Source organism: Burkholderia seminalis (assembly GCF_001718535.1).
In the GTDB taxonomy this organism is placed as follows: domain Bacteria; phylum Pseudomonadota; class Gammaproteobacteria; order Burkholderiales; family Burkholderiaceae; genus Burkholderia; species Burkholderia seminalis.
In genome coordinates, this window is sequence record NZ_CP013398.1 from 3,073,487 (window position 1) to 3,302,878 (window position 229,392).

General features: G+C 67.6%; 202 protein-coding genes and 1 tRNA gene (2 of these 203 only partly in view). 86 read left to right on the plus strand and 117 right to left on the minus strand.

The window, feature by feature from the left end:
* The 6 genes from WJ12_RS13920 to WJ12_RS13940 all read right to left on the minus strand — a co-directional run.
* Nucleotides 1–3,150: the 5' portion of an RNA-directed DNA polymerase gene (locus WJ12_RS13920; RefSeq protein ID WP_069245703.1), read on the minus strand. 702 nt of this gene lie to the left of the window's left edge; only the first 3,150 of its 3,852 coding nucleotides appear in the window; it begins with the start codon at nt 3,148–3,150; its stop codon lies off the left edge, out of view.
* 80 nt (nt 3,151–3,230) lie between these two features.
* Nucleotides 3,231–5,138, minus strand: a complete 1,908-nt coding sequence (locus WJ12_RS13925) for a hypothetical protein (protein WP_069245704.1) — start codon at nt 5,136–5,138, stop codon at nt 3,231–3,233.
* Nucleotides 5,129–5,632 (minus strand): ABC-three component system middle component 2, encoded by a 504-nt coding sequence (locus WJ12_RS13930; RefSeq protein WP_226104029.1) that lies wholly within the window; start codon nt 5,630–5,632, stop codon nt 5,129–5,131. Before WJ12_RS13930 ends, WJ12_RS13925 begins: the two co-directional genes overlap by 10 nt.
* On the minus strand, nt 5,620–6,663 hold the full coding sequence (locus WJ12_RS13935; protein WP_226104028.1) for an ABC-three component system protein: 1,044 nt from the start codon (nt 6,661–6,663) through the stop codon (nt 5,620–5,622). The genes WJ12_RS13930 and WJ12_RS13935 overlap by 13 nt, the downstream gene beginning before the upstream one ends.
* 171 nt (nt 6,664–6,834) lie before the next feature.
* Nucleotides 6,835–7,821: a reverse transcriptase family protein gene (locus tag WJ12_RS34790; protein ID WP_083262745.1), complete on the minus strand. Its 987-nt coding sequence runs from the start codon at nt 7,819–7,821 to the stop codon at nt 6,835–6,837.
* Nucleotides 7,802–8,065 carry a helix-turn-helix domain-containing protein gene (locus WJ12_RS13940; protein WP_236871753.1) on the minus strand — a complete coding sequence of 88 codons (264 nt, stop codon included), beginning with the start codon at nt 8,063–8,065 and terminating at the stop codon, nt 7,802–7,804. The genes WJ12_RS34790 and WJ12_RS13940 overlap by 20 nt, the downstream gene beginning before the upstream one ends.
* A gap of 1,332 nt (nt 8,066–9,397) precedes the next feature.
* Here WJ12_RS13940 and WJ12_RS13945 point away from each other — a divergent pair.
* On the plus strand, nt 9,398–9,688 hold the full coding sequence (locus WJ12_RS13945; RefSeq protein ID WP_069245706.1) for a helix-turn-helix domain-containing protein: 291 nt from the start codon (nt 9,398–9,400) through the stop codon (nt 9,686–9,688).
* A gap of 67 nt (nt 9,689–9,755) precedes the next feature.
* Here WJ12_RS13945 and WJ12_RS34795 read toward each other — a convergent pair whose 3' ends face one another.
* The 6 genes from WJ12_RS34795 to WJ12_RS13970 form a co-directional block, all read right to left on the minus strand.
* On the minus strand, nt 9,756–10,196 hold the full coding sequence (locus WJ12_RS34795; RefSeq protein WP_083262746.1) for a hypothetical protein: 441 nt from the start codon (nt 10,194–10,196) through the stop codon (nt 9,756–9,758).
* The gene (locus tag WJ12_RS13950; RefSeq protein WP_226104027.1) at nt 10,174–12,162 is read right to left on the minus strand and encodes an integrase; all 1,989 of its coding nucleotides are present in this window, start codon (nt 12,160–12,162) and stop codon (nt 10,174–10,176) included. The genes WJ12_RS34795 and WJ12_RS13950 overlap by 23 nt, the downstream gene beginning before the upstream one ends.
* Nucleotides 12,163–12,166: 4 nt before the next feature.
* Nucleotides 12,167–13,708: a site-specific integrase gene (locus tag WJ12_RS13955; protein WP_167361877.1), complete on the minus strand. Its 1,542-nt coding sequence runs from the start codon at nt 13,706–13,708 to the stop codon at nt 12,167–12,169.
* 95 nt (nt 13,709–13,803) lie between these two features.
* Nucleotides 13,804–15,003, minus strand: a complete 1,200-nt coding sequence (locus WJ12_RS13960) for a tyrosine-type recombinase/integrase (RefSeq protein WP_069245707.1) — start codon at nt 15,001–15,003, stop codon at nt 13,804–13,806.
* A 255-nt stretch (nt 15,004–15,258) separates the two neighbouring features.
* Complete coding sequence (locus WJ12_RS13965) at nt 15,259–15,819, minus strand: single-stranded DNA-binding protein (RefSeq protein ID WP_059558719.1); 561 nt, start codon at nt 15,817–15,819, stop codon at nt 15,259–15,261.
* 100 nt (nt 15,820–15,919) lie between these two features.
* Nucleotides 15,920–17,107, minus strand: coding sequence for an MFS transporter (locus WJ12_RS13970; RefSeq protein ID WP_034189286.1), 1,188 nt, complete (start codon nt 17,105–17,107; stop codon nt 15,920–15,922).
* A gap of 266 nt (nt 17,108–17,373) precedes the next feature.
* Between WJ12_RS13970 and uvrA the strand changes: the two genes are divergently transcribed.
* Entirely contained in the window at nt 17,374–20,259 is a 2,886-nt protein-coding gene (gene uvrA, locus WJ12_RS13975; RefSeq protein WP_034189285.1) for an excinuclease ABC subunit UvrA, read from the plus strand.
* A 246-nt stretch (nt 20,260–20,505) separates the two neighbouring features.
* Nucleotides 20,506–21,591 (plus strand): AI-2E family transporter, encoded by a 1,086-nt coding sequence (locus tag WJ12_RS13980; RefSeq protein ID WP_034189284.1) that lies wholly within the window; start codon nt 20,506–20,508, stop codon nt 21,589–21,591.
* Nucleotides 21,592–21,680: 89 nt separating this feature from the next.
* Here the strand turns inward: WJ12_RS13980 and purU are convergent, their stop codons facing one another.
* The 5 genes from purU to WJ12_RS14005 all read right to left on the minus strand — a co-directional run bounded on the left by purU (nt 21,681) and on the right by WJ12_RS14005 (nt 26,808).
* On the minus strand, nt 21,681–22,565 hold the full coding sequence (gene purU, locus WJ12_RS13985) for a formyltetrahydrofolate deformylase (RefSeq protein ID WP_034189283.1): 885 nt from the start codon (nt 22,563–22,565) through the stop codon (nt 21,681–21,683).
* Nucleotides 22,566–22,639: 74 nt separating this feature from the next.
* Nucleotides 22,640–23,506 carry an NUDIX hydrolase gene (locus WJ12_RS13990; RefSeq protein WP_034189282.1) on the minus strand — a complete coding sequence of 289 codons (867 nt, stop codon included), beginning with the start codon at nt 23,504–23,506 and terminating at the stop codon, nt 22,640–22,642.
* A gap of 5 nt (nt 23,507–23,511) precedes the next feature.
* On the minus strand, nt 23,512–24,126 hold the full coding sequence (locus tag WJ12_RS13995; protein ID WP_034189281.1) for a LysE family translocator: 615 nt from the start codon (nt 24,124–24,126) through the stop codon (nt 23,512–23,514).
* A 31-nt stretch (nt 24,127–24,157) separates the two neighbouring features.
* The gene (locus WJ12_RS14000; RefSeq protein WP_034189280.1) at nt 24,158–24,724 is read right to left on the minus strand and encodes an adenine phosphoribosyltransferase; all 567 of its coding nucleotides are present in this window, start codon (nt 24,722–24,724) and stop codon (nt 24,158–24,160) included.
* 77 nt (nt 24,725–24,801) lie between these two features.
* Complete coding sequence (locus tag WJ12_RS14005) at nt 24,802–26,808, minus strand: monovalent cation:proton antiporter family protein (protein ID WP_034189279.1); 2,007 nt, start codon at nt 26,806–26,808, stop codon at nt 24,802–24,804.
* Nucleotides 26,809–26,933: 125 nt separating this feature from the next.
* Between WJ12_RS14005 and kdsD the strand changes: the two genes are divergently transcribed.
* The 11 genes from kdsD to WJ12_RS14060 all read left to right on the plus strand — a co-directional run bounded on the left by kdsD (nt 26,934) and on the right by WJ12_RS14060 (nt 36,177).
* Nucleotides 26,934–27,917, plus strand: a complete 984-nt coding sequence (gene kdsD, locus WJ12_RS14010; protein ID WP_059558722.1) for an arabinose 5-phosphate isomerase KdsD — start codon at nt 26,934–26,936, stop codon at nt 27,915–27,917.
* Entirely contained in the window at nt 27,917–28,453 is a 537-nt protein-coding gene (locus WJ12_RS14015; RefSeq protein WP_034189277.1) for a KdsC family phosphatase, read from the plus strand. Before kdsD ends, WJ12_RS14015 begins: the two co-directional genes overlap by 1 nt.
* 3 nt (nt 28,454–28,456) lie before the next feature.
* Nucleotides 28,457–29,071, plus strand: coding sequence for an LPS export ABC transporter periplasmic protein LptC (lptC, locus tag WJ12_RS14020; RefSeq protein ID WP_034189276.1), 615 nt, complete (start codon nt 28,457–28,459; stop codon nt 29,069–29,071).
* 20 nt (nt 29,072–29,091) lie between these two features.
* Nucleotides 29,092–29,757 (plus strand): lipopolysaccharide transport periplasmic protein LptA, encoded by a 666-nt coding sequence (gene lptA, locus WJ12_RS14025; protein ID WP_006483139.1) that lies wholly within the window; start codon nt 29,092–29,094, stop codon nt 29,755–29,757.
* Nucleotides 29,754–30,530 (plus strand): LPS export ABC transporter ATP-binding protein, encoded by a 777-nt coding sequence (gene lptB, locus WJ12_RS14030; protein WP_034189275.1) that lies wholly within the window; start codon nt 29,754–29,756, stop codon nt 30,528–30,530. The genes lptA and lptB overlap by 4 nt, the downstream gene beginning before the upstream one ends.
* Nucleotides 30,531–30,701: 171 nt before the next feature.
* Complete coding sequence (locus tag WJ12_RS14035; RefSeq protein WP_034189274.1) at nt 30,702–32,207, plus strand: RNA polymerase factor sigma-54; 1,506 nt, start codon at nt 30,702–30,704, stop codon at nt 32,205–32,207.
* A 158-nt stretch (nt 32,208–32,365) separates the two neighbouring features.
* Nucleotides 32,366–32,725 carry a ribosome hibernation-promoting factor, HPF/YfiA family gene (gene hpf / locus WJ12_RS14040; protein ID WP_006477786.1) on the plus strand — a complete coding sequence of 120 codons (360 nt, stop codon included), beginning with the start codon at nt 32,366–32,368 and terminating at the stop codon, nt 32,723–32,725.
* A 194-nt stretch (nt 32,726–32,919) separates the two neighbouring features.
* On the plus strand, nt 32,920–33,432 hold the full coding sequence (locus WJ12_RS14045; protein ID WP_049034209.1) for a PTS sugar transporter subunit IIA: 513 nt from the start codon (nt 32,920–32,922) through the stop codon (nt 33,430–33,432).
* Between the two features lie 129 nt (nt 33,433–33,561).
* Nucleotides 33,562–34,530, plus strand: a complete 969-nt coding sequence (gene hprK / locus WJ12_RS14050) for an HPr(Ser) kinase/phosphatase (RefSeq protein ID WP_011353227.1) — start codon at nt 33,562–33,564, stop codon at nt 34,528–34,530.
* A 75-nt stretch (nt 34,531–34,605) separates the two neighbouring features.
* Nucleotides 34,606–35,514, plus strand: a complete 909-nt coding sequence (gene rapZ, locus WJ12_RS14055; protein ID WP_034189273.1) for an RNase adapter RapZ — start codon at nt 34,606–34,608, stop codon at nt 35,512–35,514.
* Between the two features lie 27 nt (nt 35,515–35,541).
* Nucleotides 35,542–36,177 (plus strand): LON peptidase substrate-binding domain-containing protein, encoded by a 636-nt coding sequence (locus tag WJ12_RS14060; protein WP_059558724.1) that lies wholly within the window; start codon nt 35,542–35,544, stop codon nt 36,175–36,177.
* Between the two features lie 50 nt (nt 36,178–36,227).
* On the opposite strand, the gene mutY is transcribed toward WJ12_RS14060, so the two are convergent.
* Together mutY and mutM are read right to left on the minus strand one after the other, a co-directional pair.
* Complete coding sequence (gene mutY / locus WJ12_RS14065) at nt 36,228–37,334, minus strand: A/G-specific adenine glycosylase (RefSeq protein WP_059558727.1); 1,107 nt, start codon at nt 37,332–37,334, stop codon at nt 36,228–36,230.
* A 24-nt stretch (nt 37,335–37,358) separates the two neighbouring features.
* On the minus strand, nt 37,359–38,186 hold the full coding sequence (gene mutM / locus WJ12_RS14070; RefSeq protein ID WP_034189270.1) for a bifunctional DNA-formamidopyrimidine glycosylase/DNA-(apurinic or apyrimidinic site) lyase: 828 nt from the start codon (nt 38,184–38,186) through the stop codon (nt 37,359–37,361).
* Nucleotides 38,187–38,272: 86 nt separating this feature from the next.
* Here mutM and WJ12_RS14075 point away from each other — a divergent pair, with 86 nt between their 5' ends.
* The 8 genes from WJ12_RS14075 to hisC all read left to right on the plus strand — a co-directional run bounded on the left by WJ12_RS14075 (nt 38,273) and on the right by hisC (nt 45,439).
* Nucleotides 38,273–40,096: a tetratricopeptide repeat protein gene (locus tag WJ12_RS14075; protein WP_059558731.1), complete on the plus strand. Its 1,824-nt coding sequence runs from the start codon at nt 38,273–38,275 to the stop codon at nt 40,094–40,096.
* On the plus strand, nt 40,096–40,719 hold the full coding sequence (lolB, locus tag WJ12_RS14080; protein ID WP_059558733.1) for a lipoprotein insertase outer membrane protein LolB: 624 nt from the start codon (nt 40,096–40,098) through the stop codon (nt 40,717–40,719). Before WJ12_RS14075 ends, lolB begins: the two co-directional genes overlap by 1 nt.
* A 25-nt stretch (nt 40,720–40,744) precedes the next feature.
* A complete protein-coding gene (gene ispE, locus WJ12_RS14085) occupies nt 40,745–41,626 on the plus strand; it encodes a 4-(cytidine 5'-diphospho)-2-C-methyl-D-erythritol kinase (protein ID WP_059558736.1) in 882 nt (293 codons plus the stop codon).
* A 55-nt stretch (nt 41,627–41,681) separates the two neighbouring features.
* Nucleotides 41,682–41,758, plus strand: a tRNA-Gln gene (locus WJ12_RS14090).
* Nucleotides 41,759–41,803: 45 nt separating this feature from the next.
* Entirely contained in the window at nt 41,804–42,766 is a 963-nt protein-coding gene (locus tag WJ12_RS14095) for a ribose-phosphate pyrophosphokinase (protein WP_034189266.1), read from the plus strand.
* A 161-nt stretch (nt 42,767–42,927) separates the two neighbouring features.
* The gene (locus WJ12_RS14100; protein ID WP_034189265.1) at nt 42,928–43,533 is read left to right on the plus strand and encodes a 50S ribosomal protein L25/general stress protein Ctc; all 606 of its coding nucleotides are present in this window, start codon (nt 42,928–42,930) and stop codon (nt 43,531–43,533) included.
* A 120-nt stretch (nt 43,534–43,653) separates the two neighbouring features.
* Complete coding sequence (pth, locus tag WJ12_RS14105; protein ID WP_034189264.1) at nt 43,654–44,253, plus strand: aminoacyl-tRNA hydrolase; 600 nt, start codon at nt 43,654–43,656, stop codon at nt 44,251–44,253.
* 118 nt (nt 44,254–44,371) lie between these two features.
* Nucleotides 44,372–45,439 carry a histidinol-phosphate transaminase gene (gene hisC / locus WJ12_RS14110; protein ID WP_034189263.1) on the plus strand — a complete coding sequence of 356 codons (1,068 nt, stop codon included), beginning with the start codon at nt 44,372–44,374 and terminating at the stop codon, nt 45,437–45,439.
* A gap of 82 nt (nt 45,440–45,521) precedes the next feature.
* On the opposite strand, the gene WJ12_RS14115 is transcribed toward hisC, so the two are convergent.
* The 3 genes from WJ12_RS14115 to rsmD all read right to left on the minus strand — a co-directional run bounded on the left by WJ12_RS14115 (nt 45,522) and on the right by rsmD (nt 47,071).
* Nucleotides 45,522–45,788 (minus strand): YfhL family 4Fe-4S dicluster ferredoxin, encoded by a 267-nt coding sequence (locus WJ12_RS14115; protein WP_006477774.1) that lies wholly within the window; start codon nt 45,786–45,788, stop codon nt 45,522–45,524.
* 59 nt (nt 45,789–45,847) lie between these two features.
* The gene (gene coaD / locus WJ12_RS14120) at nt 45,848–46,345 is read right to left on the minus strand and encodes a pantetheine-phosphate adenylyltransferase (RefSeq protein WP_021163047.1); all 498 of its coding nucleotides are present in this window, start codon (nt 46,343–46,345) and stop codon (nt 45,848–45,850) included.
* A 111-nt stretch (nt 46,346–46,456) separates the two neighbouring features.
* Nucleotides 46,457–47,071 (minus strand): 16S rRNA (guanine(966)-N(2))-methyltransferase RsmD, encoded by a 615-nt coding sequence (gene rsmD / locus WJ12_RS14125; protein ID WP_049034320.1) that lies wholly within the window; start codon nt 47,069–47,071, stop codon nt 46,457–46,459.
* Nucleotides 47,072–47,288: 217 nt separating this feature from the next.
* Here rsmD and ftsY point away from each other — a divergent pair, with 217 nt between their 5' ends.
* The gene (gene ftsY / locus WJ12_RS14130; protein ID WP_034189261.1) at nt 47,289–48,443 is read left to right on the plus strand and encodes a signal recognition particle-docking protein FtsY; all 1,155 of its coding nucleotides are present in this window, start codon (nt 47,289–47,291) and stop codon (nt 48,441–48,443) included.
* Between the two features lie 82 nt (nt 48,444–48,525).
* On the opposite strand, the gene maiA is transcribed toward ftsY, so the two are convergent.
* Nucleotides 48,526–49,170 (minus strand): maleylacetoacetate isomerase, encoded by a 645-nt coding sequence (gene maiA / locus WJ12_RS14135; RefSeq protein ID WP_059558739.1) that lies wholly within the window; start codon nt 49,168–49,170, stop codon nt 48,526–48,528.
* Nucleotides 49,171–49,348: 178 nt separating this feature from the next.
* On the opposite strand from maiA, the gene ybiB reads away from it, so the two are divergent.
* Nucleotides 49,349–50,323 carry a DNA-binding protein YbiB gene (ybiB, locus tag WJ12_RS14140; RefSeq protein WP_034189259.1) on the plus strand — a complete coding sequence of 325 codons (975 nt, stop codon included), beginning with the start codon at nt 49,349–49,351 and terminating at the stop codon, nt 50,321–50,323.
* A gap of 379 nt (nt 50,324–50,702) precedes the next feature.
* Nucleotides 50,703–52,355, plus strand: a complete 1,653-nt coding sequence (gene leuA, locus WJ12_RS14145) for a 2-isopropylmalate synthase (RefSeq protein ID WP_059558893.1) — start codon at nt 50,703–50,705, stop codon at nt 52,353–52,355.
* Between the two features lie 142 nt (nt 52,356–52,497).
* Here leuA and WJ12_RS14150 read toward each other — a convergent pair whose 3' ends face one another.
* Together WJ12_RS14150 and WJ12_RS14155 are read right to left on the minus strand one after the other, a co-directional pair.
* Nucleotides 52,498–52,881 (minus strand): nuclear transport factor 2 family protein, encoded by a 384-nt coding sequence (locus WJ12_RS14150; protein ID WP_034189258.1) that lies wholly within the window; start codon nt 52,879–52,881, stop codon nt 52,498–52,500.
* A 45-nt stretch (nt 52,882–52,926) separates the two neighbouring features.
* A complete protein-coding gene (locus tag WJ12_RS14155) occupies nt 52,927–53,496 on the minus strand; it encodes an acyloxyacyl hydrolase (RefSeq protein ID WP_034189257.1) in 570 nt (189 codons plus the stop codon).
* Between the two features lie 358 nt (nt 53,497–53,854).
* Between WJ12_RS14155 and rpoH the strand changes: the two genes are divergently transcribed.
* From rpoH to WJ12_RS14185, 6 genes are all read left to right on the plus strand, one after another.
* Nucleotides 53,855–54,790 carry an RNA polymerase sigma factor RpoH gene (rpoH, locus tag WJ12_RS14160; protein ID WP_034189256.1) on the plus strand — a complete coding sequence of 312 codons (936 nt, stop codon included), beginning with the start codon at nt 53,855–53,857 and terminating at the stop codon, nt 54,788–54,790.
* A gap of 428 nt (nt 54,791–55,218) precedes the next feature.
* Nucleotides 55,219–55,497, plus strand: a complete 279-nt coding sequence (gene cydP / locus WJ12_RS14165) for a cytochrome oxidase putative small subunit CydP (protein WP_034189255.1) — start codon at nt 55,219–55,221, stop codon at nt 55,495–55,497.
* Nucleotides 55,487–57,067: a cytochrome ubiquinol oxidase subunit I gene (locus WJ12_RS14170; protein ID WP_034189254.1), complete on the plus strand. Its 1,581-nt coding sequence runs from the start codon at nt 55,487–55,489 to the stop codon at nt 57,065–57,067. The genes cydP and WJ12_RS14170 overlap by 11 nt, the downstream gene beginning before the upstream one ends.
* Before the next feature lie 31 nt (nt 57,068–57,098).
* Nucleotides 57,099–58,235 (plus strand): cytochrome d ubiquinol oxidase subunit II, encoded by a 1,137-nt coding sequence (cydB, locus tag WJ12_RS14175; RefSeq protein WP_034189253.1) that lies wholly within the window; start codon nt 57,099–57,101, stop codon nt 58,233–58,235.
* A gap of 56 nt (nt 58,236–58,291) precedes the next feature.
* On the plus strand, nt 58,292–58,414 hold the full coding sequence (gene cydX, locus WJ12_RS14180; RefSeq protein WP_059233151.1) for a cytochrome bd-I oxidase subunit CydX: 123 nt from the start codon (nt 58,292–58,294) through the stop codon (nt 58,412–58,414).
* Between the two features lie 560 nt (nt 58,415–58,974).
* A complete protein-coding gene (locus WJ12_RS14185; RefSeq protein WP_059558742.1) occupies nt 58,975–61,473 on the plus strand; it encodes a family 20 glycosylhydrolase in 2,499 nt (832 codons plus the stop codon).
* Between the two features lie 151 nt (nt 61,474–61,624).
* Here the strand turns inward: WJ12_RS14185 and nagE are convergent, their stop codons facing one another.
* The 11 genes from nagE to WJ12_RS14240 all read right to left on the minus strand — a co-directional run bounded on the left by nagE (nt 61,625) and on the right by WJ12_RS14240 (nt 77,656).
* On the minus strand, nt 61,625–63,394 hold the full coding sequence (nagE, locus tag WJ12_RS14190; RefSeq protein ID WP_059558745.1) for an N-acetylglucosamine-specific PTS transporter subunit IIBC: 1,770 nt from the start codon (nt 63,392–63,394) through the stop codon (nt 61,625–61,627).
* 87 nt (nt 63,395–63,481) lie between these two features.
* Entirely contained in the window at nt 63,482–66,064 is a 2,583-nt protein-coding gene (gene ptsP / locus WJ12_RS14195) for a phosphoenolpyruvate--protein phosphotransferase (protein WP_059558748.1), read from the minus strand.
* A 15-nt stretch (nt 66,065–66,079) separates the two neighbouring features.
* Entirely contained in the window at nt 66,080–67,087 is a 1,008-nt protein-coding gene (locus tag WJ12_RS14200) for an SIS domain-containing protein (RefSeq protein ID WP_059558750.1), read from the minus strand.
* Nucleotides 67,080–68,183, minus strand: a complete 1,104-nt coding sequence (gene nagA / locus WJ12_RS14205; protein ID WP_034189247.1) for an N-acetylglucosamine-6-phosphate deacetylase — start codon at nt 68,181–68,183, stop codon at nt 67,080–67,082. Before nagA ends, WJ12_RS14200 begins: the two co-directional genes overlap by 8 nt.
* A 123-nt stretch (nt 68,184–68,306) precedes the next feature.
* Nucleotides 68,307–69,041, minus strand: coding sequence for a GntR family transcriptional regulator (locus WJ12_RS14210; protein WP_034189246.1), 735 nt, complete (start codon nt 69,039–69,041; stop codon nt 68,307–68,309).
* 311 nt (nt 69,042–69,352) lie between these two features.
* Nucleotides 69,353–72,568, minus strand: coding sequence for an error-prone DNA polymerase (locus WJ12_RS14215; RefSeq protein WP_059558753.1), 3,216 nt, complete (start codon nt 72,566–72,568; stop codon nt 69,353–69,355).
* A 6-nt stretch (nt 72,569–72,574) separates the two neighbouring features.
* Nucleotides 72,575–74,071: a Y-family DNA polymerase gene (locus WJ12_RS14220; RefSeq protein WP_059558756.1), complete on the minus strand. Its 1,497-nt coding sequence runs from the start codon at nt 74,069–74,071 to the stop codon at nt 72,575–72,577.
* The gene (gene imuA, locus WJ12_RS14225) at nt 74,004–74,711 is read right to left on the minus strand and encodes a translesion DNA synthesis-associated protein ImuA (protein ID WP_034189243.1); all 708 of its coding nucleotides are present in this window, start codon (nt 74,709–74,711) and stop codon (nt 74,004–74,006) included. Before imuA ends, WJ12_RS14220 begins: the two co-directional genes overlap by 68 nt.
* Before the next feature lie 147 nt (nt 74,712–74,858).
* Entirely contained in the window at nt 74,859–75,653 is a 795-nt protein-coding gene (locus WJ12_RS14230; RefSeq protein WP_059558759.1) for an ABC transporter ATP-binding protein, read from the minus strand.
* A gap of 1 nt (nt 75,654) precedes the next feature.
* Complete coding sequence (locus WJ12_RS14235; RefSeq protein ID WP_059558762.1) at nt 75,655–76,551, minus strand: ABC transporter permease; 897 nt, start codon at nt 76,549–76,551, stop codon at nt 75,655–75,657.
* Nucleotides 76,552–76,690: 139 nt separating this feature from the next.
* Nucleotides 76,691–77,656 carry an ABC transporter substrate-binding protein gene (locus WJ12_RS14240; RefSeq protein WP_069245708.1) on the minus strand — a complete coding sequence of 322 codons (966 nt, stop codon included), beginning with the start codon at nt 77,654–77,656 and terminating at the stop codon, nt 76,691–76,693.
* 332 nt (nt 77,657–77,988) lie between these two features.
* Here WJ12_RS14240 and WJ12_RS14245 point away from each other — a divergent pair, with 332 nt between their 5' ends.
* Entirely contained in the window at nt 77,989–78,297 is a 309-nt protein-coding gene (locus WJ12_RS14245; RefSeq protein ID WP_034189239.1) for a VF_A0006 family four-cysteine protein, read from the plus strand.
* An 87-nt stretch (nt 78,298–78,384) separates the two neighbouring features.
* Here WJ12_RS14245 and WJ12_RS14250 read toward each other — a convergent pair whose 3' ends face one another.
* Entirely contained in the window at nt 78,385–79,200 is an 816-nt protein-coding gene (locus WJ12_RS14250) for a MetQ/NlpA family ABC transporter substrate-binding protein (protein WP_034189238.1), read from the minus strand.
* A 206-nt stretch (nt 79,201–79,406) separates the two neighbouring features.
* Nucleotides 79,407–81,044, minus strand: a complete 1,638-nt coding sequence (locus WJ12_RS14255) for a methyl-accepting chemotaxis protein (RefSeq protein ID WP_069245709.1) — start codon at nt 81,042–81,044, stop codon at nt 79,407–79,409.
* 209 nt (nt 81,045–81,253) lie between these two features.
* Here WJ12_RS14255 and WJ12_RS14260 point away from each other — a divergent pair, with 209 nt between their 5' ends.
* The gene (locus WJ12_RS14260; protein WP_034189236.1) at nt 81,254–81,544 is read left to right on the plus strand and encodes a YciI family protein; all 291 of its coding nucleotides are present in this window, start codon (nt 81,254–81,256) and stop codon (nt 81,542–81,544) included.
* A 112-nt stretch (nt 81,545–81,656) separates the two neighbouring features.
* Here WJ12_RS14260 and WJ12_RS14265 read toward each other — a convergent pair whose 3' ends face one another.
* From WJ12_RS14265 to WJ12_RS14285, 5 genes are read right to left on the minus strand one after another with little or no spacing between them, the layout of a single operon-like run.
* Nucleotides 81,657–82,274, minus strand: a complete 618-nt coding sequence (locus WJ12_RS14265) for an SCO family protein (protein ID WP_049030543.1) — start codon at nt 82,272–82,274, stop codon at nt 81,657–81,659.
* A 17-nt stretch (nt 82,275–82,291) separates the two neighbouring features.
* The gene (gene cyoE, locus WJ12_RS14270; RefSeq protein WP_034189234.1) at nt 82,292–83,194 is read right to left on the minus strand and encodes a heme o synthase; all 903 of its coding nucleotides are present in this window, start codon (nt 83,192–83,194) and stop codon (nt 82,292–82,294) included.
* Nucleotides 83,195–83,202: 8 nt separating this feature from the next.
* Nucleotides 83,203–84,315 carry a COX15/CtaA family protein gene (locus WJ12_RS14275; RefSeq protein WP_034189233.1) on the minus strand — a complete coding sequence of 371 codons (1,113 nt, stop codon included), beginning with the start codon at nt 84,313–84,315 and terminating at the stop codon, nt 83,203–83,205.
* Nucleotides 84,316–84,340: 25 nt separating this feature from the next.
* Complete coding sequence (locus WJ12_RS14280; protein WP_034189232.1) at nt 84,341–84,967, minus strand: SCO family protein; 627 nt, start codon at nt 84,965–84,967, stop codon at nt 84,341–84,343.
* 60 nt (nt 84,968–85,027) lie between these two features.
* Nucleotides 85,028–85,738, minus strand: coding sequence for an SURF1 family protein (locus WJ12_RS14285; RefSeq protein ID WP_034189298.1), 711 nt, complete (start codon nt 85,736–85,738; stop codon nt 85,028–85,030).
* An 84-nt stretch (nt 85,739–85,822) separates the two neighbouring features.
* On the opposite strand from WJ12_RS14285, the gene WJ12_RS14290 reads away from it, so the two are divergent.
* Nucleotides 85,823–86,032: a twin transmembrane helix small protein gene (locus tag WJ12_RS14290; RefSeq protein ID WP_011353273.1), complete on the plus strand. Its 210-nt coding sequence runs from the start codon at nt 85,823–85,825 to the stop codon at nt 86,030–86,032.
* 171 nt (nt 86,033–86,203) lie between these two features.
* Here the strand turns inward: WJ12_RS14290 and WJ12_RS14295 are convergent, their stop codons facing one another.
* From WJ12_RS14295 to WJ12_RS14330, 8 genes are all read right to left on the minus strand, one after another.
* Complete coding sequence (locus tag WJ12_RS14295) at nt 86,204–87,061, minus strand: cytochrome c oxidase subunit 3 (protein ID WP_027785504.1); 858 nt, start codon at nt 87,059–87,061, stop codon at nt 86,204–86,206.
* A gap of 138 nt (nt 87,062–87,199) precedes the next feature.
* Complete coding sequence (locus WJ12_RS14300) at nt 87,200–87,400, minus strand: DUF2970 domain-containing protein (protein WP_021163748.1); 201 nt, start codon at nt 87,398–87,400, stop codon at nt 87,200–87,202.
* 16 nt (nt 87,401–87,416) lie between these two features.
* Nucleotides 87,417–88,025, minus strand: coding sequence for a cytochrome c oxidase assembly protein (locus tag WJ12_RS14305; protein ID WP_034189231.1), 609 nt, complete (start codon nt 88,023–88,025; stop codon nt 87,417–87,419).
* 35 nt (nt 88,026–88,060) lie between these two features.
* On the minus strand, nt 88,061–88,201 hold the full coding sequence (locus WJ12_RS14310; RefSeq protein ID WP_006752059.1) for a cytochrome oxidase small assembly protein: 141 nt from the start codon (nt 88,199–88,201) through the stop codon (nt 88,061–88,063).
* 80 nt (nt 88,202–88,281) lie between these two features.
* Nucleotides 88,282–89,889 carry a cytochrome c oxidase subunit I gene (gene ctaD, locus WJ12_RS14315; RefSeq protein ID WP_021163746.1) on the minus strand — a complete coding sequence of 536 codons (1,608 nt, stop codon included), beginning with the start codon at nt 89,887–89,889 and terminating at the stop codon, nt 88,282–88,284.
* 43 nt (nt 89,890–89,932) lie between these two features.
* Nucleotides 89,933–91,522 (minus strand): cytochrome c oxidase subunit II, encoded by a 1,590-nt coding sequence (gene coxB / locus WJ12_RS14320; RefSeq protein WP_059558770.1) that lies wholly within the window; start codon nt 91,520–91,522, stop codon nt 89,933–89,935.
* 56 nt (nt 91,523–91,578) lie between these two features.
* Nucleotides 91,579–92,103 (minus strand): DUF2244 domain-containing protein, encoded by a 525-nt coding sequence (locus WJ12_RS14325; RefSeq protein WP_049030539.1) that lies wholly within the window; start codon nt 92,101–92,103, stop codon nt 91,579–91,581.
* A gap of 195 nt (nt 92,104–92,298) precedes the next feature.
* Nucleotides 92,299–93,264 (minus strand): methyltransferase domain-containing protein, encoded by a 966-nt coding sequence (locus tag WJ12_RS14330; protein ID WP_034189228.1) that lies wholly within the window; start codon nt 93,262–93,264, stop codon nt 92,299–92,301.
* 81 nt (nt 93,265–93,345) lie between these two features.
* Between WJ12_RS14330 and WJ12_RS14335 the strand changes: the two genes are divergently transcribed.
* Nucleotides 93,346–94,143, plus strand: coding sequence for a ComF family protein (locus WJ12_RS14335; RefSeq protein WP_059558771.1), 798 nt, complete (start codon nt 93,346–93,348; stop codon nt 94,141–94,143).
* A 105-nt stretch (nt 94,144–94,248) separates the two neighbouring features.
* Complete coding sequence (gene trmL / locus WJ12_RS14340) at nt 94,249–94,719, plus strand: tRNA (uridine(34)/cytosine(34)/5-carboxymethylaminomethyluridine(34)-2'-O)-methyltransferase TrmL (protein WP_034189226.1); 471 nt, start codon at nt 94,249–94,251, stop codon at nt 94,717–94,719.
* Nucleotides 94,720–94,753: 34 nt separating this feature from the next.
* On the opposite strand, the gene WJ12_RS14345 is transcribed toward trmL, so the two are convergent.
* The 5 genes from WJ12_RS14345 to WJ12_RS14365 all read right to left on the minus strand — a co-directional run bounded on the left by WJ12_RS14345 (nt 94,754) and on the right by WJ12_RS14365 (nt 97,664).
* Nucleotides 94,754–95,278, minus strand: a complete 525-nt coding sequence (locus WJ12_RS14345; RefSeq protein ID WP_034189225.1) for an O-acetyl-ADP-ribose deacetylase — start codon at nt 95,276–95,278, stop codon at nt 94,754–94,756.
* Between the two features lie 92 nt (nt 95,279–95,370).
* Nucleotides 95,371–96,369: an NAD(P)H-dependent glycerol-3-phosphate dehydrogenase gene (locus WJ12_RS14350; protein ID WP_059558774.1), complete on the minus strand. Its 999-nt coding sequence runs from the start codon at nt 96,367–96,369 to the stop codon at nt 95,371–95,373.
* 25 nt (nt 96,370–96,394) lie between these two features.
* Nucleotides 96,395–96,877: a protein-export chaperone SecB gene (gene secB, locus WJ12_RS14355; RefSeq protein WP_011353285.1), complete on the minus strand. Its 483-nt coding sequence runs from the start codon at nt 96,875–96,877 to the stop codon at nt 96,395–96,397.
* Nucleotides 96,878–96,984: 107 nt separating this feature from the next.
* A complete protein-coding gene (gene grxC, locus WJ12_RS14360) occupies nt 96,985–97,245 on the minus strand; it encodes a glutaredoxin 3 (RefSeq protein WP_006477722.1) in 261 nt (86 codons plus the stop codon).
* Complete coding sequence (locus WJ12_RS14365; protein WP_034189223.1) at nt 97,242–97,664, minus strand: rhodanese-like domain-containing protein; 423 nt, start codon at nt 97,662–97,664, stop codon at nt 97,242–97,244. Before WJ12_RS14365 ends, grxC begins: the two co-directional genes overlap by 4 nt.
* 136 nt (nt 97,665–97,800) lie before the next feature.
* Here WJ12_RS14365 and gpmA point away from each other — a divergent pair, with 136 nt between their 5' ends.
* From gpmA to WJ12_RS14380, 3 genes are all read left to right on the plus strand, one after another.
* The gene (gene gpmA, locus WJ12_RS14370) at nt 97,801–98,547 is read left to right on the plus strand and encodes a 2,3-diphosphoglycerate-dependent phosphoglycerate mutase (RefSeq protein WP_034189222.1); all 747 of its coding nucleotides are present in this window, start codon (nt 97,801–97,803) and stop codon (nt 98,545–98,547) included.
* Between the two features lie 246 nt (nt 98,548–98,793).
* Nucleotides 98,794–100,341, plus strand: coding sequence for a S41 family peptidase (locus tag WJ12_RS14375; protein WP_034189221.1), 1,548 nt, complete (start codon nt 98,794–98,796; stop codon nt 100,339–100,341).
* Between the two features lie 106 nt (nt 100,342–100,447).
* Nucleotides 100,448–101,200 carry a HesA/MoeB/ThiF family protein gene (locus tag WJ12_RS14380; protein ID WP_034189220.1) on the plus strand — a complete coding sequence of 251 codons (753 nt, stop codon included), beginning with the start codon at nt 100,448–100,450 and terminating at the stop codon, nt 101,198–101,200.
* Between the two features lie 66 nt (nt 101,201–101,266).
* Here WJ12_RS14380 and ptsP (WJ12_RS14385) read toward each other — a convergent pair whose 3' ends face one another.
* From ptsP (WJ12_RS14385) to WJ12_RS14415, 7 genes are all read right to left on the minus strand, one after another.
* Nucleotides 101,267–103,039: a phosphoenolpyruvate--protein phosphotransferase gene (gene ptsP / locus WJ12_RS14385; RefSeq protein ID WP_034189297.1), complete on the minus strand. Its 1,773-nt coding sequence runs from the start codon at nt 103,037–103,039 to the stop codon at nt 101,267–101,269.
* Between the two features lie 201 nt (nt 103,040–103,240).
* Complete coding sequence (locus WJ12_RS14390; RefSeq protein ID WP_011353292.1) at nt 103,241–103,510, minus strand: HPr family phosphocarrier protein; 270 nt, start codon at nt 103,508–103,510, stop codon at nt 103,241–103,243.
* Between the two features lie 73 nt (nt 103,511–103,583).
* Nucleotides 103,584–104,054, minus strand: a complete 471-nt coding sequence (locus tag WJ12_RS14395) for a PTS sugar transporter subunit IIA (protein ID WP_069245710.1) — start codon at nt 104,052–104,054, stop codon at nt 103,584–103,586.
* A 231-nt stretch (nt 104,055–104,285) separates the two neighbouring features.
* Nucleotides 104,286–105,242, minus strand: coding sequence for a glutathione synthase (gene gshB, locus WJ12_RS14400; RefSeq protein ID WP_034189219.1), 957 nt, complete (start codon nt 105,240–105,242; stop codon nt 104,286–104,288).
* Nucleotides 105,243–105,269: 27 nt separating this feature from the next.
* The gene (gene gshA, locus WJ12_RS14405; protein WP_034189218.1) at nt 105,270–106,559 is read right to left on the minus strand and encodes a glutamate--cysteine ligase; all 1,290 of its coding nucleotides are present in this window, start codon (nt 106,557–106,559) and stop codon (nt 105,270–105,272) included.
* A 243-nt stretch (nt 106,560–106,802) separates the two neighbouring features.
* A complete protein-coding gene (locus WJ12_RS14410) occupies nt 106,803–108,314 on the minus strand; it encodes an ammonium transporter (protein WP_034189217.1) in 1,512 nt (503 codons plus the stop codon).
* Nucleotides 108,315–108,351: 37 nt separating this feature from the next.
* Nucleotides 108,352–108,690, minus strand: a complete 339-nt coding sequence (locus WJ12_RS14415) for a P-II family nitrogen regulator (RefSeq protein ID WP_006398175.1) — start codon at nt 108,688–108,690, stop codon at nt 108,352–108,354.
* 355 nt (nt 108,691–109,045) lie between these two features.
* On the opposite strand from WJ12_RS14415, the gene WJ12_RS14420 reads away from it, so the two are divergent.
* Nucleotides 109,046–109,297 carry an accessory factor UbiK family protein gene (locus tag WJ12_RS14420; RefSeq protein WP_006489451.1) on the plus strand — a complete coding sequence of 84 codons (252 nt, stop codon included), beginning with the start codon at nt 109,046–109,048 and terminating at the stop codon, nt 109,295–109,297.
* Nucleotides 109,298–109,563: 266 nt separating this feature from the next.
* Entirely contained in the window at nt 109,564–111,162 is a 1,599-nt protein-coding gene (locus WJ12_RS14425; RefSeq protein WP_059558777.1) for a YifB family Mg chelatase-like AAA ATPase, read from the plus strand.
* A gap of 332 nt (nt 111,163–111,494) precedes the next feature.
* Here the strand turns inward: WJ12_RS14425 and WJ12_RS14430 are convergent, their stop codons facing one another.
* Nucleotides 111,495–112,067, minus strand: a complete 573-nt coding sequence (locus WJ12_RS14430) for a hypothetical protein (protein WP_059558780.1) — start codon at nt 112,065–112,067, stop codon at nt 111,495–111,497.
* 162 nt (nt 112,068–112,229) lie between these two features.
* On the opposite strand from WJ12_RS14430, the gene WJ12_RS14435 reads away from it, so the two are divergent.
* On the plus strand, nt 112,230–112,766 hold the full coding sequence (locus WJ12_RS14435) for a peroxiredoxin family protein (protein ID WP_059558783.1): 537 nt from the start codon (nt 112,230–112,232) through the stop codon (nt 112,764–112,766).
* 97 nt (nt 112,767–112,863) lie between these two features.
* On the opposite strand, the gene WJ12_RS14440 is transcribed toward WJ12_RS14435, so the two are convergent.
* The 9 genes from WJ12_RS14440 to WJ12_RS14480 form a co-directional block, all read right to left on the minus strand.
* Nucleotides 112,864–114,219 carry a sigma-54-dependent transcriptional regulator gene (locus WJ12_RS14440; protein WP_034189213.1) on the minus strand — a complete coding sequence of 452 codons (1,356 nt, stop codon included), beginning with the start codon at nt 114,217–114,219 and terminating at the stop codon, nt 112,864–112,866.
* Between the two features lie 89 nt (nt 114,220–114,308).
* Nucleotides 114,309–116,318, minus strand: a complete 2,010-nt coding sequence (locus tag WJ12_RS14445) for a sensor histidine kinase (protein ID WP_059558786.1) — start codon at nt 116,316–116,318, stop codon at nt 114,309–114,311.
* 4 nt (nt 116,319–116,322) lie between these two features.
* Nucleotides 116,323–117,612: a dicarboxylate/amino acid:cation symporter gene (locus WJ12_RS14450; RefSeq protein ID WP_034189211.1), complete on the minus strand. Its 1,290-nt coding sequence runs from the start codon at nt 117,610–117,612 to the stop codon at nt 116,323–116,325.
* A 359-nt stretch (nt 117,613–117,971) separates the two neighbouring features.
* The gene (locus tag WJ12_RS14455; RefSeq protein ID WP_059558896.1) at nt 117,972–119,657 is read right to left on the minus strand and encodes a cation acetate symporter; all 1,686 of its coding nucleotides are present in this window, start codon (nt 119,655–119,657) and stop codon (nt 117,972–117,974) included.
* A gap of 11 nt (nt 119,658–119,668) precedes the next feature.
* The gene (locus tag WJ12_RS14460; protein WP_014895931.1) at nt 119,669–119,974 is read right to left on the minus strand and encodes a DUF485 domain-containing protein; all 306 of its coding nucleotides are present in this window, start codon (nt 119,972–119,974) and stop codon (nt 119,669–119,671) included.
* 97 nt (nt 119,975–120,071) lie between these two features.
* On the minus strand, nt 120,072–121,277 hold the full coding sequence (locus WJ12_RS14465) for a CaiB/BaiF CoA transferase family protein (RefSeq protein ID WP_059558789.1): 1,206 nt from the start codon (nt 121,275–121,277) through the stop codon (nt 120,072–120,074).
* A gap of 29 nt (nt 121,278–121,306) precedes the next feature.
* Entirely contained in the window at nt 121,307–122,443 is a 1,137-nt protein-coding gene (locus tag WJ12_RS14470; RefSeq protein ID WP_059558791.1) for an acyl-CoA dehydrogenase family protein, read from the minus strand.
* 14 nt (nt 122,444–122,457) lie between these two features.
* A complete protein-coding gene (locus WJ12_RS14475; protein ID WP_059558793.1) occupies nt 122,458–123,654 on the minus strand; it encodes an acyl-CoA dehydrogenase family protein in 1,197 nt (398 codons plus the stop codon).
* Nucleotides 123,655–123,683: 29 nt separating this feature from the next.
* Nucleotides 123,684–125,810, minus strand: a complete 2,127-nt coding sequence (locus WJ12_RS14480) for a 3-hydroxyacyl-CoA dehydrogenase NAD-binding domain-containing protein (RefSeq protein WP_059558796.1) — start codon at nt 125,808–125,810, stop codon at nt 123,684–123,686.
* A gap of 148 nt (nt 125,811–125,958) precedes the next feature.
* Here WJ12_RS14480 and WJ12_RS14485 point away from each other — a divergent pair, with 148 nt between their 5' ends.
* Nucleotides 125,959–126,921 carry a LysR family transcriptional regulator gene (locus WJ12_RS14485; RefSeq protein ID WP_049030921.1) on the plus strand — a complete coding sequence of 321 codons (963 nt, stop codon included), beginning with the start codon at nt 125,959–125,961 and terminating at the stop codon, nt 126,919–126,921.
* Nucleotides 126,922–126,991: 70 nt separating this feature from the next.
* Nucleotides 126,992–128,866 carry a gamma-glutamyltransferase gene (ggt, locus tag WJ12_RS14490; RefSeq protein WP_059558799.1) on the plus strand — a complete coding sequence of 625 codons (1,875 nt, stop codon included), beginning with the start codon at nt 126,992–126,994 and terminating at the stop codon, nt 128,864–128,866.
* A 233-nt stretch (nt 128,867–129,099) separates the two neighbouring features.
* Here the strand turns inward: ggt and WJ12_RS14495 are convergent, their stop codons facing one another.
* From WJ12_RS14495 to WJ12_RS14520, 6 genes are all read right to left on the minus strand, one after another.
* Nucleotides 129,100–130,065, minus strand: coding sequence for an ABC transporter permease subunit (locus WJ12_RS14495; RefSeq protein ID WP_069245711.1), 966 nt, complete (start codon nt 130,063–130,065; stop codon nt 129,100–129,102).
* Nucleotides 130,062–130,859 (minus strand): taurine ABC transporter ATP-binding protein, encoded by a 798-nt coding sequence (locus WJ12_RS14500; protein ID WP_034189203.1) that lies wholly within the window; start codon nt 130,857–130,859, stop codon nt 130,062–130,064. Before WJ12_RS14500 ends, WJ12_RS14495 begins: the two co-directional genes overlap by 4 nt.
* A 28-nt stretch (nt 130,860–130,887) precedes the next feature.
* A complete protein-coding gene (gene tauA, locus WJ12_RS14505) occupies nt 130,888–131,904 on the minus strand; it encodes a taurine ABC transporter substrate-binding protein (protein ID WP_059558804.1) in 1,017 nt (338 codons plus the stop codon).
* A gap of 252 nt (nt 131,905–132,156) precedes the next feature.
* A complete protein-coding gene (lipA, locus tag WJ12_RS14510) occupies nt 132,157–133,149 on the minus strand; it encodes a lipoyl synthase (RefSeq protein ID WP_069245712.1) in 993 nt (330 codons plus the stop codon).
* Nucleotides 133,142–133,888 (minus strand): lipoyl(octanoyl) transferase LipB, encoded by a 747-nt coding sequence (lipB, locus tag WJ12_RS14515; RefSeq protein ID WP_034189200.1) that lies wholly within the window; start codon nt 133,886–133,888, stop codon nt 133,142–133,144. The genes lipA and lipB overlap by 8 nt, the downstream gene beginning before the upstream one ends.
* An 84-nt stretch (nt 133,889–133,972) precedes the next feature.
* Nucleotides 133,973–134,299 carry a DUF2917 domain-containing protein gene (locus tag WJ12_RS14520; protein ID WP_034189295.1) on the minus strand — a complete coding sequence of 109 codons (327 nt, stop codon included), beginning with the start codon at nt 134,297–134,299 and terminating at the stop codon, nt 133,973–133,975.
* 102 nt (nt 134,300–134,401) lie between these two features.
* Here WJ12_RS14520 and WJ12_RS14525 point away from each other — a divergent pair, with 102 nt between their 5' ends.
* Complete coding sequence (locus tag WJ12_RS14525) at nt 134,402–135,394, plus strand: transcriptional regulator GcvA (protein ID WP_034189199.1); 993 nt, start codon at nt 134,402–134,404, stop codon at nt 135,392–135,394.
* On the opposite strand, the gene WJ12_RS14530 is transcribed toward WJ12_RS14525, so the two are convergent.
* The 10 genes from WJ12_RS14530 to WJ12_RS14575 all read right to left on the minus strand — a co-directional run bounded on the left by WJ12_RS14530 (nt 135,391) and on the right by WJ12_RS14575 (nt 144,611).
* Nucleotides 135,391–135,699, minus strand: a complete 309-nt coding sequence (locus WJ12_RS14530; protein ID WP_034189198.1) for an HP0495 family protein — start codon at nt 135,697–135,699, stop codon at nt 135,391–135,393. The genes WJ12_RS14525 and WJ12_RS14530 overlap by 4 nt on opposite strands.
* The gene (locus tag WJ12_RS14535) at nt 135,699–136,625 is read right to left on the minus strand and encodes a D-amino acid aminotransferase (RefSeq protein ID WP_034189197.1); all 927 of its coding nucleotides are present in this window, start codon (nt 136,623–136,625) and stop codon (nt 135,699–135,701) included. The genes WJ12_RS14530 and WJ12_RS14535 overlap by 1 nt, the downstream gene beginning before the upstream one ends.
* A gap of 48 nt (nt 136,626–136,673) precedes the next feature.
* Complete coding sequence (locus WJ12_RS14540) at nt 136,674–137,984, minus strand: D-alanyl-D-alanine carboxypeptidase family protein (RefSeq protein WP_034189196.1); 1,311 nt, start codon at nt 137,982–137,984, stop codon at nt 136,674–136,676.
* A gap of 629 nt (nt 137,985–138,613) precedes the next feature.
* A complete protein-coding gene (locus WJ12_RS14545; protein WP_049032355.1) occupies nt 138,614–139,258 on the minus strand; it encodes an alpha/beta hydrolase in 645 nt (214 codons plus the stop codon).
* Between the two features lie 13 nt (nt 139,259–139,271).
* On the minus strand, nt 139,272–139,589 hold the full coding sequence (locus tag WJ12_RS14550) for a (2Fe-2S) ferredoxin domain-containing protein (RefSeq protein WP_011694422.1): 318 nt from the start codon (nt 139,587–139,589) through the stop codon (nt 139,272–139,274).
* Between the two features lie 154 nt (nt 139,590–139,743).
* A complete protein-coding gene (locus WJ12_RS14555) occupies nt 139,744–140,895 on the minus strand; it encodes a VanZ family protein (protein WP_059558807.1) in 1,152 nt (383 codons plus the stop codon).
* Between the two features lie 19 nt (nt 140,896–140,914).
* Nucleotides 140,915–141,553 (minus strand): ABC-type transport auxiliary lipoprotein family protein, encoded by a 639-nt coding sequence (locus WJ12_RS14560; RefSeq protein WP_407056605.1) that lies wholly within the window; start codon nt 141,551–141,553, stop codon nt 140,915–140,917.
* Nucleotides 141,554–141,621: 68 nt separating this feature from the next.
* Entirely contained in the window at nt 141,622–142,551 is a 930-nt protein-coding gene (locus WJ12_RS14565; RefSeq protein ID WP_034189193.1) for an MlaD family protein, read from the minus strand.
* Between the two features lie 24 nt (nt 142,552–142,575).
* The gene (locus WJ12_RS14570; RefSeq protein ID WP_034189192.1) at nt 142,576–143,490 is read right to left on the minus strand and encodes an ABC transporter ATP-binding protein; all 915 of its coding nucleotides are present in this window, start codon (nt 143,488–143,490) and stop codon (nt 142,576–142,578) included.
* Nucleotides 143,487–144,611, minus strand: coding sequence for an MlaE family ABC transporter permease (locus WJ12_RS14575; protein WP_034189191.1), 1,125 nt, complete (start codon nt 144,609–144,611; stop codon nt 143,487–143,489). Before WJ12_RS14575 ends, WJ12_RS14570 begins: the two co-directional genes overlap by 4 nt.
* A 322-nt stretch (nt 144,612–144,933) precedes the next feature.
* Here WJ12_RS14575 and WJ12_RS14580 point away from each other — a divergent pair, with 322 nt between their 5' ends.
* The gene (locus WJ12_RS14580) at nt 144,934–147,003 is read left to right on the plus strand and encodes a bifunctional 2',3'-cyclic-nucleotide 2'-phosphodiesterase/3'-nucleotidase (RefSeq protein WP_059558810.1); all 2,070 of its coding nucleotides are present in this window, start codon (nt 144,934–144,936) and stop codon (nt 147,001–147,003) included.
* A gap of 8 nt (nt 147,004–147,011) precedes the next feature.
* The gene (locus WJ12_RS14585) at nt 147,012–147,857 is read left to right on the plus strand and encodes a tetratricopeptide repeat protein (protein WP_059558813.1); all 846 of its coding nucleotides are present in this window, start codon (nt 147,012–147,014) and stop codon (nt 147,855–147,857) included.
* A gap of 357 nt (nt 147,858–148,214) precedes the next feature.
* Here the strand turns inward: WJ12_RS14585 and WJ12_RS14590 are convergent, their stop codons facing one another.
* From WJ12_RS14590 to WJ12_RS14605, 4 genes are all read right to left on the minus strand, one after another.
* Nucleotides 148,215–149,342, minus strand: a complete 1,128-nt coding sequence (locus tag WJ12_RS14590; protein WP_167361878.1) for a fimbrial protein — start codon at nt 149,340–149,342, stop codon at nt 148,215–148,217.
* A 37-nt stretch (nt 149,343–149,379) separates the two neighbouring features.
* Complete coding sequence (locus WJ12_RS14595; protein ID WP_404824220.1) at nt 149,380–151,950, minus strand: fimbria/pilus outer membrane usher protein; 2,571 nt, start codon at nt 151,948–151,950, stop codon at nt 149,380–149,382.
* 260 nt (nt 151,951–152,210) lie between these two features.
* Complete coding sequence (locus WJ12_RS14600) at nt 152,211–152,951, minus strand: fimbrial biogenesis chaperone (RefSeq protein ID WP_059558818.1); 741 nt, start codon at nt 152,949–152,951, stop codon at nt 152,211–152,213.
* Between the two features lie 124 nt (nt 152,952–153,075).
* A complete protein-coding gene (locus WJ12_RS14605) occupies nt 153,076–153,666 on the minus strand; it encodes a fimbrial protein (protein WP_034189185.1) in 591 nt (196 codons plus the stop codon).
* Between the two features lie 1,045 nt (nt 153,667–154,711).
* Here WJ12_RS14605 and WJ12_RS14610 point away from each other — a divergent pair.
* The 3 genes from WJ12_RS14610 (at nt 154,712) to WJ12_RS14620 (ending at nt 156,851) form a co-directional block, all read left to right on the plus strand.
* Nucleotides 154,712–155,629 carry a biotin--[acetyl-CoA-carboxylase] ligase gene (locus WJ12_RS14610; protein WP_034189184.1) on the plus strand — a complete coding sequence of 306 codons (918 nt, stop codon included), beginning with the start codon at nt 154,712–154,714 and terminating at the stop codon, nt 155,627–155,629.
* Entirely contained in the window at nt 155,626–156,411 is a 786-nt protein-coding gene (locus WJ12_RS14615; protein WP_059558822.1) for a type III pantothenate kinase, read from the plus strand. The genes WJ12_RS14610 and WJ12_RS14615 overlap by 4 nt, the downstream gene beginning before the upstream one ends.
* A gap of 197 nt (nt 156,412–156,608) precedes the next feature.
* On the plus strand, nt 156,609–156,851 hold the full coding sequence (locus WJ12_RS14620) for a hypothetical protein (protein ID WP_034189182.1): 243 nt from the start codon (nt 156,609–156,611) through the stop codon (nt 156,849–156,851).
* 16 nt (nt 156,852–156,867) lie between these two features.
* Here the strand turns inward: WJ12_RS14620 and rfaE2 are convergent, their stop codons facing one another.
* From rfaE2 to WJ12_RS14650, 6 genes are all read right to left on the minus strand, one after another.
* Nucleotides 156,868–157,353, minus strand: a complete 486-nt coding sequence (gene rfaE2, locus WJ12_RS14625; RefSeq protein ID WP_006477674.1) for a D-glycero-beta-D-manno-heptose 1-phosphate adenylyltransferase — start codon at nt 157,351–157,353, stop codon at nt 156,868–156,870.
* 150 nt (nt 157,354–157,503) lie between these two features.
* Nucleotides 157,504–158,382 (minus strand): ferritin family protein, encoded by an 879-nt coding sequence (locus tag WJ12_RS14630; RefSeq protein ID WP_034189181.1) that lies wholly within the window; start codon nt 158,380–158,382, stop codon nt 157,504–157,506.
* A gap of 466 nt (nt 158,383–158,848) precedes the next feature.
* A complete protein-coding gene (locus tag WJ12_RS14635) occupies nt 158,849–160,075 on the minus strand; it encodes a patatin-like phospholipase family protein (protein ID WP_034189180.1) in 1,227 nt (408 codons plus the stop codon).
* A gap of 24 nt (nt 160,076–160,099) precedes the next feature.
* Nucleotides 160,100–160,837: a PhaM family polyhydroxyalkanoate granule multifunctional regulatory protein gene (locus WJ12_RS14640; RefSeq protein WP_034189179.1), complete on the minus strand. Its 738-nt coding sequence runs from the start codon at nt 160,835–160,837 to the stop codon at nt 160,100–160,102.
* Between the two features lie 81 nt (nt 160,838–160,918).
* Entirely contained in the window at nt 160,919–161,746 is an 828-nt protein-coding gene (locus WJ12_RS14645; protein ID WP_034189178.1) for an enoyl-CoA hydratase/isomerase family protein, read from the minus strand.
* Between the two features lie 109 nt (nt 161,747–161,855).
* Entirely contained in the window at nt 161,856–162,848 is a 993-nt protein-coding gene (locus tag WJ12_RS14650) for a fumarylacetoacetate hydrolase family protein (protein WP_034189177.1), read from the minus strand.
* Nucleotides 162,849–162,978: 130 nt separating this feature from the next.
* Here WJ12_RS14650 and WJ12_RS14655 point away from each other — a divergent pair, with 130 nt between their 5' ends.
* From WJ12_RS14655 to WJ12_RS14680, 6 genes are all read left to right on the plus strand, one after another.
* A complete protein-coding gene (locus WJ12_RS14655) occupies nt 162,979–163,845 on the plus strand; it encodes an IclR family transcriptional regulator (RefSeq protein WP_034189176.1) in 867 nt (288 codons plus the stop codon).
* Between the two features lie 107 nt (nt 163,846–163,952).
* Entirely contained in the window at nt 163,953–165,218 is a 1,266-nt protein-coding gene (locus WJ12_RS14660; RefSeq protein ID WP_059558824.1) for a DUF3108 domain-containing protein, read from the plus strand.
* A 254-nt stretch (nt 165,219–165,472) separates the two neighbouring features.
* Nucleotides 165,473–165,730 carry a BTH_I0359 family protein gene (locus WJ12_RS14665; RefSeq protein WP_006477667.1) on the plus strand — a complete coding sequence of 86 codons (258 nt, stop codon included), beginning with the start codon at nt 165,473–165,475 and terminating at the stop codon, nt 165,728–165,730.
* Nucleotides 165,731–165,931: 201 nt separating this feature from the next.
* A complete protein-coding gene (locus WJ12_RS14670; protein ID WP_059558828.1) occupies nt 165,932–166,999 on the plus strand; it encodes a homocysteine S-methyltransferase family protein in 1,068 nt (355 codons plus the stop codon).
* 39 nt (nt 167,000–167,038) lie between these two features.
* Nucleotides 167,039–169,756 carry a methionine synthase gene (metH, locus tag WJ12_RS14675; RefSeq protein WP_049030054.1) on the plus strand — a complete coding sequence of 906 codons (2,718 nt, stop codon included), beginning with the start codon at nt 167,039–167,041 and terminating at the stop codon, nt 169,754–169,756.
* Nucleotides 169,757–169,919: 163 nt separating this feature from the next.
* Nucleotides 169,920–170,507 (plus strand): hypothetical protein, encoded by a 588-nt coding sequence (locus WJ12_RS14680; protein WP_034189172.1) that lies wholly within the window; start codon nt 169,920–169,922, stop codon nt 170,505–170,507.
* Nucleotides 170,508–170,814: 307 nt separating this feature from the next.
* Here the strand turns inward: WJ12_RS14680 and WJ12_RS14685 are convergent, their stop codons facing one another.
* Entirely contained in the window at nt 170,815–171,138 is a 324-nt protein-coding gene (locus WJ12_RS14685) for a DUF1840 domain-containing protein (RefSeq protein ID WP_011353361.1), read from the minus strand.
* 200 nt (nt 171,139–171,338) lie between these two features.
* On the opposite strand from WJ12_RS14685, the gene argS reads away from it, so the two are divergent.
* The 6 genes from argS to WJ12_RS14715 all read left to right on the plus strand — a co-directional run bounded on the left by argS (nt 171,339) and on the right by WJ12_RS14715 (nt 179,345).
* The gene (gene argS / locus WJ12_RS14690) at nt 171,339–173,120 is read left to right on the plus strand and encodes an arginine--tRNA ligase (protein WP_059558831.1); all 1,782 of its coding nucleotides are present in this window, start codon (nt 171,339–171,341) and stop codon (nt 173,118–173,120) included.
* Between the two features lie 81 nt (nt 173,121–173,201).
* On the plus strand, nt 173,202–174,086 hold the full coding sequence (locus tag WJ12_RS14695) for an SPOR domain-containing protein (protein WP_059558836.1): 885 nt from the start codon (nt 173,202–173,204) through the stop codon (nt 174,084–174,086).
* Between the two features lie 70 nt (nt 174,087–174,156).
* The gene (locus WJ12_RS14700; RefSeq protein ID WP_034189169.1) at nt 174,157–174,795 is read left to right on the plus strand and encodes a thiol:disulfide interchange protein DsbA/DsbL; all 639 of its coding nucleotides are present in this window, start codon (nt 174,157–174,159) and stop codon (nt 174,793–174,795) included.
* A gap of 19 nt (nt 174,796–174,814) precedes the next feature.
* Entirely contained in the window at nt 174,815–175,588 is a 774-nt protein-coding gene (locus WJ12_RS14705; RefSeq protein ID WP_049032404.1) for an SDR family oxidoreductase, read from the plus strand.
* 326 nt (nt 175,589–175,914) lie between these two features.
* Nucleotides 175,915–177,510, plus strand: a complete 1,596-nt coding sequence (locus WJ12_RS14710; protein ID WP_034189167.1) for an ABC transporter substrate-binding protein — start codon at nt 175,915–175,917, stop codon at nt 177,508–177,510.
* A gap of 191 nt (nt 177,511–177,701) precedes the next feature.
* The gene (locus tag WJ12_RS14715; protein ID WP_069245713.1) at nt 177,702–179,345 is read left to right on the plus strand and encodes an ABC-F family ATP-binding cassette domain-containing protein; all 1,644 of its coding nucleotides are present in this window, start codon (nt 177,702–177,704) and stop codon (nt 179,343–179,345) included.
* A gap of 16 nt (nt 179,346–179,361) precedes the next feature.
* Here WJ12_RS14715 and WJ12_RS14720 read toward each other — a convergent pair whose 3' ends face one another.
* Complete coding sequence (locus WJ12_RS14720) at nt 179,362–180,441, minus strand: MBL fold metallo-hydrolase (RefSeq protein ID WP_034189165.1); 1,080 nt, start codon at nt 180,439–180,441, stop codon at nt 179,362–179,364.
* Between the two features lie 304 nt (nt 180,442–180,745).
* Between WJ12_RS14720 and aceK the strand changes: the two genes are divergently transcribed.
* The 9 genes from aceK to bioB all read left to right on the plus strand — a co-directional run bounded on the left by aceK (nt 180,746) and on the right by bioB (nt 190,807).
* On the plus strand, nt 180,746–182,563 hold the full coding sequence (gene aceK / locus WJ12_RS14725; protein ID WP_034189164.1) for a bifunctional isocitrate dehydrogenase kinase/phosphatase: 1,818 nt from the start codon (nt 180,746–180,748) through the stop codon (nt 182,561–182,563).
* Nucleotides 182,564–182,631: 68 nt separating this feature from the next.
* Nucleotides 182,632–183,402: a carbonate dehydratase gene (can, locus tag WJ12_RS14730; RefSeq protein ID WP_034189163.1), complete on the plus strand. Its 771-nt coding sequence runs from the start codon at nt 182,632–182,634 to the stop codon at nt 183,400–183,402.
* A gap of 102 nt (nt 183,403–183,504) precedes the next feature.
* Nucleotides 183,505–184,182: an SDR family oxidoreductase gene (locus WJ12_RS14735; protein WP_034189162.1), complete on the plus strand. Its 678-nt coding sequence runs from the start codon at nt 183,505–183,507 to the stop codon at nt 184,180–184,182.
* Between the two features lie 39 nt (nt 184,183–184,221).
* Entirely contained in the window at nt 184,222–184,659 is a 438-nt protein-coding gene (locus WJ12_RS14740; RefSeq protein WP_034189161.1) for a YchJ family protein, read from the plus strand.
* 106 nt (nt 184,660–184,765) lie between these two features.
* Nucleotides 184,766–186,031 carry a dienelactone hydrolase family protein gene (locus tag WJ12_RS14745; RefSeq protein WP_059558844.1) on the plus strand — a complete coding sequence of 422 codons (1,266 nt, stop codon included), beginning with the start codon at nt 184,766–184,768 and terminating at the stop codon, nt 186,029–186,031.
* A 468-nt stretch (nt 186,032–186,499) separates the two neighbouring features.
* Entirely contained in the window at nt 186,500–187,846 is a 1,347-nt protein-coding gene (gene bioA / locus WJ12_RS14750; protein ID WP_034189159.1) for an adenosylmethionine--8-amino-7-oxononanoate transaminase, read from the plus strand.
* Nucleotides 187,843–189,027: an 8-amino-7-oxononanoate synthase gene (bioF, locus tag WJ12_RS14755; RefSeq protein WP_034189158.1), complete on the plus strand. Its 1,185-nt coding sequence runs from the start codon at nt 187,843–187,845 to the stop codon at nt 189,025–189,027. The genes bioA and bioF overlap by 4 nt, the downstream gene beginning before the upstream one ends.
* Nucleotides 189,024–189,746 carry a dethiobiotin synthase gene (gene bioD / locus WJ12_RS14760; protein ID WP_034189157.1) on the plus strand — a complete coding sequence of 241 codons (723 nt, stop codon included), beginning with the start codon at nt 189,024–189,026 and terminating at the stop codon, nt 189,744–189,746. The genes bioF and bioD overlap by 4 nt, the downstream gene beginning before the upstream one ends.
* 41 nt (nt 189,747–189,787) lie before the next feature.
* Nucleotides 189,788–190,807 (plus strand): biotin synthase BioB, encoded by a 1,020-nt coding sequence (gene bioB, locus WJ12_RS14765; RefSeq protein WP_059558847.1) that lies wholly within the window; start codon nt 189,788–189,790, stop codon nt 190,805–190,807.
* 62 nt (nt 190,808–190,869) lie between these two features.
* On the opposite strand, the gene WJ12_RS14770 is transcribed toward bioB, so the two are convergent.
* The 3 genes from WJ12_RS14770 to WJ12_RS14780 form a co-directional block, all read right to left on the minus strand.
* A complete protein-coding gene (locus tag WJ12_RS14770; RefSeq protein ID WP_059558849.1) occupies nt 190,870–191,946 on the minus strand; it encodes a suppressor of fused domain protein in 1,077 nt (358 codons plus the stop codon).
* A gap of 50 nt (nt 191,947–191,996) precedes the next feature.
* Entirely contained in the window at nt 191,997–192,722 is a 726-nt protein-coding gene (locus tag WJ12_RS14775) for a copper homeostasis protein CutC (protein ID WP_059558851.1), read from the minus strand.
* Between the two features lie 122 nt (nt 192,723–192,844).
* Entirely contained in the window at nt 192,845–194,131 is a 1,287-nt protein-coding gene (locus WJ12_RS14780) for a sensor domain-containing phosphodiesterase (RefSeq protein ID WP_069245714.1), read from the minus strand.
* Between the two features lie 283 nt (nt 194,132–194,414).
* Here WJ12_RS14780 and WJ12_RS14785 point away from each other — a divergent pair, with 283 nt between their 5' ends.
* On the plus strand, nt 194,415–196,082 hold the full coding sequence (locus tag WJ12_RS14785) for a Na+/H+ antiporter (protein ID WP_034189152.1): 1,668 nt from the start codon (nt 194,415–194,417) through the stop codon (nt 196,080–196,082).
* 96 nt (nt 196,083–196,178) lie between these two features.
* On the opposite strand, the gene WJ12_RS14790 is transcribed toward WJ12_RS14785, so the two are convergent.
* Both WJ12_RS14790 and WJ12_RS14795 read right to left on the minus strand, forming a co-directional pair.
* A complete protein-coding gene (locus WJ12_RS14790; protein WP_069245715.1) occupies nt 196,179–199,751 on the minus strand; it encodes an indolepyruvate ferredoxin oxidoreductase family protein in 3,573 nt (1,190 codons plus the stop codon).
* 1,714 nt (nt 199,752–201,465) lie between these two features.
* On the minus strand, nt 201,466–202,023 hold the full coding sequence (locus WJ12_RS14795) for a DapH/DapD/GlmU-related protein (RefSeq protein ID WP_069245716.1): 558 nt from the start codon (nt 202,021–202,023) through the stop codon (nt 201,466–201,468).
* Nucleotides 202,024–202,383: 360 nt separating this feature from the next.
* On the opposite strand from WJ12_RS14795, the gene WJ12_RS14800 reads away from it, so the two are divergent.
* A complete protein-coding gene (locus WJ12_RS14800) occupies nt 202,384–202,998 on the plus strand; it encodes a glutathione S-transferase family protein (protein ID WP_034189149.1) in 615 nt (204 codons plus the stop codon).
* Nucleotides 202,999–203,021: 23 nt separating this feature from the next.
* Here the strand turns inward: WJ12_RS14800 and WJ12_RS14805 are convergent, their stop codons facing one another.
* Nucleotides 203,022–203,990, minus strand: coding sequence for an ion channel (locus WJ12_RS14805; RefSeq protein ID WP_059558857.1), 969 nt, complete (start codon nt 203,988–203,990; stop codon nt 203,022–203,024).
* A 169-nt stretch (nt 203,991–204,159) separates the two neighbouring features.
* Nucleotides 204,160–205,179 (minus strand): sulfate ABC transporter substrate-binding protein, encoded by a 1,020-nt coding sequence (locus WJ12_RS14810; protein ID WP_034189147.1) that lies wholly within the window; start codon nt 205,177–205,179, stop codon nt 204,160–204,162.
* Nucleotides 205,180–205,630: 451 nt separating this feature from the next.
* Here WJ12_RS14810 and dapA point away from each other — a divergent pair, with 451 nt between their 5' ends.
* Nucleotides 205,631–206,524: a 4-hydroxy-tetrahydrodipicolinate synthase gene (dapA, locus tag WJ12_RS14815; protein ID WP_034189146.1), complete on the plus strand. Its 894-nt coding sequence runs from the start codon at nt 205,631–205,633 to the stop codon at nt 206,522–206,524.
* 185 nt (nt 206,525–206,709) lie between these two features.
* On the opposite strand, the gene WJ12_RS14820 is transcribed toward dapA, so the two are convergent.
* Nucleotides 206,710–207,753 carry a LysR substrate-binding domain-containing protein gene (locus tag WJ12_RS14820; protein ID WP_034189145.1) on the minus strand — a complete coding sequence of 348 codons (1,044 nt, stop codon included), beginning with the start codon at nt 207,751–207,753 and terminating at the stop codon, nt 206,710–206,712.
* A 106-nt stretch (nt 207,754–207,859) separates the two neighbouring features.
* Between WJ12_RS14820 and WJ12_RS14825 the strand changes: the two genes are divergently transcribed.
* Nucleotides 207,860–209,128 carry an MFS transporter gene (locus WJ12_RS14825; RefSeq protein ID WP_069245717.1) on the plus strand — a complete coding sequence of 423 codons (1,269 nt, stop codon included), beginning with the start codon at nt 207,860–207,862 and terminating at the stop codon, nt 209,126–209,128.
* Between the two features lie 26 nt (nt 209,129–209,154).
* On the opposite strand, the gene WJ12_RS14830 is transcribed toward WJ12_RS14825, so the two are convergent.
* Together WJ12_RS14830 and WJ12_RS14835 are read right to left on the minus strand one after the other, a co-directional pair.
* Nucleotides 209,155–211,350 carry a TonB-dependent receptor gene (locus WJ12_RS14830; protein WP_059558862.1) on the minus strand — a complete coding sequence of 732 codons (2,196 nt, stop codon included), beginning with the start codon at nt 211,348–211,350 and terminating at the stop codon, nt 209,155–209,157.
* Nucleotides 211,351–211,486: 136 nt separating this feature from the next.
* Nucleotides 211,487–212,125, minus strand: a complete 639-nt coding sequence (locus WJ12_RS14835; protein ID WP_034189142.1) for a glutathione S-transferase family protein — start codon at nt 212,123–212,125, stop codon at nt 211,487–211,489.
* A gap of 111 nt (nt 212,126–212,236) precedes the next feature.
* Here WJ12_RS14835 and WJ12_RS14840 point away from each other — a divergent pair, with 111 nt between their 5' ends.
* The 3 genes from WJ12_RS14840 to WJ12_RS14850 all read left to right on the plus strand — a co-directional run bounded on the left by WJ12_RS14840 (nt 212,237) and on the right by WJ12_RS14850 (nt 215,861).
* Nucleotides 212,237–213,157 (plus strand): LysR substrate-binding domain-containing protein, encoded by a 921-nt coding sequence (locus WJ12_RS14840; protein WP_059558865.1) that lies wholly within the window; start codon nt 212,237–212,239, stop codon nt 213,155–213,157.
* Nucleotides 213,158–213,411: 254 nt separating this feature from the next.
* Nucleotides 213,412–213,696 (plus strand): hypothetical protein, encoded by a 285-nt coding sequence (locus WJ12_RS14845; protein WP_034189140.1) that lies wholly within the window; start codon nt 213,412–213,414, stop codon nt 213,694–213,696.
* Between the two features lie 44 nt (nt 213,697–213,740).
* The gene (locus tag WJ12_RS14850; protein ID WP_059558867.1) at nt 213,741–215,861 is read left to right on the plus strand and encodes a phosphocholine-specific phospholipase C; all 2,121 of its coding nucleotides are present in this window, start codon (nt 213,741–213,743) and stop codon (nt 215,859–215,861) included.
* A gap of 18 nt (nt 215,862–215,879) precedes the next feature.
* On the opposite strand, the gene WJ12_RS14855 is transcribed toward WJ12_RS14850, so the two are convergent.
* Nucleotides 215,880–216,503: an RBBP9/YdeN family alpha/beta hydrolase gene (locus tag WJ12_RS14855; RefSeq protein WP_034189138.1), complete on the minus strand. Its 624-nt coding sequence runs from the start codon at nt 216,501–216,503 to the stop codon at nt 215,880–215,882.
* Between the two features lie 350 nt (nt 216,504–216,853).
* On the opposite strand from WJ12_RS14855, the gene WJ12_RS14860 reads away from it, so the two are divergent.
* The 4 genes from WJ12_RS14860 to WJ12_RS14875 are packed head-to-tail and all read left to right on the plus strand — an operon-like array spanning nt 216,854 to nt 219,495.
* Nucleotides 216,854–217,795, plus strand: coding sequence for a 2-hydroxyacid dehydrogenase (locus WJ12_RS14860; RefSeq protein ID WP_059558870.1), 942 nt, complete (start codon nt 216,854–216,856; stop codon nt 217,793–217,795).
* Between the two features lie 31 nt (nt 217,796–217,826).
* Nucleotides 217,827–218,759: a hydroxymethylglutaryl-CoA lyase gene (locus WJ12_RS14865; RefSeq protein ID WP_034189136.1), complete on the plus strand. Its 933-nt coding sequence runs from the start codon at nt 217,827–217,829 to the stop codon at nt 218,757–218,759.
* A 26-nt stretch (nt 218,760–218,785) separates the two neighbouring features.
* Nucleotides 218,786–219,292 carry a YbaK/EbsC family protein gene (locus tag WJ12_RS14870; protein WP_034189135.1) on the plus strand — a complete coding sequence of 169 codons (507 nt, stop codon included), beginning with the start codon at nt 218,786–218,788 and terminating at the stop codon, nt 219,290–219,292.
* Entirely contained in the window at nt 219,289–219,495 is a 207-nt protein-coding gene (locus WJ12_RS14875) for a DUF1289 domain-containing protein (protein ID WP_034189134.1), read from the plus strand. The genes WJ12_RS14870 and WJ12_RS14875 overlap by 4 nt, the downstream gene beginning before the upstream one ends.
* A gap of 243 nt (nt 219,496–219,738) precedes the next feature.
* On the opposite strand, the gene WJ12_RS14880 is transcribed toward WJ12_RS14875, so the two are convergent.
* Entirely contained in the window at nt 219,739–220,641 is a 903-nt protein-coding gene (locus WJ12_RS14880) for a DMT family transporter (RefSeq protein ID WP_059558901.1), read from the minus strand.
* A 112-nt stretch (nt 220,642–220,753) separates the two neighbouring features.
* On the opposite strand from WJ12_RS14880, the gene WJ12_RS14885 reads away from it, so the two are divergent.
* On the plus strand, nt 220,754–221,245 hold the full coding sequence (locus WJ12_RS14885) for an Lrp/AsnC family transcriptional regulator (protein WP_034189293.1): 492 nt from the start codon (nt 220,754–220,756) through the stop codon (nt 221,243–221,245).
* A gap of 33 nt (nt 221,246–221,278) precedes the next feature.
* Here WJ12_RS14885 and WJ12_RS14890 read toward each other — a convergent pair whose 3' ends face one another.
* Nucleotides 221,279–222,175, minus strand: a complete 897-nt coding sequence (locus WJ12_RS14890; RefSeq protein WP_034189132.1) for an alpha/beta fold hydrolase — start codon at nt 222,173–222,175, stop codon at nt 221,279–221,281.
* A 290-nt stretch (nt 222,176–222,465) separates the two neighbouring features.
* On the opposite strand from WJ12_RS14890, the gene WJ12_RS14895 reads away from it, so the two are divergent.
* Nucleotides 222,466–223,425, plus strand: a complete 960-nt coding sequence (locus tag WJ12_RS14895) for an NAD(P)H-dependent flavin oxidoreductase (RefSeq protein WP_059558873.1) — start codon at nt 222,466–222,468, stop codon at nt 223,423–223,425.
* 118 nt (nt 223,426–223,543) lie between these two features.
* On the opposite strand, the gene WJ12_RS14900 is transcribed toward WJ12_RS14895, so the two are convergent.
* From WJ12_RS14900 to WJ12_RS14910, 3 genes are all read right to left on the minus strand, one after another.
* The gene (locus tag WJ12_RS14900; protein ID WP_059558877.1) at nt 223,544–224,506 is read right to left on the minus strand and encodes a LysR family transcriptional regulator; all 963 of its coding nucleotides are present in this window, start codon (nt 224,504–224,506) and stop codon (nt 223,544–223,546) included.
* A gap of 184 nt (nt 224,507–224,690) precedes the next feature.
* Nucleotides 224,691–225,767 carry a porin gene (locus WJ12_RS14905; protein WP_034189129.1) on the minus strand — a complete coding sequence of 359 codons (1,077 nt, stop codon included), beginning with the start codon at nt 225,765–225,767 and terminating at the stop codon, nt 224,691–224,693.
* 345 nt (nt 225,768–226,112) lie between these two features.
* On the minus strand, nt 226,113–226,607 hold the full coding sequence (locus WJ12_RS14910; protein ID WP_034189128.1) for a hypothetical protein: 495 nt from the start codon (nt 226,605–226,607) through the stop codon (nt 226,113–226,115).
* A 346-nt stretch (nt 226,608–226,953) separates the two neighbouring features.
* Between WJ12_RS14910 and WJ12_RS14915 the strand changes: the two genes are divergently transcribed.
* Both WJ12_RS14915 and WJ12_RS14920 read left to right on the plus strand, forming a co-directional pair.
* Complete coding sequence (locus tag WJ12_RS14915) at nt 226,954–227,985, plus strand: bile acid:sodium symporter family protein (protein WP_034189127.1); 1,032 nt, start codon at nt 226,954–226,956, stop codon at nt 227,983–227,985.
* 185 nt (nt 227,986–228,170) lie between these two features.
* Nucleotides 228,171–229,392: the 5' portion of an EAL domain-containing protein gene (locus tag WJ12_RS14920; protein WP_049029326.1), read on the plus strand. The gene runs 617 nt beyond the window's last position; the window shows 1,222 of its 1,839 coding nt (coding positions 1–1,222); the start codon lies at nt 228,171–228,173; its stop codon lies off the right edge, out of view.

Below are 229,392 nucleotides of genomic sequence, written 5' to 3' on the forward strand. Positions count from 1 at the left end.
TGGCTTCTTCGCGCCATCACCGAGGCGCTCGTACGCATCCAGCTTCTTGGCGACCAAGTTCAACAGCGCGGCGGTGTGATTGCGGTGTTGCGTTCGGAAGGGGTTTTTGCTGAGACCGTCGAGTTCATGTGTCTTAAAGTCAGCGACGCTCGGGAGCAATCCCTGAACAACAACCACTCGCAGCGACCGGGAATCGCGGAGCTGCCAACGTACGGGGTAGCGGTAGACCGGTGAACCAGTGCTGCGGCCAAAAATTCCGCTCTGGACCTTGAGGCGCTCGTTAATGATGCCCCTCAGATCCTTCACTTCGGCAGTGCTTGAGGCCGGATGCTCGTCCGGGTCAACCTCAATCCCGGGCCATCGAAGCAGAACGTTGAGCAGGCCACTAAACCATGGCGTAACTGACGAGGCAGTGCCGCCCAAAGCCTGCGAGGAATGGAGCATCCCAACTTGTCGACGTGACGGGGTACTTGAAAGTCCGCGGTACCAACCAGACTCGCTCCCGCCAACGCGCCAAACGAGGGTGAAGTCGTTGCTACCAACCGCAGCGGCACGCAGGATTGCGCCAATCGCGTACTGCCAACTCAACTCGGGTTTGCACCACGCTGGAGCCCGGAATCGCGGCGTCTTTCGTTGCGCGCTCTTTGGCTGGAGCCGAACATGCAGCGATGGGCCGTCGGGGTCGTCGAGCCGCGTCCAGTCTTCGCACATCACATCAAAGTCAAAGGCTGAGTAGATCGTATCGTCCGGCCGAGTCCAGTCATCCACTTCGGTCAGGCATTGCGCAAGCCTCAGCAGCGCGTTCTCATGCCTAAACGGTTTCGTGGAATGACAAGCAGCCGTGCTCAGGCGGAGCCAAACCCCGGTTGCAAGAGGCTCGCCATCCATGTTCCGAGATTCAACGTGCAGAGCCTGCTCTGGATTGAGGAGCTCGCGATCAAAAAAAGCCGCACCGTTAACGCGGAGCGTGGTAATCGCATCGAAGAGAGATAGGTCACCCTTGTATACCAGCTCGAACGCGCGGCGAGTGCTGTTCTTACTTCGCTTACCCAAGAAGCGGCGGAGCCAGTTTGCAAACCTACGCGCGTTGCCTTCCAACTGATAGCCCACGATGGCAATTCCGACAACGTCATCGTCTGGGAGACCTTCAGCTTGATATCGACCGGAGAGGTACGCATGGAGGACGCGATAGCGCGCAAGTTCTGGTTCGTTACTCAGTGAGTTCGAAGGAGCGCCAAGCGTAGCTTGCAGTAGCGCAGCCTGTTGCTGCACAAACCATGGACAGTCGCCGCCCTGCAGAACCGTCTCTGCATACTCAGCCAGCTCCGCACGGTACTCGTCGATATCCCCGACATGCAGCCCGTCATCACCGACCGACGATCGGCCTGTTTCCGTGGCAGCCGCACGAAACAGCTCGGCCAAAATGTACCAAGCGACAGACGCTTGGTCAGAATGACTGTCTGCGTCCTGCAACTTCCGGGCAAGTGCGTCGAGGACATCCCGTAACAGAGATGCTGAGGGAAATAGGTCAAACGCGTACCGCAGAACTTGAACAAGCGAAGGGTTTTCCGACCAAGCTCCAACCAAGCGCCGAGCGGCAAGTTCATAGTCCTGTTGAAGCTGCTCGCCGGCCGTACCGTTCTCGCGCGTCTCGCCCAAGTCGGTCAAAAGCCGGCGCTGCTTCAGCGATTTGCAGATGCGGAATGCAGCGAATCGGGTAAGCGTGTCATCACGTACGTCCATCGGTGGTTTGGTTACAAGGGCCAAGGCGGGAACGCCGCGGGGCTTCCGTACCTTGCTGGTTGCTCCTTCCACCTCTGCCATCGACAGGAGGCCATTCAATGCTGTCTCGAGATCTTCCAACGAAGATAGATCGAATGGGCCACTGAGTTGCTGCTGGACCTGCCGCATGCGATTGGCAATGCTTGTGCCTTTCGCAACTTTGCTCAGCAACTCAATTTCGGTCTTGGCGTCGTTAAGGGTCAGTGTGATTTTCCCTTGAGCGTCGCTCAAAGATTTGTTCAGTTGCCTTTGAGTCCAGTTTGTGATGCCCGTCTGCAACTCGGCGAGGTCCAACTCAGGGTCATCGGTAGACACTACCAAGCGCAGGTCGTCGACGTAGCGGCAGTAGTCGTGAAGCGTCACCAGTGATTCGCGGTCACCGATTTTGATAGTGCGCCGCTTCTGGCATGCAAGCCCAATCGCACGATCAAGCTCCAGTAGGTAGGCATTGGCAAAGAAGCCACTCGCCATGAGCCCTTGCGGCAAACCACGCGGCAGCTCGCTATTCCTCAACAGCCCCTTGAGCGCATCATCGGCAGTAGACCACTCGAAGGTCAGCGCAGCCTCGGCGGCCACCCAGAACGCATCGTCGTCCATCGGTCTTTCAATGTCGTCGCCCCAGTAGCGGTTGTACTCATTCTTCAGCTTTGCGATGAGCCGTGGAATATTGATCCGATCGTAGTAGGCGCTGACATCGAGCTTCACCATCAAAACGCGCGCATCGTCTTCATTGTCAAACTCGTCCTCGAGCGCGGCAGCGACCTCCCTCGGCCTAGTGACAAACTGCTGATAGTCAGCGTAGTAGCGACTGTAGGTGTCAGAACTGCCCCACGAGAATCTCGCTTGGCTATCGTCGTCGCTCCAACGGCAGTAAAGCCGATTTCCATAGCTGAAGACCCCCTTCCCCAGCGCTTCCGTAGCCTTCACAGCCGGATTGCCCTGCGCGGTCTCGATACAGTCGGCAAGGCAGAGCATCACTGCGGTAGCGATGGTCTGTTCGCGAATGCCCACATGCGCCAAGGGACGCAGAGTCAGCAGTGTCGATGCACTATCCTGGTTATCCAGAGACGGGAGCGGCCCCCACCCACCCGGTAGATTCTCTGCGAAGCCCCAGCGCCCATTCTTCGGCGCCGGCACCAATCTGGCGGGGTTGGGCTCATAGTGCTTATTTGCGACCTCGAATGACCACGCTTGGGTCAACCCCTCGAGATTGAGCCCGGAGGCATCTAACTCTAACGTGTCTGCATACCAGTTGTGCCTTCGGACGTACGCCGAAGCCTTCTTCCAAGCAAGCGCTAGAACCACCTCATCACAGAGGTACTCCATTCGAGGGGCCAGTTTTTCGTACTTCGCCTTGATCAAGCTCATATTGGATGAACGTATGGGGCCGAGAACAAGCTAGAACATTGAGCCACCAGGTGTCCAACGTAGGTAGCAGCAACGCGGTACTAGCTCCGCACTCCCATTCCTGCGTCGTCTTCATCGCCCAGATCGTCGCTAGGCACACCACCTGCTTCGCTCGACTCGGCTACCTCGGCTTCCAAACCATGGCTGACGCCATCGCGTAATGGATAAAAACCGTACCTACCCTTGCCACGAATACGCGTGAACGTGATGGGATCGAGTGCTTCTGCAGTCTCCAACTTTATGGGTTCGTTCTCGAGAACAATGACTTGGCCACGTCCGCTCCATGTAGACATCCAGCTATAGAACCGATCAACGATCGTTGCGGGGGGTACCTCATGTTCCTCGGTCGACTCCGGATCTGCGTACGTCTTTAAGGGGGAATCCAAGACAACGACACCGAGATGGGGATGTCCTTTCTCAAGGGCGTGCTCCATGAGTGCGACCATTAGCGAGGATAGGTACAGACCTCGCACACCAGCGCCGTAGCTCAATCTTGAGCGATCGTCGATACGCAGGTCGCAAGCGTCGTCATCGAGTGCGATATTTTCGATAGCGTTGAACCCCCAGGCACTCAACAACTCCCTGGCACGATCCGCCACCTCGCGCCCAAATGTACCGGCTTCACGAGTTACGGTGATGCGCTTGCGAACGGTAGCCTTCTTCAAACGACCAATCTCGGCAGTTAAGCGCTGCATCTCGTCGAAGTTACTCAGTTGCGCCGAGAGCTCAGAACGTCGCAGCGCCAAGCTCTTCGGGTCAGCAGTAAATTCTATGCGTGCGTTCTGTAGAACCATCGCCTCACGGTTCTGCAACGCACTCATATCACCCGCAAGTTTCTCCGCGTCAGTCTTGCAGAGTTGATATCGGTTTCGCTCGTGGTGGAGTGCCCCGAGGAGTCCGATGCGCAAGATACGAATCTTCTCGACCTCCGCCGCGATGGCCGCCCGATAATTGCCAGGCGCCCTTGGACGCAGGTCGTTAGGGTCAACTTGACTTTCCGCCGGCGTGCCGCACAACGGGCAATCCACCGTCGGAAGTTCCTGGAAGAATGCGACGCCCTCGCTAGTGCCACCAAGGCGTGCCAAGTCGTTCGTGTACTTCTTGTCCAGCAGTTCGAACCGGCTAATCATGGACCGCGCATGATTTCGTTTATTTTCTACCCTGCGCAAACTGTCTGACGTTTCTGCAATCTGCTTGCGCAGATCCTGCAATGCGGAAGCACGCGCGTCATACTGGCTCGTCATCGCCGACAAAGTACTATCCACCCGCTCCAGCGCGTCTGCTACATCCCCGCGATTCAGGTCCGTCGACATGAATTCTTGAATGCGCGCTAAAGCAGCCTCGGCGGCTTGTAACTCGCCGCGGGCACGCTCGGCCTCTGACAGAGACTTGCGGAGTTGAATACCGGAGTCGTCGGTACCCGTCAGGAATAGATGGAAAGAAGCCTCGCGCTTCGACGCTGCTTGCCCGATCCCAACGCTGGGCTGCTTAGCGGGGATATCGGATTGCGACCACAACGCCCAGTGACGAAGGTCGTCCCCCGTCACAGCGCCCCGCTTACTGTGATTGCGCAGAATCTGCTTGCCGTCAGCACCAGCCAGGCTCACGAGCAATTTCCCGAGGTCTTGATCGAGAGGCTCGAACGCTTGTTCCTCAGGGCTGCCCAACGCTCGCCAGTAAATTGCCGTGCCGCCGCCAGATATCCCGCGGCGGACTTCATATTCATCGCCGAGAGCGGTAAACCGCAAGCAAAATTCCTGATAACCCTGCGACAACGGAAACGTCTCGGGAAAATCGTCGCCTCCCAACATGTACCAGAGGCAGTCGTAGATGTACGACTTCCCGGTCTCACTTGGTCCTCGGATCAGCCGCCGCTTGGGGTGGAACGTGACTTGAGCGACTTCACGATCGGGCCCAAGGACCGAAAGAGACGTCAGAACTATGCCCATACGCCGCCTCCATCTCGTGCCACCGACTCAAGCTCGGCGCCCCACAGGTGGCCGCTAGCAGCGAACTGAGCAGTGAGTTCCGTGGAGCCTGCTTGACCATAGTGTTCCGCTACCCATGTGCAGCGGTGCTCCAACTCGCGCAGATAGTTTGAAGTCAGCGCGCCCGTCATAGTTCGCGCGAGATCCCCTGCAAAATAAGTGATCCCATCTGCACCCCACGTGGCCGTCACCAAGCCACGCGTGCTCATTAAGTAGAGCCCCTGCTCAATTAGCTCGCGTCGGCTCATGAGCTCCGCGCCGCGAAATGGGATGGGCGTATGCAAGCTGCTCGGTCCGTTCAAGTCGGCTGAGTACACGATGGCATAGTCGAGAAGCACCAGTTTCTGCAGGTCCGCTCCTCGCGGCGTGAGTGCCTGCAGCAAGTAGACCATGCGTATGCCAAGCTCGAAGGGTGAATTGAATACAGGCAGCGCCCGTCGCTTCACTTGACCCACTTTAGCCTCTTCTGGTTCACCAAGTGGTGGCAGGTACCCGGCAGATCACCAGGCCGCAATTTGGGAGCAAGTACGCTATCGCTGACGACCAGTTGCTCGGCGCCACTGGTGCCCGCCTCAAGCCTGTCGAGCCCGGTTCGGTGTCGCGGGCTTTTGACCTTCGGCCCTATGCCGGTCAGCACCATGTTCAGCAATGCATCGAACTCGGCTTCTCCATACGTATCTCTACTGAATGTCTTCAGGCCTTCAGCGCAGTAGAAAAGCACACGATGACTTTGGAAATGCTCGCCGCACGAATCCGATGACATCAGTTCATCAAGCGTCAAGCTCATGCCGCAAACTTCAGCGTAAACTTTCCGCAACTCCTCGATGTAGACATGTTCACGGAGTTCGGGGGCGGTTGGGGCCAAGGGATCGTCACCACGCTCCCCCTCGATGCCGAACAGTTCGAAGTGGGCCTTTCGATCCAGGGCATGCCATTCCAGAATGTCTCGCGTCTGGCATTCGACGATATTCCGGAAGTCGAAAGCAGTAACCAGACTCTCGAGTTCCTGAGTCAACTCGGCGGCACGCCCCTGAAGCCCTGTTCTCTCCGCCTTCCATGCGTCCAGCAGGCGCTGTTTGAATTCGTTGGGCTTGGCTAGTAGATTATGCAGATCATTACCCACGCCGCGCGGTGCGCAGAGGTAGTAGTAGCGTGGCTCAGGGTAAGTCTTCGCCGCTAAGTGCTTGAAGAACTTGACCAGTTCTTTGAACACGTCGGTCGGCGTCAACGCGTGGTCATAATGCTTGCCTTGGAACAAGTCCCATTGCCCCGCGCTCAATGCGGGAACCAGGCGAGCTTCGACGTCGCGCCCACCATCCCCAGAGCCGCCCAAATGCTTGACGAAGGCGTACTTCGCGCCACCGCCGAGCGGACGATTTCGGCAGGCCACCTCGACAAGCTTCTCCCACTGGTCGGGGTGAATTAGCAAAATCTGGGACGACGGAGGAATAACGCCGCGCTTGACCGAAAAACGGCTCTTCCGCACTGGCTTCTGAGTCGGATTTGTACACATATCCCCTCATATATTTCTTCTTGCGCATTGACATACGTCTTCGCACATCGTGAGCATCCGATCCCCGAACTTCTCGCTCGGACTGCTCGTAGCGTCATTGACTCAATACTAATCGACGCTATGATACCGCCGTATATCGCTCCCTTACTTGAGCGATTCGTTCACCGACTTTCTCGTCATCATACGCGTCAATCGCTCCTCGAGACGAGCAGCAGCGCTCGGCTCCACTGCTCGCGCAGCCGCCAATCGTCCTCTCAGCACGTCGCGGTTGTTATCACCGGCTGTCGCAATCGAATCTTGAATTGCCACAATCGCACCGTGGTGCTTGTTGCGAAGCCGAACACCGCCGTCGCGTCGCACGACTCCCGTAATGATGGCTGCCTTTCCCGGCCGCACGACAGCGTCCTTTGCATCCTTCGTTCGCAGACCACACCGCTTAATCATTGCCTTTGTTTCAAATAGCAGGCCTTTTGTCGCATGAGAGCCCGAGAGGGTCAAGTCATCAACGTAAAGGGTCATCGTGACACCACGCTCAGCGCAGAGTCGTTCGATGTCTGCGAAAAGATGACGATGCGTGAAATACGAGAGCAACGGACTGATGCAACTGCCAGTCGGCAGATGTCCATCCGCAGTACAGATGTTTGCCAAGAACCGAGCAATATCGTGCGAGCAGCCGAGATCTTTGTGAAAGAAACTCTTGACGTGCTGATACATTGTGCTCTCGAAGAATTTGCGTATATCCATCGCCACTACGGCACCACCGCTCTCGGCATGAGCTCGAGCGTTCGTAATGTGTGAGCGCTTCTTCGTGGCGGAATGCAGGAAATCGGGCCGTTGAATGCTATCCAGATGCCTGACAAGGCGATAGTGAGCACGCAGCGTGGCTCCAGTAGGCTCTTGGATGTGCCGCGGCTCCTTACCGTCCTTCGATGCTTCATCGAATCGATGGTACGTCGGCGCCATGCACGTGGCCTCAAGCTCATCGACTGGAATGCCGATCAGTACCGCGAGTTGATGAATGCTCGACAATTTCCAGAGCGGGGACGATTCGATCGGATAGCGCGCCGACTTGTTCTTGCGCAGTCGTGCACGCCCCGCAGATTTATCTCGCTTACGCGCGTCTCTCGTCATCGGCGGCTACCCAGTCCAGTACCTTCAGCACGTTTGACGCCATCGCAACACGAATCTTCTCGCTGCGCTTGTCGGATTCCAACTCCTCGGAGAACAGCATCAGGCTCGACACGGGTACGCCAAACACGCTCGCATATCTGTTCAGCAAATCGACCGTGATTGCATGCGCCTTCTTGCCCGATTCGATCTCCGACAAGTAGTTGTTGGAAATCTCGAGGCGGCTCGCCAACTCTTCCTGGGTCATTCGATGATATCGGCGAAGGTGGCGTAAAGCCTTGTGCAACATTTGATCGCCTCCTTTCAAAACAAGGACTAGGCAGGGGTGTCGGCGCTCACCGCGTCCAGTGATCGAACAGCCGCGCAATCGCAACAGCAACGCGAAGCCATCCCATCAACAGTGACACGGTCTTGGGGTTGACCAGGGCTCGCCGAAGCTTGGCCCACGAACCGCCCCGAGATTGATGCACTGACTGTCGTCCCTGGTTGGGTATGGTTTTTTTGACCATGGTGTTCTCTCGTTACCCCTCGGCACAATTGCCTCGGGACCAGTACGTAACGAGAAATCGAAGCGGGACGACGTTTCCCCTGCCTATCCGTCTCCGCCCGCCGTACCAGGCGGCGGGCGGGGCCCCGAGCACACGTGCCGGGGTAAGGTTTGGAGAGTTACCTCTCCGCAGACCGATGAAAACGGTCCAGGTACCACGCTGGCTTTATCTTCAACACCAACCAGACTTCAGCATAGCATAAACTTCGCTGTCAGCGAAGTTTATTTCGCTGACAGCGAAACCAGAGGTGACACGACAGCTCGTCGTTGATCTGGATAGGGAGTGACAGTCGGTATCGTCGTGAATTGGAACGGGATCTCATCCGTTCCACGGTACCTACCGAGAATGATGAGAAGCACGTCGAAAAAGTAAGCGCCGTAGCATCGAGTCGCACGTCGGACGGACATGTCTACGATGCCTCGCGACACCCACCCTGGCCCCGGTAGATCGGACGTCACAAGTTCCCGGTACTCGCTTTAGTGGTGATCGATCGACGATAAACTCGTTGGCCCTTGCTAGGGTATGTCGGAGCATCGGCTGCCATCGGGAGGTAGTGCCGAGAACCGTCCTCGGCAATCAACGCCATGGCTGGACGTTGGCGTACGTTGCGACTCTTCTGCGCCGTCGGTGGAATCACACCGGCACGAATCTCTCGCAACGCTTCAAGCTTCCACATCCGCGACGAACACGCGGCACTCAATCGCAGGATTGCAGCACCGCGAACCACGAGTCCATCGCTAACGCACTGCTGGATTACAGCTGGGCAATCCTTCAAATCGACAAGGGTGACTTTTCTTGGACTTCCTCGCTGAGCGCTCTCTGACAGCTGGAGAACAAGTGCGTCATTGCCTCCCCAGATGTCGACGATCGACCATACAGAAAATTGATCCCCCGCGACGGCGGAATAAAACGGCAATGCATTGGCTTTGTGTGTTGCAAACATGGCGCCGATGATACCAAATGAACACTATAGATTGTAGTTCTTTAGTGTTCGAAATGAGTACATCAAGTCCTTTATCGAGGGGGCTTGCATGCACTCATTGGCGCGAATCGGCGCAGCGTTGCGGATGCTTCGCCAAGCGAAAGGAGTATCTCAAGAGGACTTCGGCGTTGTCTCCAGCCGCACCTATGTCAGCACCGTCGAGCGCGGCCTCAAGTCTCCTACTCTCGGAAAGATCGAGCAGTTGGCAGAGGTGCTTGGCGTCCACCCTCTCACGCTCGTAGCCTGCGCATACTTGGACGAATACAGCGACAACGGGGTGGAGACGGCCCTCTCCGAGCTGAGAAGTGAATTAATGACGCTCCTTGAAGAAGCGCGATAGAACTCGCGGCAGTGGCGAATGTTCGGGCGCGCGGCGTCGATGATCGAGAACCCCGCTTAAGCCGCGATCACTCTCTTCTTCCTGCATCGAAGCTCCGTCCTGGATCATCCAGCGGTTGATCAAGTTCACCGATGCTCAGCCCGCGTCGGGAACAATGGAATGCGATGCGTTGCCAACGCTGAAGCCACTCTCGTTCCAATGCTTCGTACCGCCTCACCTCCGCTCGTAGCGAAGCAAGAGTTTCGTCAAAGTACGCGCGCTCATCGTCTTGCGAACGTGATCGAGAACGACGATCAGGCATCGACAGTGACCGTTTGGCTTCCTGATACGCACTGGCAATCTTCGGATGACGGCTCAGTGCTTGCCGCGTAAATCCTGAAAACGCTTCAATCCTCTCCCATGTCAGTTTGATGCCGAGCTCCTTGTCGCGCCACCGCTCAAGCTCGGCGAGGATGCTGACCGTTTTCGCAGCACTGATTTTGGAATTAGCTCGGATCGTCTTCGGCATTGCCGCCTCCCTCCGCGATATAGCGCACAAGGTCGGCCTCACCGAAGTCAAAGGCAACCAGTTGCGTCATCAACTGCTCGTAGCGGATACGCAGGTGCCTCAACCAATCCGCTTCAACCAACGCGCGTTCGTCGATCTGCATCCGGACATTCTGCAGGCTCATATAGGCGACAGCCGCTTGTCTCTTGAGTTCGCCCGTTCGCGACGCATCGTGCTTCAGCCAGATATAGTCGTCGCAATTGGCCGAGCACTGCAGGTGACGCGGGCATGGCGCCATCTGGAAGTCATGGATGCAAATCCCCGTCCCGACATCATGGACGGCATGGATGCGTGCTGACAGAAACGTGTGTGCGCGCTCGACTGGCAATACCTTCGCTATCTCCGGCACCGCACCGCTGATGCGACCGTTCATGATGTCCGTCACTACCTGCGTGGCCTTTTGGGCGGGTGTCAGATGCTGGTAGGCCTTCGTGTCGGCAGCGTGCTTGCGCCCAAACCATTTGGTCTGGACGAGGTCCGGCGCACCGCCCTCATCGAGCAGGTGGTTCAGGAAGTGGCGGAATCCATGCGAACGGACGTTTATGTGGTCACCATCACTGTTGGCTATTGCATGACGCTCGAAGACCGAACTGATGACACCACGTCCCGTCAGGAAGTCCCGCACGTTCTGGTCCGTGATCGGACGCGCAGCATAGGTCAGCGTCGTCCGGGTACCGCGATGCATCTGGTTTGTATATGCAACGCAGAGCGCTTCGTGGAGCGCGATTCCGCCCCCTGGCGCACCCGGTATCGTGGGCGTCATCCAGTGGTCGACTCTGATTCCCCTCAGCAACGCGTCGCGATCGATGCGTATCCTTCCGTCGACGACCTTATACGCAATGCTTCGCGCTTTCAGGAACTGCGCGATATTCCTGCTTCGCAAACCGAGCACCGTGAGCAACGCAGCCCCATCCACTTCGACCTGTGACGGTATCGTTGCGAGTAATTCACCCGATTCATGGAAGGCCCGAGCGACCTGCCGCGCGCCCCGTGTTGCTTCGCGCAGTTCATCTAGAGCCTCCTCGACGACCTGCTCCGTTTCCGTCAGCAATGGCTTGCTTTCCCATTCGACGGTCACATCATCGACCCTTCCCTTCAAACGTGCATAACGCAGATTCTTGCTTCCATCTTCAGACAAGGAGAGGGGTTTCTCCGGCAGGGTCAGCATTTCGCCGATGCGCAGCCCGGTGCAGACCATTACCGTAGCAATCAGAACCATGATGCGATCGGCACTGGCCGGATCATGCGGCGATGCACCGCGCGGAATTTGCTGATAGAGGTAGCCGATTGCACGAATGGCCTCCTCATCTGGTAGCGAATTCCGTTTCCCGACCTCCGATTTCGAGTCGTCGATACGATCAGGCGTCATCGATTCCGGACGAACTTTGCGGCGACAGCGCCAGTCGAGTCGTATCCGGCACAAACCGTTGCGGTCCAGCGCGTCGGCAAACTCTTCCATGTGACCAACGACCTTGTATGCCGACGATTCATTCTCACGTTTGAACAGCATCGCGGCAGCAGCGTCCAGGTGGTCCGCCGTCAGTTCGCCGATGTTGTAGTCGCGGTCGGCCAACGCATCATATACGTAGCGCGTTGCTCGAACGAACACCATGTGGCTGCTTGCGGATTGGCCGCGTTGACGGTGCCTCAGGCAAACGAGCGACTTCACCACATCCCCAAACGACCCACATAGTGGCGATCCGGCCACACGTGGCACACAGCTATGTTGGGTGAACAGCAGACGCTGTGCAGGCCTGTCCGCCTTGTAACCACGGGTTCGGTGCTGATAGGCCTCCGACACGTCCCAGATCGCGCTGCTCCACACCACACCCGGGAACGGGACTCTAGTCTTGGCGTTGGATATAAGCACCTCACGGTTGATGAGCCAATTGTCTGACAGCCCCTCGACAGCGCCGACGGCGGCCATCGACTTACGCCGGCTTGCGATGCCCGCGCACATATTCGTCAACTTTCCGAATCACTTCTGCGACCGCGTATATCACGTCATCAAGCTGGATCGACAAGCGGGGAGCATATTTCTGCTCGCGCTCCCGTCGGCTCGCCAGCAACTCGTTTAGCACAGCTTGATGGTCGGCTTCCACATAAGGCTGGAATTTCGGGCACAGATAGCACGAGAATGGTGGGTCGAGTAGACAGAGTCGATCCTGCCCACACGCTCCAATTTCAACCGGCGGTACCGCCAACATGTCTCCAATGAACCTGATGCTTTTCGCGGGGTCGGTGCCATTCACTGCCGACGCTGACGACGGCACCAGCGTTCCACGGAACAGCCTCATCAGTGGCCCGATCCTAAGCGCGGCAGCACGATCCAAGATCTTCGTCAGTCGACGTCCCTTCAATGAGTAATAAACTTGAACGTGCTGTGTATCGGAGTGGTCAAGCATGGCGGCCAGCACTTTCCGTGATACGCCCAGCTCGACCATCGTCGTTGCGAACGTATAGCGCAACCGACGGGAGGTAACGTGAAGCGCGCGCTCCGTACGCGGGGATTTGAGATTCGTCCGCGCGGCAAACTGCTTTATCAGCTGACGGAACTGTTCGACCGTAATGTGATACCCATATTCACCTATACCGGTATCCAGGCACCAAGGATCGATGTTGTTGCGCATGAAGAGCGGTCGAGGGAAATCGCCGCAGTCGATCGCCAGGTTGGCGTCCAGAAGCGTCCGTAAGACGCCCGCCAGTTCGGCACTCACGCGCTCCTCGACAAATGCCTGCCGAACACCAATGCCCGGCTTCTTGATCCTTGGAATCAAGAGCACCCATTGCTCCGGTACGTCGAACCCCTCGAGCGCATTCCTCAAGTCCGTCTCCCGCAGCAAGCAGAAGTTAGCCGGGTTGCGGCCGTATGCAAGACTAAGCGCGACGGCAGCACGCTGCATTACGTGCAGACGAACCATCGATACGTCATCCAACAGCGCGCGACGCAAGATCGTCACCTCGGTATCCCAGAGCGGGCCGCACTCTACGTCCTCGAGTTCGACCACGAGGCGCGATGGCCGCGCAGGAATCTGCACCTCATCGAGTTCGAGCGCGAATTCCTCGTCGAAACCGAGACAGTCCAGCATTTCCGATGACCAAAGGTACCAGCTACGCAGGACGTAAAAATCATCCATCGCTTTCCGCGTGCGGAGAGTTTGGATTGCCTTTTCGATATGGACGCGCAGGGCGGTTCGCAGGCGCGATGGATCATTGATCCCAGACAGCTGCCGCCACATGTTCTGAAGCTCGCCAGTGGCCATCTTGCGTTCTGAGTGAAGGCCACGCAGCGCACCGACAACCGTACGGATTCCGGCCGCAACGGTTTGTCCAGATTGCTGGGCAAGCAGCAGCACCGCCCATCGCCGCAGCGCATAGTTCACAATCACATTGCAGTCGGTGAGGCTGGACCAGTCAATGGCCACATGTGTGGTGACAACATTGAATTTCCATACGAGGCCGTCGAGATTCATCCGCCGCCCATCTCGGTCCACTACGTGATCGGGTAACGGAGGCAGCCCGTTTCGCCGCATATGTGCAGCCATGGCCCGGTTCACGTCACTGTTTGTCATCTATCGTCCCGGACGATTGATCTATCGAAGAGCGATGCCTGGTAGCTCAGGCTGATCTCGCATGATTCCCGTCGGATGGCGGCGTCGATGTACGGTTTCACCGAGTCGGCCGAGCGCCAGCCGAAGAAGTACATCATGTGCTTGTCGATCCGTTCCTCATCCAGACCGTTGCGCAGTCCTGCCGCGCGGAAGCCGGTGGCACACGTGCTGCGCAGGCAGTGCGGGTGCAGATCGTCGAACTCAGGATGGACCACAGAAACTTGATCGAGCAGACCGTTCACGCGCGCGAGGCTCATCGGCTGCCCGCCCCGGCTCAGAAACAGGAACGGGCTCCTGTTAGCACCGGGAATCTGCCGTCGCGCCCTACAGATGTACTCATTGAGGTATCTCGCCAGTGAGGCGTCGCACGGCAGATGTCTCGACTCGGTCTTGACCTGCGGCTCGTTGATCCGCGGATCAACAGGATCGTCAGGTGAACGCACCACACGAATTTCGGGAATGGCTCGGGCCAGGTGGCAGTCAGAAACCCGGAGCTTGAGCAGTTCGCCCCGCCGCACGCCGAGTGTCGCCATCATCAATACGATCAGGAAATTGCGCCCGCGATACGGCGTTTTCCACGGATTGTCGCAGGCGTCGGGATGGCAGATCTGCAATAACCGCTGCAACCGGTCATCGGTCAGCGGCACTGCGTGAACCGACGATTCGACCCGGGCGCGAGCTGCGGTAGCAAAGCTGCGCTCGATCAGCGTCAGTCGTGCCCGTATGTCGCGAATCTCCGGGCTACCCACTGGCAGCGCCGACATCGCGCACTCAAGATGCCACCTGACGCACTGCGAAACCACGTTCAGCCGGAATGCCACAGTGTTGGGTGATACGACGAGCTTGCGAACTTTTCCTGTCGCTTGGAAGTTGCGCCTCAGCCAAGGGTAAAGCTGGCTAACGATCTCATCCTGACTCAGCCCCTGGCCGGACACAAGTCGTGCCTGCAACGGAAAGGCCTCTGCCAAAGCCCACGCCCACATATAGCCCAGAACGCGCAGCGTCTTGACGAGGCTACTGACCGACAGCCGGGGACGCAGACGTTGAATTAGATACGCGTTGACCCAGGGTATCGGTTGCCTGTCGGCGTCCAGCAGGATCGGCAATCGTTCGCCGCTCGGGTGCCGGACCGTGACCACGTGAAATCGGGTACGCATCGATTTCTCCTAGATGCTCGCGATCCAACATAGGCAATGTTTACGACTTTTTCGTGGCAACGGCCGACGTACCCCGCCCCGCCAAACCGTCGGCGCCCCAAGTTGACGGTAATAGTTACGGACAAAAAAACGCCGGCAGCCATGGCACCCCTCCGGCAAATGTTGCTGGTCAAGGAAAGCTCGGAATCCCAGATACAAAAAGAAAAACCCCACCAAAAGGCGGGGTTGATCTTTACAGTTTTTGGTTACGGGAAGTCAGAACGGAATATCGTCGTCCATCTCGTCGAAGCCGCCGCCGGCCGGTGCGCTCGGACGGCTTTGCGCGCCGCCGCCTGCACCGCCGCGCGCCGCGCCGCCGGCACGACCGCCGCCGCCGCCGCCGCCACCGCGTTCCGCCTGCTCGCCGCGACCGCCGCCACCACCACCACCGTAGCCGCCGCCGTAACCGCCTTCGTCACCGCCACCGCCGCCGCCCGAACCGCCGCGGCCGCCGAGCATCTGCATCTGGTCGGCCACGATTTCGGTCGAGTAGCGGTCCTGGCCGTCCTGGCCCTGCCACTTGCGCGTGCGGATGCGGCCTTCGATATAGACCGACGAACCCTTCTTCAGGTATTCGCTGACGATTTCCGCCAGACGGCCGAAGAACGCGACGCGATGCCACTCGGTCATTTCCTTGAAATCGCCGCTCGCCTTGTCCTTGTAACGGTCGGTCGTCGCGAGACGGATGTTCGCAACCGCGTCACCGCTCGGCAGGTAACGGACTTCAGGATCGGCGCCGAGATTGCCGACGAGGATGACCTTGTTGACGGATGCCATGTGTTTCTCCAGTAAATTCGATGCCGGGCCGCCCGCGCCTGTCGCCGGAACGGCCCGCCGGGCAAGCCGGCACGCGGCCGGTGCCTGCCCGAAATAAGGTTCAGGCCTTGCGCGGCGGCGCTTTCATGCTGGCCGCGATTATAAGCCACGCAGCCACGAGCCCCGAGCACGTATAGAACACCGTGTTCGCGCCGCCGTGCTTCAACAGCCAGCCGCCCACGATGCCGCCGAGCGCGAGCCCGATCGACTGCGTGGTGTTGTAAACACCCGTGGCCGCGCCCTTGCGCGAACCCGGCGCGAGCTTCGACACGAGCGACGGCTGCGACGCTTCCAGGATGTTGAACCCGAGGAAGTAGACGAACAGGATCGCCGCCACAATCAGGATGGTATGCGGCGCGCTGCCGAGCAACAATTGGCCGATCAGGATAGCCAGAATGCCGCCGAGCAGCACCGGCTTCATCTTGCCCCGTTTTTCCGCGACGATGATCGCCGGGACCATCATCACGAACGCGAGCCCCATCACCGGCAGGTAGACCTTCCAGTGCGCGGCGACCGGCAGCCCGCCGTCGACCAGCAGGCGCGGCACGACGAGGAACAGCGCCGTCTGCGTCGCGTGCAGCACCAGCACGCCGAAGTTCAGGCGCAGCAGCTCGACGTTGTGCAGCACCTCGGCGAACGGCGCGGGCACGTGCACGGGTTTCGCGGCGTCGGGCACGATCCACAGCACGACGCCGATCGCGACGATAGACAGCACGCCGACGATCGCGAACAAGCCGCTCATCCCGACCCAGTGGAACACGATCGGCGCGCCGACGATCGCGACTGCGAACGACACGCCGATCGACCCGCCGACCATCGCCATCGCCTTCGTGCGGTTCTGCTCGGAGGTCAGGTCGGCAATGAACGCGAGCACCGCGGACGACACGGCGCCCATCCCCTGGATCACGCGGCCGACGATGATCCACGTGATGTCGTGCGCGAACGCGGCGACGAAGCTGCCGATCGCGAAGATCACGAGGCCCGTGGCGATCACCGGCTTGCGGCCGAACTTGTCGGACGCCCAGCCGTAGAAGATGTAGAACAGCGACTGCGTGACGCCGTAGGCCCCGAGCGCGATACCGACGAGCAGCACGTTGTCGCCGCCCGGGATGGTTTTCGCGTAGACCGAGAACACCGGCATGATCATGAACAGGCCGAGCATGCGCAGCGCGAAGATCGCCGCGAGCGACGTGGTCGCGCGCAGTTCGGGCGCGGTCATGCGGGAAGACGTGGCGGACGGATTGGACATCGGGAATGAATTTCGAATGATCGGGGTGTCCGCCCGGCGGCGGGCGGCGGAAGATCAGGACCGGCGGCCCGGGAGGCCTGGCGGACGACGCGTCGGGGCGCGATGCCGGCAGCCCGCGGGCCGCCCGGAACCGTGCGGCGCGACCGCTTTCCCCGGTGCGGGTGTCGCCTTGCTGCCACCTGCTGTAAAGGCTGGGGGGCCGTAAACGACGGTCTCGAAAAGCCGTTATAGTAGCAGGTTTGGTTCCCTCCATTTTCGCCAGGTTCATGGAACAGATCCGTATCCGTGGGGCACGCACCCACAACCTGAAAAACGTCAATCTCGACCTGCCGCGCCACAAGCTGATCGTGATTACCGGGTTGTCCGGGTCGGGCAAGTCGTCGCTCGCGTTCGACACCCTTTATGCCGAGGGCCAGCGCCGCTACGTCGAAAGCCTGTCCGCGTATGCCCGCCAGTTCCTGCAGTTGATGGAGAAACCCGACGTCGACCTGATCGAGGGCCTGTCGCCCGCGATCTCGATCGAGCAGAAGGCGACGTCCCACAACCCGCGTTCGACCGTCGGCACGGTCACCGAGATCCACGACTACCTGCGACTTTTGTACGCACGTGTCGGCACGCCGTACTGCCCCGACCACGACATCCCGCTCGAGGCGCAGAGCGTGTCGCAGATGGTCGACGCGGCGCTCGCGCTGCCCGAGGAAACCAAGCTGATGATCCTCGCGCCCGTCGTCGCCGACCGCAAGGGCGAGCACGCCGAGCTGTTCGAGGACATGCAGGCGCAGGGCTTCGTGCGCTTTCGCGTGCGCTCGGGCGGCGGCACCGCGAACGAAGGCGTCGCGAAGATCTACGAGGTCGAGTCGCTGCCGAAGCTGAAGAAGAACGACAAGCACACGATCGACGTCGTCGTCGATCGCCTCAAGGTGCGTCCGGACATGAAGCAGCGGCTCGCCGAATCGTTCGAGACGGCGCTGCGCCTCGCCGACGGCCGCGCGATCGCGCTCGAGATGGATACCGACCGCGAGCACCTGTTCAGCTCGAAGTTCGCGTGCCCGATCTGCTCGTACTCGCTGCAGGAGCTCGAGCCGCGCCTGTTCTCGTTCAACAACCCGATGGGCGCGTGCCCGGAATGCGACGGCCTCGGCCAGATCACGTTCTTCGACCCGAAGCGGGTCGTCGCGCACCCGTCGCTGTCGCTCGCCGCCGGCGCCGTGAAGGGCTGGGACCGCCGCAACCAGTTCTACTTCCAGATGCTGCAGAGTCTCGCGGCATTCTACGAATTCGACATCGACGCCGCGTTCGAGGATCTGCCGGAAAAGATCCGGAAGGTGCTGCTGTTCGGCTCCGGCAAGCAGACGATCCCGTTCTCGTACATCAACGAGCGCGGCCGCACGACGATCCGCGAGCACGTGTTCGAGGGGATCATCCCGAATCTCGAGCGCCGCTACCGCGAGACCGATTCGGTCGCGGTGCGCGAAGAGCTGTCGAAGTACCAGAACAACCAGCCGTGCCCGTCGTGCGACGGCACGCGGCTGCGCCGCGAGGCGCGCCACGTGCGGATCGGCACCGGCGACTACGCGCGCGGCATCTATGAAATCAGCGGCTGGCCGCTGCGCGACGCGCTCGGCTATTTCGACGGCCTGACGCTCGAAGGCGCGAAGCGCGAGATCGCCGACAAGGTGATCAAGGAAATCGTCGCGCGCCTGACGTTCCTGAACAACGTCGGCCTCGACTACCTGTCGCTCGAGCGCAGCGCCGAGACCCTGTCGGGCGGCGAGGCGCAGCGCATCCGGCTCGCGTCGCAGATCGGCTCGGGCCTGACGGGCGTGATGTACGTGCTCGACGAGCCGTCGATCGGCCTGCACCAGCGCGACAACGACCGCCTGATCGCGACGCTCAAGCACCTGCGCGATCTCGGCAACTCGGTGATCGTCGTCGAGCACGACGAGGACATGATCCGCACGGCCGACTACGTCGTCGACATGGGCCCCGGCGCGGGCGAGCACGGCGGCGTGATCGTGGCCGAAGGCACGCCGAAGCAGGTGCAGTCGAACCCGCAGTCGCTGACGGGCCAGTACCTGGTCGGCAAGCGCACGATCGAGTACCCGGACGAGCGGCTCGCGCCCGATCCCGAAAGGATGCTGCGCATCGTCGACGCGCACGGCAACAACCTGAAGCACGTCGATCTCGACCTGCCGGTCGGCCTGCTGACCTGCATCACCGGCGTGTCGGGCTCCGGCAAGTCGACGCTGATCAACGACACGCTGTATCACGCGGTCGCCCGCCACCTGTACGGCTCGTCGGCCGAGCCGGCGCCGCACGAGGCGATCGAGGGGCTCGAGCACTTCGACAAGGTGATCAATGTCGACCAGTCGCCGATCGGACGCACGCCGCGCTCGAACCCGGCCACGTACACGGGCCTGTTCACGCCGATCCGCGAGCTGTTCTCGGGTGTGCCGACCTCGAAGGAGCGCGGCTACGATCCGGGCCGCTTCTCGTTCAACGTGAAGGGCGGCCGCTGCGAGTCGTGCCAGGGCGACGGCGTGCTGAAGGTCGAGATGCACTTCCTGCCGGACGTCTACGTGCCGTGCGACGTGTGTCACGGCAAGCGCTACAACCGCGAAACGCTCGAAGTGCAGTACAAGGGCAAGAACATCAGCGAAGTGCTCGACATGACGGTCGAGCACGCGTACGAGTTCTTCAGCGCGGTGCCGGTCATCGCGCGCAAGCTGAAGACGCTGCTCGACGTCGGCCTCGGCTACATCCGTCTCGGCCAGTCGGCCACGACGCTGTCGGGCGGCGAGGCGCAGCGCGTGAAGCTGTCGCTCGAGCTGTCGAAGCGCGACACGGGCCGCACGCTGTACATCCTCGACGAACCGACCACCGGCCTGCACTTCCACGACATCGCGCTGCTGCTGGAAGTGATCCACCGGCTGCGCGACCAGGGCAACACGGTCGTGATCATCGAGCACAACCTCGACGTGATCAAGACGGCCGACTGGGTGATCGACCTCGGCCCCGAAGGCGGTGCCGGCGGCGGCCAGATCATCGCGCAGGGCACGCCCGAGCAGGTCGCGAAAACCAAGGCGAGCTTCACCGGCAAGTACCTCGCGCCGCTGCTCAAGCGCCCGACCCGCAAGGTCGCGGCCGGCTGACGCCGGCCCCCTTCCCGCGCGCGGCCGCCCGGCCGCGCGCGCGTCCCGGCGCCCCGCGCAACCCGCTTCCCCTCGTTTTCCCTTCTGCGTTTACACCACGCGCCAAACCGTCCCGTTGCGGACCATAATGGCAGCTATACTTTACGGTCGTAAGGTTCGCCACCCGCACCAATCCGGTGCGGAACCGGGCGAACACGGCTCTGCCTCGCATTCCGCGGCATGACACACGAACGACAGGAATCCACAATGGAGAAGCAACCCGACTCGTCTCGCGATACGCACAATCGCGAACCGCACCTGCGCAGCGTGCGGCTGACGAGTGACTTCAGCCTGCCGAAGCTGTCGGCACTCGAGATCGGCAGCTATGCGTTCGCGATCCTTTCCATGTGGCTCGTGATCGAGCTCAAGCTGCTCGGCGGGCTGCTGGCCGGCCTGCTCGTCTACCAGCTGATCCACACGATCGCGCCCGCGATCGAACGCCACACCACGAGCATGCGCGCGCGCTGGGTCGCCGTCGTGCTGCTGTCGATCGCGATCGTCGGCGCGTTGACGGGCCTGACGATCGGCATCATCGAACACTTCGAGCGCACGGTGCCGAACCTGCAAAGCCTGCTCGATCAACTGATGCAGATCGTCGAGCAGACCCGCGCGCGCACGCCGGCCTGGATCGCGAACCTGCTGCCCGTCGACGTCGAGCAAATGAAGACCAAGGCCGCCGTGCTGATGCACTCGCACATGGACCAGCTCCAGCAGAGCGGCAAGAGCGTCGCGCGCGGCTTCGGCCACGTGCTGTTCGGGATGATCATCGGCGCGATGATCGCGATCGGCGTCGAGCACGGCAAGGTGCGCCGGCCGCTGTCGACCGCGCTCGTCACGCGCGTGTCGCGCTTCGCCGATGCATTCCGCCGGATCGTGTTCGCGCAGATCAAGATCTCGGCGATCAACGCGGCGTTCACGGGCATCTACCTGCTCGTCGCGCTGCCGATCTTCCACCAGCGGCTGCCGTTGTCGAAGACACTCGTGCTCGTCACGTTCATCGTCGGCCTGCTGCCCGTGATCGGCAACCTGATCTCGAACACGCTGATCGTCGCCGTGTCGCTGTCGGTCAGCATGGGCACGGCGATCGCATCGCTCGCGTTCCTGGTGGTCATCCACAAGCTCGAATACTTCCTGAACGCGAAGATCATCGGCGGCCAGATCGAGTCGCGCGCGTGGGAGCTGCTGCTCGCGATGCTGATCATGGAAGCCGCGTTCGGGCTGCCCGGCGTGATCGCCGCGCCGATCTTCTACGCGTATCTGAAGCGCGAGCTGTACCTGCTGCGGCTGATCTGACGCAGCGCTGCCCGCTCGGGCAACAAAAAACGCCGCACCCCGGAAAGGGTGCGGCGTTTTCGTTTCGAGGCCGTCCGGTGCCCGGCCGATCAGCGGAACACGACCGTCTTCGTCCCGTTCAGCACGATCCGGTGCTCGACGTGCCACTTCACCGCACGCGCGAGCGTCACGCACTCGACGTCGCGGCCGATCGCGGTCAGCTGGTCGGGCGTCATGCTGTGGTCGACGCGCTCGACTTCCTGCTCGATGATCGGGCCTTCGTCGAGATCGGTCGTCACGTAGTGCGCGGTCGCGCCGATCAGCTTCACGCCGCGGTCGAACGCCTGGTAGTACGGCTTCGCGCCCTTGAAGCTCGGCAGGAACGAATGGTGGATGTTGATCGCACGCCCGGCGAGCTGCTCGCACATGTTCGGCGACAGGATCTGCATGTAGCGCGCGAGCACGACGAGATCGGCCTGGTGCTCGTCGATCACTTCCAGCACGCGCGCTTCCTGCGCGGCCTTCGCGGCATCGGACGAACCGCCGATCAGCGGGAAGTGATGGAACGGGATGTTGTAGCTCGCGGCGAGCTGGTAGAACTCCTTGTGGTTCGACACGATCGCCGGGATCTCGATCGGCAGCTGGCCGGTGCGATAGCGGAACAGCAGGTCGTTCAGGCAATGGCCGATCTTCGACACCATGATCACGACGCGCGGCTTCACGGCCGCGTCGTGCAGCTCCCAGCGCATCGAGAACTGCTCGGCGAGCGGCGCGAATTCCTTGCGCAGCGTGTCGAGCGCCGTCGCGGCATCCGTGCCGTCGCCGTCCTGCTCGAAGTGCACGCGCATGAAGAACTCGCTGGTGCGGCTGTCGCCGAACTGCGCCGAATCGAGGATGTTGTTGCTGCGCTCGAACAGGAAGCCCGAGACCGCGTGGACGATGCCGTGCCGGTCGGGGCACGACAGTTTCAAGATAAAGCTGTGATCGGTCGGCATGACCGCTACTCCCTTTGTTTCCGTATTCGTCAAATTGCCCGTTCGCCCCGCCTGACCGCGCGCCGCGGCGTGCGTCATGCGGCCGGTACGAACAGCGCGTCGATGCCGGCCGCGTCGGCCGCCGGGATCCAGCGGTGGCGCAGCAGCGTGTCGAGCGTCGCGAGGCTCGCATCCATCGTCGCGCGGCCTTCGCGCAGCCAGCCGATCACCTCGGGCACGCCGGCCAGCAGGTGTTCGGCCACTTCGCCGTCCTGGTTGCGCGGCGCGAAGTCGGGCGGCAGCGGCAGGTCGTACACGAAGATCAGTTCGGACTGGGTGCCTTCCGGCAGCGAGTTCAGCACCTGCACCGCGCGGCCCGCGATCGCGCGCGCGGCCAGTTCGGGCGGAATGCCGGCTTCTTCCCAGCACTCCTTCGCGAGCGTCTCGTGAACGCCCAGCCCCCAGCCGATGCCGCCCGCGACGACGTTGTCGAGCATGCCGGGGTCGGTGGCCTTGGTCGCGCTGCGGCGGCCGAGCCACATCTGCGGCACGGCCGCGGCGCGCGGCGCGCCCGGCGCAACCGCATATTCTACGATGCCGTTCAGATGCACCGCATAGGTCTGCGTGCCGAAGAAGCGCGACGCGGCGCGCTCGATGTACGCGAGCGGCGGGTCGTCGAAGCGGTTGCGGATCGCGTAGATCTCGTCGCGCCAGCCGGGAATCGCGCCGTCGGCCGCCAGTGCGCCGATCGCGCTTGCGAGCGCCATGCTGCGCGCGTCGACCGAGTCGTAGCGCGCCGACAGCACGACGCGCTCGCCGGTCAGCTCGAACACGTCGGGCCAGCGCGCGAGCTTCGCGACGTCCTGACGGCGCACCCAGCCAACCGCCTGGCCGGCGATCTCGAAACGCAGGTGCGCGGCCGGATCGAAACGGCGCGCGGCCGCGATGCACGGAAACGTCATCGCGATCAGTCCTTCAGCGCGACGCGGATGCCGATCGCGATGAACGTCGCGCCGGCAATGCGGTCGAGCCACACGCCGGCCTTCGGGCGGCGCTTCAGCCACGTGCCGATCATGCCCGCGCCGACGCCGAACAGCGAGAAGACCACGGCCGTCTGCAGCATGAACAGCGCGCCGAGCTCGAACATCTGCAGCGTCACGCCCTGCGCGCCGTGCGGATCGACGAACTGCGGCAGGAACACGACGAAGAACAGCGTGACCTTCGGGTTCATCAGGTTGCCGATCACGCTCTGCCGGAAGATCGTGCCGAGCGGCTGCGGCGGACGCGCATGCGCATTCGCGAGCCCCTGGCTGCGCAGCGCCTTGATGCCGATCCACACGAGGTACGCGGCGCCCGCGAGCTTCAGGATCTGGAACGCGACGGGCGACGAACGCAGCACGGCCGCGACGCCGAGCGCCGCGAGCGTCGTGTGGAACAGGATCCCGGCGGTGAAGCCGAGCGCGGCGACGAAGCCGGCCGCGCGGCCCTGGGAGATGCCGCGCGCGAGCACCTGCAGGTTGTCGGGACCGGGCGCGAACGTGATCGCGATCGACGTGGCGAGAAACAGCATGAAGTTGGGCATCGTGACCTCGCGGGATGACGGACGCTGACGCTCAGTGGCCGCCGAATTCGGTGACGGTATAGACGGGCAACCCGGCATTGCGCAGCAGCGTCGAGCCACCGAGATCGGGCAGGTCGATGATCGCCGCGCCTTCGACGACCACCGCGCCGAGCCGCTGCAGCAGGTTGCGCCCCGCCATCATCGTGCCGCCGGTCGCGATCAGGTCGTCCATGATGATCACGCGATCGCCGGGACGGCACGCGTCTTCGTGGATCTCGACCGTCGCGCTGCCGTATTCGAGATCGTAGGATTCCGAGCGCGTCTTGTACGGCAGCTTGCCGACCTTGCGGATCGGCACGAAGCCGACGCTCAGCTCGTACGCGACGATCGGCGCGATGATGAAGCCGCGCGCGTCGAGGCCCGCGACATAGTCGAGCTTCGCGTCGACATAACGTTCGACGAACAGGTCGACGAGGATGCGCAGCGCCTTCGGGCTCTGCAGCAGCGTCGTGATGTCGCGGAACTGCACGCCCGGCTGCGGCCAGTCGGGCACCGTACGGATCTGGCTGTGGATGAAGGCGACCGGATCGAGCGGTGCGCCCGGCGACGAGTGCGGCATGAAACTCTCCGAAAAAAACGGTGCGCGAAGATCGGGCACCGTTTCGAATAAATACGGGTCAGGTTGTGAATCGCGACTCAGGCGGCGGCGGCCGGCGGATCGCGCCGATGGCGCGACAGCCGCTCCTCCGCGAGCGCGAGCGCCTCGGGCAGCCCGCGCAGCACGACGATGTCGCTCGCGCGCAGCTTGGTCTGCGGGTCGGGTTCGACGCCGCGGATGCCATGGCGGCGGATCGCCGTGACTTCCAGCCCCAGCGCATACAGCCCGAGTTCTTCCAGCGAACGCCCGACCGCGTCCGCGCGCGCGTCGACCGGCACCGATTGTAGCCGCACCTGCTCGTGGTCGTCGTCGTCCGCATCGTCCGCCCCGCGGAAATAGCCGCGCAGCAGGCTGTAACGCTCGTCGCGCATTTCCTCGACGCGCCGCACGACCTTGCGCATCGGCACGCCGACCAGCACCAGCGTGTGCGACGCGAGCATCAGGCTGCCCTCGACGATCTCGGGAATCACCTCGGTCGCGCCGGCCGCGAGCAGCTTCTCGAGATCGGCATCGTCGACGGTACGCACGATCGCCGGCAGCGTCGGCTCGAGCTCGTGCACGTGGTGCAGCACGCGCAGCGCCGACGGCGTGTTCGCATAGGTGATCGCGACGGCCGCCGCGCGGTGGATACCGGCCGCGAGCAGCGACTCGCGGCGCGCCGCGTCGCCGAATACCACCGACTCGCCGGCCGCCGCGGCCGCGCTCACGCGATCGGGGTCGAGGTCGAGCGCGACGTACGAAATGCCTTCCTGCTCGAGCATCCGCGCCAGGTTCTGCCCGGCACGGCCGTAGCCGCAGATGATCACGTGGCCGCGCTGCTTCAGGCTTTGCGTCGCGATCCGCGTCATCTGCAGCGACTGCTGCATCCATTCGGTCGACGACAGCCGCATCACGATCCGGTCGGCGTTCTGGATCAGAAACGGCGCGGCGAGCATCGACAGCAGCATCGACGCGAGGATCGCCTGCAGCAGCGTCGAATCGACGAGATGCCGGTCGAGGATCAGGTTCAGCAGCACGAAGCCGAACTCGCCGGCCTGCGCGAGGCCGATGCCGGTGCGCATCGCGACGCCCGGCGTCGCGCCGAACAGCCGCGCGAGCCCCGCGATCATCGTCGCCTTGAACAGGATCTGGCCGACGAAGAAGCCGAGCACGAGGAGCGGGTGCTCCCAGATCACGCGCGGATCGAGCAGCATCCCCGTCGTCACGAAGAACAGGCCGAGCAGCACGTCGCGGAACGGCTTGATGTCCTCTTCCACCTGGTGACGGAACGGCGTCTCGGAGATGAGCATCCCCGCGATGAACGCGCCGAGCGCGAGCGACAGGCCGAAACGGTCGGTGACGAACGCGGCGCCGAGCGTGACGAGCAGCAGGTTCAGCACGAACAGTTCCTGCGAGCGCCGCCGCGCGACGACGTTCAGCCAGCGCGTCATGAAACGCTGGCCGATGACCAGCAGCAGCGTCAGCGCGATCACGATCTTGACCGCCGCGAAGCCGAGCGTGATCGCGAGGTCCTTCGACGATTCGGCGCCGAACGCCGCGATCACGATCAGCAGCGGCACGACCGCGAGATCCTGGAACAGCAGCACGCCGAAGATGTTGCGGCCGTGCTCGGTCTCGATCTCGAGGCGCTCGGCGAGCATCTTCGACACGATCGCCGTCGACGACATCGCGAGCGCGCCGCCAAGCGCGATGCTGCCCTGCCACGTGATGTGCACCCAGCGCTCGAACAGCGCGCCGAGCACGAGCGCGAGCACGAGCGTCGCGACGACCTGCAGCAACCCGAGCCCGAACACGAGCCGCTGCATTGCCCTCAGCTTCGCGAGCGAGAATTCGAGGCCGATCGAGAACATCAGGAACACCACGCCGAATTCCGCGAGGTGCTCGGCCCGTTCGAGATCCGCGGCAACGCCGAACGAATGCGGGCCGACCAGGATGCCGACGGTCAGATAGCCGAGCATCGGCGGCAGGTTCAGCGAACGGAATACGACGACGCCCACCACCGAGGCCAGCAGCAGCAGCAGGGTCATTTCGAGCGGGGAAATCACAGGCGAAGCGTCCTCGTTCGTCGGGGCCACGGCAATGCGGGCGCGGGTGGTGGCGGTGGACAGGCGACCTCGGACGAGTCCGAGGGCCCGGCGCGGCGAACAAACGCCTTTGCTATACTCCGCGCATGATAGCGAAAATCAATGATGATCGGGCGCTCGCGCTCGCCCGCGACGTACTCGACATCGAGGCGGACGCCGTGCGCGCGCTGCGCGACCAGCTCGACGGCGGCTTCGTCCAGGCCGTCGCGCTGCTGCTCGGCTGCTGCGGCCGCGTGGTGGTGTCCGGTATCGGCAAATCGGGGCATATCGCCCGCAAGATCGCGGCCACGCTGGCCAGCACCGGTACGCCGGCCTTCTTCGTCCACCCCGCCGAAGCCAGCCACGGCGACCTCGGGATGGTCACCTCCGACGACGTCTTCATCGGCATCTCCTATTCCGGCGAGTCGGAAGAACTCGTCGCGATCCTGCCGCTCGTGAAGCGGATCGGCGCGAAGCTGATCGCGATCACGGGCCGCGCGGAGTCGAGCCTCGGGACACTCGCCGACGTGAACCTGAACGCCGCCGTCTCGAAGGAAGCGTGCCCGCTGAACCTCGCGCCCACCGCGAGCACGACCGCCGCGCTCGCGCTCGGCGATGCGCTCGCCGTCGCCGTGCTCGACGCGCGCGGCTTCGGCTCGGAGGATTTCGCGCGCTCGCACCCGGGCGGCGCGCTCGGCCGGCGCCTGCTCACCTACGTGCGCGACGTGATGCGCTCGGGCGACGACGTCCCGTCCGTCGGGCTCGACGCGACGCTGTCGGACGCGCTGTTCCAGATCACCGCGAAACGCCTCGGCATGACGGCCGTGGTCGACGCCGCCGGCAAGGTCGTCGGCATCTTCACGGACGGCGACCTGCGCCGCGTGCTCGCACGCGACGGCGATTTCCGCACGCTGCCGATCACCGACGTGATGACGCGCGACCCGCGCACGATCGCGCCGGATCATCTGGCGGTCGAGGCCGTGGAACTGATGGAGCGCCACCGGATCAACCAGATGCTGGTGGTCGATGCCGACGGCGCGCTGATCGGCGCGCTGAACATGCACGACCTGTTTTCGAAGAAGGTGATCTGATGAGCGCAGCGCTGACTGCGGCCGAACGCGCCAGCCGCGTGAAGCTGATGATTTTCGACGTCGACGGCGTGCTGACCGACGGCGGCCTGCTGTTTACCGCGGCCGGCGACACGATGAAGTCGTTCAATTCGCTCGACGGCCACGGCGTGAAGCTGCTCGGCGAAGCCGGTATCGCGACCGCGATCATCACGGGCCGCCGCTCGGAGATCGTCGCGGCGCGCGCGAAGGAAATGAAGATCGCGCACCTGTTCCAGGGCGTCGAGAACAAGCTCGCCGTGTTCGCCGACCTGATCGCCTCGCTCGGCCTCGCCGCCGACGCATGCGGCTACATGGGCGACGACTGGCCCGACCTGCCGGTGATGCTGCGCTGCGGCTTCGCGACGGCCCCCGCGAATGCGCACCCCGAGGTGATCGCCCGCGCGCACTGGGTGGCCGAGGCCCGTGGCGGCCAGGGCGCCGTGCGCGAAGTCTGCGACGCGATCCTGCGCGCGCAGCGCCGCTACGACGCGCTGCTCGCGGCGGCCTGCGGAGCCTGACGGATGAATACGCATTTCCGCTGGACCCAGCTGCTGCCGCTCGGCGCGGTCGCCGCGCTCGCGGGCGTCACGTGGTGGCTGCTGCAGGCCACGCTGCCGCCGCCCGGCGAGGGCACCGTGCAGCCGAAGCGCCACACGCCCGACTATTTCGCGGACAACTTCTCGGTCACCGAGCTCGACCAGTCCGGCTCGACCCAGTACCGGCTGACGGCCGCGAAGCTGATCCACTACGAAGACACCGAAAGCAGCGACCTGACCGATCCGGCCATGCGCGCGTTCCAGCCCGGCAAGCCGGTCGTCACGACCACCGCGAAGCGCGGCACCGTCAACGGCGACGTGTCGATCGTCGATTTGTACGACGATGCCCGCATCCTGCGCGCGGCCGGCGGCGGCGATCCGCAGATGCAGGCCGATTCCCAGCATTTCCGGATCTTCGTCAATGACGATGTGATCCAGACCGAAAAGCCGGTTAAACTTCAGCGCGGCCTGTCGCTCGTCAACGCGACCGACGGCATGAAGTACAACAACGTCACCCGGGTCATCGAGCTCTACGGCAACGTGCGCGGCACGATTGCCGCCGCGGACACGTCCGGCGGCTCGAAAGGTCAACCCAAGTGACGCATCCCTCACGTGACTGCATGAACGAACCGTTCCCTCGACAGATTTCCGGCGGCGCTGCGCGCGCCGTCCGCGCCGCGCTTGCCGCGACGCTCGTGGCGCTCCCGCTGGTCGGGCTGGCGCCGCTCGCCCATGCCGAGAAGGCCGACCAGAACAAGCCGATCAACGTCGAGGCCGACAACCTGACCTATGACGACCTGAAGCAGGTCACGGTCGCGACCGGCAACGTCGTGATCACGAAGGGCACGATCATCATCAAGGGCGATCGCGTCGAAGTGCGCCAGGACCCGGAAGGCTATCAGTACGCCACCTCGTTCGGCAGCGGCAAGAAGCACGCGACGTTCCGCCAGAAGCGCGAAGGCCTCGACGAATACATCGACGGCGACGCCGAGCGCATCGACTACGACGGCAAGCAGGACCTGACCACGCTCACGACGGCCGCGACCGTGCGCCGCCTGCAGGGCACGTCGACCGTCGCCGATACCGTGCACGGCAGCGTGATCACGTACGACGGCCAGCGCGACTTCTACACCGCGAAGGGCGGCAAGGACGTGGCCGCGCCGGGCAACCCGAACGGCCGCGTGCGCGCGATGCTGTCGCCGAAGAACGGCGGCCCCGCGCCGCTGAACGGCGCGCCGGCGAAGCTGTCGCCGTCGACCACGATCCAGGGAGCGCCGGGCCAATGAACGCGCTACCGAACCGCCAGCCTGCCGGCACCACGAGCTCGCTCGTCGTCCGCAACCTGAAGAAGCGCTACGGCTCGCGCACGGTCGTCAAGGACGTGTCGCTCGACGTGAAGAGCGGCGAGGTCGTCGGCCTGCTCGGCCCGAACGGCGCCGGCAAGACCACGTCGTTCTACATGATCGTCGGCCTCGTGCCGCTCGACGCGGGCGAGATCTCGCTGAACGGCAGCTCGATCAGCCTGCTGCCGATCCACAAGCGCGCGTCGCTCGGCCTGTCGTACCTGCCGCAGGAAGCGTCCGTGTTCCGCAAGCTGACCGTCGAGGAAAACATCCGCGCGGTGCTCGAACTGCAGCACGGCGAAGACGGCAAGCGGCTGTCGAAGGACGCGATCTCGTCGCGCACCGAGGCGCTGCTCGACGAGCTGCAGATCGGCCACCTGCGCGAGAACCCCGCGCTGTCGCTGTCGGGCGGCGAACGGCGCCGCGTCGAGATCGCCCGCGCGCTCGCGACCAACCCGAACTTCATCCTGCTCGACGAACCGTTCGCCGGCGTCGACCCGATCGCGGTGCTCGAGATCCAGAAGATCGTCAAGTTCCTGAAGCAACGCAACATCGGCGTGCTGATCACCGACCACAACGTCCGCGAAACGCTCGGCATCTGCGATCACGCGTACATCATCAGCGACGGCTCGGTGCTCGCCGCCGGCGCGCCGAGCGAAATCATCGAAAACGAAAGCGTGCGCCGCGTGTACCTCGGCGAACACTTCCGCATGTAACTCCCCTCGTGGCTGGCTGCACCCCGCCCGGCATCGCCGCGCGGGGCCGCGCCCTGCTTTGCATCCACGCCCCGCGGGCATGCCCGCGGCCGGGCGGCGCGCCGCGCGTAATCGCGGATGGCTCAATGCGCCTGGGTCGTGGCAAACTGCCGGTATGACTCCCTCCTTGCCATGAAAGCCAGCCTTCAACTCCGCCTGTCGCAACACCTGGCGCTGACGCCGCAGCTGCAGCAGTCGATCCGGCTCCTGCAGTTGTCCACGCTCGAATTGCAGCAGGAAGTCGCGATGGCCGTCGCGCAGAACCCGCTGCTCGAGAACGACGACGAATGGATCGCGAGCCCGCTGCGTGTCGCGGCGGACGGATCGCTGATCGCGCAGACGCCGCCCGCGCAGAACACCGAGCCGGCCTCGGCAAACGGCAGCAGCACGTCCAGCGATCGCGCGGAGCGCGACGAGCCGGCCGGTGCCGACGACTACGACGGTTACGGTTCCGGCGACGGCAACGACGGCCCGCAATGGAATCTCGACGAATTCGGCCGCGCGAGCGGCGCGTCCGACGACGACGACCTCCCGCCGCTGCAGGTGCAGGAAGCCGCGACGTCGCTGCGCGACCACCTGTCCGCGCAGTTGCGCGTCACGCAGGCCGGCCCGCGCGATCGCGCGCTCGTGATGTTCCTGATCGAGTCGCTCGACGACGACGGCTACCTGACCGCGACGCTCGACGAGGTGCTCGCCGACCTGCCGCCCGAGCTGGAGATCGACTGCGACGAACTGAACGCGGCGCTCGCGCTGCTGCACAGCTTCGACCCGCCCGGGGTCGGCGCACGCTCGGCGTCCGAATGCCTGAAGCTGCAGCTGCTGCGCCTCGATCCGTCCCCGACGCGCACGCTCGCGCTCGAGATCGTGTCGCAGCACCTCGAACTGCTCGCGGCCCGCGATTTCACACGATTGCGCAAGCACCTGAAGGCGAGCGACGACGCGCTGCGCGACGCGCATGCGCTGATCCGCTCGCTGGAGCCGTTCCCCGGCGCCGCGTACGGCAAGGCCGAGGCCGACTACGTCGTGCCCGACATCATCGTGAAGAAGGCCGGCCAGGGGTGGCTCGCGGAACTCAATCCGGAGGTCGTGCCGCGCCTGCGGATCAACAACCTGTACGCGAACATCCTGCGCAACAGCCGCGGCGATCCGTCGGCCGGTTCGCTGAAGCAGCAGCTCCAGGAAGCGCGCTGGCTGATCAAAAATATCCAGCAGCGTTTCGACACGATCCTGCGAGTCGCGCAGGCTATTGTCGAGCGTCAGAAGAATTTCTTTGCGCACGGTGAAATTGCCATGCGCCCCTTGGTTTTGCGGGAAATAGCTGATACGCTGGGCCTACACGAGTCGACTGTCAGCCGTGTGACAACCGGGAAGTACATGCTGACCCCGTTCGGGACGCTGGAATTTAAGTACTTCTTCGGATCTCACGTTTCGACCGACACCGGTGGCGCCGCCTCGTCGACCGCCATCCGAGCCCTCATCAAGCAACTGATAGGAGCTGAAGACCCAAAATCGCCACTTTCGGACAGCCGCATTGCCGAGCTGCTGGCAGAACAGGGTTTCGTGGTCGCGCGCCGCACGGTTGCGAAATATCGCGAAGCCCTCAAGATCCCGGCAGTGAATCTGCGCAAGTCTCTTTAAGCCTGCTGCCTGCCCGGCGGCAGGCGTGTTCCGGCCACCGCGCACACGGGGAACAGGCCGGGCGACTTGTCCGCGATATGCCGCCTCGTGCGGCAGGGGCAAGTCGACCGGAGCGCCGCCTCGATGCGGCCGGGTGGTCACTCGCTTGGAGAAGCACTATGAACCTGAAGATCAGTGGACATCATCTCGAAGTCACGCCTGCCATTCGCGAATACGTGATCACCAAGCTGGACCGGGTGCTACGGCATAGCGATCAGGTGATCGATGGCACTGTGATCCTCTCGGTCGACAACCACAAGGAAAAGGACAAGCAGCAGCGCGCGGAAATCAACCTGCACCTGAAGGGCAAGGACATCTTCGTCGAAAGCGCGAACGGCAACCTGTACGCTGCGATCGATTTGCTGATCGACAAGCTGGATCGCCAGGTCGTCAAGCACATGGAGCGCCTGCAAACGCACGCGCACGACCCGATCAAGCTTCAACCGTCGATCGACCAGATCGAACTGCCGCCGCAATAACCTTACCGCAACACGCACGCCGCCCGGTTCGCCGGGCGTTTTTTTTGCGACTCCGCGCAGGGGTGCAACCGGTCGGTCCGGGCTGCGCCACGCACGCGGCTGTGCTCTATAATGTTCCGGTTATCGCCGGGGGGCGCTGGGTGCGGTAGCTGCGTTGCAGGTTGCCGATGCCACATGCCTTGATATCGCCGAACATGGAAAATCAGTCTGCCGCAGCAAGGAGACCCCAGGCCGCCCAATCGCCTGCCAACATGAATCGCCTAGCCAAAATCCTGCCCATAGAGAACGTCGTCATCGACCTCTCAGTCACCAGCAAGAAACGCGTCTTCGAACAAGCCGGGCTGATGTTCGAGAATCAGAACGGCATCGCCCGCAGCATCGTCACGGACAACCTGTTCGCGCGCGAGCGCCTCGGTTCGACCGGGCTCGGCGAAGGGGTCGCGATTCCGCACGGCCGCATCAAGGGTCTCAAGCACCCGCTCGCCGCGTTCGTCCGCCTCGCCGATGCGATCCCGTTCGAAGCGCCCGACGGCCAGCCGGTCGGCCTCCTGATCTTCCTGCTCGTCCCCGAGCAAGCCACCCAGCAGCACCTCGAGATCCTGTCGGAAATCGCGCAACTGCTATCCGATCGCGACGCGCGCGAGCGTCTGCACAACGAAACGGATATCGCCGAGTTGCATCGCCTGCTCACTCAGTGGCAACCTTGAGTTGATCCGGGCGGAATATTTTCCGGTACGCGGCGGCACACGCCGCCGTCCAGGGCCGCCCGGCGCCGGCTCGGCATGGCGACGCCCGTCGCCGCGCGCATGCACCGGCTCATTGGAGTGACGAGAGTCATGGATACGTCCAGCATCAACGCCCAGAGCATCTTCGACGACAACGCGGCCACGCTGAAACTGAGCTGGCTGACGGGGCATGAAGGCTGGGAGCGCGGCTTTTCCGCCGACACGGTCGGCAATGCGACCTCGAGCGCCGACCTCGTCGGCCACCTGAACCTGATCCACCCGAACCGGATCCAGGTGCTCGGCGAGGCCGAAATCGACTACTACCAGCGGCAGACCGACGAAGACCGCTCGCGCCACATGGCCGAGCTGATCGCACTCGAGCCGCCGTTCCTCGTCGTCGCCGGCGGCGCCGCGGCCCCGCCCGAACTCGTGCTGCGCTGCACGCGCTCGTCCACCCCGCTGTTCACGACGCCGATGTCGGCCGCCGCCGTGATCGACAGCCTGCGGCTCTACATGTCGCGCATCCTCGCGCCGCGCGCGACGCTGCACGGCGTGTTCATCGACATCCTCGGGATGGGCGTGCTCCTGACCGGCGATTCGGGCCTCGGCAAGAGCGAACTCGGCCTCGAGCTGATCAGCCGCGGCCACGGCCTCGTCGCCGACGACGCGGTCGATTTCGTCAGACTTGGCCCCGATTTCGTCGAAGGGCGCTGCCCGCCGCTGCTGCAGAACCTGCTCGAAGTGCGCGGCCTCGGCCTGCTCGACATCAAGACGATCTTCGGCGAAACCGCCGTGCGGCGGAAAATGAAGCTGAAGCTGATCGTCCAGCTCGTACGGCGCCCCGACGGCGAATTCCAACGCCTGCCGCTCGAAAGCCAGACCGTCGACGTGCTCGGCCTGCCGATCAGCAAGGTCACGATCCAGGTCGCGGCCGGCCGCAACCTCGCGGTGCTGGTCGAGGCGGCCGTCCGGAACACGATCCTGCAGTTGCGCGGAATCGACACCTTGCGCGATTTCATGGATCGGCAACGACTCGCGATGCAGGATCCCGACAGTCAGTTCCCCGGCAAACTGGTGTAACCCGCACGCGCCGGCCGCGCAACGCCGACGCGTCGAGCCGGTGCTATGATGAAACGTCAGGATTCACTGCTTCCCATGCGCATCGTCCTTATCACCGGCATCTCCGGCTCAGGCAAGTCCGTCGCGCTGAACGCGCTCGAAGACGCAGGCTATTACTGCGTCGACAACCTGCCGCCGCACGTGCTGCCCGAACTCGCCCGCTACCTCGGCCAGAACGGCCAGCGCCGGCTCGCGGTCGCGATCGACGCGCGCTCGAGCGCGTCGCTCGACGAAATGCCCGGCCTGATCCGCGAACTGTCGGGCGAGCACGACGTGCGCGTGCTGTTCCTCAACGCCAGCACCCAGGCGCTGATCCAGCGCTTCTCCGAAACGCGCCGCCGCCATCCGCTGTCCGGCTCGCTGTCGCACGATGCGGACGTCGGCCTGCTGTCGTCGCTCGAGGAAGCGATCGAGCGCGAGCGCGACCTCGTCGCGCCGCTCGCCGAATTCGGCCACCAGATCGATACGAGCACGCTGCGCGCGAACGTGCTGCGCACGTGGGTCAAGCGCTTCATCGAGCAGAAAGACAACGACCTGATGGTGATGTTCGAGTCGTTCGGCTTCAAGCGCGGCGTGCCGCTCGACGCCGACCTGATGTTCGACGTGCGCGCGCTGCCGAACCCGTACTACGACCACGAGTTGCGCCCGCTCACCGGGCTCGACCGGCCGGTCATCGCCTTTCTCGACGCACTGCCGATCGTCCACCAGATGATCGACGACATCCATGCGTTCCTGATGAAATGGCTGCCGCACTTCCGTGATGACAACCGCAGCTACCTGACCGTCGCCATCGGCTGCACGGGCGGCCAGCATCGCTCGGTGTTCATCGCGGAAACGCTCGCCGCGCGCCTCGCGCACGAGGCGAACGTGATCGTGCGGCATCGTGACGCGCCAGTGGATGTCGACGCGTCGTCGCGGCTCGTCTCCGAGGTCGCCCGACCCTAGCGACACCCGCTCCCTTGTCAGCGCGCCATGTCCTCCCTATCGACCACCCTGATCGACCTGCCGCTGTTTCCACTGCACACGGTACTGTTTCCGGGAGGCCTGCTCCCGCTCAAGGTGTTCGAGGCGCGCTATCTCGACATGTCCCGCGCGTGCCTGCGCGATAACTCACCGTTCGGCGTGTGCCTGCTGAAGAGCGGGCCCGAAGTCGCGCAGGACGGCGCCGTGTCGGTGCCCGAGACCATCGGCTGCATGGCGCGCATCACCGAGTGCGATACCGGTGAATTCGGGATGCTGTATCTGCAGGCGGTCGGCACGCAGCGTTTCGAGCTGCTGTCGTATCGCGTCGAAGGCAACGGGCTGCTGGTCGGCATCGCGGAGCCGCTGCCCGACGACATCCCGCTCGAAGGCGAGCAGACGCTCGCGCAGTTCGGCTCGTGCGCCGAGGTGCTCGAGCGCATCATCAACGCGCTGAAGAGGTCCGATCCGGAGAAGATGCCGTTCGGCGAACCGTTCCGCCTCGACGATCCGAGCTGGGTGTCGAACCGCCTCGCGGAACTGCTGCCGCTCGACCTGCGGGCGCGGCAGAAGCTGATGGAGTTTCCGGACGTCGGCGCACGCATCGACGCCGTGCACCACGTGCTCGACCGGCACGGCTGGCTTTAGGCGGCGCCGGCCCGGCGCATTCCCGGGCGCGCGGCGCCCTTTCCCTTTCGTTACAGCAGCGGCCCGCTCAGTGCGTCGAGCAGCTTGCGCACGGGCGCCGGGACGCCGTACGCATCGAGCCGGCTCAACGGCACCCAGGCGGTATCCGCGTCGCGCGCGGACGAAGGCAATCCACCGCCGTCCGCGATATCGCTCAGCCACGGTTCGATCTCGAGCCGGAAATGCGTGAAGGTGTGCGTGAGCGGGGCGAGCGGCACCGTACCGCCGCCGCCGAAACCGCGCGCGAGTTCCGCGAGCGCGGCGTCGCCGTCCGCTTGCGGCAGGCTCCACAGTCCGCCCCAGATCCCGGTCGGCGGGCGGCGCTCCAGCAGCACGGCATCGCCATCGCGCAGCACGAGCATCCAGGTCCTGCGCGTCGGCACGGCCTTCTTCGGCCGCGCGGCCGGCAGTTCGCGCTGGCGGCCCGTCGATTGCGCGACGCAGTCGCCCGCGAACGGGCAGCGCGCGCAATCGGGCTTGCCGCGCACGCACAGCGTCGCGCCGAGATCCATCAGCCCCTGCGTGTAGGCACTCACGTCGGCCGCGTTCGCGGCATCGGGCAATAGCGATTCGGCGAGCGCCCACATGTCGTTCTCGACCCGCTTCTCGCCCGGAAACCCCTCGACGCCGAACACGCGCGCGAGCACGCGCTTCACGTTGCCGTCGAGAATCGTCGCACGCGCGCCGTAGGCGAACGACGCGATCGCGGCGGCCGTCGAGCGGCCGATGCCCGGCAGTTCGGCCAGCGCGTCGGGCGTCGCCGGAAACGCACCGCCGTGTTCGGCGACGACGACCTGCGCGCAGCGATGCAGGTTGCGCGCACGCGAGTAGTAGCCGAGCCCCGCCCACAGCGCCATCACGTCGTCGGCCGGGGCGGCGGCGAGCGCCGCGACGTCGGGGTAGCGTTCGAGAAAGCGCGTGTAGTACGGAATCACGGTCGACACCTGCGTCTGCTGCAGCATGATTTCCGACAGCCAGATCCGGTACGGATCGCGGGTGTTCTGCCACGGCAGGTCGTGGCGGCCGTGCTCGCGCTGCCACGCGACCAGGCGCGTGGCGAACGTGCGGTGCAGCGGCGTGACGGGGAACGGAGCGGGGGCGATGCGGGGCGGCTTCAAGTTATCTAATCGTGAAAAAAGGTTTCAACGCTGGCAGGTCGGACAGAAATAGGTCGACCGCTGGCCCTGCACGATCTGGCGGATCGGCGTGCCGCATACGCGGCACGGCTGGCCCGCCCGGTCGTAGACGAAGCAGTCGAGCTGGAAGTAGCCGCTTTCGCCGTTGCTGCCGACAAAATCGCGCAACGTGCTGCCGCCGCGCTCGATCGCGTCGGCGAGCGTCGCGCGCACCGCGTCGGCCAGCCGCTCGTAGCGCGGCAGCGAGACCTTGCCGGCGGCCGTCGTCGGCCGGATGCCGGCGCGAAACAGGCTCTCCGACGCATAGATGTTGCCAACGCCGACGACCATGTCGCCCGCGAGCAGCGCCTGCTTGACCGACACCGTGCGGCCGCGCGTGCGCGCGTGCAGCAGCGCGCCGGTGAACGCCGGCGAGAACGGCTCGACGCCGAGGCTCGCGAGAAGCGGATGCGCGTGCACGTCGCCTGCTTCGCGCGGGTGCCACAACACGGCGCCGAAGCGGCGCGGGTCGCGGAACCGCAGCACGAATTCGTCGAAGATCCAGTCGATATGGTCGTGCTTCGCGGCGACCGGCACGCCGGCCGCGGGCAGCACGCGCAGCGTGCCCGTCATGCCGAGATGGACGATGAACCAGCCGGCGTCGACCTCGAACAGCAGATACTTGCCGCGACGCTCGACGGCGAGCACCTCGCGCGCGCGCAACTGCTCGGCGAGCCCCGCCGGCACGGGCCAGCGCAGCATCTCGGTACGGACGTCGACACGCTCGACGCGGCGGCCCGCGACAAAGGGCTCGATGCCCCGGCGCGTGACTTCGACTTCTGGCAACTCTGGCATGTTTTACGGGTCTGAGGCTGGATTCACGATCGTGCGTGTATTGTAGCGAGCGCGTTACAATCGGTTGAAACATCGAACGGATTTCCATGACTCTGCCCTCGAAGCTGCTTCAGAAGCGCCCCGCCGCCGTGCGCGGCGTGCGCGCCTTCCCGGTCCGCCGTGCACTCGGCGCCGCGCTGTTTGCCGCCTGGACCCTCACCGCCTTCCCGGCCCACGCGCAGGATCCGGCATCGGACGACGCGGAGCCGCAGGGTGCGTTCGAGCATGTGATGCCGGACGAGCAGAAGAATCTCCCCGGCGTGCCGCTGACGAGCCAGATCGTCTACCAGGTGCTCGCCGCCGAGGTCGCGCTCCAGCGCAACCAGCCGGCGCCCGCCTACCAGACCTACCTCGCACTTGCCCGCGACACGCGCGATCCGCGCATGGCGCAGCGCGCGACCGAGATCGCGCTCGGCGCGCAGAGCCCGGCCGACGCGCTGTCCGCCGCGAATCTGTGGCGCCAGTACGCGCCGGATTCGAACCGGGCGTCGCAGGTCGATGCCGCGCTGCTGGTGCTCGCCGGCAAGCCGGCCGACGCGCAGCCGATGCTCGCGCGCGAGCTGGCCCGCGCGACCGGCGAGACGCGCGGTCCGGCGATCCTCGCGCTGCAGGCGCTGCTCGTGCGCGGCCCCGACCGCGTCGGCGGCCTCGCGGTGCTGAAGGACATGCTGAAGAACGACATGAACCGCCCCGAGGCCCAGCTCGCGATCGCACGGCAGCAGCTCGCGGTCGACGACAAGGACGGCGCCGCGCAGTCGCTGAAGCAGGCGCTGGCGCTGCGCCCCGACTACCTGCCGGCGGCGCTGATGCTGTCGCAGATGGGCCCGGCGGAACGCGCGGCCGGCATCGCCTCGTTCGAGAAGTATGTTCAGCAGAATCCGAAGTCGCGCGATGCGCGGCTCGCGCTGTCGCAGCTGTATCTCGCCGACGACCGCCTCGACGACGCGCAGAAGCAGTTCGAGACGATGCGCAAGCTCGACGCGAAGGATCCGACGCCGCTGATGGCGCTCGCGCTGATCAAGATCCAGCAGAAGAAGCTCGACGAAGCGACCGCCTACCTGAAGCAGTACGTGCAGCTCGGCAACAAGCAGCCGAACCTCGACGTCGGCCAGGGCTACATCTACCTCGCGCAGATCGCGATCGACCAGAACAACGACGCGCAGGCGTCGCAATGGCTCGACAAGGTCGACCAGACGAGCCAGCACTACCTGCCCGCGCAAATCACGCGCGCGCAGCTGCTGCAGAAACAGGGCAAGACCGACGAGGCGCGCAAGGTGCTCGACGACCTGCCGATCACCGATCCGCGCGACGCGGCCGTGGTCGCGCGCACCGACGCGTCGATCCTGTTCACAGCGAAACGCTATCCGGAAGCCGAGGCACGGCTCGGCCAGGCGGTCCAGGACTTCCCCGACGATCCCGACCTGCGCTACGACTACGCGATGGCGGCCGAAAAGACCGGCCACTACACGACGATGGAAAAGCAGTTGCGCGAGCTGATCCGCACGCAGCCCGACAACCCGCAGGCGTACAACGCGCTCGGCTATTCGCTGGCCGACCGCAACCAGCGCCTGCCCGAAGCCAGCAAGCTGATCGACAAGGCGATGGCGCTCGCGCCGAACGACGCGTACATCATGGACAGCCTCGGCTGGGTGAAGTACCGGATGGGCGACACGGCCGGCGCGACGAAGGTCCTGCGGCGCGCGTACGAACTGCAGCCGAACGCCGAAATCGGCGCGCACCTCGGCGAAGTGCTGTGGAAGAGCGGCGCGCAGGACGACGCGCGTTCCGCATGGCGCGACGCGCAGAAGCTCGAACCCGACAACGAGACGCTCGTGCAGACGCTGAAGCGCCTCCAGATCAACGGCCTCTGATGCGGATGTTCCCGACGCTTTCCCCGTTCTCCCGCGCGCAGCGCACGCTGGCCGCGGCCGGTGCGGCGCTCGCGCTCGCCGGCTGCGCGAGCACGCCGCCGTCGGCCAGCGCGCCGGCGACCGGCGCGGTGCTGCAAACGGCCGCGTCGCATGCTTACCACGGCCGCTTCGCGGTGCAGTACGACGACCGTCTCGGCAAGCAGCAGCACGTGTACGGCAACTTCGACTGGCAGGAACACGGCGACGACGTGTCGCTCGAGCTGCGCAGCCCGCTCGGCCAGACGCTCGCGATCGTGAAATCGACGCCGCAGGCAGCCTCGCTCGAACTGCCGAACCGTCCGACGCAATACGCGCCGGACGTCGGCGACCTGATGCAGAAGACGCTCGGCTTCGAACTGCCGCTCGCCGGCCTGCGCTACTGGCTGCTGCCGACGGCCGCGCCCGCGACACAGGCGGAAACCGTGCGCGACCCGGCCGACGGCACGCGCGTCAAGCAGATCCGCCAGGACGGCTGGACGATCGACTACCTTGCCTACGCGGATGCCCCGGCCACGGGCGTCAAACGCGTCAACCTCGTGCGCGCGACACCGCCGCTCGACATCAAGCTCGTGCTCGACCAGTGAGCACCGGCCCAGCCCAGACATACGCATGACCGATTCGACCCGCTCGCTGCGCAACTGCCTTGCGCCCGCGAAACTCAACCTGTTCCTGCACATCACCGGCCGTCGCCCGAACGGCTATCACGACCTGCAGAGCGTGTTCCAGCTGCTGAACTGGGGCGATACGCTGCACTTCACGCTGCGCGACGACGGTCGCGTCGCACGCGTCACCGACGTGCCCGGCGTGCCCGAGGAAAGCGATCTCGTCGTGCGCGCGGCCAACCTGCTGAAAACGCATACGGGCACCACGCACGGCGTCGACATCGAGATCGACAAGTGCCTGCCGATGGGCGCCGGTCTCGGCGGCGGCAGCTCCGACGCGGCGACGACGCTGCTCGCGCTGAACCGCCTGTGGCAGCTCGACCTGCCGCGTGCCGAGCTCCAGTCGCTCGCGGTCAAACTCGGCGCCGACGTCCCGTTTTTTATTTTTGGAAAAAATGCGTTCGCAGAGGGTATCGGAGAAGAATTAGCTGAGGTAGAATTGCCGACTCGCTGGTTCTTGGTTGTGACGCCAAGCGTTCATGTCCCGACCGCTGAAATATTTTCAGATGAGTTGTTGACAAGAGATACGAAGCCCGTCACAATTGCTGACTTTCTTGCACAGCAAACCAGCGATGCGGGATGGCCAGATAGCTTCGGCCGGAACGACATGCAGGAAGTTGTAACAAGGAAGTACGCGGAAGTTGCGCAGGCGGTCAAATGGTTGTATGATGTGACCCCCGCGAGGATGACCGGCTCCGGAGCAAGCGTGTTTGCAGCGTTTCACAGCAAGCACGAGGCAGAAGCGGCGAAAGCCAAGCTGCCCGCCAGCTGGAAGGGCGCAGTTGCCGAGAGTCTGAACGAGCATCCGCTCTTCGCTTTCGCGTCATGAAGTTTTACTTTGCCGAACGGCCTACACGAGTTCGGTGAAGCAGTCAGTTAAGTGTAGGGGAGTCGCCAAGTTGGTCAAGGCACCGGATTTTGATTCCGGCATGCGAGGGTTCGAGTCCTTCCTCCCCTGCCAAAAATTTTCCCGCATTTCCCGCCCCAAGCCTGAAGCAGGTGCACGATGAGCAGCCACAGCCATGATGGCCTGATGGTCTTTACTGGCAACGCGAATCCCGCGCTTGCCCAGGAAGTCGTCAATATCCTTGGTATCCCCCTCGGCAAAGCAATGGTCAGCCGTTTCTCCGACGGCGAGATCCAGGTCGAGATCCAGGAAAACGTGCGTGGCAAGGACGTCTTCGTCCTGCAATCCACGTGCGCACCGGCGAACGACAACCTGATGGAACTGATGATCATGGTCGATGCGCTCAAGCGCGCATCCGCCGGCCGGATCACCGCAGCCATCCCCTACTTCGGCTACGCTCGTCAGGATCGCCGCCCGCGTTCGGCGCGGGTCGCGATCTCGGCGAAGATCGTCGCGAACATGCTGGAAATCGCCGGCGTCGAGCGGATCATCACGATGGATCTGCACGCCGACCAGATTCAGGGCTTCTTCGACATCCCGGTCGACAACATCTACGCAACGCCGATCCTGCTGGGCGACCTGCGCAAGCAGAACTACTCGGATCTGCTCGTCGTGTCGCCGGACGTCGGCGGCGTGGTGCGTGCCCGGGCACTCGCGAAGCAGCTCAACTGCGATCTCGCGATCATCGACAAGCGTCGCCCGAAGGCGAACGTCGCCGAAGTGATGAACATCATCGGTGAAGTCGAAGGCCGCACCTGCGTGATCATGGACGACATGGTCGATACGGCCGGCACGCTCTGCAAGGCCGCACAAGTGCTGAAGGACCGCGGTGCGAAGCAGGTGTTCGCGTACGCGACGCACCCCGTGCTGTCGGGCGGCGCCGCGGATCGCATCGCCGCATCGGCACTCGACGAGCTGGTCGTCACCGACACGATCCCGCTGTCGGCCGAATCGCTGGCCTGCTCGAAGATCCGCTCGCTGACGAGCGCGAGCCTGCTGGCCGAGACGTTCTCGCGGATCCGCCGCGGCGATTCGGTGATGTCGCTGTTCGCGGAATCCTGATCGCGAATCGACGGAACAAAGCATGCGCGGAAAGCGAAGCGGCAACGCTTCGCTTTTTGCACAATCGGACGGGATAGACGAAACCCCGGCCGTTTCATCAGGGGCCGCCGTTTGACGGCCCCGTTTTACTGCCTGGTCGCGGGCAGCTATTGGAGAATCATATGAAAGTCGTCGCTTTCGAGCGCCAACAGCAAGGTACGGGTGCGAGCCGCCGCCTGCGCAACGCTGGCAAGACCACGGGTATCGTTTACGGTGGCGAAGCCGCCCCGCAAAAGATCGAACTGGATCACAACGCCCTGTGGCACGCCCTGAAGAAGGAAGCTTTCCACTCGTCGATCCTCGACCTCGAAGTGGCTGGCCAGTCGCAACAGGTTCTGCTGCGCGACGTGCAATACCACCCGTTCAAGCAACTGGTGCTGCACGTGGACTTCCAGCGCGTTGACGCGAAGAAGAAGCTGCACACGAAGGCACCGCTGCACTTCCTGAACGCGGAAGTCAGCCCGGCCGTGAAGCTGTCGAGCGCGATCGTTTCGCACGTCGCGACGGAAATCGAAATCGAGTGCCTGCCGGCCGACCTGCCGGAGTTCCTCGAAGTCGACCTGTCGAAGATCGAAGCCGGTCAATCGCTGCACGCGAAGGACATCACGCTGCCGAAGGGCGTCGCGCTGGTCGCGCACATCGACGCGGAAAACCCGGTCATCGCTTCGGCGACGGTCCCGGCTGGTGCCGTGTCGGACGCAGCCGAAGGCGAAACGCCGGCTGCCTAAGCGGCTGCCTACGCGCCCCATCGATCCGTTTCACGAAACGGTCGACGCAACCCGCCGCGGCTTGCCCGGCGGGTTTTTCTTTTTCTGCGCCCAGGCGGCCGCTGCCGCCTTCGAAACGTCATGATCAAACTGATCGTCGGCCTCGGCAATCCCGGGGCGGAATACACCGCGACGCGCCACAACGCCGGCTTCTGGCTGATCGACCAGCTCGCCCGCGAAGCCGGCACGACGCTGCGCGACGAACGCCGATTCCACGGCTTCTACGCGAAAGCGCGCCTGCACGGCGAGGAAGTCCATCTGCTTGAGCCGCAGACCTACATGAACCGCTCCGGCCAGTCGGTCGTCGCGCTCGCGCAATTCTTCAAGATCCTGCCCGACGAGATCCTCGTCGCGCACGACGAGCTCGACCTGCCACCCGGCACCGTGAAGCTGAAGCTCGGCGGCGGCAGCGGCGGCCACAACGGCCTGAAGGACATCTCCGCGCACCTGTCGTCGCAGCAGTACTGGCGGCTGCGGATCGGCATCGGCCATCCGCGCGACCTGATTCCGGAAAGCGCACGCGCCGGCGCGAAGCCCGACGTCGCGAACTTCGTGCTGAAGCCGCCGCGCCGCGAGGAGCAGGACGTGATCGACGCGTCGATCGAACGCGCGCTCGCCGTGATGCCGATGGTCGTCAAGGGCGAACTCGACCGCGCGACGATGCAACTGCATCGCAACTGATCGCCGCTCGCACCGGCCCGGTGCATCGGGCCGTCCGGCGTCGCCGGGCGGCTGCGCCCGCCCCACTACGACGCGCACATGCGGTAATCTCGACGTTTTGCCCGACAGGAGCCAAGCGGTGAGCCGTTACTGGAGCGACGTCGTTCAGCAACTCGTGCCTTACGTGCCGGGCGAGCAGCCCGCGCTCGCGCACCCCGTCAAGCTGAACACCAACGAGAATCCCTATCCGCCGTCGCCGCGCGTCGTCGCGGCGATCGCACGCGAACTCGGCACGACCGGCGACACGCTGCGTCGTTATCCCGACCCGGTCGCGCGCGCGCTGCGCGAGACGGTCGCGGCCCATCACCGCATCAAGCCCGAGCAGGTGTTCGTCGGCAACGGCTCCGACGAGGTGCTCGCGCACACGTTCCAGGCGCTGCTGAAGCACGACCGGCCGCTGCGCTTTCCGGACATCACGTACAGCTTCTATCCGACCTACGCGCGTCTGTACGGTGTCGAGACCGCGATCGTGCCGCTCGCGGACGACTTCTCGATCCGTGTCGACGACTACCTCGACGATGCCGGCGGCGTGCTGTTTCCGAACCCGAATGCGCCGACCGGGCGCGCGCTGCCGCTCGCGGATGTCGAGCGGATCGCGGCCGCGAACCCGTCATCGGTCGTCGTGATCGACGAGGCGTATGTCGATTTCGGCGCGCAGTCGGCGATTACGCTGATCGACCGTCATCCGAACCTGCTCGTCGTGCACACGACGTCGAAGGCGCGCTCGCTCGCCGGCATGCGCGTCGGCTTCGCGTTCGGCGATGCGGCGCTGATCGACGCACTGAACCGCGTGAAGGACAGCTTCAACTCCTATCCGCTCGACCGGCTCGCGCAGGTCGCCGCGCAGGCCGCGTATGAAGACACCGACTATTTCGACGCGACCTGCCGGCGCGTGGTCGACAGCCGGACGCGGCTCACGCACGCGCTCGACGCGCTCGGCTTCGACATCGTGCCGTCGGCGGCGAATTTCGTGTTCGCGCGCCATCCCGCGCACGATGCGGGCACGATCGCGGCGAAACTGAAGGAACGGGAAATTTTCGTGCGGCACTTCCGGCTGCCGAGGATCGACCAGCACCTGCGCATCACGGTCGGCACCGACGCCGAATGCGACGCGCTCGTCGCGGCGTTGCGCGAGTGGCTGGCCTGATACGGAAGAACCGGCGCCGGGTGGCGCCGCTCTGAACGCAGGACGCGCGCTCGCCCATCAACGGGCGCGCGTCACTGCCGGATCACGATGCGTCGTCGCCCTTCACGGCGATCAGCGCGTGATACTTCTCCATCAATTGCGCGTGCGATTCGTCATGCTGCGGATCGCGCGGAATGCATTCGACCGGACACACCTGCTGGCACTGCGGTTCGTCGAAATGGCCGACGCACTCGGTGCACTTGTTCGGGTCGATCACATAGATGTCCGGGCCCATCGAAATCGCGCCGTTCGGGCACTCGGGCTCGCACACGTCGCAATTGATGCACTCGTCGGTAATCATCAAAGCCATACTGATCTCACTTCCTCAGGCCGGCGGCCGGCTTCGCGACGAAACCGGCCGGCGCCGCATCACGCGGCAGGGCCTCCCATCGCCGTCACTTTCTCGGTCAGCCACTTCTCGACGGACGGGAACACGAACTTGCTGACATCGCCGCCCAACTGCGCGATTTCGCGCACGATCGTCCCCGAGATGAACTGGTACTGATCGGACGGCGTCATGAACATCGTCTCGACGTCGGGCAACAGGTAGCGGTTCATCCCCGCCATCTGGAACTCATATTCGAAATCGGACACGGCACGCAGGCCGCGCACGATCACGCGTGCGTTGTTGGTCCGGACGAAATCCTTCAGGAGGCCGGTGAAACTCATCACCTTCACGTTCGGGTAATGGCCGAGCACCTCGTTCGCAATCGTCAGACGTTCTTCGAGCGAGAAAAACGGCTTTTTCGCGCGGCTGTCGGCGACGCCCACGACCAGCGTATCAAAAATGCTCGACGCACGCCGCACGAGGTCTTCGTGCCCGCGCGTCAGCGGATCGAACGTACCGGGATACACGGCGACTACCATGTCGCTCCTCCTGTCATCACGCAAACGGGATGGCAGCCGCGCGATGCGCACGCCACTGCCGAGATGGGCATGCGTCGCCTTTGCGGCGCGCCGCCTCGTATGGAACGCGCATTATTCATCATTTTCGCGCCGCAGCAAATGATAGTGAACCGCGCCGGCCTTGCCGTGCTTCACCACCTCCCAGCCCGCGAGCGCCTCGTGCGCGGCCGGGTCGAGTTCCGCCCCCGTTTCGACGTACAGCGCGCCGCCCGCCGCGACGAGCGGCGCCGCCAGCGCGATCGCGCGATCGAGCACGGCCGGTTCGCCGAACGGCGGATCGAGAAACACGACGTCGAACGCGCCCGGCGTGAGCCCGGCTGCGAGCCGCAGCGCATCGGCCTCGGCAACCTCGACCGAACGGGCGCCGAGCTTGTCCTTGATCGCCCGCAGCTGCTGCGCGGCGCGCGGGTGACGCTCGACCATCACGACGCCCGCCGCGCCGCGCGACGCGGCCTCGAAGCCGAGCGCGCCGGTGCCCGCGAACAGGTCGAGGCAGCGGCGGCCTTCGAGATCCTGGCCGAGCCAGTTGAACAGCGTCTCGCGCACGCGATCGGGCGTCGGCCGCAGGCCGTCGAGATCGAGCACCGCGAGCGGCGTGCGCTTCCAGTCGCCGCCGATGATGCGGATCGTGTGCGGCTTGCCGCGGGCAGGAGGGGCCGCCGGGCGGCCGGAAGAGGAACGGGACATACGGGATATCGACGACGGAGGGACCGGGCGCGCGCAGGGGCGCACCGCCAAACAGGCGCACGTTACCACAGCGGCGGCGCGCGCTGACGCGAGCGCCACACCGCACTGATAAAATGCACGGTTTCGGCCGCCGTGCGCCGCGCCCGCGCGAACGCAGAACGGCCCGCCCAGCGCCCCGCCTCTCTCGGCGGGCCTGCCCTCTTCCCGACGTCAGACCATGTTCAGTTTCTTCAAACGATTCAAGAAATCGCAGGAGCCCGATCCGGCGGAATCGCAATCGGCCGACGCGCAGCAAGCGGACGAGCCGTCCGATGCGCCCGCGCCCGTGGCCCCGCCCGCGGCCGACGTGCCGCAGGCACCCGCGCAACCGGCCGCGCCGGCCGTCGTGATGACGGTCACGCCGACCAACGACGGCCGCGACGAGGTCGTCGAGACGGTCGAGATCGTCCCGCCGCCGCTGCAGGACGCGTCCGCGAAGAAGTCGTGGCTCGCGCGCCTGAAAACGGGGCTCGCGAAGACGGGCTCGAGCATCACCGGCGTCTTCGTCAACACGAAGATCGACGAGGATCTGTACGAGGAGCTCGAAACCGCGCTGCTGATGTCCGACGCGGGCGTCGATGCGACCGAGTACCTGCTCGGCGCGCTGCGCGAAAAGGTGCGCACGGGCCGGCTGACCGACCCGCAGCAGGTAAAGGGCGCGCTGCACGACCTGCTCGTCGAACTGCTGACGCCGCTCGAGAAATCGCTGATGCTCGGCCGCGCGCAGCCGCTCGTGATGATGATCGCCGGCGTGAACGGCGCGGGCAAGACGACCAGCATCGGCAAGCTCGCGAAGCATCTGCAGAGCTTCGACCAGTCGGTACTGCTGGCCGCGGGCGATACGTTCCGCGCGGCCGCGCGCGAGCAGCTCGCGGTCTGGGGCGAGCGCAACAACGTGACGGTCGTGCAGCAGGAAAGCGGCGATCCGGCCGCGGTGATCTTCGACGCGGTCAGCGCCGCGCGCGCGCGCAAGATCGACGTGATGATGGCCGATACGGCCGGCCGCCTGCCGACGCAGCTCCACCTGATGGAAGAGCTGAAGAAGGTAAAGCGCGTGATTGCGAAGGCGCACGACGGCGCGCCGCACGAAGTGCTGCTGGTGATTGACGCGAATACCGGCCAGAACGCGCTCACGCAGGTGAAGGCATTCGACGACGCGCTCGGCCTCACGGGCCTGATCGTCACGAAGCTCGACGGCACCGCGAAGGGCGGGATTCTCGCCGCGATCGCGCGGCAACGCCCGGTGCCCGTCTACTTCATCGGCGTCGGCGAAAAGGTCGAGGACCTGCAGCCGTTCAGCGCGGTGGAATTCGCGGACGCGCTGCTCGGCTGACCCTCGCCGGCACGCATCGCACGGGGCGCCTTCGGGCGCCCTTTTTCATGCGCGCCCGCTCGTCACCGGCGGCGCGGCGCGCTCATTCCGCGTCGGGCTGCGCGCCCGGCTCGGCGGCCTTGAACGCGTCGAGCACCGCGGCGTGGTCGGCGATCCGCTGGATCGTCGGGAAGCGCGTGGTATCGATCGAGAAGCGGTTCGCGTTGAACACCTGCGGCACGAGGCACACGTCGGCGAGCGTCGGCGTGTCGCCGAAGCACAGCTTGCCGGTGCGCGGATCGCTCGCGAGACGCGTCTCGAGCGTCTCGAAGCCGGCCTCGATCCAGTGCCGGTACCACGCGCTCTTCGCTTCCTCGGGCACCTTCATCGTGTGCTTCAGGTACTTCAGCACGCGCAGGTTGTTCAGCGGATGGATTTCGCACGCGATCTGCAGCGCGATCGCGCGCACGTATGCGCGATCGACCGGCTGCTTCGGCAGCAGCGCGGGCTCGGGATGGGTTTCCTCGAGATACTCGATGATCGCGAGCGACTGCTGCAGCGTCGCGTCGCCGTCGACCAGCGTCGGCACGACCGCGTCCGGATTCACTGCGCGGTACGCGTCCTTCAGTTGCTCGCCGCCATCGCGCAGCATGTGCACGGGAACATAGTCGAACGGCAGCCGCTTCAGGTTCAGGGCAATCCGCACGCGGTACGACGCGGAACTGCGGAAATAGCTGTAGAGCTTCATGGGATGTCTCTGTTGGTCGTATTCGGCCGGCAACGGCACGGGCGCGGCGCAACCGGCGCGCGCACCGCCGGGACCCAGAGTGTAGCGCGGCACGATGCGCGGCCGCGCCCGTGCGATACTCGGGCATTCCTCACCGCTCACCGCGCGGCCCGATGCCGGCCGCCCGCCCCACGCCCCGATGACCGCTTCCCCCGACACCGCCGCCGCTCCGTTCCCTTGCGCTCGCTTCATCAAGGAAATCGGCCGCGGCCCGAACGGCGCGCGCGCGCTGTCCGCCGAGGACACGTTCGCGCTCTACCGCGCGATGCTCGACGCACGCGTGTCGGACGTCGAACTCGGCGCGATCCTGATCGCCTATCGGCTGAAGGGCGAAACCGCCGACGAACTGGCCGCGATGCTCGCCGCCGCGCAGGCGTCGTTCGAGCCCGTGCACGTGCAGGACGCCGCGTTCCGCCCGGTCGCGATCCCGAGCTACAACGGTGCGCGCAAGCAGCCGAACCTCGTGCCGCTGCTCGCGCTGCTGCTCGCGCGCGAAGGCGTACCGGCGCTCGTGCACGGCGTGGAGCGCGATCCCGGTCGCGTGACGAGCGCGGAGATCTTCTCCGCGCTGTCGCTCGCGCCGTCGGCGTCGCACGATGCGATCGAGGACATGCTGGCCGAGCGCCGCGTCGCGTTCGCACCGATCGGCGTCCTGGCGCCGCGCATCGCCCGCCTGCTGTCGATGCGCAGCGTGCTCGGCGTACGCAACTCGACGCACACGCTCGTGAAGATCCTGCAGCCGTTCGCGCCGGCCGGGCTGCGGCTCGTCAACTACACGCATCCGCCGTACCGCGACAGCCTCGCGCAGCTGTTTCGCGATCATCCGGACGCCGCGCTGGGCGGCGCCCTGCTCGCGCGCGGCACCGAGGGCGAAGCCGTCGCCGACACGCGGCGCCAGGTGCAGGTCGACTGGCTGCACGACGGCGTGTGCGACACGCTGATCGAGGCCGAGCGTTCGTCGACCGATGCGCCGCCCGTCGCGCTGCCCGAAGCGCGCGATGCGGCGACCACGGCCGCGTGGACGGACGCCGTGCTGCGCGGCGAGGTGCCGGTGCCGGACACGGTGGCGCGGCAGGTCGCGACGATCGTGGAGATCGCGCGCATCGCACGCTGACGACGCGGCCGCGACCGGCCCCTTTGTCCCGACCATTTGACACGCGCCCGCATCCTGGCATAGAGTGACTGCCATGCGTTCCTTTCCGAACACCCTCCGAATTACCTCCGGCCGCCTAGCGCGGCCGCTATCGCTACGACTAGCCTAAGGCTGTCGTAGCGCCGTGTGCTGTCCGCACGGTCCCTCCCAGCAGTTCCTCGCAGTACCCCTCTCGCAGTTTTTACAACCGAAGTCGTCAGCATTCGTCCGTCTATCCGTCGGCCGATTCGCGAAGATCATCCGCATCCGCGGCGCAATGGCGCGCGGCGATGCGAGGCAGCGCCAACCGTCGCTCACGCCGCCCGTCTTCGCTCGCGACTTGAGACCCGAGGTCCAGAAGATGCAGCGCAATCCGCAAGACAAGTACCGTCCGTTCGAACCCGTCCGCCTCAATGGCCGCCGCTGGCCGTCCCGCACCATCGAGCGCGCGCCCGTGTGGATGAGCACCGACCTGCGCGACGGCAACCAGTCGCTGATCGAGCCGATGAGCATCGAGCAGAAGCTCGAATTCTTCGAGATGCTGGTGGCGATCGGGTTCAAGGAGATCGAAGTCGGTTTTCCGTCGGCGTCGCAAACCGACTTCGATTTCGTCCGCAAGCTGATCGACGACCAGCGGATTCCCGACGACGTGACGATCGAGGTGCTCGTGCAGTCGCGCGAGGACCTGATCGCCCGCACGTTCGACGCGCTCGAAGGCGTGCCGCGCGCGATCGTGCACCTGTACAACGCGGTGTGCCCGTCGTTCCGCCGCATCGTGTTCGGGATGTCGAAAAACGACGTGAAGGCGCTCGCGATCGACGGCACGCGCATCATCAAGGCACACGCCGACGCGCGCCCCGACACGCAGTGGACCTTCCAGTACTCGCCGGAAACCTTCAGCATGACCGAGCTGACGTTTGCACGCGAGATCTGCGACGCGGTCGCGCAGACGTGGCGCCCGACCCGCGACCACAAGATGATCGTCAACCTGCCGGCCACCGTCGAAGCCGCGAGCCCGAACGTGTTCGCCGACCAGATCGAATGGATGGACCGCAACCTCGCGTATCGCGACAGCATCGTGCTGTCGGTGCATCCGCACAACGACCGCGGCACCGCGGTGGCGGCGGCCGAACTCGCGCTGCTCGCGGGCGCCGACCGCATCGAGGGCTGCCTGTTCGGCAACGGCGAACGCACCGGCAACGTCGATCTCGTCACGCTCGCGCTGAACCTCTACACGCAAGGCATCGACCCGGGCCTCGACTTCTCCGACATCGACGCGGTGCGCCGCGTCGTCGAACGCTGCAACCAGATTCCCGTGCACCCGCGCCACCCGTACGCGGGCGACCTCGTGTTCACCGCGTTCTCGGGCTCGCACCAGGACGCGATCCGCAAGGGTTTCGCGCAGCAACGCCCCGACGCGGTCTGGGAAGTGCCGTACCTGCCGATCGACCCGGCCGACCTCGGCCGCAGCTATGACGCGGTGATCCGCGTGAACAGCCAGTCCGGCAAGGGCGGCGCGACGTTCCTGCTCGAACGCGGGATGGGCTTCACGCCGACGCGGCGCGTGCAGATCGAATTCAGCCACGCGGTGCAGACGCTCGCGGACGCATCCGGCGAGGAAGTGACGGGCGACGCGATCTGCGCGCTGTTCACGCGCGAATTCTTCGAGACCGACGGCCCGGCCGCGCGCCACGGCGGCAGCGCGCGCTGGCAGAACCGCGAGATCGCGGCGGCGCCCGCGGCCGCGACCGAGTCGGCGCCGGAGGACGCCGTGCGACGATTCGCCGCGGCCTTCGCGGCGGCGGCCGGCGCCGCGATCGACGTCGCGTCGTGCGAATCGGTGCGCGCGACGGACGGACGGTTCGCGGTATCGGTCGGCTGCCGGGTCGGCGACGCACCGCGGCGGCACGGCGTCGGCCTGCATGCCGATGCGGCGAGCGCCGCGCTCGACGCGGTCGTCAGTGCGATCAACCGATCGGCGTGGCACTGCACGGACCACCGCGCGGCGGCCTGACGGCCGCGCATCGACCGAGCGTTCAAACGTCAGCGAGCGGAACGACCGCCCGTGCGCCGCGCGATCCGCGCCGCACGGGCCAGCAAAAAGCGGCCCAGAAGGCCGCTCGATTCGGGGGCATGAAAAGGAGCGCGACGCGCGCTCATGTCTCGGTCGCGCACCGCGTCGCCTGCCACGCGAGCAGGCACCAGCGCCCCTGTTCCTCGGTGTGGACGGACGTATAGGCGATCGGGAAGACCAGGCCGCCGTTGTTCGTTTCCATCTCGATCAACGCGCGCCCGGTGACGACGCAGGTTTCGCCGCCGACCGGCAGCACGTCCTGCGACTGGATTTCGATCTGGCGATAGCGGCGGCGGCCGGCGACGATGGCATCGATGAACTGCTGCTTGGTTTCGCGTTTGCCGTTGGTGTGCACGAAGAACACCTTGTCCGACAGCAGCGCGCCGAGCGCCTCGCCGTCCCCGTCCACCATCGCCCGGAACCGATCGCGCTCGAGCGCGCGGATCGCATCGATCACCTTCGCCATCGCCTGACTCCTCGGCAACGCGCCCGCCGTGCGCGGGCGTGCGGATCAGAAGTTGTACTGCACGTAGAACTGGTGGAAATTTATACCAGGATTCGGCTCTTTGATACCCGCGTTAGACACATGTTCAAAACGGTAGCCGACCTGATACTGTTGCCGTTGGCCGAACTGTACGCCGACGCCCCCGGTCGGCGCGAACTGGAACGCGGTCGACAGCGAGAAGTTGTTCGAGATCGTCGGATGGGTCAGGAGCCGGACCCCGCCGCCCGCCTCGATGAACGGGCGAATCTCGCCCGTGCTCTTGATGAAGCGGAACAACGGCGTCACGCCGAATTCGCCGATGCTGCCGTGGACGTTGCCGCCCGTGTGCCAGTATCCGGCGTGCCCTTCGACGACGAACGCGAAGTGCCAGCCGCCGACCTGCCACCAGTTCCAGCCCGGATCCCACACGACGCCCAGGTCGCCCTTGTCGATCCCGCGCCGATCCGAAAACCCGCCGCCCGCCTGGATCCCCCATCGATCCGCGAACGCCGCACCCGATCCGCCCAGCAGGGACGCCGCCAGCAACGCATGCAGCGCAAGCCGGCTGCGGGGCCGGCGATTCTTCTTATTGTTCATCTGACACTCCAACTTTTTGGGTTGAATGGAGCCTGCCGCGACGGCCTGGCCCGAGCGAACTGAATGGTATGGTAAAGGACTTTTCGGATCGGCATCACGAAGCGAAATGGCTTGCTTCCAAAACGGCAAAAATCGAAATCGTCTACTGATTACCATCAGAAACAACGGTTTACGGAACTTCGCGTCGCGCCCCGGGTCGCAGATTAGACTATCGATTCGACTTCTTCGATAGAAAAACGGGAACTCGGATGCCCACGTCCGCTCTAAGGATTAGCACTCGTCTTCCGGGAGTGCTAAGATGGCCCACGGAATCTCATTCGAGACCGGGGGTTTGTCCCTGATTCCAAAGGAGTTTTTAGTGAGCAACGCCCTGACCCTCCCGAACACCCTGAGCCCGACGCCGGCCAAGGCCGAATCGGCAGGCTCGCTGGCGCTCGCAGCCCAATCGATGTTGCCCGGCCAGCTCGGTAACATCGACGCGTACATCCAGGCCGTCAACCGCATTCCGCTGCTGACCGCCGAAGAGGAACGCCGGTACGCAACCGAATTCCGCGAGGACAACAACCTCGACTCGGCGCGCCGCCTCGTGCTGTCGCACCTGCGTCTGGTCGTGTCGGTCGCACGCAACTATCTCGGCTACGGCCTGCCGCACGGCGACCTGATCCAGGAAGGCAACATCGGCCTGATGAAGGCGGTGAAGCGTTTCGACCCGGCGCAAAACGTGCGCCTGGTGTCGTACGCGATCCACTGGATCAAGGCCGAGATCCACGAGTACATCCTGCGCAACTGGCGCATGGTGAAGGTCGCGACGACGAAGGCGCAGCGCAAGCTGTTCTTCAACCTGCGCAGCCACAAGAAGTCCATGCAGGCGATGACGCCCGAGGAAATCGACGGTCTCGCGCAGGAACTCAACGTCAAGCGCGAAGACGTGACCGAGATGGAAACGCGCCTGTCGGGCGGCGATATCGCGCTCGAAGGGCAGGTGGAAGACGGCGAGGAATCGTACGCGCCGATCGCCTACCTGGCCGACTCGCACAACGAGCCGACCGCCGTGCTCGCCGCGCGTCAGCGCGACATGCTGCAGACGGACGGCATCGCGCAGGCGCTCGAGGCACTCGACGCGCGCAGCCGCCGCATCATCGAGGCGCGCTGGCTGCACGTCGACGACGACGGCTCGGGCGGCTCGACGCTGCACGATCTCGCCGCCGAATTCGGCGTGTCCGCGGAACGCATCCGCCAGATCGAAGCGAGCGCAATGAAAAAGATGCGCACGGCCCTCGCCGAATACGCGTAAATCCCCGGCGCTCGAGCGCGCCTCGTCGAAAACCGCTGCCCGACCGGCAGCGGTTTTTTTTCGCCCGTCTTTTTCGCGGACTTTCACGCGCTTCCGCATGCGCTTCTCTTCCCGCTTCTCTTCCCGCTTCTCTTCCCGTTTCTCCGCTCGTTTCTCCGCTCGTTTCCCTTCCCGTTTCTCCGCCGATTAATTGAGCTGATTCATCAGGTATTCGGCCATTTGCGGGCCCCTTCCGCATAACCTTGATCTGCCTCAACTTTTGCCCCCCGTTTCGCGACGGTCTGCCGCAGCGCAGCACTCGGCATCGGAAAGCAGTCCTTTTAAAATTGGCATGTCAGGCGCAAAAGGATTAAAACAGCTTCACGGCCGTCATAAATCCGACGTAAAGTCGCCCCAAATCCGACGTAAATCGATTCAGGATAATCACCTTGATCTCGATCAATAAAGAGCCTGCGCCGCCTTCCCCGCGGCCGCCCGGCACGATCGGCTGGCGCGCGCGCATCGCCGCGTGGGCACGCGGACCGACCCTCGCCCGCGACATCACCCTGGTGCTGATCGTCAAGCTGATCCTCCTGATGTCGCTCAAATACGCATTCTTCAATCATCCGCAGGCCGAGCACATGTCGCTTCCGCCTGCCGCCGTCGCCGAGAAGCTGCTCTCGGTACCGGCGCCTGCATCTACCGAGGGAGACCACCATGATAAGTAGCGATGTCGTCGATCTGTCACGTCTGCAGTTCGGCATCACGGCGCTCTACCACTTCCTGTTCGTGCCGCTGACGCTCGGCCTGTCCTGGCTGCTCGTCATCATGGAAGCGGTCTACGTGATGACCGGCAAGCAGGTCTACAAGGACATGACGCAGTTCTGGGGCAAGCTGTTCGGAATCAACTTCGCGATGGGCGTGACGACCGGCATCACGCTCGAATTCCAGTTCGGCACGAACTGGTCGTACTACTCGCACTACGTCGGCGACATCTTCGGCGTGCCGCTCGCGGTCGAGGGGCTGATGGCGTTCTTCCTCGAATCGACCTTCGTCGGCCTGTTCTTCTTCGGCTGGAACCGCCTGTCGAAGGTCAAGCACCTGATCGTCACGTTCCTCGTCGCGCTGGGCTCGAACCTGTCCGCGCTGTGGATCCTCGTCGCGAACGGCTGGATGAACAACCCGGTCGGCGCCGAGTTCAACTACCAGACGATGCGCATGGAGCTGACCAGCCTGTTCGACGTGCTGTTCAACCCGGTCGCGCAGGTGAAGTTCGTGCATACGGTGTCGGCCGGCTACGTGACGGCCGCGATGTTCGTGCTCGGCGTGTCGTCGTGGTACCTGCTGAAGAAGCGCGACGTCGACTTCGCGCTGCGCTCGTTCGCGGTCGCGGCCGGCTTCGGCCTCGCGGCGACGCTGTGCGTGATCGTGCTCGGTGACGAATCGGGCTACACGACCGGCGAAGTGCAGAAGATGAAGCTCGCCGCGATCGAATCCGAATGGGAAACGCAGCCGGCGCCCGCGTCGTTCACGCTGATCGGCATTCCGAACCAGGAAGAACAGCGCACCGACTACGCGATCAAGATCCCGTACGCGCTCGGCCTGATCGCGACGCGCTCGATCGACGAGCCCGTGATCGGCCTGCGCGATCTCGCGAAGCACAGCGAGGAGCACATCCAGAGCGGGATGATCGCGTACGGCGCGCTGCAGAAGCTGAAGGAAGGCGACACGAGCGCGGCCACGCGCGCGTTGTTCGACCAGCACAAGCAGTATCTCGGCTACGGGCTGATGCTCAAGCAGTTCACGCCGAACGTCGTCGATGCGACGCCGGAGCAGATCAAGGCCGCCGCGAAGAAGACGATTCCGCCGGTCGCGCCCGTGTTCTTCTCGTTCCGGATCATGGTGTTCCTCGGCTTCCTGTTCCTCGCGACCTTCGTCGCCGCGTTCTGGTTCTGCGCGCGCCGCGAACTGCTGCAGGACAACCGCCGCTGGTTCCTCCGCTATGCGGTGTGGGCGATCCCGCTGCCGTGGCTGGCCGCGGAATTCGGCTGGGTGGTCGCCGAGCTCGGCCGCCAGCCGTGGACGATCGCGGGCATCCTGCCGACGCACCTGTCCGCGTCGAGCCTGCAGCCGAGCGACCTGTACCTGAGTCTCGCGGGTTTCATCCTGTTCTACACCGTCCTGTTCGTCATCGAGATCACGCTGATGTTCAAGTACGCGCGCCTCGGCCCGTCGTCGCTGCATACCGGCCGTTATCACCACGAACTCGCGGCCGCCAGCGAGCGCGCCCCGGCGTGAGCACGCACCCGAAACGGAACAAGGAATCGCTATGGACTATGCAACTCTCAAGCTGATCTGGTGGCTGCTCGTCGGCGTGCTGCTGATCGGCTTCGCCGTCACCGACGGCTTCGACATGGGCGCGACCGCGCTGCTGCCGTTCCTCGGCAAGACCGACGACGAGCGCCGCATCATCGTCAACACCGTCGGCGCGACCTGGGAAGGCAACCAGGTGTGGCTGATCACGGCGGGCGGCGCGATGTTCGCCGCCTGGCCGCTCGTCTACGCGGCGTCGTTCTCCGGCTTCTACTTCGCGATGCTGCTCGTGCTGTTCGCGCTGTTCTTCCGGCCGGTGGGCTTCGACTACCGCAGCAAGCGGCCCGACCCGCGCTGGCGTGCCGGCTGGGACTGGGGCCTGTTCGTCGGCGGCTTCGTGCCGGCGCTCGTGTTCGGCGTCGCGTTCGGCAACCTGCTGCAGGGCGTGCCGTTCAAGTTCGACAGCGACCTGCGCGTGACCTACTACGGCGGCTTCTGGGCGCTGCTGAACCCGTTCGCGCTGCTGTGCGGGCTCGTCAGCCTCACGATGCTCGTCGCGCACGGCGCCGCGTTCATCAAGATGAAGACCGACGGCGTGATCGCGCGCCGCGCCTCGATCGCGCTGCGCGTGGCGTCGTTGCTCGCGGTCGTGCTGTTCGTGCTGGCCGGCGTGCTGGTCGCGTCGACCATCGGCGGCTTCCACATCACGCATGCCGCGCCGACCGACACCGTCGCGAACCCGCTGCTCAAGGATGTCGCCGCCGGCTCGGGCCTGTGGCTCGCGAACTACGGCGAATTCCCGTGGATGATCGCCGCCCCCGTGGTCGGCATCGCGGGCGGCCTGCTCGCGCTGCTGCTCGCCGGCTCGAAGCAGGAGAAGACGGCCTTCTTCTGCACGGGGCTGATGATCACCGGCGTGATCCTGACCGCGGGCTTCTCGATGTTCCCGTTCATCATGCCGTCGTCGCTCGACCCGCGCAGCAGCCTGACCGTGTGGGATTCGACGTCGAGCCACCTGACGCTGCAGGTGATGCTGTTCGCGGTGATCGTGTTCCTGCCGATCATCCTGCTCTACACGAGCTGGGTGTATCGCGTGATGCGCGGCAAGGTCACGCGCCAGACGCTCGAAGAGAACAAGCACTCGATGTATTGAAGAACCGGGCCGGGGCGCGCCGCGCCCTCGCCCATCGTTTCGCAAGGAGTCGGATCATGTGGTATTTCAGCTGGATTCTCGGTATCGGCGTCGCGCTGTCGTTCGGCATCGTCAACGCGATGTGGCTCGAAGCACGGCAGAAGGCGCAGGAAGCACCCGTGCGCGCCCGCCGCGACTGATGCCCGCCTGACCCGCGTGCGGCCGATCGCGCCGCCGCCGTCCGGAACGAACCTCGCATCACGCGAGGTTTTTTTCGTCCCGCCCCCGCCGGACGGGCGCCGTGCATCGATGCCAATTTAGCGCCAGATTGATACCACTTGAATACCAATAAAAGGTTTCATAAGATCGTTGGACACGGCCGCTGACAGGCCGATTCCTTCTTGGGTGGGGGAGACATGCGAATCCCGTGTGGGGCGCGCGCGTGCGCGCCGTGTCGACGTCCGCGTGCGGCGGCGGCGCCCGTCGTGCTCGCGCGCGGCGGCCCGAATCCGGCCGGCCGCGCTCGACTCGCCGCCGCGGCAATGGCGGCGCGCCGCCGATGACCCCACGCACACCGCCGCGCCGATCCGATCGGCACGCGTGCCCGCCTCCCGTTCCGTAACGCACGCCCCCGCGTGCAGATTGCGCGTGGTGCGGCCGCATCGCCCCGCGTGCTGGTATCGCCCGCAGCTCCACTGAAAGACCCGATCGCAGCGACGTCGTCCCACGACGCCGCTACGCCTACTTTTTAGGAGTTCGAATGAAAAACATCTTGTCGTCCCTTCTTGCGAGCCTGCCGATCGCGGTGCTGTCGCCGGCCGCGATCGCGGCTCAACCGGCGCCGGCCACCGCCGGCACGACCGTCGGCACCGCGCCAGCCGCCGCGCGAGCGGCCAGTCTCGCGACGCTGCTGTCGAACGGCCTCGCGCTGCGCGTCGCCGTCGACAACAATCACGCGGCCACGGCCGGCGTGCCGTGCGCCGATCTCGGCGCGGACGGCGCGGCCTGCGCGACGGGCCGCCTGATCCTGCAGAACCGTGGCCACCAGGCGATCGCCGACGGCGGCTGGAAGCTCTATCTGCACAGCATCCGCCGGCTGCTGCGGATCGACCGCCCGGGCTTCGCGCTGCGGCGGCTCACCGGCGACCTGTACGAACTGACGCCGCAGCCGGGCTCGGTGCGGCTCGCGCCCGGCGAGCGCATCGAGCTGCCGTTCGTCGCCGAGTACTGGCTGCTGCGCTACAGCGACGTGATTCCGCGCCCGTATGTCGTGGTCGACGGCGCGCCGCCGGTCGTGCTGCGCTACAACGACACCGACGACGAGCTGCGCTACGTCGAATCGCTGCCGGCCGACGCGCAGAACAACTCGACCGGCAATGCACCGCCGGTGGCTGCACCGCCGGTGGCTGCACGGCCCGACGCGAGCCGCGCGCTGCCGAGCGTGAAACGCGCACAGCCGCTGCCCGGCACGCTCGAGCTGCGCGGCGTCGAACTCGCGCTGCCGGACCTGGCGGACGCGCAGGTCGCGGCACTGCGCGAACGCGCGGCGACACTCGGGCTCGACGGCGCGCGCACGCCGGTTCGCGGCGCCGTCGCGCCGCGCCGGCTGCCGGCCGACATCGCGACGCCGGGCGGTTACCGGCTCGCGATCGGGCCGCGCGGCGTGCTGATCGAAGGCTACGATCGCGCGGGCCTCTACTACGGCGTGCAAACGCTCTACTCGCTCGTGCCGGCCGGCGGCGGCCCGGTCCCGGCGATGCTCGTCGAGGATGCGCCGCGCTTCACGCACCGCGGGATGCACGTCGACCTCGCGCGCAACTTCAAGCACCCGGCGACGCTGCGCCGCCTGATCGACCAGATGAGCGCGTACAAGCTCAACCGCCTGCACCTGCACCTGTCCGACGACGAAGGCTGGCGCATCGAGATTCCCGGCCTGCCGGAGCTGACCGAAATCGGCGGGCGCCGCTGCCACGACCCGGACGAGACGCGCTGCCTGCTGCCGCAGCTCGGCTCGGGCCCCGACAACCGCTCTGGTGGCGGCTACCTGACGCGCGACGACTACGTGGCGCTCGTGCGCTACGCGGCCGCGCACTTCGTGCAGGTCATCCCCGAGATCGACATGCCCGCGCATGCGCGCGCGGCCGTCGTGACGATGGAGGCGCGCTACCGGCGGCTGCATGCGGCCGGCCGGGACCAGGAAGCGAACGCGTACCGGCTGCTCGATCCGCAGGACACGACGAACCTGACGACCGTGCAGTTCTACGACCGGCGCAGCGACCTGAACCCGTGCGTGCCGGGCGCGCTCAATTTCGCGTCGAAGGTAATCCGCGAGATCGCGGCGATGCATGCGGACGCGCAGGCGCCGCTACGCACCTGGCACTACGGCGGCGACGAAGCGAAGAACATCTTCCTCGGCGGGGGCTTCCAGCCGCTGAACGGCACCGACCCGAACAAGGGGCGCATCGATCTCGCCGCGCAGGACAAGCCGTGGGCGCGCTCGCCCGCGTGCACGGCGCTGCTCCAGCGCGGCGAGATCAAGTCGATCGACGAGTTGCCGACGCGTTTCGCGAAACAGGTGAGCGCGGCCGTCAGCGCGAACGGGATCGACACGATGGCCGCGTGGCAGGACGGCATCAAGCATGCGAACGGGCCGCAGGACTTCAGCACGCGCCACGTGATGGTGTCGCTGTGGGACACGATCTTCTGGGGGGCGTCGGACAACGCGCGCGACCTGAGCGGCAAGGGCTACCTGACGGTGCTCGCGCTGCCCGACTACCTGTACTTCGACTTCCCGTACACGCTCAACCCGCGCGAGCGCGGCTACTACTGGGGCTCGCACGCGACCGACGAGTACAAGGTGTTCTCGCTCGCGCCGGAGAACCTGCCGCAGAACGCCGAAGTGATGGGCGACCGTGACGGCAACCCGTTCGAGGCGACCGGCACGGGCCCCGCGCCGCGCATCGAAGGCATGCAAGGCCAGGCATGGGGCGAGGTGATGCGCAACGACACCTTCCTCGAATACATGGCCTATCCGCGGCTGCTCGCGCTCGCCGAGCGCGCGTGGCACCGGGCCGACTGGGAGCTGCCGTATGCGGCCGGCGTGCGCTTCAAGCGCGGCGACACGCATCACGTCGACACGGCCGCGCTGCAGCGCGACTGGGCCGGTTTCGCGACGCTGCTCACGCAACGCGAATTGCCGAAGCTCGACCGCGCCGGTGTCGGCTACCGGAAGCCGACCTTCACGCTGACGAATCCGTGACCGGCTGAGCCGTCGGGCGCAGCGCGCGGCAGTCGACTGCCACGCGCCGTCGCCCCGCTCCAACGAAAAACGGCTTGCGACACATCGCAAGCCGTTTTTCGTTTTACCGCCCGGCCGAACCCGCATCGCGGGTCGGGCCGGTTTCATCGCATCAGGCCGGCTGCGCGGCCGCCCCGCCGGCCGACGGCGGCAGGCGCGCGCCGAGCTGTTCGGCATAACGTGCGGCCGCGTTGCCGCAGACGATGTGGAACGTGTCGAGCGACACCCACGCGACGTCGAGCGCACCGAGGCGATCGCGATCGACCGCCGACGGATCGCGCACGACGACGCGCAGGCGCGTGGTCGCCACCGCATCGAGCGACGCGACGTTGGTCGCGCCGCCGAACACCGCGAGCCAGCGCGTCGGCTCCGGATCGAGCGGGCCGGCGGCCGCGCCCGTGACGGGCTGCGCGGCGGCGGCCGGCGCGGCCGACGCGGCACCGGTCGCGCCGCTGCCGATCGCGGCACGCATTTCGTCGGCGATGATGTCGGCCTCCGGCCCGATGATCACCTGCACGCTGTTGCCGCCGCGCTTGAGCACGCCGCGCGCGCCGATCGACTTCAGTTCAGGTTCCGAGACCTTCTCCGGATCGACGACGGTCAGGCGCAGGCGCGTCGTGCAGGCGTCGACGACCGACAGGTTGCCCGCGCCGCCGAGCGCGGCGATGTAGCGTTGCGCGCGCGGTGCGGCGGCCGTCGCGGCGGCGCCCGCAGCCGGCGCGACGAAGCCGCCCGACGCGTACGATTCGGCAGCCGCATCGGCCGATGCCGGCTCGCGGCCCGGCGTGGCCATGTTGAACTTGCGGATGAAGAAGCGGAACAGCCCGTAGTACGCGACGCCGTACGCAATGCCGAGCGGGATCGCGATCCAGCCCTTCGTCGACAGCCCGTAGTTCAACACGTAGTCGATCGCGCCGGCCGAGAACGTGAAGCCGAGCTTCACGCCGAGAATCTGGCAGATCGCGAGCGACAGCCCCGTCAGGACCGCGTGGATCACGTACAGCACCGGCGCGAGGAACATGAAGCTGAACTCGATCGGCTCGGTCACGCCGGTCAGGAACGACGTCAGCGCCATCGAGAACAGCAGGCCGCCGACCATCGCGCGGCGTTCCTTGGGCGCTTCGTGCAGCATCGCGAGACACGCCGCCGGCAGGCCGAACATCATGATCGGGAAGAAGCCGGCCATGAAGGTGCCCGCGGTCGGGTCGCCCGCGAAGAAGCGGTGCAGGTCGCCGTGCACGATCTCGCCGCCGGCCGGCGGCGTGAAGTTGCCGAACACGAACCACGCCAGCGAGTTGATGATGTGATGCAGGCCCGTGACGAGCAGCAGGCGGTTCAGGAAGCCGAACACGAACGCACCGATCGCGCCCGCCGTCGTCAACCACTGGCCGGCCGCGTCGATCAGGTGCTGGACCGGCTGCCACACGTACCCGAACACGATGCCGAGCACCACGCACACCAGCCCCGTGATGATCGGCACGAACCGTTTGCCGCCGAAGAATGCGAGGTAGTCCGGCAGCTTGATGTCCTTGTAGCGGTTGTACAGCAGGCCCGCGACGACACCCGCGATGATCCCGGACAGCACGCCCATGTTCAGCTTGGGATCGATGTCCTTCATGATCGCGGTTTCGATCAGGTAGCCGATCGCGCCCGCGAGCGCCGCCACGCCGTTGTTGTCCTTCGCGAACCCGACCGCCACGCCGATCGCGAACAGCAGCGGCAGGTTGTCGAAGATCGCGCCGCCGGCGTCGGCGATCATCTTGATGTTGAACACGTCCGGCTGGCCGAGTCGCAGCAGGATGCCGGCGACCGGCAGTACCGCGATCGGCAGCATCAGTGCCCGGCCCAGGCCCTGTATTTTCAGAAACGGATTCCCGTTCATTCAGTCCTCCAATCCTTGTCTCTTCGTTAATCGTCGTTGCGCTGATTGCTTTCGTCGTCATACGGGCCACGAACCTGCCGCCGACGTTCAGTCGAGCGGCCAGACCTCGCGGCTTGCTGCCCTTACCGCCTGTGCCGAATCGAGCGCGAGCAGGTCCTGCGCGCGCTGACGGCACAACTGGTAATCGAGACGGCGCACACGCGCCTTGATGCCCGGCACCGATACGGGGTCGACCGACAGTTCGGTCACGCCGAGGCCCACCAGGATCGGCACCGCGAGCGGATCGCCGCCGAGCGCGCCGCACACGCCGACCCACTTGCCGTGCTTCGCCGCGCCGCGCACCGCGATGTCGATCAGGCGCAGCACGGCCGGATGCAGGCCGTCGGATTGCGCGGCCAGGTCGGCCTGGCAGCGGTCCATCGCGAGCGTGTACTGGGTCAGGTCGTTGGTGCCGATCGACAGGAAATCCGCGTGCTGCGCGAGCTGGTCGGCCAGCAGCGCGGCCGACGGCACCTCGATCATCACGCCGACCTCGATCGGCTCGGTGCGGCCCTGCGCGCGCGCGAATTCGTCGATGCGCTTGCGCAGCCGCACGAGTTCGCCGGCGTCGGTAACCATCGGCAGCAGGATGCGCACCGCGCCGAACGGCTTCACCGCGAGCAGGCCCTGCAATTGATCGTCGAGCAGGTCGGGGCGCACCTGCGCGAGGCGGATGCCGCGCAGGCCGAGTGCCGGGTTCGGTTCGGGCGGCAGCGTCAGGTAGTCGACTTCCTTGTCCGCGCCGACGTCGAGCGTGCGGATGATCGCGGTGCGGCCCTGCAGCGCGTCGACGATCGACTGGTAGCTCTGCTGGTGTTCGACGACCGTCGGCGCGGCCTGGCGATGGATGAACATCAGCTCGGTGCGCAGCAGGCCGACCGCGTCGGCGCCGTTGTCGACCGCGGTGTTCGCATCGTCGAGCGTCGCGATGTTCGCGGCGACCTCGATCGCGCGGCCGTCGACCGTCGCGGCGGCCGCACCGGCCAGTTGCCGGTTCGCCTCGCGCACGCCGTCCAGGCGCTGGCGTTCGTGCCGCGCGCGCTCGACGTCGAGTGCGGTCGGTGCGTGTTCGAGCCGGCCCGCGCTCGCATCGACGACGACCTGCGTGCCGTCCGGGATCGCGTACAGCGCATCGCCGACCGCGACCAGCGCCGGAATGCCGAGCTGCCGCGCGATGATCGCCGCATGCGACGTCGCGCCGCCGCGCGCCATCACGAGCGCGGTCACGCGCTGGCGATCGAGCGACGACAGGTCGGACGGCGTGAATTCCTCGGCCGCGAGCACGGCCTCGTCGGGCAGCGTACGCGCGGCGCCGTTCGTGTGGCCGAGCGCGCGCAGCACGCGCTTCTCGATGTCGCGCAGGTCGGCCGCGCGTTCGGCGAGCAGCGCGTCGTCGAGCTTCGACAGCGTGTCGATCTGCGTGCGGATCGTCGCGCGCCACGCGAAGCCCGCGCTCTTGCCGAGGCTGATCAGGTCGCGCGCCGCGTCGATCAGCGTCGGATCTTCCAGCAGCACGCGATGCACCGCGAAGATGCCCGCTTCGCCGACCGCGCCGCGCGCCGACGCATTGCGCACCGTTTCGTCGAGCTCGGCATCGACCGCCTTCAGCGCCTGGTCGAGCTGGCGGCTTTCGGTGGCCGGCGTGCCGGCGGCCTGTTCGGGCGGCACGATGTCCGCATCGTCCAGGCGCACCAGCGTGCCGACCGCGATGCCGGGCGCCGCGCACACGCCCGCGAGCGTGTTCGGGTCCAGCGGTGCGCCGGTGCTGCGCGCGATCGTCCGCGGCACGGGCGACGTCATCCGCGCCGGCTTTTCCTCCACTTCGCCGTGCGCTTCGCGCAGCAGCTCGTGCTCGACCGCGTCGACCGCCTGCTGCGCATGCGCGCCGCGGCCGACCAGTTCGACCGTCGCGCCTTCGCCGGCGCCGAGGCCGAGCAGGCCGACGACGCTCGCGATCGATGCCTTGCGGCCGTCGAACAGCACGTCGACGGTCGCGTCGAACCCGCGCACGGCTTCGCGCGCCCGCGCGGCCGGCCGCGCATGCAGGCCGCCCGGCTGCGCCAGCACGATCTCGCGGCGCACTTCGTTCTGCGCCGCCGCACCGGTCTGCGCGGCCTGCACGGCCGCGTCGCCCTTGCCGCGCAACGTGAGCAGCGGCGTCTCGCCGGCCGTCGCGAAGCCGCTCGCGCGCTCGACGACCTCGAACGCGTCGGAGTTCGCGATCGCGATCACCGACACGAGCGAATGCGCGCTGCGCGCCACCGCATCCTGGTCGAATTCGATCAGCAGCGTGCCCGCTTCGACGCGCGCGCCGGCCTCGACGTGCGCGATGAAGCCCTGCCCGTTCAGCTCGACGGTGTCGATGCCGATGTGCAGCAGCACTTCGGCGCCTTGCGGCGTCGTGATCGTCACCGCGTGGCCCGTGCGCGCGAGATGCGACACGACGCCCGCGCACGGTGCGACGAGCCGGCCCGCGAGCGGGTCGATGCCGATGCCGTCGCCGAACATCCCGCCGGAGAACACCGGATCGGGCACGTCGGCCAGCGCGACGATCGGCCCCGTCAAGGGGCTAAGCAGGACGATCTGATCGGGGGTGGGGCTCTTCAACTGGGACTCCTCGGCGCGTCTCATCGGCTGTCTCGGCTATCAGTGCGTTTCGGTGACTTTGTTCAGGTGGCGCGGCGTGTCGGGATTGCGGCCGCGCGCGACGGCGAGATCCGCCGCCATCACGTAGAACGAAAGAATGGCGGCGATCGGGTCGAGCGCCGAATGGGCGGACTGCGCGAGCGGCAGCGTCGCGCCGGGCGTGCCGGCGGGCGCCGCGAGCAGCACGGCGGCGCCGCGGGCGCGCATGTCGTCGACGAGCTGCAGCAGGCCGGCCTGCTCGGGCCCGGGCGGGGCGAACACGAGCAGCGGATAATCGCGGTCGATCAGCTCCATCGGGCCGTGCCGGACTTCGGCGCTCGAGAATGCCTCGGCCTGGATGCCGGAGGTTTCCTTCAGTTTCAACGCGGCTTCCTGCGCGATGGCGAGGCCAAGGCCGCGGCCGATGACGATCATCCGCTCGATACCGGCGAGCGCGGCGACGGCCTGCGACCAGTCGAGCCGGCCGGCCTGCGCGAGCACGTCGGGCAGCCCGCGCAGCGCGGTCATCAGCGCGGCGTCGCGCTGCCAGTAGGCGACGATCTGCGCGGACAGCGACAGCATCGCGATATAGCTCTTGGTCGCGGCGACCGACAGTTCGGGGCCGGCAAGCAACGGCAACTGGTGCTCGCATGCGTCGGCGAGCGGCGACGGCAGCACGTTCACGGCGGCGACGGTGCGTGCGCCGGCTTCGCGCAGCGCGGCCATCGTGTTGACGAGGTCGGGGCTCTTGCCCGACTGGGAGAACGCGATCGCGAGTTGGTCCTGCACCTTCAGCGGCGCCTGCTGCAGCGTCGCGACCGACATCGGCAGCGACGCGACCGGCACGCCGAGGCGGCTCATCGTCAGGCTCGCGAAATAGCTCGCGGCGTGATCCGAGCTGCCGCGCGCGACCGTCAGCGCGACGGCCGGCGGGTAATCGAGCAATTGGCCGGCGAGCGCCTCGACGCGCGTGGTGTCGGCGATCTGCGCGGCGACGACCTGGGCGGACTCGCGCGCTTCCTTAAGCATATTCGACAATCGATTCTCCTTCGACGTAGGTCGCGGTGAGGTTCAGGTCGCGGTCGAACACCGCGAGATCGGCCCATGCGCCGCGCTCGAGGCGGCCGCGATCGGCTACGCCGAGGTAATCGGCCGCGTAGCGCGACATCCGGTTCGACACGTCGGCGATCGGCAGGCCGAGCGACACGAGGTTGCGCAGCGCCTGGTCCATCGTCAGCGTGCTGCCGGCGAGCGTGCCGTCGGCGAGCCGCACGCCGCCGAGGCACTTCGTCACGTGCTGGCTGCCGAGCCGGTATTCGCCGTCGGGCATGCCGGTGGCCGACGTGCTGTCGGTCACGACGTACAGGCGCGGAATCGCGCGCAGCGCGGCCCGAATCGCGCCCGGGTGAACGTGCAGCAGGTCGGGGATGATTTCCGCGTATTCGGCGTGCGCAAGCGCCGCGCCCACGAGGCCCGGGTTGCGGTGATGCAGCGGCGACATCGCGTTGAACAGGTGCGTGAAACCGCACGCGCCGTGCTTGAGCGCGGCGACCGCGTCGTCGTAGGTCGCGAGCGAGTGGCCGAGCTGCACGCGCACGCCGCGCGCGGCCATCTCGCCGATGATCTCGATGTGGCCCGCGATTTCCGGTGCCAGCGTGACCACGCGGATCGGCGCGATCGACAGGTACTTCAGCACTTCGTCGAGCACCGCCGACACGGCCGCGTCGGGCTGCGCGCCGAGCTTGCCGGGGTTGATGTACGGCCCTTCGAGGTGCACGCCGAGCACGCGCGCGCCGCCCGGCGTGCGGGTACGCGCGACGGTGCCGAGGTTCGCGACGACCTGCATCAGTTCGTCGCGCGGCGCGGTCATCGTCGTCGCGAGCAGGCTCGTCGTACCGAATTGCGCGTGCGTGCGCGCGATCGTCTCGATCGCGTCGCCGCCTTCCATCACGTCGGCGCCGCCGCCGCCGTGCACGTGCAGGTCGATGAAGCCGGGCAGGATGTACGGCGCGTCGTTCGTCGCGGGATCGACGGGCGCGCCGTCGAGCGTGGTGATGCGGCCGTTCTCGCTATCGAGCGAACCGTGAATCCAGCCGTCGGGGGTGAGGATGTTGCCAGTCAGCATGACGTTTCTCTTGATGATCTGGTGACGCGGGCGTCCGCGTCGCGATTTGCCAATTCGTTGCGATTCATCGCGCGCGATTGCGTTCCATCGCGATCGCGCGGGATGCGCGCGCAGTCTCGCGCGTCAGCGTTTCAGTTCGGCGACGAAGTCGTAATAGTCGTCGCGGCAATACGTTTCGGTCACTTCGATCGCGCGCTGGTCGGCACCGTAGCCGATGCGCGTGATCACGAGGAGCGCCGCGCCGGGCTTTACCGCCATCCATTTCGCGATCTCGCGCGTCGCGTTCACCGCGCGAAAGTGCTGCAGCGCGCGCACGACGATCATGCCGCGCGCTTCGAGGTATTCGTACAGCGACGCGCCGAGCGCCTGCGGATCGGGCACCACCGCGGCCGGCAGCGTCGAGTGCTCGACGGCCATCACGATGCCGTCCGCGCGGCGCAGCCGTTCGAGCCGCGCCACCGTCGCACCCGGCGCGAGGCCGAGATGCGTGATCTCGTCGCGGCTCGCGGCGCGCAGCCGGCGCGACAGCCACACCGAATCGGGCACGAAGCCGCGCTGCTGCATCTTCGCGGTGAAGCCGACCAGACGCGACAGCGGATCGGCCACGCGCGGCGTGATGAAACTGCCCGCCCCGCGCGCCCGCTTGATCAGCCCCTGCTCGACCAGCAGCGCCAATGCGCGACGCGCCGTGATGCGCGATACGCCGACCGACACCGACAGCAACCGCTCCGACGGCAGCGCCTCGCCGGCCCGCCACGCGCCGCCGTGGATCGCGCTCGCCAGGTTGCGGGCGAGCTGCAGATAGAGCGGCGTGTCGTCGAGGGGATCGGGCGCCAGTTCGGACCAGCCGGTTTCCATGTGCCTCCGGGTGTCGGACGACGATCTCGGACCGTCGAAAGTGAACGCATTATATAACCACCATAATACCAGTCAACGAACTGGTATTAGCATCGCGGAAATCGCCGGAAGCCTTGCCCGACAAGCGTTTTAGTGCCGGCAAAGCCTTTGTTTACAAAGCAGTGCGGGATAGGGATTTACCCGAGGTGGTATGCAAGGGGACAGTTCGAGGGCATGACCCGGCGAGATTTCGGACGCGGATATAAGACCGAAATAGAACCAATTAGTCCAACTGGTATGCACCTGCCGAGCAGGCCGGCGCGATGCCGGCCTCAGTGGAATTCGCGGCTCGACGTGCGCAGGCCGCCGAGCAGCGGCGTCAGATCCTCGAAATGCTGCACGACGAGGTGCCGCACGTCGCTCGCGACCTGCCACACGCCGGACGCCGCGAGCAGCCGCGAATCGAGGGTTTCGCGGCGCTGCCGCGCGAGCAGCTCGGGCCGGACGATCAGGTTCACGCAGCCGGTTTCGTCCTCGAGCGTCATGAACATCACGCCTTTCGCGGTACCCGGCATCTGCCGCGCGGTCACGAGCCCGCACGCGCGCGCGAGCCGGCCGTCGGGACGGTCGTGCAGCTCGGCCGCGGACGACAGCCGCCGCGCACGCAGCGCGGGCCGCAGCAGCGCGACCGGGTGGCGGTTCAGCGTGAGGCCGGTGGTGTGATAGTCGGCGAGGATGTCGTCGGCTTCCGACGGCGCGCCGAGCGCGGGCCGCTCCGCTTCGTCGATCGGTGCGGCGGCGAGCAGGTCGCGCTCGGGCGCCGCGGCGACAGCCTGCCACAGCGCGTCGCGGCGATGGCCGGCGAGCGTCGCGAGCGCGTTCGCCGCGGCGAGCGCTTCGAGGTCGCGGCGTTCGAGCTGCGCGCGGCGCGCGAGCGTATCGACGTTGTCGATCGGGCCGGCGGCGCGCGCGGCTTCGATCCGGCGCGCGGCGGCTTCGCCAAGGCCGCGCACGAGCGACAGGCCGAGCCGCACGGCCGGCTGGCCGTGCGGCGGCAGCTGGCCGGGGAGCGCTTCGAGCGACGCCTCCCAGTTGCTTTGCGTCACGTCGATCGGCAGAACCTGCACGCCATGGCGTTTGGCATCCTGCACGAGTTGCGACGGCGGATAGAACCCCATCGGCTGACTGTTCAGCAGCGCGGCGAGAAAGATCGCCGGTTCGTGGCATTTGAGCCAGCTGCTCGCGTACGCCAGTTTCGCGAAGCTGGCGGCGTGGCTTTCGGGGAAGCCGTATTCGCCGAAGCCCTTGATCTGCTCGAAGATCTGCTCGGCGAATTCGCGTGTGTAGCCGCGCGCGAGCATGCCCTGGACGATCTTGTCGTGGTAGGGGCCGAGATCGCCCCTGCGCTTCCACGCGGCCATCGCACGACGCAGTCGATCGGCTTCGCCGGGTGTAAAACCCGCCGCAACGATCGCGATCTGCATCACCTGTTCCTGGAAGATTGGAATACCGAGCGTGCGTTCGAGCACCTCCTTGAGCGCGTCGCTCGGATAGGTAATTTCCCCTTTTTCCTCCCCCGCCTTGATCTTGCGCCGCTTGAGGTACGGATGGACGGCACCGCCCTGGATCGGCCCTGGTCGCACGATGGAGACCTCAACCACCAGATCGTAGTAATCACGCGGTCGCAAACGCGGCAGCATCGACATCTGCGCGCGCGATTCGATCTGGAACACGCCGACCGTGTCGGCACGGCAGATCATGTCGTAGGTTTCCTTATCGTCCGGCGGAATGTGTTTCAGCGTGAACGGCTCGCCGTCCTCCGCCGGCCCGCGCCATGCGGTGCGCAGGTCGAACGCCCGATGCAACGCCGACAGCATGCCGAGCGCGAGCACGTCGACCTTCATCAGCTTGAGCGATTCGAGATCGTCCTTGTCCCACTGAATCACGCGCCGCCCGTCCATCGCCGCGTTCTCGACCGGCACGAGCCGCGTGAGCTTGCCGCGGCTGATCACGAAGCCGCCCGAATGCTGCGACAGATGACGCGGAAAGTTGAGCAATCGCCCCGCCAGTTCGGCCCATGTGCGAATCAGCGGCGTTTCGGGATCGAGTCCGGTCGTCGCGAATTGCTGCAACAGGTCGCGGCTGCCGTCGAACCAGCGATGCCCCTTCGCGACGCGATCGATCAACATCGGATCGATGCCGAGTGCCTTGCCGGTTTCGCGCAGCACGCCGCGCGGACGATAGGTCGACACGGCTGCCGCGAGCGCGGCGCGATTCTCGCCGTATTTCCGATAGATATGCTGAATGACTTCTTCGCGGCGCTGATGCTCGAAATCGACGTCGATGTCGGGCGGCTCGCCGCGCTCCGCGCTGATGAAACGCTCGAACAGCATCGTGCTCTGATCGGGACTGACTTCGGTGATCTCGAGGCAATAGCAAACAACCGAGTTCGCCGCGGAACCACGCCCCTGGCACAGGATGTTCTGGCTACGTGCAAACTTGACGATGTCGTAGACAGTCAGGAAGAACGGCTCGTAACTCAGTGTCGCGATCAGCGCCAACTCGTAGTCGATCCGTTCCCGGACGTGCTCCGGCGGTTCCCCGGAATAGCGACGGCGCGCGCCTGCCCGGGTTTCCTGCTCCAGATAACTCGTCGGCGTATGACCTTCAGGCACGATCTCGTCCGGATATTCGTAGCGCAGCGAATCGAGTTCGAAATCGCACGCATCGAGCATCGCGCATGTCTCCGCGATCTCGTCCGGCGAAAACAGCTTCGCGATCCGCCCGCGCGAACGCAAATGCTGTTCCGCATTCGGCGCCAGCGCATAGCCGCATTCCGACACCGGCATCCCGACGCGAATCGCCGTCATCACGTCCTGCAATGCCTTGCACGAGCGCCGGTGCATCGTCACGTCGCCCAGCGCGACGATACGCACGCCCCGCCGCTCGCCCGCCTCGCGAATCTCGTCGCGCTGCGCGCCGTCCAGCGCACGCTGCAACTGCACGAGCCCGAGCCGCGCGCGCGCGCCGAACGTCACGCGAAACCACGCGACCTGCACATCGAGCACGTCCGCGCGTACCGGATACAGGGGTACGAGAATCGCGAAGCAGTCGGGCATCCCGCGCAAATGGGCAAACTCCGCAGGCGGCGCCGACAGCATCCGCGACGTCAGCGTGTAAGTCCCCTTCGGCGACGCCATCCGCCGCCACGAAATCAGCTCCGAAAGATTGCCGTACCCCTCGCGGTTCTGCGCGAGCAACACGAGCCCGAACGCACCGGGGCCCGGATCGTGACCGGGCGCGACGTCGTCCGGCGTGACGTCGAAGTACGAACCGATGACGAGCGGCAGCCCTTTCGCTTGCGCGGCGACATGCATGCGCGGCGCGCCGGCGAGCGAGCACTCGTCGGTGATCGCGATCCCGCGATAGCCGAGTTCCGCCGCACGCTCGACCAGTTCTTCCGCATGCGACGCGCCATGCAGAAACGAAAAGTTCGAGCGGCAGAACAACTCCGCGTAATCGGGCAACCCACTGAAATCCGCAACCATCTCCGTTCACCCGAACAAGCCGTGCAGGAACCAGCGCGGCTCGGCCTCGCTCCCCGCCCGCTCCTTGAACACCCAGTAGCACGCACCGGCTTCGTCCTGCGCGACGTGGTAATCGCGCGCGGCGAACTGACCGTCGAACCAGCCGGCCTCGATCCGCTCCACCGACGACATCATTCTCAGCGGCGTATGGAATACCGGCCGGTTCTCGCGCACCAGCAACGGCAGCGGCTCGGCGAGCAGCCACGCGGGCCTCGGCGGCACCGCCGGCGGCCCGCCGGCCGGCTTGCCCGCCTGCGCATCGAGCGGCAGCCAGCGGTTCGCGGCCTCGGGCCGGTGATCGGCGACGGGCGCCGCGCGCAGCACGTTCTCCGCGCCGAGCCGCGCGACCAGCAGTTCGAACAACCGCTCACGGGTTTCCCGCGTACCGCCCGGTTCGGGAAAAAGATCGTCGGCCGGCGGCGCGACCGACTCGACGCGCGTGGCCTTCAGGCGCACCGCGATCACCGCGGCCGGCAACTCGACGCGCGCGAGCCGCTCGCCGAGCAGCCGCATGAAGTGCGCTTCGTCGCGCACGGGTGCGGCGAACGCGAGTTCGAGCGGCGTCGGCGGCACGGCCTGGCGGCCGCGCTCGTGCTCGAGCTCGAACGTCATCGCGGCCAGCGACAGTTGCCGCGCGGCCAGCCACCCGCACAGCTGCACGACGAGCCGCCGCGCGGCGAACAGCACGGCTTCCGCGTATTCGACGCGCTCCGGCAATTCGAGCCGCACGTCGAACACGGGCGGCACCGCCATCCACGCGAGCGGCTCGACCGCGTCGCCGTACGCACGATCGAGCGCGGCCAGCAGCGCGGGGCCGCAACGACGCTGCAACCCCGCACGCGGAAGACCGCGCAGATCGGCGAGCGTGCGGCAGCCGAGGCCGTCGAACCAGCCCGCGTACGGGCGCGCATCGGGCAGCAGCACGCAGGGCAGCCGGTCGAGCGAACGGACGAGCGAAGCCGGGCGCGCAACGCGGCGCCGGAGACGCGCCCGCGCCGACGTGCGCGCGAGCAGCCACGCGCCGCGCCCGGTCGGCGCGGCGGACAGGCGCGCCGCATAACCGAGCGCCGCGAGCGTCGCGCGCACCTGGCGGCACAGCGACGGCAGGCCGCCGAACAACCGCAGGCTCGGGCCGACGTCGACGATCAGCGTGGCTTCGTCGTCGAGCGCGACGCACGGCGAGAAACGCAGCAACGCGAGCGCGACCGCGCGCAGCGCATCGGCTTCGCGCGCGGGATCGCGTTCGACGAGCTGCGTCTCGGGCGCGAGCGTGAGCACGCCGCCGCGCTTCATGCCCGCGCGCACGCCCCGCCGCTGCGCGGCCGCATCGGCGATCAGCACGACACCCTGCTCGAGCACCGCACAGCCTGCGTCGCCTGCCTCGCCGGCCGCTGCGTCAGACGGCGGCGGGACGCACACGTCGAGCGGCAGGCGCGGCAGATGGATGCCGAGCAAGACGCGCATAGCGGCTCTCCACGATGGGCGACGGCAGGTCGAGCACGAGCGGCTCGCCGCGCGCCGGGCCGCGACGCTTGACGATGTCGAGCGACACGCCGCCCGGCACCGGATACAGCGCGACGCGCAGCACGGCCGGCGACGGCTGCCGCGCGGCCGACAGCGGGCGCAGCATCACGAACAGCGTGTCGCCCGTGCGCGCGGCCGCGAGATGCAGGCGCCGCAGCGCATCGGGCCGCGCCTCCTGCCAGAGCAGCAGCGCGCCGCAGCACCCCGTCCTGAGCGCCTGCTCGGCGGCCCACAGCGCATCGGTGCGGCTGCCGGCGCGCAGCCACAGCAGCGCGTCGGCCGGCACGCCGAGACTGGCGAGCGCGGTCGCATGCGGCGATTGCGGCGGCGCGACGAGCGCGAGCGGACGCCGCGCACTGACGGTACGGGCCAGCGCGGGCGCGAGCAGCCGCATCTCGCCGCAGCCCGGCTGCGCGGCCAGCAGTTCGACGAGCCCGCCGACCGGCCAGCCGCCGCCCGGCAATTCGGCCGACAGCGGCGCGAAGCCGGTCTCGATCGTGCGCGGGCCGCCGCGCGCGAGCTGCGAGCCGCGCCAGAGCGACGGATGAAGGGATTCGGGAGAAATGGAGGATGCGAGCATGACGCCACCCACAACTGTATGGATATACAGTATATGGCAATGCGCCCGCGTCGCACAGCACCGGTGCGAAACCGGTTTTCGTCAGAGGAAAGCCGGGAGGAGGCCGGCGCGCGCGTCAGGTCATCGCACGCCGGCCGGCCCCGCCCGTCAGCCGAGCAGCAGCGCGTCGTCGTCGAGCTGCTCGTGACGCACCTTCTCGAACATCTGCAGCAGGTCCGGCACGTCGAGCCCCTTGCGCGCATCGCCCGACACGTCGAGCACGACCTGCCCCTGGTGCAGCATCACCGTGCGGTCGCCGTAGTCGAGCGCCTGCCGCATGCTGTGCGTGACCATCATCGTCGTCAGTTTGCTCTCGGCGACGATGCGCGCGGTCAGCTCCAGCACGAACGCGGCCGTCTTCGGGTCGAGCGCGGCCGTGTGCTCGTCGAGCAGCAGGATCCGCGACGGCCGCAGCGACGCCATCAGCAGGCTCACGGCCTGCCGCTGGCCGCCCGACAGCAGCCCGATCCGGTCGGTCAGCCGGTTCTCGAGGCCGAGGTTCAGGAGCCGCAGCTTGTCGCGGAACAGTTCGCGCGACGGCCGGTCGAGCGCGGCGCGAAAGCCGCGCCGCACGCCGCGCGCCATCGCGAGCGCCATGTTCTCCTCGATCGTCAGCGCCTCGCAGGTGCCGGCCATCGGATCCTGGAACACGCGCGCGACGAGATGCGCGCGGTCCCACGCGGCCTTGCGCGTCACATCCGCGCCGTCGATCGCGATGCGCCCCGCATCGACCGGCTGGTCGCCGCTGACCGCATTGAGGAAGGTCGACTTGCCGGCGCCGTTCGAGCCGATCACCGCGACGAACTGGCCGTCGGGAATCTCGAGCGACAGCCCGCGCAGCGCGCGCGTCTCGATCGGCGTGCCGGGATTGAACGTGAGTTTGAGATCGTGTGCGGACAGCATGTCATGCTCCTCCGTTCTTGCGCGCGAACAGCTTCTTGCGCGTCGCCGGCAGCACCAGCGCGAGCGTGACGAGCGCGGCCGTCACGAGGTTCAGGTCCTGCGCCTTCAAGCCGATGAATTCGCTGTTCAGCGCGAGCGCGATGAAGAAACGGTAGACGATCGCGCCAAGCACGACCGCGAGCGTCGTCAGCACGAGTCGGCGCGCGGGCAGCAGCGTCTCGCCGATGATCACGGCGGCCAGCCCGATCACGATCGTGCCGATCCCCATCGAGATGTCCGAGCCGCCCTGCGTCTGCGCGAACAGCGCGCCGGCGAGCGCGACGAGCGCGTTCGACAGCGCCATCCCGGCGAGCGTCGCGCGGCCGGTCGCGATGCCTTGCGCGCGCGCCATCCGCGGGTTCGCGCCGGTCGCGCGCATCGCGAGGCCGAGCTGCGACGAGAAGAACCAGTCGAGGCCGAGCTTCGCGACCACGACGACGATCGCGAGCAGCGCCGGGCGCAGCACGTAGTCGGGCATCCAGTCCGGCTGCAGCACGGTGAACAGCGTCGGCTCGGAGATCAGCGGCACGTTCGGGCGGCCCATGATCCGCAGGTTCACCGAGTAGAGCGCGATCATCATCAGGATGCTGGCGAGCAGATCCATGATCTTCAGGCGCACGTTCAGCCAGCCGGTGACGAAGCCGGCCAGCGCACCCGCGACGATCGCGAGCAGCGTCGACGTGAACGGGTCGTAGCCGGCCGAGATCAGCGTCGCGGCGACGGCGCCGCCCAGCGGAAAGCTGCCGTCGACGGTGAGGTCGGGGAAGTTGAGGATGCGGAACGAGATCAGCACCCCGAGGGCGACGAGGCTGAAGATCAGGCCGATCTCCAGTGCGCCCAGAAACGAGAACAGAGACATGGTGGGGAAATCCTGTTGCTTCCCGGCCGGACGTGTACGGCCGGGCGAAGCGAACGGGCGGCCCCGGGTGGGAGCCGCCCGTCCGGCGATGTCGTCGAGGCCCGGATCGGGCCGGCAAGCGCGGCGCGCGTGCCGCGGCTTACCTGATGACCGTCTTCGCTTCCTTGACGAGATCCGGCGACAGCGTGACGCCCTGCTTCGCGGCCGCGCCCGTGTTCGCGAACAGTTCGAGGTTGCTGCTCGTCTCCGACGCGATCGCGCCCGGCTTCTCGCCCTTCAGGATGCGCGCGACGACCTTGCCCGTCTGCCGGCCGAGATCGCCGTAATTGATGCCGAGCGCCGCGATGCCGCCGCGCTTCACGCTGTCGGTGTCGCCGGCGACGAGCGGGATCTTCGCTTCGTTCGCGACCTTCACGAGCGCTTCGTACGCGGACACGACGTTGTTGTCGGTATTCGTGTAGATCACGTCGACCTTGCCGACCAGGCTCTTCGCGGCCGGGCCGATGTCGACGGTACGCGGGGCGGCGGCTTCCTTCAGCGCCATCCCCTGCTTCGCGAGGATCTCCTTGAGCGCCTTCACGACGACGACCGAATTCGCCTCGCCCGGGTTGTAGACCATGCCGACCGTCTTCGCATTCGGCACGACGCGCTTGATCAGCGCAGCCTGGCGATCGAGCGGCAGCTTGTCGGACACGCCCGTCACGTTGGTGCCCGACGGGCCCCAGCCCTTCACGAGCTGCGCGGCGACCGGATCGGTGACGCCCGAATAGACGACCGGCACGCTCTTCGTCGCGGCGACGACCGCCTGCGCGGCCGGCGTCGCGATCGCGACGATCACGTCCGGCTGGTCGCCGACGAACTTGCGCGCGATCTGCGCGGCCGTGCCCGTGTTGCCCTGCGCGCTCTGGTATTCCCACTTGAGCTTGTCGTCGCCGTAACCTTCCGCCTTCAGTTCGGCGCGCACGCCGTCGCGGATCGCGTCGAGCGCCGGATGATCGACGATCGACAGCACCTTGACGGTCTGCGCATGCGCGGCGCCGGCCAGCGCGAGTGCGGCCACGCCGGCCGCGATCGAACGGATCGCGAAAGTCTTGAATCGCTTCATGGGTGAGTCTCCCCCGTATTGTGTCGGTTCTGGATGATGGATTCCCGCCGCCGTCGGGCGGGCGCCGCCGCGCGTACGACACGCCGGCGATCGGCCCGCGCACGCTCCGGGAAAGCGTGCAGCGGCGAACGCACGAGCATACCATTTCCTCAGACCACCGCCTGACTGAACGCTTTCGCCAGGCACGCCGAATCGCGGCACGCGCCGGAGCCCGAAAATGCGCGCGAAGCCCGGCCGGCGGCGGTGCCGGCCGGTGTCGGCCAACGCGTCAGCCGCGCGCGCGGCTTTACGTTATGCTGTCGGCCGACCCAATCCACGCCATCGGAGGGCAGATGAAACGGGGGATCCGAACCATCGCATGCGTGGCCGTCGCGCTGGCGCTGCCCGGTACCGCATGCGCGCTGACCGACGGCAGCGCGCAATACGACGACTGCATGCTCAATGCGCTGCGCGAAAGCCGCAACGGCGCGGCGGCGCAGCTGATCCAGCGCTCGTGCGACGCGCTGTACCGCAACAACGCGATGCTGCTGCCGCGCGAGCGGCGCTTTCACGAGTGCGTCGTGCAGTCGCTGCCGGGCGTGCGCGACAACTACGCGATCCAGCAGATCATGTCGATCTGCTCGCGGCGCGGCGAGATGTGAACGGGCGCCGCGCGCCGGACGCCCATGAAAAAAGGGCCTGCGCGATGCAGGCCCTTTTCGTTCAGCGGTCCGACCGGTGTGCGGCGCTCAGAACGACGCGACCATCGAGCCCTTGAACTGCTTCTTGATGAATTCCCGCACTTCCTGCGACTGGTACGCCTTGACCAGCTTCTTCACCCACGGCTGATCCTTGTCCTTCGCGCGCACGGCGATCAGGTTCGCGTACGGGCTCGTCAGCGATTCGAGCGCGATCGCGTCCTTGGTCGGCTGCAGGTTCGCGGCCAGCGCGTAGTTCGTGTTGATCACGGCGGCATCGACGTCCGACAGCACGCGCGGCAGTTGCGCGGCGTCGAGTTCGGAGATCTTCAGCTTCTTCGGGTTCTCGGCGATGTCGAGCACCGTCGCGTTGTTGCCGCCCGTGCCGGCGCCCGCCTTCAGCTTGATCACGCCTTGCGTCTGCAGCAGCAGCAGCGCGCGGTTCTCGTTCGACGGATCGTTCGGCACCGCGAGCTTCGCGCCTTGCGGCAGGTCCTTCAGCGACTTGTACTTCTTCGAGTACACGCCGATCGGCGAGATGTAGGTCAGGCCCGCGCTGACGATCTTGTAGCCGCGCTGCTTCACCTGGCTGTCGAGGTAGGGCTGGTGCTGGAAGCTGTTCGCGTCGAGGTCGCCCGCGTCGAGCGCCGCGTTCGGCTGCACGTAGTCGTTGAACTCGATGACCTTCACGTTCAGGCCTTCCTTCTCCTTCGCGACCTTCTGCACGACTTGCCACACTTCCGCATCCGGGCCGGCGACCGTGCCGACCTTGATCACCTTGTCGTCGGCGCGCGCGCCTGCCGACAGCGTCAGCGCGGCACCGGTGGCCAGTACGGAAAATACCTTCAGGAGACTGCGACGCTTCATCTGTTTCTCGCTTTCTTGCTTGCTAAAAAATGGGGCGCGATACGGGTAAGCCCCGACTCGCAGGAAGGGGCAAATGGTGTCACAGGATCGGCGGGAAGTGAAATACATCCCGCTCATATGGGTATGCACCGGTACAGTGCTGGCGGCAGGTGCGGGGCTCGGCCGTTAGTTGCGTTCATGACGCATCGCACGTCGGCCGGCACGCTTTACCTCATCGCCGTCTCGCCGGCCGTGTTCGCCCCGAACGCCGGCTCGGCCGCCCGCTCGCCGGCCCGGCGCGGCGCCCGCCCGCCGGCGTCGCCGACCCGGAACGCGCCGACCGCGTCGCGCAGCCGCGCGGCCTGTTCCTGCAGCGACGCGGCAGCCGCAGCGGCTTCCTCGACGAGCGCCGCGTTCTGCTGCGTCACCTGGTCCATCTGCGTGACCGCGCGGCCGACCTGCGTGATGCCGCTCGCCTGCTCCTCGGACGCGGCCGCGATCTCGCCCATGATGTCGGTCACGCGCGCGACGGCCTGCAGGATCTCGCCCATCGTCGTGCCAGCCTGGCCGACCAGCGTCGAGCCGTTGCGTACGCGCTCGACCGAGTCGACGATCAGTTCGCGGATTTCCTTCGCGGCCGTCGCGCTGCGCTGCGCGAGCGAACGCACTTCGCCCGCGACCACCGCGAAACCACGCCCCTGCTCGCCCGCGCGCGCGGCCTCGACCGCCGCGTTCAGCGCGAGGATGTTGGTCTGGAACGCGATGCCCTCGATCACGCCGATGATGTCGGCGATCTTGCGCGAGCTGTCGTCGATCTCGCCCATCGTGCCGATCACGCGGCTCACGACATCGCTCCCGGTGCGCGCGATGTCCGACGCGTTGTTCGCGAGCCCGCTCGCCTGCCGCGCGTTGTCGGCGTTCTGCTTCACCGTCGCGGTGAGCTGCTCCATGCTCGCGGCCGTTTCCTCGAGCGACGCGGCCTGCTCCTCGGTGCGCTGCGACAGGTCGTCGTTGCCGGCCGAGATCTGGCGACTCGCCGACGCGATCGACTCCGCCGACTGGCGGATCCCGCCGAGCGTCGCCTGCAGCCGCGCCTGCATGTCGTGCATCGCGGCCATCATGCTGGTGCGGTCGCCCGCGCGCACCGGTACCGGCTGCGTCAGGTCGCCCCGCGCGATGCGCGCCGCGAGCGCGGCCGCTTCGTCGGGCTCGCCGCCCAGGCTGCCGCGCACGTTGCGAATGATCACCAGCATCGCCGCGCTGATCACGAAGCCGATCACGAGCACCACCGCGAGGTGGCCCAGCAGCGTCCGGTAATAGAGGGTGTCGATGTCCTTCAGGAACACCCCGCTCGAGATGTTCCAGTCCCACGGCGCGAACCGCGTGACGTAGCTGATCTTCGGCACGGCCGTCTCGCTGTGCGGCAGCCGCCCGCGATATTCGGCGAAGCCGCTGCCGGTCGCCTTCGCGGCGTTCAGGATCGTCACGAACAGCGGCTTGCCGTCCGGATCGAGATAGTCGCCGACCTGCGTGCCGACGAGCTTCGGCAGCGTCGGATGCATCAGCACGACCGGCTTCGAGTCCATCACGAACACGTAGCCCGAATCGCCGTAGCGCATCGCGGCGAGGCTCGCGAGCGCGTCGCGCTTCGCGTCGGCCTCGGGCAGCGTGCCGCTCTGCGCGAGCGCGTGATACGCGTTCACGATGCCGGCCGCCGAGTCGACGAGATTCGCGATGCCCGCCTTGCGTTCGTCCAGCATCGTCGCGCGCGTCTCGTACGCGCTCCATGCGCCGACGCCCAGCAGACCGACCCATACCAGCGCAAGCGCGAGCCACAGCTTGCGGTTCAAACTCATTCTGCTCATCTGCGTGCCTTTGTCGATGTCGATGCGCCGATGCGCGCGAACGGCCTGTCCCGCGCAAACGGTTGCTCCTTCAATTACGGCAACGAGGCTTACAACTTGAATACGCGCCGGCGCTCGGCGGGCAGCGCCGGCGCGACAGCCCGCATCCGCTGTGCTACAAAGACCGCCTGACCGGCGCGCAACGCGCCGGCACCATTCCAGGGCCATCCATGTACGTCATCGACATCCACTACACCGCGTCGCTCGAACGCATCGACGACGCGCTCGAACGCCATCGCGCGTATCTGCAGCCGCAATTCGACAAGGGCATCTTCATCGCGGCGGGACCGAAGGTGCCGCGCGAAGGCGGCATGATCCTCGCGGCCCGCATCGATCGCGACGCACTCGACGCGATCCTCGAGACCGATCCGTTCGTCACCGAGGGGCTCGCCACCTATCGCGTGACCGAATTCCGGATCACGCGTGCCGCGTCCGGCTTCAACGTGCCGGCGCTGCCGTAACGCGCGCGCCGCCCGGCGCTCAGCGCAGGCGGACAGCGGGGAAAGAGGAAAAGCGTGACGGCGCGGGACGGCCGTCACGTGATCGCCGGGCAGGACGCCCGGCGGCGGCCGGTCAGTCGACCAGCAGCTTCAGGTCGTGGACCCACGGGCCGGGGCCCTGGCCGTCGCGCACGAACAGGCGCAGCTTGCCGTCGCGGTCGAACACGTAGCTCGCGGCCGTGTGATCCATCGTGTAGCTGCCGGGCGTCTTGCCGGGCACCTTCGCGTAGTACACGCGGAAATCCTTCGTCACCTTCTTCAGCGCCGCTTCGTCGGCCGGCCGCAGGCCGATGAACGACGGATCGAACGCGGGCACGTACTGGCCGAGCAGCGCCGGCGTGTCGCGTTCCGGGTCGACGGTGACGAACAGCACCTGCACGCGCTTCGCGGCATCGGGCCCGAGCTGCTTCAATGCTTCGGACAGCTCGGCCATCGTCGTCGGGCACACGTCCGGGCAATGCGTATAGCCGAAGAACATCACGACGGCCTTGCCCTTGAAATCGGCGAGCGTGCGCACCTTGCCGGCCGTATCGGGCAGCGAGAAATCACTGCCGAACTGCGTGTTGCCGGTGATGTCGAGATTCTGGAATTTCGGCGCGTTGTCGCATCCGGCGAGCAGCAGCGCCGCCGCGAATGCGCACGCGAACATCCAGCCTTGGCGCGCGCGGCGCCCGAACCTTGATTGGAGCATTGCGTTCAACCGTGCGGTTACACGCCGAGCAGCGGGCGTGCGTAGTGATCGACGAGCAGCGCGGCGAACAGCAGCGACAGGTAGACGATCGAGTAGCGGAAGGCCTTGCGGGCGAGTTCGTCCGAATAGTCGCGATGGATCTTCCACGCATACGCGAGGAACACCGCGCCGAGCAGCACCGCGCTCGTCAGGTAGACGGCCCCGCTCATCCCGGAGATGAACGGCATCAGCGTGACCGCGAACAGGATCACCGTATACAGCAGGATGTGCAGCCGCGTGAACTTCTCGCCGTGCGTGACCGGCAGCATCGGCAGCCCCGCGTTCTCGTAATCCTTGCGGCGATAGAGCGCGAGCACCCAGAAATGCGGCGGCGTCCACACGAAGATGATCAGCACGAGGATCCACGCGTCGCCCGGCACCGCGCCGGTGACGGCGGCCCAGCCGAGCGCCGGCGGCATCGCGCCCGACGCGCCGCCGATCACGATGTTCTGCGGCGTCATCGGCTTGAGCAGCAGCGTGTAGATCACCGCGTAGCCGACGAACGTCGCGATCGTCAGCCACATCGTCAGCGGGTTCGTGAACGTATAGAGCGTCCATGCGCCGACGCTGCCGAGCACGGCCGAGAACAGCAGGATCTGCGGCGTCGTGATCTCGCCGCGCGCGGACGGGCGCCACGCGGTACGGCGCATCATCGCGTCGATCTTCTGTTCGACAAGGCAGTTGATCGCGAACGCGGCACCGGCCAGCAGCCAGATGCCGATCGTGCCGCCGATCAGCACATGCCACGGCACCATGCCCGGCGTCGCGAGGAACATGCCGATCACCGCGCAGAACACCGCGAGCTGCGTGACACGCGGCTTCGTCAGCGCCATGTACTGGGAAAAGCGGCTACCGGGCGATTGGGAGAGGGTGCTTTGCATGGGGACGGTCACGCCGGGGCGGCGTCGCGCGCAGGCTGCGCGACACGGCCGGGGCGGCTTGAAAGGATGCGAAAGTTTAACATGACGACGAGCAGCAGCAGGATCGCGGCCCCGCCGTTGTGCGCGACGGCGACCGGCAGCGGCCACTGCAGCACGATGTTGGTCAGGCCCGTCACGAACTGCAGCAGCACGACCAGCAGCACGCCGTTCGCGGGCCGCCGCAGCGACTCGAAGCGGCGCATCTTCAGCGCGAACGCGACCAGGTACGCGACCACGACGAACGCGAACGTGCGGTGCGTCCAGTGGATCGCGACCAGCGCGTCCTGCGTGATCGCCTCGCCGTCCTTCGTCATCCCGAGCGCGCGCCACAGGTGGAAGCCATGCTGGAAGTCCATCGGCGGGATCCACTGGCCGTTGCAGGTCGGGAAGTCGGTGCAGGCAAGCACCGCGTAGTTGGTGCTCACCCAGCCGCCGAGCGCGATCTGCACGACCAGCAGCACGAGCGCCGCGAGCGCGGCCGCGCGGTAGCGTCCGGCCTCGGGGTCATACGACGGCAGCGGCGTCTGCCGCGCCGCGAGCCAGCCGAGCGTGCCGAGCAGCGTGAGGCCGAGCAGCAGGTGGATCGTGACGATCACCGGCTGCAGCTTCATCGTGACCGTCCACGCGCCGAACGCGCCCTGCACGAGGATCAGCAGCAGCAGGCTCGTCGGCCACCACGGCGACACGTGCAGCGGGCGGCGGCGCAGCCGCGCGGCCCACGCGATCACGACCTGCGCGATGATCAGCACGCCGATCGCCATCGCGAAATAGCGGTGGATCATCTCGATCCACGCCTTCGTCATGCTGACGGGGCCCGTCGGCATCGCCTGGTGCGCGGCCGTGATCGCGGCGTGCGCGATGAACGGCGACGACGTGCCGTAACAGCCGGGCCAGTCGGGGCAGCCGAGCCCCGAATCGGTCAGCCGCGTGAAGCCGCCGAACATCACGAGGTCGAGCGTCAGGAAGGTGGTGATCCACACGAGCTTGCGGAACTTGTCGTCGTCGGCCTTCACCCACACGTACGACAGCGGCAGCAGCGCGATGCACAAGCCGATCAGGCCGAGTTGCAGTAGATACGACATCGGAATGGTGCCTCGTTCTCTTGCCTTAACCGATGCTCGACCACTTCAGCAGCTTCGTCACGTCCGACTTGATCTTGCTGGGATTCGGGTCCTTCGGGAAACGCATCATCAGGTTGCCGTTCGGGTCGACCAGGTAAATGTGGTCGCTGTCCTTCGTGCCGGCATCGGCCGGCAGCCATGCGGCCACCGCGGCCGGATCGGCGACGAGCCGGCGCGTGTCGGGGTACGCGTCGAGCACCTTCTGCGGCATCGCGCCCGCGTCGCTGCGCAGCCACACCATCGTGATCCGGTGCCGCTCGCCCGCCTGCGTGACGCGGATCTGGCGCATGAAATAGAGCTTCTGCGCGCACGCATCGTCGCACGCGCTGCGGTCGGTCATCACGAACAGCCACACGCCGCGCAGCGACGCCAGCGGCACGGTCTTGCCGGTTTCGTCGGTCACCTGCAGACCGGCCGGGATCGGACGCTGCGGCTCGATCAGCGTGCCGTAGTTCGTCGACCCGCCCTTCGGCTTGATCACGTAATAGGTGAAGTACGACGCGATCATCGGCGCGGCGCACACGAGACCCAGCAGCACGAGCATCCAGCGGCCGCGCTTGCGGGCCGCCGGCGAGATCGGCGCGGCGGCCGGACCCTGACGGGAAGATTGCATGGACAAATCAGACCTCTCGAAACGAACCCGCGGCGCCGGCGCCGCGTCCTGGGATGGCGCTCATGCGCCGGCCGACTTCTTCGCCGCACGCCGCGCGGCGTACAGGCCGAAGCCGAGCGCGGCCGCCGCCATCGCCCACCACTGAAACATGTAACCGTAATTGCGCTCGACGCCGGTCGTCGCCGCCGGCCAGTCGCGCACGAGTTTGTCGCCGTCGTCGCTCGTCTGCTGGATCACGAACGGCTGCAGCGGCAGCCCCGTTTCCTTCGCATACTCGGCGACGTCCAGGTTCTGCCGGATCTTCTGGTGCGCGGCCGACCCGCCCTCGCCGAGCTCGAACGCACGCGATGCGTCGGCACGCGCGATACCGACGATCTCGACGTCGCCCGCCGGCGTCGCGAACGGCTCGATCGCGGTGCGATCGGCGATATTGCGCGGCAGCCAGCCGCGGTTCACGAGCACGACGCCGCCGCCCGTGAGTTTAAACGGCATCACGACGTAAAAACCCGGCTGATCGTTATACGGCCGATTGTCGAGAAACACCGCCTGCTCGGGCAGGAAACGGCCCCTGGCCCGCACGCGATGGAACTCGATCGACGCGAGCGGCATCGGCTGCGCGCCGACGTCGACGGGCGCCGCCTGCTCGTAGCGCGCGATGCTCGCCTGCAGCGCTTCCTTCTGGTGCGCGCGGTCGCGCTGCCAGAAACCGAGCCGGATCGTCACGGCGACGACGACGAGGATCAGGAGCGCGGGCAGCCAGCGGATCTTCATCATGCGGCCCGCCCGGCACATGCGCGAAAGCGAAGTGCGATAATTATCCCCTTCCTTTCGAATGGCCGTCGTCCGGTTCGTGTCATGCACATCCTCGTTCCCATCGCCTTCGTCCTCATCATTGCCAGCATGGGCTCGGCGCTCTACTTCATGATGCACGACCGCGGCCACACGAAACGCATGGTCTGGTCGCTCGCCACCCGTGTCGGGCTGTCGGTGTCGCTGTTCCTGCTCATCCTGATCGCGAACTGGATGGGCTGGATCCATTCGACCGGCCTGCCGATCGGGCGTTGATGCCGTTGCCGCGGCGGCCGCTGTGACATTTCGCCGCACGGTCGCGCCACCAAGCAAAAGCGCCGCCTGACTGAGTCGCGGCGGCGCCAGGGTGGTGTCGGCAGGCAGCGGCGCTACCGGTCGGCACCAATGAAAACGGCCCGCGCATTGCTGCGCGGGCCGTTTTTCCATTTACAGCCAGTAGACGACGACGTACAGGCCGAGCCAGACGACGTCGACGAAGTGCCAGTACCACGCGGCGCCTTCGAATGCGAAGTGATGATCGGGCTTGAAGTGGCCGCGAATCATCCGCACCAGCACCACCGCGAGCATCGTGCCGCCGAGGAACACGTGGAAACCGTGGAAGCCCGTCAGCAGGAAGAACGTCGAGCCGTACACGCCGGAGTTCAGCGTCAGGTTCAGTTCGTTGTACGCGTGGTAGTACTCGAAGCCCTGCAGGAACAGGAAGCAGATACCGAACACGAGCGTCGCGGCCAGCCATGCGATCGCCTTCTTGCGATGATCGTCACGCAGCGCATGGTGCGAGATCGTCAGCGTCACGCCCGACGACAGCAGGAATGCGGTGTTCAGCGTCGGGATCGGCCACGGGCCCATCGTCTTGAAGTGCCCGGCGAGCGCGGCGGGGCCTTCGTTCGGCCACACGGCGGAGAAGTCCGGCCAGATCAGCTTGTAGTCGAGGCTGCCGAGCTGGTGCAGCGCGATTTCACGCGCATAGAACAGCGCGCCAAAGAACGCGCCGAAGAACATCACTTCCGAGAAGATGAACCAGCTCATGCTCCAGCGGTACGACTTGTCGACGTTCTTGCCGTAATGACCGCCTTCCGATTCGGCGATCGCGTCGCCGAACCAGTGATACAGCGTGAAGAGCAACCACAGCAGGCCGAGCAGCGCCGTAAACGGCGCCCAGTCGTGACCGTTGATCCACAGCGCTACCGAGCCGAGCATGACCAGCAGGCCGATGGCCGCGCTGATCGGATGCTGCGACGGATGCGGCACGAAATAGTACGGGGTCTGGTTTTGACCGCTCATGCTTGATTCTCCACTTCAGTCCAATTTGTGTACCGGAAACCGCTCCGGCTTTATTTCTTGCGCGGCGCGACTGCCACCGCTCTTTCCCGCACGCCGCGCCGTGACGCCGCGCACTGCATTCTTTCGTGGCCGCGGGCCTCAGCCCACGACGGCACGCACGATCAGGATCAGCACGCCGATGAACACGCCGGCCGCGAGCAACGCGACGATCAGCACGTGCAGCGGATTCAGCTGCGTCGCATCGGCCTCCAGGTCGCGCCGCTTGCGCACGCCGAAGAACGACCACAGCACGGCTTTCAGCGCCTGGCCGAACGACCCGCCCCGCTTGACCTCCGTCATCGCCCCGCCTCCGTCGTCATGCGTCCGGCTTCGCCGTGCCCTGCGCCGCGGTACTGCGCTGCGCCGGTGCCGGCGTGGCCGGGGTATTCAGTTCGAAGAACGTGTACGACAGCGTGATCGTCTTCACGTCCTTCGGCAGTTTCGGATCGATCACGAACACCACCGGCATCTTGCGCGACTCGTTCGCGGCCAGCGTCTGCTGCGTAAAGCAAAAGCACTCGATCTTCTTGAAGAACTCCGTCGCCTGCTTCGGCGCGTAGCTCGGAATCGCCTGCGCCACGACCGGCCGGCCCTGCCCGTTCGTCACGTCGTACACGATCGTCATCAGTTCGCCCGGATGCACGTCGAGGCTGTTGTGCTCCGGCTTGAAACCGAGCGGCCCGCGCGCGTTCGCATCGAACTCGACCGACACCGTGCGGCTGTAGTCGACCTGCGAGTTCTTCACCTCGCGCTCGCTGACGTCGCGCTGCACCAGGTTGTTGATGCCGGTGATCTGGCAGATCGCCCGATACATCGGGATCAGCGCGAAGCCGAAACCGAACATCAGTCCGGCCACGACGAAGAGCTTCACCAGCATCGAACGATTGAACGCGCGATCGACGGCGCCCTCTTCCGGCTTCGACATACGACGACTTCCTCGCTACTGCGTCAGTTGCTGCATCAGTGAGTGGACAGCCACCACTGCTTGATCACGACACCCACAAAGAAAACGGCGGCGATGACGAGCAGGGTGAGGCCGAGCCGCTTGTTGCCCGCGCGAATCTGCTCGGGCGTTCGTCTTTCTTGTGGATTCCGGTTCATCTGAAACTTCGCTGAAACCTCAATGCGGCGCCCGCCGCGCCTGCCATCAAGGCAGGCAGCGGCCGGGCGCACCATGAAACTTACTCGACGTGCGGCGGTTGCTCGAACGTGTGGAACGGAGCCGGGCTCGGCACCGTCCACTCGAGGCCCGTCGCGCCGTCCCACGGCTTGTCCGACGCCTTTTCCAGCTCGCCGCCGCCACGGTAGGCCGGCAGCGCGACCGCGAACAGGAAGTACACCTGCGCGAGGCCGAAGCCGAATGCGCCGATCGTCGCCACCTGGTTGAAGTCCGTGAACTGCGCCGGGTAGTCCGCATAACGACGCGGCATGCCGGCCAGACCGACGAAGTGCATCGGGAAGAACGTCAGGTTGAAGAAGATCATCGACGCCCAGAAGTGGATCTTGCCGCGCGTCTCGTTGTACATCCAGCCCGTCCACTTCGGCGCCCAGTAGTACCAGCCCGAGAACAGCGCGAACAGCGAGCCGGCCACCAGCACGTAGTGGAAGTGCGCCACCACGAAGTAGGTGCCGTGATACTGGATGTCGAGCGGCGCCATCGCGAGCATCAGGCCCGTCAGGCCGCCGAACGTGAACACGAACAGGAAGCCGATCGCGAACAGCATCGGGGTTTCGAACGTCATCGAGCCGCGCCACATCGTCGCGAGCCAGTTGAACACCTTCACGCCCGTCGGCACGGCGATCAGCATCGTCGCGTACATGAAGAACAACTGGCCGGTGACCGGCATGCCCGTCGCGAACATGTGGTGCGCCCAGACCATGAACGACAGGATCGCGATCGATGCCGTCGCGTACACCATCGAGCTATAGCCGAACAGCGTCTTGCGCGCGAACGCCGGGATCACCTGCGATACGATCCCGAACGCCGGCAGAATCATGATGTACACCTCGGGGTGGCCGAAAAACCAGAAGATGTGCTGGTACATCACCGGGTCGCCGCCGCCTGCCGCGTTGAAGAACGACGTGCCGAAGTGGCGGTCGAACAGCACCATCGTGATCGCGCCTGCCAGAACCGGCATCACCGCGATCAGCAGGTACGCCGTGATCAGCCACGTCCATGCGAACATCGGCATCTTCATCAGCGTCATGCCCGGTGCGCGCATGTTCAGGATCGTCACGACGATGTTGATCCCGCCCATGATCGACGACGCGCCCATGATGTGGACCGCGAAGATCGCGAAGTCCATGCCCGGGCCCATCTGCGTCGACAGCGGTGCGTACAGCGTCCAGCCGGCAGCCGTCGCGCCGCCCGGCGCGAAGAACGAACCGACCAGCAGCACGGCCGCGACCGGCAGCAGCCAGAAGCTGAAGTTGTTCATCCGCGCGAACGCCATGTCGGATGCGCCGATCTGCAGCGGAATCATCCAGTTCGCGAAGCCGACGAACGCCGGCATGATCGCGCCGAACACCATGATCAGGCCGTGCATCGTCGTGAGTTCGTTGAAGAACTCCGGACGCATGATCTGCAGGCCCGGCTCGAACAGCTCGGCACGGATGCCGAGCGCCATCACGCCGCCCGACAGGAACATGATGAACGAGAACAGCAGGTACAGCGTACCGATGTCCTTGTGGTTGGTGGCGAACAGCCAGCGACGCCAGCCGTGCGGCATTTCGTGCGCGTGGTCGTCGTGCGCGTGGTCCGCGGCTACGTCGTGCCCGATGCTAGACATGAGAATCTCCTAATGCGAATACGTCGACTAACTCAGCGACACGTCAAGCCGCCGGGCCGATCTCGACACGCCGGGCTTCCTTAGCGTCAGCCCCGCCCGTGATCGTTTCCGGCTTTTTCATGATGATGTGGTCTTCCGCCACGCCTGCTGCCTTCAGCGCGTCGCGCACGGCCTGTGCACGATGCTTCGCCAGTTCGGCGTTCGCGTCGGCCGAGCCCGTCTTGTCGGTGAAACCCGACAGCGCGAGCTTCGCGTCCGGATGTGCCTTCGCATAGTCGGCCGCGGCGGCGATCGCCGCTTTCGCGTCGGCCGGCAGCACGCTCTTGCCCGTTTCGAAGTAGATCGTCGACAGCGCGGCCGATGCCGCCGGCTGCTCGGCGGCGCCCGACGCGGCTTGCGCCGGTGCCGATGCCGCTTCCGCCGGTGCCGCTGCCGCGCCTGCCGCGTCTTCCGGCATCTTGCCGTTGCGCGCGTCGGCCACTTGCTTCGGCTGCAGCAGGTCGTTCTTGTGGTTGCCCCACGAGTTGCGTTCGTACGTGATGACCGACGCGATGTCGAGGTCCGACAGCGACGCCCACGACGGCATCGCGCCCTTGCCGTGCAGCACGCGCTCGACGTGGCCGGCGATCGGGCCGTTCACGATCGGGCTGCCGTCCATCGCCGGGAACGCGCCGAGGCCCTTGCCGCTCACCTGGTGGCAGGCCGCGCAGTTCGCCTTGTAGACTTCCTCGCCGTGCGCGACGAGTTCAGCCATCGTGTAGACCTTGTTCGGATCGACCGACGCGCTGGCCAGCTTGGCCTTCTGCGCCGTGACCCACTTCGCGTAGTCGTCTTCCGACAGCACTTCGACGACGACCGGCATGTACGCGTGTTCCTTGCCGCACAGCTCGGTACAGAAACCGCGGAACGTGCCGACCTTGTCGGCCTTGAACCACGTGTCGCGCACGAAGCCGGGGATCGCATCCTGCTTCACGCCGAACGCGGGCACGTACCACGAGTGGACGACGTCGTTCGCGGTCGTGATGATGCGGATCTTCTTGTTGACCGGCACGACGAGCGGGTTGTCGACTTCCTGCAGATAGGTGTCGGTGATCGGCTTCTTGCCCATCACTTCGTCGCGCGGGGTGGTCAGCGTCGACAGGAAGCCGATGCCCTCGCCCGGGCCCTTCACGTAGTCGTAGCCCCACTTCCACTGGTAGCCGGTGACCTTGATCGTGAGATCGGCGTTCGTCGTGTCCTTCATCGCGACGACGGCCTTCGTCGCCGGCAGCGCCATCAGCACGACGATGACGAACGGCACGATCGTCCAGATGATCTCGACGGTCGTGCTTTCATGGAAATTGGCGGCCTTGTGGCCTTTGGATTTGCGGTGCGCGAAGATCGAATAGAACATCACGCCGAACACGCCGACGAAGATCACCGTACACAGGATCAGCATCATCGTGTGGAGATCGTAGAGCTCCTCGGCGATTTTCGTGACCGGCGGCTGAAAGTTGATCTCGTTGACGCGGGGGCCGCCCGGGCTATCACCGACCGCCAGGGCGGCACCGGCAAAGAGCAATCCGCTGCATGCCAGCACGCCCGTGAGGGCTCGCTTGATTGTTTTCATAGCATCCTTACCCAAAATTTCCATTCAAACCCTCCCCCGTCGCAAGCCGCCGGCCCGTATCGGCCGGTGCCCGCGCCTCGTCAGCCGCAGCGCCTGAGCGACACGCGCAGTTCGTCGGCGAACTGCGCACGCTTGTACTGCGCGAGATGCTGCCCGATCACGACGGTCTGCCCGCGCGATACCAGTCGAATCGGATCGCGTGGCGTCGCACCCGGCTCGACCCGCACCCAGCGCGGGTTGAATTCGATCTGCGTGAGCCGCTCCGCATCCATCCGCTCGATCACGAGCCGATGCGGAAACAGCCTGATGCGCTCGTAATCGACCGCATGACGAGCATGGATCGCAAATGCGACACCCACTGCCAGCAACTCGATTCCGGTAAAGGGCATGACGAGCCAGGCCCCTCTCCACATCAGCAACGACGCGATCACCAGCGAGAAGCCCGCGAGCGACGCATAAAACAGCACGAACTGGCGTGGCGACACCGAACAGTTGCGTTTGATCAGCCAGTCTTCGAGGACCGGCTCGCCGTTCGTCGTCTCCGCCAAAACCCTCGCTGCTTCCATCGCCGCCTCACGCGAATGGCATGCGATGCATGCCTGCATCGGACTCGTCGCCCCGTATTGCGGGGACCCCGGGACGACAAGCTGACGCATTATAGGCGGGTTCAATGGCATCCACAAGCAAGCGCCTATCGCCCGCCAAGCCAAGCGCGACAAGCTTTTCGGCCATTTTTCGCGCCAATTCGACCCCGCTTTGCGCCGCTAATTTCAGACATAACAAAACCCCTCTTTACCGCTTTACCGATTCTTCGGACGCCCCTTGCCGATATCCTCGATGCGCACGATCCCGTGCCCCTCGGCGGTCGTGCGCGGGACGGCCTTCCATGCGTGGCCGTAGATCACCTCGAAGGTCAGCGGAATCGTGCCGTCCTCGCGCCGGCGCGCCGCCAGCGCATCGCCGAGCGCCGCGCGAAAGCGCCGCGTCGCGTGCCGCGGCGCCGTGCGCTCGAACGGATAGGCGCCCCAGCGGCGCACGTCGGCCAGCAGGGAATCGGGGGATTTGTAGGTGACGGTCAGCACTTCCTGATCCATCACGGGAATCTCGAAGCCGCTCTCGACGAGCATGTCGCCGAGGTCGTGCATGTCGACGAAATCGATCACGCGCGCGGCGGGCGGCGCCATGCCCAGCGCCGCTTCGGCGTCCGCGCAGGCCGCCCGCAGCTCGCGCAGCGTGTCGGGCCCGAGCGTGCTGAACATCAGCAGGCCGTTCACGCGCAGCACGCGCTGCCATTCGGGCAGCACCGCGTCGGGACGCGAATGCCAGTGGAGAGCGAGATTCGACCAGATCAGGTCGAACGCGCCGCCCGGGAACGGCAGCGCGGCGAAATCGGCCTGCGCGACGCGCGGCCCGCGCTGGCCCAGCGCGCGGCCGAGCGACGCCGGCAGCCAGCGGCGCCAGTTGGTTTGTTCGACCTCGCGCTGACCGGCCCGCGCGAGCATCGCGCCGGACAGGTCGACGCCGAACACGGGCGCTTCCGGAAAGCGCGCGCGCAGCGCCGGCAGATCGTCGCCCGGGCCGCAGCCGGCATCGAGCACGGCCGTGGGGCTCACCTTGATGTATTCGAGACGCTCGTTCATCCGCTGCGCGATCTCGCGCGGCAGGAACGCGACCGCGTCGAAGGTGGCGGCACGGCGGTCGAAGATCCGCCGCAGGCGCCTGGCGTCATTGGCCGGACGGCCGGTTGGAGTCGAAGCTGGGGACATGTCGGGCACACTGGCGAAGAGCCCGAAGTATACTCGCTCGCCCCGGAAGCTTCATTGAGACGGGGTGGCAGGAGTGTTGCGATGACCTGCAGTTCCGCCGGACGCACGATGCGCGTCGTTTTGTCGCAGGTTCGCATGCTGGCGGCGAAAGTCGCCGCGGTCGCGCTGCCGAATCGCTGCGCGCTGTGCGGCAATTTGTCACACGCCGTGATCTGCGACGCTTGCGACGCCGCGTACTGGAATGAAGCGCGATTGCGCTGCGACGCCTGCGCGCTGCCGCTGGGTGTCGGGCAGCCGCGTTCGCGCGACGGCCGCCGCACCGGTGCCGGCCACCCGGCCGCGTATCGATGCGATGCGTGCCGCACTGCCCCGCCGCCGTTCGACGCGACGCTCGCGCTCGCGGATTACCGCGCGCCGCTCGACGGGCTGGCACGCGGCCTGAAGTTTCACGCGCGGCTCGCACTCGGCGCCGAATTCGCGGCGCGGCTCGCGCGGCTGGTCGACGATACGTGCGGCGCGGGCCGTTTCGACCGGGTCGCGCCGGTGCCGCTGTCGCACCGGCGGCTCGTCGCGCGCGGCTACAACCAGGCGTGGGCGATCGCACGTCCGCTCGCGCGCCGGCTCGGCGTGCGCGCGGATGCGGCGCTGCTCGCGCGCGTCGCCCACACCGCGCCGCAGTCGCGGCTCGACCGGCAGGCGCGGCGCGACAACGTAATGGCGGCGTTCGTGGTGGCCGGTGACGTCGCCGGCCGCCACATCGCGCTCGTCGACGACGTGATGACGTCCGGCGCGACGCTCGCGGCCGCCGCGCACGCGCTGAAGGCGGCGGGCGCCGCGCGCGTGACGAATCTGGTTGCGCTGCGCACCGCCAGGGATTAATTAGATAGAGAGGCCGGCCACGCCTGCGTGGCCGCGGCCGCCACGAACCGGCCGGCCGGGAACGCGCACGTTGCGCGGCCCCGGCCGGCCCAGCCAAACCGAAACATGTTCAACGTCGTCCTCGTCGCTCCCGAAATTCCGCCGAACACCGGCAACGTGATCCGCCTGTGCGCCAATACGGGCGCGCACCTGCACCTGATCGAGCCGCTCGGCTTCCCGCTCGACGACGCACGGATGCGCCGCGCCGGCCTCGACTATCACGAGTATGCGCAGATGCGCGTGCACCGCGACTGGGATGCGTTCGTCGCATCCGAAGCACCCGATCCCGCGCGGATGTTCGCGTTCACGACCCGCGGCTCGGGCCGCTTCCACGATCACGCGTTCCTGCCGGGCGACTGGTTCGTGTTCGGCTCGGAGACCCGCGGCCTGCCCGCCGAGCTGCTCGAGCGCTTTCCGGACGAACAGCGCGTCCGCCTGCCGATGCGGCCGGACAACCGCAGCCTGAACCTGTCCAACACGGTCGCGGTGGTCGTGTTCGAGGCGTGGCGCCAGGCCGGCTTCGAAGGCGGCGCCTGACCCACCGGGCACGCCACCCGCGGCGCGCGATGCGTCAGGTCCGCGTGAGCCGCACGCGATACAGGTCGTAGATGTCGGGGGAAAAGCACGCGAACACCACGCGTGCGAGGTTCGGCGCCTGCGGCAGCATTTCGGCGACGGTGCCGACCGCGATGCCGACGGCCTCCTCGACCGGATAACGATAGATTCCGCAGCTGATTGCCGGAAACGCGATCGACGTCGCGGCGACCTCCTCGGCCAGTTCGATCGCCCGCCGGTAGCACGACGCGAGCAGGTCGGCCTCGCCGCGCCCGCCGCCGTGCCATACGGGGCCGACCGCATGGATCACGTAGCGCGCCGGCAGCCCGTGGCCGCGCGTGAGCTTTGCGTCGCCCGTGTCGCAGCCGCCGAGCGTGCGGCACTCGGCGAGCAGGCCGGGGCCGGCCGCGCGATGGATGGCGCCGTCGACGCCGCCCCCGCCGAGCAGCGAGCCGTTCGCCGCGTTGACGATCGCGTCGACCTCGAGCGTCGTGATGTCGACGACCCGCGCGTCGAGCGTGGTGGAACCGATCTGCAGCATGACACCCTCCCGGAACGCCGGAGACGGTTCAAGCGTAGTCCGCTTTGGTGCCGCGCGCCCGGCGCAACCGCACCGGGAAGCGCCGGTTCGCGCTACTCCGCGCGCGCGTCGCGCCGCAGCAGGCCGCTGACCGCGTCGCGCGGTGCGATGCCGTCGAACAGCACGCCGCACACGGCCTCGGTAATCGGCATTTCGATCGACTGCGCGCGCGCGAGCGCCAGCACGGCCTGCGCGCAGCGCACGCCTTCGGCCACGTGGCCGAGCGCGCCGAGGATGTCGTTCAGCGTGCGGCCGGCCGCCAGTTGCAGGCCGACCGTACGGTTGCGCGACAGGTCGCCCGTCGCGGTGAGGATCAGGTCGCCGAGGCCCGTGAGGCCCGTGAAGGTTTCCGCGCGGCCGCCGAGCGCGACGCCGAGCCGCGACATTTCGGCGAGGCCGCGCGTGATCAGCGCGGCGCGCGCGTTCAGCCCGAGGCCCAGGCCGTCCGAGATGCCGGTCGCGATCGCCAGCACGTTCTTCACCGCGCCGCCGACCTCGACGCCGACCACGTCGTCGCCCGTGTAGATCCGCATGGCGCCGTGATGGAACGCGGCGAGCGTGCGCTCGCGGCATGCGGACGACGTGCTCGCCACCGTCAGCGCGACGGGCAGCGACTGGCCGACCTCGCGCGCGAAGCTCGGGCCCGACAGCACGCCGTTGCTCTGCTGCTCGGGCAGCTCGGCCGCGATCACCTGGTGCGGCAGCAGATGCGTGTCGGCCTCGAAGCCCTTGCAGACCCAGACGATATGCGCGGGCACGCAGCCTGCGTCGCGCATCGCGCGGCACAGCGTGCGCAGCCCGGCCACGGGCGCGGCGATCACGCACAGCGCGTCGTCCGCGGCGCCGTGCGCGAGCGCGGCGCCGAGATCGGCGTCGTAGCGCAACGCGTCGGGCAGCGCGATGCCGTCCAGATAGCGGGCGTTTTCGTGCCGGGCCTGCAGCCCGGCGATGAGCGCGGCGTCGCGCGCCCACAGAAGCGTATCGTGCCGCGCGGCCAGATGGCCCGCGAGCGCGGTGCCCCAGGCACCGGCGCCGAGAACGGCTACTTTCATACCCAGCACCGGTCTGCGTTCAACGTCAGTTCAGCGTCGTGCCGTTCGGCGCGCCTGCCGCGGCGCCGGCCTGCTGCTGAAGCTGCGCGAGGCGCTGCTCGTACAGCGCCTGGAAGTTGATTTCCGCCAGGTGGATCGGCGGGAAGCCCGCGCGCGTGATCGCGTCGGCGATGTTCGAACGCAGGTACGGGAACAGGATCGTCGGGCAAGCGATGCCGACGAGCGGGTCGAGCTGTTCGTCCGGAATGTTGCGGATGTCGAAAATACCGGCCTGCTTCGCTTCGATCAGGAACGCGACCTTGTCCTTCACCTTCGCCGTGACGGTCCCCGACACGACGACTTCGAACACGCTTTCCGCGAGACGGTCGGCCTTCACGTCGACTTCGACTTCAACCGACGGCATGTCCTGCTCGAGGAAGATCGCCGGCGAATTCGGCTGCTCGAGCGACATATCCTTCAGGTAGACGCGCTGGATGTTGAAGAACGGTTGGTTTTCGACGTCGGACATGGTGTTTCCCTAAAAGTGGTGACGGGGCGGCCCGGCTTCTCGCCGGCCGCCACGGATGAATCCTGCGCGCCCAAGCCGCGGCGCGGCCGGCGGCCATTCTGCCCTAATCAGGCCGCTTGCAGAAGCGGCACGAGCCCGCCTTCGCGGTCGAGCTTCGACAGATCGTCGTAACCGCCGACGTGCGTGTCGCCGATATAGATCTGCGGCACCGTGCGGCGCCCCGTGCGCGTCATCATTTCCTCGCGGCGGGCCGGATCGCGATCGATCAGCACCTTCTCGATCTGCTCGACCCCGCGCAGCTTCAGCAGGCGCTCGGCCTGCATGCAATACGGACACACCTGCGTGCTGTACATCAAAACCTTGTTCACTTCGCCACTCCTTGTTTGACGACCGGCATCCCGGCCTGCTGCCAGGCGGCCACGCCGCCCTCGAGCACGTGCACCTCGGCGTAACCGGCCGCCTCGACCTCGCGCGCCGCCTTCTGCGACTGCTGGCCGTTCTGGCAGACGAGCAGCACCGGCGTGCTCTTGTTCTTCGCGACTTGCGCAATTTTCGCGCCGATCTCGCCCGCGGCGACCTGGCGCGCCGACGGCAGGTGGCCGGCGGCGAAATCGGACGCGGCGCGCAGGTCGATCACGACCGCGTTGCGACGGTTGATGAGTTGCGTCGCCTCCGCGGCCGACAGGCCGCCACGGCCGCGGCGCAGTGCGGGCCAGGCCAGCAGGCCGCCGGAGACCACCAGGATCGCGATGAGGGCCAGGTTCGTGTAATCGGTAAAGAACGTCACGGAATTCCGCCGGAAAAAGAGAAATCGGATGAGGACAATCCCGCCATTATAAAATAACCGTCTTGCGCGATGGCGGGCCCCGGTCGGGTCCCGTGCGACGCGCCCCGCTTCCCTATCACTACCGACCGCAAGATCCATGTACAAACTCGTTCTCATCCGCCACGGCGAATCGACGTGGAACAAGGAAAACCGCTTCACCGGCTGGGTCGACGTCGACCTGACCGAACAGGGTCGCAACGAGGCCTACCAGGCCGGCGAATTGCTCAAGGAGGCCGGCTACACGTTCGACATCGCGTACACGTCGGTGCTCAAGCGCGCGATCCGCACGCTGTGGCACGTGCAGGACCGGATGGACCTGATGTACCTGCCGGTCGTCCACTCGTGGCGCCTGAACGAGCGCCACTACGGTGCGCTGTCGGGCCTGAACAAGGCGGAAACCGCCGCGAAGTTCGGCGACGAGCAGGTGCTCGTGTGGCGCCGCAGCTACGACACGCCGCCGCCCGCGCTCGAGCCGACCGACGAGCGCGCGCCGTTCAACGACCCGCGCTACGCGAAGGTGCCGCGCGAGCAGCTGCCGCTCACCGAGTGCCTGAAGGACACGGTCGCGCGCGTGCTGCCGCTGTGGAACGAATCGATCGCGCCGGCCGTCCGTGCCGGCAAGCAGGTGCTGATCGCCGCGCACGGCAACTCGCTGCGCGCGCTGATCAAGTACCTCGACGGCATCTCGGACAGCGACATCGTCGGCCTGAACATCCCGAACGGCGTGCCGCTCGTGTATGAACTCGACGAGAACCTGAAGCCGATCCAGCACTATTACCTCGGCGACCAGGACGCGATCGCGCAGGCGCAGGCCGCCGTCGCGAAGCAGGGCAAGGCGGGCTGACGCCCGTCGCGCCGGGCGGGCCGCGTCCGGCGCGGGGTGCCCGGCCGCGGCCCGCACCCCGCGCGAACCTTCTCGGCCCCGCTGCTGTCGAATCCGCTTTCGAACCCGCGGCGGGGCCCAGCCAGGCCGGCTCCGGGCCGTTTGCGGCGCTTTTCGCGCCGTTCCACTGAGTCTTCGGACGAACAGTTATACTTGTCCGCTACATCCCCGCTACCGCCACGCGCTTCCCGACCGCACCAGATCTCTATGCGAATGAAATTGAAGAACATCGGCCTGATTGCCGCGGGCCTCGCCACGGGCGTGTTCGCCACGCTGCAGGTTTCCGCATCGGCCGAGCAGACCGCCACGGCGCCGCTTCCCCTGGACCAGCTCCGCCTGTTCGCGGAAGTCTTCGGCCAGATCAAGCGCGAGTACGTCGAACCGGTCGACGACAAGAAGCTGCTGACGGCGGCGATCAAGGGCATGGTGTCGAGCCTCGACCCGCACTCGTCGTTCCTCGACAAGACCGACTATGACGAGCTGCAGGAGCAGACGAAGGGCCGCTTCGCGGGTCTCGGCATCGAGATCTCGCAGGAAGACGGCCTCGTCAAGGTGATCTCGCCGATCGAGGATACGCCCGCGTTCCGCGCCGGCATCCGTCCGGGCGACCTGATCACGCGCATCAACGACAAGCCGGTGCGCGGCATGACGCTCGACAAGGCCGTCAAGCAGATGCGCGGCGAGCCGGGCACCAAGGTCACGCTGACGATCTTCCGCAAGAGCGACGACCGCACGTTCCCGGTCACGGTCACGCGCGCGATCATCAAGGTCCAGAGCGTGAAGATGAAGATCCTCGATCCGGGCTACGCGTATGTCCGCATCACGAGCTTCCAGGAGCGCACGACGCCCGACCTCGCGCAGAAGCTGCAGGACATCGCGCGCCAGCAGCCGAACCTGAAGGGCCTCATCCTCGACCTGCGCAACAACGGCGGCGGCCTGCTGCAGAGCGCGGTCGGCGTGGCCGGCGCGTTCCTGCCGCCCGACTCGGTCGTCGTGTCGACCAACGGCCAGATCCCCGATTCGAAGCAGGTCTACCGCGATACGTACGACAACTATCGCCTGCCGTCCTTCGACGGCGATCCGCTGAAGAACCTGCCGCCGGTCTTCAAGACCGTGCCGATGATCGTGCTGACGAACGCCTATTCGGCATCCGCGTCGGAAATCGTCGCGGGTGCGCTGCAGGATTCGAAGCGCGCGCAGATCATGGGCAAGACGACGTTCGGCAAGGGTTCGGTGCAGACGGTCCGCCCGATGACGGCCGACACGGCGCTGCGCCTGACCACCGCGTACTACTACACGCCGAGCGGCCGTTCGATCCAGAACAAGGGCATCACGCCGGACGTGCCGGTCGATCAGTACGCGGACGGCGATCCCGACGACGTGCTCGTGACGCGCGAGGTCGACTACACGAACCACCTCGCGAACACGCAGGACCCGAACGAGAAGAAGGAACAGGAAGAGCGCGAGCAGCGCCGGATGGATCAGCTGCGCATCCTCGAAGAGCAGAACGACAAGAAGACGCCGGAGCAACGCCAGAAGGATCGCGATCGCAAGCCGATCGAGTTCGGCAGCGCCGACGACTTCATGATGCAGCAGGCGCTCAACAAGCTCGAGGGCAAGCCGGTCCAGGAATCGAAGTCGCTGCTCGCCGAGAGCACGAAGAGCCCGACCGGCAAGGCTGCCGCCGTATCGAAGGCATCGGGCGCCAGCGCAAAGCCGGCGTCCGCACCGAAGCCCGCGTCGGCGCCGAAGTAAGCGCCGGCCGGCATCCGACGGGCCATCGCGGGAAGACCGCGATGGCCCGTTTTTCATGCGCGCCTAAAATAACGAAACGTCCGCCCGCCTCGCCCCACGACTCCCCATGAACGACGATCAACTCCTGCGCTACTCCCGACACATCCTCGTCGACGAAATCGGCATCGACGCGCAGCAGCGCTTTCTCGACGCGCATGCGATCGTCGTCGGCGCGGGCGGCCTCGGCTCGCCCGCCGCGATGTACCTCGCGGCATCGGGTGTCGGCACGATCACGCTCGTCGACGCCGATACGGTCGACCTCACGAACCTGCAGCGGCAGATCCTGCACGTGACGGCATCGGTCGGCCGCAGCAAGGTCGAATCGGGGCGCGACGCACTCGCGCAGCTGAACCCCGAGGTGAAGGTGAACGCGGTCGCGGCACGCGTCGACGATGCGTGGCTCGACACGCACGTCCCGCGGGCGACCGTCGTGCTCGACTGCACCGACAACTTCGCGACGCGCCACGCGATCAACCGCGCGTGCGTCGCGCACGGCGTGCCGCTCGTGTCGGGCGCCGCACTGCGTTTCGACGGCCAGATCAGCACGTTCGACTTCCGCGATCCGGCCGCGCCCTGCTATGCGTGCGTGTTCCCGGAAGACCAGCCGTTCGAGGAAGTCGCGTGCGCGACGATGGGCGTGTTCGCACCGACGGTCGGGATCATCGGCGCGATGCAGGCGGCCGAAGCGCTGCGCGTGATCGGCGGCATCGGCAAGACGCTCAACGGGCGGCTGATGATGCTCGATTCGCTGCGAATGGAGTGGACGACGATGAAAATCGCGCGCCAGGCCGACTGCCCCGTGTGCGGGGGCCGGCACTGACGCGCGACGGGCAGGCGCCGAGCGGCGCCTGCGCGACACGGCGACAGCGAGCGGCGACCTGGCCGCCTAGGCGGCCGCATCCGCCCGCGGCTCGGCGACCGACAACCGCTGCAACGCCGCCTGCACCTCTTCCGGCTCGAACGCCGCGAGCACGTCGGCCGTCGGCTTCTCGAGCGCCTTCAGATGCGCGCGCAGGATCTCCTGCTTCACGACGAGCAGCTGGCTCGGGTGCATCGAGAACTCGGTGAGCCCCATCCCGAGCAACAGGCGCGTGAGCGCCGGATCGCCCGCCATCTCCCCGCACACCGACACCGACACGCCCGCGCGCTTCGCTTCGCGCAGCGTATAGGCGATCAGGTGCAGCACGGCCGGATGCAGCGGGTCGTACAGGTGCGCGACCGCGTTGTCGGCGCGGTCGATCGCGAGCGTGTACTGGATCAGGTCGTTCGTGCCGATCGACAGGAAATCGAACCGCTTCAGGAACAGCGGCAGCGCGATCGCCGCGGCCGGAATCTCGATCATCGCGCCGATGCGCACGTTCCGGTCGTACGCGAGCCCCGCATCGTCGAGCTGGCGCTTCGCCTCGCGGATCAGGTCGAGCGTCTGGTCGATTTCCTGCGCGTGCGCGAGCATCGGGATCAGGATCTTCACCTGGCCGAACGCGGACGCGCGCAGGATCGCCCGCAGCTGCGTGAGGAACATCTGCGGCTCGGACAGGCTCCAGCGGATCGCGCGCAGGCCGAGCGCCGGGTTCGGCGCGGTTTCGTAGCCTTCGTCGAGCGCCTCGAGCGGCTTGTCCGCGCCGACGTCGATCGTGCGGATCGTCACCGGCATGCCCTTCATCCACTCGACGGCGCGCTTGTACGCGGCGAACTGCTCCTCCTCTTCCGGCATCTCCTTCTGATGCATGAACAGGAACTCGGAGCGGAACAGGCCGACGCCGACCGCACCGGCCTCGACGGCCGCCTTCGCGTCGTCGGGCAGCTCGATGTTCGCGTACAGCTCGATCTTGGTGCCGCACAACGTTTGCGTCGGCGAGAACTTCAGCCGCTGCAGCTTGCGCTGCTCCAGCTGCTTCTCGGACTGGCGGTACGAATATTCCTCGAGGACGATCGGCGCGGGATCGACGATCACGATGCCCTGGTCGCCGTCGACGATGATCAGGTCGTCCTGGCGGATCAGCGCGCTCGCGTGCTGCACGCCGACCGCGGCCGGAATGCCGAGACTGCGCGCGACGATCGCCGTGTGCGACGTGCGCCCGCCGAGATCGGTGACGAACGCCTGGAACGACTGCGTCTTGAACTGCATCATGTCGGCCGGCGCGATGTCGTGCGCGACGACGATCATCTCGTTCGTGCCGTTCTTGGCCGCGCGGTCGAGCGCCTGCGACGCGGACGGCGCACCGGCCAAGGCCTTCAGCACGCGCTCGACCACCTGCTCGATGTCGGCCTTGCGCTCGCGCAGGTATTCGTCCTCGATGTCGTCGAAGTGGCGCGTGAGCAGCTCGAGCTGCTCGGTCAGTGCCCATTCGACGTTGTAGCGGCGCGTGCGGATCAGGTCGATGGTTTCCTGCACGAGCATCTCGTCGCTCAGGATCATCGTGTGGACGTCGATGAATGCGCCGACTTCGCTCGGGGTGTCGTCGGTCAGGTCGGCGCGCAGCGCCTCGAGTTCGTGATGCACGACGTCGAGCGCCGTGCGGAATCGCTCGACCTCGGCGTCGATCTGGGGTGCCTCGACCAGGTAATGGGCGACGTCGAGCGCCGCCGGCGCGATCAGATACGCTCGCCCGATCGCGATACCACGTGAGACGGGAATGCCATGCAGCGTGAAGGACACGCGCACCTCCTCTGTACAAGTAAAGCCGCGGCACACTGCTGCGATGCGCTTATGACCCCGGTTAGCGATTATAAATTCCGCGCCCCCCCGCTGACTGCATGCACCGCAGCATTGCGCATTCCGCATCAATGCTGCCGACGAAAAAAATGCCGCGAAATCCGCGGCATTCTGACTGGAAACGGCAACGATCGCGCGTGGCGATCACTGGCCTTCGCCGAACTTGTCGGCGATCAGCTTCAGCAGCGCGTCCATCGCTTCCTGCTCGTCGGACCCTTCGGTCTCGATCGTCACGGTGCTGCCGATCCCCGCCGCCAGCATCATCACGCCCATGATGCTCTTCGCATTGATCTTGCGCCCGTTGCGCGTCATCCAGACTTCCGACTGGAAGTTGCCGGCCAGTTGCGTGAGCTTGGCCGATGCGCGCGCATGGAGCCCCAATTTATTGACGATGGTGGTTTCTTGTTGAAGCATGATTCTCGGTCGGGTCGGTCGAGGCCGCCGGCGGCGCACGCCGGCGGTGTGGTCTAAAACGGAAAACGGGAAATCAGTGCGACTCGGTGCGCGGCTGCGGTTCCGGCGGAATCGGCGCGCATTGGCCGCAGCCGGTTTCCGTCGGCGGCGGCGGTATGCCGGCCGACACCTCGTGGACGCCCTTCGCGCCGCCGGACAGCGCCTTGTCGACGAGCTTGTCGAGCGGCACGGTACGGTAGCAGACGGCCCGCACGAGCATCGGCAGGTTCACGCCCGCCAGCACGCGCACGTTGTCGAGCTTCGCGAGCTGGCCGGCGATGTTCGCCGGCGTCGCGCCGTACATGTCGGTCAGCACGACCACGCCGTTGTCTTCCCGGAGCCGCGCGAGTTCCGCATGCGCGAACGCCATCACCTGGGCCGGGTCGCTGTCCGCCATCACGTCGATACAGCCGATGCGGGCAGGCACGCCGCCATAGATGTGCGCGATGCAGTCCCGCAGCGCGGTGGCGAGCGGAGCGTGCGCGATGATCAGGATCCCGGCCATGTCAGATCGCTCCCGGCCGCCCCTGGCGGGCCGACGCCCCGCGGCGGGGCAATGAGCGTAGCGAGTGTGGGAAACGTTTCATGTTCAGCCTTGCAACAGTATCGGCCCGACCGCCGGGCCTTCGGTGCGCCGAAAACGGCACCTGGCAAGCGGGCATTGTAGCAGGCCGGTCAAGCGGCTCCGGCGACGGGGGGCCTGCGCGGCCGCCGCCGGGGTTGCGCGGAAAGCGGCCTACGCGGCCGCACGCTCCAGCGCGTCGATGAACATCGCGGCGACGTCGAAGCCCGTTTGCTCCATGATCTCGCGGAAGCACGTCGGACTCGTGACGTTCACCTCGGTCAGCCAGTCGCCGATCGCATCGAGGCCGACCAGCAGCAGCCCGCGCGACGCGAGCACGGGCCCGAGCGTGGCCGCGATCTCGCGATCGCGAGCCGTCAGCGGCTGCGCGACGCCGAGCCCGCCCGCGGCGAGATTGCCGCGCACCTCGCTGCCCTGCGGAATCCGCGCGAGCGAATACGGCACGGGCTCGCCGGCGATCAACAGGATGCGCTTGTCGCCCGCCTTGATCTCCGGAATGAACTTCTGGATCATCAGCGAGCGCGTGCCGTCATGGCCGAGCATCTCGATGATCGCGCCGAGATTCATCCCGTCGGCCTTCACGCGGAACACGCCCATCCCGCCCATCCCGTCGAGCGGCTTCACGATCACGTCGCCATGCTCGGCGTGGAATGCACGCAAGCGCGCCGCGTCGCGCGTGACGAGCGTCGGCGCGACGAACTGCGGAAACTCGCCGATCGCCAGCTTCTCCGAATGATCGCGGATCGACTGCGGCTTGTTGAACACGCGTGCGCCCGCGCGTTCGGCCAGCTCCAGCATCCAGGTGGCCGTCACGTACTCCATGTCGAACGGCGGATCCTTGCGCATCAGCACCGCGCCGAACGACGTCAGTTGACGCGACTCGTGCGCGGCCGCCTCGTACCACGGACGGCGATGCAGGTCGGTCGTGTCGCCGACGATCGTCACGCGCTGCACGTCCGCCTCGACGCCCGAGCCCGTCCACGCGAGCTGGTGCGGCTGGCACGTGTACACCGCATGCCCGCGCCGGGCGGCCTCCGCCATCATCGCGTAGGTCGAATCCTTGTAGATCTTGAAATGCTCGAGCGGGTCGGCGATAAAAAGAATGTCCATGCGGGTCCTGTACGTAGCGAAGGTCCGTTACACCTGGATGGCTTCGGGATCGGTCTTTTCCAGTTCGATCGACGACGCGATCAGCGACAGCCGCGCGACGACGCCGTACATGTAGAAACGGTTCGGCGGCGCGGCGCCGGGCTTCGCGCCGGCATCCGGCAGCGCGGTGTGCTCGAAGCCGAGCGGCACATAGTGCATGCCGGGCGCGTTCAGGTTCTGGTCGCGCTCGCGGCCGCCGTGCGTGCGGTAGAAGCCGCCGACCACGTAGCGGTCGATCATGTACACGACGGGCTCGGCCACTTCGTCGCCGACGCGCTCGAACGTATAGACGCCTTCCTGCACGATCACGTCGCGCACCGCGAGGCCGGCCTTCGACTCGGCCATCTGCGCGCGCTCGGCCTTCGACATCCGGCCGATCTCGGCCGCGTCATGCACGGTCATCACGCCGCGCCCCGCCGTGCCCGCGTCGGCCTTCACGACGACGTACGGCTTCTCGCTGATCCCGTATTCGCGATACTTGCGCGCGATCTTCTTCAGCACGCCGTCGATCGCGTCGGCGAGCGCCTGCTCGCCTTCATGCGCCTGCCAGTCGACGCCTTCCACGTGCGCGAAATACGGATTCACCATCCACGGATCGACGCCGACCATCTTCGCGAACTTCTTCGCGACGTCGTCGTAGCACGCGAAGTGCGTCGACTTGCGGCGCACGGCCCAGCCCGCGTGCAGCGGCGGCAGCAGGTACTGCTCGTGCAGGTTTTCCAGCACGGCCGGGATGCCGGCCGACAGGTCGTTGTTCAGCAGGATCGAGCACGGATCGAAATTCTTCAGGCCAAGGCGGCGCGGCGAACGCTCGAGCGGCTCGAGCACGATCTTCTGGCCGTCGGCCAGCGTGATCGGCGTCATGTCGGTGATGCTCGGGTCGAGCGAGCCGAAGCGCACGTTCAGGCCGGCCTGACGCATGATCGTCGCGAGGCGCGCGACGTTTTCGAGGTAGAACGCGTTGCGGGTCGGCAGCTCGGGGATCACGAGCAGGTTCTTCGCGTCCGGGCAGATCTTCTCGATCGCGGCCATCGCGGCCTGCACAGCCAGCGGCAGCACTTCGGACGGCAGGTTGTTGAACGCGCCGGGAAACAGGTTCGCGTCGACGGGCGCCAGCTTGAAGCCGGCATTGCGCAGGTCCACCGAACAATAGAACGGCGGGGTGTGTTCCTGCCATTCGAGCCTGAACCAGCGTTCGATCGCAGGCGTCGCGTCGAGGATCTTCTGCTCGAGTTCGAGCAGCGGACCGTTCAACGCGGTAACGAGGTGGGGAACCATGAATCACTCGCGAGCGGGAGAATGAAGATTGTAGAGCAATTGCCTTGCCCATTTGGGGATTGTTCCCGGCTTCACAAGGATAAGGAGGAAGTTTTCGGCTATTGACCCGATAGAGTGAAGGGTTATCCGCTACGGCAGTGAGTGGCAGGAGAAAAAAAGCCCGCCGGGTAGGCGGGCCGAAGTCGCTGCGCTCATTCGGAGCGGGCGCCGTCGTCGCGGCGGCCCGCTGTTGATTCGTGAGACTTATTCCACGTGCTCGCCGTGCAGGATCACGTCGAGACCTTCGCGCTCTTCCTCTTCGGTCACGCGCAGGCCCATCGTCAGATCGATCAGCTTCAGCAGCACGAAGCTCAGCACGCCGCTGTAGACCAGCGTGATCAGCACGCCCTTCGCCTGCAGCAGCAGGCTGCCGTCGGCGCCGCCGATGTCCTTGACCGCGAACACACCCGTCAGCAGCGCGCCGAGAATCCCGCCGATGCCGTGCACGCCGAACGCGTCGAGCGAATCGTCGTAGCCGAGCTTCGACTTGAGCCAGGTCGCCGACCAGAAGCAGACGACGCCGGCGGCGATACCGATCACCAGTGCGCCCGCCACGCCGACGAAACCGGCGGCCGGCGTGATCGCCACGAGACCCGCGACCGCGCCCGACACGATGCCGAGCACCGACGGCTTGCCCTTCGCGATCCACTCGGCAAACATCCAGCCGAGCGCCGCGCAGGCGGTTGCCACTTGCGTGGTCAGCATCGCGAAGCCGGCACGGCCGTCGGCCGCGACCGCGGAACCCGCGTTGAAGCCGAACCAGCCGACCCACAGCATCGAGCCGCCGATCATCGTCAGCACGAGGTTGTGCGGCGCCATCGATTCGCGACCGTAGCCGACACGCTTGCCGAGCACGAGGCACGACACCAGGCCCGCGATACCGGCGTTGATGTGCACCACCGTGCCGCCCGCGAAGTCGAGCACGCCGTCGGCCGACAGCCAGCCGGTCGGCTCCCACACCATGTGCGCGATCGGCACGTAGACGATCAGCGACCAGAGCGTCATGAACACGAGCATCGCCGAGAACTTCATGCGATCGGCGAACGCGCCGCAGATCAGCGCCGGCGTGATGATCGCGAACGTCATCTGGTAGACGAAGTAGACCGATTCCGGAATCGTCGTCGCGAGATGGCTGACGGTCAGCGTCGTCGCCTTGTCGCCCTTGATGTAGTTCATGCCGTGCAGGAACGCGCGCGACAGGCCGCCGATGAAGCCGTTGCCCGGCGTGAACGCGAGGCTGTAGCCGACCACCGTCCACAGCACCGTGATCACCGCGGTGATCGCGAAGCTCTGCATCACGGTCGCGAGCACGTTCTTCTTGCGGACCATGCCCGCGTAGAACAGCGCGAGGCCCGGGATCGTCATGAACAGCACGAGCGCGGTGGAGGTCAGCATCCACGCGGTGTCGCCCGCGCTGATCTTCGACGAATCGACCGAGAACGGGGCGGTCGGCGCAGCCGGTGCGGCCGGCGCGGACGCGGCGGCGGCGGCCGATGCGTCGGCAGCGCCCGAAGCCGGTGCGGCGGCAGCGGCGGTGGCGGATGCGTCGGCGGCCGGCGCCGAAGCGGCCGGCGCGGCGGCGGCCGATGCGTCGGAAGCCGTGGCGGCGGGCGCGGATGCGGCCGCGGCGGACGCCGCGTCGTCGGCAAGCGCGGAGCCGACGCCGGCCGCCATCAGCGAGCCGGCCATCAGCAGGGACATCAGAAGTTTGCGCATCTTGGGTTTCCTCTTGTCGCTTGTCTTGTCTGTTCTGTTACAGCGCGTCGGCGCCGGTCTCCCCGGTGCGAATCCGGATCACTTGCTCGATCGGCGTGACGAAAATCTTGCCGTCGCCGATTTTCCCGGTGCGCGCGGCCCGCTCGATCGCTTCCACCGCCTGGTCGACGAGATCGTCGGACACGGCCGCCTCGATCTTCATCTTCGGCAGGAAATCGACCACGTATTCGGCGCCGCGATACAGCTCGGTATGCCCCTTCTGGCGGCCGAACCCTTTTACCTCCGTCACCGTGATGCCCGAGACGCCAAGCGCCGACAGCGCCTCGCGCGTCTCATCGAGCTTGAACGGCTTGATGATTGCGGTAATGAGTTTCATGAAGTCCTCTCGCTGAGTTGTCCCGTCGAATTGGTTGGAATGTTGTAACGGACTCTCCTCAGCAACTCGCATGCCATGTTGATCCGAGCACCGTCTCGAAGGGCTCGGGAACGGGGTCGCATCCCCCGATGTAAGGCGCCGAAGCCCGGCCGAATGGCCAACGCGGGCCGGTTTGCTGGCGCGGCGAAAGGAACGTTGCTAGAGTGCACGCACGTCCCGGATTACCGGGCCATTCACCCATGCCGGCGCCATGCCCGGAATTCGCGCCCCCGGCGCACCATTTCCGGTCATGCGTGCATCATGGGCACGTACGCAACTGAAGATGCACAATTTTTGTGCAAGGAAGGGGAATCACATGAAGCAACCCAGCGACGTTTTCAACGATCTGCAGTCGCGCGTCAGCGACCTGCTGAAAAACTCGCCGGCCAAGGACGTCGAGCGCAACGTGAAGGCCATGCTGTCGCAAGGCTTCTCGAAGCTCGATCTCGTCACGCGCGAGGAATTCGACACGCAGGCCCAGGTGCTCGCCCGCACCCGCGTGCGCCTCGAGGAACTCGAAAAGCGCGTCGCGGAACTCGAGCAGAAGCTCGCCGCACCGCAGGCCTGAAGCCGCACCCGGCCGCAAGGTCCGGGCGCGGGCCGCCTCGCGCGGCCCGCGCCCGCCACCGCCGAGCCTCCGTTTTCGTCGTAGTTCGTCGTCCGTCGTTCTCCGCAGCACCCCGCTCTTCGCAGTCCATCGCTCTTCGCAGTTCGTCGTTTCGCAGCCCCTCGTTCTTTCCCCGCGCCACGCCGGCACGCGCGCACCGATTTCTCCGATTCCCGCGGCATGCGGCCCCGAACGGCCGTCGTCCGCCTGCTTACAGGAGCCTCGCCATGTCGCTCGCCGTGGTGCGCAGTCGCGCGCCCGCCTCCGGCCGCGCGCCGGACGTTACCGTCGAAGTCCATCTCGCCAACGGGCTGCCGTCGTTCTCGATCGTCGGCCTGCCCGATCTCGAAGTCCGCGAGAGCCGCGAGCGCGTGCGCGCCGCGCTGCAGAACTGCGGCTTCGAATTTCCCGTGCGCCGCATCACCGTGAATCTCGCGCCGGCCGACCTGCCCAAGGAGTCGGGCCGGTTCGACCTGCCGATCGCGCTCGGCATCCTCGCCGCGAACGGCCAGATCCCGGCCGACGCGCTGGCCGGCCGCGAATTCGCCGGCGAACTGTCGCTGACGGGCGCGCTGCGGCCGATGCGCGGCGCGTTCGCGATGGCGTGCGGTGCCGCGCGGGACTGGCGGACGGGCGAAACCGGATCGGAACCGGGCTCGGGCCCGGACGCCGTCGCGACGCCGGGCTCCGCGGCGGCATCACGCGCGCCGGAGTTGTACCTGCCGTTCGACAGCGCGGCCGAGGCCGCGCTCGTGCCGGGCGTGACCGTGTTCGGCGCGCGCGACCTGCCCGCGCTGTGCGCGCACCTCGCCGATGCGCCGGACGGGCGGCTCACGCCGGTCGCGGCGCCCTGCCTCGACGGCCTGCCGGCGCCGGCCGCGCCCGACCTCGCGGATGTGGTCGGCCAGCGCGGGGCGCGGCGTGCGCTCGAAGTCGCCGCCGCGGGCGGCCATCACATGCTGATGGTCGGGCCGCCGGGGGCCGGCAAGTCGATGCTGGCCGCGCGGCTGGCCGGCCTGCTGCCGCCGCTGACCGACGACGAGGCGCTGACGTCGGCCGCGCTGCTTTCCGCGAGCCGCCTCGGCTTCTCGCCCGCGCAGTGGCGCCGGCGGCCGTTCCGTTCGCCACATCACTCGTCGAGCGCCGCCGCGCTGGTCGGCGGCCGCAATCCGCCGCAGCCGGGAGAAATCACGCTCGCGCATCTCGGCGTGCTGTTTCTCGACGAGCTGCCGGAATTCGACCGGCACGTGCTCGAAATGCTGCGCGAGCCGCTCGAAGCCGGCCGCATCACGATTTCGCGCGCGGCCCAGCAGGCCGACTTCCCGGCCGCGTGCCAGTTGATCGCCGCGATGAATCCGTGCCCGTGCGGCTGGCACGGCGATCCGTCCGGGCGCTGTCGCTGCTCGCCGGACGTCGCCGCGCGCTACCTGCGCAAGCTGTCGGGGCCGCTGCTCGATCGCATCGACATCCAGATCGACCTGCCCGCGCTGTCGCCGGCCGAGCTCGCGTCGCGCACGACGGCGCCCGGCGAGCCGAGCGCCGCGGTGGCCGCGCGCGTCGCGCAGGCGCGGGCGCTGCAGCTCGACCGGCAGGGCAAGACGAATCACATGCTGAGCGGCCGCGAGACCGACGACCTGTGCCGGCCGACCGACGAAGGCGAGCGGCTGTTGCGCGAGGCCGGCGAGCGCTTCGGCTGGTCGGCGCGCGCGTATTTCCGCGTGCTGAAAGTGGCGCGGACGATCGCCGACCTGGCCGGCGACCCGCTGCCGACGGCCGCGCAGATCGCCGAGGCGATCCGCTACCGGCGCGCGCTCACGGCGCTCTAAGCGCCCTCTTAGGACAAAATCCGGCTGTCAAGACTTGACTTATGCACAATTTAGCGAATCCGGCCCCGGATCGCGGCTCGCCGGGGCCGTTGCGTGACGGAATCCGTATCCCTTTGTTTTCATTGATCTTTCCCAAACGGCACGTGCACGGCCAAATGAGCCGGAAGGCCGTCCGGTGAGGCTCGGCGGGAAATCCAGGTGACTTTTCAACAAAGTTATCCACATGCGCTGTGGATAGTCGAAAAAACCTCGCAAAATCCGGTCACTAGCGTCGAAAGCTGCGAATGAACTTTCAGTTGTCACTGCGTGTCCGGGGCGCTCGCGGGCCGCGATCAATCGAGTTTGAACGAGCCGAAAAACTGGTCGAGCTGCTCCTGCGCGAGCGGCCGGTCGGCGATCACGACGGCCTGGTACGCGTGCCGGCCGCGCGCGGCGAGTCGTGCGACGATCGTCTTGCGCGCGCGATCCCCGCCGGCGGCGGCCCCCGCGATACGCAGCTCGATCCCGTCCACCGCGCCGCCGGCCGCGAGCGGCACCGGCACCGATGCCGTCCGCGGCGCGCCTTCGAGGTTGCGCGACAGCCCGGCGCGCAGGAAGTCGAGCGCCGTGCGACGCGTGTCGTCACGGTCGTCCGGCAACGTCAGCGTGCCGACCGCGAACACCGCGCCGTCGACGTGCGCGGCCTGCATCCGCATCGGCATCGACGTGCCGCCGATCGCCACCGGCTGCTCCTCGACGGTCGGCTTCGCCGGCAGGTCGACCGTATAGCCGGCATCGTTGTGCAGCGTGCGCCAGTCGAACGACGGCGAGCACGCGGCCAGCGCGGCGCTGATGCATGCGAGCGCGGCGAAGTGTCGCAGCGGGCGAAAAAGGGGGCGCAACGAATCGATGACTTCCTTCGGCATGGCGTGGATCGGGGACAGGCAAAACCGGCATTATCCGCCGAACCTGACAACCGGAATGCGTGGTGGCCGCCGGTGCGCGCGCCGCATTCGCGCTAAAATGGGCGCCGAATTTCGACGTCCTTTGCATCGACCCGCGTCATCGACCGACTCCGAGAGCACCTGATGAACACCACGCCTCCCGCCCGCCGCAGTGCCGGCCCCGTCCGCTACCTCGTCGCGGCCGCCGTCGTCGCGGCCATCGCCGTCGCCGGTTTCTTCGCGTTCAACGGCAAGTCCAGCGTGCCGGACGCGACGTTCACGCTGCTGTCGGGCCAGAAGGTCTCGACCGCCGGCGACCTGAAGGGCAAGGTCTATCTGGTGAACTTCTGGGCGACGAGCTGCGCGACCTGCATGCAGGAAATGCCGCAGATGGTCGATACCTACAACCGTTTCAAGGGTCGGGGTCTGGAATTCGTCGCGGTCGCGATGAACTACGATCCGCCGATGTACGTCGCGAACTACGCGCAGACGCGCCAGCTGCCGTTCAAGGTCGCGCTCGACGACGGCAGCGTCGCGAAGCAGTTCGGCAACGTGCAGCTCACGCCGACGACCTTCGTCGTCGACAAGGACGGCAAGATCCTCAAGCGCTACGTCGGCGCGCCGCAGTTCGCGGAGCTCGACGCGCTGCTCAAGAAGGCGCTCGACGGCAACGCGGCCTGAGCGCCGCAAGATCCGGCTCGACGGGCCGCGCGCAGCGCCCTTCCCGCCTACACGGACCGTACGGCCGGGCAACCCGGTTCCGCGGTCCGTTTGCTTTTCAGCGCTCGGTTTCGCCTTTCGCCGACAGCCCGTAGCGCTTCATCTTCTCGTACAGCGTCGCCTTGCCGACGTGCAGCCGGTCGGCCGTCGCGGCGACCGCGCCGCCCGTCTGGTTCAGCGCCTCGGCGATCACCGCGCGCTCGAACTGCTCGATGCGCTCCTTCAGCGTCTGGTCGTTGTCCGCGCCGTCGCCGCCGGCGCCCGTTTCCTGCGGCATGTCGGCCACGCCGAGCACGAAACGGTCGGCCGCGTTGCGCAGCTCGCGCACGTTGCCGGGCCAGTCGCGCTGCATCAGGCTCGCGCGCTGGCGGTCGGTCAGCACCGGCGCGGGCCGCCCGTAGCGCACGGCCGCGTCGAGCATGAAGTGCTCGAACAGCGGCACGATGTCCTCGCGGCGCTCGGCGAGCGGCGGCAGCGCGATCGTCACGACGTTGAGCCGGTACAGCAGGTCGCGCCGGAACGTGCCGGCCGCGACGAGCTCGCTCATGTCGCCCTTCGCGGCCGCGACGACGCGGCAATTCACGCGGATCGGCTGGTTCGAGCCGAGCCGCTCCAGCACGCCGTCCTGCAGCACGCGCAGCAGCTTCACCTGCAGCGCGAGCGGCATGCTTTCGATTTCGTCGAGGAACAGCGTGCCGCCGGACGCATATTCGAGCTTGCCGACGCGGCGCTTCGCGGCGCCCGTGAAGGCGCCGGGCTCGTAGCCGAACATCTCCGATTCGAACATCGGCTCGGGCAGCGCGCCGCAATTCACCGCGATGAAGGGCTTGTCGCGGCGCGGCGACAACTCGTGCAGGCTGCGCGCGATCAGCTCCTTGCCGGCGCCGGTGTCGCCGTTGATCAGCACCGACGCGTCGGTCGGCGCGACGTTCGCGATCAGCTTGCGCACCTGCTCGATCGCGGGGCTGCGGCCGATGATGCGCGGCGCGACGACGTCCTTCCCGGCCAGCTCGCGCCGCAGTGCGTGATTCTCGAGCACGAGCTCGCGGCGCTCGAGCGCGCGACGCACCGTCTCGATCAGGCGCTCGGCCGCGAACGGTTTTTCGATGAAGTCGTACGCGCCGTCGCGCATCGCCTGCACGGCCATCGAGATGTCGCCGTGCCCGGTGACGAGGATCACCGGCACGTCGGGCACGCGCTCGCGGCACTGCGCGAGCACGTCGAGCCCGCTCGCGCCGGGCAGCCGGATGTCGCTGACGATCGCGCCGGCGGTGTCCGCGACGATCGCCTTCTCGGCCGCTTCGGCCGACTCGAAGCCGGCGACGTCGAAGCCCGCCAGCTGGAGGCTCTGCACGCTCGCCCGGCGAACGAGCGCATCGTCTTCGATATAGATCACTTGCAGCCGGTTGGCCATCGTACTCACTTGCTCCTGACAGGCCGCGCGGCTGTGTCGCGCGCGGCTGCGTTGATGCCGGTCGTGCGCCGACCGGGCCTGCGACGGGTCTAGTGCGAACCCGCCGGCTCGGACACGGAGTCCGGATGATGCGTGCGTGCGCGCCGCAGCGTCAAGACGAACAGCGCGCCGCCCGACGGCGCGTTGCGCGCGGTCAGCGCACCGCCCGCGTCGCTCGCGATCGACGACGAGATCGCGAGGCCGAGACCGAGCCCGCGCCCCATTTCCTTCGTCGTGAAGAACGGTTCGAACAGGCGCGGCAGCAGGTCGGGCGCGATGCCGGAGCCGTTGTCGCGCACTTCGACCGCGAGCGTCGCGGCCGACACCGCGATCGTCACCTCGATCGCCGGCGCCGCGACGCCGGCCACCGCGTCGAGCGCATTGCCGAGCAGGTTGATCAGCACCTGTTCGAGGCGCAAATCCTCGCAGCGCGCGACGAGCGCCGGATAGTCGCGCGCCAGGTCGAGCGGTTCATCGTGCGCGGGCGACACGGTCGCGTCCTGCAGCGTCAGCGTGAGCGCGACGCCGCTCAGGCGCTCGCCCAGCAGCGACAGCACGCTGCGCAGTGCGCGCACGACGAGCGCCTGCTCGTTGCGCGGCTTCGCCCGGCCGACGAACAGCTTCAGCTGGTTCGTGATCTTGCCCATTCGCTCGGTGAGCGCCGCGATCGCCTCGAGGTTCTCGCGCGCGGCCGCCTGCTCGCCGCGATCGAGCAGCACGCGCGTGTTGTCCGAGAAGCTGCGCAGCGCCGCGAGCGGCTGGTTCAGTTCGTGCGTGATGCCGGCCGCCATCTGGCCGAGCGCGGCGAGCTTGCTCGCCTGGATCAGTTCGTCGTGCGCGGCGCGCAGCTCCTGCTCCGCGCGGATCCGGTCGCCGACTTCCTTCTGCAACTGCGCGTTCGCTTCCGACAGGTCGGCCGTACGCTCCTCGACGCGCCGGTTCAGCTCCGCGTACGCCTGCTGCAGCAGCGCGCGGCCGCGGATCATTTCGCGCACGCGCGCGCGGCGCATCCGCCAGTAGAACGCGAGCAGCGCCACCGACACGAAGCCGAAGCCCGTGACGATCGTCGCGTTGCGCGCATCGGTGTCGACGGGCGCGATCGGCGCGAGCGTGACGAGCAGCCAGTCGGGCTCGCCGATCCGGCGCTTGCTGGCAAGGAAACGCGGCGCGCGCCGGCCGGGGCCGAGGCGCACGATCTCCGCATCGGCGCCGAGCGTCTGCTCGATGCGCAGCGGCAGCGGCGTGACCGGTTGCTGCGCGTACTGGCGCGTCTCGTAGATCGACGCGGCCACGGGGCCCGTGAGCGGGCGCAGCGTGTGGTACTTCCACGCGGGCACCGACGACAGGAACACGACGCCGTGATCGTCCGCGACGACGAGCGGCTCGGACGCATCGGCGCCCTGGAACCATTCGAGATTGAGTTTCACGACGACGACGCCCGCGATCCTGCCGTCGCGCCACACGGGCTGCGAGATGTAGTAACCGGGGTCGCGCGAGATCGTGCCGATGCCGAAGAAGCGGCCGACCTGGCCGTTCATCGCGTCGACGAAATACGGGCGGAAGCGGTATTCGATCCCGACGAAGCTGTCGGGCGCGCGCCAGTTGCTGGCCGCGACGCACAGGCCGTCCGCGCCGATCACGTAGGTGACGGTCGCGTGCGCGTGTTCGTTGAGATCTTCGAGATAACGGTTGACGCGCGCGGTGTAGTCGCCGCGCTTCGGCTCGGCGAGCAGGTCCTGCACGTATGGATGGCTGCCCAGCAGGTAGGGCAGCGACTCGTAGCGGTCGAGCGTGCTCTTGAGCGCGTTGGTGGTGCGATCGACGCGCACCGCGGCATTGCGCTGCAGCTCGGCGACGCCGCGCTGCCAGGTGACCGTCCAGGTCAGCGCGCATGCCGCGACGAGCGCGGCGGCAAGCACGACGAGGATGAGCAGGCGGCGCGTCACGGTCGAGGCTTCCTGGCGATGCGGATCGCCTATTGTGTCATAGGCCTCCGCATCCACGGGTCGAGCGCCGCGCCCCGCGCCGCCGGCGGCGGGCGCCGCCGCCTGCTCCTTCATGACGTCAGACGCCGGCCGTCTCGGTCGGCGTGACCTCGCCGCCGCCCTTCAGCGCCTGGCGCAGCTTGTTGCGGTCAAGCTCCTTCTCCCACGCGGACACGACGATCGTCGCGACGCCGTTGCCGACGATGTTGGTCAGCGCGCGGCATTCGCTCATGAAGCGGTCGATGCCGAGGATCAGCACCATGCCCGACAGCGGGATCGTCGGCACGACGGCCAGCGTCGCGGCGAGCGTGATGAAGCCCGCGCCCGTCACGCCGCTCGCGCCCTTCGACGTCAGCATCGCGACGGCCAGCAGCGTGAGCTGCTGCATCCACGTCAGTTCGATGTTGGTCGCCTGCGCGATGAACAGCACGGCCATCGTCATGTAGATGTTGGTGCCGTCGAGGTTGAACGAATAGCCGGTCGGCACGACGAGGCCGACGACCGAACGCGAGCAGCCCGCCTTCTCGAGCTTTTCCATCAACTGCGGCAGCGCGGCTTCCGACGAGCTGGTGCCGAGCACGATCAGCAGCTCTTCCTTGATGTAGGACACGAAGCGGATGATCGAGAAGCCCGTGAAGCGGGCGATCGCGCCGAGCACGACGAGCACGAACACGACCGACGTCAGGTAGAACGTGCCGATCAGCTTGAGCAGCGGCACCAGCGAGCCGACGCCGTACTTGCCGATCGTGAACGCCATCGCGCCGAACGCGCCGATCGGGGCCAGCTTCGTGACGATGTGCACGATGCCGAACAGCACGCGCGTGAGCCCGTCGATGAAGTCGGTCACGACCTTGCCGCGCTCGCCGAGGTGCGCGAGCACGCTGCCGAACAGCAGCGCGATCAGCAGGATCTGCAGGATTTCGCCCTGCGCGAACGCATCGACCATCGTGTTCGGGATGATGTGCATCAGGAAGTCGACCGTCGACTGCCCGTGCGCCTTCGCCGCGTACGACGCGACAGCCTTGCCGTCGAGCGTCGCCGGGTCGATGTTGAAGCCGACGCCCGGACGCAGCAGGTGCGTGGCCGCGAGGCCCAGCAGCAGCGCGAAGGTCGACACGATCTCGAAGTACAGCAGCGCCTTGCCGCCGACGCGGCCCACCTTCTTCATGTCCTCCATGCCGGCAATGCCGGTGACGACCGTACAGAAGATGATCGGACCGATCACCATCTTGATCAGCTTGATGAAGCCGTCGCCGAGCGGCTTCATGTCGGTGGCGAGCGCCGGGTAATAGTGGCCGAGGATCACGCCGACGATGATGGCGAAGATCACTTGCACATAGAGCACTTTGTAGAAGGGTTTCTTCTTCACGATGGTTCCTGCTGAAGTAGATGAGCCGGTGGATACGGCGTCACGCGCGCAGGCGAATGTCTCAGGGGAAAGGCCACTCGCCCGCGCGGCTGCCGTGCCGCAACAAGCGATGCCTCAGGACATCCGGAGGGGGAGGAAGGCGTCGGTCATCGTTGTCTCCTTGCTTGCTGTAGTAGTTCGGCCGGGGGGAATGGCCGTGCGTTTTATATCGCAAGGTCGATGCCAGGTTTCCGGAACCCCTCAAACCGTTGTTTTCATTGTATTTCCCATAATGCGGCAGGCAAGGAAATCCGGGATTCCGGATTTCCGGAAAATATCCGTCCGGCGATCCGGACGGATTCCCTCATTCTTCAGATGAATCAGTGCTGCACGGCGCGGCTGGCCAGCAGGCCCGTCTGCGCATAGAACTCCTGCTGCGCGAACGCGTCGCGCTCGCGCCGGGCGCGCTCGCCGCGATCCGCGAGCGAGCCGACGACGATCCCGACGAACGCGAGCGGCACCGACACGAGCGCCGGGTTGTCGAGGAACACCGGCGCGTGCGCGTGATGCAGCACGTCGACCCACACCGACTTCGACAGCACCGTGAGCACCACCGCCGACGCGAGGCCGAGGCCGCCGCCGAGCACCGCGCCGCGCGTCGTCATCCCGCGCCAGAAGATCGACATCGCGAGCACCGGGAAATTCGCGCTCGCGGCCACCGCCGCGACGAGCCCGACCATGAACGCGACGTTCACGTGCTCGAACAGGATCGACAACCCGATCGCGACGGCCGACAGCACGATCGTCGACGCGCGCGAGATGCGCATCTCCAGCCGCTCGTCGGGCTTGCCGCGCGCCCACATCTGCGCATACAGGTCGTGCGAGATCGTCGTCGCGCCGGCGAGCGTCAGGCCCGCGACCACCGCGAGGATCGTCGCGAACGTGACGGCGGCGATGAATCCGTAGAACCAGTTCCCGCCGACCGCCTGCGCGAGCTTCACCGCGACCATGTTCGAGCCGCCGAGCAGGTCGTGCGTCAGGTTGAACGTGCCGTTCGCGCCGAGCCTGAAGAACTCCGGATGCTGCGCGAGCAGCACGATCGCCGAGAAGCCGATCACGAAGGTCAGCAGGTAGAAGTAGCCGATGAAGCCGGTCGCGTAGAGCACCGACTTGCGCGCCTCCTTCGCGTTCGGCACCGTGAAGAAGCGCATCAGGATGTGCGGGAAGCCGGCCGTGCCGAACATCAGCGCGATGCCGAGCGACAGCGCGTTGGCCGGGTCGCGGATCAGCTTGCCCGGCCCCATGATCGACAGCGCACCTGGATGCACGGCCACCGCGCGGCGGAACATCTCGTCGACGCTGAAGCCGAATTCGCCGAGCGCGAGCAACGCCAGCAGCGTCGCGCCGCACAGCAGCAGCACGGCCTTGATCACCTGCACCCAGGTGGTCGCGGTCATGCCGCCGAAGAACACGTAGACGACCATCAGCACGCCGACGATCAGCTCGGCCGTGCCGTACGACAGCCCGAACAGCAGCTGGATCAGCTTGCCCGCGCCGACCATCTGCACGACGAGGTACAGCACGACGATCGTCAGCGCGTTCGCGGACGTCAGCAGCCGGATCGGCCGCTGCGCGAAGCGGTACGCGACGACATCGACGAACGTGAACTTGCCGAGGTTGCGCAAGGGCTCGGCGATCAGGAACATCACGAACGGCCAGCCGACCAGGAAGCCGATCGAGTAGATCAGCCCGTCGAAGCCGAACATGAACACCATGCCGGACAGCCCGAGGAACGACGCGGCCGACATGTAGTCGCCGGCGATCGCGAGCCCGTTCTGCAGCCCGGTGATGCCGCCGCCGGCCGTGTAGAAGTCGCGCGTCGAGCGCGTGCGCCGCGCGGCCCAGCGCGTGAGCGCGAGCGTCGCGAACACGAACGCGAAGAACATCCCGATCGCGACCGGGTTCAGTTCGACCTTGTCGGGCATCGGGCCCGCGACGGATACCGCTTGCGCGGTGGAGGAAACGAGAACGGCCAGCGCGCCGAGCGCGCTCGAAGTGCGTCGCATGTCGGCCTCCATCACGAACGCTGCAGGATCGCGTCGACGCGGCGGTCGAACGCACGGTTCGCGCGCAGCACGTAGCACGCGGTCAGGCCGATCGCGACCAGGATGATCGCGACGCCCGCGGCGATGCCGACCGTCGTCGTCGCACCGCGGTACAGCGGCGCCGCGAGCACGTGCGGCGCGAGCGCGACGAGCAGGATGAAGCCGTAGTAGGTCGCGATCATCAGCGCCGTCAGCGTGAAGCTGAAGCGGCGCCGTGCGCGCACGAGCTGCTGGTAGTCGCGGCGCGCCGTGACCGATTCGATGACGGAAAGCTCCATGGTGTCTCCAATGTCCTCTCGTCGATGTGCGAGAAGTGTCTTGTGGATGGCCGGCGCGCCAATCGATCCGCCCGCGCCGTGGCGGCACATCGATGCGTTACACGACGCGATCCGCGCGCAGCCGCGCGACCTCGTCGGCCGACATCCCGAGCCAGCCGCCGAGCACCGCATCCGTATCGGCACCCAGTACCGGCGGCGCACCGCGCACCGGCAGCCGCGCGCCGTCGAAGCGGTACGGCGGCGCCAGCACGTCGACGCCGCCCGCGACCGGATGCGGCTGCCGCGTGACGAGCCCGGCGCGGGTCGCGCGTTCGGACGTCAGTGCCTCGTGCAACCCGAGCACTTCGCCACATGGAATACCGGCATCGGCGAGCGCGGCGAGCAGTGTCGCGCGCGAGCGTCGAGCGAGTTCTCGGCGAATCTCCGGCAGCAGGTCGGCGCGGTTTTCCGAACGGCCGAGGTTGGTCCCGTAACGCGCGTCGGCCGCGAGATCGGGGCGCTCGATCGCGTCGCAGAAGCGTGCGAACTGCGTGTTGTTGCCGACCGTGATCACGAGCGGGCCGTCGGCCGCGTCGAACACGCCGTACGGCACGATCGACGGATGCGCATTGCCGTAGCGCGGCGGGTCCTCGCCCATCAACAGCGCGTCGAGCCCGTAGTACGCGGTGATCATCAGCCCGCAGTCGAACAGCGCCATCTCGAGGCGCCGCCCGCGCCCGGTCGCATGGCGTTCGTAGAGCGCGGCGAGGATCGCCTGCGCCGAGTACATGCCGGTGAACAGGTCGACCGCCGCGACGCCGAACTTCAGCGGCGGCTGGCCGGCCTCGCCGTTCAGCGCCATCAGCCCGGCCTCGCCCTGCACGACGAGGTCGTAGCCCGGCCGCGCGGCCTCGGCGCCCGACCGGTCGTAGCCGGAGATCGCGCAATGCACGAGGCGCGGATTCAGTTCGGCCAGCGCGTCGTAGCCGAGGCCGAGCTTCTCCGCGCCGCCGAACTTGAAGTTGTGGATCACCACGTCGGCCTGCGCGGCCAGGTCGCGCGCGATGCGCTGGCCCGCTTCCGTCTGCAGGTCGAGGCAGATCGAGCGCTTGCTGCGGTTCACGCTGTTGAAATACGTGGTTTCGGTGTCGCCGATCCGCAGCCCCCAGTCGCGCGTGTCGTCGCCGCGTACCGGATGCTCGACCTTGATCACTTCCGCACCGAAATCCGCGAGCACCATCGCGCACCACGGGCCGGCCAGCACGCGCGAGAAATCGAGCACCTTCACGCCGGCCAGCGGCAGCGCGCGCGGGTCGTTCGTCATTCTTGTCTCCTCCATTCGCGTGCTCGTCCTTATTGTTTCGACAGCGCGATGTAGCGCGCGAGATGGTGATCCTCGTCGCCGAGCTGGTGATCGATCATCACGAGCCGCTTCGCGTAATGCGACAGCGGCAGCTCCCAGGTCATCCCGATCCCGCCGTGCAGCTGGATGCTTTCCTCGGCGACCAGCGTGCCGATCCGGCCGATGCTGTACTTGGCCGCGGCCAGCGCGCGTTCGCGCACCGCGCGCGGCGCGTCGAGCTGCGCGGCCGCGTTGATCACGGCCGAGCGCGCCTGCTCGACCTCGAGCAGCAGGTCGGCCATCCGGTGCTGCAGCGCCTGGAAGCTGCCGATCGGCAGCCCGAACTGCTTGCGCGTGCGCAGGTAGTCGAGCGTGTGCTCCTTCGCGACATCCATCGCGCCGAGCGCTTCCGCCGACAGCGCGAGCAGCCCGTAGCCGAGTACGCGTTCGAGCAGCTCGGCGCCCGCTTCGCCGTCGTGCGCGCCGAGCGCCGCATCGGCCGCCAGCGCGACGCGTTCGAAGCGCACCTCGGCCGCGCGGCCGCCGTCGATCTTCCGGTAGTCGCGCAGCGACACGCCCGGCGCATCGGCCGGCACGACGAACAGGCCGATGCCGGCCGCGTCGTCGTCCTGCCCGGACACGCGTGCGCTGACGACGAAGAACGCCGCCTGCGCGGCCTGGTCGACGACGCCCTTCGCGCCCGTCAGCACCCAGCCGTCGCCGGTGCGTTCGGCGCGCGTGCGCACGGTCGTCAGCTCGTAGTGCGAGCCCGGTTCGTCGTGCGCGAACGCGGCGCTCGCGCTGCCGTCGATCAGCGCGGCGAGCCTGTCGCGATGCGTATCGCCGCCGGCGAGCGACAACGCGCGGCCCGCGAGCAGCGCGCCGAGGAACGGCTCGACGACGAGCCCGCGCCCCAGGCATTCGAACACCACGGCGATGTCGAAGCCCGCGCCGCCGAAACCGCCGTCGGCTTCGGGAAACAGCGCGCCGACCGTGCCGAGTTCGGCAAGGCGCTGCCACATCGCGCGATCGAAGCCTTCGGCCGACTGCGCGATGCGGTCGCGCACCGGGAACGCGTACTGTTCGGCGATGAAGCGGTTCAACGTGTCCGCCAGCATCCGGCGGTCTTCTGTGTGCTGGAAATCCATCGTCGCGTCCCTCGTTACAGCCCGAGCATCATCTTCGCGATGATGTTCTTCTGGATCTCGTTCGAGCCGCCGAAGATCGACAGCTTCCGGTTGTTGAAGTACTGCTGCGCGGCGCTCGCGGCTTCGTCCGGGCCGACCGGCTCGCCGTCGTAATCGGCAGCGAGCGCGTCGTCGACGAACGGCAGCGCGTACGGCCCCATCGCACGCCGCATCAGCGCGGTGATTTCCTGGCGGATCTGCGTGCCGCGAATCTTCAGCATCGAGCTTTCCGCGCCCGGCACGCCGCCGCCCGCGACCGCGGCCAGCACGCGCAGGTTGGTCGTGCGCATGTTCTCGAGTTCGATCTCGACGCGCGCGACGCGCGCCGCGAAGAACGGATCGTCGGCGAGCGGCCGCCCGTTCTTCGTGACCTTCGCGGCAACCGCGCGGAGCCGGTCGAGCGCGGCCGTCGAGAAGCCGATCCCCGCGATGTTGGTGCGCTCGTACGTGAGCAGGTATTTCGCGTAGGTCCAGCCGCGGTTCTCCTCGCCGACGAGGTTCTCCACCGGCACGCGCACGTCGGTGAAGAACACCTCGTTCACTTCGTGCTCGCCGTCGAGCGTGATGATCGGGCGGACCTCGACGCCCGGCGTGTTCATGTCGATCAGCAGGAAGCTGATGCCTTCCTGCTTGCGCACGTCGGTCGCGGTGCGCACGAGGCAGAAGATCATGTTCGCGTAGTGGCCGAGCGTGGTCCAGGTCTTCTGGCCGTTCACGACGTAGTGATCGCCATGGCGTACCGCGCTCGTCTTCACCGCCGCGAGATCGGAGCCGGCGCCCGGCTCCGAGTAGCCCTGGCACCACCAGTCGGTGCCGTCGAGAATGCGCGGCAGCCAGTGACGTTTCTGCGCTTCGTCGCCGTACTTGATCAGCACGGGGCCGAGCATGTTCACGCCGAACGGCACGATACGGGGCGCGCCCGCGAGCGCGCATTCGTTGTCGAACAGGAACTTCTGCGCGACGCTCCAGCCGGGGCCGCCGTATTCGCGCGGCCAGTGGCTCGCGAGCCAGCCGCGCGCGTTGAGTGTCGCGTGCCATTCGCGCATGTCGTCGCGCGTGAGATGCAGGCCGCCCTTCACCTTGCGCGCGATGCGCTCGGGCAGTTCGGCTTGCAGGAAGCGCTGCACTTCCGTGCGGAAGGCTTCCTCTTCGGGCGTGAAATTGAGGTCCATCTTCGTTCCGTTGCGAATGCGGTGGGCGTTCAGTCGACGCGGTTCAGGCTCGCGAAATCCGCGCCGCGCGCGACGAGATCGACGAGCAGCGGCGACGGCTTCCAGAACAGCGGATCATCCTTCGCGAACGCGCGGATATCGGCGAGCACGTTCGCGAGGCCGATCGTGTCCGCGTAGTGCATCGGGCCGCCGCGATAGCGCGGGAAGCCATAGCCGTACAGGAACACCGCGTCGACGTCGAGCGGGCGCAGCGCGATCTTCTCGTGCACGACGTTCGCGCCTTCGTTGATCATCGCGGCGAGGTAGCGGCGCAGGATTTCGTCGTCGGTGAACGTGCGCGGCGTGATGCCCTTCCTCGCACGCTCGGCCGCGACGATCGCGTCGACTTCCGGGTCCGGCGTGCCGACACGCGCGCCGTCCGGGTACAGGTAATAGCCGCGCGCGGTCTTCTGCCCGAACCAGCCGCGCTCGCACAGCCGGTCGGAAATCTCGACGTAGCGTGCGCGCGGGTCGCGCGTCGCCGCGCGGCGCTTGCGGGTGGCCCAGCCGATGTCGCCGCCCGCGAGGTCGACGACCTGGAACGGGCCCATCGGGAAGCCGAAGTCGCGCACCGCGCGATCGATCTGGTACGGCGACGCACCGTCTTCCATCAGGTAGTCGGCCGCCGTGCGATAGACGGCGAGGATCCGGTTGCCGATGAAGCCGTCGCACACGCCCGCGCGCACCGGTGTCTTCTTGAGTTGCTTCGCCAGCGCGAACGCGGTCGCGACGACGTCCGCGCTCACGCGCGCCGGCACGACGATCTCGAGCAGCTTCATCACGTTGGCCGGCGAGAAGAAATGCAGGCCGATCACGTCGGCCGGCCTGTCGATGCTCGCGGCCAGCGCGTCGATGTCGAGATACGACGTGTTGGTCGCGAGCACCGCGCCCGGCTTGCACACGCGTGCGAGTTCGGCGAACACGGCCTGCTTCACCGCCATGTCCTCGAACACGGCCTCGATCACGACGTCGGCCTGCGCGAGCGCGTCGTACGACGTGCTGCCCTTGAAGCGCGCGAGCCGCGCCGCGTGCGCGGCCGGCGTCATGCGCCCTTTCGCGACGAGGCCGTCGTACACCTTCTCGACGTGCGCACGGCCGCGCGCGAGCGATGCTTCGTCGCGCTCGATCATCGTTACCGGCAAACCCGCGTCGAGCGCCGCGACCGCGATGCCCGCGCCCATCGTGCCGCCGCCGACCACGCCGATCCGCTCGACCGGCCGCGCGCTCGCGCGCCGCGCCTCGGGCGCCTTCGCCGCTTCACGCTCGGCGAAGAACGCATGCACGAGGCCCGCGCGCTGCGGACTGTCGAGGCATTGCAGGAACAGGCCGCGTTCGAACTTCATCCCCGCGTCGAACGACTGCGTGAGCGCGGCCTCGACCGCGTCGACGATCTTCGCCGGCGAGAACAGCCCGCGCGATTTCTTCGGCAACTCCGCACGCGCCGCGTCGATCGCGGCCTGCGCGGCCGCACGGTCGGCAAGGCCCCGCGCATCGCGCGTGCGGCGCACCGGCGCGCCGAGCGACACGAGTTCCTGCGCGTAGGCGAGCCCTTCGGCGAGCGTGTCGTCGCTGTGCGCGACGCGGTCGACCAGGCCGAGCGTGAGCGCTTCCTCGGCGCTCGCATGGCGGCCCGTCAGCATCAGGTCGAGCGCGGCCTTCGCGCCGATCAGACGCGGCGCACGCTGCGTGCCGCCCGCGCCGGGCAGCAGGCCGAGCGTGACTTCGGGCAGCCCGAGCTTCGCGCCGGGCACCGCGAGCCGGTAATGCGCGGCGAGCGCGACTTCGAGGCCGCCGCCGAGCGTCGCGCCGTGCAGCGCGACCACGACCGGCTTCGTGCCCGATTCGATCCGCTCGCAGACGTCGGGGAGCGACGGCGGCACCGGCGGCTTGCCGAATTCGCGGATGTCGGCGCCCGCGATGAAGTTGCGGCCGGCGCCGACGATCAGCACCGCGCGGATCGCGTCGTCGGCCTGCGCGGCGTCGATCGCGTCGGCCAGGCCGCGCCGCACGTCGGCGGACAGGGCATTGACGGGCGGATGGTCGATCGTGACGACGAGCACCTTGTCGCGGCGCTCGCGCGTGACCGTGCCGGCTTGGGGGGTGGCGGGGGCATTCATGGCGTCTCCAGTCTGTGCACGAGGCATGACCCGATTCTCGATTGATCGAGATTCATTGACAATTCCCTCTTGCCTTTACAAGCTGTCAAGTCTGACTTGACACTGGATGCATTCCGACCGTTAAACGGGACGGATCAGGAGCGAAAACATGGACCTGAACGCGCTGACGCTGCTCGTCGAGATCCTCGACGCCGGCAATCTCAGCAAGGCCGCCCAGCGGCTCAAGATGAGCCGCGCGAACGTCAGCTACCGGCTGAACCAGCTGGAACGCTCGATCGGCCAGCAATTGGTGCGGCGTACGACGCGGCGTATCGAGCCGACCGAGATCGGGCTGAAGCTGTACGAGCACGGCCGGCGCATCCGCAACGAACTGCTCGCCGCGCAGGAATCGGTGACGACGCTCGGCCAGGACCTGCAGGGCCGCGTGCGGCTGTCGGTGCCGAGCGGCTACGGGCAGATGGTGATGTCCGACTGGCTGCTCGCGTTCAAGCGGCTGCACCCGGGCATCGTGCTCGACGTCGTGTTCGAGAATCGCGTCGAAGACCTGATGCGCGACGAAGTCGACATCGCGATCCGCGTGATGTCCGAGCCGCCGCAGAACCTCGTCGCGCGCGACATGGGCGCGGTGCGCTACGTCGCGTGCGCGTCGCCGGCGTTCGCGGCCGCGCACGGGATGCCGTCGAGCCTCGGCGCGCTGGCCGCCGCGCCGGTCGTCACCGCGACGGTGATGGGCCGGCAGCTCCGGATCGCCGCGTATCTCGGCGACGAGCGCCACGAGGTGCTGCTCGAACCCACGTTGATTTCGGAGAACTTCCTGTTCCTGCGCCAGGCGATCCTCGCGGGCATCGGCGTCGGCATCGTGCCCGACTACGTGATGCAGGACGACATGCGGCGCGGCACCGTCGTCACGTCGCTCGACGCGTACCGGCTCAGCATCTTCGGCACGCACATGTACATGCTGTACATGCCGAACCGGCATCACACGCGCGCGACGTCGACGTTCATAGAGTTCATCCTCGAACAGGCCGGAAAGACCGGCCGGGGCGGGCCCGCCGCGATTCGTCAGGGTTTTCTGTCGGATGACAATCCGCCGGCGGCGCGGCGACAATAGCGCGCCGGGCCGGCAGCCGCGTTGCGCCGGCGCCGTCGCCTCATTCGCATTCACTGCTGCCGAGGGTTCAATGTTCGACCGGATTCGCCCGCACCCGCGTCCCTGGACGCTGCTTGCCGCCGTCGCGCTCGTCGCGTTCAACGCCGGCTGCACGTCCCCGTCCGCGCCGTCGGGCGCCGTCGTCCCGGTCGCCGCCGCATCGGGCGCGGCCGTCCCGCTGCCCGGCGTTCACGCGCCCGAACTGTCGTCGGGATGGACCGACAAGCCGGGCTGGACCTCGCAGCACTTCATGATCGCGGCCGCGAACCCGCTTGCGACGCAGGCCGGCTACGACATGCTGAAGGCCGGCGGCACCGCGATCGACGCGGCGATCGCGACGCAGATGGTGCTCGCGCTCGTCGAGCCGCAATCGTCGGGGATCGGCGGCGGCGCGTTCATGCTGTACTTCGACGGCAAGACGGCGCAGGCGTACGACGGCCGCGAGACCGCGCCGGCCGCCGCGACCGACCGGCTGTTCTACGGGCCGACCGGCCAGCCGATGAGCTTCTACGAAGGTGTCGTCGGCGGCCGCTCGGTCGGCACGCCGGGCGTGCTGCGCATGCTCGACGCCGCGCACCGCGCGCACGGCAAGCTGCCGTGGCGCCGGCTGTTCCAGCCGGCCATCCGGCTCGCCGAGCGGGGCTTCACGATCAGCCCGCGGCTCGCGACGCTGATCGCGAACGACCGGTACCTGAAGAACGACCCGGCCGCGCGCGCGTACTTCTACAACGCCGACGGCACGCCGAAGGCGGCCGGCACGGTGCTGAAGAACCCCGCGCTCGCGACCGTGCTGCGTCAGGTCGCCGAGCGCGGCGCGAATGCGTTCTACAGCGGCGCGATCGCGCGCGACATCGTCACGAAGGTGCGCAAGCACCCGACCAACCCGGGCCTGCTGTCGCTGCAGGATCTCGCGCGCTACAAGGCGAAGGTACGCACGCCGCTGTGCGCCGACTACCGGCGCTCGGTGGTGTGCGGGATGCCGCCGCCGTCGTCGGGCGGCCTCGCGATCGCGCAGATGCTCGGCATCCTCGAGGCGATGCCCGACTGGCAGCAGATCGGCGCGCAGAAGCCGGTGCGCAACGATGTCGGCTACGAGCCGACGCCGTTCGCCGCGCACCTGTTCAGCGAGGCCGGCCGCCTCGCGTATGCGGACCGCGCGCGTTACGTCGCCGATCCCGATTTCGTGCCGCTGCCGGGCGGCAACTGGGCGAGCCTCACCGACAAGACCTATCTCGCGCAGCGCGCGCGGCTGATCGGCGACACCAGCATGGGCGTCGCGCAGGCCGGCACGCCGCAGGGCGCGACGCTCGCGATGGCCGACGATCGCAGCCCCGAACGGCCGTCGACGTCCGACATCGCGATCGTCGACCGCTACGGCCAGGCGCTGTCGATGACGACCAGCATCGAGGATGCGTTCGGCTCGCGGCTGATGGTGCGCGGCTTCATGCTGAACAACCAGCTCACCGATTTCTCGTTCGTGTCGAACGACAACGGCCGGCCGGTCGCGAACCGCGTGCAGCCGGGCAAGCGGCCGCGCTCGGCGATGTCGCCGGAACTCGTGTTCGACAAGAAGACGAAACAGGTGACGATGGTCGTCGGCTCGGCCGGCGGCCCCGCGATCATCAACCACGTCGCGAAGACGCTGGTCGGCGTGCTCGACTGGGGCATGACGATGCAGCAGGCGATCGCGCTGCCGAACTTCGGGTCGATGAACGGGCCGACGCAACTGGAGCGCGGCCGCGTGTCGGAGGCGCTCGCCGACGGGCTCAAGGGCCGCGGGCACGACGTGCAGGTCGTCGAGATGAACTCCGGGCTGCAGGGGATCCAGCGGCTGAACGTGCAGGGGCAGACGGTGTGGTTCGGCGGCGCGGATCCGCGTCGGGAAGGGGTGGCGATGGGCGAGTGAGGGCGATGAGCGACAACTTCACGTGGCTGATCGACCCGGCGGCTTCGCTCGACGCAGCGCCTGCGCAAGCGCAGAACATGAGCGCGTGATTGCAGGCGGCGGGCATCGCCGGTACGGCGATGCGCGTCGGTGCCCCGACTGCCGAGCGACGCATTCGTCGCCGAATTCACCGCCGCTTACGCCCGGCCGCTGACGGTCGTGCGCCAGCCGATCCGGGCGTGCCGCGCGCTGCTTCAGCCGCGCCCCTTCCACGGCACGACGCGCCGCTCGACCCACCGCATCGCGAGATCGAACAGCCACGCGATCGCGCCGATGATCAGGATGCCCATCACGACGATATCGGTGCGCAGGAAGCTCGACGCATTGAGCACCATCTGCCCGAGCCCGGCCGTCGCGGCGACCATCTCGGCCGCGACGAGCGTCGTCCAGCCGAAACCGATCGCGATCCGCAGCCCGGTGAGGATTTCCGGCAGCGCGGCCGGCAGCACCACGTGGCGCACGATCTGCGCGAAGCTGCCGCCGAGCGAATACGCGGCGTTGATCTGCTCGACCGTCGCCGCGCGCACGCCGGCGCGTGCGGCCATCGCGATCGGCGCGAAGCAGGCGAGAAAGATCACGACGAGCTTCGCCGTCTCGTCGATGCCGAACCAGATCACGACGAGCGGCAGGTACGCGAGCGGCGGCAGCGGCCGGTAGAACTCCAGCAGCGGATCGAGCACGCCGCGCGCGACGCGGCTCACGCCCATCAGGATGCCGGCCGGCACGCCGATCGCGGTCGCGAGCAGGAACGCGCCGAACACGCGCGCGGCGCTCCACAGCAGATGGTCGGACAGCGGCAGGCCGCCCTGGATGCGCCCGTGCCACGCATCGACGAACGCCGCCCATACGGCTTCCGGCGCGGGCAGGAACAGCGGCGGCAGCCATTGGCGATGCGTCGCGCCCCACCACAGCACGGCCAGCGCCGCGACCGTCGCCGCGCTCAGTCGCGCGGTCTTCCCTTCCCCCGGCAGCCGGTAGCGGCGCGACGACGGCGCACGACGCACCGCCGCCTCGTGTTCCGTGCGACCGCCCTGCTCGATACCCGCGGCCGCGCGATCGGCCGCCCACGAATCCTGCGTGCTCATGCTGTCCTGCCTGTGCAAAGTGCTGTTCCGGCCGCGCCCGACGGCCGCGCCGTGCCGCGCGAGTTCGCTCGTCATGCGTGCTCCGCGACGGCCTCGTCGCGATGCAGGTACGCGATCAGCCGCTCGCGCCACGCGATGAAATCCGGCGACGACTTCACCGCGCGCGCATCGCGCGATTCGACGTAGCGACGCGCGAACGGCAGCTCGAAGGTTTCCGCGATGCGCCCCGGGCCCGGTGTCATCACGACGAGACGCGTCGCGAGAAACAACGCCTCCTCGACATCGTGCGTGATGAAGAACACGGTCTTGCCGGTACGCGCCCACACGTCGAGCACGAGCGCCTGCATCGAGCCGCGCGTCATCGCGTCGAGCGCGCCCATCGGCTCGTCCATCAGCAGCACGCGCGGGTCGCTCGCGAGCGCACGCGCGATGCCGACACGCTGCTGCATCCCGCCCGACAGCTCGTACACGCGCGCATGCGCATGATGGTCGAGCCCGACGAGCGCGAGCATCTGTCGCGCCCGCGCCTCGCGTTCGGCCTTCTTCACGCGCGCGAAGCGCAGCCCGAGCGCGACGTTGTCGAGCACGTCGAGCCACGGCAGCAACGCGTATTTCTGGAACACGACGCCGCGATCGGCGCCCGGGCCCGTGACGGGCACGCCGTCGACGCGCACGTCGCCCGTCGTCGGCGCGACGAAGCCGGCCATGCAGTTCAGCAGCGTCGTCTTCCCGCACCCGGAGGCGCCGAGCGCGACGACGAATTCACCGGCATCGATACGCAGGTCGACGCGCGCGAGCGCCTGCGTCGTCGGCCTGCCGCGCTCGCCCGGATAGGCAACCGATACCTGACGGACTTCCAGCGTGCTCATGCTCGGGACTCCGCGATGATCGCCGCGCTCAGCGCGCGGCCTTCTGCACGAACTGCGGATCGACGCCGGCCGAATAATCGGACAGCACCGTCTGGATCGTGCCCTGCGATTTGAGGAACGCGGCCGTGGCCGCGAGCGACTTCGCGGCGCCCGATTGCGCGCCGCCGCCGAGCCACGTCGGCGACGCCTGCTCGGCTGCCGTCGGAAACGCGTAGAGCGCGAGGCTCGCCGGCACGTCCTGCGCGTTCGCGCCCGACACCTTCGCGACCGCGGCGACCTGCGGCGAGCCGACCTTCCATGCCGCCGCATGCGTGCGGTAGTCGGCGTCCGCCGCCGCGAGCACCTTCACGAAGCGCGTGACGAACTCGGGATTCTCGCGCGCGAACTTGCGGCTCACGACGAAGCCGTCGAAGGTCGCCTTGCCACTTTCTTTCGCAACCTGGCCCGACGTCGTCAGCACGGTGCCCGACTGCTTGACCTTCGCGAGCACCGGATCCCAGATGTAGGTCGCGTCGATGTCGCCGCGCGCCCATGCGGCCGCGACTTCGGGCGGACGCAGGTTGACGATCTTCACGTCGTTCGGATTGACGCCCGCTGCCTGCAGCGCGACGAGCGTATGGAAGTGCGACGTCGATACGAACGGCACACCGATCTTCTTGCCCTTCAGCGATGCGACGTTCGTGACGCCCGAGCCGTTGCGCGCGACGAGCGCCTCGGCGTCGTTGATGTTGTCGAGCACCCAGAACAGCGAGATGTCGAGCCCCTGCGACAGACCGGCGGCGATCGGGCTCGACCCGGCTTCGCCGAGCTGCACGGAGCCCGACGCGAGCGCGCGGATCACGTCGGCGCCGCTGTCGAGCTTGCGGAACGTGACCTTGTAGCCGGTCGCCTTTTCGACTTCACCGCTCGCCTGCGCGTAACGCCACGGCACGACCATGTCCTGGTACGCGATCACGACTTCGCGCGATTCGGCGTGCGCCGCGCCGAGCGCGGCAAAGGCGGTCAGCGCGACGACGGCGCGGCGGATGAAGCTGAAACGGGACATGCGGCTCTCCTTCGGAATGCGGGCATTGCTGCGGGAGAGCCGACTTTACGAGCTTTGTGTGCCGCGGGAGCGAACTTATCCTGCGAAGCTATCGATGCCGTTTCAGCTTTGCTTTCCACGCTCGACCGGATCGCGTGTCCGGTCGGGTGGCGATTGCCGTGCGGCAGCACGGACGGCCGGCGCGGCAACGAAAAAGCCCGCATCGCTGCGGGCTTTTTTCGACTGCATGAGACTGCTGCGCGAACGCGGCGCTCAGACCACGCCGGCCCCGTGCGCCTGCAGATCGGCGTGATAGCTCGACCGCACCATCGCGCCGACGGCCGCGTGCGTGAAGCCCATCTTGTACGCCTCTTCCTCGTACATCTTGAACGTGTCCGGATGCACGTACGCGCGCACCGGCAGGTGGTGCTCGGACGGCTGCAGGTACTGGCCGATCGTCAGCATGTCGACGTCGTGCGCGCGCAGGTCGCGCATCACCTGCAGGATTTCCTCCTCCGTCTCGCCGAGGCCGACCATCAGGCCCGACTTCGTCGCGACGTCCGGATGCTGCGCCTTGAAGTCCTTCAGGAGCTTCAGCGAGTGCGCGTAGTCCGAACCCGGGCGCGCTTCCTTGTACAGGCGCGGCACCGTTTCGAGGTTGTGGTTCATCACGTCGGGCGGTGCGGCGTTCAGGATCGAGATCGCGCGGTCGAGACGGCCGCGGAAGTCCGGCGTCAGGATCTCGATGCGCGTTTCCGGCGACTGCTCGCGCACTTCGCGGATGCACTCGACGAAGTGGGCGGCGCCGCCGTCGCGCAGGTCGTCGCGGTCGACGCTCGTGATCACCACGTACTTGAGCTTCAGCGCGGCGATCGTGCGCGCGAGGTTCTTCGGTTCGTCGGCGTCGAGCGGATCGGGGCGGCCGTGGCCGACGTCGCAGAACGGGCAGCGGCGCGTGCACTTGTCGCCCATGATCATGAACGTCGCGGTGCCCTTGCCGAAGCATTCGCCGATGTTCGGGCAGCTCGCTTCCTCGCACACGGTGTGCAGGTTGTGCTCGCGCAGGATCGTCTTGATCTCGTTGAAGCGCGAGCTGCCGGTGGCCGCCTTCACGCGGATCCACTCGGGCTTCTTCAGCTTCTCGATCGGAATGACCTTGATCGGGATGCGCGCCGTCTTCGCCTGCGCCTTCTGCTTGGTGGTCGGATCGTAGGCAGCGGTGGCGGCCGAATCGGCCGGTGCGGGAGAAGCGGTAACGTCAGTCATTCGATTGTTCCAGTGCCTGCGGCTTGTCGGCGGCCGCGGATGCGCCGTCGAGGTTGGCGATCAGACGGCGCACCAGCGTGTGCGCGACGTCGTTCCAGTCGGCGGCAACCTCGAGGCTCGCCATGTCGACGGTTTCCAGTCCGGCATAGCCGCACGGGTTGATCGCAAGAAACGGGCGCAGATCCATCTTCACGTTCAGGCTGAGCCCGTGATAGCTGCAGCCGTTGCGGATCTTCAGGCCGAGGGCCGCGATTTTCGCGCCCTCGTGCACGCCGGATGCCACGTAGATCCCCGGCGCGCCCGCCTTGCGGACCGAAGCGAGATTATACGCCGCGAGGGTTTCGATCACGGCCTCCTCGATCTTCGTCACGAGCGTGCGCACCATCAGCTTGCGCCGGCGCAGGTCCAGCAGCAGGTAGACGACGATCTGGCCGGGGCCGTGGTAGGTGATTTGTCCGCCGCGGTCGACCTTCACAAGCGGCACGCCGCTGTCGGCCACCAGCAGGTGGGCCGGGTCGCCGGCCTGGCCGAGCGTGTAGACGGGCGAATGCTCGACCACCCAGATCTCGTCGCCGGTATCGGCCGTACGCGCGTCGGTGAACGCGCGCATCGCGTCGAAGCTCGTCTCGTAGGCCTCGAGGCCTCGCCAGCGCACGGTGACCGGCTGGGCCGGGGAATCGGCGGGCGATACGGAAACGGCGACAGGGGTGGACACGATGGAAACCGGCGAAACGGACATGGGCGGTAGTTTACCGAAAACCCATGGGTCTCGCCGGCCTTGGGACGGGGACGGATCGCCGGTATCCGTCGGACGACATGCAGGTCAGACCGTGCGCCAGCCGTCGTGGAACAGCGCGCTCACGCGTTCGCGCAGCCGTGCCAGCCCGCCGAGCGCGACCTCCCGGGGCGGCCGCGACACCGAGAACGCGACGCACGCGCCCTCGCGGCCTTCCGCGCTGAGCCACAGCCGCTCGCCGCGGCGCAGCTTCAGCGTCTCGCCGTCGACCAGGAAATAGTCGTCGACGTCGTTGCTGCGCGTGGCCCAGACCGGCCCGCATTGAACGATCAGCCGCGTGCTGCGTTGTACCTTCATCGGTACGGTTTCGCCCGCCGGGATTTCGAACGTGATGCTTGAAGAGATTTCTTGCATGATCGACTCCGCCAATAAGTGCTTCGATGGCTACAATCGTAGACACTTCAAGGCGTCCGACAAAACGACCAATTTTCACGTCGATGTGAGGAAAATTAGCAAATGGACCTCCGCCAGCTGCCTGCGCTGAACGCGATTCGCGCGTTCGAAGCCGCCGCCCGTCACGAGAATTTCTCGCGCGCCGCCGACGAGCTGTACGTCACGCACGGCGCGGTCAGCCATCAGGTTCGCGCACTCGAGGAGGAGCTCGGCGTGCAGCTGTTCACACGCAACGGCAAGCGGCTGTGCCTGACCGACGCCGGCATGCGCTACGCGCAGCAGATCCGCACCGCGCTGATGGTGATCGCGGACGCGACGCGCGAGGTGCGCTCGAGCGACCGCGACCGGCGGCTCGTCGTGTCGATGCTGTCGTCGTTCGCTGCGCGCTTCATCACGCCGCGCATCGGCTCGTTCATCGAGCGGCATCCGGAAATCGACGTCGAGCTGCAGTCGACCAACTCGCTCACCGATTTCGCGCGCGACGACGTCGACCTCGCGATCCGCTTCGGCTCCGGCACCTATCCGGGGCTGCACGTCGAGCCGCTGTTCGAGGAGGTGTTCTTTCCGGCCTGTGCGCCGACGCTGAACGGCGGCAAGCTGCCGCAAACGCCCGCCGATCTCGTCCACTACAACCTGCTGCGCTCGGACGACGAGCTGTGGCGGCCGTGGTTCGACGCGGCCGGGCTCGATACGCTGACCGAGCCGAAACGGGGGGTGCTGTACCAGGATTCGTCGAACCTGCTGCTGGCCGCGATCGACGGCCAGGGCATCGCGCTGGTACGCCGCTCGCTCGCGGTACACGACCTGCTCGACGGGCGCATCGTGCGCCTGTTCGACATCGACGGGCAGAGCCCGTGGCACTATTTTTTCGTGTGCCCGCCGCCGCTTCTGAACACGCCGCGCGTGCAGGCGTTCAGGACTTGGCTGTTCGAGCAGGTCGTGGAATACAAGCGGCTGTGCGACGAGCTGGACGCGCGGCGCGCGGCGGGGAAGACCCCCGCCGAGTGCGCGCGGGAAGGAGGATGGAAAGCGCTCAGGCGGCTGGAAGGCGCTTAAAGGACGACCTTGACCATCGGATGGCCGGTCAGTGCGCGGTAGATGCTGTCGAGCTGTTCCTGGCTCGTCGCGCGCACGGTGATCGTGAGGCCCGTGTAATTGCCGCCGCTCGACGCGCGCTCCTCGATCTTCTCGACATCGATCTCGTTGTCGTGAACGGCCACGACCTTGAAGATCGTGTCCTTGAACTCCGGATGCGCCTTGCCCATGATCTTGATCGGGAAATCGCACGGAAACTCCAGCAGCGACTCCTTCCGGGTATCGATCGCGCCGGTCACCTCGATGGTTTTGGTCGGTTCGCTCATCACTTTCTCCGGGTTAGGTCAAACTGTTCAAACTCGCGTGCCTTCGCACGCTGGTACGCGTCGTACAACGCCGCGAACACGGGGCCCGGCTTGCCGCCCTGGACAGGCAGGTCGTCGAGCAACGTGACGGGCAGCACTTCCTTCGTGGCCGACGTGATCATGATCTCGTCGGCCGCGCGCAACTCCACTTCGCTGATCTCGCGCGCGACGAACGGGATCTTGCATTCGTCGGCCAGCTGCTCGACCAGCGCGTAGCGGATCCCTTCGAGGATCTTGTTGCTGCGCGGCGGTGCGATCAGCTCGCCGTTCTTCACGATCCACACGTTCGACGACGAACCTTCGGTCAGGTTGCCGTCGCGCAGCTGCAGCGTCTCGAACGCGTCGCGCTCCGCCGCATGCTGCGCCATCAGCACGTTGCCGAGCAGCGAGATCGACTTGATGTCGCAATGCAGCCAGCGGCGATCCTCGGCCGTCACGCAGCGCACGCCCTTCGCGCGCTCCTCTTCCGACGGCAGGCGCAGCGGGCTCGTCATCGCGAACACCGTCGGCACCGCGTTCGCCGGGAACGCATGGCCGCGCTTCGCGACGCCGCGCGTCACCTGCAGGTAGACGAGCGCGTTGCCGTCGCCGAGGCCTTCGGCATTCGCCGCGACCACGCGCTCGATCAGCGCGCGCCAGCCGGCCGCGTCGTGCGGATCGTCGATGCCGATCTTCTTCAGGCTGCGCGCGAGCCGCTCCAGATGCTGATCGATCCGGAACGGCACGTGCGCGCCGTCGTGCGCATAAACGGGCACGACTTCATACACGCCGTCGCCGAAGATGAACCCGCGGTCGAGCACCGGCACACGGGCTTCGGACAGCGGCACCAGTTCCTCCTGCGACGCAACGCTGAGGTAGACGATCGGTTCGAATTCGGCTTGGCTCATAGTGATGACAGATGGGGATGAAGTCGTGAAAACAAAGGCCCGTCGGGCTTACTTCTTCTTGCTGAACATCAGCAGGATCGAGTCCCAGATACGCCCGAAGATACCCGCTTCCGGCACCGCCTGCAGTGCGACGACCGGGAATTCGGACAGCGTCTTGCCGTCGGCGACGATCTTCACGGTGCCGACCTGCTGGCCTTCCGCGAGCGGCGCGATCAGCGGCGCGTTGACGTCGACCTCCGTCTTGACCTTGTCGCCAAGGCCGCGCGGCACGGTCGCCCACTGGTCGCTCTTCACGCCGACCTGCACGGTGTTTTCCTTGCCCTTGTAGAGGCGCGGCGTCGAGATCGCCTGGCCGCCCTTGAACAGGCGCACCGAATCGAACGCGCTGTAGCCGTAGTTCAGCATCTTCATGCTGTCCTGCGTGCGCTCGCCTTCCTTCTGCTCGCCCATCATCACCGACACCAGGCGGCGCTGGCCGTCGACGCCCGGAATCGCGCGCTTCGCCGATGCGATCAGGCAGTAGCCGGCCGCCTGCGTATGGCCCGTCTTCAGGCCGTCGACCGTCGGATCCAGCCACAGCAGGCGGTTGCGGTTGCCCTGGCGGATGTTGTTGTACTTGAATTCCTTCTCCGAGAAGATGCTGTAGTACTGCGGAAAATCGCGGATCAGGTGCGCGGACAGCTTCGCGAGGTCGCCGGCCGTCGTGTAGTGGTTCGGGTCGGGCATGCCGTTCACGTCGGCGAAGTGCGTGCCCTTCATGCCGAGGCGCTGCGCTTCGTCGTTCATCAGCGTGACGAACTGCCCTTCGCTGCCGCCGACGAGTTCGGCCAGCGCGATCGCGGCGTCGTTGCCCGACTGGATGATCATCCCGTACACGAGGTCATGCACGGACACCGGCTTGTTCGCCTCGATGAACATGCGCGACTCGTCGCGGCCGACGCGGCGCACGGCGTCGCTCGGCGTGACGATCTGTTCCATCGAGATCTTCTTCTTGTCGAGCGCCTCGAACACGAGGTACGCGGTCATCAGCTTCGTCAGCGAGGCCGGCTCGACGCGTTCGTCCGCATTGCCCGATGCGAGCACCGTGTTGCTGGTCGCGTCGACGAGCACCCACGAGCGCGCGTTCACGCCCGGCGGCGGCACCGCGCCCGGCATGTAGGTCGCGGGCGCGCCGGTGAACTGCTCGGCGGCCGGCGCCGCATGCGCGGCCTTGGCCTTGGCGGCCGGTTTCGCCTCGGCGACGACGATCGTCGATGCGAGCGCGACAGGCAGCATCACGCCGAGCGCGACGTTGCGCGCGGCGGTGCCGAAGGCGATGGAGGAAGCGAGGGACTTGAGGCCTTGGGAAGACAGACGCATGATCGATTCAGGCTGATGGCAGAAAGTGCGGTGCGAAACGCGCAGGGTTGAACGGCAAGGCGGCGGGCGTTCCGGGCACGCGCCCGACAGCGTCGGGCGGCGCGAAACGCGCCGGTTGGACTCGTGCGGACGCGTTCGGTTCGCGGCCGTCGCGAGCGGGCGGACAGGCGGCGAAACGAGCGCCGCATGGGCCCAGCCGGGCCGCGGGCGACGCGGAATCCGGCCATTATACGTGGCCGCGCAGGGCGTTTTCGCGAACCTTGTGTCGCGTTCGGTGCGAAACGGTGTCGATGTCCCGGCCGACTCGCGCTCGCGGCATCGCGCAAACCGGCGCACCGCCCGGCCGCGCCGGGGCGCCAGGCGATGCCGCCACGGATGCGAAAAGACGGCACATCGAGGGCGGCGGAAGTCGAGCCCCGACCCGTCGGCGGACAGCGCGCCTCGGCCTCGGGCAGCTGCCGTAGGCGATCGCGCGTGAAGCCCGTCGAAAGGCGCGTGCAGGCGGCGTGCAAGTCGAAGCGAGCGCCGCGTGCGGCGCGATGCCGCGCGGGCGGGTCGCGCCCGCGGCAAGCGCGGGCACGCGCTGCGGGCACCGGCCTGCGGCCGTCACCCCCGCGCGCGGGCGCCGGTTACCGCCACGCGTCGACGATGATGCGCTTCAGCACGTGCAGCTTGCGATGCAGGAAATGCTCGGCGCCGGGGATCACGACGACCGGCAGCTCCTGCGGCCGCGCCCAGTCGTACACCGACGCGATCGGCACCGTGTCGTCGGTTTCGCCGTGGATCACGAGCGTGTTCTCGGGCACGTCGGCCACCTGCCAGCGGCTCGCGGCCGTGCCGACGAACACCATCCGCTCGATCGACTCGCCCGCGTCGCGCAGCCGCTTCGCGACGTGCGACAGCACGAAGGTGCCGAACGAGAAGCCCGCGAGCACGAGCGGCAGGTCCGCGTACGCGGGCTGCGCGCGCATGTGCGCGAGCACCGCGAGCAGGTCGTCGGCTTCGCCGGCGCCGTTGTCGTGCACGCCTTCGGTGGCGCCGACGCCGCGGAAGTTCGACCGGTAGACGACGTAGTTCAGCTGCACGAGCGTGCGCGCGAGCGTCTGCGCGACCTTGTTGTCCATCGTGCCGCCGAACAGCGGATGCGGATGGGCGACGAGCGCGATGCCGCGCGGCGCGGCGCCGCTTTCGCGCACGGCATCCGGCAGGTCGACCGCGATTTCGATCTGCCCGACCGGACCCGCGATCAGCGATTTCTGCGTATGTACGTTCATTCGGCCGGCCCGCTCAGATCTTCAGGCGGTCGACGACCTTGCCGTCGCGCAGGTGCGATTCGACGATCTCGTCGATGTCGGCCTGGTCGACGTACGTGTACCACGTGCCTTCCGGATACACGACCATCACGGGCCCTTCCTCGCAGCGGTCGAGGCAGCCGGCCTTGTTGATGCGAACCTTGCCGGGCCCCGCGAGGCCGAGTTCCTTCACGCGCTTTTTCGCGTACTCCTGCATGGTCTGCGCATCGCATTGCGCGCAGCTCGGACGTTCGGCGCCCGGTTCGCGCTGGTTCAGGCAGAAGAAGACGTGGTGCTGGTAGTAGGAATCCATGGTGGTGACGAGCGGCCCGGCGCGACGCCGTGCCGAAAAGAAGGGCGATGGATTGCCGTTGCGCGGGAGGCAACGGAGGATGCGGACGATTATAGCGACCGGCGCACGCGGCTGCCCGCGCAAGCGCCGCTGCCGCCCCACCCCGGCGGCCCGGTCAGCGGCGCAGCGCGCCCGGCAGCCACGCATGCTCGACGCGCTGGCCGAGCCAGATCAGCGCCGCGTAGGGCCAGATCCATGCGAGCCAGCGCGCGATGCTGTTGAAGTGCACGTAGCGGCCCTGCCGCCAGCCCGACAGCGTGAAGTCGAAGAACGGGTTGACCGGCAGCAGGTTCACGAGCGCCACGCCGGCCAGCAGCGCCAGCGCCGCGAGCGCCGCGCGCCAGGTCTGCGGCACGCGCAGCGCGACGAGCGCGGCGGCGAAGCCGAGCTCGATGCCGAGCCGCGCGCCGGGCGTCGCCCACACGACGACGAGGCCGGTGGCCGACTGCATGAACGTCGCGGCCGCCTTCAGCACGAGCGTGACGACGACCAGCGCGACCAGCAGCCGGATGCGCGGCGCGCGCGGCCGCATCGCGAGCGACGCGATCGCCAGCGCGGCGAACAGCATCAGCCCGCCGAGCACGGCCTCCCACGCGGAATCGGACAGCCAGCCGTCGACCCGCTCCGGCCATTCGCTGACGCGCCACGCGGCCGGCAGCCACGCGAGCAGCGCGTCCTGCATCGACGCGTCGGCGCGTTCCCACAGCGCGGCCGGCCAGTCGCCGATGCCGAACAGGAACGGCGACGGAAACAGGATCGCGAACGGCCACAGCGCGGCCAGCAGCAGCGGTGTCGCGCCGTCGGCCTCGAACCACGCGAAACGCAGCCGGCGCAGCGCGCCGCGGTCGAGCAGCGCGCCCGTGGCCGGCGCGACGAGCGCCGCGCCCAGCAATGCGCCGAGCGCGTTGGCGCCGAGATCGAGATTCGACGCGACGCGCGTCGGCAGGTAGGTCTGCAGCGCTTCCATCGAACCGGACAGCAGCACGCCGAGCGCACCCGCGATCAGCGTCGCGGCCACGCCGCGCCAGCGCGGGTGCAGCGCGAGCACGCCGAGCGCGCCGAACGGCAGATAGCCGAGCACGTTCGTGACCACGTCGAAGGCGGTCACGTAGCGCTGCATCGGTGCGAACAGGTAATCGAACGGCCCGATGCCGAGCGACACCCAGCCGTCGAACGGATACAGCGACGCGTAGACGACGAGCGCCGCGTAAGCGGCGAAGGCCTGCCGCGCGAGCGGCGATGCGCGATGCGTGCCGGCCGCGTTCATCGCGGCTGCGCGGGTCGCGTCACGGCGTGCCCGCGTACGCCTGCATGCCGGCCCATGCGGCGATCTGCGACACGAGCTCGTCGCTCGCCGCCGCGAGCGCGCGCGCGCCGCCTGCGGCGTCCGGCGTGCTCGACGGTGCCCGCGCGACGAACGTGCGCTGGCCGAGCACCTTGCCGTCGAGCGTCAGCGTCGCGCGCGCGGTCACCGCGCCGTGGCTCTGCGACTGCCCGTCGAACACCTGTTCGAATTCGTTCAGGTCGACCTTGAGGGTCGGCGCGCGCACGCCGTCGGCCCCCTCGAGCACCGCGCCGCGCGACGACAGCGCGCCGCGCAGCCGCTGCGTGAGCAGTTGCGCGGGCGGCGCGGTCCAGCGACTGTCACGATAGGCGGCCACGTGCTGCGCATCCGCGTAGGCAAGGCGGTACGCGAACTTGTCCGAGTCGAGCGCGTCGGGCGCGACGACGTCGAGCACCTTCAGCGCGGGGCCCGAACCGGCCGTCACGACCGACGACGGTGGTCCGAGGTCGTAGCGAACATTCGACAGCACCGCGCTGTTGCCGGCGCAGCCGGCCGCCAGCGCGAGCGTCAGCACGGCAAGCGCGGCCGCGGCGGGACGCAGCGCGCGGTCAAGGATTCGTGGCATGGCATGTTCCTGCATGAGGTTTCCGGTTTCGATAGGCGTCATGGCCCGGCCGTTTCCGGCCGGACGGTCGATGGATGCGCGCTTCATTTCCCGGCGGTCGCACCGGGCCAGACGAAGCCCGCTTCGCCGGGCCCCGGCGCCGCGCCGGGCGAACCGAACAACAGACTGCGCGGGTTGCGGCCGAGTTCACCGGCCACGTCCTTCAATTGCCGCGACGCGTCGCCGACGCTGCCGGCCAGCGAATTGAAGCGCGGCAGCGTGTCGTACTGCACGCGCGCGTTCAAGTCGTTCAGCGCGACGCCGACCTGCTCGGCGGCCGTACCGGCCTTGTTCAGGTTCGACACGAGCGGCCCGTTCGGCTGCAGCAGCGTGTTCGCCGACGCCATCGCGCGATTCACCTCGTGCATCGTCTCCGGCAGCGCGGTGACCGCCGGACCGAGCTGCTTCGTCAGCGTCGCCGCGCCGTCGGCCGCGTGCTGCAGGCTCTCTGCCGTCGCACGCAACTGCTCGCGCATCTCGGGCGACATCAGCGCGTTCGCGCTCTTGGCCGCCAGCTCGAGCTGGCGCAGCAGCACGTCGCCGCGCTCCTGGATCTGGTCGAACAGGCTCGGCCGCATCGGGATCTGCGCGATCGACTTCGCCGACGACGGCAGCGGCGCCAGGTCGCGCCCCGTATCCTCGAGCTGCACGAACGCGATGCCCGTCACCCCCTGGAAGCCGAGGCTGCCGTAGGTCGACTGCGTGATCGGCGCGTCGTGGTCGACGAGGATGCGGATCCGGATCTGGCCCGGATGCGTGCGGTCGAAACCGATCGACTGCACCTTGCCGACGTCGAGGCCGCGAAAACGCACGGCCGCGTCCGGGAACAGCCCCGTCACATTGGTGCGCGCGAGCAGGTCGTACGGCACGCGCACGGTGCGGTCGACGTTGAACCAGAACACGGTGCCCGCGATCGCGAGCGTCAGCGCGATCGTGAACAGGCCGGCCCAGAACGCATGTGATTTGTTTTCCATCAGAGGGTTCCTTGTCCTTGCCTGTTACAACTCGACGCTCGACAGCGCCGGTTCGAGGGCCGCCTTCGGCAGCTTCGCGCGCCGCTCGGGCGGCAGCGCCTGCAATGCGCGGCGCCCGCGCAGCCCCAGGAAATATTCGTGAATGAACGGATGGTCGACGTTCGCGGCCTCCTCGACAGGCGCGGCGACCAGCACCTTGCGGTCGGCCAGCACCGCGACGCGGGTCGACAGCGCGACCATCGTGTCGAGATCGTGCGTCACCATCACGACGGTCAGCCCCAGCGTGCGGTGCAGCGTCGCGATCAGTTCGACGAATTCGTCCGACGCCTGCGGATCGAGGCCGGCCGTCGGCTCGTCGAGGAACAGCAGCTCGGGCTCGAGCGCGATCGCGCGCGCGATGCCGACCCGCTTCACCATCCCGCCCGACAGCGCGGCCGGCATCTTGGACGCGTGCTTGCACGGCAGGCCGACCATCTCGAGCTTCAGCATCACGATGTCGTGCAGCAGGTCCGGCGGCACGCGGCCGAGCTCGCGCAGCGGCTGCGCGACGTTGTCGAACACCGTCATCGACGAGAACAGCGCGCCCTGCTGGAACAGCATCCCCGAGCGCGTGCGCATCATCCGCGCGCTCGCGTCGTCGATCGTCGCCGTATCCTCGCCGAATACCTTGATCGTGCCCGACGTCGGCCGCTCGAGGCCAAGGATCTGCCGCACGAGCGTCGTCTTGCCGGAGCCCGAGCCGCCGACGATCGACACGATCTCGCCGCGCCGCACATCGAAGTCGAGCTTCTGGTGAATGATGTTGCGCCCGTAGCGCTTGGTCAGGTTGCGCACCTCGATCACGAGGTCGCCGGCGTCGGCCTCCCCGGCCGGCCGCGGGCCGACCGACCCGGCGCCGATGGCCGCCGCATGCGCGGTCGTTTCGTTCGATGCGTTCATCCGAGCCCCACGTTCTGGAACAGGATCGCGAACACCGCGTCGGCGAGGATCACGACCGTGATCGACGACACGACCGACGTGGTCGTGCCTTCGCCGAGGCTCTGCGAGTTCGCCTTGATCCGGAAGCCGAAATGGCACGCGACCAGTGCGATCAGCATGCCGAACACGACGCCCTTGCCGACGCCGATGTACAGGTTCGCGATCGGCACGACGCCCGGCAGCGAGCGCACGAAATAGTTGACGTCGATCCCGAGCACGAGCTTCGCGGCCAACGCGCCGCCCGTCAGCGCGATGATGTTGGTCCACATCACGAGCAGCGGCATCGCGATGCCGAGCGCGAGCACGCGCGGCAGGATCAGCCGCAGCCCGTGCGGGATGCCCATCACGCGCATCGCGTCGAGCTCCTCGGTCACGCGCATCACGCCGATCTGCGCGGTGATCGCCGAGCCCGAACGGCCCGCGACGAGGATCGCCGACAGCACGGGGCCGAGCTCGCGGATCACCGACAGCCCGAGGATGTTCACGATGTAGCGGTTCGCGCCGAACATCTGCAGCTGCTGCGCGGACAGGTAGCTGAGCACGATGCCGATCAGGAACGCGACGAGCGCGGTGATTGGCAGCGCCTGCGCGCCGGCGCTGTAGATGTTCGCCGAGGTTTCCTTCCACGGCATCGTCCGCGGGCGGCGCAGCACCGACAGCGCATCGAGGATCACGAGGCCGAACATCGCGATGCCGCCCTGCAGGTGCTCGCCGAACGCGAAGATCGCCTGGCCGAGCCGCGTGACGGGATCGACGCGCACGAGCCGCTCCGGCGCCTCGCGGCCGCTGTCGAGCCGTTCGATGCGCTCGAAGATCGTGCGCTGCGTGGCGCTCAGCGCGACGCCGGCCGGCAGCTTGCGCCCCCATACGCGCCACAGCGCCTGGCCGCCGACATGGTCGAGCCGCTCGATGCCGGACAGATCCCATTCGCTCACGCGGCCGGTGGCGATGCCCGCGATGCGGCGCGCCACGGCGCCGCGATTGCGCGCGAGCGCGAGCGCGGTCCACTGGCCGTACAGGCGCACCGTCTGGCCCTGGCCGCCGGCGTCGACCGAGAGGCCGGGAGGAGTCTCGAAGTCCAAGGGCAGGTTGTTTGCAAAAGGATGACAGCGGCCATTGTAGCGAACCGCCCGATGCCGCGACGTGACGATTTCCGCGGCGGCGCCGGGCGGGGTCGCCCCGCCGCGGCCGCCCGGTCCGGGCCAGCCCGGCGCCACCGTCTGCCGCGGCCCGATGCCGGCCGCCGGTTGGCGGTTGACCGCTGCCGGCGTCGTGACCTTTCATTCTTCCGTCACGTTTCCTTTCGATACTCTCTCGCGCCGCACATCAGGCCGTCGGCGCGCCGCGCCGCCATTCGCTGCATCCCTCGCGTTTCATAAAACAGAACACCGAACAGGACAACCGATGCGCTTCCCCCCGTTTTCCCGCCGCCACGTACCGGCCGCCGCCGCGCTCGCCAGCCTCGCCTTCGCCCTCGCCGGCTGCGGCGGCGACGACGTCACCGCCACGCAACCGTCACAGCCGCAGGCCCAGACGCCCGTCGGCACGACGGCCACGCTCGCGCTGCTCGAGACGACCGACCTGCACACCAACGTGCTGTCATACGACTATTTCAAGCTCGCCGCCGACAATTCGCTCGGTTTCGAGCGCGTGTCGACGCTGATCGCGCAGGCGCGCAAGCAGTACCCGAACACGCTGCTGCTCGACAACGGCGACACGATCCAGGGCACCGCGCTGTCGGACTACCAGGCGCTCGTGAAGCCGATCGGCTGCGACCAGACGCTCGCGATCTACAAGGTGATGAACGCCGCCAAATTCGACGGCGGCGGAATCGGCAACCACGAGTTCAACTACGGGCTGCCGTACCTGTCGCAGGTGACCGGCAACACGTTCGAGGTCGACGGCCTGCCCGCGCCGGCCCAGCAGAAGAAGTGCGCGGGCCCGACCTTCCCGCAGGTGCTCGCGAACGTGATCAGCGCGAAGACCAACGCGCCGCTGTTCACGCCGTACACGATCCTGACGCGGACGGTGATGGCCACGACGCCGGACGGCAGGACGGTCAGCGCGCCCGTGAAGATCGGCATCATCGGCTTCACGCCGCCCGCGATCATGAACTGGGACAAGCGCTGGCTCGACGGCAAGGTCTACACGACCGGCCTGAAGGAAGCCGCCGAGAAGTACATTCCGGAAATGCGCGCGAAGGGCGCCGATCTCGTCGTCGCGATCTCGCACGGCGGCCTCGACAATTCCGCGTACTCGCCGACGATGGAAAACGGCAGCTGGTGGCTGTCGAAGGTGACGGGCATCGACGCGATGCTGATCGGCCACTCGCACCAGGTGTTCCCGGACGCGAACAGCACCGTGTCGCAGTTCAACCTGCCGGGCGTCGACAAGGTCAAGGGCACCGTCAACGGCGTGCCGACCGTGATGGCCAACTACTGGGGCAAGCACCTCGGCGTGATCAAGCTCGGCCTGAAGTTCGACGGCAAGACATGGAGCGTCGACCCGTCGCAGACGACCGTCGAGGCGCGGTCGATCCAGAATGCCGACAAGAGCTACGTCGCGCCCGATCCGTCGGTGTCCGCCGCGATCGCCGCCGAGCACCAGGCGACGATCGACTACGTGAAGACGCCGATCGGCTCGACCGACTACCGGATGAACTCGTACTTCGCGGATGTCGGCGATCCGGGCGCGATCCAGATCGTCAACGAGGCGCAGGCCGACTACGTGAAGACCTACGTGCAGGCGAACCTGCCGCAGTACGCGTCGCTGCCGGTGCTGTCGGTCAGCGCGCCGTTCAAGAGCGGCTTCGGCGGCGGCACCGACTACACCGATGTCGCGCCGGGCGCGCTCGCGATCAACAACGCGGCCGACCTGTACCTGTATCCGAACACCGTGTACGCGGTGAAGGTGAGCGGCGCCGACGTGAAGAACTGGCTTGAGACGGCCGCGAAGCGCTTCAACCGGATCGACCCGACCAAGGCGACCGTGCAGCCGCTCGTCAGCACCTTCCCCGGCTACAACTTCGACATGTTCACGTCGGCCGACCTCGCGTATGAAATCGACGTCACGCAGGCCGTCGGCAGCCGCATCAAGAACCTGACGTACAAGGGCGCGCCGATCGATCCGAACGCGCAGTTCATCGTCGCGACCAACAACTACCGCGCGAGCGGCGGCGGCAACTTCCCGGGCCTCGACGGCAGCAAGACGATCTTCGCGTCGCCCGACGCGAACCGCGACGTGCTGATCGCGTTCATCAAGAAACGCGCCGCGATCACGCGTGCGGCCGACGGCGCGCAGCGCAGCTGGCGCTTCACGAAGCTCGCGAGCTCGGTCGCGCACGTGCAGTTCGCGTCCGCACCGAACCGCCTGGGCGACGCAGCGGCGGCCGGCCTGACCGGCATCACGCAGGTCGCGGCCGACGACGGCTCGGGCAAGAACCTCGCGACCTACGAGATCGACCTCACGCAATGAGACATCCGATGCAACCGATCCGGACGATGCGGCCTGCCGAAACCGGCGTCGCCGCCGCCGCGCGGCGCGTGCTGCGCGCGAAACTCCCGCCGGCCGCCCTGCTCGCGGCGGCGGCCGTGACCGTCGCGGCCGTCGTCGCGGCGACCGGCCTGCGCGGCAACGGCCCCGCGCCGAGCGCCGCGCAGCTCGACGAGTGGCAGGCGATGGTCACGCAGGCCACCGAGCCGCACGCGCTGGCGCAATTGCGCACGCTCGCGCGCCGCGGCTCGGGCGCCGCGCAGGCGGCGCTCGGCATCGCGCTCGTCGACGCGCGCGAACCGGGGCTGCGCGACGAGGGGCGCGGCTGGCTGGAAACGGCCGCGACGGCCGACGGCAAGGCCGACGCGCCGGCCGCGAGGCGCGCGCAGCTCGCGCTCGGCAAGGCGCTGCTGCTCGGCAGCAGCGACATCCCGAAAGACTACGCACGCGCCCGCGCGCTGCTCGGCGCGGCGGCCGGACAGGGCGACCCGGCCGCCGCGTATTACCTCGGGCTGATCTATCGCAGCGGCTACGGCATCGCCGCCGATCCGGTGCAGGCCGCGCACTGGTTCGAGATCGCGTCGCGCGCGGACATCCCGGCCGCGGATTTCATGCTCGCGAACGCGTACCGCGACGGCAGCGGCGTGCCGCGCGACGACGCGCGCGCGCTGGCGCTCTATCGCCGCGCCGCCGAGCACGAGCTGCCGGAGGCCGTGCAGACGCTCGCGATGGCCTATCGCAACGGCGAGCTGGGGCTCAAGCCCAATGCGGATGAATTCCACGCGCAGTGGATCGAGACCGCGCATGCGCTGAAGCATCCGGTTGTCGCGCCGTGACGAAAACCCGGAAAGCGACGCATCAGCTCCGTCGCTTTCCGTTACTTGGCACGTTACCCATCGATGCCCGATGGTGCCAGCCGGTCTCTTGCCGAAGCACCAATGCCGCCTATATCGGCCTGATCGATGGCGTCGCGAGCCAGTGCGCAGCCACGAGCGCGCTCACCAAGGCACCTCGTTGAATCCATGATCTCCCTTCCCCCGGGTCCATTTCCCTCGCATTGGCGCCAGGTGATCTTGCCGAAGAGCGCAACGTCATAGCAGGCGAGCCCGCCACCACTCGCTGCGGCGGGCGGCGCCCGGGCAACAGGCGTCCACCATGACTAACCATGGCATCGACGTACCGCGCGTTCCGATTTACTGATAGGAAAACGTGATGCTGCTCTTGGCCTTCACGCTGCCGGGGCTGATCTTGGCGTCCGTCTGCACGTACTTCACCTCGAACGGAATCGTGAATATCTGAGCGCCGGACGCGGTATTGCCGACCAGCCACTGGTTGACGTTGCCCTTCCGCGACGAATCCGGACCATACATGATGGGCTGCGTCTCGTCGCGCTTGTACAACCGCAAGCCAACACCCGCGGCGGAAGAGTCCGGGCCGAGACTGAGCGTATTGCCGGTATTGGACGGATTGCTCACGTCCGTCATGGTCGCGTAGACCGCGACGTCCTGATCGCATGCAATGCCGATGGTGAACCGGTTCGACGCGCCCACCGTGGAGCCGACGCCCTTGAAGGCATAGGTGGCAACGGTCGGCAGCGTGATCGCTTGGTTCCCGCCCTGCACGACCTTGCATCCGCGGCTCTTGGCTTCGACTGTGAACGCGCCGAGGGTCAGCGAAAGCGGTGTGGCGACGGGCTTCTTGTTGCCGTCCAGCGCGATCATTTTCGCCACGACTCGCGGTGCGAAAAAATGCGTGCCGGACGGCACCGGGCCTGTCGCAATGAGTTTGATCTGCGTGGTGAATCCCAACGACGTTTGTCCGCCACCGGTCGTCGTGCCAGGCGCCGGATAGGTCTGCGTTTGCGGCGGCGCGACGCTGATCCAGTTGCTCGCATTGGGATCCTTGATGCCGATGACATAGCCGACCCCGGGAATGCCCGTCGGGTAAACCGGATAGGACTCGCCGTCGGACTGATGCGTGAGGCCGTTGATCGGCGCATCCTGCGGAACCGCATTGGCAGTCCAGCCGGGACAGTTGGCGATGTCGAACGCCCGCTTGTCCGTGACCTGACCGCTCCAGCCGCCGATCTGCGCGCCGAGCGGGTTCGCATCGGCCGGCCCACTGAACGTGAGAGGACTCGGAAGCGTGACGATCATCGAGTTCGCCTGGCAGGCGGCAAACGCGGGATGAGCAAGCATCGCGAGCAGCGAGAAAGCGAATGCCTTGATGAAACGCGGCGCCGGCGCGTGGAAATTGAATGTTGCACGCGGCAACAGAAGGGGGGCCGACGCGAGAGGCGATGCAAACGGTACTCGTTTCATATCGATTCCAGAAGGGTGCGGGGGCGTAACCCGCGAATCAAAGCGCCGCGGCATGCGTCTTCGCGCCGCATACGCCCTTGATCGGCTCGAAGGAAGCCGGCTTGTTGTTGCCTTGCTTGACCGGCAACATGTATTCGATGCGGCAGATCGAGCGGGCGTCGTCTCCCCACTTCACCGTGAGTTCGCCCTGGTCCTTCAGGCCGCGCACGAAGATCTTGCTGGCCTGGCCGACGACGCCGAGGCTCTTGCCGGTATCGTCGGTCACGGCCGCACCGAACGGCAGCGGCGTGCCGTCCGCCCGGCGCGCCTGGATCACGGCGGCGCGCCCGGTATCGGTGTCGAACCTGAGCAGCGGCACGGCGCCGGCGCGCGGCGCGACCTGCTGACTCGTTTCCTTCAGTTCGACATCCATCGAGATGCCTTTCGGGTCGAGTTCGACCGTGTTCATGTTGTACGGCGTGAGGTAAGGCACGATCGCGTAACCGCGGTGGTCGACCCGCGCGCCCGACGCGCTCGTGAGCCGTGCACCCTCCGCGCCCTTGGCCTCGACGATGGCGAACGTTTCCGACAGCGGTTGCGACAGCGTGATGCCGCCGCCGTGCGCGACCGCCGCGCCGCGAATGCCGACCGAACCCTGCCGGTAGTTCGAACTGCCGCCGGCACTGACGTTGAACTCGGCGAAGCGTGCGCGATATGTGACGTTGCCGCTGCCGTCGGTGCTCGCGCTGCCCTGGCCGTTCGTGTGGTTCGCGGCGACGCTGTACGACAACGCGTTGTCGACGCCGAGCGAGCCGGACAGCATCGATTGCAGTTGCGTGCGGCCTTGCGTGTCGTGCGACAGGTTGCTGGTCAGCATCGTCGAGCCGGACTTGCCGAACGGAATCGTCGCGCTGGCGTAGTACAGCGTGCTCATGTTGCCGCCGACATTGCGCTGGCGCGTGGCGGACAGGCTGTACGAGATATTCCGGAACGAATTGTTGTAACCGACCGAGTAGTCGATGTCCGAGCCCGAGCGGTTCCAGTAACTGGCGGCCGACGCGGTCAGGCTCAATTGCCCGCCCGATTTGCCGAGGCGCTGGCTGACCATCAGCGATGCGCGATTGCGCTGCCGCCAGACGGTGTCGACCGAATAGCCGTTGCGGACCGAGTCGCGGGCGCTCATCGCGTCGTTGAGGTTGAAATAACCGTTCGTCGAGTAGCGGTATGCGGCGATCGATACGTCGGTGCCAGTCGATGCGACGGACTTCGAATAGCTGATCCGCAGGCTCGAGCCGCTGAAGCGTTTCACGCCGGGAACCGACGTGACGGCCTGCGTGAAGTCGAGACCGAGCGCGCCGACCCGCGTAGTGAAGGCGCCACCCAGCATCGCCGCCGTATAACCGGCCGCAACCGTCACGCCACCGTATCCGGTCAGCAGGTTCGTCAGGCCGCGCTGATAGGTGGCTTGCGCGAACAGCGGGTTGCTCGTGCCCTGCTGGTTGCGCAGCGCGCCCGCGACGAAGCTGTAGCGCTGGATACCGGGTCGCAGCGACAGCGGAACCGCCGCATAAGGGACGGAGAACGTATGGACGGAACCGTCCGCCTCGGTGACGGACACGCGCAAGTCGCCGCCATAACCGGTCGGGTACAGGTCGTTGATCTCGAACGGACCGGCCGAGACGGTCGTCTCGTACAGCGTCACGCCGTTCTGGCGGATCGTCACCTTCGCGTTGCTGTTCGCGACGCCGCGTACGACGGGCGCGTAGCCGCGCATCGAGTCGGGCAGCATCCGGTCGTCGGTCGACAGCCGTACGCCGCGAAACTGGGCCGAGTCGAACAGCTCGCCGGACGTGAACGTTTCGCCGAGTACGAGTTGCGACGACAGCGCGGGCAGATCGCGCTGCACGTAGGTCGACACGTTCTGATAGCGGCTGCCGCCGCGCTCGGACCACGAGTACGAACCATTGTGGCGGAAGTGCCAGTTGCCGATATTGACGCCGCTGTTCAGCCCGAGATAACCCTGCGTGTCCGCACGGCTGCCCTTGACCTTCGAACTGTAGACGTTCAGGTTGTAATCGAGCATGCCGACAGGCACGCCGTCGTCCCACTGGTCGGGGCTCACATAGCCTCGCGCACGGCGTACCAGTGACGCCTGCGGGATGCTGAGCGTCAGGCGCTGCTCGCTGAAGTCGAACGACGCGCTTGCCTCGGGCACGAGCTGGCCGATACGCCGGCATTCTCCGTCGATCGTGACGGCCTTGACGGTTTGCGCGGGAAGTTTCGTGAAATCGATGCCGATACGGCGCAGCGTTTTCTCGTCGAAGCAAGGCTGCGCGTCCGGCGTGCCGGGCGCGGCCTTGAATTCGATGTCGTATCGACCGACCCAGTCCTCGCCGACGACGAGATCGACGGTGTAGGTACCCGGCGCGGTGACGTTGCCGCGCGCAAAGCGCGTGATGTCGACTGCCTGGCCTGCGCCGTTGCTCAGGAAGTCGGGGTCGAACTGGGCCTGCGCGACGTCGATCTGCGCGACCTGTAACGCTTCCCGGGCAGCGGGCACCGCGGTGTCGGTGTTTGCGCGGCTGTCGATCGACCAGACGGCAAGGGCGGACAGCATCAGCACGGACATCGGCTTGAGCCGCGGCAATCGGGTCTCATCCGGACGAAGATGTCGGATCGACGATGTCATTCCTGAGGACTCCTATTTGCGTCGGATTGAAATCGAAAACACGGGCCGGGACATGGGCGCCCGATGGGCGCGGATGGCAAGGGCGCTCCGGGAGAGGCAAAAAGGCCATGAAGCGGCGCGCGCCTGCGCAATCACGCACGACGCGTTACACGAGTAGGCGCTGTGTCAGGCAGCCCTGCCGGCGAGCAGCCGGCTCGGCGTCATTGCATCGAAACGGGCATCTCGTGGTTGGCCGAGGCGCCCCAGTCGTTGATGCTGCCGAACCGGACACGCGCATCGGCCGCGGGCGGCGCCTTGAGGTCCGGGACCGGGAAGGCCTGGGTGCCGCCCGGCAGGACGTAGCCCGCGCCCGCATCGTATTGATGGCCGCTCGATTGAAGCTGCACGCTGCCCAGGTTGACGACGTAGGGCGTCGGGTTGGTCGCGTTGAGCACGAAATGACCGCCGGTGCCGCGCGCGACTTGCCAGCGGACCTGCGCCGGCGCGTTCTGCGCGCTGCCGGGCAGGTTCTGCGGGCGGAACATGATCTTGATGCGCGTCCGGAACGCGACCTGAAGCTGGTTGCGCTCGGCGTTCGCGATCTTCGGGGGGATTTCCAGCACGTTGAGCCAGAACAGCGATTCCTTGTCGGCAGGCAGCGGCTCGTTCGCATACAGCAGCCGCAAGGTTTGCCCCTTGTTCGGCTCCATGCGGAACATCGCCGGCGTCAGCGTGAACGGCACGTCGACGGCTTCCGGCGACGCATGCGCGTCACCTTTGTCGATCCAGGCCTGGATCAGCGCCGGCCCCGGACCATCGTTCGTCAGCTTGATCGTCATCTCGCGCTCGTTGCTCGGAAAAACGACGCGCGTCGCGGAGATCACGACGCTCGCGCAGGCTTGCGAAGCAATCAGAACGGTGGCCAGAGCGACGGTTTGGAGCGATTTTCTGATGACGTTCATGTGAACTCTCGAAGGGTGCTGGTCGTTGATGTCGACGGGCGGCAAGGGGATGGCCCGCGGGGCGGCATGCATCGGCACACCGCCCCGGGCCCGTCGAACGAGCGGGCCGGAGCAAGCGCGAGACTTACTGGTAGATGAGCGAGTACTGGACCTTCGAATTGGCCGAACCGCCGGTCGCCGCGCCCGTCGCCAGGTATTCGGCGAAGAAGTTCAGCTGGGCGGTACCGTCCTCGCCGATCGAGACGACTTGCGAGTTCTGGTCCAGCGAGTTCGCGCCGACCTTGATCGGGGCTTGCTGGTCGTTCAGGACCTGCAGGACGACGTTCTTCGCCTCGGGCGCTTCGATCGTGCCCTTGTCGAGCGACAGCTTGCCGTCGGCCGTCACGTTCGTTGCGTTTTCAAACATGACCTGGACCTTCGTCGGGTTGCCCTTCGAATTGTCGCTATCCACCGCGCAGCCCGTCAGCTTGAAGCCGAAGGCCGTGCGGCCGGCGACCGCGCCCGCGGCGTTCAGCGAGCCCGAGCTGACCGTCGGCATGGCGACCGACTTGTTCGACGTCGCGCCCGCGGCCGTACCGTCGATCTTGCAGGTCGCCGCGGTAACGTTGCCGGTGAACGTAATGGTGCCGTCCGCCGCGTGGGCCGCCGATGCCAGGCCGAGGCCTGCCACGGCCAGAAGGGTCGAAACGATCTTGGTGCTGGTTGCGAGTTTCATGGTATTGATCTCAAACGATGGTTGATGATTTGAAACGTGCATGCATCATTCGGTGCTCGTGTCTAAAAATGACGAAGCGCGATTCGAAGACCATTATCGAAATTTCGGACAATTTATCGAATTGGACGCGACCGATTTGATTTGCTTTTCAAATAGGACAAGTACGATATTGAGGTTTTTAGTTTGATGTCCCATATGAGCGGACCCGCGAGCCAAGCCGGTCATCGACGCGGAAGACGCGACCCGTTGTGACCGGAGTGCAGGTTGGGGACGAGTCAGATTTCTTCGATGCTTTTGCGGTATCGCGAGTGCGAACGACCACCCGAAGCCTGCTGTTGGCGAGGATGCTTTTCGTCGGCTTCTTCTGTCCGGCGTATCGCGCGCAGAAGCCCTAGCTTGCGGATACGTCCGAGTCGCGGCGGCAGCGCCGATCGCCCCGGCCGGCATCTCCGCGTCGCGCGACGCATTGGTACCGGGCACACTGATCGGCACGCGTGCGCTGAAGACATCGACCACACATGCGCTGTACAACGACTGTCCGACAGATCGGGGCACCGCGGCCTGACATGGCACATTCGTTCCGAACGTGACGTATGTCCTCGCCGGGCGTTCGCATCCCGTTTATGAAACGGATGCGCCGGGAATCGGATACGCTGCCAGGGCCAATGCGGAGAGTTGGAGCGGAAATCCTCGAATTCATGGGAAGGCAGTGACGCGACGCTCGCCGCAACCCGTGATATCGGACCTGAGAAATGGTGGAGCAATCTCGCGGCCCGGCGACTCATCCGCGGTCCTCTTTCATCTCGAATTGGCGAAAATCGCGCAGCTCCCCAAACGCGTGACCGCAAATCGGGAATCAATCAGGAAAATTCGAAACCCCGAATAACGATCGTCCGTTGCGCGCGGCGCAACGCCTCATTGGCCGACAACGCCACGCGATGGCGTCGAGCATTCAGCGACGCCCCGGCCCCGGCACCGCAAGGGGCGCATCCCCGTCTCCCCGCTTCCCGACGCACCCCCGCCCCCTGTCGCTACAATAGGCGCCATGAACGCCCCCACCTCCTCCGACACGCCCGAATCCGGCGACGCGCACATCGCGCGCAACCGGCTCGAGGCCCATCTGGACGCCGCGCCGCGCGCGTGGCCGCTCGACATCGTCGCCGCCACCGGCTCGACCAACGCCGACGTCGCGGCGCGGCTCAAGGCGCTGCCGCGCAACGCCCAGGCCCTGCCCGCGCCGCTCGTGCGCGTCGCGTTCGAGCAGACGGCCGGCCGCGGCCGGCAGGGCCGCCCGTGGTTCGCGCAGCCCGGCAATGCGCTGCTGTGCTCGGTCGGCTGCATCGTGCCGCGCCCCGTCGACGCGCTCGGCGGCCTCAGCATCGCGATCGGCGTCGCGCTCGCCGAAGGGCTGGCCACGCTGCCGCTCGACGCGCGCGCGCGCGTCGCGCTCAAATGGCCGAACGACCTGCTGCTGATGACCGACGACGGCGCGCCGCACATCGTCGGCAAGCTCGCCGGGATCCTGATCGAAACCGTCTGGACCACCGCCGACGCCACCGCCGTCGTGATCGGCTTCGGCATCAACGTGCGCGGCGCGGAAGCCGTCGCCGCGCAGGTCGATGCGCTGCGCGCGCGCGAAGCGACGCTCGCGAGCGGGCTGCCGCCCGCCGCGCTGTCGATCGCATGCGCGTCGGCCAACCTCACCGATACGCTCGCCGCGTCGCTGAACGCACTCACGCCCGCGCTCGCGCAGTTCGGCACCGACGGCCTCGCGCCGTTCCTGCCGCGCTGGCACGCGCTGCACGCGTATGCGGGCCGCGAAGTCGTGCTGCTCGAGCAGGGTGTCGAACGTGCGCGCGGCATCGCGACGGGCATCGACTCGACCGGGCAACTGCTGCTCGACACGCCGGACGGCGTGCAGACGATCGCGGCCGGCGACGTATCGCTGCGCGAAGCGCAATGAGCGAGCCGCACCTGCTGATCGACGCCGGCAACAGCCGGATCAAGTGGGCGCTCGCCGACACGCGGCGCACGCTCGTCGATACGGGCGCGTTCGGCCACACGCGCGACGGCGGCGCCGATCCCGACTGGTCGCGCCTGGCGCGGCCGCACGGCGCGTGGATCTCGAACGTCGCCGGCACCGACGTCGCCGCGCGGATCGACGCGCTGCTCGACGGGCGCTGGCCGGGCCTGCCGCGCACGACGATCCGCGCGCGGCCCGTGCAATGCGGCGTGACGAACGGCTATACGACACCCGAACAGCTCGGCAGCGACCGCTGGGCCGGCCTGATCGGCGCGCACGCGGCGTTTCCCGGCGAGCATCTGCTGATCGCGACGTTCGGCACCGCGACGACGCTCGAGGCGCTGCGCGCGGACGGCCGCTTCACGGGCGGGCTGATCGCGCCGGGCTGGGCGCTGATGATGCGCGCGCTCGGCACGCACACCGCGCAGTTGCCGACGCTGACCACCGATATCGCGAGCGGGCTGCTCGCCGGTGCGCAGGCCGAGCCGTTCCAGGTCGATACGCCGCGCTCGCTGTCGGCCGGGTGCCTGTATGCGCAGGCCGGGCTGATCGAACGCGCGTGGCGCGACCTGGCCGAAGCCTGGCAGGCGCCCGTGCGGCTCGTACTGGCCGGCGGTGCGGCGGACGAGGTCGCGCGCGCGCTGACGGTCCCGCATACGCGGCACGATGCATTGATCCTGTCCGGGCTCGCGCTGATCGCGGCCGAGGCCGCGCAGGATTGACGGAACAGGTGCCGGCAGCGCGCCGGTACGTGACGGCGCGGGTCCGGACGGACCCGCGTCACACCGACGATGCGGGGCGCGCGGCGCGGCTGCAACCGCCCGCGCAATCGATCGGCGCGAACCATGAAAAAGCCGGCCATGCGGCCGGCTCGACTGAATGACGTGAACCACGTCGATGACGACAAGGAGTTTCGACGATGCTGCGCTGGCTGATCGCTGTTCTCTTTCTCGCCAACATGCTCGCGTTCGTGGTGGCACGCGGCGTGTTCGGGCCGCTGCCGGCGGCCGGCCCGCGCGAACCCGGCGTGCTGTCGCGGCAGGTGCGGCCCGACGCGCTGCGCGTGACGCCGCTCGCGCAGGCGACCGACCAGCCCGTCATCGGCGGCCCGATCGCGCCGCCGGCGGTCACGACCGCACCGCTCGCCGCGTCCGCGCCCTGACGGCGCCGGTCCGCGCTCAGGGCTGCTGCGCGCGCACCTTCTTCAGCAGCGCGGTGGTCGAGCGGTCGTGCTCGAACGGAATCGCCAGCGCACGGCCGCCCCAGCCGCGCACGAGCGCCGATTCCGGCAACGCATCCATGTCGTAGTCGCCGCCCTTCACGAGGATGTCCGGACGGACGGCCTCGATCAGCGACACCGGCGTCTTTTCCCCGAACGTCACGACCCAGTCGACGCTTTCCAGCGCCGCGAGCAGTGCCGCGCGGTCTTCTTCGCGATTGATCGGCCGGTCGTCGCCCTTGCCGAGCATGCGCACCGACGCATCGCTGTTCACGCCGACGATCAGGCACGCGCCGAGCGCTTTCGCGTCGGCGAGATACGTGACGTGGCCGCGATGCAGGATGTCGAAGACGCCGTTGGTGAACACGACGGGCGACGGCAGCGACGCGCGCAGTGCGACGAGGGCATCGCGGGTGATCAGCTTGCGTTCGAAGGTAGCGGACATGGTGGAGATCGGACGGAATGAACGATGGCCCGCGCAACGGCGGCGCCAGTTAAAAAGCCCGCCGGGCTGGCCAGGCGGGCTTCATGCAACGAATACGCGACGGCGCCGTGCGGCCGGCGCGCATCACGCCGGCGGCGGCACCTGCCGGCCTCAGGCCGGCTGCGCGGCCGACGACGGGCCGCTTTCGGCCTGCAGGCGGCCGGTGACTTCCTTGCGATAGCGGTTCAGCTCCTGCGCGGTCGCGAACGTACGCTCGAACAGGATCGACAGGTTGTGCAGGATCCGCTCGACGACCTTCTTTTCCCACTCGCCGTCGAAACGGATCTGCTCGTCGAGCCAGCGCTCGAGCCATTCCGGATCGGGCAGGCGCGACTGCACGGTGTCGCGCGGGAACAGCGCCTGATTCACGTGCAGGTTGGTCGGATGCAGCGGCTTCTCGGTGCGGCGCGCCGACGCCATCAGCACGCCGATCTTCGCGAACGCGGCGCGTGCGACGTCGCCGCAGTTGTTCAGCGCCTTCTTCATGTAGCGCAGGTAGGCGCCGCCATGACGCGCTTCATCGCGCGAGATCGTTTCGTAGATCTGCTTGATGACGGGCTCGGTGTGCCAGTCGGCCGCGCAGCGGTACCAGTGGTTCAGGCGGATCTCGCCGCAGAAGTGCAGCATCAGCGTCTCGAGCGGCGGCGCCGGGTCGAACTGGAAGCGCACCGCGTGCAGTTCCTCTTCGGTCGGCACCATGTCCGGCTTGAAGCGGCGCAGGTACTCCATCAGCACGAGCGAATGCTTCTGCTCCTCGAAGAACCACACGCTCATGAACGCGGAAAAATCGCTGTCGTGCTGGTTGTCGCGCAGGAACATTTCGGTCGCGGGCAGCGCCGACCATTCGGTGATCGCGTTCATCTTGATCGTCTTCGCCTGCTCGTCGGTGAGCAGCGAAGCGTCGAACTTGTCCCACGGAATGTCCTTCTCCATGTCCCAGCGGACGGCTTCGAGCGACCTGTAAAGTTCCGGATAAAGCATCGTGTTCATGATGGTCCCACCCCTGTTCTGCGCAATGCGACTTCTCTAAACGTGACTGTTGCCGCGCCGGCGCGCCACGCGCGCTTTTTGCAGCCAAGACTCAAATTTTACGCGGGAAACCGACCCGCCGGACGTTGATTCCTCGTCCGGCAGCCGTGCGGCCGCGTCGCCGCCGTTGGGCATGCCGCAGCCGCGCTCCGTTCGGACGGAGCCGGCCACGCTTGCCTGCGTTGGGGGCCGGCGCTGGCCGGCTCGTTGGCGCGCCCGTCCCCTGCCCCAGGCGGGTTCCCCGGAGGGTCCCGTGCGGATGCCGGATCGGCGGGCTGCTCGATATGGTGTATACGGCGGCGGCCATGATATCACGCGTGCATGACGGTTCCGAGACGCTTGCCCGGTCGCGCGCCGCCCACCGCGGTGCGGCGATCGGTCGCGGGCAACCGTCGCGAAAACGCAACCTTACATTCCCCTGCGCGTGTCAGACCCGTATTTTGCCGGCCGCGTGGCCGCCTTCCGGCGGCGTGCCGGCCGCCGTCGCGCCGCTGCCGTCCGCCTGCGCGATCCAGCCGGCAAGCGTGTCGCGCTGCGCGCGCCCGTCGACGTAGCCGAGCTCGATCAGCTCGCGCGTGAATGCCTCCTCGAACAGCAGGTAGCTCGCGAACGACGCGCCGGCCGGCTGGCTGCCGCCGATCGCGCCGAGCAGCCCGCGCATCGTCGCCGGCATCTGCTTCAGATGCTTCGCGGCGATCAGCTCGATGCGCTCGGACGGCGCGATCGCGAGCACGTCCACGTGCCGCCAGCCGCTGTCGACCTCGACCTGGTGCGGCAGGTGCTCGATCATCCGGTTGATGTGCTCGATGCGTTCGATGTCCGAACCGATCGAGTCGAGGAACACGCTCGCGAGTACCTGCTGGCCGATCTGCGCGAGCGTCGGGTAGCCGCGCACCAGCCCGGCGCCGTTCGCGGCCGGGATTTCGGGGCGCGGGTCGGCCGCGCCGATGACGACGATCCGGTCCGCACCGAAGTGGATGGCCGGCGACAGCGGCGCGATCTGCCGGATCGACCCGTCGCCGAAGTATTCGATCTGCCCGTCGAGCACGAGCGGCACGGCCGGAAACACGAACGGGATGGCCGACGACGCGAGCAGGTGCGACGCCGACAGGTCGACGAGTCGCGCGGTGCGCTGTGCGCGCCGCCATGCCTGGATCGGCTGCGCCGCCTGGTAGAACGTCAGGTGCCGGCCGCTCGAATAGCTGAGCGCGGTGATCGAAAGCGCATGCAGCAGCCGCGCCTCGAGCATCTGCTCGATCCGGTGGAAGCTCAGCTCGCGCTGCAGCAGGTGTGCGAGCGGCGTGTTGTCGAGCAACCCGCGCGGCGAGCGGCGGGCCGCCCAGCCGAACGTCATGGTCGCGAGCCAGCGCGCGCCGGCGGCCGCGATGCCGAGCCAGTCGCTGCGATACACGTAATCGGCGCGCAGCGGCTCCCAGAACTCGAGCAGGCGCCGCACGCCGTGAGAGAAATCGTCCGCGTGGCTCGCGAGCGACGTCGCGTTGATCGCGCCGGCCGACGAGCCGCACACCACCGCGAACGGCAGCGTGTGCCGCTGCGGATCGGCTTCGCGCGCGATCTCGGCCAGTGCCTTCAGCACGCCGACCTGGTAGGCGGCACGCGCGCCGCCCCCCATCAGAACGAGCGCGAGCCGCATGATCGACCTGCTACCGGCGCCGCGTCACGTCGAGCGCTTCGGCGGACGCGTTTCGGGCGACGAAGCGGCGGCGGCGCGCGCCGCGGCGGAGCCGGACGGCTTTGCGCGCTTCGCGGCGGGCTTGCGCGGCGCGGCGGCCGCCGGCGCCGGCTTCGCGACCGGTTCCGGCGCGGCGGCCGCATCCGGCGGCGCGTCGCCGGGCGCGGCGGGCTGCATGCCCGGCTGCGCCATCGCGAGGCTCGCGAGCTGGTTGAACTGCGACTGCAGCAGGTTCCACCAGCCGGCCGGGTCGAACGCCTGCCCGGCGTCGCCGGCGGGCGCATCGGCGGCATCCGGCGCCGGCGCCGCGTCGCCGGACGGTGCGGCCTTCGCCGCCTGCGCGGCGGCAACGGCCGCGTCCTCGGCCGCCGACATCGAGCTTTGCGCGAACGCGCCGAACGCACGCAGCGTCGCGAGCGTCGCACGCTGCACCTCGAGCGCCTGGATCGCGGACTGCAGCATCCCGAGGTTGAGCTTCAGCCACTGCTCGACCGCGCGCAGATCGGTGATCCGCTTGTCGAGTTCCTCGACGCTCGTGAGCGGCGCCATCATGTCGGACATGCTCGACAGCGACGGCGGCAGCCCTGTCGCCGCGCCGGGAAACGGCGCCATGCCGCCGAACGGCGACATCCGCATCATGTCCCACATGCGGTCCATCATGTCGGCGGGCTTGAAGCCGGCAAAGCCGGCGAAAGGGTTGGCGTCGGAGGCATCGGTCGTCATACGGGCATCCTGTTTGACTGGGGAAGCGAGGCGGCCGCCATGCGTCGCGCGGCCGCGCGTGAATCGATCATAGCGCGCGCGTCAGAACGGCGCGTCGCCGGGGAACGCGGGCGGGCGCCGCTCGCGCAGCGAGCGGATGCCCTCCTGCACGTCGGGCCCCGAGAAGCCCATGAACTCGAGCGCGAGCGACGTATCGAAGGTCGGCCCGGCCGAGCGCAGCCAGTTGTTCAGCGCGTACTTGGTCCAGCGGATCGCCGACTGCGAACCCTGCGCGAGCCGCTCGGCCACTTCGTACGCCTTCGGCAGCAGGTCGGCCGGCTCGACCGCGAGCGAGACCAGCCCGATCCGCTCGGCCTCCGCGCCGCTCACGGGCTCGCACAGCAGCAGGTAGTACTTCGCCTTCGCCATCCCGCACAGCAGCGGCCACACGATCGCCGCGTGGTCGCCGGCCGCGACGCCGAGCCGCGTATGGCCGTCGATGATGCGCGCATCCCGCGCGGCGATCGAGATGTCGGCGAGCAGCCCGGCGACGAGCCCCGCGCCGACGGCCGGGCCATGCATCGCCGACACGATCGGCTTGCTGCAGTTGATCACGTTGTAGACGAGGTCGCGCGCCTCGCGCCACACGCGGGCGCGCACGTCGAAGTCGTTGGCCATGTCCTCGACGAGCGCGAGATCGCCGCCCGCCGAAAAGCCCTTGCCTTCGCCGCGGATCACCGCGACGCGCGTGTCGGGATCGCGGTCGACGTCGCGCCAGATGTCGGCGAGCTCGCGATGCATGCGCGCGTTCGCGGTCGCGAGGCCGCTGCGGTTCGCGCCCTCGCCGCTCATCACGATGTCGAGCACGCCGTGGTCGCGGCGCGTCACCTTCAGTGCTTCGTAACCGCCGTACGCGGCGAGATCGGCCATGTGCCGCTCCTTGTTCGACGCTCTTGAATCGAGTGTAGCCAAGCCCGCGCGGGCAAACATCGGGCGAAACCCGGCGCGCGGACCGGGGCCGGGTGTCGCGGTACGCGGCTTACGCCGCGCCGTCGGGCGGAGCGACCGACTGCTCGATCGCGCCGAAGATCGACTTGCCGGCCGTGTCGAACATCTCGATGCGCACGGTGTCGCCGTAGCGCATGAATTCGGTCTGCGGCGCGCCGTGCTCGATCGTCTCCAGGCAGCGCTTCTCGGCGATGCAGCAGTAGCCGCGCTTCGCGTCCTTGTTCGACACCGTGCCCGAGCCGACGATCGAGCCGGCACGCAGGTTGCGCGTCTTCGCCGCGTGCGCGATCAACTGGCCGAAGTGGAACACCATGTCGGTACCCGCATCGGGCTGGCCGACCTTCCTGCCGTTCCAGTGGACGATCATCGGCCGGTGCACGCGGCCTTCGCGCCATTCGTCGCCGAGCTCGTCGGGCGTCACGGCGACCGGCGCGAACGCGGTGGCCGGCTTGCTCTGGAAGAAGCCGAAACCCTTCGCGAGCTCGGCCGGAATCAGGTTGCGCAGCGACACGTCGTTCACGAGCGTGACGAGGCGCACGGCCTTCAACGCGGCGTCGGGCGATGCGCTCATCGGCACGTCGCCGGTGATCACCGCGACTTCCGCCTCGAAATCGATGCCCCATTCCTCCGACGGGCACACGACGTCGTCGCGCGGGCCTAGGAAATCGTCGCTGCCCCCCTGGTACATCAGCGGATCGGTCCAGAATTCGGGCGGCATCTCCGCGCCGCGCGCGCGGCGCACGAGCTCGACGTGGTTCACGTAGGCGGAGCCGTCGGCCCACTGGAACGCGCGCGGCAGCGGCGCCATGCAGTTGGCCGGATCGAACGCGAATGCATGGCGCGCGCGGCCGTGGTTCAGCGCGTCGTACAGGTCGCGCAGCTGCGGCGCGTAGAACGCCCAGTCGTCGAGGACGCGCTGCAGCGTCGGCGCGATCGTGTCGGCGATCGCCGCGGTGTGCAGGTCGCGCGACACGACGATCAGCTGGCCGTCGCGCGTGCCGTCCTTCAGCGAAGCAAGTTTCATAAGGGGGACTCTGCCGTTGTAGTGACGATGGAGGGAATCTATTTTACGATGGTGAATCCATGCGGCGCGCGACGATCGCGCCTGCCGTTTCCGCCCCGATTCCTGCCGCATTTTCGCGCCCCCGTTGCCCATGCCCGCCAGCCCGCTTCCCGACGACGATCTCGCCGACTCCGACACCGATGACGCCGCTTCCGGCGAGCACGGCGAGAAAGTCCGTTCCGGCATCCAGTCGATCGAGGTCGGCTTCCGCCTGCTCGACGTGCTGACGAGCGAGCCGCGCGCGATGATGCTGCGCGATCTCGCGCAGCGCGCGGGCATGAGTCCCGCGAAGGCGCATCGCTACCTCGTCAGCTTCTCGCGGCTCGGCGTCGTGTCGCAAGACCCGGTGTCCGGCCGCTACGAGCTGGGCGGTTTCGCGCTGCAGATGGGGCTCGCGCGGCTCGCGCGCGTCGACGGCGTGAAGCTCGCGCGGATCGCGCTGACCGAATTCCGCGACCGCCTCGACCAGACGGTCGGTATCGCGGTGTGGGGCAACCAGGGGCCGACGATCGTGCATTGGATGGAATCGAGCCATCCGGCGAAGGCGTCGCTGAAGCTCGGCGACGTGATGCCGCTGCTCGGCTCGGCGACGGGCCTGCTGTTCGCCGCGTACCTGCCGCGCGGCAAGACCGCCGCGATGCTCGAGCGCGAACTCGCCGATACGCGCCGCTCGCCGCACCACGGCGGCCCGCGCACGCTCGACGAGGTCGACGCGGTGCTCGCCGACGTGCGCCGGCACGAAGCCGCGCGCGTCGAAGGGATGCTGCTGCCGACGATCCACGCGTTCTGCATGCCGGTATTCGATGCGGTCGGCGAACTCGCGCTCGCGCTCGTCGCGCTCGGCCAGGAAGGCTCGTTCGACATCGCGTGGGGCGGCGAGATCGACACCGCGCTGCGCGCATGCGCGCGGAAACTGTCTTACGAACTCGGCTATAGTCCCGACGCACGCGACGCCTGACGCACCGGTACACGTCTCGCATCGCGAACGCGCAGCGCATCCGACGGTCCGATTCCTGTGGCGCGCTTGCGCGCCCGACGTCACGCGACCGCCCCGATCCTGTTCCGATGCCCATTCAGCCCGCCGACATCCGCCCGAGTCACGCCCTGCCCCGCCGCTGGCTGCGCGTGGCCGTCGCGCTCGTCGTCGTGCTGGTGCTGCATGCGCTCGCCGCCGTCTGGCTGATGCGCAGCCGCGAATCGTTCACGCCGCCGCCCGCCGAAATCCCCGTGCAGATCGAGCTGCTGAAACCGCGGCCGATCGAGCGCCAGCCTGCCCCGCCGGCGCCGAAGCCGGTCGAACGCCCGGCCCCCGCCACGCCCAGGGCTGCCGCGCCGAAACCCGCGCCGGCGCCCGAGCCGGTCCTCACGTCGACGCAGACGGCCGAGCACGGCGAACCGCCGCCTGCCGCCGCGTCGGCGGCGAGCGGCGTACCGGGTGCGTCGGGCGCGCAAGCCGCATCGGCCGCCGGCGCCGGCAGCGCCGCGACGCCGGGCCCTGCAACGAGCGGCGTGAAGTTCGCCGCGCCCCCGTCCGGCGACCTGCAATACGACACGTTCTACAACGGGATGCAGAACATGATCGGCACGATCCGCTGGCGCACCGACGGGCACACGTACGACCTGTCGGTGTCAATGCCCGTGCCGTTCGTCGGCCCGTTCACCTATCGCAGCGAAGGCCGCATCGACGCGTTCGGCATCGCGCCCGACCGTTACGTCGAGAAGCGCGGCAAGCGGCCGGAAGACATCGCGATCTTCAACCGCGAGATCCGGCAGGTCGTGTTCACGCGCACGCCGAACAACGCACCGCTGCCCGACGGCGTGCAGGACCGCTTCAGCATGCTGATGCAGTTGTCGGGGCTCGTGCGCGGCAATCCGTCCGCGTACAAGCCGGGCGTCACGCAGCAGTTCTTCGTGATCGACAACAACAGCGGCGAGACCTGGCCGATCGCCGTGATCGGCGACGAGCAGGTGCAGACGCAGGCCGGCATCATCGACGCGCGGCACTTCATGCGCCTGCCGCGCCGGGACGGCGATACGCGCCGCATCGACATGTGGCTCGCGCCGTCGCTCGGCTGGCTGCCCGCGCGGCTCATGCAGACCGAGCCGAACGGTGCACAGATCGAGCTGGTGTGGCATGGCCCCCTCGCGGCGCCGAGCGTGCCGGCCGACGCCGCGCCGCCGGGCGGCGCAACGAACGCGCCCGCCGGTGCGCCGGCGCCGGGGGCCTCGCCCACACCGGCCGCGGAACCGGCCCAACCGGTGCCGCCGGCCGCCGTGCAACCGCCCGCCCAACCGGCTGCGCCGCCGGCTGCTTCGACTGTCACACAGTGAACCCGAGCGTAAGCGCACGCGATTCGGCAATTTCGACCGATTACAGATTCCCGTGAAATAGCCGATGACACTCTTTAACAACTATTTCCGTCCACCGGCAGACAATGGGAAACGTTTCATCGATATCGGCTTCTAACCGATACACCCCACGCAAACGGGAACGGGGTGTGCAGCGCAAGCCCCTTGAAACCGGCAAGGCTCGCCCCACCTAGGGGACAACAAGGCCAGATGCCACTGCGAAGAGGAGTGCCGCCATGCAAATGATCTACAACAGCCCCAACTACTGCGTCGTCGAATTCGCGCCGCAGGCCGGCCATCATCTGATGAATGCCGGCGGATACGAAATCGTCGACAAGAACGCGCAGCGCGAAATCTTCATCGACGGCGAGCTTGCCGAACGATTCCGCGCACACGTGAAGCAATTGATCGAGGATGAGCCGTCGCTCGACGAGGTCGACGAATTCCTCGGACAATTCGACAGCCTGATGATGATGCCCGTCGTGCTGCACTGACGACCCGCGGCCCGGCGCCTCGTGCGGCCGGGCCATTCGCCGCGCACGCCGCGCGGCCCCCGCGAGCACTCCGATCACGCCCCCGCCCGGTTCGCCGGCGGGGGTTTTCATTTGGCGGGCCGCCCGCGCGGCGCAAGGCCGGGCGGCGCCCAGGCGCACCGGCTACAATGGCGGTTTTCCGTCTTCGCCGGTCTTCCGCCCATGTCTGCGACCCCTCTCGCCGCTTCCGTCCCGCTCGACGCGCCCTACACGCGCGGCGCCGCACTGCCCGCGCTGCTGAAATCGCGCATCCTGATCCTCGACGGCGCGATGGGCACGATGATCCAGCGCTACAAGCTCGACGAAGCCGCGTATCGCGGCGAGCGCTTCAAGGATTTCCCGCGCGACATCAAGGGCAACAACGAGCTGCTGTCGCTCACGCAGCCGCAGATCATCCGCGAGATCCACGACCAGTACTTCGCGGCCGGCGCCGACATCGTCGAGACCAACACGTTCGGCGCGACGACCGTCGCGCAGGCCGACTACGGGATGGAAGATCTCGTCGTCGAGATGAACGTCGAGTCGGCGAGGCTCGCGCGCGAATCGGCCGCGAAATACGCAACGCCGGACAAGCCGCGCTTCGTCGCGGGCGCGATCGGGCCGACGCCGAAGACGGCCAGCATCTCGCCCGACGTCAACGATCCGGGCGCGCGCAACGTCACGTTCGACGAGTTGCGCACGTCGTACTACCAGCAGGCGAAGGCGCTGCTCGACGGCGGCGTCGACCTGTTCCTCGTCGAGACGATCTTCGACACGCTGAACGCGAAGGCCGCGCTGTTCGCGCTCGACGAGCTGTTCGAGGATACCGGCGAGCGCCTGCCGATCATGATCTCGGGCACCGTCACCGACGCGTCGGGCCGGATCCTGTCGGGCCAGACGGTCGAGGCGTTCTGGAATTCGCTGCGCCATGCGAAGCCGCTCACGTTCGGCCTGAACTGCGCGCTCGGCGCGGCGCTGATGCGCCCGTACATCGCCGAGCTCGCGAAGCTGTGCGACACCTACGTGTCGTGCTACCCGAACGCGGGCCTGCCGAACCCGATGAGCGACACGGGCTTCGACGAAACGCCGGACGTCACGTCGGGCCTGCTGAAGGAATTCGCGCAGGCCGGGCTCGTGAACCTCGCGGGCGGCTGCTGCGGCACGACGCCCGAACACATCGCCGAAATCGCGAAGGCGCTCGCCGACGTGAAGCCGCGCCGCTGGCCGAACCAGTACAGCGACAACGCCTGACCGCCCCCCACGTCCTTCATCACCAGAATTCGCACCGCCATGACCGATCACATGATGCGCCTTGCCGGCCTCGAGCCGTTCAACGTCACGCCCGGGACGCTCTTCATCAACGTCGGCGAACGCACCAACGTCACCGGCTCGAAGGCGTTCGCCCGGATGATCCTCAACGGCCAGTTCGACGAGGCGCTCGCCGTCGCGCGCCAGCAGGTCGAGAACGGCGCGCAGGTGATCGACATCAACATGGACGAGGCGATGCTCGATTCGAAGGCGGCGATGGTGCGCTTCCTGAACCTGATCGCATCGGAGCCGGACATCGCGCGCGTGCCGATCATGATCGACTCGTCGAAGTGGGAGGTGATCGAGGCCGGCCTCAAGTGCGTGCAGGGCAAGGCGATCGTGAACTCGATCTCGCTGAAGGAAGGCGAGGACGCGTTCCGCCACCACGCGAACCTGATCCGCCGCTACGGCGCGGCCGCGGTCGTGATGGCGTTCGACGAAACGGGCCAGGCCGACACGTTCGAGCGCAAGACCGAGATCTGCAAGCGCTCGTACGACTTCCTCGTGAACGAAGTCGGCTTCCCGCCGGAAGACATCATCTTCGACCCGAACATCTTCGCGGTCGCGACGGGCATCGAGGAGCACAACAACTACGCGGTCGACTTCATCGAGGCGACCCGCTGGATCAAGCAGAACCTGCCGTACGCGAAGGTGAGCGGCGGCGTGTCGAACGTGTCGTTCTCGTTCCGCGGCAACGACCCGGTGCGCGAGGCGATCCACACCGTGTTCCTGTATCACGCGATCCAGGCCGGGATGGACATGGGCATCGTGAACGCGGGCCAGCTCGGCGTGTACGCCGATCTCGACGCGGAACTGCGCGAGCGCGTCGAGGACGTGATCCTGAACCGCCGCGCGGATTCGACCGACCGCCTGCTCGAGATCGCCGACAAGTTCAAGACCGGCGCCGCGAAGAAGGAAGAGAACCTCGAGTGGCGCAACCAGCCGGTCGAGAAGCGCCTCGCGCACGCACTCGTGCACGGCATCACGAACTTCATCGTCGAGGACACCGAGGAAGCGCGCGCGAAGATCGCCGCGGCCGGCGGCCGTCCGATCAACGTGATCGAAGGGCCGCTGATGGACGGGATGAACGTCGTCGGCGACCTGTTCGGCCAGGGCAAGATGTTCCTGCCGCAGGTCGTGAAGTCGGCGCGCGTGATGAAGCAGGCCGTCGCGCACCTGATCCCGTTCATCGAGGAAGAAAAGCGCCTGCTCGCGGAAGCGGGCGGCGACGTGCGCGCGAAGGGCAAGATCGTCATCGCGACCGTGAAGGGCGACGTGCACGACATCGGCAAGAACATCGTGTCGGTCGTGCTCCAGTGCAACAACTTCGAAGTGGTCAACATGGGCGTGATGGTCCCGTGCAACGAGATCCTCGCGAAGGCGAAGGTCGAGGGCGCGGACATCATCGGGCTGTCGGGCCTCATCACGCCGAGCCTCGAGGAAATGGCGTACGTCGCGTCCGAAATGCAGCGAGACGACTACTTCCGCGTGAAGAAGATCCCGCTGCTGATCGGCGGCGCGACGACGTCGCGCGTGCACACGGCCGTGAAGATCGCGCCGCACTACGAAGGCCCGGTCGTCTACGTGCCGGACGCATCGCGCTCGGTGTCGGTCGCGTCGAACCTGCTGTCCGACGAAGGCGCGGCGAAGTACCTCGACGAGCTGAAATCCGACTACGAACGCATCCGCGACCAGCACGCGAACCGCAAGGCGCAGCCGATGGTCACGCTCGCCGAGGCGCGCGCGAACAAGACCCAGGTCGACTGGGCCGGCTATACGCCGGTGAAGCCGAAGTTCATCGGCCGCCGCGTGTTCAAGAACTACGACCTGGGCGAGCTCGCGAACTACATCGACTGGGGCCCGTTCTTCCAGACCTGGGACCTCGCGGGCCCGTACCCGGCGATCCTGAACGACGAGATCGTCGGCGAATCGGCGCGGCGCGTGTTCTCCGACGCGAAGTCGATGCTCGCGCGCCTGATCCAGGGTCGCTGGCTGACCGCGAGCGGCGTGATTGCGCTGCTGCCGGCGAACACCGTCAACGACGACGACATCGAGATCTACAGCGACGAATCGCGCTCGGAAGTGCTGCTCACGTGGCGCAACCTGCGCCAGCAGAGCGTGCGGCCGGTGGTCGACGGCGTGATGCGGCCGAACCGTTCGCTCGCCGACTTCATCGCGCCGAAGGCGTCGGGCGTGGCCGACTACATCGGGATGTTCGCGGTGACGGCCGGCCTCGGCGTCGACGTGAAGGAAAAGCAGTTCGAAGCCGACCACGACGACTACAGCGCGATCATGCTGAAGGCGCTCGCCGACCGCTTCGCGGAAGCGTTCGCCGAAGCGATGCACGCGCGCGTGCGCCGCGAGCTGTGGGGCTACGCGAGCGGCGAGACGCTCGACAACGACGCGCTGATCGCGGAAAAGTACGCGGGCATCCGCCCGGCGCCCGGCTACCCGGCCTGCCCCGATCACCTCGTGAAGCGCGACATGTTCGACGTGCTGCATGCGGACGAGATCGGCATGAGCGTGACCGACTCGCTGGCGATGCTGCCGGCCGCGAGCGTGTCGGGCTTCTACCTCGCGCATCCGGACAGCCGCTATTTCTCGGTCGGCAAAATCGGGCAGGATCAGCTCGAGGATTACGCGCGGCGCATGGCGCTGTCGCTCGACGACGCGCGCCGCGCGCTCGCGCCGCAGCTGTAACCGATCGAGCCGCGGCACGCCAGCCGCGTCTCGCCGTCACGCGCCCCGATCACGGGGCGCGTTGCATATCGAACCTATAAATCAGGATACCTAATCTTGATATTTGCCGATCGAGATTGCGGAAACCGGCGCTAGCCGGCGTCCTGGCCCGACACTCGCCGCCATGCCGAACTTCGAGATCAGGATCACCGAAACGCCGCTCGACGCCGCCAGCCCGTTCCCGCCGACACGCTACCGCGGCGAACATTGGGACCTGAATCATTTGCGTCCGTTGACGTTCACATGCGATCTGGAGACCGACTTCGACGTAACGGTCCTGGTCCTGTTCTCCTGTCACTGCTTCACGCGCAGTTTCAAGTGGGACGGGCGCCCCCGCGACGCCATACCAGACGACGAGATCTACGACGACGGCCGCGAGACACGCGTGCTGTGCGCGGACCGGTATCGCGCGTCACGGCAACTGTTGCGCGACGTGATCGTCGGGCTGGCGACGCGCCGGATCGTTGTCGCCGATGAACGGCAACCCAACTTCGTAACGGTGGAAGCGGTCGCATCGGACGGCACGCAACGCGTGTACGCCGTGTTCTTCGAGGTGTCGAAGGACCGGATCAGGAAACGCCGGCTCATCCTGCGCGTGCAGTCGGCCTACATGCTGGACGGCGGGCTGAATCGACGCCAGCGGGAAGCCCGGAAGGTCGCATTGCGCACATTGCTGCGTGCAAGCCTGGAAGGCCGCAGGATCCGGGCATAGAAAAACCGACGGCCGCCTTTCGGCAGCCGTCGCATGCGGGACTCTCTTTCCGTCTTTCGACGAAATACCCACTCCCGGTGGGACCCGATTGCTCGGGCGGCGCCATGTTTTCGCACCCGCTTTCACATGGTCTTGCGTTGAATTATAAGGAATTTCGCCTGTCGGTCAAGGCAAGCGCCATGCACGCCGTCCCCGATTTCAGGTAAATCCCTGCTGGGCGCGATTTTCATCAGACAAAAGAAAAAGCCCGCTCGAACGCGGGCTTTTTCTTGCGTTGCCGGTCTTGCGACCCGCCGGGCAACGAAGCTCAGAAGCCCCAGTGCACGTCGGCCTCGCCGGCCTTCGCCTCGCGCAGCATCGTGAGGAACGGCGCGACGCGCTGTGCCAGGCTCGGCGGCACTTCGTGGTGCGCGTGGTCGGCTTCGTCCTCGTGGAAATGGCCGGCATGCTCGGCGCGTTCCTGCTTCGCCTGCGCAACGGCGCCTTCCAGCTTGGCGATCGCGTGGTCCAGCTCGTCGTGCGTAATCACACCGCGCTCGCCCAGCTGCTTGCCGACGAGGCCCAGCACGTACACGGCGAAATCCTTCAGCACGTCGAGATCCTGTGCCGCCTTGCTCTTGAACGTAATCATGACAATTCCCTTTTCATCTTGTTGTGCCTGCGCGGCGCGGTTGGGGAACGCTGGCAGACCGGCGTCCGGCCTCGCGGACGCGGACCGCCTGAGCGGCATATTAGCACCTGTTAAAATTCTGCGATCCCTGAAACGCGCGCTTAAAAAGCGCGCCGGCGGGCCGGCGTTTCCGGCCGCCACCAACGAAGCCTTCTACCAGCATGCTGCCAGCACACAAACAGACCCTCGAAGCCCTGCTCGCGGATAGCGTCAAGCAGGTCGCACACGCGCTGAAAGGCGCCGATGCGGCGTCCGTCGCCCCGACCATCACGCTGGAGCGTCCGAAGGTCGCCGCGCACGGCGACGTCGCGTGCAACGTCGCGATGCAGCTCGCCAAGCCGCTCGGCACGAACCCGCGCCAGCTCGCCGAACAGATCGTCGCCGCGCTCACCGCGCAGCCGGCCGCGCAAGGCCTCGTCGAAGCCGCCGAGATCGCCGGCCCCGGCTTCATCAACCTGCGCCTGTCGGCCGCCGCGAAGCAGGCGGTGATCGCCGCCGTGTTCGACCAGGGCCGCGCGTTCGGCACGTCGGATCGCGAAAAAGGCAAGCAAGTGTTGCTCGAATTCGTGTCGGCGAACCCGACCGGCCCGCTGCACGTCGGCCACGGCCGCCAGGCCGCGCTCGGCGACGTGCTCGCGAACGTGATCGCGAGCCAGGGCTACGCGGTGCACCGCGAGTTCTACTACAACGATGCCGGCGTGCAGATCGGCAACCTCGCGATCTCGACGCAGGCGCGCGCACGCGGCCTGAAGCCGGGCGACGCGGGCTGGCCGGAAGCCGCGTACAACGGCGAATACATCGCCGACATCGCACGCGACTTCCTGAACGGCGAGACGGTCGCCGCGTCGGACGGCGAACCGGTCAAGGGCACGGGCGACGTCGAGGATCTCGACGCGATCCGCAAGTTCGCGGTCACGTACCTGCGTCGCGAGCAGGACATGGACCTGCAGGCGTTCGGCGTGAAGTTCGACCAGTACTACCTCGAGTCGTCGCTGTACAGCGAAGGCCGCGTCGAGAAGACGGTCGACGCGCTGATCAAGGCCGGCATGACCTACGAGCAGGACGGCGCGCTGTGGCTGCGCACGACCGACGAAGGCGACGACAAGGATCGCGTGATGCGCAAGTCGGACGGCACGTACACGTACTTCGTGCCGGACGTCGCGTACCATGTGACGAAGTGGGAGCGCGGCTTCACGAAGGTGATCAACATCCAGGGCTCGGACCACCACGGCACGATCGCGCGCGTGCGCGCCGGCCTGCAGGGGCTGCACATCGGGATTCCGAAGGGCTATCCCGACTACGTGCTGCACAAGATGGTCACCGTGATGCGCGACGGCCAGGAAGTGAAGATCTCGAAGCGCGCGGGCAGCTACGTGACGGTGCGCGACCTGATCGAATGGTCGGGCGGCGCGGCGGCGGGCCAGGAAGCGGCACCCGACCTGATCGACGAGGCCACCATCACGCGCGGCCGCGACGCGGTGCGCTTCTTCCTGATCTCGCGCAAGGCCGATACCGAATTCGTGTTCGACATCGACCTCGCGCTGAAACAGAACGACGAAAACCCGGTCTATTACGTCCAGTACGCGCATGCGCGGATCTGCTCGGTGCTCAACGAACTGAAGTCGCGCTACAGCGTCGACGTCGCGCAGCTGCCGGGCGCCGACCTGTCGCAGCTGACGAGCGCGCAGGCGGCGTCGCTGATGCAGAAGCTGGCCGAGTACCCGGACATGCTCACGCACGCGGCGAACGAGCTGGCGCCGCACGCGGTCGCGTTCTACCTGCGCGATCTCGCTGGCGAATTCCACTCGTTCTACAATGCGGAGCGCGTCCTGGTCGACGACGAAGCGCCGCGCAATGCGCGCGCCGCGCTGCTCGCCGCGACCCGGCAGGTGCTCGAGAACGGCCTGGCGGTGCTCGGCGTGTCCGCGCCCGCCAAGATGTAAGCAGCCCGATCCGGGCAGCGAATGGCCGCGGCAGCGCCTGCCGCGGCCTTTTCACGATTCTTTTTGCAGGTGACTCAAGCAATGGCACAACCACGCCGAACTTCGAAGCAATCGAAACAAGCCGGAGGGACATTTCTTGGAATCGTGCTGGGCCTGATCGTCGGCCTGGCGATCGCCGTGGTGGTGGCGCTCTACATCACGCGTTCGCCGTCTCCGTTCGTGTCGAAGGTCGCGCCGCCGCCGGCCGACAACGGCGCGAGCCAGCCGCAGCAGTTCGACCCGAACCGCGCGCTGCAGGGCAAGACGCCCGGCCAGCCGGTGCCGCAGGCCGCGCAGCCCGCACCGCCGAACACCGCGCCCGGCCAGGCCGCGAACCAGACCCAGGGCGGCCTGCTGCCCGAGCCGCAGATCGTCGAGGTGCCGCCGTCGGGCAACCCGAACGGCACCAGCGGTTCGAACAACACCGCGGCATCGAACAATACGTCGTCGGGCAACGGCGTCGCCGTCGCACCGAAGCCGGCCGACACCACGCCGCCGAAGAAGACGCAACAGGCGCAGCAACAGCAGCAAGGCGGCGAGGATGACCTCGCACGCTTCGCCGCGCAGAAGCAGGCGCAGCAGGCCGCCGCGCAAAAGCAGCAACAGCAGCTGGCCGCGAACACGCCGAAGCCGACGTCGTCGGCTGCCGCCGCGGCGGCCGCGAAGCCGCCGACCGCGAACGACGCGAACACCGGCTACTTCCTGCAAGTGGGCGCGTACAAGACCGAAGGCGACGCCGAGCAGCAGCGCGCGCGCCTCGGCTTCCAGGGCTTCGAGTCGAAGGTGTCGAAGCGCGACGTCAGCGGCGTGACCTATTTCCGCGTGCGCGTCGGCCCGTTCTCGAAGTTCGAGGATATGAACTCGGCCCGTCAGCGCCTGTCCGACGCAGGTGTCGACACGGCTGTGATCCGCTTCACGAAGCAGTAAGCCAACCGGCCGAGCCCACGCAGAACCCGTTACGTTCCGTAACCCGAGCAACTGATTCGACGTTCACAACATGAAAAAACTGCTTAGCACGCTCCTTCTGTCCCTGGGCCTGGCCGCCGGCCTCGTCCACGCTTCGCCCGCCGCGCCGGTCGCCGGCAAGGACTTCGAGGTGATGAAGTCGCCGCAGCCGGCGTCCGCGCCGGCCGGCAAGGTCGAGGTGATCGAGTTCTTCTGGTACGGCTGCCCGCACTGCTACGAATTCGAGCCGACGATCGAGGCCTGGGTGAAGAAACAGGGCAACAACATCGACTTCAAGCGCGTGCCGGTCGCGTTCCGCGACGACTTCGTTCCGCACTCGAAACTGTTCTACGCGGTGTCCGCGCTCGGCATCGCCGAGAAGGTCACGCCGGCGATCTTCAACGCGATCCACAAGCAGAAGAACTACCTGCTGACGCCGCAGGCGCAGGCCGACTTCCTGGCCACGCAAGGCGTCGACAAGAAGCAGTTCATGGACGCGTACAACTCGTTCAGCGTGCAGGGCGAGGTGAACCAGTCGGCCAAGCTGCTGAAGGACTACGCGATCGACGGCGTGCCGACGGTCGTCGTCCAGGGCAAGTACAAGACGGGCCCCGCCTACACGAACAGCATCCCGGGCACGGCCCAGGTGCTCGACTTCCTCGTGAAGCAGGTTCAGGACAAGAAGCTCTGATCCCCGTCCGCGCACCGGCATGACTACTCCGCTGAAGGTCTTCATCACCGGTGCGTCGAGCGGCCTCGGCCTCGCGATGGCCGAGGAATACGCCCGCCAGGGCGCCACGCTCGCCCTCGTCGCGCGGCGCACCGATGCCCTCGATGCGTTCGCGCGGCGCTTCCCCAAGCTGTCCATCTCCGTCTATTCCGCCGACGTGCGCGACGCCGACGCGCTCGCGACGGCCGCCGCGTCGTTCATCGCGACGCATGGCTGCCCCGACGTCGTGATCGCGAACGCGGGCATCAGCCAGGGCGCCGTCACGGGCCAGGGCGACCTCGCGACGTTCCGCGACGTGATGGACATCAACTACTACGGGATGGTCGCGACGTTCGAGCCGTTCGTCGGCCCGATGACGGCCGCCCGCCACGGCACGCTGGTCGGCGTCGCGAGTGTCGCCGGCGTGCGCGGCCTGCCGGGCTCCGGCGCGTACAGCGCGTCGAAATCGGCCGCGATCAAGTATCTCGAATCGCTGCGCGTCGAATTGCGCCCGGCCGGCGTCGGCGTCGTGACGATCGCGCCCGGCTACATCCGCACGCCGATGACCGCGCACAACCCGTACCGGATGCCGTTCCTGATGGACGCCGACCGCTTCGCCGCACGCGCGGCGCGCGCGATCGCGCGGCAGCACGCGTTCCGCGTGATTCCGTGGCAGATGGGCGTCGTCGCGAAGGTGCTGCACGTGCTGCCGCGCTGGCTGTACGACCGCCTGTTCGAAAAGGCGCCGCGCAAGCCGAAGGCCGGCGCGCACTGACGAGGCGTCGGCGCGGCCCGCGCGACGTGCGCCGGGCCGTATCGTCGCCGTCGACGCGTCGGTTCCGCGTCACCTTCCGAGGCGCCCTCGCCGCGCCCGTCCGCTTCGCCGTCCGCCCGCCCCCCTCCCCGCGCCTGCGCCGCATCAACACCCGTTCCGTCGCGAACGCAGCCGTTTTTCGGTCAATTCGCCGCGTTCCGGCGCCTTTTTTCACGCGTCGCGCGCTTTGACGGTATGCTATTCGCCAGCCGCGCCGGCCCTGCCCGCTTCCGGGCCGCGCCCGCATCCGTCACCCAGCAAAAAACACAAGCCACGTGGGAGATCCTATGCACGTCAAGCTGTTCGCGGCGGCCGCCGTTGCCGCCGCCCTCGCCGCCCCCGGCCTCGCCGCCGCCAAGCCGCTCACCGTCTGCACGGAATCGAGCCCGGACGGCTTCGACGTCGTGCAGTACAACTCGCTCGTCACGACCAACGCATCGGCCGACGTGATCTTCAACACGCTCGTGTCCTACGACGAAGCCGCGAAGAAGGTCGTGCCCGCGCTCGCCGACAAATGGGAAGCGAGCGCCGACGGCCTCACATACACGTTCCACCTGCGCCCGAACGTCGCGTTCCAGACCACCGACTATTTCAAGCCGGGCCGCGCGCTGAACGCGGACGACGTCGTGTTCACGTTCACGCGGATGCTCGACGATTCGAACCCGTGGCACAAGGTGGCCGGCGCGAGCGGCTTCCCGCACGCGCAGTCGATGGGCCTCGTGAAGCTCGTGAAGTCGGTCACGAAAGTCGACGACAGCACCGTGAAGTTCGTGCTGAACGAGCCGAACGCGACGTTCGTGCCGATCCTGACGATGGGCTTCGCGTCGATCTATTCGGCCGAATACGCGGACCAGTTGCTGAAGGCCGGCAAGCAGGCCGACCTGAACGCGAAGCCGGTCGGCACCGGCCCGTTCGTGCTGAAGAGCTATACGAAGGACGCGCTGATCCGCTACGACGTGAACCCGACGTACTGGGGCACGAAGCCGAAGGTCGACCGGCTGATCTATGCGATCACGCCCGACCCGTCGGTGCGGCTGCAGAAGGTGAAGGCCGGCGAATGCCAGATCGCGCTGTCGCCGAAGCCGCAGGACGTGCTCGCCGCGAAGGGCGACAGCGCGCTGAAGGTCGTGCAGACGCCCGCGTTCATGACCGCGTTCGTCGCGCTGAACACGCAGAAGAAGCCGCTCGACAACGACAAGGTGCGCGAGGCGCTGAACCTCGCGTTCGATCGCGCGACCTACCTGAAGGTCGTGTTCGACAACACCGCGACGGCCGCGAACAACCCGTACCCGCCGAACACGTGGAGCTATGCGAAGGATGTCGCGCCGTATCCGTACGATCCCGCGAAGGCGAAGCAGCTGCTCGCGCAGGCCGGCTTCCCGAACGGCTTCTCGACGACGATCTGGACGCGCCCGACCGGCAGCGTGCTGAACCCGAACCCGAAGGTCGGCGCGGAACTGCTGCAGGCCGACCTCGCGAAGATCGGCGTGAAGGCCGACGTGAAGGTGATCGAGTGGGGCGAGCTGATCAAGCAGGCGAAGCTCGGCCAGCACGACATGCTGTTCATGGGCTGGGCCGGCGACAACGGCGATCCGGACAACTACCTGTCGCCGCTGTTCAGTTGCAATGCAGTGAAGTCGGGCATCAACTTCGCGCGCTTCTGCGACGCGCAGCTCGACAAGCTGATCGCCGACGGCAAGTCGACGGCCGATCAGGCGAAGCGCGCGAAGCTGTACGAATCGGCGCAGAAGATCATCCACGACCAGGCGCTGTGGATCCCGCTCGGCTACCCGACGGCCGCCGCGCTCACACGCACGAACGTGGGCGGTTATCACGTGAGTCCGTTCGGACGCCAGAACTTCACGACGGTGGCCGTGCAGTAACCGCGCGTGGCGCGCAAGCGACGGCCCCGCGCCGCTCGCTTGCGACCCGCGCGCGCCGCTTGCTACACTGCGCGCCTGTTCCTCCTACCGGACGCCAGCCAAAGTGAACCACTAAGCCTTCCCGAAATGTTTTCGCCGCCCGTGCCACGCACGCCGCGCGCGAAGGTCTTCACGCATTTTTGGAGGTGCTCATGGCTGCAGCCACGCCCGCCGGCGCGCTCGTCGCGCTTCATCACGTTTCCTTCCGCTTCGACGACGGCGTCACGCTGTTCGATTCGCTCGACCTGACCATCGATCGCACGCCGACCGGCATCGTCGGCCGCAACGGCGTCGGCAAGAGCCTGCTCGCGCAACTGATCGCGGGGCGCCGCGCGCCGAGCGCGGGGACCATCGAGCGGCACACGCCCGTCGTCTACGTCGCGCAGCAGCACGACGCGCTCGCCGCCGCCGGCCCGCGAACCGTCGCGCAGGTCGCCGCGCTCGACGTGCCGCTCGGCGCGCTCGCGCGTCTCGCGCACGGCCGCGCGGAGCCTCAAGATTTCGACTTGATCGGCGATCGCTGGGATCTCGCGGAGCGGCTGCGCACGGCGCTCGATGCGGCGGGCCTGCGCGACGTGCGCCCCGACACGCCCGCTCATGCGCTGAGCGGCGGCCAGCGCGCACGCGTCGCGCTGACCGGCGCGCTGCTGTCCGGCGCCGGCCTGCTCGTGCTCGACGAACCGACCAACCATCTCGACGCGCCGGGCCGCGCGTGGCTGCGCGCGGCGCTCGACGGCTGGCGCGGCGGCGTCGTCATCGTCAGCCACGATCGTGCGCTGCTCGCCGGCGTGCAGCGCATCGTCGAGCTGACGCCGCACGGTGCGCGCTCGTATGGCGGCAACTACGCGCTCTACCGCGCGCAGCGCGACGCGGCGCAGCAGGCCGCCCAAGCGGCGCTCGACCATGCACGCACCGAGCGCGGGCGCGTACGGCGCAGGCTCGAACAGGAACACGACACGATCCAGCGTCACGCGGCCGCATCGCTGCGCGACGCGAAGACGGCGAACCTGTCGTCGGGGGCGAAGCAAAGCCGCAAGGGGGCGGCGCGCAACATCATGGGGGCCGTCCGGCGTCAACAGGGCGACTTCAAGGCGACGCTCGACGAACGCGTGCAGGAAGCGGCCGCGCGCGTCGAAGAAGATGCCCCCGTGCTCGTATCGCTGCCGGGTACCGAGGTCAGCGCGCGCCGCCAGCTGTTCACGCTCGACCGTGCGCAACCGCCGTGGCGCGTCGCGGGCGGCACCGGCGAAATCACGTGGTCCGCGAGCGGCCCCGTGCGCGTCGCGCTGACGGGCCCGAACGGCTGCGGCAAATCGACCTTGCTGAGGATGCTCGCGGGCGAACTCGAACCGCGCTCAGGTGCCTGCACGACACACGTCAGCGCCGCCTATCTCGACCAGCGGCTCGCGCTGCTCGACCCCGAGCATTCGATCGTCGAGCAGTTGGGGCTGCTCGATACACCGCTCGCCGAAGGCGACCTGCGCAGCCGTCTCGCGTTGTTGCAGCTCGATGCAACGCGCGCGACGCAGCCCGCCCGGCAGCTGAGCGGCGGCGAACGGCTGAAGGCCGCGCTCGCCTGTGCGTTGTGGCGCGGCACGCCCGCGCAGCTGTTGCTGCTCGACGAGCCGACCAATCACCTCGATCTCGAATCGGTGCGTGCGATCGAAGCCGCGCTGGCCGGTTTCCCCGGCGCAATCGTGGTGGCGTCGCACGACGCCGCGTTTCTCGCCGCGCTCGAGCCGACGCACACGATGCAATGGCATCGCGACGGGTGGCGCTACGAACCCGTCGTGTAAGGACGACGAAGCGCGCTCAGCCGGCGGCGCGGAACCGCAGCACGCCGTCGTCGCCCTGCTCGCGCACGAGCTCGCCCGCGAGCCACAGCAGGTTCAGGTGCGCGAGGGCCTCGCCGAGCGCGAACGTCATCTGGTGGATGTCGAGCTCGCGGCGGCGGAACATGATCGGCACGATGTCGGCCGCGCTCGTCGGCTTTTCCGCGCACGCGACCCGCACTTCGGCGAGCCGCGCATCGTGGTGTTCGCGCAGCTGCGCGATGCGCGTGCGCACGCCGCGGAACGGCTTGCCGTGCGACGGCAGCACGAGCGTGTCGGCCGCCATCGTCTCGTAGCGGCCGAGCGACTGCAGGTACAGCGCGAGCGGGTTCCCTTCCGGCTCGAGGTCGAACACCGACACGTTCGTCGAGATGCGCGGCAGCACCATGTCGCCGGAAATCAGCACGCCGTCCGCTTCGCTGTGCAGCGCGCAATGTTCAGGCGAATGGCCGAAACCGGTGACGACGCGCCACGTGCGCGCCCCGATCCCGACCGCGTCGCCTTCGCGCAGGCGGCGGTAGCGCGGCGGCACGGCCGGCACGAGATCCGAGTAGTAGCCGCGGCGGTTGCGCAGCTTGTCGAGCGCGGCGGGATCGGTCAGCCCGTGGCGCGCGAAATGATCGGCGGCGGCCGCGCCGCCCGCGTTCGAGCCGTTGCCGGCCGCCATCAGGCAGCCGAACATGTATTCGCCGAGCGTCATCCACAGCCGCACGTTCCAGCGGCCCTGGTCGCCGCCTTCGCACAACCAGTTCGCGAGGCCGAAGTGATCGGGGTGGCAGTGCGTGACCAGCACGCGCAGCACCGGCAGGCCGTCGAGATGCGTGTCGAAGATCTGCTCCCAGTGCGCGCGGATCGCGTCCGACGAGATCCCGCAATCGACGATCGTCCAGCCTTGCTGCCCGTCGATCTCGTCGCGCAGCAGCCAGAGATTGATGTGGTCGAGCGAGAACGGCAGCGGCATGCGCAGCCAGCGCACGCCGGGCGCGACCTCGAACGTGTCGCCCGCGGCAGGCAGCGTGTCGGCGAAGGGATAGTCGAGTTGGTGTTCCAGTGCGTTCATCGGTGGGGCGTCTCGTCGTTATCGGTGCGAATGCCCGCCGGCGGCAGGCACGGCGGGCGGTGCGTCGATTCTATCGCCGTCGTGCGGAACGCGTGCCCGGCGGCGGCCGGGCGGTCAAAAAAAGTTCGTGCCAGAATCGGTTCCGTACCCGTATCTTTACGCGAAGATGCACCGAACGGCACGCAACGGTGAACAACGCGCCGATTGGACGCCGTTGGCGCGTCACCCCGAAAGTCATTGAAACGCCGACTTGGGCGCTAAAATGGCGAGTGCTTACAGCCCCTCCCGAACGAGCCTGCACGCGATGAATCACTTCCCCAAACTGCTGTCGTCGCAGATCGGTTTCGACGTCGCGCAGACGATGCTCGAATACTTCGATCGCCATTACCGGATCTTCCGCGAAGCGGCGGTCGAGGCGAAGACGCTGTTCGAGCATTCCGACTGGCACGGGCTGCAGCGGCTCGCACGCGAGCGGATCACGTCATATGACGAGCGCGTGCAGGAATGCGTCGAGCTGCTGGAAGACGAATACGACGCGGAGAACATCGACGACGAAGTGTGGCAGCAGATCAAGCTGCACTACATCGGCCTGCTCACGTCGCACCGCCAGCCCGAGTGCGCGGAAACCTTCTTCAATTCGGTGTGCTGCAAGATCCTGCACCGGTCGTACTTCAGCAACGATTTCATCTTCGTGCGCCCGGCGATCTCGACCGAGTATCTCGAGAACGACGAGCCGGCCGCGAAACCGACCTACCGCGCGTACTATCCGGGCACCGACGGGCTCGCCGCCACGCTCGAGCGCGTCGTCACGAACTTCCAGCTCGAACCGGCGTTCGAGGATCTCCCGCGCGACATCGGCTGCGTGATGCAGGCGATCGACGACGAATTCGGCCACTTCGACGCGGCGCCGAATTTCCAGATCCACGTGCTGTCGTCGCTGTTCTTCCGCAACAAGAGCGCGTACATCATCGGCCGCATCATCAACGCCGACCGCGTGCTGCCGTTCGCGGTGCCGATCCGCCACGTGCGGCCGGGCCTGCTCGCGCTCGACACGGTGCTGCTGCGCCGCGACCAGTTGCAGATCATCTTCAGCTTCTCGCACTCGTACTTCCTCGTCGACATGGGCGTGCCGTCCGCGTACGTCGACTTCCTGTGCACGATCATGCCGGGCAAGCCGAAGGCCGAGATCTACACGTCGGTCGGCCTGCAGAAGCAGGGCAAGAACCTGTTCTACCGCGACCTGCTGCACCACCTGTCGCATTCGAGCGACCGCTTCATCATCGCGCCCGGGATCAAGGGCCTCGTGATGCTCGTGTTCACGCTGCCGTCGTTCCCGTACGTGTTCAAGATCATCAAGGACCACTTCCCGCCGCCGAAGGAAACGACGCGCGCGCAGATCATGGAGAAGTACCAGCTCGTGAAGCGCCACGACCGCCTCGGGCGGATGGCCGACACGCTCGAGTATTCGAGCGTCGCGCTGCCGCTCGCGCGGCTCGACCACGCGCTCGTGCGCGAGCTCGAGAAGGAAGTGCCGTCGCTGCTCGAATACGAGGACGACAACCTCGTGATCAAGCACCTGTACATCGAGCGCCGGATGACGCCGCTGAACCTGTACCTGCAGAACGGCAGCGACGCGGACGTCGAGCACGGCGTGAAGGAATACGGCAATGCGGTGAAGGAGCTGATGAAGGCGAACATCTTCCCGGGCGACATGCTGTACAAGAACTTCGGCGTCACGCGCCACGGCCGCGTCGTGTTCTACGACTACGACGAGATCGAGTACCTGACCGACTGCAACGTGCGCCGCGTGCCGCCGCCGCGCAACGAGGAAGACGAGCTGTCCGGCGAACCGTGGTATACCGTCGGCCCGCACGACATCTTTCCGGAGACCTACGGACCGTTCCTGCTCGGCGACCCGCGCGTGCGCGACGTGTTCATGAAGCACCACGCGGACTTCTTCGATCCCGCGCTGTGGCAGGCGAGCAAGGACCGCCTGATGCAGGGCGAATTGCCCGATTTTTATCCGTACGACGCAGCGCTGCGCTTCAACGTGCGCTACCCCGCGCGCTTCGGCGCGACGGACCAGAACGACGGCGAAGGCGACGCGCAGCGCGCCGCCTGACGCCGCGGACACCGAACCTGCCGATCGATCCGATATCGATCCGATTTCCGTCAACGGAATCCACACCGATGAATACCCCAGACAATCCGCTCTCACATCTGTTCGACAACAACGAAGCCTGGGTCAAGCGCAAGCTCGAGGACGATCCGCAATTCTTCGCGCGCCTCGCCGACCAGCAGGCGCCGGAGTACCTGTGGATCGGCTGCTCGGATTCGCGCGTGCCCGCGAACCAGATCATCGGCCTGCCGCCGGGCGAAGTGTTCGTGCACCGCAACATCGCGAACGTCGTCGTGCATAGCGACCTGAACTGCCTGTCGGTGATCCAGTTCGCGGTCGACATCCTGCGCGTGAAGCACATCATGGTCGTCGGCCACTACGGCTGCTCCGGCGTGAACGCGGCGCTGCTCAACCGGCGCGTCGGCCTCGCGGACAACTGGCTGCATCACGTGCAGGACGTGCGCGAGCGTCACGCGGCGCTGCTCGAGGACTGGCCGGTCGGCGAAGCGCGCTATCGCCGCCTGATCGAGCTGAACGCGATCGAGCAGGTCGTCAACGTATGCCGCACGACGATCGTCAACGACGCGTGGGCCCGCGGCCAGTCGCTCACCGTGCACGGGCTCGTGTACGGCGTGCACGACGGCCGGATGCGCAACCTCGGGATGGCCGTGTCGAACTTCGACGCGCTCGACGAGACCTACAAGCGCTGCGTGGCCGCGCTCACCGCCGGCGGCAACCACGCGCCGGACAACGACATGATCGCGGCGGACGCCGCGCGGCGGCTCGAAGGCGTCGCGCAGGCGGTCGCCGCCACGCTGAAGCCGTGCGACGACGCGCAGTAACGCGGCATGCGCGTGGCGGCCGCCGTCACGTGGCCGCGACCCATTTCGAACGGATCTGACACCGGCACCGCCCAGGCGGCGCCCAGGAAAGGAGCGACGGGCATGAAAACCGTATTGATCGTCGGCGCATCGCGCGGCCTCGGCCGCGAATTCGTCCGGCAATACCGGCGCGACGGCTGGAACGTGATCGCGACCGCGCGCGACGAAGCGTCGCTCGACGCGCTGCGCGCGCTCGGCGCGCACGCGCATGCGCTCGACATCGCGCGGCCCGAGCAGATCGCGGCGCTCGGCTGGAAGCTCGACGGCGAACGGCTCGATGCGGCCGTGCTCGTGTCGGGCGTGTACGGGCCGCGCACCGAAGGCGTCGAGACGATCACGGCCGAGGATTTCGACGCGGTGATGCATACGAACGTGCGCGGGCCGATGCAGTTGCTGCCGATCCTGCTGCCGCTCGTCGAGGACGCGCGCGGCGTGCTGGCGGTCGTGTCGAGCCGGATGGGCAGCATCGCCGAGGCGACCGGCACGACCGGCTGGCTGTACCGCGCGAGCAAGGCCGCGCTGAACGATGCGCTGCGCATCGCGTCGCTGCAGACGCGCCATGCCGCGTGCATCTCGCTGCACCCCGGCTGGGTGCGCACCGACATGGGCGGCGCGCAGGCCGCGATCGACCCGGAAACGAGCGTGACCGGCATGCGCCGCGTGATCGCGGAATCCGGTGCGGACGTGTCGCAGGCCAACGGCCGCTTCTTCCAGTACGACGGCATCGAGCTGAGCTGGTGAGCCGAACCGACAACCGAACGTCGTTAATTCCCGTTTCGCATGATTTTGAACCGACCTGACGCGTGCCCGTGCGGCGGCGCGTCCCCCGCGCCCGCCGGCAAAGCGCCGGCGCCGCGCTATGCGGCGTGCTGCGGCCGCTTCATCGACGGCGGCGAGGCCGCGCCGACCGCGCTCGAGTTGATGCGCTCGCGGTACAGCGCGTACGTACTCGGCGCGACCGACTACCTGCGCGCAACCTGGGCCGCGCGCACCTGCCCGCCCGATCTCGATACCGACCCCGACGCCCCCGACGCGCCGCGCTGGCTCGGCCTCGCGGTCAAACGCCATGCGCCGCTCGACGAACGCCACGCGGAGGTCGAATTCGTGGCCCGCTACAAGGTCGGCGGGCGCGCTCACCGGCTCCACGAGACGAGCCGTTTCGAGCGCGACGAGCACGGTTTCTGGCGTTACGTCGACGGCGAAGTAAGTGATCGCTGACAAATAGTTGCTGTGTCAGACGCCGGGTAATTCCCGCATTGCACAACCCGATTTTGTCGGGCTAGGATGACCTCGAATTGGTCATGTTGCATGGCAGGGCTTACGAATGGCGTTCAGCAAGGTATTGGTGGGATGGATGGCGGCCGGTGCGCTGTCGGCCGCTCAGGCCGGTGCGCTGCCGAACGCAACGCCGGGTGCGGGCGCGAGCGGCTCGCTCGCCCATGCCGAGCGCTTCGATTACGGCGACTCGAACCTGCCGCAGGTCGCGGCCGATCTCAACGAACAGATTCTCCGCATCCCGGCCGACGCTTCGGGCGCCGTCACGCTCGAGGCGACGCTCTTCAAGCCGGACGGCCCCGGCCCGTTCCCGCTCGTCGTCTTCAACCACGGCAAGAACACCGGCGATCTGCATCTGCAGCCGCGCAGCCGGCCGCTCGCGTTCGCGCGCGAATTCGTGCGCCGCGGCTATGCGGTGATCGCGCCGAACCGCCAGGGCTTCGCCGGCTCGGGCGGCACGTACCAGCAGGAAGGCTGCAACGTCGGCAAGAACGGCCTCGCGCAGGCCGCCGACGTCGACGCGACGGTGCGCTACATGTCGCACCAGCCGTACGTCGATGCGTCGCGCATCGTCGTCGCCGGCACGTCGCACGGCGGCCTCGCGTCGGTCGCGTACGGCACCGAAGCCGCGCCGGGCGTGCGCGGCATCATCAACTTCTCGGGCGGGCTGCGCCAGGACCTGTGCGACGGCTGGCAGCGCAACCTGGTCGATGCGTTCGATCAGTACGGCGCGCACACGGCCGTGCGCTCGCTGTGGCTGTACGGCGACAACGATTCGGTCTGGACGCCCGCACTCGTCGCGCAGATGCACGACGCGTACGTGTCGCACGGCACCCAGGCGCTGTTCATCGATTTCGGCCGCTACAAGGACGACGCGCACCGCCTGATCGTCGATCGCGACGGCGTGCCCGTGTGGTGGCCGGCCGTGCATGCGTTCCTCGCGGAACTGAACCTGCCGACCTCGGTGCGCTACGCGGTCGCGAACCCGCACGAGCCGAAGGCCACCGGTTATGCGTCGATCGATGCGGTCAACGCGGTGCCGTATGTCGACGAAGCCGGCCGCGAAGGCTATCGCCGCTTCCTGAACCAGCATCCGAGCCGCGCGTTCGCGGTATCGTCGGAAGGCGCGTGGTCGTGGGCGGAAGGCGGCGACGACCCGATGGCGCTCGCGCTCGACAACTGCGCGAAGCAGGGCGCGGGCGCGTGCCGGCTGTATGCGGTCAACGACCGGGTCGTGTGGAACACGGCGCAGACGGCCGACAACGGCGACGCCAACACGCGCGACGCCGATACGCACGCACTCGCTTCGCGCTGACGCGCGGCGGATCGTCCGCCGCGCCCGTTCCGCCCGATCCGGCACCTCCTTCTGCCTTGCCCCTGCTCGCGGCCATGCGGCATGCCGCCTCGCCTGCCCTGCCGGCCGCCCCTGTTCGCCGCTGATTCCGTAGACCATTCGGCCGCCGCCTCGCGTGCGTGGCGTCACGCCGCCCCCTCGCGCCCGTCTTCGATCCCCGTTTTTCCCGGTCATGCCGGCGCGCGGCCCGCGATATTTTTCTGTCAGGGGGGCTCACTCGAACGTCGTCATCTACGGTCATTTTCCCGCATCCGCCGCGTTCGGTTCCGAGCCCCCCCGAACTGCGCCGAACTCCCGCCCGGCAAGGCTTTGCGGGGTTTGTAACCGCTAGTGCAACGTCCGGCGGAACACGCTAATCTCACCGCGTTTCGTGTTCCGCCGCGCGGCATCCGTCGATGCCGCGCGGCCGTTTTACCCCCCGGAGTCGCCTTGAGTACGCCAGCCACCGACGACTGGGTCGCGCGCAGCCTGCGCGCGGTCTGGCATCCCTGCACCCAGATGAAGCATCACGAGCGCCTGCCGCTCGTCCCCGTCGCGCGCGGCGCGGGCGTGTGGCTGTACGACCGTGACGGCCGCCGTTACTTCGACGCGATCAGCTCGTGGTGGGTCAACCTGTTCGGCCATGCAAACCCGGACATCAACGCGGCGCTGAAGGACCAGCTCGACACGCTCGAGCACGCGATGCTCGCCGGCTGCACGCACGAGCCCGCGATCGAGCTCGCCGAACGGCTGCACGCGCTCACCGCGCGCACGCTCGGCCATGCATTCTTCGCGTCGGACGGCGCGTCGGCCGTCGAGATCGCGCTGAAGATGAGCTTCCATGCGTGGCGCAACCGCGGCCGTGCGAACAAGCAGGAATTCGTCTGCGTCGCGAACAGCTATCACGGCGAGACGATCGGCGCGCTCGGCGTGACCGACGTCGCGCTGTTCAAGGATGCGTACGATCCGCTGATCCGCCATGCGCACGTCGTCGCATCGCCCGATGCACGCGGCGCCCTGCCCGGAGAAACGGCCGCCGACGTCGCGGGCCGCGCGCTCGCGGACGTGCGGCGCCTGTTCGTCGAACGCGGCGAGCGCATCGCCGCGCTGATCGTCGAGCCGCTCGTGCAGTGCGCGGCCGGCATGGCGATGCACGATCCGTCGTACGTGCGCGGGCTGCGCGCCCTCTGCGACGAATTCGGGGTGCACCTGATCGCCGACGAGATCGCGGTCGGCTGCGGTCGCACGGGCACCTTCTTCGCGTGCGAGCAGGCCGGCGTCTGGCCCGATTTCATGTGCCTGTCGAAAGGCATCAGCGGCGGCTACCTGCCGCTGTCGCTCGTGCTCACGCGCGACGACGTGTACGCGGCGTTCTACGACGACGACACGACCCGCGGCTTCCTGCACTCGCACTCGTACACCGGCAACCCGCTCGCGTGCCGCGCGGCGGTCGCGACGCTCGACCTGTTCACGCGCGACGACGTGCTCGCGCAAAACACCCGCAAATCGGCGGCGCTGCGCGCGGCGCTGGCGCCGCTCGACGCGCATCCGCGCGTGCGCCACCTGCGCGCGCGCGGCACGCTGTTCGCATTCGACGTCGCGCTCGACGGCGACGCGGCGCGCGCCTTCTCGCGACGCTTCTTCGAACACGCGCTGGCGCGCGAGCTGCTGCTGCGCCCGATCGGCACGACCGTGTACCTGATGCCGCCGTACGTGATGAGCGACGACGACATCGCGTGGCTCGCGCAGCGCACGCGCGACACGCTCGACGCGACGCTGGAGGACATCGGCCGATGAGCCTGCTCGACACCCTGCAACGCGGCCTCGCCGATCTCGACGCGCAAGGGCTGCGCCGCGTGCGCCGCATCGCCGACACCGCGTGCGACGCACGCATGACCGTGAACGGCCGCGAGATCGTCGGCTTCGCGAGCAACGACTACCTTGGCCTCGCCGCGCATCCGGCGCTCGTCGCCGCATTCGCCGAAGGCGCGCGGCGCTACGGCTCCGGCAGCGGCGGCTCGCACCTGCTCGGCGGCCATTCGCGCGCGCACGCGACGCTCGAGGACGAACTCGCGGGCTTCGCGGGCGGCTTCTCGGATGCACCGCGCGCGCTGTACTTCAGCACCGGCTACATGGCAAACCTCGCCGCGATGACGGCGCTCGCCGGCCAGGGCGCGACGATCTTCTCCGACGCGCTGAACCACGCATCGCTGATCGACGGCATGCGGCTGTCGCGCGCGAACGTGCAGGTCTATCCGCACGCGGATACGGCCGCGCTCGCCGCGCTGCTCGACGCCTCGGATGCCGAAACGAAACTGATCGTCAGCGATACCGTGTTCAGCATGGACGGCGATCTCGCGCCGCTCGCCGAACTCGTCGCGCTGGCCGAACGCCACGGCGCGTGGCTCGTCGTCGACGATGCGCACGGCTTCGGCGTGCTCGGCCCGCAGGGCCGCGGCGCCCTGGCCGCCGCCGCGCTGCGTTCGCCGCATCTCGTGTACGTCGGCACGCTCGGCAAGGCGGCCGGTGTCGCGGGCGCGTTCGTGATCGCGCATGAAACCGTGATCGAATGGCTGATCCAGCGCGCGCGCAGCTACATCTTCACGACGGCCGCGCCGCCGGCCGTCGCGCATGCGGTATCGGCCAGCCTGAAGGTCATCGCGGGCGACGAAGGCGACGCGCGACGCGCGCACCTCGCCGCGCTGATCGACCGCACCCGCGCGCTGCTGCGCAACACGCGCTGGCAGCCGGTCGATTCGCATACGGCCGTGCAGCCGCTCGTGATCGGCAGCAACGACGCGACGCTCACGGCGATGCGCGCGCTCGACGCGCACGGCCTGTGGGTGCCCGCGATCCGGCCGCCGACCGTGCCGGCCGGCACGTCGCGGCTGCGCGTGTCGCTGTCGGCCGCGCATTCGTTCGACGATCTCGCGCGGCTCGAAGCCGCGTTGATCCAGGCCAGCGAGGAAGCCGCATGAACCCCGCCCCGCTCTCCCTGTTCGTCACCGGCACCGACACCGAGATCGGCAAGACCTTCGTCTCGGCCGCGATGCTGCACGGCTTCGCGCGGCGCGGCCTGCGCGCGGCCGCGCTGAAGCCCGTCGCGGCCGGCGCGTACGAACGCGACGGCGTCTGGCGCAACGAGGACGCCGACCAGCTCGATGCGGCCGCGAACGTCGTGCTGCCGCCCGAGCTGCGCACGCCGTTCCTGCTGAAGGCGCCGGCCGCGCCGCACATCGTCGCCGCGCGGGAAGGCGTGACGCTCGACATCGACACGATCGTCGCGTGCCATCGCGAGGCGCTGACGCGCGCGGACATCGTCGTCGTCGAAGGCGCCGGCGGCTTTCGGGTGCCGCTCACCGACACACGCGACATGGCCGACCTCGCGGTCGCGCTCGGCGTACCGGTCGTGATGGTGGTCGGCGTGCGGCTCGGCTGCATCAGCCACGCGCTGCTGACGGCAGACGCGATTCGCCAGCGCGGCCTCGCGCTCGCGGGCTGGGTCGCGAATCATGTCGACCCGGCGATGTCGTTCCCGGACGAGAACGTCGCGACGCTGCGCGACTGGCTCGCCCGCGAGCATCGCGCCCCGCTCATCGGCCGCATTCCGTACATGGCGCCGGCCGCGCCCGAATCCGCCGCGGCGATGCTCGACATCGACGCGCTCGTCGAGTCGCTGCGCACCGCGCGGCGTTGACCCAACCGAATCCCCATTCCCGCCCAGGACAGGAAACCGAAATGACCCAAGCCCAGACCGCCGCCGTGCAACCCGACGCGATTCCCGTGGCCGCACCGGCCCCGCAGCGCTGGCGCGTCGCCGACGTCGTCGCGCTGTTCGCGCTGCCGTTCAACGACCTGATCTTCCGCGCGCAGCAAGTGCATCGCGAACATTTCGACGCGAACGCGGTGCAGCTGTCGACGCTGCTGTCGATCAAGACGGGCGGCTGCGAGGAAGACTGCGGCTACTGCTCGCAATCGTCGCATCACGACACGGGCCTGAAGGCCGAGAAGCTGATGGACGTCGACGCGGTGCTCGACGCCGCGCGCGCCGCGAAGGCGAACGGCGCGAGCCGCTTCTGCATGGGCGCCGCATGGCGCAACCCGAAGGAACGCCACATGCCGGCGCTGACCGAGATGGTGCGCGGCGTGAAGGAACTCGGCCTCGAGACCTGCATGACGCTCGGCATGCTCGAGGACGAACAGGCGCAGCAGCTCGCGAACGCCGGCCTCGACTACTACAACCACAACCTCGACACGTCGCCGGAGTTCTACGGCCAGGTGATCTCGACGCGCACGTACCAGGACCGCCTCGACACGCTCGACCGCGTGCGCGACGCCGGCATCAACGTGTGCTGCGGCGGCATCATCGGGATGGGCGAATCGCGCCGCGAGCGCGCGGGCCTGATCTCGCAGCTCGCGAACCTGAACCCGTATCCGGATTCGGTGCCGATCAACAACCTCGTCGCGATCGAAGGCACGCCGCTCGAAGGCACCGCGCCGCTCGATCCGTTCGAGTTCGTGCGGACCATCGCGGTCGCGCGCATCACGATGCCGAAGGCCGTCGTGCGCCTGTCGGCCGGCCGCGAGCAGCTCGACGACGGGATGCAGGCGTTGTGCTTCCTCGCCGGCGCGAACTCGATGTTCTACGGCGACCAGCTGCTGACGACCAGCAATCCGCAATCGCAGAAGGACCGCGCGCTGTTCGAGCGCCTCGGCATCCGCGCGAGCGACGCGGACGCGATGTCGGCCAGCGCGTAAGCGACCTCGGCCGGCGGGCCGGGTTCGCCGACGAAACAACCGGGGCACGCCCCGGTTTTTTTTCATCCGATGGTCTGCACCGGGTTGCCGTTCGCGTCGCGGATCACCGTCTTTTCCACGCGCCAGCGCACGCCGTCGAGCCCGTCGATCGCATACTCGCCGGCGCGCGGCTTCAGCGTGCGCGCCAGCGCCCGCACCGTCGCGTCGGTCAGGCGCAGCGTCAGCGTGCCGTCTTCGTCGGTCACGCCGTTCGCGTCGGCGCGCACGAATCGCACCGCGCCGTCATGGCCGACCAGGCGAAACGGCCGGTCGAACGGCAACCGCAACGGCAGCAACGCGACGAGTTCCTCGACCTGCCGTGCGCCGACGGTGATCTCGATCACGGGCGCGCGCAGCAGCCGCTTGCGCGTGCCCCATCCGAGCACGTCGGTGAACAGATAGCCGCTCGCCGAGCCGTCGCGCTGCGTGCCGGCATCGACCTGCTCGCGCACGTCCGCCCGTTCGAGCAGCGACGCGCGGCCGAGATCGGTCACCCAGAGCGGTATGTGCGGCAGCAGCGCGTCGAGCAGCGCGCGCGTGCGCCAGCGCTTCGCGGCGCGCTCTTCGTCGAGCGTGAGCCCGACGACCTGCAGGAACGCGAGACGGCCGTGCGGCGTGTCGATCGCCGGCAGTTCCGGATCGAACGCGAAACCCATCGAGCAGAGCGCCGTGCCGGTATCGAGCGCGATCGGGCCGTTGGCCGTCATCCAGTGGCCATCGTCGAACGCATTGCCGCTCTCGAACACGTAGCGCGCGAGATTCTGCAGGAAGCTGAACACCCAGCGCGGCGGCTCGTCGTCGCCGGCCGCGCACGCGACGCGCATCGTCAGCTCGAACCCGAAGCCGCTGACGGCCGGATCGTCGGACGCCTTCTCGTACAGCTCGCTCAGCCCGTACGTGACGAAGTGCCAGTGCGGCACGGGCGCCGCGCGCTTCCACACGCTGATCCCGTCGAGCGGGTCGGGGCCGCCGAGCCGCCACTTGACCAGCGTGCCGTAGTGCTTCGGCGCCTGGCCCGGATAAAGGCGGGCCAGCGCGCCGTCGATCGCGTCCCAGCCGGGGGCGGCGTCGTCCGGTGTGTCGTGGGTTGCGTCGGTCATGTGGCCCTCGCCCTCGATGCGTGTTCTGGTGCGTGGTGCCGCCGCGCGCGTCACACGTGCGACGTCGCGCCGTCGAGCGCCGCGCGCACGCGCCCGACGCGCTGTTCGTCGACGGGCGCCAGCACCTCGCCGCGCGGCCGCACACCCGAGCCGAAATGCACCGCGCGCACGCCGGTCGCGCGAACGAAATCGCCGACCGCGTCGATCGTGAGCCCCGAGCCGGCCAGCACCGTGCAGGTCGAACCGGCGGCCTGCCGCACCAGCCGCGTGATCGTCGCGACGGCATCGAGCACCGACGGATGGCCGCCCGACGTCAGCACGGACGTGACGGCCGGCACGCGCAGCAGCGCGTCGAACGCGGCGTTGAGATCGCGTGCGACGTCGAAGGCACGGTGGAACGTGAGCGCCCGGCCGTCCGCGGCGGCCGCGATGCGGGCCAGCGCCTCGAGATCGACGTCGCCGCGCGCGTCGAGCGCGCCGAACACGACACCGTTCGCGCCGGCCGCGACGGCCGCGCGCACGTCGCGCTCGATCACGCGCAGATCGTCGGCGTCATAGACGAACGACCGGCTGTGCGGTCGCACGATCACGTTGACGGGAATCGGCACGGCGGCCACGACGGCCTCGATCAGGCCGACGCTCGGCGTCAGCCCGCCTTCGGTGATCGCGGTCACGAGTTCGAGGCGGTCGGCGCCCGCGCGGGCGGCGGCCCTTGCATCGCCGACGGTCGTGGCGATCACTTCTAGAAGCACGGAAGAAGCGGCATGTCGGTTCATGGGCGGCCCGCGAATCGTCTGGACAATTCGCGCATCCTAGCCGAGCCGCGTGACGGACGCCAGCGTGACGGCGGCCGTCCCGCGCCGCCGCGCCCCGATCGCCGCATGCGATCCGGGCGGTGCTAGCCGGCGTCCGTTTCGTCGTCGACCCAGTCGATATCGCCGCACAGCACGCGCTGCGCATCGCCGACGCGCACGGCCACCGACAGCGTCACGCACGGCTGCGCCTCGTTGATCGACAGGTACGGCCGCGTAACCTGCACGCGTCCCGGCTCGGCGATCGCCGAACGGAAATACGGGCGACGCAGCCAGTTCGCGCCCTGCGCGTCGGCCAGCGGCGAGAAGCGCGCCTCGCTCAGCGCGCGATCGGCGCGCAGCACGACGTTGCGTCCCGACTGGCGGCCGTGCGCGTCGAGCAGGAAGCAGCGCGCGGCCGCGTCGAGCGCGAGGAAGTTCCAGCACACCTCGTCGAGCGGCTCGCCGGCCGCGAGACGCTCGGCCGCCCGCTCGAACGCGCGCAGATACGGCGCGAGCCGCTGCGCGTCGCGCCGCTCGCGCGCTTCGGTCTGCTGACGGAAGCGCTCGGTCAGCTCGCCGATGCAGCCCGTCGCGGTCGCGCTGTCCGGCAGCCCCGGCGCCGGGCGCCCGAAGTAGTAGCCCTGCACGAAATCGGCCTCGCACGACAGCGCGATCTGCGCCTCGTGCTCGGTCTCGATCCCTTCGACGAGCACGAGCTTGCCGGCCTCGTGCAGCAACGTGACGAGCCCGTGCAGGATCGCGGTGAGCCCGGTGCGGTGTGCCGCGTGCGACAGCATGATCCGGTCGAGCTTCACGATGTCCGGGTTCAGCTGCCAGATCCGTTCGAGGTTCGAATGACCGGCGCCGAAATCGTCGAGCGCGATCAGGAAGCCATGCGTGCGGAATTCACGCACGGCCTCCGCGAGGCGCTCGACGTCTTCCGCGCGCTGCTCGAGCACTTCGAGCACGATGCGGCGCGGCGGCATGCCGAGCCGTTTCAGGTTCGCGAGCAGCGCGGCCGCCTGGAACGGATCGGTCAGCACGCCCGGATGGACGTTGAGAAACAGCCATTCGCGCTCGGCGCCGAGCAGCGCGAAGTTCTCGAGATGCAGCGCCTGCGCGAGCCGGTCGAGCTGCAGCAGCTCGCCCCGGCGGGCGGCTTCGCCGAACACGTCGAGCGGCGACACCGCGCGGTCGAGCGCATCGTGCGCGCGCAACAGCGCCTCGTAGCCGACCGCACGCTGGTGCGACAAGCTGAATATCGGCTGGAATACGGTCGTCAGCGTCAGGTCGTGATGCTGCGTGGCCAGACGTTCGAAGCCGGAACTCATCTCCCGCTCGAACCGGTACGGCGACGCGGCGGACGGACGCTCCTGTTGAACGATCGTCATGCCTTCCTCCTGGTCGCGCCGTCCGACGAAGCGGACAGTACGTGCAATGTCATGGTTGGACCCTCGGTTGCCCGATCGAAGCCGGGCGGCTGCCACCTTCAAGCAAGCTCCGTGCAAGGCGCCGACAACCCATATGCCATGCGGCTGCGCCGGGCCATCGCACCACCTTGGCACACGCCCGACGCACCATCTTCGTGCGCGCGCACCGGCCGCTCGAGCGCAGCCGTCACGTCGGCACGCTACACTCCGTACGATCGTTTCATTCCCCGTATTCGCCGTATCGATGGAAATCGTCTTCACAGTCCTGATTCTGCTGCTGACCGTTGCGCTGTCCGGCGCCGTCACGCGCAACCTGCCTTTGCAACTGCCGCTGCCGCTGATGCAGATCGCGTTCGGCGCGCTGCTCGCATGGCCGAAGCTGAACCTGCACGTCACGTTCGACCCCGAAATCTTCATGCTGCTGTTCATTCCGCCGCTGCTGTTCGCGGACGGCTGGCGGATTCCGAAACGCGAGCTGTACCTGCAGCGCCGCGCGATCCTGATGCTCGCGTTCGGGCTCGTGTTCATGACGGTACTCGCAGTGGGCTACTTCGCGCATTGGCTGATTCCCGAGTTGCCGCTGCCGATCGCGTTCGCGCTCGCGGCCGTGCTGTCGCCGACCGACGCGGTCGCGTTGTCCGGCATCGCCGGCAAGGGCCGGATCCCGCCGCAACTGATGCACATCCTCGAAGGCGAGGCGCTGATGAACGACGCGTCGGGCCTCGTCGCGCTGAAGTTCGCGATCGCGGCTGCGCTGACCGGCGTGTTCTCGCTGCGCGCCGCGTCGGTCACGTTCGTGATCGTCGCCGCCGGCGGCCTCGCGACGGGCGCGATCGTGTCATGGGTGTTCAGTGCGCTGTCGACGCGTTTCCTGAACGCCGAGCAGGAAGGCGATCCGGCCCCCGGCATCGTGATGACGCTGCTGGTGCCGTTCGCGGCCTACCTGTTCGCCGAGCATCTCGATCTGTCGGGCGTGCTCGCGGCCGTGTCGGCGGGGATGATGATGAATTACACGAGCTTCTCGCGCAAAAGCACGGTCGCGTCGCGCGTGCGTGCCGAAAGCACGTGGGCGATGATCGAGTTCGTGTTCAACGGCATGGTGTTCATCATGCTCGGGCTGCAGTTGCCGCACATCATCGGCCGCGCGCTCGTCGATGCGCACCACACGAGCGACGCGCTGGTCGGCCGGATGATCTTCAACGTGTGCGCGATGATGCTCGCGCTGTATGCGATCCGCTTCCTGTGGGTCTGGCTGCTGCGCTGGTTCGCGAGCCGCCGCGCCGCGCGCCAGGGCCTCGCGGGCACGATGGCCGGCGTGCGCACGATCGCGGTGATGACGGTCGGCGGCGTGCGCGGTGCGGTCACGCTCGCGGGCGTGCTGTCGATCCCGGTCGCGCTGTCCGACGGCGCGCCGCTGCCGGGGCGCGACACCGCGATCTTCGTCGCGTCGGCCGTGATCCTCGGCTCGCTGATCGTCGCGGTGATCGGCCTGCCGCTGCTGTTGCGCGGCGTGCGCTCGACGCGCAACCCGCTCGGCGACGAGGAGCGCACCGCGCGCGCGGCCGCCGCGCAGGCCGCGATCCGCGCGATCGATTCGTCGCACGATGCGATCTCGGCCGGTCTCGACGAATCGGGCGCCGCGCGCTGCGCGGACATCTCCGCACGCGTGATGGACCAGTACCGCCGCCGGCTCTCCGCGCTGGCCGAGGACGGCCCCACGCCGCGCGCGGAAGCGAAGCAGGCCGAAACGATGGAGCTGCAGATGCGGATCGCGGCCGTGCGCGCGGAGCGCTCCGCGCTGTACCGGCTGCGCAGCGACAGCAAGATTTCCGACGAGACGCTGACGAAGCTGATCCGCGAGATCGACCTGTCGGAAACCGCGCTGTCGACGCGCAAGAAAGGCATCCTCTGACTGACGGGCCGGAAACGGCCCGCGCACAACGGCCGGGACGCATGAAAAAACGGCGACGCCCAGGCATCGCCGTTTTCACTTCCCCACACGTTCGCGTTACTTCGCGACGACGACCGGAATCCCCTTCAGCATCCCCGCGCCCTTCATCTCGTCGAGCGCGTGCTGCACGGCCGCGCTCGTCGCCGCATCGATGCCGAGCTGCAGCGCGAGCTCGCGCTCCGCGCGCTTCACGCCGGCCAGGTTGCGCACCTTCACGTGACCGAAGCCGCGCACGCGGGCGTGCAGGTCGGCCAGTTGCACGACCTGCGCCGCATTGCCGGCCGTCATCGCGGCGAACGCACGCGCGAGCGTCGTCTCGTAGTCGTCGGCCAGCGCGCGCTCCATCTTGCGCTCGACGGTGCGGCCGAACGGGTCGAGCCAGGTACCGCGCAGGCTGCGCACGCGCGCCAGCATGCCGAACACCGGCCACATCCACTGGCCGAACACGCGCTTCCTCGGCGCGCTGCCGTCGCGGCCGGCCTTCGCGACCGTCGGCGGCGCGAGGTTGAACTTCACGCGGTACGCCTGCCCCGGCACGCCTTCGAACTGCGCCTCGAGCGCGGTACGGAACGCATCGTCCGTGTACAGCCGCGCGACTTCGTATTCGTCCTTTACCGCGAGCAGCCGGTAGAACGTCGTCGCGACCGCGCGCGTCAGCGCGTCGTCGCCCTTCGCGCGGGCGGCGTTCACGAGCGCACGGTAGCGCTCGACGTAACGCGCGCCGCCGTAGGCGTCGAGACGCGCTTCGCGATCGGCGATCAGCCCGGCGAGCGTCTCGGGCGCCGCATGCACGGCCACCGTGTGACGCGCGTTCCACAACGCGTCGAGGCCCGCCGCGTCGCCGGCCGCCATCCGGCCGATCGAGAACGCGAGCTTGTTCATCGGCACCGCGACGTTGTTCAGCTCGATCGCGCGCATCATCGCGGCGAGCGACACCGGCACGAGGCCGAGCTGCCACGCGTAACCGAGCATCAGGATGTTCGCGCCGATCGAATCGCCGAGGAACTTCGCGGCGAGCGCCTGCGCGTCGCAGCTCGACAGGTAGCCGTCGCCGGCCGCGTGATGCATCTTCTCGAGCAGCGCATCCGCATGCAGGTTCGCATCCGGGTTCCGCACGAACGACGCGTTCGGGATCCGGTGCGTGTTGACGACGATCCGCGTGCGCTCGTGACGCACCGTCTGCAGCGCTTCCGCGCTCGCGCCGACGACCATGTCGCACGCGAGCAGCACGTCGGCCTGCTGCGTGTCGATGCGCACCTGGTTCAGCCACCGGTCGCTCGATGCGATCCGCACGAACGACAGCACCGAGCCGCCCTTCTGCGCGAAGCCCATGAAGTCGAGCACCGATGCGCTCTTGCCTTCGAGGTGCGCGGCCATGCTGATCAGCGCGCCGACCGTCACGACGCCCGTGCCGCCCACGCCCGTCACGAGCATGTCGAACGGCGCCGCGTCGAGATGCGTCGCCGGCACCGGCAGCCCGTCGACGCGCGCGGCGAGCGCCGCTTCGTCGAACGCGGCGCCGGCCGCCTTCTTCAGCGCCGCGCCTTCGACCGTCACGAAGCTCGGGCAGAAGCCGTTCACGCACGAATAGTCCTTGTTGCACGACGACTGGTCGATGCGGCGCTTGCGGCCGAGCGGCGTCTCGAGCGGCTCGACCGACAGGCAGTTCGACTGCACGCCGCAGTCGCCGCAGCCTTCGCACACCGCGTCGTTGATGAACAGGCGCTTGTCCGGGTCGGGGAATTCGCCTTTCTTGCGGCGGCGGCGCTTCTCGGCCGCGCAGGTCTGGTCGTAGATCAGCACGGTGACGCCCGGCGTCTCGCGCAGCTCGCGCTGCACCGTGTCGAGCTCGCTGCGGTGATGGAAAGTCGTGCCCGTCGGGAACTGTCCGTGATGGCCGTCGTACTTCTCCGGCTCGTCGGACACGACGACGAAGCGCGACACGCCTTCGGCCTCGACCTGGCGCGCGATCTGCGGCACCGAGATGCTGCCGTCGACCGGCTGGCCGCCCGTCATCGCGACCGCGTCGTTGTAGAGGATCTTGTACGTGATGTTCGCCTTCGCGGCGACTGCCTGGCGGATCGCGAGGATGCCCGAGTGGAAGTAGGTGCCGTCGCCGAGGTTCTGGAACACGTGCTTCGTGTTCGTGAACATCGCGTGCGCGGCCCAGTCGACGCCCTCGCCGCCCATCTGGATCAGCCCCGTCGTGTCGCGCTCCATCCACGACGCCATGAAGTGGCAGCCGATGCCGGCCTGCGCGATCGAGCCTTCCGGCACCTTCGTCGACGTATTGTGCGGACAGCCCGAGCAGAAGTACGGCGTGCGCTTCACCGCGTCGGCCTCGTTCGACAGGATCTGCGGCGCGACCAGATCGACGACGCGCTCGCGCCGGTCGAGCGCCGGCTTGTGGCGCGCGAGCCAGTCGGCGAACACCGGCAGGATGCGCGACGGGCGCAGCTCGCCGAGCTCGGACAGCAGGCACGCGCCCGCGGCGTCGTGCTTGCCGAGCACGCGCGGGCGGGCGCCTTCGGCGCGGTTGTACAGGTAGTCCTTGATCTGCTGCTCGATGACCGGGCCTTTCTCCTCGATCACGAGCACTTCGTCGAGCCCGTCGACGAAGGTCTCGACGCGCGTCATCTCGAGCGGATACGACAGGCCGACCTTGTAGATCCGCACGCCGGCCGCGTCGAGATCGGCGACCGTCAGGTCGAGACGGCGCAGCGCTTCCATCAGGTCGAGGTGCGCCTTGCCGCAGGTGACGATGCCGACGTTCGCGTGCGCGCTCGGCGCGATCCACTTGTCGATGCTGTTGGTGCGCGCGAAATGGCGCACCGCGTCGAGCTTCGCGGCGAGACGCGCCTCGATCGTCAGGCTCGGCAGGTCGGGCCAGCGGTTGTGCAGCCCGCCCGACGGCGGCGTGAAGCCGGCCGGCGCCGGCCACCGCGTCTGCAGTGCATCGAGGTCGACCGTCGAGCCCGACTCGACCGTTTCCGAGATCGCCTTGAAGCCGACCCACGCGCCCGAGTAGCGCGACAGCGCCCAGCCGTACAGGCCGAACTCGAGCATGTCGGCGATATTCGCCGGGTTCACGACCGGCATGTGCCACGCGATCATCGCGAAGTCGCTCTGGTGCGGCATCGACGACGACACGCAGCCGTGATCGTCGCCCGCGACGACCAGCACGCCGCCGTGCGGCGACGAACCGTACGCGTTGCCGTGCTTCAGCGCGTCGCCGGCGCGATCGACGCCCGGGCCCTTGCCGTACCACATCGCATACACGCCCTCGACCGTGCGCTCGGGATCGGCTTCGACGCGCTGCGTGCCGAGCACGGCCGTGCCGCCGAGTTCCTCGTTGATGGCCGGCAGGAAGCGCACGCTGCTCGCGTCGAGCAATTTCTTCGCCTTCCACAGCTGCTGGTCGACCATCCCGAGCGGCGAGCCGCGATAGCCGCTGACGAAGCCGGCCGTGTTGAGGCCCTGTTCGGTATCGACCGTGCGCTGCATCAGCAGCAGGCGGATCAGCGCCTGCGTGCCGGTCAGGAAGATCCGGCCGCGCGTCGCGGTCAGGTTGTCGGTCAGTCGGTAATCGGACAGGGTAGGCGTGCCGTCGACGGGCAGGCGGGCAGTCATGGGGGAAGTCTCCGGATTGTGCTGTTCTGGGCTGCGCGGCGGGCCATCGGGCGGCGGGTGACCGGCGGCAGCGAATGGCTCTATTTTTTCGCGCGCAGCCGAGAATGTTTTTTCTCATCTTGCTCGACCGGCGCTTGTGCGAGAAAAACTGCGCAGGTTTTTGCCGGAATTTGAGAGAGTTTTCACGCGAGCGCCGGGCGAGCGGTTGGCGGGACGCCGGGACGGCCGGCTGGCACGACAAAAGGGGCGGCCCACCAGCCCGCGCGTGCCGCAAGGCGCGCCTCGCGCCCATCGACTGGCGCTCGAACCCCGCGCGACAAGGGTTTCGCGGGAATCGGGCGGTCCCCCTCACCGTTGCAATGCACAGCGTTCCGATTGGTCCGGCGCGCCGGATGTCCACAACGTCGGACCCTTCTCGCCGACCGGGTTCGCGCGCTCACCGTTCGATTGCACAGCGTTTCGAGTGGCGTCGGGACCGGGATATCCACATCCGGAACCGGCACGCGGTTCGCTCGGGCGCCGACCCTCACCGTTGAAAGTCACAGCGCGGCGAGTGGTTGATGGCGGTGGATATCCCCATCTCGGCTTGCACGTTTCGTCGATCCGCTGTCCACCCTCACCGTTCGAATACACAGGGCCGAGAGTGGCTTTGTCCGTCGGATCCTCACGCCGGAATACGCATGCGCCGCGACCACCGCTTCTCCCTCACCGTCGACATGCACAGGGTTTCGACTGGCCGCGGCGACCGTTTTCCGTGCCCGAACCTGCATTGCCTTCCGGCCATGCACGCCCCTTCACCGTTGGAAACCACAGCGCTTCGAGTGGCTTGTGACGCCGGATATCCACATCGGAGCGCCTCGGCAGATCGATCGCGAAAGCGTGTTCCAAAGCGCGCCGGCGGGCGGCAAGCCATGCCCGAAGCGGCCTGTCACCCGATCGGACGCCGACCCTCACCGTCGAAAACCACAGTGCCGCGAGTCGTTCCGATGGCCGGATATCCACACTGAAGCGCGCGCGGCGCGCCTGACCGGGCACGTGCCCCCGGCGGCGACGTCGCCCGGACAGCCGCGTCCGGACTGGCTGCCGGCCAGCCGGACGCTCATGCTCACCATTGATTCCCACAGCATGTCGAGTCGCTCGGGAGAGCACGGGCATGCGACGAAAATCGCACGTTGGAAGCCACGCGCCCGCGCTCACCGTTAGAATGCACGACCCTGCGACCGGGATCCGCACCCGGATGCCGGCATCGCGACGCACAGGGGGTTCGGTCACGCCTTCGCGCGTTCCGTTAGAATGCGCGGCGCCCCGACTCACGGCAGAGGCCGGCAAGCCTTGCTGGAACGGGCGCCTCGCGCGATCGGGCGGCGACACTCACCAGTGGATTTCACAGCATTTCGCTTCGTCTCGCGGCGAGTTGTCCACACCCCGCTTCGCCTCTTGAGCGGCATCCGGTGATCCTCACCGGTGAAATCCACAGCGCGCCGAGTCGTTTCGGGGCGAGGATATCCACAAGCGGTCGCACGACGAGACCTCCATGCGCGCATCGGCGAACGCCTCGGCGCACCGCAACCGGAAAAGCCGGAAAGCCTTGTCCGGACGGCCTCGGCGGCACCCTCACCATTCAAATGCACAGCGTTTCGAGTCGCTACGGGGCGAGTTGTCCACATCCGTCCGACGATGCGCCGTCGCCCCGACAGGGGCGCCCGGGCAAACGCTACTCCGCAATCGACCGGATGACCTTCGCCGGATTGCCGCCGACCAGCGTATTCGGCGGAACATCACGCGTGACGACCGCCGCGGCCGCGACGACCGCATTCTCGCCGACCGTCACGCCGCCGATGATCGTCGCGCCGGCGCCGATCCACACATTCCGTTCGATCACGATCGGCTTCGCAACGACGCAGTCGCGCCGCCGCGAAGGCTCGACCGGATGACCGGACGTGATCAGGCTGACGTTCGGGCCGATCATCACGTCGTCGCCGATCTCGAGTCCGCCCAGGTCGTAGAACGTGCAGTTCTGGTTGACGAACACGTTGCGCCCGAGCTTCATGCCGGTGCCGCCCGTCGCGTGAAACGGCGGGATCAGCACGAAGCCGTCGTCCACTTGCGTGCCGATCAGTTCGCCGAACACTGCGCGCACTGCCGCCGCATCGTCGAACGTCAGACGGTTGAGCCGCGCCGTGATCGCCATCGCGCGTTTGACCTCGGCCACCATCGCCGCCGATTCCGGCGTTCTTCGCGGAATGATCGTGGTGCGATCGTCGTTTGCCATGCGTGACTTGTCCCTGGTGATTTCCACGTTTCGTGATGCGTCGGCGGTGGTGGTCGAATGCCTGCGAGGCCGTGTGCGAGGATGCCGCGGGACCGGCGGCGCCCCCGGGTGGTAACGCCGTTTCCGTCAGGATCACTCTCGATTTTACTAACTAGTCAATATATAACTAGTTATCGCAAAACTTCCTTGTGCCGTCAGGCTTTGCCCGATTTTTCGCCCGATCCGCGCTCGCCATACAACGCCCGAACAGGCTCGCTCGACCGAATGGCCCCTGGCCGGGCGCCCCTGTCCGAACCTCCTGCGCTCGGGTACGCTTGAGCATCGACCGGACCGACACCTGCACCCACACGCGGAGGCGCGATGAAGCTCTACTACTGGCCGAAGACCCGGGCATTCCGGGCGTTGTGGATGCTCGAGGAAATCGGTGTGGTGTACGAACTCGTGCCGATCGACCTGCGCTCGCACGAACAGGGCAGCGACGCGTTCGTGCAAGTCAACCCGATGGCCAAGCTGCCCGCGCTCGACGATGGCAGCGCGCCGTTCGCCGAATCGGGCGCCGTGCTGCTCTACCTCGCCGACCGCTGCCCGGGCGCCGGGCTCGGCATCGCGCCCGACGATCCGCTGCGCGGCCGCTTCCTGCAATGGATGTTCTTCACGCCGACCTGCCTCGAACCGGCGATGGCCGAAAAATTCACCGGCGCGTCGGGCAATCCGGTCGCGTTCGGCTGGGGCAACATCACGCGCGTCCAGCGCGCGCTCGCGCAAGCGCTCGCCCATCGCCCGTGGCTCGTCGGGGAACGCTTCACCGCAGCCGACCTGCTGCTCGCCAGTACGTTGAAGATCGCGTTCGACGCGCACCTGCTGCCGCACGAAGGCGTGCTCGGCGACTACGTCGCGCGCGCCGAGGATCGCGACGCATTCCGCCGCGCCGTTGCGATCGAACAGCGCGAAGCGGCGCGGTTGCTGCATGCGTGACGCCTGACGGGCCGGCCCCTCGATCACGCCTGCGCGGCCGGCCCCTGCGCCGGTGCATCGGCGTCGATCACCACGCCCGGCGAGCCGCGCTCGTCGGTATCGACGTCGATCGGCACGACTTCGTGAAAATGCGTGTAGTCGATGTGCGTGATGCCGTCCTCGTCGTGCATCAGGTCGACGTAGCGATGACGCCAGCGGATCTCGCCATGCGCCCATGAATGACGCGCCTGCATGACCTGCGCGGTCGTCTCGTCCGAGCCTTCGATCGTGATCAGCAACGACGCGTCGCGCGCGGCCAGCGATTCGGGCGTCTCGCCGAACAGCGCGCTCGACTCGTCGATCACGTGCATCAGGTTCCAGCCGAGCAGGAAGATCGGATGCTCGCTGCGCACGAGCGGCAGGTCGTGGATCTTGCGCAGCGAGTAACCCTCGTGCGTGCCTTCGATGCGCATCAGCCGCAACTTCGCCTGCGCCTCGGCGATCACGTTCTGGCGCGCATTCGCGGCGCGCACCATCAGCGTCATCCGGCCGTTCAGCGGCCGCACGATCGCGTTGCGCGCGAACAGGATCTTCGCCTGCGGCCGCGAAAAGCGCGCAAACACGAGCCCCGTGGCCAGCGCGATGCCCGACATCCCGACGAAGATCTCGAACGTCGCGACGAGGTGGGCGTAAACGGTCTGCGGATGCATGTCGCCGTAGCCGACGGTCGCGAGCGTCTCGACGCTGAAGAAGAACGCGCCGCCGAAGCCGGCCGGCGACTGGTTCGCGATCGGCGCATGGCCGAGCAGATAGAGCGTCGCAAAGCCGCCGTTGAGCAGCAGGAACAGCACCGCGAGCGACAGGAAGAACACGGGCCAGCTCACCGTCAGCGCGCGATGGTAGAAGTCGCGCCAGCCGAGCGGCGGCATCCCGTACGCGATCACCGGGCGGGTGCCCGACCAGATCTTGCGGCCGCGGCCGCGGGGGGCTGGGGAAGACGAATCGACGTTCATCGCGCGGCGCCGGTTGCAGGGAGGCGATGAGCGTAGCATGCGCGGCGGCGGCCGGGAACGCGTACCGGCGCGAAACGGAAATCCGCCGCGCCGTGCCGAAAAAAAACCGGCCGCGTGGGCGGCCGGCTGCGTCGTCATCGTGCGGACCCGCGCGCGAGGCGCGCCGCGGTCACTTCCGGTCGACGATCACCTGGTCGAACGTGCCGCCGTCGGCGAAATGCGTCTTTTGCGCGTTCGCCCAGCTGCCGAAAACCTGCTCGACGCTGAACGTCTTCAGCGCCTTGAATTCGGCCGCGTGCTTCTTCAGCACGTTCGCGTCGCGCGGGCGCAGATGGTGCTGCGCGATGATCTCCTGCGCTTCCGGCGTGTACAGGTAGTCGAGATACGCCTGCGCGACCTTGCGCGTACCCTTCTTGTCGACGACCTTGTCGACGACGGCGACCGGCGGCTCCGCGAGGATGCTCGCCGACGGATACACGGCGTCGAACTGCGCGCCCGATGCGCCGGTGTCCATCAGCGCGACCTCGTTCTCGAACGTCACCAGCACGTCGCCGATGCCGCGCTGCGTGAACGTCGTCGTCGCACCGCGGCCGCCCGAATCGAGCACCGGCACGTTGCGGAAGATCGCCTTCTCGAAGTCGAGCGCCTGCTGGTCGGTCGCACCCTTCAGCTTCTCGAAACCCCATGCGGCGAGATACGCGTAGCGGCCGTTGCCCGACGTCTTCGGGTTCGCGATGATGACCTGGACGCCCGGCTTCGCGAGATCGCTCCAGTCCTTGATCGCCTTCGGATTGCCCTTGCGCACGAGGAACACCATCGTCGTCGAGTACGGCGAGCTGTTGTCCGGGAAGCGTGCGCGCCAGTCCTTCGGCAGCAGCTGGCCGCGCTCGGCGAGCAGGTCGATGTCGTTCGGCTGGTTCATCGTCACGACGTCGGCCTGCAGCCCCTGCAGCACCGACAGCGCCTGCGCGCTGGACGCGCCGTGCGACTGCTTGATCGTGACGGTCTCGCCGGTCTTCTGCTTGTATGCGGCCGCGAAGCCCGTGTTGATGTCCTTGTACAGCTCGCGCGTCACGTCGTACGACACGTTCAGGATCGACGTGTCCGCATGCGCGGCCGTCGCCGCCACGACCAGCGCCGCCGCCGCGCCCGTGTGCAGCCAGCGGCCGATCCCCTTGATGCTTGCCATCGTGATATGCCCCGTTTCCAGTGGTGGTGAATGTGCGTGACGGCACGCGTACGCGCTGTCATCGAAACGTAAGCGGGCATTCTAGCGGCCGGGCGCGGCGCGCCTTCCAATCAGTCGTGGAAAGCAAATCTCGAATCCTGCTAAACGGCGACCGGCGCTCGCGCGCGCCGCCGATCCGGTGTTAAGATCGCCGCTCAGCCCACTTACGGTTCATCCATGTCCGCTCCCCTGCGCTCGCTTTCGATCCTCGCCGCCGTCGCGGCAGGTACGCGCGCGGCCGGGCTGAAACTGAAAAAACGACTCCTCGACTGACGGGGACGTCGCGTCCCGTCAGGCGAATGCCGGACGGGATGCCCGCAGGTCGTTTCATTCTCCTTGCACGCACGCCTCGCTCCGGCACACCGCCGGCGGAACGGTTCCTTCCCACTCCGTTTCCACCATGAGGCTTTGCATGAACACACGTTTCGAAGGTATCTGGCTGCCGATCATCACGCCGTTTCACCACGGCGAAGTCGACCATGCGGCGCTCGCGCGGCTTGCGCGTCGTTATGCGGCCGCGGGCATCGCGGGCTTCGTCGCGGGCGCGACGACCGGTGAAGGCGTCCTGCTCGACGCGCGCGAACAGGACGCGGTGTTCGCGACGCTGCGCGACGCGGCGCCCGGGCGGCCGATCGTCGTCGGGCTGACCGCGAGCGCGACGCATGTCGCGGCCGCGCGCGCACGCGAACTCGCGGCCCTGCGGCCCGACGGCCTGCTCGTCACGCCGCCCGTCTACGTGCGCCCGACGCAGGACGGCATCCGCCGCCATGTCGAGGCGATCGTCGACGCGGCCGACCTGCCGGTGCTCGTCTACAACATCCCGTACCGCACCGGCGTGAACGTCGAACTGGACACGCTGCAGGCGCTCGCGCGCGACCCGCGCGTCGCGGGCATCAAGGAATGCGGCGGCACGCTCGACCGGATGAGCCGTCTCGTGCACGACACGCCGCTCGCGATCCTGTCCGGCGACGACAACCAGAACTTCGCGGCGATGTGCGCCGGCGCGCACGGCGCGATCGCGAGCAGCGCGCACGTGCTGCCCGAATGGCACGTGCGCATTCATGCGCTACTGCGCGACGGGCGGCTCGCCGACGCGCGGCGCCTGTCGGTCGCGCTGCAGCCGCTCGTCGCAGCGCTGTTCGCGGAGCCGAACCCGGCGCCGGTGAAGGCCGTGCTCGCCGCGCAGGGGTGGTGCGAGGACGGGTTGCGGCTGCCGTTCGTGCCGGCGAGCGAAGCGCTGCGGGAGCGATTGGCAACGATCCGTGCCGCGCTCGAAGCAAGCGAGCCGGACGCCGCCGCGGCATGAGCCGCACCACCGCACATGGCGCCGCCGGCCGATGAATGCCGGCCCGACGCAGCGGCGTATCGAAGTCATCCGCGATTCGGGTCCTTCCCTTGCAGGATTCCGGATCGAATGGGTAGCGAGGCAGGCGCGAGGTGATCGGCAGAGGGGCGAACGAATCGCGCCCGTGGCGGCGACCGACGGTATCGTCAGGCCGCCAGCGCCGCCGCCCCGTCCGTCGCCTCCCTGACCGCCTGCGTCACGATCCGCGCGAGCCGGTCGACCGTCGGCGTCGCCGGCGACGTGCGCCGCAGCAGGATCAGCGGCAGGCTCGGCAGCTCCGGCAACCCGCACGACGCCGCGTCGAGCGCGCGCACCGATGCGGGCAGCCCGTAGCGCGAGCGCACCGTGAGCCCGAGGCCGGCCGCCGCCGCGGCCCACAACCCGGCGAGGCTCGGCGTCGTGAACGCGACGCGCCACGGCGTGCCGGCGCGGTCGAGCGCATCGGCCGCCGCGCCGAAGAACCGGCACGGCCGGTCGAACACGACGAGCGGCAACGGCTCGCCGGGCACGTGCCCGGCGCGGCCGCCCGTTTCATCCGCCTCACCGTCGGCCGCCGCGTCGCCGCCCTCCGGTGCCCCGAATCCACCGCTCCCCACCGCGCCGATCCATTGCATCGGCACCTGCGCGATCGTTTCGCTGCCGATCCCCGCGCGCGACCCGAAATCGGCCGACGCCGGATCGCCCCACACGAGCGCCAGATCGAGCTGGTTCGCGTCGAGCCGGTCGAACAGGTCGGCATTGCGCGCCACGCGCGCCTCGATCCTCACCTTCGGATGCGCGCGCGCGAATCGCCCGAGCACATCGGGCAGGATCGCCTCGCCGAAGTCTTCCTGCAGCCCGACACGCACCCAGCCGTCGAGGTTCACGCCGCGCACGGCCGCCGCGGCCTCGTCGTTCAGCGCGATCATGCGCCGCGCATAGCGCAGCATCGCGTCGCCGGCATCGGTCAGCGCGAGCCCGCGCCCGGCCTTCACGAACAGCGGCGTGCCGGCCTGCTCCTCGAGCTTGCGGATCTGCGCACTCACCGCCGACGACGAGCGCGCGACACGGTCGGCTGCCTTCGCAAAACTGCCGAGATCCACGCCCGCGACCAGGCTGCGCAACGCGGCCACGTCGAAATTGGGCCGCGCCAGCGCGGCATCGGCCACGGCGAGCGGCGCGCCGCCGCGCGGAAGGTCTTGTCCGGACATCTCAATCATCCTGTTTTATCGAACGATTCATCAAAAACTTTCCGATTTTCAGGATGAATGTAGGCCGCCAGACTGTGGATGTCAATTTCCAACCGGGCCTGCCGTCATGGACACCTCGTACATCGCTTCCCCCTCCTCGCCCGCCCGCGACGTGCGCGGCCCGGCTCATCGCTGGCGCGTGCTGGCGGCCGGCGTCGCCGCGAACCTGAGCTTTTCGGCGGCCGCGGCCGGCATTCCGACCACGGCCGTGTGGATGCGCACGGCCTATCGCCTCGACAACGGCGCGCTCGGCCTCGTGCTCGGCGCGCTCGGCTTCGGCGTCGCGCTGTCCGAGCTGCCGTGGGGGATCGCCGCCGACCGCTTCGGCGACCGCCGCGTGCTGCTGACCGGGCTCGTCGCGACGGCCGCGATGCTCGCGCTGATGGTGTGCACGATCGTCCCGAGCGCGCACGCGGTGCCGCCGCTGCTGCGCGTCGTCGCGGCGATGTGCTGCGTCGGCCTGCTCGGCGGCAGCGTCAACGGGTCGAGCGGACGCGCGGTGATGCGCTGGTTCGGCGAGCGCGAACGCGGGCTCGCGATGAGCATCCGCCAGACGGCCGTGCCGCTCGGCGGCGGCATCGGCGCGGCGTTGCTGCCGTCGCTCGCGTCGCATCTCGGCTTTGCCGCGGTGTTCGGTGCGCTGATGCTGCTGTGCGCGGGTTCGGCCGTACTCACGTGGCGTTGGCTGCACGAGCCGCCGGCCGAGCCGGCCGTGGCGGACCTCGTCGCGCATCGCCCCGTCGAACGTCAGCCGTCCGTCCCGCATGCGCGCACCCCGCTCGCAAGCGGCCCCGTGTGGCGCATCGTGCTCGGCATCGGCCTGCTGTGCGCGCCGCAGTTCGCGGTGCTCACGTTCGCGACGGTGTTCCTGCACGACTTCGGCCGGCTCGGCCTTGCCGGCATCAGCGCGGCGATGGTCGCGCTGCAGCTCGGCGCGATGGTGATGCGCGTGTGGAGCGGCCGCCATACCGACCGGCACGGCAACCGGCGCGCGTATCTGCGCGGGTCGGTACTCGTCGCGGCCGGTTCGTTCGCGCTGCTCGCGGCGGCGACGGCCGGCAGCGCGCACGTGCCGTTCGCCGCGATCGTCGGGATTCTCGTGTTCGCGGGCATCTGCGTGTCGGCGTGGCACGGCGTCGCGTACACGGAGCTCGCGACGCTCGCGGGCGCGAACCACGCGGGCACCGCGCTCGGGATGGCGAACACGATCGTCTACCTCGGGCTGTTCGCGACCCCGCTCGCGATTCCGCCGCTGCTCGCGGTCAGCTCGTGGGGCGTGGTGTGGCTCGCGACCGCGCTGATCGCGGCTGCGACCTATCCGCTGTTCGCGCGATAACCGCGACACCTATGCAGCGCACGCCGTCAGAACTTGTACACGGCCGACAGCATCGCCGAGCGGCCGTCACCGAGTTCGACCGCGGACGATCTCGCCTCGCTCCCCGACACCTGGCGCACACGCTCGACATAGGCGCGGTCGAACAGATTGTCGATGTTCAGCTGAAAGCGCAGCCGGCGGTTCACGTCGTAGCCGGCCATCAGGTTGTGCACCCAGTACGCGCCGAGCGTGCCGTTCCCCTCCGACGTCACGTTGCGCCGGCCGACGAAGTGCGAGCCGTAGCCGAGCGTCCAGCCGGCCGGCAGGCGATAGGTCGTCCAGACATTGAACGCATGGCGCGGCGTATTGCCGAGTGCCTGGCCGTCGCGACGCGGCGACGCCGGCGAACTCAGCGTCACGCTCGCCAGATACGTGTAGTTCGCGAACACGTCCCATTGCGGCGTCACCTTGCCGGCCGCCCCGAGCTCGATGCCGCGCACGCGCTGCCTGCCCGCGAGCGCGTAGCTGCCGTCGGCCATCCGTTCGCGCGCGTTCTTCTTCTCCGTCTGGAACAACGCGCCGTTCAGCGCGAGTCCCGCCAGCCCTTCCCACTTCGCGCCGAGCTCGAGGCTCTCGTTCTTCTCCGGCGCCAGTGCGCCGGTCGCTGCGCTCACGCCGGACCCGGTCGTGACCAGGTATTCGGCCGACGGATTGAACGACGTGCCGTACGCGAAATACGCGCGCCCGTTCTCGGTCGGCTTGAACACCAGCCCCGCGCGCGTGCTCAGGTGCCGGCCGGCGCTGTCCGCACGTTCGGTCGGCTGGCCGGCCGGCGTGCTCCGCGACCAGCCGTCGATCCAGTCGTGACGCAGCCCCACGTCGATGTTCCAGTATCGGCCGACCACAATCGTATCGAAGGCATAGAGCGCCTTGACGACGAGCGCCGTGTCGTTGCGTCCGCTGTCCCGACGCTGCGCGGGACCGCGCCATTCGCCCGGCGGCGCGGCCAATGAAAAACCGCCCGGCGGATAGAACCGGTTGAGCCCGTACGAGTATGTGGTGCGCCCATAGGTTTCCCGCGAGAGGTCGAAGCCCGCGACGAGTGTATGGCCAAGCCCGAGTGTGTCGAACGCGGCCGTGACGTTCGTTTGGTTGGCCCACATCGCCGTCGACGAATCGCGGCCGTAGCCTTGCGGCCCGGCCGGCCTGTAATGCCCGGGCGGCACCCCCTGGAGATTGACGTGCGATGCGGAGATCGCGGTGTCGCGGCCCAGGTGCGCATACCGGCTCAGGTTCTGCAGCTTCAGGTTCGGCGAAAAGTCGTGCTCGGCCTTCACCGTGACGGCATCCGACGCGATGCGCTCGCGATCGAGGTTGCGCCACCCGAAGTAGCTGTCGCGCGACACGCCGGCCAGCACCTGTCCGCCGCGGGCCGGCAACCCGTAGTCGGGCAGGTTGTTGTCGTACTGATGGAAGTAGCCGAGCGTGACGCGCGTGGGCGTGCCGAGCCCGAAGGCAAGCGAGGGCGCCACGCCCCAGCGCCGCTTGCGGATGTCGTTCCGGCCGGGAACGTCGTTGACGTGCGCCATCGCGTTCAACCGGAATGCCGCACGGCCGTCGGTGCCCGGCAACGGCCGGTTCGCGTCGAGCGTCACGCGCCGGTAGTCGGACGTGCCGAGCACCGTGCCGGCCTCGACGAATGCGTCGCGCTTCGGCGCCTTGCTGACCAGGTTCACGGAGCCGCCGGTCGTGCCCGCGCCGCCGAACACCGAGTTGGGCCCCTTGATGACCTCGACCGCCTCGACGTTGAACAGATCGCTGCGATTGTTCTGCGCGCTGTCGCGCAGGCCGTCGAGCTGCAGGTTCGCATTCGCGCCGAAGCCGCGAATATTGAACATGTCGCCCGACCCGCCGCCCCCCTCGCCCGCATTGAACGTGATGCCGGCGACGTTGGCCAGCGCGTCGCGCAAGCTCGTGACCTGCTGCTCGTCGAGCACCTCGCGCGGCACGACGGTAATCGTCTGCGGCACGTCGAGCAGCGGCGCCGCATACTTCGCCGAACCCGAGCGGTCGACGCGCGAGCCGGCGTCGCGGCTGCCCTGCACGACGATCGGGTCGAGATGCGGCGCCGGCCGCGGATCGGTTTCATCCGCGGACGCGGACGCGCACGTCATCATTGCAAGCGCGACGGAAGCCGTCGCGCGACGCGGCGGTGTCGCGCTCGACCGGATGCGGTATGTCATGGTCACTCCATTTCTTGGATGAGAATGATTCCCATTCAAAAGAAATGGCTGCAACATGGCAATTGGACACGTTCGAATTTCGTGATCCGAACGAAATGACAGACCCAGTATCGCGCCGCGCGAGATCCCCAACGTGTCAGCCGGCCTCGCGCGCCAGCGCACGCCGCGCGGCCGGCCGTTCGGCCTCGCGCTGCGCATGGGCCGTCCACGCCGCATGCCGCGTCATGTCGAGTCCGATCGCGGCGCCCCAGCGATACAGCACGAACAGGAACGGATCGACGATCGAATGCGCACCCGGTTCGGCCCACGTGCGGCCATCGGCGAGCGCTGCTTCGATCGACGCGTTCGCCGCTTCGATCGTGCCGCGCCCGTGCGCGCTGACCGCGCCGTGCAGCGCCGGATCGCCGATGAAGCGGCCCGGCCGCCACAATGCGCCGTAACCGACGCCGTGCACCCAGCCGACCAGCCACGCAAGCCACTCGTGACACCGCGCCTCGCGCAGCGGATCGCCGAGCGGCAGCAATTGCGCGTCCGGATAGCGGCGCGCGAGATACGTGAGGATCGCCGGCGTTTCGGTCAGCACGCGCGGCTCGCCCGGAATCGCGAGCACGGGCACGCGCGCCTTCGCGTTGATCGCGAGATAGGGCGCCGCGAGGTTCTGCTGCTTCTGCACCGAGACGATCTCGACGTCGAACGGCGCGCCGGTTTCCTCGAGCGCGATGTGGGCGGCAAGCGAGCAGGCGCCCGGCGAAAGATAGAGACGGTAGGCGTTCATGGTGTGTGCCCCGACGGGGATGTGGAAGACGGAACCGAGTGTAGGAACGCGTACCGACGGGCGGCAAACGATGAATTGTCGTGCTCGGCCATTAGTGTTACTAATACCCGCATGCGACGCATCCACCTCCCTCCGCTGCAGACGCTGCGCGCGTTCGAAACCGCCGTGCGGCTGCAGAGCTTCACGCGCGCGGCCGACGAACTCGCGCTCACGCAAGGCGCGGTCAGCCAGCACATCCGCGCGCTCGAGGCGCAGCTCGGCTATCCGCTCTTCACGCGCGAACGCAACGGCGCGACGCCGACGCACGCCGCGCATGCCCTGGCGCTGCAGGTGCGCCAGGGCCTGAGCGTGCTCGAACGCGCGTTCGAGCCGGCACTCGCGGTACGCCGCCGCCCGCGCACCTGCGACGTGACGCTGAACGTCAGCGTGCTGCCGAGCGTCGCCGAGCGCTGGCTCGCGCCGCGCCTGCCGCGCTTCACGGCCGCGCATCCGCACATCGCGATCGCGCTGCACCTGGACGTGGCGCTCGCGCCGCTGCGCAAGCGCGACCGCATCGACGTCGCGCTGCGTTACGGGCCCGGTACCTGGCCGGGCGTCGTCGCCGAAAAACTGATGAACGAGACGATCTTCCCGGTCGCGAGCCCCGCGTACCGCAATCGTGACGGCATCGCACCGCGCACGCCCGCCGATCTCGTGCGCGCGACGCTGCTGCGCCATCCGGCGCAGCCGTGGGAACCGTGGTTCCAGGCGGCACGACTCGACCTCACCGAATCCGCGCGCGCGCCACGCTTCACCGACGCGAACGCGCTGATCGACGCGACGCGGCAAGGCCGCGGCGTCGCGCTCGCGCGCCGCTCGCTGATCGAGCCCGAACTCGCGGACGGCACGCTCGTGCGCGTGTCGACGGTGCGCATCACCGACGTGTATGCGCATTACGTCGTGTGGCGCCCCGGCCATCCTCACGAAGCGGCGATCCGCACCTGGCTCGACTGGCTGCGCAGCGAAGTGCGACGCAGGACGCCGCGGCGCTGACGCCGCGCGATCGGCCGCGCACGCCCGTCGCGAACGGTCATGCCGTCGCGTATCGCGTTGCGCGTCCGCGTAAAAGTGCCGGGCCCGCCTCGCGCGCCGGGAAATATTGCCGCCCCGCGATCGCGCGAAAGTGTTTGGTCAGGCGCGCGAAAGCATTCCGCGATCATGCGCCGGTCGCAAACGATTCACCGAAACGTCGCATCGCATCGGCATACTCGAAAACGTTTCCCGATCAGCCCGCCAGGAGAGAAGTCATGCGCCGCGTTTCCGTCGCCGTCGTTCTTTGTGCCGCCGTTTTCGTCGCCGCCTGCAGCGACGACGCGCCGCACGACGCTCACGCGACCGACGCCTCCCAGCAAGGCAGCGCATCGGCCGGCTCCGCCAGCGCGTTCAACAGCGAGGCAGCCGCGGGCGGTGCCGCATCCGATGCCGCGCCGCTCGCGCCGCCCGTCGTGCACTACCCGCCCGATGACGACGACGACGCGAAGCCGGCGTCGAACGCGGCCGCGTCGAGCGCCGCGGCGTCGTCGCCGGGCTGATCCCGCCGCTTCCGTCCCCCGACCGCAGAACCGAGGTGAACCACATGACGTCATCGAGCCGCCGCCGTTTCCTGCATACCGTCGCACAATCCGCGGGCGCCGCCGTCGCGCTCAACGCCTTTCCCGAATCGATCCGCCGCGCGCTCGCGATTCCCGCCGCGCGCGGCACCGGCACGATCCGCGATGTCGAGCACATCGTCGTGTTCATGCAGGAGAACCGCTCGTTCGATCATTACTTCGGACACCTGCGCGGCGTGCGCGGCTACAACGACCGCTTCCCGATCCCGCTGCCGAACGGCAAGCCGGTGTGGTACCAGCCGTCGAAGGCCGATCCGGGCAAGCCCGTGCTGCCGTTCCGGCTGAACACGCTGACGACGAGCGCGCAGTGCGTCGGCGATCTCGACCACTCGTGGTACAAGACGCACGCGGCGATCGACGGCGGCCGCTACGACCAGTGGCCCGCGAACAAGACCGACATGACGATGGGCTATCACGTGCGCGAGGACATTCCGTTCCACTACGCGCTCGCCGACGCGTTCACCGTATGCGACCACTACTTCTGCTCGCTGCCGGGCCCGACGCATCCGAACCGTTCCTACCTGATGACGGGCACGGTCGACCCGACCGGCAAGTTCGGCGGCCCGCTGCTCGACAACAGCGACTACGTCGACGGCGACGGGCCGCCCGCTTACCAGCTGCTGTCGTGGACGACCTTTCCCGAGCGTCTCGACGCGCACGGCGTGTCGTGGCAGATCTACCAGCAGGGCACGACGGGCAACGATCCGTACAACGGAAACTACGGCACGAACGTGCTGCAGAACTTCGCGAACTTCATCAACGCGAAGCCCGGTTCCTCGCTGTACCAGCGCGCGCAGACGGTACGCACGCTCGACCACCTGAAGGACGACGTGATCAACGACCGGCTGCCGCAGGTGTCGTGGCTGTGCCCGCCGGCCGCGTTCTCCGAGCATCCGAAATACACGCCAGCGTACGGCGCGAACTACACGTCGCAGATCCTCGATGCGCTCACGTCGAACCCGGACGTGTGGCGCAAGACCGTGCTGTTCATCATGTACGACGAGAACGACGGCTTCTTCGACCACATCGTGCCGCCGCAGCCGCCGACGTCGGCCGCGCAGGGCGCGTCCACCGTGACGACCGACGGCGAGCTGCATACGGTCGTGAACCCCGGCCGCGGCGGCAGCTACACGGCCGACGGCCTGCCGTACGGCCTCGGGCCGCGCGTGCCGATGACGGTCGTGTCGCCGTGGACCAAGGGCGGCTACGTCTGCTCGCAGGTGTTCGACCATACGTCGGTGATCCGCTTCATCGGCGCGCGCTTCGGCATCGACGAACCGAACATCACGCCGTGGCGCCGCACGGTGTGCGGCGACCTCACCGCCGCGTTCGACTTCCGCTCGTCGGATACCGCGTTCCCGCCGCTGCCGGATACCAGCCAGTACCGTTCGATCGCGGACCAGCAGTGCACGTCGCAGCCCGCGCCCACCGTGCCCGCGACGCCGTCGCCGGTCGATCCGCAGGAGCCCGGCGTGCGGCCCGCGCGCGCCCTGCCGTACGAACTGCATGTGAACGCGACCCTCGACGTCGGAACGAAGCTGCGCATCGAATTCGCGAACCGCGGCAACCAGGGCGCGCACTTCCACGTGTACGCGACGAACCGCACCGACGGCCCGTGGCGCTATACGGTCGGCGCGCGCCGCGTGCTGCACGCGGACTTCGACCTGACGGCGACGCACGGCGTGTATGCGTTCGCGGTGTACGGGCCGAACGGGTTCGTGCGGATGTTCTCCGGCAACGTGCCGGCCACGGCCGCGCCGCACCGCAATCCGGCCCAGCCGGAGGTGAAGGCCGGCTACGACGTCGCGAACGGGAACCTGTACCTGAAGCTGCGCAACCACGGTGGCGCGCATGTCACGCTGACGCTGACCGACAACGCATACGGCGCGCCGTCGCGGCAGGTGACGCTGCACGGCGGCGACGAGCGGGTCGAGCAGTGGGCGCTCGCGTCGAGCCACCAGTGGTATGACGTGACGGTCAGCGACGGCGCGAGCGGCACGTTCTCGCGCCGCTTCGCGGGCCACGTCGAAAACGGCCGGCCGAGTTATTCGGATCCGGCCGCCGTCAAGCCCGTCGCCGCGTCGTAAGCGCGACGGCCCGCGCCGTCAGACCGCGTGCGCGAGCGCGCGGTCGACGAGCGCGGCTTCGAAGCCGTCGTCCGCGTCGCGAAAGCGCAGCGGCGCCGCGCAGTGCACCAGCGTATCGATGAAGTATTTCGCGCGCGGCCACGGCCCGAAGCCGGCCGCCGTGTTGATGTGCCCGGCGTCGCCCAGGTTCACGAACGCGCTGCCGAGGCGCTGCGCGAGCGTGCGCGCGTCGGCGAGCGGCATCCACGGATCGGTCTCGCTGCCGATCACGATCGACGGCACCGCGAGCCGGCGTGCGTCGAACGGCCCGGCGAACGTGAATTTCTTCGGGCTGGCCGGCGCGACGAACAGCACGCCCGCGACATCGCCCGTATGCGGCCCCTGCGCGAGCGCATGCGCGGTCGCGAGGCAGCCGAAGCTGTGGGCGGCGAGCACGAACGGCCCGCGCTCGCGTTCGAGCAGCGTGCGCACCGAGTGCGCCCAGCCGGCGAGATCGGGGGCGTCCCAGTCGTCCTGCTCGACGCGCAGCGAACGCGGGAATTGCCGCTCGAGCCAGGTCTGCCAGTGAGCGCCTTCGCTGCCGTGCAGACCCGGAACGGTGACGAGCCGCGGCGGCCACGCCGATTTGCTGCATGCGCTCATGATTGCCCTCGCTTGCTTGAAGACGAGGTTCGATTGTGGCGCCGCGTCCCCGGCGGCCGAACCAATATTTTGTGCTTTGCTTTTGCGTGGGGCGGCCATCCGTGGGCCGGCCGTCCCGCGCGGCCATCCGCGTGCCGGCCGCCTGCGCGGGCCCGCGCGACGGCGCAATGTGCCGCGAAACCGTAGAATGTGGGCTTCCCGTCAGCTTCACACCGAGCCGGGCCGGACGCCGATGCGCCGGGCCCGCTCGCCAGGAGACGCCCGATGTTCGCTACGCCCGCCGGCGCGCCGCGCCCGGCTCCGCTCGCCTTGCCCGTGACGCGCCCCGCCGGCGCGCACGCCGTCGCGCAATGAAGATTCTGTTCTACTCCCCGCACCAGGAAGCCGGCGCATGGCGCGACGAGATCGCCCACGCGCTGCCGGAAGCCGAGCTGCGCGCGTGGCAGCCGGGCGACACGGCCGCCGCCGACTATGCGCTCGTGTGGCGCGCGCCGCGCGAATTCTTCGCGCCGCGCGACGGCCTGCGCGCGATCTTCAATCTCGGCGCGGGCGTCGACGCGCTGCTCGCGCTCGAGCGCGCACATCCGGGCACGCTGCCCGCGCACGTGCCGCTGGTGCGGCTGGAAGATTCGGGCATGGCACGGCAGATGGTCGAGTACGTGACGCACGCGGTGCTGCGCTACCTGCGCCGCTTCGACGAATACGACGCGCTGCAGCGCGAGCGCCGCTGGCAGCCGCTCGACCCGCATCCGCGCGCGAGCTTCACCGTCGCCGTGCTCGGCCTCGGCGTGCTCGGCACGCAGGTCGCGCGCGCCCTCGCCGCGCTCGGCCTGCCCGTGCGCGGCTACAGCCGCAGCGCGAAGCAGCTCGACGGCATGACGACCTTCGCCGGCGACGGCGCATTCGACGCCTGCATCGACGGCGCGAAGGTGCTCGTCAACCTGCTGCCGAGCACGCCCGACACCGACGGCATCCTGTCGTCGCGCGCGTTCGCGCGGCTCGCGCCCGGCGCGTACGTCGTCAACGTCGCGCGCGGCGCGCATCTCGTCGAGGCCGACCTGCTCGACGCGCTCGCGAGCGGCCGGATCGCCGCGGCCACGCTCGACGTGTTCCAGCACGAACCGCTGCCGGAAGACCATCCGTTCTGGCATACGCCGCGCATCACGATCACGCCGCACAGCTCGGCCGAGACGCTGCGCGCGGAGGCCGTCGAGCAGATCGCCGGCAAGATCCGCGCGTTCGAGCGCGGCGAACGCGTCAGCGGCGTCGTCGACTACGCGCGCGGCTACTGAATTCCGCCTCGAGAGAAACCAGGAGACAACCATGACGTTCCCCACCGCCGTCAAGATCGTCGAAGTCGGCCCGCGCGACGGGCTGCAGAACGAGAAGACCTTCGTGCCGACCGACGTGAAGATCGCGCTCGTCGACCGGCTGTCGCGCGCCGGCTTCCGCAACATCGAGGCCGCGTCGTTCGTGTCGCCGAAATGGGTGCCCCAAATGGCCGACGGTGCCGACGTGATGGCCGGTATCGAACGCCGCGCGGGCACCGTGTACTCGGTGCTCACGCCGAACCTGAAGGGTTTCGAGAATGCGCTCGCCGCACGCGCGGACGAGGTCGTGATCTTCGGCGCGGCGAGCGAGGCATTCTCGCAGCGGAACATCAACTGCAGCATCGCCGAGAGCATCGCGCGCTTCGAGCCCGTCGCGAAGGCCGCGAAGGATGCGGGCCTGCGGCTGCGCGGCAGCGTGTCGTGCACGCTCGGCTGCCCGTACCAGGGCGAGGTGCCGGTCGCGTCGGTCGTCGACGTCGTCGAGCGCTTCGCGGCGCTCGGCTGCGACGAGATCGACATCGCCGACACGATCGGCGTCGGCACGCCGAAGCGCACGCGCGAGGTGCTCGCGGCCGTCACGCGCGTGTTTCCGCGCGAGCGCCTGTCGGGCCACTTCCACGACACCTACGGCCAGGCGCTCGCGAACATCTACGCGGCGCTGTTCGAAGGGATCGAGATCTTCCACGCCTCGGTCGCGGGTCTCGGCGGCTGCCCGTACGCGAAGGGCGCGACCGGCAACGTCGCGACCGAGGACGTGCTGTACCTGCTGCAGGGCCTCGGCATCGACACCGGCATCGATCTCGCGCAGGTCGTCGCCGCCGGCGACTTCATCTCGAACGCGATCGGCCGCGCGAACGTGTCGCGCGCCGGTCGCGCATTGCTCGCCAAGGCACAAAGCGCGGCCGACGACGCGGCCTGCGTGTGACCACGGCACTCCATGGATTCCTCAACATGACGACACCTGCTTCATTCGATTCCCTCCCCGATTCCGCGCGACGCGTCGCGCTGTTGCTGCGCGAGCGCGGCCACGCGAAAGGCATCGTGATGCTCGCCGAAACCGGCAAGACGTCGGCCGAGGCCGCGGCCGGGCTCGGCTGCTCGGTCGCGCAGATCGCGAAGTCGATCCTGTTTCGCCGGCAGTCGGACGGCGCGCCCGTGCTGGTGGTCGCGAGCGGCGTCAATCGCGTCGACGAGAAGAAGGTTGCCGCGCAAGTCGGCGCGGTCGGCCGCGCGGACGCGAAATTCGTGCGCGACAACACCGGCTACGCGATCGGCGGCGTCTGCCCGATCGGCCATCTCGTCGAACCCGTCACGCTGATCGACGCCGACCTGCTCGCGCTCGACAGCCTGTGGGCGGCCGCCGGCCATCCGCACGCGGTGTTCAACCTGTCGCCGCACGAACTCGTGTCGCTGACCGGCGCGCCGGTCGCGGACGTCGCGTTGCGGGACCCGGCATGAGCGACGTGCCGCTGCCGGTCGGCACGGTCGCGTCGCCGTGCACCGACGTCTGCCGGATCGATCCGCGCACCGACTGGTGCGCGGGCTGCCTGCGCACGCGCGGCGAGATCAAGGGATGGCGCACGTCGGACGACGACGCGAGGCGTGCGCTGCTCGCGCGGCTCGACGCGCGGCGGCGCCTGCTCGCCGGAAGCGAGACATAAAAAAAAGCCGTTCAGCCTCGCGGGCGAACGGCGTCGAGATCGGAATCCTGTGAACGTGATCAACGTCACAGCCCGCATCATACGAGCGACGCGGCCGCATTGCATCGGGTGTTTCCCTACAACTTCTTACAGCGTTTTCCACGCGTGCGCGCGGGCCGCTTTCGCGCGCAATCGTCGTTCCCGAAACGGGCGCCCGGCGGGCGGCGACGGCATCGTTCGGCCATGCCGAATCGTACGATCGTTTCAGTTGCCGATCGCCGCGCGACGCGCGGGCACGATGCGCCAGCCGAGGTTCACGCCGGCCGCCGCGAGCAGGATCAGCAGCGCGCCAAGCACCTGCGACCACGCGAGCGTCTGCCCGAACGCGAAGTGATCGACGACGATCGCGACGACCGGGTAGACGAACGACAGCGCGCCGGTCATCGCGGTCGGCAGCTTCTGGATCGCGCCGTACAGCAGCACGTACATCAGGCCCGTGTTGACGACGCCGAGCACGATCAGGTCGAGCCACTGCCCGGCCGTCGCGGGCAGCGTGCCGAAGTGCGCGAACGGCGCGAGCAGCACGATGCCGATGCCGGCCTGCAGCAACGCGAGCAGGTGCGGCGGCGTCCCCTTCAGGTGCTTCGTGACGATCGACGAGATCGCGTACAGGAACGCCGCGCCGAGCGACAGCGCCACGCCCTCGAGATACTCGCCGGGCACCGCGAGCACGGACGGCTCGACGCGCACCACGAACACGAGCCCGGCGAAGGCGAGCGCGAGCCACGCGACCGTCGACGCGGTGATCCGTTCGCGGAACACGATCGCGCCGAGCGCGACGAGCATGAACGGCTGGGTGTTGTAGACGGCGGTGGCCATCGAGATCGACGCCCGCGAATACGCGGCGAACAGCAGCAGCCAGTTCGCGACGATCGCGACGCTGCCGAGCGTCGCGAGCGCGAGCATGCGCGGCGAGAACAGCGAGCGGCGCAGGAAGCCGAACGCCGCGCAGACGATCGCGAGCGTCGCGGCGCCGAACAGGCAGCGGAAGAACACGACATTCGTCAGCGGCTGCTGCGACGACATCACGAGCCACCCGATCGTGCCGGACATCAGCATCGCGACGACCATCTCGGCGCCGCCGCGGCGAATTTCATTCGAGGCCATCATGAACTCCGTTGAAGAGACTGGATGACTTCGATTCTAGAAACTTGCTTTCGCCGAAACCACGGCTAAACTGAAGCGAATCAGCCGATTGACCTTCGAAAGCAAAGCAATCATGCCGAAACGCCTTTCTCCTCCCGCCGTCGCGTCGCTCGACGCGACCGACCGCGCGATCCTCGCGGCGCTCGCCGACGATGCGCGCATCGCGACCAGCGAACTCGCCCGGCAGATCGGGCTGTCGGCGCCCGCCACCGCCGACCGCGTGCGCCGGCTCGAGGCGCAGGGCGTGATCGCCGCGTTCACCGTCGAGCTCGACCCGCGCGCGCTCGGCTACACGTTGCAGGCGATCGTCCGCGTGAAGCCGCTGCCGGGCCAGTTGCACCTGGTCGAGGAGTTGTTGCGGCGCATTCCCGAATTCGTCGAATGCGACAAGGTCACCGGCGAAGACTGCTTCATCTGCCGGCTCTACCTGCGCACGATCGCGCACCTCGACGACATCCTGTCGAAGGTGACCGAGCGCGCGGAGACGAGCACCGCGATCGTGAAATCGACACCGGTGCCGCGACGCCTGCCGCCGCTGGCCGACGACGACCACGCGCAGCGCTGAGCAGCGGGCCGCGCGCGCTGCCCGCACGCACCGCTACGCAGCCGGGTCGCGCGCTTCGAAGAACGCGAGCAGTTCGTCGATCAGCGCGACGGGCGCCTCTTCCGGAATGTAGTGGCCGCAGTCGAGCGCACGGCCGCTGACGTCGCGCGCGACGCGTCGCCATTCGTCGAGCGGATCGAAGCAGCGGCCGACGATCCCGTGCTCGCCCCACAGTACGCGCAGCGGGCACGCGACCTTGTTGCCGCGCTCGAGATCGGCGCGGTCGTGCTCGAGGTCGATCGTCGCCGACGCGCGATAGTCCTCGCACATCGCATGCACGGCGCCCGGCTGCGCGAGCGCCGCGCGATAGGCGTCGAGCGCCGCGGGCGCGAACGGCGCGAGCCCGGCCGAGCGGTTGCCCATCACGCGCTCGATGTAGGCATCGGTATGGGCGCCGATCAGCGTCTCGGGCAGCGGCGCCGGCTGGATCAGGAAGAACCAGTGGAAATACGCGGTCGCGAATGCGCGGTCGGTTTTCTCGTACATCGCGAGCGTCGGCGCGATGTCGAGCAGCATCATCCGCTCGACGGCGTCCGCGTGATCGAGCGCGAGGCGGTGCGCGACCCGCGCGCCGCGATCGTGCGCGCACACGTGGAACTGCTCGAAGCCGAAATGCCGCATCACCGCGACCTGGTCGGCCGCCATCGCCCGTTTCGAATACGGCATGTGCCGCGCGTCGCTCGGCGGCCGGCCCGACGCGCCGTAGCCGCGCAGGTCGGTGGCGATCACCGTGAAATGATTCGCAAGCGTCGCGGCGACGCGATGCCAGATCATGTGGGTTTGCGGATGCCCGTGCAGCAACAGAAGCGGCGGACCCGCGCCTCCTTTGACACCGAAGATGTCGGTGTCCTGCACCGTCACGCGAAACGGTGCAAACGCCTCAAACGACATGGTTTGTTTCTCGTTGGTTTGTTATGGCGGCTATTTTAGGAGCGCCGGTGCGTCTACACAGCGGGGTAACCACCCGAAACCGTAGAAAGAGAACACTCCCTCGATTGCCGCCCCACCGCGCATTTTGTTAAGCTCGCGTAGAATCGCACGACCGTTCGTATTAATATGAACGCCATCGAGCGCACCGCGGTTCGCGGCTACACTCGAATCACCGTTCGCACGCCAAGCATGGGTGTCGGCGCCACGCGACCGCGCGGGCGCCGACGGCCCCTGGAGACTGGAGACATCACATGGCATTGCCCGCTGTCCTGCAGAACCTGACGCTGCCCGTCATCGCGTCGCCGATGTTCATCGTCAGCTACCCCGAACTCGTGCTCGCGCAATGCAAGGCGGGCATCGTCGGTTCGTTCCCCGCGCTCAACGCGCGTCCGGCCGAGCAGCTCGACGCGTGGCTCACGCAGATCCAGTCGGAGCTGGCCGACCACAAGGCGAAACACCCCGACGCGGTGATCGGCCCGATCGCGGTCAACCAGATCGTCCACCAGTCGAACGCGCGGCTCGAGCACGACGTGCGCGTGTGCGTCGAGCACAAGGTGCCGATCTTCATCACGAGCCTGCGCGCGCCGGCGCGCGAGATCGTCGACGCGGTGCACAGCTACGGCGGCATCGTGCTGCACGACGTGATCAACCTGCGCCACGCGCAGAAGGCGCTCGAAGCCGGCGTCGACGGGCTGATCCTCGTCGCGGCCGGCGCCGGCGGCCACGCGGGCACGACGTCGCCGTTCGCGCTGGTCGGCGAAGTCCGCAAGATCTTCGACGGCCCGATCGTGCTGTCCGGCTCGATCGCGAACGGCGGCTCGATCCTCGCCGCGCAGGCGATGGGCGCCGACCTCGCGTACATGGGCACGCGCTTCATCGCGACGCAGGAAGCGCACGCGGTCGAGGACTACAAGCGCGCGATCGTCAACGCGAAATCGTCGGACATCATCTACACGAACCTCTTCACCGGCGTGCACGGCAACTACATCCGCGAGAGCATCGAGAAAGCCGGCCTCGATCCCGAGGCGCTGCCGGAATCCGACAAGACCAAGATGAATTTCGGCAGCGACAAGACGAAGGCGTGGAAGGACATCTGGGGCGCCGGCCAGGGCGTCGGCCTGATGGACGACCTGCCGAGCGTGGGGGCGCTCGTCGAGCGGCTGAAACGCGAGTACGACGACGCGAAGACGCGGCTCGGCATCCCGCGCTGACGCATGCGGCGGCCCCCGCCGCCGCGATCGACACGCCAACCGTCGGCACCAACAAAAAAGCGCGAACCGCTGCGGTCCGCGCTTTTTTTTGTTGCCCCGCCGCGGCGGAATCCGCGGCTCAGACCACCCGCTTCATCCGCGTGATCGGCAGCACGCGCAGGCGCGATTCGATCGACGGGCACAGCGACTGCCCTTCGAAACGCGCCGCGAGGAAATCGACGAACGAGCGCACCTTCGCGGACACGTGACGACGGCTCGCGTACACCGCATAGATCGGCGCTTCGTGCGGCGGCACCGAATCGAGCAGCACCGGCACGAGCCGGCCCGACTCGATGTCGTCGCCGACCACCTCGGTGCCGAGCAGCGCGATGCCCGCGCCGGCGAGCACGGCTGCGCGCAGCCCTTCGAGATGATTCACGATCAGGTTGCCGTTCAGGTTCACGCGCGACGCGGCGGCCGCGTCGATCACCAGCGAATCGAGCATCGTCGAATTCGAATCGCGCCGCAGGTAGTTGTGGTGCGCGAGATCGGCGATCGTCTGCGGCGTGCCGTGCTTCTCGAGATACTCGGGCGACGCGACCAGCAGGATGTGCGCGGTCGCGATCTGCCGCGCGACCAGCGACGACGATTTCAGGCCGTTCGGCGCCGCGCGCACCGCGACGTCGTAGCCTTCCTCGATCAGGTCGACCACGCGATCGGACAGCGTCATGTCGACGGTCACGTCCGGGAAGCGGCCCGCGTAATCGGTGACGGCCTGCATCACGTGCCGCAGCCCGAACGCGGACAGCGACGTCACGCGCAGCCTGCCCTGCGGCACCACGCTCGCGGCGCCGACGGCCTGCCCGGCTTCGTCGAGTTCGGACAGCGCCTGCACGAGGCGCTCGTAGTATTCGCGTCCCGCCTCGGTAGGCGCGACGCGTCGTGTCGTGCGATGCAGCAGGCGCGCGCCGAGCTGCTGCTCGAGATGCATCACGTGCTTGCTCGCCATCGCAGCCGACATCTGCATGCGCTCGGCCGCGCCGACGAAGCTGCCCACTTCGACGACGTAGCGAAACACATTCATGCTGACGAGGGTATCCATCGAACTAGCTCGTAATGACGGGGGGAATGGTCCAATTACGAGATAGGGTAACAAAGGCGAGGAAACAGAAAGGTCAAGAAAGGCAAAACGGCGCCGCGTGTGGCGGCGCCGTTTCTGGCGGGAAAACATGCAGCCGGAACGCGCGATTTACACGCGCGGCCCGCGCACCGTTCGCGCGTGCGCGTCAGAACTTCGCGCGGATACCGGCACCGAACGTGTTGCCGGTCGACAGGCCGCTGATGTGGTCGTTCATGTAGGCCGCGTAGACGTCCGTGCGCTTGGACAGCGGATAGTCGTAGCCGACGGCCCAGGTCTGGCGCGTCTGGTCGAGGCCGCCCGCGTCGCGCGAGTACGCGTACGACGCCATCGCGTTGCCCACGCCGAGCGGCACCGACACGCCGCCCTGCGCGGTGTTCACGTGCCAGCTTCCCGCGACCTGGTCGTTCTTCGTATACATGTACTGGCCGAACAGCTTCACGAGCTTCAGGTCGTAGGTCGCGCCGACCAGCGCGATCCCCTGACTCTTCATGCCGGCGACGAGCGCGCTCAGATCCTGCGGGCCGTTGTTGAAGTTCACGTACTGATACATCGCGGTCGCCGCGAACGGGCCGTTCGCGTAGTTGAACTGCGCGCTCCACTTCTTCGAACGGTTGTCGCCGGCCTGGTTGCCGAGCGCGTACATCGCGCCGAAGTTCAGGCCGCCGAACGAAGGCGACGTGTACGACAGCGCGTTGTTCCAGCCCGAATCGCCGACCGCGCCCTGGTCGCTCGGATAGGTCGGGAACGTGCCGAGGCCGAGGAACACGTGATACACCATCGGCGAGAAGGTGTACGAGTCGTAGAACGGGTTGAACAGGATCGTCGACAGGAACAGGTGCGTCGTCAGGCGGCCGGCCGTCACCGTGCCGTACGGCGAGCTGATGCCGACGTACGCGTTGCGCGCGAAGAACGTGTCGCCCTGGAAGCGGCCGTACTGGCCGTTCTGCGCACGGAAGAAGCTTTCCAGCGTGAAGATCGCCTTGTAGCCGCTGCCCAGATCCTCGGCGCCGTGCAGGCCCCAGTACGACGTCGACATCCCGCCGCCCGACACGTTCCATGCGCGATCGCTGCCCGGGAACTTGGTCGCGCCGACCCATTCGTCGACCTGGCCGTAGAGCGAGACGCTCGATTGCGCGTGGACGGGTGCGGCGGCCGCCACGCAGGCGGCTGCGGCGATCAGCTTGACGGACGTGCGCGAGGCACGGCGAGCGAATCCTTTCATGGGATCTCCAGGTTTTGTCGAATAGTCGATAAGTGGCGCGAGCGTTGTTTTTTGGAGCCGAGTGCTTGCGTCGTATGGGGCGCAGCCATCTTTACGGATCATTCGTCCGGTCAAAATTGCGCACACTTATTGCGGGTATAGCGGCGGCATTAACTTCGCGGGATCGATACATGGCCGGATGCACGGCGGCGGCCCGGCGCGAACGCGGTCGCGCGGCGCAGCGGCGGCATGGCATACGCGTGCCGGGCGCGAAAGATAGCGCAATGCGAGGGGAAAATCAGCGGAAATCTGCGCGCGACTGTGGCGAATTCGCATCAGCCGGCGGGGGGGCGAATGCCGGGGCGCTCAGTTTCGGTAGAACGGGGAGAAAAACGGCGAGTGCGAAGGTTCTTCCTGCGAGCGGGGCGGCGGCATCGGACGGCCGCCGCGCTCCTCGTTGTAGCGCGCAACGTCGGCGCGGATCGACCCGGCACGCAGCGGCACGTTGCCGCCGCCCGGCGGGCGCGGCATCTGGCGCGCCTCGGCGCTGATCGGGCGATACGGGCTTTGCGCGGCGTAGTGGCCGTACGACGGCGTCGGCCGCAGCCCCCAGCGGGAGCCGGAGCCGCTCACGCCGCCGGGGCGCATCCCGCCGGGCGGCGGAACGCGGCGCCAGACCGGCACGCCGCCGGGCCCGCCGCCATTCGGCTGACCGTACGCGCGCATGTCGCCGCCACCGAAGCCGTGGCCGCCGAACCCATGACCGCCGTGGGGCGGTTGCGCGAGCGCGAGCGGCATCAGCAACGTGCCGAGCACGCCTGCCACCCATCGTCCGATCTTCCGTTTCACCCGTTCCGTCATCGTTCAGTGCCCGTCCACGCCCGCCGCCGGCTCCTTTCGGCCGACCCAAGGCTTTCAGCAGTAATTTATGAGCGGCCCGAAACTGTGTCGAGCCAAAAAGTGTTATGTCGCGGGCACCGGTGTAACACCATGTTACTGCTAGGTTTTTTCACTTCAGGGCGCGATCGCGACAGAACATTCTTCTGCCATCCCGCGTGTCGACGGGCCGCTGCGACAGCCGCCGTTACATGCAATCAGTTCATCAATCGATTCCCACAATGAATTTGTGTAGTGAATCGTCAACCGGGACAATGACGCCATCCGCGCGCGCGACGCGCGCCTCCGTCGTTTCCGAATCGAGTTCCCGATGGCCCGTCCCCGTTTTCTTCCCGACAACTTCACGCTCGCGCTCGTCGGCACCGTCGTGCTCGCGAGCCTGCTGCCCTGCCGCGGCCCGGCCGCCCACGCGTTCAACTGGGCGACCAACATCGCCGTCGGCCTGCTGTTCTTCCTGCACGGCGCAAAGCTGTCGCGCGAAGCCGTCGTCGCGGGCGCGACCCACTGGCGGCTGCACGCGGTCGTGCTGCTCAGCACGTTCGCGCTGTTCCCGCTGCTCGGCCTCGCGCTGAAACCCGTGCTGCAGCCGCTCGTCACGCCGACGCTGTATGCGGGCGTGCTGTTCCTGTGCACGCTGCCGTCGACGGTCCAGTCGTCGATCGCGTTCACGTCGATCGCGAAGGGCAACGTGCCGGCCGCCGTGTGCGCGGCATCCGCGTCGAGCCTGCTCGGGATCTTCGTCACGCCGGCGCTCGTCGGGCTGATGATCACGTCGCAGTCGGCCGGCGCCGCGTCGCCGTGGAGCACCGTCGGCAGCATCGTGATGCAGCTGCTCGTGCCGTTCATCGCCGGTCAGTTGCTGCGCCCCGTGATCGGCGGCTGGATCGACCGCAACCGCGGCGTGCTGCGCTTCGTCGACCAGGGCTCGATCCTGCTGGTCGTCTACGTCGCGTTCAGCGAGGCCGTCAACGAGGGCCTGTGGCACCAGATCCCGCCGCGCGCGCTCGGCGGCCTGCTCGTCGTCAACCTCGTGCTGCTCGCGATCGCGCTGCTGCTGACCGCGTTCGTCAGCAAGCGGCTCGGCTTCAACCGCGCCGACCAGATCACGATCATCTTCTGCGGATCGAAGAAGAGCCTCGCGGCCGGCGTGCCGATGGCGAAGGTGATCTTCTCGGCGAACGCGGTCGGCGCGGTCGTGCTGCCGCTGATGCTGTTCCACCAGATCCAGCTGATGGCGTGCGCGGCGCTCGCGCAGCGCTGGGGGGCGCGCGACATGAGCGGCGAGCACGACGAGGGCGACGCGACGTCCGCGTCCGGCGCGCTGAGCGCGGGCAAGCGCTGACGCGGGGAAGGCAGGACGGCCGCCGGAAGGCCGCCGCCCCTTCTCCTGCCGGCCTTCCGGGCGTGCACCGACAGGCGTGCGGCGCGATGCGCCATCGGCGCCCATCGTGTCACGAAATCTTCATTCAATTCCGCGCGAGCGCTGCCGTTAAGCCGGACGTCCCGTCGATTCGGCTGCCCTCGCCCATGCCCGCGCTCCCCACCGACTCCGCTGCCGCCCGCACCACGCGCCTGATCGCGGATCGCGCGCTCGCGGCCGTCTTCCAGCCGATCGTCGACCTCCGGTCGGGGACGGTCGTCGGTTACGAAGGGCTGATCCGCGGCCCGCGCGGCACGGACCTCGAACCGCCCGCCGCGCTGTTCGCACAGGCCGCGCGCGAAGGCGAGACCATCGCGCTCGAGCAGGCCGCCGCGCTCACCTGCCTCGACGCGTTCGCGGCGCTCGGCTGCGACGGCAAGCTGTTCCTCAATTTCAGCGCCGGGACGATCCTCGCGCTCGCCAGCAAACGCGAGCGCGCACGGCAGTTCCTCGGCCGCGCGCGGGTCGGCGCCGAGCGCATCGTGATCGAGCTGACCGAGCAGAATGCGATGCCCGATGTCGCGCACATCGGGCCGGCGGTCGCGTCGCTGCGCGACGCCGGCGTCCAGTTCGCGCTCGACGACTACGGCACCGCGAACGCGAGCATGAACCTGTGGCTGCGCCTGCAGCCGGACGTCGTGAAGATCGACCGCTTCTTCATCCACGACATCGCGCGCGACCCGCTCAAGTTCGAGGCCGTGAAGGCGATGCAGCACTTCGCGCAGGCGAGCGGCGCGCAACTGATCGCGGAAGGCATCGAGAACGAATGCGACCTGATCGTCGTGCGCGACATGGGGATCTGCTGCGTGCAGGGTTTCCTGCTCGGCCGGCCGAACGCGCGGCCGTCGCGCGTCGTCGCGCCGGCCGCGCGCGACGCGATCCGCGCGCCGCACATCGCGGTGTTTCCCGGCGCGACGCGCTCGGTGCGGCCGGCCGGCACGATCGCCGGGAAGATGCTGGTGCCCGCGCCGGCGCTGCCGCGCGACGCGACCAGCAACGACGTGCTCGAGCTGTTCAACCGGATGCCCGACCTGCACGCGGTCGCGCTCGTCGAACGCGGGCGGCCCGTCGCGCTCGTGAATCGCCGCGGCTTCATCGACCGCTTCGCGTTGCCGTATCACCGCGAGGTGTTCGGGAAGAAGCCGTGCCTGCAGTTCGCGAACGACGCGCCGCTGATGATCGACAACGCAACGACGTTCGAGCAGCTCGCAAGTCTGCTCGCGAGCCACGACCAGCGCTATCTCGCGGACGGCTTCGTGATCACCGAACACGGCCGCTACGTCGGGCTCGGCACCGGCGAGAGCCTGGTGCGCGCGGTGACCGAGATGC

Excerpts from the sequence above, each read along its gene's own strand:
- WJ12_RS13925 (WP_069245704.1), bottom strand. The coding sequence starts at position 5,138 with ATGGGCATAGTTCTGACGTCTCTTTCGGTCCTTGGGCCCGATCGTGAA.
- WJ12_RS34790 (WP_083262745.1), bottom strand. The coding sequence starts at position 7,821 with ATGACGAGAGACGCGCGTAAGCGAGATAAATCTGCGGGGCGTGCACGA.
- WJ12_RS13940 (WP_236871753.1), bottom strand. The coding sequence starts at position 8,065 with ATGACCCAGGAAGAGTTGGCGAGCCGCCTCGAGATTTCCAACAACTAC.
- WJ12_RS13945 (WP_069245706.1), top strand. The coding sequence starts at position 9,398 with ATGCACTCATTGGCGCGAATCGGCGCAGCGTTGCGGATGCTTCGCCAA.
- WJ12_RS34795 (WP_083262746.1), bottom strand. The coding sequence starts at position 10,196 with ATGCCGAAGACGATCCGAGCTAATTCCAAAATCAGTGCTGCGAAAACG.
- WJ12_RS13950 (WP_226104027.1), bottom strand. The coding sequence starts at position 12,162 with ATGGCCGCCGTCGGCGCTGTCGAGGGGCTGTCAGACAATTGGCTCATC.
- WJ12_RS13955 (WP_167361877.1), bottom strand. The coding sequence starts at position 13,708 with ATGAATCTCGACGGCCTCGTATGGAAATTCAATGTTGTCACCACACAT.
- WJ12_RS13960 (WP_069245707.1), bottom strand. The coding sequence starts at position 15,003 with ATGCGTACCCGATTTCACGTGGTCACGGTCCGGCACCCGAGCGGCGAA.
- WJ12_RS13965 (WP_059558719.1), bottom strand. The coding sequence starts at position 15,819 with ATGGCATCCGTCAACAAGGTCATCCTCGTCGGCAATCTCGGCGCCGAT.
- WJ12_RS13970 (WP_034189286.1), bottom strand. The coding sequence starts at position 17,107 with ATGTCCAATCCGTCCGCCACGTCTTCCCGCATGACCGCGCCCGAACTG.
- uvrA (WP_034189285.1), top strand. The coding sequence starts at position 17,374 with ATGGAACAGATCCGTATCCGTGGGGCACGCACCCACAACCTGAAAAAC.
- WJ12_RS13980 (WP_034189284.1), top strand. The coding sequence starts at position 20,506 with ATGGAGAAGCAACCCGACTCGTCTCGCGATACGCACAATCGCGAACCG.
- purU (WP_034189283.1), bottom strand. The coding sequence starts at position 22,565 with ATGCCGACCGATCACAGCTTTATCTTGAAACTGTCGTGCCCCGACCGG.
- WJ12_RS13990 (WP_034189282.1), bottom strand. The coding sequence starts at position 23,506 with ATGACGTTTCCGTGCATCGCGGCCGCGCGCCGTTTCGATCCGGCCGCG.
- WJ12_RS13995 (WP_034189281.1), bottom strand. The coding sequence starts at position 24,126 with ATGCCCAACTTCATGCTGTTTCTCGCCACGTCGATCGCGATCACGTTC.
- WJ12_RS14000 (WP_034189280.1), bottom strand. The coding sequence starts at position 24,724 with ATGCCGCACTCGTCGCCGGGCGCACCGCTCGATCCGGTCGCCTTCATC.
- kdsD (WP_059558722.1), top strand. The coding sequence starts at position 26,934 with ATGATAGCGAAAATCAATGATGATCGGGCGCTCGCGCTCGCCCGCGAC.
- WJ12_RS14015 (WP_034189277.1), top strand. The coding sequence starts at position 27,917 with ATGAGCGCAGCGCTGACTGCGGCCGAACGCGCCAGCCGCGTGAAGCTG.
- lptC (WP_034189276.1), top strand. The coding sequence starts at position 28,457 with ATGAATACGCATTTCCGCTGGACCCAGCTGCTGCCGCTCGGCGCGGTC.
- lptA (WP_006483139.1), top strand. The coding sequence starts at position 29,092 with ATGAACGAACCGTTCCCTCGACAGATTTCCGGCGGCGCTGCGCGCGCC.
- lptB (WP_034189275.1), top strand. The coding sequence starts at position 29,754 with ATGAACGCGCTACCGAACCGCCAGCCTGCCGGCACCACGAGCTCGCTC.
- WJ12_RS14035 (WP_034189274.1), top strand. The coding sequence starts at position 30,702 with ATGAAAGCCAGCCTTCAACTCCGCCTGTCGCAACACCTGGCGCTGACG.
- hpf (WP_006477786.1), top strand. The coding sequence starts at position 32,366 with ATGAACCTGAAGATCAGTGGACATCATCTCGAAGTCACGCCTGCCATT.
- WJ12_RS14045 (WP_049034209.1), top strand. The coding sequence starts at position 32,920 with ATGGAAAATCAGTCTGCCGCAGCAAGGAGACCCCAGGCCGCCCAATCG.
- hprK (WP_011353227.1), top strand. The coding sequence starts at position 33,562 with ATGGATACGTCCAGCATCAACGCCCAGAGCATCTTCGACGACAACGCG.
- rapZ (WP_034189273.1), top strand. The coding sequence starts at position 34,606 with ATGCGCATCGTCCTTATCACCGGCATCTCCGGCTCAGGCAAGTCCGTC.
- WJ12_RS14060 (WP_059558724.1), top strand. The coding sequence starts at position 35,542 with ATGTCCTCCCTATCGACCACCCTGATCGACCTGCCGCTGTTTCCACTG.
- mutM (WP_034189270.1), bottom strand. The coding sequence starts at position 38,186 with ATGCCAGAGTTGCCAGAAGTCGAAGTCACGCGCCGGGGCATCGAGCCC.
- WJ12_RS14075 (WP_059558731.1), top strand. The coding sequence starts at position 38,273 with ATGACTCTGCCCTCGAAGCTGCTTCAGAAGCGCCCCGCCGCCGTGCGC.
- lolB (WP_059558733.1), top strand. The coding sequence starts at position 40,096 with ATGCGGATGTTCCCGACGCTTTCCCCGTTCTCCCGCGCGCAGCGCACG.
- ispE (WP_059558736.1), top strand. The coding sequence starts at position 40,745 with ATGACCGATTCGACCCGCTCGCTGCGCAACTGCCTTGCGCCCGCGAAA.
- WJ12_RS14095 (WP_034189266.1), top strand. The coding sequence starts at position 41,804 with ATGAGCAGCCACAGCCATGATGGCCTGATGGTCTTTACTGGCAACGCG.
- WJ12_RS14100 (WP_034189265.1), top strand. The coding sequence starts at position 42,928 with ATGAAAGTCGTCGCTTTCGAGCGCCAACAGCAAGGTACGGGTGCGAGC.
- pth (WP_034189264.1), top strand. The coding sequence starts at position 43,654 with ATGATCAAACTGATCGTCGGCCTCGGCAATCCCGGGGCGGAATACACC.
- WJ12_RS14115 (WP_006477774.1), bottom strand. The coding sequence starts at position 45,788 with ATGGCTTTGATGATTACCGACGAGTGCATCAATTGCGACGTGTGCGAG.
- coaD (WP_021163047.1), bottom strand. The coding sequence starts at position 46,345 with ATGGTAGTCGCCGTGTATCCCGGTACGTTCGATCCGCTGACGCGCGGG.
- rsmD (WP_049034320.1), bottom strand. The coding sequence starts at position 47,071 with ATGTCCCGTTCCTCTTCCGGCCGCCCGGCGGCCCCTCCTGCCCGCGGC.
- ftsY (WP_034189261.1), top strand. The coding sequence starts at position 47,289 with ATGTTCAGTTTCTTCAAACGATTCAAGAAATCGCAGGAGCCCGATCCG.
- maiA (WP_059558739.1), bottom strand. The coding sequence starts at position 49,170 with ATGAAGCTCTACAGCTATTTCCGCAGTTCCGCGTCGTACCGCGTGCGG.
- ybiB (WP_034189259.1), top strand. The coding sequence starts at position 49,349 with ATGACCGCTTCCCCCGACACCGCCGCCGCTCCGTTCCCTTGCGCTCGC.
- leuA (WP_059558893.1), top strand. The coding sequence starts at position 50,703 with ATGCAGCGCAATCCGCAAGACAAGTACCGTCCGTTCGAACCCGTCCGC.
- WJ12_RS14150 (WP_034189258.1), bottom strand. The coding sequence starts at position 52,881 with ATGGCGAAGGTGATCGATGCGATCCGCGCGCTCGAGCGCGATCGGTTC.
- WJ12_RS14155 (WP_034189257.1), bottom strand. The coding sequence starts at position 53,496 with ATGAACAATAAGAAGAATCGCCGGCCCCGCAGCCGGCTTGCGCTGCAT.
- WJ12_RS14170 (WP_034189254.1), top strand. The coding sequence starts at position 55,487 with ATGATAAGTAGCGATGTCGTCGATCTGTCACGTCTGCAGTTCGGCATC.
- cydB (WP_034189253.1), top strand. The coding sequence starts at position 57,099 with ATGGACTATGCAACTCTCAAGCTGATCTGGTGGCTGCTCGTCGGCGTG.
- cydX (WP_059233151.1), top strand. The coding sequence starts at position 58,292 with ATGTGGTATTTCAGCTGGATTCTCGGTATCGGCGTCGCGCTGTCGTTC.
- WJ12_RS14185 (WP_059558742.1), top strand. The coding sequence starts at position 58,975 with ATGAAAAACATCTTGTCGTCCCTTCTTGCGAGCCTGCCGATCGCGGTG.
- nagE (WP_059558745.1), bottom strand. The coding sequence starts at position 63,394 with ATGAACGGGAATCCGTTTCTGAAAATACAGGGCCTGGGCCGGGCACTG.
- ptsP (WP_059558748.1), bottom strand. The coding sequence starts at position 66,064 with ATGAGACGCGCCGAGGAGTCCCAGTTGAAGAGCCCCACCCCCGATCAG.
- WJ12_RS14200 (WP_059558750.1), bottom strand. The coding sequence starts at position 67,087 with ATGCTTAAGGAAGCGCGCGAGTCCGCCCAGGTCGTCGCCGCGCAGATC.
- nagA (WP_034189247.1), bottom strand. The coding sequence starts at position 68,183 with ATGCTGACTGGCAACATCCTCACCCCCGACGGCTGGATTCACGGTTCG.
- WJ12_RS14210 (WP_034189246.1), bottom strand. The coding sequence starts at position 69,041 with ATGGAAACCGGCTGGTCCGAACTGGCGCCCGATCCCCTCGACGACACG.
- WJ12_RS14215 (WP_059558753.1), bottom strand. The coding sequence starts at position 72,568 with ATGGTTGCGGATTTCAGTGGGTTGCCCGATTACGCGGAGTTGTTCTGC.
- WJ12_RS14220 (WP_059558756.1), bottom strand. The coding sequence starts at position 74,071 with ATGCGCGTCTTGCTCGGCATCCATCTGCCGCGCCTGCCGCTCGACGTG.
- imuA (WP_034189243.1), bottom strand. The coding sequence starts at position 74,711 with ATGCTCGCATCCTCCATTTCTCCCGAATCCCTTCATCCGTCGCTCTGG.
- WJ12_RS14230 (WP_059558759.1), bottom strand. The coding sequence starts at position 75,653 with ATGCTGTCCGCACACGATCTCAAACTCACGTTCAATCCCGGCACGCCG.
- WJ12_RS14235 (WP_059558762.1), bottom strand. The coding sequence starts at position 76,551 with ATGTCTCTGTTCTCGTTTCTGGGCGCACTGGAGATCGGCCTGATCTTC.
- WJ12_RS14240 (WP_069245708.1), bottom strand. The coding sequence starts at position 77,656 with ATGAAGCGATTCAAGACTTTCGCGATCCGTTCGATCGCGGCCGGCGTG.
- WJ12_RS14245 (WP_034189239.1), top strand. The coding sequence starts at position 77,989 with ATGAAACGGGGGATCCGAACCATCGCATGCGTGGCCGTCGCGCTGGCG.
- WJ12_RS14250 (WP_034189238.1), bottom strand. The coding sequence starts at position 79,200 with ATGAAGCGTCGCAGTCTCCTGAAGGTATTTTCCGTACTGGCCACCGGT.
- WJ12_RS14255 (WP_069245709.1), bottom strand. The coding sequence starts at position 81,044 with ATGAGCAGAATGAGTTTGAACCGCAAGCTGTGGCTCGCGCTTGCGCTG.
- WJ12_RS14260 (WP_034189236.1), top strand. The coding sequence starts at position 81,254 with ATGTACGTCATCGACATCCACTACACCGCGTCGCTCGAACGCATCGAC.
- WJ12_RS14265 (WP_049030543.1), bottom strand. The coding sequence starts at position 82,274 with ATGCTCCAATCAAGGTTCGGGCGCCGCGCGCGCCAAGGCTGGATGTTC.
- cyoE (WP_034189234.1), bottom strand. The coding sequence starts at position 83,194 with ATGCAAAGCACCCTCTCCCAATCGCCCGGTAGCCGCTTTTCCCAGTAC.
- WJ12_RS14275 (WP_034189233.1), bottom strand. The coding sequence starts at position 84,315 with ATGTCGTATCTACTGCAACTCGGCCTGATCGGCTTGTGCATCGCGCTG.
- WJ12_RS14280 (WP_034189232.1), bottom strand. The coding sequence starts at position 84,967 with ATGCAATCTTCCCGTCAGGGTCCGGCCGCCGCGCCGATCTCGCCGGCG.
- WJ12_RS14285 (WP_034189298.1), bottom strand. The coding sequence starts at position 85,738 with ATGAAGATCCGCTGGCTGCCCGCGCTCCTGATCCTCGTCGTCGTCGCC.
- WJ12_RS14290 (WP_011353273.1), top strand. The coding sequence starts at position 85,823 with ATGCACATCCTCGTTCCCATCGCCTTCGTCCTCATCATTGCCAGCATG.
- WJ12_RS14295 (WP_027785504.1), bottom strand. The coding sequence starts at position 87,061 with ATGAGCGGTCAAAACCAGACCCCGTACTATTTCGTGCCGCATCCGTCG.
- WJ12_RS14300 (WP_021163748.1), bottom strand. The coding sequence starts at position 87,400 with ATGACGGAGGTCAAGCGGGGCGGGTCGTTCGGCCAGGCGCTGAAAGCC.
- WJ12_RS14305 (WP_034189231.1), bottom strand. The coding sequence starts at position 88,025 with ATGTCGAAGCCGGAAGAGGGCGCCGTCGATCGCGCGTTCAATCGTTCG.
- WJ12_RS14310 (WP_006752059.1), bottom strand. The coding sequence starts at position 88,201 with ATGAACCGGAATCCACAAGAAAGACGAACGCCCGAGCAGATTCGCGCG.
- ctaD (WP_021163746.1), bottom strand. The coding sequence starts at position 89,889 with ATGTCTAGCATCGGGCACGACGTAGCCGCGGACCACGCGCACGACGAC.
- coxB (WP_059558770.1), bottom strand. The coding sequence starts at position 91,522 with ATGGAAATTTTGGGTAAGGATGCTATGAAAACAATCAAGCGAGCCCTC.
- WJ12_RS14325 (WP_049030539.1), bottom strand. The coding sequence starts at position 92,103 with ATGCAGGCATGCATCGCATGCCATTCGCGTGAGGCGGCGATGGAAGCA.
- WJ12_RS14330 (WP_034189228.1), bottom strand. The coding sequence starts at position 93,264 with ATGTCCCCAGCTTCGACTCCAACCGGCCGTCCGGCCAATGACGCCAGG.
- WJ12_RS14335 (WP_059558771.1), top strand. The coding sequence starts at position 93,346 with ATGACCTGCAGTTCCGCCGGACGCACGATGCGCGTCGTTTTGTCGCAG.
- trmL (WP_034189226.1), top strand. The coding sequence starts at position 94,249 with ATGTTCAACGTCGTCCTCGTCGCTCCCGAAATTCCGCCGAACACCGGC.
- WJ12_RS14345 (WP_034189225.1), bottom strand. The coding sequence starts at position 95,278 with ATGCTGCAGATCGGTTCCACCACGCTCGACGCGCGGGTCGTCGACATC.
- WJ12_RS14350 (WP_059558774.1), bottom strand. The coding sequence starts at position 96,369 with ATGAAAGTAGCCGTTCTCGGCGCCGGTGCCTGGGGCACCGCGCTCGCG.
- secB (WP_011353285.1), bottom strand. The coding sequence starts at position 96,877 with ATGTCCGACGTCGAAAACCAACCGTTCTTCAACATCCAGCGCGTCTAC.
- gpmA (WP_034189222.1), top strand. The coding sequence starts at position 97,801 with ATGTACAAACTCGTTCTCATCCGCCACGGCGAATCGACGTGGAACAAG.
- WJ12_RS14375 (WP_034189221.1), top strand. The coding sequence starts at position 98,794 with ATGCGAATGAAATTGAAGAACATCGGCCTGATTGCCGCGGGCCTCGCC.
- WJ12_RS14380 (WP_034189220.1), top strand. The coding sequence starts at position 100,448 with ATGAACGACGATCAACTCCTGCGCTACTCCCGACACATCCTCGTCGAC.
- WJ12_RS14390 (WP_011353292.1), bottom strand. The coding sequence starts at position 103,510 with ATGCTTCAACAAGAAACCACCATCGTCAATAAATTGGGGCTCCATGCG.
- WJ12_RS14395 (WP_069245710.1), bottom strand. The coding sequence starts at position 104,054 with ATGGCCGGGATCCTGATCATCGCGCACGCTCCGCTCGCCACCGCGCTG.
- gshB (WP_034189219.1), bottom strand. The coding sequence starts at position 105,242 with ATGGACATTCTTTTTATCGCCGACCCGCTCGAGCATTTCAAGATCTAC.
- gshA (WP_034189218.1), bottom strand. The coding sequence starts at position 106,559 with ATGGTTCCCCACCTCGTTACCGCGTTGAACGGTCCGCTGCTCGAACTC.
- WJ12_RS14410 (WP_034189217.1), bottom strand. The coding sequence starts at position 108,314 with ATGCGCAAACTTCTGATGTCCCTGCTGATGGCCGGCTCGCTGATGGCG.
- WJ12_RS14415 (WP_006398175.1), bottom strand. The coding sequence starts at position 108,690 with ATGAAACTCATTACCGCAATCATCAAGCCGTTCAAGCTCGATGAGACG.
- WJ12_RS14420 (WP_006489451.1), top strand. The coding sequence starts at position 109,046 with ATGAAGCAACCCAGCGACGTTTTCAACGATCTGCAGTCGCGCGTCAGC.
- WJ12_RS14425 (WP_059558777.1), top strand. The coding sequence starts at position 109,564 with ATGTCGCTCGCCGTGGTGCGCAGTCGCGCGCCCGCCTCCGGCCGCGCG.
- WJ12_RS14430 (WP_059558780.1), bottom strand. The coding sequence starts at position 112,067 with ATGCCGAAGGAAGTCATCGATTCGTTGCGCCCCCTTTTTCGCCCGCTG.
- WJ12_RS14435 (WP_059558783.1), top strand. The coding sequence starts at position 112,230 with ATGAACACCACGCCTCCCGCCCGCCGCAGTGCCGGCCCCGTCCGCTAC.
- WJ12_RS14440 (WP_034189213.1), bottom strand. The coding sequence starts at position 114,219 with ATGGCCAACCGGCTGCAAGTGATCTATATCGAAGACGATGCGCTCGTT.
- WJ12_RS14445 (WP_059558786.1), bottom strand. The coding sequence starts at position 116,318 with ATGAAGGAGCAGGCGGCGGCGCCCGCCGCCGGCGGCGCGGGGCGCGGC.
- WJ12_RS14455 (WP_059558896.1), bottom strand. The coding sequence starts at position 119,657 with ATGCGACGCACTTCGAGCGCGCTCGGCGCGCTGGCCGTTCTCGTTTCC.
- WJ12_RS14460 (WP_014895931.1), bottom strand. The coding sequence starts at position 119,974 with ATGGAGCTTTCCGTCATCGAATCGGTCACGGCGCGCCGCGACTACCAG.
- WJ12_RS14465 (WP_059558789.1), bottom strand. The coding sequence starts at position 121,277 with ATGACGAACGACCCGCGCGCGCTGCCGCTGGCCGGCGTGAAGGTGCTC.
- WJ12_RS14470 (WP_059558791.1), bottom strand. The coding sequence starts at position 122,443 with ATGGATTTCCAGCACACAGAAGACCGCCGGATGCTGGCGGACACGTTG.
- WJ12_RS14475 (WP_059558793.1), bottom strand. The coding sequence starts at position 123,654 with ATGGACCTCAATTTCACGCCCGAAGAGGAAGCCTTCCGCACGGAAGTG.
- WJ12_RS14480 (WP_059558796.1), bottom strand. The coding sequence starts at position 125,810 with ATGAATGCCCCCGCCACCCCCCAAGCCGGCACGGTCACGCGCGAGCGC.
- WJ12_RS14485 (WP_049030921.1), top strand. The coding sequence starts at position 125,959 with ATGGACCTGAACGCGCTGACGCTGCTCGTCGAGATCCTCGACGCCGGC.
- ggt (WP_059558799.1), top strand. The coding sequence starts at position 126,992 with ATGTTCGACCGGATTCGCCCGCACCCGCGTCCCTGGACGCTGCTTGCC.
- WJ12_RS14495 (WP_069245711.1), bottom strand. The coding sequence starts at position 130,065 with ATGACGAGCGAACTCGCGCGGCACGGCGCGGCCGTCGGGCGCGGCCGG.
- WJ12_RS14500 (WP_034189203.1), bottom strand. The coding sequence starts at position 130,859 with ATGAGCACGCTGGAAGTCCGTCAGGTATCGGTTGCCTATCCGGGCGAG.
- tauA (WP_059558804.1), bottom strand. The coding sequence starts at position 131,904 with ATGTCCCGTTTCAGCTTCATCCGCCGCGCCGTCGTCGCGCTGACCGCC.
- lipA (WP_069245712.1), bottom strand. The coding sequence starts at position 133,149 with ATGACTGACGTTACCGCTTCTCCCGCACCGGCCGATTCGGCCGCCACC.
- lipB (WP_034189200.1), bottom strand. The coding sequence starts at position 133,888 with ATGTCCGTTTCGCCGGTTTCCATCGTGTCCACCCCTGTCGCCGTTTCC.
- WJ12_RS14520 (WP_034189295.1), bottom strand. The coding sequence starts at position 134,299 with ATGCAAGAAATCTCTTCAAGCATCACGTTCGAAATCCCGGCGGGCGAA.
- WJ12_RS14525 (WP_034189199.1), top strand. The coding sequence starts at position 134,402 with ATGGACCTCCGCCAGCTGCCTGCGCTGAACGCGATTCGCGCGTTCGAA.
- WJ12_RS14530 (WP_034189198.1), bottom strand. The coding sequence starts at position 135,699 with ATGAGCGAACCGACCAAAACCATCGAGGTGACCGGCGCGATCGATACC.
- WJ12_RS14535 (WP_034189197.1), bottom strand. The coding sequence starts at position 136,625 with ATGAGCCAAGCCGAATTCGAACCGATCGTCTACCTCAGCGTTGCGTCG.
- WJ12_RS14540 (WP_034189196.1), bottom strand. The coding sequence starts at position 137,984 with ATGCGTCTGTCTTCCCAAGGCCTCAAGTCCCTCGCTTCCTCCATCGCC.
- WJ12_RS14545 (WP_049032355.1), bottom strand. The coding sequence starts at position 139,258 with ATGAACGTACATACGCAGAAATCGCTGATCGCGGGTCCGGTCGGGCAG.
- WJ12_RS14550 (WP_011694422.1), bottom strand. The coding sequence starts at position 139,589 with ATGGATTCCTACTACCAGCACCACGTCTTCTTCTGCCTGAACCAGCGC.
- WJ12_RS14555 (WP_059558807.1), bottom strand. The coding sequence starts at position 140,895 with ATGAACGCGGCCGGCACGCATCGCGCATCGCCGCTCGCGCGGCAGGCC.
- WJ12_RS14560 (WP_407056605.1), bottom strand. The coding sequence starts at position 141,553 with ATGCAGGAACATGCCATGCCACGAATCCTTGACCGCGCGCTGCGTCCC.
- WJ12_RS14565 (WP_034189193.1), bottom strand. The coding sequence starts at position 142,551 with ATGGAAAACAAATCACATGCGTTCTGGGCCGGCCTGTTCACGATCGCG.
- WJ12_RS14570 (WP_034189192.1), bottom strand. The coding sequence starts at position 143,490 with ATGAACGCATCGAACGAAACGACCGCGCATGCGGCGGCCATCGGCGCC.
- WJ12_RS14580 (WP_059558810.1), top strand. The coding sequence starts at position 144,934 with ATGCGCTTCCCCCCGTTTTCCCGCCGCCACGTACCGGCCGCCGCCGCG.
- WJ12_RS14585 (WP_059558813.1), top strand. The coding sequence starts at position 147,012 with ATGCAACCGATCCGGACGATGCGGCCTGCCGAAACCGGCGTCGCCGCC.
- WJ12_RS14590 (WP_167361878.1), bottom strand. The coding sequence starts at position 149,342 with ATGAAACGAGTACCGTTTGCATCGCCTCTCGCGTCGGCCCCCCTTCTG.
- WJ12_RS14595 (WP_404824220.1), bottom strand. The coding sequence starts at position 151,950 with ATGTCCGTGCTGATGCTGTCCGCCCTTGCCGTCTGGTCGATCGACAGC.
- WJ12_RS14600 (WP_059558818.1), bottom strand. The coding sequence starts at position 152,951 with ATGAACGTCATCAGAAAATCGCTCCAAACCGTCGCTCTGGCCACCGTT.
- WJ12_RS14605 (WP_034189185.1), bottom strand. The coding sequence starts at position 153,666 with ATGAAACTCGCAACCAGCACCAAGATCGTTTCGACCCTTCTGGCCGTG.
- WJ12_RS14610 (WP_034189184.1), top strand. The coding sequence starts at position 154,712 with ATGAACGCCCCCACCTCCTCCGACACGCCCGAATCCGGCGACGCGCAC.
- WJ12_RS14615 (WP_059558822.1), top strand. The coding sequence starts at position 155,626 with ATGAGCGAGCCGCACCTGCTGATCGACGCCGGCAACAGCCGGATCAAG.
- WJ12_RS14620 (WP_034189182.1), top strand. The coding sequence starts at position 156,609 with ATGCTGCGCTGGCTGATCGCTGTTCTCTTTCTCGCCAACATGCTCGCG.
- rfaE2 (WP_006477674.1), bottom strand. The coding sequence starts at position 157,353 with ATGTCCGCTACCTTCGAACGCAAGCTGATCACCCGCGATGCCCTCGTC.
- WJ12_RS14630 (WP_034189181.1), bottom strand. The coding sequence starts at position 158,382 with ATGAACACGATGCTTTATCCGGAACTTTACAGGTCGCTCGAAGCCGTC.
- WJ12_RS14635 (WP_034189180.1), bottom strand. The coding sequence starts at position 160,075 with ATGCGGCTCGCGCTCGTTCTGATGGGGGGCGGCGCGCGTGCCGCCTAC.
- WJ12_RS14640 (WP_034189179.1), bottom strand. The coding sequence starts at position 160,837 with ATGACGACCGATGCCTCCGACGCCAACCCTTTCGCCGGCTTTGCCGGC.
- WJ12_RS14645 (WP_034189178.1), bottom strand. The coding sequence starts at position 161,746 with ATGGCCGATCTCGCCGCGTACGGCGGTTACGAAGCACTGAAGGTGACG.
- WJ12_RS14650 (WP_034189177.1), bottom strand. The coding sequence starts at position 162,848 with ATGAAACTTGCTTCGCTGAAGGACGGCACGCGCGACGGCCAGCTGATC.
- WJ12_RS14655 (WP_034189176.1), top strand. The coding sequence starts at position 162,979 with ATGCCCGCCAGCCCGCTTCCCGACGACGATCTCGCCGACTCCGACACC.
- WJ12_RS14660 (WP_059558824.1), top strand. The coding sequence starts at position 163,953 with ATGCCCATTCAGCCCGCCGACATCCGCCCGAGTCACGCCCTGCCCCGC.
- WJ12_RS14665 (WP_006477667.1), top strand. The coding sequence starts at position 165,473 with ATGCAAATGATCTACAACAGCCCCAACTACTGCGTCGTCGAATTCGCG.
- WJ12_RS14670 (WP_059558828.1), top strand. The coding sequence starts at position 165,932 with ATGTCTGCGACCCCTCTCGCCGCTTCCGTCCCGCTCGACGCGCCCTAC.
- metH (WP_049030054.1), top strand. The coding sequence starts at position 167,039 with ATGACCGATCACATGATGCGCCTTGCCGGCCTCGAGCCGTTCAACGTC.
- WJ12_RS14680 (WP_034189172.1), top strand. The coding sequence starts at position 169,920 with ATGCCGAACTTCGAGATCAGGATCACCGAAACGCCGCTCGACGCCGCC.
- WJ12_RS14685 (WP_011353361.1), bottom strand. The coding sequence starts at position 171,138 with ATGATTACGTTCAAGAGCAAGGCGGCACAGGATCTCGACGTGCTGAAG.
- argS (WP_059558831.1), top strand. The coding sequence starts at position 171,339 with ATGCTGCCAGCACACAAACAGACCCTCGAAGCCCTGCTCGCGGATAGC.
- WJ12_RS14695 (WP_059558836.1), top strand. The coding sequence starts at position 173,202 with ATGGCACAACCACGCCGAACTTCGAAGCAATCGAAACAAGCCGGAGGG.
- WJ12_RS14700 (WP_034189169.1), top strand. The coding sequence starts at position 174,157 with ATGAAAAAACTGCTTAGCACGCTCCTTCTGTCCCTGGGCCTGGCCGCC.
- WJ12_RS14705 (WP_049032404.1), top strand. The coding sequence starts at position 174,815 with ATGACTACTCCGCTGAAGGTCTTCATCACCGGTGCGTCGAGCGGCCTC.
- WJ12_RS14710 (WP_034189167.1), top strand. The coding sequence starts at position 175,915 with ATGCACGTCAAGCTGTTCGCGGCGGCCGCCGTTGCCGCCGCCCTCGCC.
- WJ12_RS14715 (WP_069245713.1), top strand. The coding sequence starts at position 177,702 with ATGGCTGCAGCCACGCCCGCCGGCGCGCTCGTCGCGCTTCATCACGTT.
- WJ12_RS14720 (WP_034189165.1), bottom strand. The coding sequence starts at position 180,441 with ATGAACGCACTGGAACACCAACTCGACTATCCCTTCGCCGACACGCTG.
- aceK (WP_034189164.1), top strand. The coding sequence starts at position 180,746 with ATGAATCACTTCCCCAAACTGCTGTCGTCGCAGATCGGTTTCGACGTC.
- can (WP_034189163.1), top strand. The coding sequence starts at position 182,632 with ATGAATACCCCAGACAATCCGCTCTCACATCTGTTCGACAACAACGAA.
- WJ12_RS14735 (WP_034189162.1), top strand. The coding sequence starts at position 183,505 with ATGAAAACCGTATTGATCGTCGGCGCATCGCGCGGCCTCGGCCGCGAA.
- WJ12_RS14740 (WP_034189161.1), top strand. The coding sequence starts at position 184,222 with ATGATTTTGAACCGACCTGACGCGTGCCCGTGCGGCGGCGCGTCCCCC.
- WJ12_RS14745 (WP_059558844.1), top strand. The coding sequence starts at position 184,766 with ATGGCGTTCAGCAAGGTATTGGTGGGATGGATGGCGGCCGGTGCGCTG.
- bioF (WP_034189158.1), top strand. The coding sequence starts at position 187,843 with ATGAGCCTGCTCGACACCCTGCAACGCGGCCTCGCCGATCTCGACGCG.
- bioD (WP_034189157.1), top strand. The coding sequence starts at position 189,024 with ATGAACCCCGCCCCGCTCTCCCTGTTCGTCACCGGCACCGACACCGAG.
- bioB (WP_059558847.1), top strand. The coding sequence starts at position 189,788 with ATGACCCAAGCCCAGACCGCCGCCGTGCAACCCGACGCGATTCCCGTG.
- WJ12_RS14770 (WP_059558849.1), bottom strand. The coding sequence starts at position 191,946 with ATGACCGACGCAACCCACGACACACCGGACGACGCCGCCCCCGGCTGG.
- WJ12_RS14775 (WP_059558851.1), bottom strand. The coding sequence starts at position 192,722 with ATGAACCGACATGCCGCTTCTTCCGTGCTTCTAGAAGTGATCGCCACG.
- WJ12_RS14780 (WP_069245714.1), bottom strand. The coding sequence starts at position 194,131 with ATGACGATCGTTCAACAGGAGCGTCCGTCCGCCGCGTCGCCGTACCGG.
- WJ12_RS14785 (WP_034189152.1), top strand. The coding sequence starts at position 194,415 with ATGGAAATCGTCTTCACAGTCCTGATTCTGCTGCTGACCGTTGCGCTG.
- WJ12_RS14790 (WP_069245715.1), bottom strand. The coding sequence starts at position 199,751 with ATGACTGCCCGCCTGCCCGTCGACGGCACGCCTACCCTGTCCGATTAC.
- WJ12_RS14795 (WP_069245716.1), bottom strand. The coding sequence starts at position 202,023 with ATGGCAAACGACGATCGCACCACGATCATTCCGCGAAGAACGCCGGAA.
- WJ12_RS14800 (WP_034189149.1), top strand. The coding sequence starts at position 202,384 with ATGAAGCTCTACTACTGGCCGAAGACCCGGGCATTCCGGGCGTTGTGG.
- WJ12_RS14805 (WP_059558857.1), bottom strand. The coding sequence starts at position 203,990 with ATGAACGTCGATTCGTCTTCCCCAGCCCCCCGCGGCCGCGGCCGCAAG.
- WJ12_RS14810 (WP_034189147.1), bottom strand. The coding sequence starts at position 205,179 with ATGGCAAGCATCAAGGGGATCGGCCGCTGGCTGCACACGGGCGCGGCG.
- dapA (WP_034189146.1), top strand. The coding sequence starts at position 205,631 with ATGAACACACGTTTCGAAGGTATCTGGCTGCCGATCATCACGCCGTTT.
- WJ12_RS14820 (WP_034189145.1), bottom strand. The coding sequence starts at position 207,753 with ATGTCCGGACAAGACCTTCCGCGCGGCGGCGCGCCGCTCGCCGTGGCC.
- WJ12_RS14825 (WP_069245717.1), top strand. The coding sequence starts at position 207,860 with ATGGACACCTCGTACATCGCTTCCCCCTCCTCGCCCGCCCGCGACGTG.
- WJ12_RS14830 (WP_059558862.1), bottom strand. The coding sequence starts at position 211,350 with ATGACATACCGCATCCGGTCGAGCGCGACACCGCCGCGTCGCGCGACG.
- WJ12_RS14835 (WP_034189142.1), bottom strand. The coding sequence starts at position 212,125 with ATGAACGCCTACCGTCTCTATCTTTCGCCGGGCGCCTGCTCGCTTGCC.
- WJ12_RS14840 (WP_059558865.1), top strand. The coding sequence starts at position 212,237 with ATGCGACGCATCCACCTCCCTCCGCTGCAGACGCTGCGCGCGTTCGAA.
- WJ12_RS14845 (WP_034189140.1), top strand. The coding sequence starts at position 213,412 with ATGCGCCGCGTTTCCGTCGCCGTCGTTCTTTGTGCCGCCGTTTTCGTC.
- WJ12_RS14850 (WP_059558867.1), top strand. The coding sequence starts at position 213,741 with ATGACGTCATCGAGCCGCCGCCGTTTCCTGCATACCGTCGCACAATCC.
- WJ12_RS14855 (WP_034189138.1), bottom strand. The coding sequence starts at position 216,503 with ATGAGCGCATGCAGCAAATCGGCGTGGCCGCCGCGGCTCGTCACCGTT.
- WJ12_RS14860 (WP_059558870.1), top strand. The coding sequence starts at position 216,854 with ATGAAGATTCTGTTCTACTCCCCGCACCAGGAAGCCGGCGCATGGCGC.
- WJ12_RS14865 (WP_034189136.1), top strand. The coding sequence starts at position 217,827 with ATGACGTTCCCCACCGCCGTCAAGATCGTCGAAGTCGGCCCGCGCGAC.
- WJ12_RS14870 (WP_034189135.1), top strand. The coding sequence starts at position 218,786 with ATGACGACACCTGCTTCATTCGATTCCCTCCCCGATTCCGCGCGACGC.
- WJ12_RS14875 (WP_034189134.1), top strand. The coding sequence starts at position 219,289 with ATGAGCGACGTGCCGCTGCCGGTCGGCACGGTCGCGTCGCCGTGCACC.
- WJ12_RS14880 (WP_059558901.1), bottom strand. The coding sequence starts at position 220,641 with ATGGCCTCGAATGAAATTCGCCGCGGCGGCGCCGAGATGGTCGTCGCG.
- WJ12_RS14885 (WP_034189293.1), top strand. The coding sequence starts at position 220,754 with ATGCCGAAACGCCTTTCTCCTCCCGCCGTCGCGTCGCTCGACGCGACC.
- WJ12_RS14890 (WP_034189132.1), bottom strand. The coding sequence starts at position 222,175 with ATGTCGTTTGAGGCGTTTGCACCGTTTCGCGTGACGGTGCAGGACACC.
- WJ12_RS14895 (WP_059558873.1), top strand. The coding sequence starts at position 222,466 with ATGGCATTGCCCGCTGTCCTGCAGAACCTGACGCTGCCCGTCATCGCG.
- WJ12_RS14900 (WP_059558877.1), bottom strand. The coding sequence starts at position 224,506 with ATGGATACCCTCGTCAGCATGAATGTGTTTCGCTACGTCGTCGAAGTG.
- WJ12_RS14905 (WP_034189129.1), bottom strand. The coding sequence starts at position 225,767 with ATGAAAGGATTCGCTCGCCGTGCCTCGCGCACGTCCGTCAAGCTGATC.
- WJ12_RS14910 (WP_034189128.1), bottom strand. The coding sequence starts at position 226,607 with ATGACGGAACGGGTGAAACGGAAGATCGGACGATGGGTGGCAGGCGTG.
- WJ12_RS14915 (WP_034189127.1), top strand. The coding sequence starts at position 226,954 with ATGGCCCGTCCCCGTTTTCTTCCCGACAACTTCACGCTCGCGCTCGTC.